At 60.4% G+C, this 230,686-nt stretch carries 186 protein-coding genes, 1 tRNA gene and 2 pseudogenes (1 of these 189 cut by a window edge); 95 read left to right on the plus strand and 94 right to left on the minus strand.

Annotation, left to right across the window (positions count from 1 at the left end):
• Positions 1 to 267 precede the first annotated feature (267 nt).
• The 3 genes from L6D63_RS08690 to L6D63_RS08700 all read right to left on the minus strand — a co-directional run bounded on the left by L6D63_RS08690 (position 268) and on the right by L6D63_RS08700 (position 5,041).
• Positions 268 to 633: a DUF6124 family protein gene (locus L6D63_RS08690; protein ID WP_131671092.1), complete on the minus strand. Its 366-nt coding sequence runs from the start codon at positions 631 to 633 to the stop codon at positions 268 to 270.
• Between the two features lie 411 nt (positions 634 to 1,044).
• The gene (locus tag L6D63_RS08695; RefSeq protein ID WP_131671093.1) at positions 1,045 to 3,456 is read right to left on the minus strand and encodes a glucose/quinate/shikimate family membrane-bound PQQ-dependent dehydrogenase; all 2,412 of its coding nucleotides are present in this window, start codon (positions 3,454 to 3,456) and stop codon (positions 1,045 to 1,047) included.
• A 223-nt stretch (positions 3,457 to 3,679) separates the two neighbouring features.
• Positions 3,680 to 5,041, minus strand: coding sequence for a carbohydrate porin (locus L6D63_RS08700; protein WP_131671094.1), 1,362 nt, complete (start codon positions 5,039 to 5,041; stop codon positions 3,680 to 3,682).
• A 300-nt stretch (positions 5,042 to 5,341) separates the two neighbouring features.
• Here L6D63_RS08700 and L6D63_RS08705 point away from each other — a divergent pair, with 300 nt between their 5' ends.
• Positions 5,342 to 5,572: a VF530 family protein gene (locus tag L6D63_RS08705; protein WP_041068262.1), complete on the plus strand. Its 231-nt coding sequence runs from the start codon at positions 5,342 to 5,344 to the stop codon at positions 5,570 to 5,572.
• Between the two features lies 1 nt (position 5,573).
• Positions 5,574 to 6,212: a Pr6Pr family membrane protein gene (locus tag L6D63_RS08710; protein WP_095668388.1), complete on the plus strand. Its 639-nt coding sequence runs from the start codon at positions 5,574 to 5,576 to the stop codon at positions 6,210 to 6,212.
• 99 nt (positions 6,213 to 6,311) lie between these two features.
• Here L6D63_RS08710 and L6D63_RS08715 read toward each other — a convergent pair whose 3' ends face one another.
• Both L6D63_RS08715 and L6D63_RS08720 read right to left on the minus strand, forming a co-directional pair.
• Positions 6,312 to 7,097: a siderophore-interacting protein gene (locus tag L6D63_RS08715; RefSeq protein ID WP_047296282.1), complete on the minus strand. Its 786-nt coding sequence runs from the start codon at positions 7,095 to 7,097 to the stop codon at positions 6,312 to 6,314.
• Positions 7,094 to 7,675 (minus strand): PadR family transcriptional regulator, encoded by a 582-nt coding sequence (locus tag L6D63_RS08720; protein ID WP_131671095.1) that lies wholly within the window; start codon positions 7,673 to 7,675, stop codon positions 7,094 to 7,096. Before L6D63_RS08720 ends, L6D63_RS08715 begins: the two co-directional genes overlap by 4 nt.
• Positions 7,676 to 8,191: 516 nt before the next feature.
• Between L6D63_RS08720 and L6D63_RS08725 the strand changes: the two genes are divergently transcribed.
• The 5 genes from L6D63_RS08725 (at position 8,192) to L6D63_RS08745 (ending at position 13,928) form a co-directional block, all read left to right on the plus strand.
• Positions 8,192 to 8,668 carry a CS1 type fimbrial major subunit gene (locus L6D63_RS08725; RefSeq protein ID WP_236170309.1) on the plus strand — a complete coding sequence of 159 codons (477 nt, stop codon included), beginning with the start codon at positions 8,192 to 8,194 and terminating at the stop codon, positions 8,666 to 8,668.
• A 113-nt stretch (positions 8,669 to 8,781) separates the two neighbouring features.
• Positions 8,782 to 11,304, plus strand: a complete 2,523-nt coding sequence (locus tag L6D63_RS08730) for a CS1-pili formation C-terminal domain-containing protein (protein WP_131671097.1) — start codon at positions 8,782 to 8,784, stop codon at positions 11,302 to 11,304.
• The gene (locus tag L6D63_RS08735) at positions 11,305 to 12,570 is read left to right on the plus strand and encodes a hypothetical protein (protein ID WP_236170310.1); all 1,266 of its coding nucleotides are present in this window, start codon (positions 11,305 to 11,307) and stop codon (positions 12,568 to 12,570) included.
• Positions 12,571 to 12,629: 59 nt separating this feature from the next.
• Positions 12,630 to 13,373, plus strand: coding sequence for a pilus assembly protein (locus L6D63_RS08740; protein ID WP_047296274.1), 744 nt, complete (start codon positions 12,630 to 12,632; stop codon positions 13,371 to 13,373).
• A gap of 60 nt (positions 13,374 to 13,433) precedes the next feature.
• Positions 13,434 to 13,928 carry a CS1 type fimbrial major subunit gene (locus L6D63_RS08745; RefSeq protein ID WP_047296272.1) on the plus strand — a complete coding sequence of 165 codons (495 nt, stop codon included), beginning with the start codon at positions 13,434 to 13,436 and terminating at the stop codon, positions 13,926 to 13,928.
• 122 nt (positions 13,929 to 14,050) lie between these two features.
• Here L6D63_RS08745 and L6D63_RS08750 read toward each other — a convergent pair whose 3' ends face one another.
• From L6D63_RS08750 to L6D63_RS08760, 3 genes are all read right to left on the minus strand, one after another.
• Complete coding sequence (locus tag L6D63_RS08750; RefSeq protein WP_131671098.1) at positions 14,051 to 18,739, minus strand: dermonecrotic toxin domain-containing protein; 4,689 nt, start codon at positions 18,737 to 18,739, stop codon at positions 14,051 to 14,053.
• A gap of 156 nt (positions 18,740 to 18,895) precedes the next feature.
• The gene (locus tag L6D63_RS08755) at positions 18,896 to 22,009 is read right to left on the minus strand and encodes a transglycosylase domain-containing protein (RefSeq protein ID WP_131671099.1); all 3,114 of its coding nucleotides are present in this window, start codon (positions 22,007 to 22,009) and stop codon (positions 18,896 to 18,898) included.
• A gap of 236 nt (positions 22,010 to 22,245) precedes the next feature.
• A complete protein-coding gene (locus L6D63_RS08760; RefSeq protein ID WP_095668394.1) occupies positions 22,246 to 22,704 on the minus strand; it encodes an REP-associated tyrosine transposase in 459 nt (152 codons plus the stop codon).
• Between the two features lie 563 nt (positions 22,705 to 23,267).
• Between L6D63_RS08760 and L6D63_RS08765 the strand changes: the two genes are divergently transcribed.
• The 4 genes from L6D63_RS08765 (at position 23,268) to L6D63_RS08780 (ending at position 28,482) form a co-directional block, all read left to right on the plus strand.
• Positions 23,268 to 24,686 (plus strand): amino acid permease, encoded by a 1,419-nt coding sequence (locus L6D63_RS08765; RefSeq protein ID WP_047296264.1) that lies wholly within the window; start codon positions 23,268 to 23,270, stop codon positions 24,684 to 24,686.
• Between the two features lie 197 nt (positions 24,687 to 24,883).
• Entirely contained in the window at positions 24,884 to 26,371 is a 1,488-nt protein-coding gene (locus tag L6D63_RS08770; RefSeq protein WP_131671100.1) for a glucosyltransferase domain-containing protein, read from the plus strand.
• Positions 26,372 to 26,485: 114 nt separating this feature from the next.
• Positions 26,486 to 26,848 carry a GtrA domain-containing protein gene (locus tag L6D63_RS08775; protein WP_131671101.1) on the plus strand — a complete coding sequence of 121 codons (363 nt, stop codon included), beginning with the start codon at positions 26,486 to 26,488 and terminating at the stop codon, positions 26,846 to 26,848.
• Positions 26,845 to 28,482: a glycosyltransferase family 39 protein gene (locus L6D63_RS08780; protein ID WP_131671102.1), complete on the plus strand. Its 1,638-nt coding sequence runs from the start codon at positions 26,845 to 26,847 to the stop codon at positions 28,480 to 28,482. The genes L6D63_RS08775 and L6D63_RS08780 overlap by 4 nt, the downstream gene beginning before the upstream one ends.
• Here L6D63_RS08780 and L6D63_RS08785 read toward each other — a convergent pair.
• Positions 28,403 to 30,022 carry an FMN-binding glutamate synthase family protein gene (locus tag L6D63_RS08785; protein ID WP_131671103.1) on the minus strand — a complete coding sequence of 540 codons (1,620 nt, stop codon included), beginning with the start codon at positions 30,020 to 30,022 and terminating at the stop codon, positions 28,403 to 28,405. The two genes, L6D63_RS08780 and L6D63_RS08785, sit on opposite strands and share 80 nt — an antisense overlap.
• Before the next feature lie 238 nt (positions 30,023 to 30,260).
• Positions 30,261 to 31,061 carry a helix-turn-helix transcriptional regulator gene (locus tag L6D63_RS08790; protein ID WP_041068300.1) on the minus strand — a complete coding sequence of 267 codons (801 nt, stop codon included), beginning with the start codon at positions 31,059 to 31,061 and terminating at the stop codon, positions 30,261 to 30,263.
• A 124-nt stretch (positions 31,062 to 31,185) separates the two neighbouring features.
• On the opposite strand from L6D63_RS08790, the gene L6D63_RS08795 reads away from it, so the two are divergent.
• Positions 31,186 to 32,007 (plus strand): carbon-nitrogen hydrolase family protein, encoded by an 822-nt coding sequence (locus L6D63_RS08795; protein ID WP_131671104.1) that lies wholly within the window; start codon positions 31,186 to 31,188, stop codon positions 32,005 to 32,007.
• 205 nt (positions 32,008 to 32,212) lie between these two features.
• Positions 32,213 to 33,538, plus strand: a complete 1,326-nt coding sequence (locus L6D63_RS08800; RefSeq protein WP_095668401.1) for an APC family permease — start codon at positions 32,213 to 32,215, stop codon at positions 33,536 to 33,538.
• Positions 33,539 to 33,544: 6 nt separating this feature from the next.
• On the opposite strand, the gene L6D63_RS08805 is transcribed toward L6D63_RS08800, so the two are convergent.
• The 5 genes from L6D63_RS08805 to L6D63_RS08825 are packed head-to-tail and all read right to left on the minus strand — an operon-like array spanning position 33,545 to position 41,879.
• Complete coding sequence (locus tag L6D63_RS08805) at positions 33,545 to 34,948, minus strand: ATP-binding protein (protein WP_131671105.1); 1,404 nt, start codon at positions 34,946 to 34,948, stop codon at positions 33,545 to 33,547.
• On the minus strand, positions 34,945 to 36,759 hold the full coding sequence (locus L6D63_RS08810; RefSeq protein WP_131671106.1) for a DAHL domain-containing protein: 1,815 nt from the start codon (positions 36,757 to 36,759) through the stop codon (positions 34,945 to 34,947). The genes L6D63_RS08805 and L6D63_RS08810 overlap by 4 nt, the downstream gene beginning before the upstream one ends.
• Positions 36,756 to 37,709, minus strand: coding sequence for a cytochrome-c peroxidase (locus tag L6D63_RS08815; protein ID WP_047296244.1), 954 nt, complete (start codon positions 37,707 to 37,709; stop codon positions 36,756 to 36,758). The genes L6D63_RS08810 and L6D63_RS08815 overlap by 4 nt, the downstream gene beginning before the upstream one ends.
• A gap of 43 nt (positions 37,710 to 37,752) precedes the next feature.
• Positions 37,753 to 39,624 carry a putative bifunctional diguanylate cyclase/phosphodiesterase gene (locus L6D63_RS08820; protein WP_047296242.1) on the minus strand — a complete coding sequence of 624 codons (1,872 nt, stop codon included), beginning with the start codon at positions 39,622 to 39,624 and terminating at the stop codon, positions 37,753 to 37,755.
• A complete protein-coding gene (locus L6D63_RS08825) occupies positions 39,624 to 41,879 on the minus strand; it encodes a GGDEF/EAL domain-containing response regulator (RefSeq protein ID WP_236170311.1) in 2,256 nt (751 codons plus the stop codon). Before L6D63_RS08825 ends, L6D63_RS08820 begins: the two co-directional genes overlap by 1 nt.
• Before the next feature lie 250 nt (positions 41,880 to 42,129).
• Between L6D63_RS08825 and nosR the strand changes: the two genes are divergently transcribed.
• The 4 genes from nosR (at position 42,130) to L6D63_RS08845 (ending at position 45,156) form a co-directional block, all read left to right on the plus strand.
• Positions 42,130 to 43,491: a response regulator c-di-GMP phosphodiesterase, NosR family gene (gene nosR / locus L6D63_RS08830; RefSeq protein ID WP_131671108.1), complete on the plus strand. Its 1,362-nt coding sequence runs from the start codon at positions 42,130 to 42,132 to the stop codon at positions 43,489 to 43,491.
• Between the two features lie 67 nt (positions 43,492 to 43,558).
• Positions 43,559 to 43,993 carry an NUDIX hydrolase gene (locus L6D63_RS08835; RefSeq protein WP_041068318.1) on the plus strand — a complete coding sequence of 145 codons (435 nt, stop codon included), beginning with the start codon at positions 43,559 to 43,561 and terminating at the stop codon, positions 43,991 to 43,993.
• A 24-nt stretch (positions 43,994 to 44,017) separates the two neighbouring features.
• The gene (locus tag L6D63_RS08840; protein ID WP_131671109.1) at positions 44,018 to 44,656 is read left to right on the plus strand and encodes a LysE family translocator; all 639 of its coding nucleotides are present in this window, start codon (positions 44,018 to 44,020) and stop codon (positions 44,654 to 44,656) included.
• Between the two features lie 2 nt (positions 44,657 to 44,658).
• Entirely contained in the window at positions 44,659 to 45,156 is a 498-nt protein-coding gene (locus L6D63_RS08845; protein ID WP_047296233.1) for a GNAT family N-acetyltransferase, read from the plus strand.
• Between the two features lie 36 nt (positions 45,157 to 45,192).
• Here the strand turns inward: L6D63_RS08845 and metR are convergent, their stop codons facing one another.
• Both metR and L6D63_RS08855 read right to left on the minus strand, forming a co-directional pair.
• The gene (gene metR / locus L6D63_RS08850; protein WP_047296309.1) at positions 45,193 to 46,110 is read right to left on the minus strand and encodes a transcriptional regulator MetR; all 918 of its coding nucleotides are present in this window, start codon (positions 46,108 to 46,110) and stop codon (positions 45,193 to 45,195) included.
• A 120-nt stretch (positions 46,111 to 46,230) separates the two neighbouring features.
• A complete protein-coding gene (locus tag L6D63_RS08855) occupies positions 46,231 to 51,396 on the minus strand; it encodes a dermonecrotic toxin domain-containing protein (RefSeq protein ID WP_131671110.1) in 5,166 nt (1,721 codons plus the stop codon).
• 267 nt (positions 51,397 to 51,663) lie between these two features.
• Between L6D63_RS08855 and L6D63_RS08860 the strand changes: the two genes are divergently transcribed.
• On the plus strand, positions 51,664 to 52,683 hold the full coding sequence (locus L6D63_RS08860; RefSeq protein WP_131671111.1) for an alpha/beta fold hydrolase: 1,020 nt from the start codon (positions 51,664 to 51,666) through the stop codon (positions 52,681 to 52,683).
• A gap of 179 nt (positions 52,684 to 52,862) precedes the next feature.
• Complete coding sequence (locus tag L6D63_RS08865) at positions 52,863 to 53,531, plus strand: DsbA family oxidoreductase (protein ID WP_131671112.1); 669 nt, start codon at positions 52,863 to 52,865, stop codon at positions 53,529 to 53,531.
• 122 nt (positions 53,532 to 53,653) lie between these two features.
• Here the strand turns inward: L6D63_RS08865 and L6D63_RS08870 are convergent, their stop codons facing one another.
• The 11 genes from L6D63_RS08870 to L6D63_RS08920 form a co-directional block, all read right to left on the minus strand.
• Positions 53,654 to 53,983 carry a GlpM family protein gene (locus tag L6D63_RS08870; protein ID WP_179295015.1) on the minus strand — a complete coding sequence of 110 codons (330 nt, stop codon included), beginning with the start codon at positions 53,981 to 53,983 and terminating at the stop codon, positions 53,654 to 53,656.
• A gap of 8 nt (positions 53,984 to 53,991) precedes the next feature.
• Positions 53,992 to 55,320, minus strand: a complete 1,329-nt coding sequence (aauR, locus tag L6D63_RS08875; protein WP_131671113.1) for a two-component response regulator AauR — start codon at positions 55,318 to 55,320, stop codon at positions 53,992 to 53,994.
• A complete protein-coding gene (gene aauS, locus L6D63_RS08880) occupies positions 55,317 to 57,218 on the minus strand; it encodes a two-component sensor histidine kinase AauS (RefSeq protein ID WP_047296219.1) in 1,902 nt (633 codons plus the stop codon). Before aauS ends, aauR begins: the two co-directional genes overlap by 4 nt.
• A 215-nt stretch (positions 57,219 to 57,433) precedes the next feature.
• Complete coding sequence (locus L6D63_RS08885) at positions 57,434 to 58,168, minus strand: amino acid ABC transporter ATP-binding protein (protein ID WP_042560754.1); 735 nt, start codon at positions 58,166 to 58,168, stop codon at positions 57,434 to 57,436.
• A complete protein-coding gene (locus L6D63_RS08890; protein ID WP_047296216.1) occupies positions 58,165 to 58,836 on the minus strand; it encodes an amino acid ABC transporter permease in 672 nt (223 codons plus the stop codon). The genes L6D63_RS08885 and L6D63_RS08890 overlap by 4 nt, the downstream gene beginning before the upstream one ends.
• Positions 58,836 to 59,582: an amino acid ABC transporter permease gene (locus tag L6D63_RS08895; RefSeq protein ID WP_041068336.1), complete on the minus strand. Its 747-nt coding sequence runs from the start codon at positions 59,580 to 59,582 to the stop codon at positions 58,836 to 58,838. The genes L6D63_RS08890 and L6D63_RS08895 overlap by 1 nt, the downstream gene beginning before the upstream one ends.
• 191 nt (positions 59,583 to 59,773) lie before the next feature.
• Positions 59,774 to 60,700 (minus strand): glutamate/aspartate ABC transporter substrate-binding protein, encoded by a 927-nt coding sequence (locus L6D63_RS08900; RefSeq protein WP_095668411.1) that lies wholly within the window; start codon positions 60,698 to 60,700, stop codon positions 59,774 to 59,776.
• Between the two features lie 486 nt (positions 60,701 to 61,186).
• A complete protein-coding gene (gene glpD / locus L6D63_RS08905; protein ID WP_131671114.1) occupies positions 61,187 to 62,722 on the minus strand; it encodes a glycerol-3-phosphate dehydrogenase in 1,536 nt (511 codons plus the stop codon).
• Between the two features lie 315 nt (positions 62,723 to 63,037).
• Positions 63,038 to 63,793 (minus strand): DeoR/GlpR family transcriptional regulator, encoded by a 756-nt coding sequence (locus L6D63_RS08910; protein WP_007916700.1) that lies wholly within the window; start codon positions 63,791 to 63,793, stop codon positions 63,038 to 63,040.
• 238 nt (positions 63,794 to 64,031) lie between these two features.
• Positions 64,032 to 65,534, minus strand: a complete 1,503-nt coding sequence (gene glpK, locus L6D63_RS08915; RefSeq protein ID WP_047296213.1) for a glycerol kinase GlpK — start codon at positions 65,532 to 65,534, stop codon at positions 64,032 to 64,034.
• Between the two features lie 78 nt (positions 65,535 to 65,612).
• The gene (locus L6D63_RS08920; protein ID WP_047296211.1) at positions 65,613 to 66,464 is read right to left on the minus strand and encodes an MIP/aquaporin family protein; all 852 of its coding nucleotides are present in this window, start codon (positions 66,462 to 66,464) and stop codon (positions 65,613 to 65,615) included.
• Positions 66,465 to 66,826: 362 nt separating this feature from the next.
• On the opposite strand from L6D63_RS08920, the gene ybaK reads away from it, so the two are divergent.
• On the plus strand, positions 66,827 to 67,297 hold the full coding sequence (gene ybaK / locus L6D63_RS08925) for a Cys-tRNA(Pro) deacylase (protein ID WP_047296209.1): 471 nt from the start codon (positions 66,827 to 66,829) through the stop codon (positions 67,295 to 67,297).
• A gap of 95 nt (positions 67,298 to 67,392) precedes the next feature.
• Complete coding sequence (locus tag L6D63_RS08930) at positions 67,393 to 68,175, plus strand: PhzF family phenazine biosynthesis protein (protein ID WP_121186977.1); 783 nt, start codon at positions 67,393 to 67,395, stop codon at positions 68,173 to 68,175.
• 188 nt (positions 68,176 to 68,363) lie between these two features.
• On the opposite strand, the gene L6D63_RS08935 is transcribed toward L6D63_RS08930, so the two are convergent.
• Positions 68,364 to 69,473, minus strand: a complete 1,110-nt coding sequence (locus L6D63_RS08935; protein WP_108183676.1) for an ABC transporter ATP-binding protein — start codon at positions 69,471 to 69,473, stop codon at positions 68,364 to 68,366.
• Positions 69,470 to 70,390 carry an ornithine carbamoyltransferase gene (gene argF / locus L6D63_RS08940; protein WP_047296204.1) on the minus strand — a complete coding sequence of 307 codons (921 nt, stop codon included), beginning with the start codon at positions 70,388 to 70,390 and terminating at the stop codon, positions 69,470 to 69,472. Before argF ends, L6D63_RS08935 begins: the two co-directional genes overlap by 4 nt.
• 404 nt (positions 70,391 to 70,794) lie before the next feature.
• On the opposite strand from argF, the gene L6D63_RS08945 reads away from it, so the two are divergent.
• The 3 genes from L6D63_RS08945 to grxD all read left to right on the plus strand — a co-directional run bounded on the left by L6D63_RS08945 (position 70,795) and on the right by grxD (position 73,767).
• The gene (locus L6D63_RS08945; protein WP_027612069.1) at positions 70,795 to 71,085 is read left to right on the plus strand and encodes a hypothetical protein; all 291 of its coding nucleotides are present in this window, start codon (positions 70,795 to 70,797) and stop codon (positions 71,083 to 71,085) included.
• A 137-nt stretch (positions 71,086 to 71,222) separates the two neighbouring features.
• Complete coding sequence (locus L6D63_RS08950; protein WP_131671115.1) at positions 71,223 to 73,328, plus strand: molybdopterin oxidoreductase family protein; 2,106 nt, start codon at positions 71,223 to 71,225, stop codon at positions 73,326 to 73,328.
• 97 nt (positions 73,329 to 73,425) lie between these two features.
• Positions 73,426 to 73,767 carry a Grx4 family monothiol glutaredoxin gene (grxD, locus tag L6D63_RS08955; RefSeq protein ID WP_003227729.1) on the plus strand — a complete coding sequence of 114 codons (342 nt, stop codon included), beginning with the start codon at positions 73,426 to 73,428 and terminating at the stop codon, positions 73,765 to 73,767.
• Positions 73,768 to 73,951: 184 nt separating this feature from the next.
• Here the strand turns inward: grxD and bfr are convergent, their stop codons facing one another.
• Both bfr and L6D63_RS08965 read right to left on the minus strand, forming a co-directional pair.
• Positions 73,952 to 74,425, minus strand: a complete 474-nt coding sequence (gene bfr / locus L6D63_RS08960) for a bacterioferritin (protein WP_007963971.1) — start codon at positions 74,423 to 74,425, stop codon at positions 73,952 to 73,954.
• A 200-nt stretch (positions 74,426 to 74,625) separates the two neighbouring features.
• Entirely contained in the window at positions 74,626 to 74,844 is a 219-nt protein-coding gene (locus L6D63_RS08965) for a bacterioferritin-associated ferredoxin (RefSeq protein WP_003227725.1), read from the minus strand.
• Between the two features lie 314 nt (positions 74,845 to 75,158).
• On the opposite strand from L6D63_RS08965, the gene L6D63_RS08970 reads away from it, so the two are divergent.
• Positions 75,159 to 75,761 (plus strand): peroxiredoxin, encoded by a 603-nt coding sequence (locus L6D63_RS08970; RefSeq protein WP_007963972.1) that lies wholly within the window; start codon positions 75,159 to 75,161, stop codon positions 75,759 to 75,761.
• A 74-nt stretch (positions 75,762 to 75,835) separates the two neighbouring features.
• Here the strand turns inward: L6D63_RS08970 and rnt are convergent, their stop codons facing one another.
• Entirely contained in the window at positions 75,836 to 76,513 is a 678-nt protein-coding gene (gene rnt, locus L6D63_RS08975) for a ribonuclease T (protein WP_003227721.1), read from the minus strand.
• Positions 76,510 to 77,556 carry a dihydroorotase gene (gene pyrC, locus L6D63_RS08980; protein WP_047296199.1) on the minus strand — a complete coding sequence of 349 codons (1,047 nt, stop codon included), beginning with the start codon at positions 77,554 to 77,556 and terminating at the stop codon, positions 76,510 to 76,512. The genes rnt and pyrC overlap by 4 nt, the downstream gene beginning before the upstream one ends.
• A gap of 160 nt (positions 77,557 to 77,716) precedes the next feature.
• On the opposite strand from pyrC, the gene L6D63_RS08985 reads away from it, so the two are divergent.
• Together L6D63_RS08985 and L6D63_RS08990 are read left to right on the plus strand one after the other, a co-directional pair.
• A complete protein-coding gene (locus tag L6D63_RS08985; RefSeq protein WP_047296197.1) occupies positions 77,717 to 78,625 on the plus strand; it encodes a flagellar protein MotY in 909 nt (302 codons plus the stop codon).
• Positions 78,626 to 78,754: 129 nt separating this feature from the next.
• The gene (locus tag L6D63_RS08990; RefSeq protein WP_027612065.1) at positions 78,755 to 79,972 is read left to right on the plus strand and encodes an argininosuccinate synthase; all 1,218 of its coding nucleotides are present in this window, start codon (positions 78,755 to 78,757) and stop codon (positions 79,970 to 79,972) included.
• A 149-nt stretch (positions 79,973 to 80,121) separates the two neighbouring features.
• On the opposite strand, the gene L6D63_RS08995 is transcribed toward L6D63_RS08990, so the two are convergent.
• Positions 80,122 to 80,826: a hypothetical protein gene (locus tag L6D63_RS08995; RefSeq protein ID WP_047296195.1), complete on the minus strand. Its 705-nt coding sequence runs from the start codon at positions 80,824 to 80,826 to the stop codon at positions 80,122 to 80,124.
• Positions 80,827 to 81,322: 496 nt separating this feature from the next.
• Between L6D63_RS08995 and L6D63_RS09000 the strand changes: the two genes are divergently transcribed.
• Positions 81,323 to 81,949: a response regulator transcription factor gene (locus L6D63_RS09000; protein WP_003227711.1), complete on the plus strand. Its 627-nt coding sequence runs from the start codon at positions 81,323 to 81,325 to the stop codon at positions 81,947 to 81,949.
• A gap of 87 nt (positions 81,950 to 82,036) precedes the next feature.
• On the opposite strand, the gene L6D63_RS09005 is transcribed toward L6D63_RS09000, so the two are convergent.
• The 8 genes from L6D63_RS09005 to metG form a co-directional block, all read right to left on the minus strand.
• The gene (locus tag L6D63_RS09005; RefSeq protein WP_041068377.1) at positions 82,037 to 82,216 is read right to left on the minus strand and encodes a PA3496 family putative envelope integrity protein; all 180 of its coding nucleotides are present in this window, start codon (positions 82,214 to 82,216) and stop codon (positions 82,037 to 82,039) included.
• 107 nt (positions 82,217 to 82,323) lie between these two features.
• A complete protein-coding gene (gene nth / locus L6D63_RS09010) occupies positions 82,324 to 82,962 on the minus strand; it encodes an endonuclease III (protein ID WP_003227707.1) in 639 nt (212 codons plus the stop codon).
• Positions 82,959 to 83,540, minus strand: coding sequence for an Rnf-Nqr domain containing protein (locus L6D63_RS09015; protein ID WP_131671116.1), 582 nt, complete (start codon positions 83,538 to 83,540; stop codon positions 82,959 to 82,961). Before L6D63_RS09015 ends, nth begins: the two co-directional genes overlap by 4 nt.
• The gene (locus L6D63_RS09020) at positions 83,537 to 84,142 is read right to left on the minus strand and encodes an RnfABCDGE type electron transport complex subunit G (RefSeq protein WP_047296190.1); all 606 of its coding nucleotides are present in this window, start codon (positions 84,140 to 84,142) and stop codon (positions 83,537 to 83,539) included. The genes L6D63_RS09015 and L6D63_RS09020 overlap by 4 nt, the downstream gene beginning before the upstream one ends.
• Positions 84,139 to 85,122, minus strand: a complete 984-nt coding sequence (locus L6D63_RS09025; protein WP_047296188.1) for an RnfABCDGE type electron transport complex subunit D — start codon at positions 85,120 to 85,122, stop codon at positions 84,139 to 84,141. The genes L6D63_RS09020 and L6D63_RS09025 overlap by 4 nt, the downstream gene beginning before the upstream one ends.
• Positions 85,109 to 86,332 (minus strand): electron transport complex subunit RsxB, encoded by a 1,224-nt coding sequence (gene rsxB, locus L6D63_RS09030; RefSeq protein ID WP_131671117.1) that lies wholly within the window; start codon positions 86,330 to 86,332, stop codon positions 85,109 to 85,111. The genes L6D63_RS09025 and rsxB overlap by 14 nt, the downstream gene beginning before the upstream one ends.
• Positions 86,329 to 86,898, minus strand: a complete 570-nt coding sequence (locus L6D63_RS09035) for an electron transport complex protein RnfA (protein ID WP_047296184.1) — start codon at positions 86,896 to 86,898, stop codon at positions 86,329 to 86,331. The genes rsxB and L6D63_RS09035 overlap by 4 nt, the downstream gene beginning before the upstream one ends.
• Positions 86,899 to 87,030: 132 nt before the next feature.
• On the minus strand, positions 87,031 to 89,082 hold the full coding sequence (metG, locus tag L6D63_RS09040; RefSeq protein ID WP_047296182.1) for a methionine--tRNA ligase: 2,052 nt from the start codon (positions 89,080 to 89,082) through the stop codon (positions 87,031 to 87,033).
• Positions 89,083 to 89,403: 321 nt separating this feature from the next.
• On the opposite strand from metG, the gene apbC reads away from it, so the two are divergent.
• Complete coding sequence (gene apbC, locus L6D63_RS09045) at positions 89,404 to 90,498, plus strand: iron-sulfur cluster carrier protein ApbC (protein ID WP_047296180.1); 1,095 nt, start codon at positions 89,404 to 89,406, stop codon at positions 90,496 to 90,498.
• Positions 90,499 to 90,593: 95 nt separating this feature from the next.
• Here the strand turns inward: apbC and L6D63_RS09050 are convergent, their stop codons facing one another.
• Positions 90,594 to 91,352 carry an SDR family oxidoreductase gene (locus tag L6D63_RS09050; protein WP_047296308.1) on the minus strand — a complete coding sequence of 253 codons (759 nt, stop codon included), beginning with the start codon at positions 91,350 to 91,352 and terminating at the stop codon, positions 90,594 to 90,596.
• 163 nt (positions 91,353 to 91,515) lie between these two features.
• On the opposite strand from L6D63_RS09050, the gene L6D63_RS09055 reads away from it, so the two are divergent.
• The 4 genes from L6D63_RS09055 (at position 91,516) to groL (ending at position 95,038) form a co-directional block, all read left to right on the plus strand.
• Entirely contained in the window at positions 91,516 to 92,247 is a 732-nt protein-coding gene (locus L6D63_RS09055; protein ID WP_047296178.1) for a HugZ family pyridoxamine 5'-phosphate oxidase, read from the plus strand.
• Between the two features lie 65 nt (positions 92,248 to 92,312).
• Positions 92,313 to 92,789, plus strand: a complete 477-nt coding sequence (locus tag L6D63_RS09060; protein ID WP_047296176.1) for an FxsA family protein — start codon at positions 92,313 to 92,315, stop codon at positions 92,787 to 92,789.
• 258 nt (positions 92,790 to 93,047) lie between these two features.
• Positions 93,048 to 93,341, plus strand: coding sequence for a co-chaperone GroES (locus tag L6D63_RS09065; protein ID WP_007916610.1), 294 nt, complete (start codon positions 93,048 to 93,050; stop codon positions 93,339 to 93,341).
• Positions 93,342 to 93,391: 50 nt separating this feature from the next.
• The gene (groL, locus tag L6D63_RS09070; protein WP_007964008.1) at positions 93,392 to 95,038 is read left to right on the plus strand and encodes a chaperonin GroEL; all 1,647 of its coding nucleotides are present in this window, start codon (positions 93,392 to 93,394) and stop codon (positions 95,036 to 95,038) included.
• A gap of 217 nt (positions 95,039 to 95,255) precedes the next feature.
• Here groL and L6D63_RS09075 read toward each other — a convergent pair whose 3' ends face one another.
• A complete protein-coding gene (locus L6D63_RS09075; RefSeq protein WP_131671118.1) occupies positions 95,256 to 97,205 on the minus strand; it encodes an LTA synthase family protein in 1,950 nt (649 codons plus the stop codon).
• A 203-nt stretch (positions 97,206 to 97,408) separates the two neighbouring features.
• Between L6D63_RS09075 and L6D63_RS09080 the strand changes: the two genes are divergently transcribed.
• The 5 genes from L6D63_RS09080 (at position 97,409) to L6D63_RS09100 (ending at position 101,124) form a co-directional block, all read left to right on the plus strand.
• On the plus strand, positions 97,409 to 98,092 hold the full coding sequence (locus tag L6D63_RS09080) for a response regulator transcription factor (RefSeq protein ID WP_047296172.1): 684 nt from the start codon (positions 97,409 to 97,411) through the stop codon (positions 98,090 to 98,092).
• Positions 98,082 to 99,356 (plus strand): sensor histidine kinase, encoded by a 1,275-nt coding sequence (locus tag L6D63_RS09085; RefSeq protein ID WP_041068403.1) that lies wholly within the window; start codon positions 98,082 to 98,084, stop codon positions 99,354 to 99,356. Before L6D63_RS09080 ends, L6D63_RS09085 begins: the two co-directional genes overlap by 11 nt.
• 151 nt (positions 99,357 to 99,507) lie before the next feature.
• Complete coding sequence (locus L6D63_RS09090; protein ID WP_047296170.1) at positions 99,508 to 100,176, plus strand: class I SAM-dependent methyltransferase; 669 nt, start codon at positions 99,508 to 99,510, stop codon at positions 100,174 to 100,176.
• 4 nt (positions 100,177 to 100,180) lie between these two features.
• Positions 100,181 to 100,894, plus strand: coding sequence for a lipopolysaccharide kinase InaA family protein (locus L6D63_RS09095; protein WP_047296168.1), 714 nt, complete (start codon positions 100,181 to 100,183; stop codon positions 100,892 to 100,894).
• Positions 100,895 to 100,896: 2 nt separating this feature from the next.
• Positions 100,897 to 101,124: a hypothetical protein gene (locus L6D63_RS09100; RefSeq protein ID WP_131671119.1), complete on the plus strand. Its 228-nt coding sequence runs from the start codon at positions 100,897 to 100,899 to the stop codon at positions 101,122 to 101,124.
• A gap of 184 nt (positions 101,125 to 101,308) precedes the next feature.
• On the opposite strand, the gene L6D63_RS09105 is transcribed toward L6D63_RS09100, so the two are convergent.
• The 10 genes from L6D63_RS09105 to L6D63_RS09150 form a co-directional block, all read right to left on the minus strand.
• The gene (locus tag L6D63_RS09105; protein ID WP_047296167.1) at positions 101,309 to 104,338 is read right to left on the minus strand and encodes a multidrug efflux RND transporter permease subunit; all 3,030 of its coding nucleotides are present in this window, start codon (positions 104,336 to 104,338) and stop codon (positions 101,309 to 101,311) included.
• A 13-nt stretch (positions 104,339 to 104,351) separates the two neighbouring features.
• Positions 104,352 to 105,500 (minus strand): efflux RND transporter periplasmic adaptor subunit, encoded by a 1,149-nt coding sequence (locus L6D63_RS09110; RefSeq protein ID WP_131671120.1) that lies wholly within the window; start codon positions 105,498 to 105,500, stop codon positions 104,352 to 104,354.
• A gap of 179 nt (positions 105,501 to 105,679) precedes the next feature.
• Positions 105,680 to 106,780, minus strand: a complete 1,101-nt coding sequence (locus tag L6D63_RS09115; RefSeq protein ID WP_131671121.1) for a DUF1513 domain-containing protein — start codon at positions 106,778 to 106,780, stop codon at positions 105,680 to 105,682.
• A gap of 14 nt (positions 106,781 to 106,794) precedes the next feature.
• On the minus strand, positions 106,795 to 107,859 hold the full coding sequence (locus tag L6D63_RS09120) for an imelysin family protein (RefSeq protein ID WP_108183658.1): 1,065 nt from the start codon (positions 107,857 to 107,859) through the stop codon (positions 106,795 to 106,797).
• A gap of 26 nt (positions 107,860 to 107,885) precedes the next feature.
• Complete coding sequence (locus tag L6D63_RS09125) at positions 107,886 to 109,313, minus strand: di-heme oxidoreductase family protein (protein ID WP_131671122.1); 1,428 nt, start codon at positions 109,311 to 109,313, stop codon at positions 107,886 to 107,888.
• Between the two features lie 292 nt (positions 109,314 to 109,605).
• Positions 109,606 to 110,949, minus strand: coding sequence for an imelysin family protein (locus L6D63_RS09130; protein WP_027612472.1), 1,344 nt, complete (start codon positions 110,947 to 110,949; stop codon positions 109,606 to 109,608).
• A 229-nt stretch (positions 110,950 to 111,178) separates the two neighbouring features.
• Positions 111,179 to 113,230 (minus strand): putative bifunctional diguanylate cyclase/phosphodiesterase, encoded by a 2,052-nt coding sequence (locus L6D63_RS09135; protein WP_041068421.1) that lies wholly within the window; start codon positions 113,228 to 113,230, stop codon positions 111,179 to 111,181.
• Between the two features lie 421 nt (positions 113,231 to 113,651).
• Positions 113,652 to 114,248 carry a superoxide dismutase gene (locus L6D63_RS09140; RefSeq protein WP_003227660.1) on the minus strand — a complete coding sequence of 199 codons (597 nt, stop codon included), beginning with the start codon at positions 114,246 to 114,248 and terminating at the stop codon, positions 113,652 to 113,654.
• Positions 114,249 to 114,424: 176 nt separating this feature from the next.
• Positions 114,425 to 115,027: a LysE/ArgO family amino acid transporter gene (locus L6D63_RS09145; RefSeq protein WP_047296156.1), complete on the minus strand. Its 603-nt coding sequence runs from the start codon at positions 115,025 to 115,027 to the stop codon at positions 114,425 to 114,427.
• Positions 115,028 to 115,033: 6 nt separating this feature from the next.
• On the minus strand, positions 115,034 to 115,435 hold the full coding sequence (locus L6D63_RS09150) for an ACT domain-containing protein (RefSeq protein WP_041068425.1): 402 nt from the start codon (positions 115,433 to 115,435) through the stop codon (positions 115,034 to 115,036).
• Between the two features lie 96 nt (positions 115,436 to 115,531).
• Between L6D63_RS09150 and L6D63_RS09155 the strand changes: the two genes are divergently transcribed.
• The 4 genes from L6D63_RS09155 to L6D63_RS09170 all read left to right on the plus strand — a co-directional run bounded on the left by L6D63_RS09155 (position 115,532) and on the right by L6D63_RS09170 (position 119,525).
• On the plus strand, positions 115,532 to 116,425 hold the full coding sequence (locus tag L6D63_RS09155) for a LysR family transcriptional regulator ArgP (RefSeq protein ID WP_041068427.1): 894 nt from the start codon (positions 115,532 to 115,534) through the stop codon (positions 116,423 to 116,425).
• Between the two features lie 53 nt (positions 116,426 to 116,478).
• Complete coding sequence (locus tag L6D63_RS09160; protein ID WP_131671123.1) at positions 116,479 to 117,471, plus strand: NAD-dependent epimerase/dehydratase family protein; 993 nt, start codon at positions 116,479 to 116,481, stop codon at positions 117,469 to 117,471.
• Between the two features lie 116 nt (positions 117,472 to 117,587).
• Positions 117,588 to 118,442, plus strand: coding sequence for an ATPase (locus L6D63_RS09165; RefSeq protein ID WP_131671124.1), 855 nt, complete (start codon positions 117,588 to 117,590; stop codon positions 118,440 to 118,442).
• A gap of 234 nt (positions 118,443 to 118,676) precedes the next feature.
• Entirely contained in the window at positions 118,677 to 119,525 is an 849-nt protein-coding gene (locus L6D63_RS09170) for a cache domain-containing protein (RefSeq protein ID WP_131671125.1), read from the plus strand.
• A gap of 83 nt (positions 119,526 to 119,608) precedes the next feature.
• On the opposite strand, the gene L6D63_RS09175 is transcribed toward L6D63_RS09170, so the two are convergent.
• Together L6D63_RS09175 and pobA are read right to left on the minus strand one after the other, a co-directional pair.
• Positions 119,609 to 121,126, minus strand: a complete 1,518-nt coding sequence (locus tag L6D63_RS09175) for an MDR family MFS transporter (RefSeq protein WP_131671126.1) — start codon at positions 121,124 to 121,126, stop codon at positions 119,609 to 119,611.
• A 79-nt stretch (positions 121,127 to 121,205) separates the two neighbouring features.
• Positions 121,206 to 122,390 (minus strand): 4-hydroxybenzoate 3-monooxygenase, encoded by a 1,185-nt coding sequence (gene pobA / locus L6D63_RS09180; protein ID WP_179295016.1) that lies wholly within the window; start codon positions 122,388 to 122,390, stop codon positions 121,206 to 121,208.
• 187 nt (positions 122,391 to 122,577) lie between these two features.
• On the opposite strand from pobA, the gene L6D63_RS09185 reads away from it, so the two are divergent.
• Positions 122,578 to 123,462 (plus strand): helix-turn-helix domain-containing protein, encoded by an 885-nt coding sequence (locus tag L6D63_RS09185; protein ID WP_041068438.1) that lies wholly within the window; start codon positions 122,578 to 122,580, stop codon positions 123,460 to 123,462.
• A 133-nt stretch (positions 123,463 to 123,595) separates the two neighbouring features.
• Here L6D63_RS09185 and L6D63_RS09190 read toward each other — a convergent pair whose 3' ends face one another.
• Both L6D63_RS09190 and L6D63_RS09195 read right to left on the minus strand, forming a co-directional pair.
• A complete protein-coding gene (locus L6D63_RS09190; RefSeq protein ID WP_174376820.1) occupies positions 123,596 to 123,772 on the minus strand; it encodes a hypothetical protein in 177 nt (58 codons plus the stop codon).
• 140 nt (positions 123,773 to 123,912) lie between these two features.
• Positions 123,913 to 124,818, minus strand: coding sequence for a LysR family transcriptional regulator (locus L6D63_RS09195; RefSeq protein ID WP_236170312.1), 906 nt, complete (start codon positions 124,816 to 124,818; stop codon positions 123,913 to 123,915).
• Between the two features lie 114 nt (positions 124,819 to 124,932).
• On the opposite strand from L6D63_RS09195, the gene L6D63_RS09200 reads away from it, so the two are divergent.
• Together L6D63_RS09200 and L6D63_RS09205 are read left to right on the plus strand one after the other, a co-directional pair.
• The gene (locus L6D63_RS09200) at positions 124,933 to 125,811 is read left to right on the plus strand and encodes an MBL fold metallo-hydrolase (RefSeq protein ID WP_131671127.1); all 879 of its coding nucleotides are present in this window, start codon (positions 124,933 to 124,935) and stop codon (positions 125,809 to 125,811) included.
• A 220-nt stretch (positions 125,812 to 126,031) separates the two neighbouring features.
• Positions 126,032 to 126,646, plus strand: coding sequence for an NAD(P)-dependent oxidoreductase (locus L6D63_RS09205; RefSeq protein ID WP_131671128.1), 615 nt, complete (start codon positions 126,032 to 126,034; stop codon positions 126,644 to 126,646).
• Positions 126,647 to 126,775: 129 nt separating this feature from the next.
• On the opposite strand, the gene L6D63_RS09210 is transcribed toward L6D63_RS09205, so the two are convergent.
• Positions 126,776 to 127,657: a LysR substrate-binding domain-containing protein gene (locus L6D63_RS09210; protein WP_121186929.1), complete on the minus strand. Its 882-nt coding sequence runs from the start codon at positions 127,655 to 127,657 to the stop codon at positions 126,776 to 126,778.
• A 228-nt stretch (positions 127,658 to 127,885) separates the two neighbouring features.
• On the opposite strand from L6D63_RS09210, the gene L6D63_RS09215 reads away from it, so the two are divergent.
• The 6 genes from L6D63_RS09215 (at position 127,886) to L6D63_RS09240 (ending at position 135,271) form a co-directional block, all read left to right on the plus strand.
• Positions 127,886 to 129,523 carry a 5-guanidino-2-oxopentanoate decarboxylase gene (locus tag L6D63_RS09215; RefSeq protein ID WP_131671129.1) on the plus strand — a complete coding sequence of 546 codons (1,638 nt, stop codon included), beginning with the start codon at positions 127,886 to 127,888 and terminating at the stop codon, positions 129,521 to 129,523.
• Positions 129,520 to 130,971, plus strand: coding sequence for an aldehyde dehydrogenase family protein (locus L6D63_RS09220; protein WP_131671130.1), 1,452 nt, complete (start codon positions 129,520 to 129,522; stop codon positions 130,969 to 130,971). Before L6D63_RS09215 ends, L6D63_RS09220 begins: the two co-directional genes overlap by 4 nt.
• Before the next feature lie 217 nt (positions 130,972 to 131,188).
• A complete protein-coding gene (locus L6D63_RS09225) occupies positions 131,189 to 132,292 on the plus strand; it encodes an ABC transporter substrate-binding protein (RefSeq protein ID WP_027612490.1) in 1,104 nt (367 codons plus the stop codon).
• A 156-nt stretch (positions 132,293 to 132,448) separates the two neighbouring features.
• Complete coding sequence (locus L6D63_RS09230; protein WP_007965862.1) at positions 132,449 to 133,357, plus strand: ABC transporter permease; 909 nt, start codon at positions 132,449 to 132,451, stop codon at positions 133,355 to 133,357.
• The gene (locus L6D63_RS09235) at positions 133,354 to 134,202 is read left to right on the plus strand and encodes an ABC transporter permease (protein ID WP_108183646.1); all 849 of its coding nucleotides are present in this window, start codon (positions 133,354 to 133,356) and stop codon (positions 134,200 to 134,202) included. Before L6D63_RS09230 ends, L6D63_RS09235 begins: the two co-directional genes overlap by 4 nt.
• Positions 134,203 to 134,215: 13 nt before the next feature.
• On the plus strand, positions 134,216 to 135,271 hold the full coding sequence (locus tag L6D63_RS09240; RefSeq protein WP_131671131.1) for an ABC transporter ATP-binding protein: 1,056 nt from the start codon (positions 134,216 to 134,218) through the stop codon (positions 135,269 to 135,271).
• A gap of 151 nt (positions 135,272 to 135,422) precedes the next feature.
• On the opposite strand, the gene L6D63_RS09245 is transcribed toward L6D63_RS09240, so the two are convergent.
• Positions 135,423 to 136,352, minus strand: coding sequence for an AraC family transcriptional regulator (locus tag L6D63_RS09245; RefSeq protein ID WP_047296122.1), 930 nt, complete (start codon positions 136,350 to 136,352; stop codon positions 135,423 to 135,425).
• Between the two features lie 430 nt (positions 136,353 to 136,782).
• Here L6D63_RS09245 and L6D63_RS09250 point away from each other — a divergent pair, with 430 nt between their 5' ends.
• Positions 136,783 to 137,136 (plus strand): putative quinol monooxygenase, encoded by a 354-nt coding sequence (locus L6D63_RS09250; protein WP_131671132.1) that lies wholly within the window; start codon positions 136,783 to 136,785, stop codon positions 137,134 to 137,136.
• A gap of 43 nt (positions 137,137 to 137,179) precedes the next feature.
• Complete coding sequence (locus L6D63_RS09255) at positions 137,180 to 137,422, plus strand: hypothetical protein (RefSeq protein WP_047296118.1); 243 nt, start codon at positions 137,180 to 137,182, stop codon at positions 137,420 to 137,422.
• A gap of 6 nt (positions 137,423 to 137,428) precedes the next feature.
• Here the strand turns inward: L6D63_RS09255 and L6D63_RS09260 are convergent, their stop codons facing one another.
• Both L6D63_RS09260 and L6D63_RS09265 read right to left on the minus strand, forming a co-directional pair.
• Positions 137,429 to 138,058: a flavin reductase family protein gene (locus L6D63_RS09260; RefSeq protein WP_047296117.1), complete on the minus strand. Its 630-nt coding sequence runs from the start codon at positions 138,056 to 138,058 to the stop codon at positions 137,429 to 137,431.
• 253 nt (positions 138,059 to 138,311) lie between these two features.
• Positions 138,312 to 138,587 (minus strand): hypothetical protein, encoded by a 276-nt coding sequence (locus tag L6D63_RS09265; protein ID WP_086791830.1) that lies wholly within the window; start codon positions 138,585 to 138,587, stop codon positions 138,312 to 138,314.
• Between the two features lie 342 nt (positions 138,588 to 138,929).
• Here L6D63_RS09265 and L6D63_RS09270 point away from each other — a divergent pair, with 342 nt between their 5' ends.
• A complete protein-coding gene (locus tag L6D63_RS09270) occupies positions 138,930 to 139,685 on the plus strand; it encodes a COG4705 family protein (protein WP_047296115.1) in 756 nt (251 codons plus the stop codon).
• A gap of 148 nt (positions 139,686 to 139,833) precedes the next feature.
• Here the strand turns inward: L6D63_RS09270 and L6D63_RS09275 are convergent, their stop codons facing one another.
• The 7 genes from L6D63_RS09275 to L6D63_RS09305 form a co-directional block, all read right to left on the minus strand.
• The gene (locus tag L6D63_RS09275; RefSeq protein ID WP_047296114.1) at positions 139,834 to 141,153 is read right to left on the minus strand and encodes an MFS transporter; all 1,320 of its coding nucleotides are present in this window, start codon (positions 141,151 to 141,153) and stop codon (positions 139,834 to 139,836) included.
• 322 nt (positions 141,154 to 141,475) lie between these two features.
• Positions 141,476 to 142,807: a sigma-54-dependent transcriptional regulator gene (locus tag L6D63_RS09280; protein ID WP_131671133.1), complete on the minus strand. Its 1,332-nt coding sequence runs from the start codon at positions 142,805 to 142,807 to the stop codon at positions 141,476 to 141,478.
• Positions 142,807 to 144,567, minus strand: a complete 1,761-nt coding sequence (locus L6D63_RS09285; RefSeq protein WP_047296110.1) for an ATP-binding protein — start codon at positions 144,565 to 144,567, stop codon at positions 142,807 to 142,809. Before L6D63_RS09285 ends, L6D63_RS09280 begins: the two co-directional genes overlap by 1 nt.
• Before the next feature lie 78 nt (positions 144,568 to 144,645).
• Positions 144,646 to 147,468, minus strand: coding sequence for an RHS repeat domain-containing protein (locus L6D63_RS09290; protein ID WP_131671134.1), 2,823 nt, complete (start codon positions 147,466 to 147,468; stop codon positions 144,646 to 144,648).
• A 26-nt stretch (positions 147,469 to 147,494) separates the two neighbouring features.
• Entirely contained in the window at positions 147,495 to 150,272 is a 2,778-nt protein-coding gene (locus tag L6D63_RS09295; RefSeq protein WP_047296106.1) for an RHS repeat domain-containing protein, read from the minus strand.
• Positions 150,272 to 154,804 carry a SpvB/TcaC N-terminal domain-containing protein gene (locus L6D63_RS09300; protein WP_131671135.1) on the minus strand — a complete coding sequence of 1,511 codons (4,533 nt, stop codon included), beginning with the start codon at positions 154,802 to 154,804 and terminating at the stop codon, positions 150,272 to 150,274. The genes L6D63_RS09295 and L6D63_RS09300 overlap by 1 nt, the downstream gene beginning before the upstream one ends.
• A 169-nt stretch (positions 154,805 to 154,973) precedes the next feature.
• Positions 154,974 to 156,497 (minus strand): fumarate hydratase, encoded by a 1,524-nt coding sequence (locus L6D63_RS09305; RefSeq protein WP_027612504.1) that lies wholly within the window; start codon positions 156,495 to 156,497, stop codon positions 154,974 to 154,976.
• 449 nt (positions 156,498 to 156,946) lie between these two features.
• Here L6D63_RS09305 and L6D63_RS09310 point away from each other — a divergent pair, with 449 nt between their 5' ends.
• From L6D63_RS09310 to L6D63_RS09320, 3 genes are all read left to right on the plus strand, one after another.
• Positions 156,947 to 158,053: a GGDEF domain-containing protein gene (locus L6D63_RS09310; protein ID WP_131671136.1), complete on the plus strand. Its 1,107-nt coding sequence runs from the start codon at positions 156,947 to 156,949 to the stop codon at positions 158,051 to 158,053.
• Positions 158,046 to 158,981: an iron-sulfur-binding ferredoxin reductase gene (locus L6D63_RS09315; RefSeq protein ID WP_131671137.1), complete on the plus strand. Its 936-nt coding sequence runs from the start codon at positions 158,046 to 158,048 to the stop codon at positions 158,979 to 158,981. Before L6D63_RS09310 ends, L6D63_RS09315 begins: the two co-directional genes overlap by 8 nt.
• Before the next feature lie 184 nt (positions 158,982 to 159,165).
• The gene (locus L6D63_RS09320) at positions 159,166 to 159,915 is read left to right on the plus strand and encodes an enoyl-CoA hydratase-related protein (protein ID WP_236170313.1); all 750 of its coding nucleotides are present in this window, start codon (positions 159,166 to 159,168) and stop codon (positions 159,913 to 159,915) included.
• A 204-nt stretch (positions 159,916 to 160,119) separates the two neighbouring features.
• Here the strand turns inward: L6D63_RS09320 and pyk are convergent, their stop codons facing one another.
• The gene (pyk, locus tag L6D63_RS09325; RefSeq protein WP_041068487.1) at positions 160,120 to 161,571 is read right to left on the minus strand and encodes a pyruvate kinase; all 1,452 of its coding nucleotides are present in this window, start codon (positions 161,569 to 161,571) and stop codon (positions 160,120 to 160,122) included.
• A 172-nt stretch (positions 161,572 to 161,743) separates the two neighbouring features.
• Here pyk and L6D63_RS09330 point away from each other — a divergent pair, with 172 nt between their 5' ends.
• The gene (locus tag L6D63_RS09330; RefSeq protein WP_047296095.1) at positions 161,744 to 162,130 is read left to right on the plus strand and encodes a tetratricopeptide repeat protein; all 387 of its coding nucleotides are present in this window, start codon (positions 161,744 to 161,746) and stop codon (positions 162,128 to 162,130) included.
• 229 nt (positions 162,131 to 162,359) lie between these two features.
• Complete coding sequence (locus tag L6D63_RS09335; RefSeq protein ID WP_095668448.1) at positions 162,360 to 162,719, plus strand: PilZ domain-containing protein; 360 nt, start codon at positions 162,360 to 162,362, stop codon at positions 162,717 to 162,719.
• A 147-nt stretch (positions 162,720 to 162,866) separates the two neighbouring features.
• Here L6D63_RS09335 and L6D63_RS09340 read toward each other — a convergent pair.
• Positions 162,867 to 163,013 (minus strand): annotated as a pseudogene (locus L6D63_RS09340) (DUF6124 family protein); the annotation flags it as partial.
• A 432-nt stretch (positions 163,014 to 163,445) separates the two neighbouring features.
• On the opposite strand from L6D63_RS09340, the gene L6D63_RS09345 reads away from it, so the two are divergent.
• The 5 genes from L6D63_RS09345 to L6D63_RS09365 all read left to right on the plus strand — a co-directional run bounded on the left by L6D63_RS09345 (position 163,446) and on the right by L6D63_RS09365 (position 179,442).
• Complete coding sequence (locus L6D63_RS09345; protein WP_131671138.1) at positions 163,446 to 164,057, plus strand: hypothetical protein; 612 nt, start codon at positions 163,446 to 163,448, stop codon at positions 164,055 to 164,057.
• A 78-nt stretch (positions 164,058 to 164,135) separates the two neighbouring features.
• Positions 164,136 to 167,417 carry a hypothetical protein gene (locus L6D63_RS09350; RefSeq protein WP_131671139.1) on the plus strand — a complete coding sequence of 1,094 codons (3,282 nt, stop codon included), beginning with the start codon at positions 164,136 to 164,138 and terminating at the stop codon, positions 167,415 to 167,417.
• Positions 167,414 to 171,037, plus strand: coding sequence for a Tc toxin subunit A (locus L6D63_RS09355; RefSeq protein WP_131671140.1), 3,624 nt, complete (start codon positions 167,414 to 167,416; stop codon positions 171,035 to 171,037). The genes L6D63_RS09350 and L6D63_RS09355 overlap by 4 nt, the downstream gene beginning before the upstream one ends.
• A gap of 46 nt (positions 171,038 to 171,083) precedes the next feature.
• Positions 171,084 to 175,139 carry a Tc toxin subunit A-related protein gene (locus tag L6D63_RS09360; RefSeq protein WP_131671141.1) on the plus strand — a complete coding sequence of 1,352 codons (4,056 nt, stop codon included), beginning with the start codon at positions 171,084 to 171,086 and terminating at the stop codon, positions 175,137 to 175,139.
• Positions 175,132 to 179,442 (plus strand): Ig-like domain-containing protein, encoded by a 4,311-nt coding sequence (locus tag L6D63_RS09365; protein WP_131671142.1) that lies wholly within the window; start codon positions 175,132 to 175,134, stop codon positions 179,440 to 179,442. The genes L6D63_RS09360 and L6D63_RS09365 overlap by 8 nt, the downstream gene beginning before the upstream one ends.
• Positions 179,443 to 179,459: 17 nt before the next feature.
• Here the strand turns inward: L6D63_RS09365 and L6D63_RS09370 are convergent, their stop codons facing one another.
• The 6 genes from L6D63_RS09370 to L6D63_RS09395 form a co-directional block, all read right to left on the minus strand.
• Positions 179,460 to 180,791, minus strand: coding sequence for a DUF58 domain-containing protein (locus L6D63_RS09370; protein ID WP_131671143.1), 1,332 nt, complete (start codon positions 180,789 to 180,791; stop codon positions 179,460 to 179,462).
• A 115-nt stretch (positions 180,792 to 180,906) separates the two neighbouring features.
• Complete coding sequence (locus tag L6D63_RS09375) at positions 180,907 to 181,908, minus strand: AAA family ATPase (protein ID WP_095668456.1); 1,002 nt, start codon at positions 181,906 to 181,908, stop codon at positions 180,907 to 180,909.
• On the minus strand, positions 181,905 to 183,068 hold the full coding sequence (locus L6D63_RS09380) for a DUF4350 domain-containing protein (RefSeq protein ID WP_131671144.1): 1,164 nt from the start codon (positions 183,066 to 183,068) through the stop codon (positions 181,905 to 181,907). Before L6D63_RS09380 ends, L6D63_RS09375 begins: the two co-directional genes overlap by 4 nt.
• Positions 183,065 to 184,609: a DUF4129 domain-containing protein gene (locus L6D63_RS09385; RefSeq protein WP_131671145.1), complete on the minus strand. Its 1,545-nt coding sequence runs from the start codon at positions 184,607 to 184,609 to the stop codon at positions 183,065 to 183,067. Before L6D63_RS09385 ends, L6D63_RS09380 begins: the two co-directional genes overlap by 4 nt.
• On the minus strand, positions 184,596 to 185,573 hold the full coding sequence (locus L6D63_RS09390) for a stage II sporulation protein M (RefSeq protein ID WP_131671146.1): 978 nt from the start codon (positions 185,571 to 185,573) through the stop codon (positions 184,596 to 184,598). Before L6D63_RS09390 ends, L6D63_RS09385 begins: the two co-directional genes overlap by 14 nt.
• Positions 185,570 to 186,295 carry an RDD family protein gene (locus tag L6D63_RS09395; RefSeq protein WP_047296080.1) on the minus strand — a complete coding sequence of 242 codons (726 nt, stop codon included), beginning with the start codon at positions 186,293 to 186,295 and terminating at the stop codon, positions 185,570 to 185,572. The genes L6D63_RS09390 and L6D63_RS09395 overlap by 4 nt, the downstream gene beginning before the upstream one ends.
• A 181-nt stretch (positions 186,296 to 186,476) precedes the next feature.
• Here L6D63_RS09395 and sbcB point away from each other — a divergent pair, with 181 nt between their 5' ends.
• A complete protein-coding gene (gene sbcB, locus L6D63_RS09400) occupies positions 186,477 to 187,907 on the plus strand; it encodes an exodeoxyribonuclease I (RefSeq protein ID WP_131671147.1) in 1,431 nt (476 codons plus the stop codon).
• 103 nt (positions 187,908 to 188,010) lie between these two features.
• Here the strand turns inward: sbcB and mvaT are convergent, their stop codons facing one another.
• Positions 188,011 to 188,388, minus strand: coding sequence for a histone-like nucleoid-structuring protein MvaT (gene mvaT / locus L6D63_RS09405; RefSeq protein WP_041068510.1), 378 nt, complete (start codon positions 188,386 to 188,388; stop codon positions 188,011 to 188,013).
• Between the two features lie 337 nt (positions 188,389 to 188,725).
• On the opposite strand from mvaT, the gene purU reads away from it, so the two are divergent.
• A complete protein-coding gene (gene purU / locus L6D63_RS09410; RefSeq protein WP_003227580.1) occupies positions 188,726 to 189,574 on the plus strand; it encodes a formyltetrahydrofolate deformylase in 849 nt (282 codons plus the stop codon).
• Between the two features lie 87 nt (positions 189,575 to 189,661).
• Complete coding sequence (locus L6D63_RS09415; protein WP_167797083.1) at positions 189,662 to 189,838, plus strand: hypothetical protein; 177 nt, start codon at positions 189,662 to 189,664, stop codon at positions 189,836 to 189,838.
• On the opposite strand, the gene L6D63_RS09420 is transcribed toward L6D63_RS09415, so the two are convergent.
• The 5 genes and pseudogenes from L6D63_RS09420 to L6D63_RS28775 form a co-directional block, all read right to left on the minus strand.
• Complete coding sequence (locus L6D63_RS09420) at positions 189,801 to 190,820, minus strand: glucosaminyl phosphatidylglycerol flippase (RefSeq protein ID WP_131671149.1); 1,020 nt, start codon at positions 190,818 to 190,820, stop codon at positions 189,801 to 189,803. The two genes, L6D63_RS09415 and L6D63_RS09420, sit on opposite strands and share 38 nt — an antisense overlap.
• Positions 190,817 to 191,593: an N-acetylglucosaminyl phosphatidylglycerol deacetylase gene (locus L6D63_RS09425; RefSeq protein WP_131671150.1), complete on the minus strand. Its 777-nt coding sequence runs from the start codon at positions 191,591 to 191,593 to the stop codon at positions 190,817 to 190,819. Before L6D63_RS09425 ends, L6D63_RS09420 begins: the two co-directional genes overlap by 4 nt.
• Entirely contained in the window at positions 191,586 to 192,698 is a 1,113-nt protein-coding gene (locus tag L6D63_RS09430; RefSeq protein ID WP_047296301.1) for an N-acetylglucosaminyl phosphatidylglycerol synthase, read from the minus strand. Before L6D63_RS09430 ends, L6D63_RS09425 begins: the two co-directional genes overlap by 8 nt.
• Positions 192,699 to 192,908: 210 nt before the next feature.
• Positions 192,909 to 193,673, minus strand: coding sequence for a methyl-accepting chemotaxis protein (locus tag L6D63_RS28770; protein WP_371260380.1), 765 nt, complete (start codon positions 193,671 to 193,673; stop codon positions 192,909 to 192,911).
• 93 nt (positions 193,674 to 193,766) lie between these two features.
• Positions 193,767 to 194,798 (minus strand): annotated as a pseudogene (locus L6D63_RS28775) (HAMP domain-containing protein); the annotation flags it as partial.
• A gap of 186 nt (positions 194,799 to 194,984) precedes the next feature.
• Here L6D63_RS28775 and L6D63_RS09440 point away from each other — a divergent pair.
• Positions 194,985 to 196,472, plus strand: a complete 1,488-nt coding sequence (locus tag L6D63_RS09440) for a helicase HerA-like domain-containing protein (protein WP_131671151.1) — start codon at positions 194,985 to 194,987, stop codon at positions 196,470 to 196,472.
• A gap of 89 nt (positions 196,473 to 196,561) precedes the next feature.
• Here L6D63_RS09440 and L6D63_RS09445 read toward each other — a convergent pair whose 3' ends face one another.
• Positions 196,562 to 197,017, minus strand: coding sequence for a DUF721 domain-containing protein (locus L6D63_RS09445; RefSeq protein ID WP_131671152.1), 456 nt, complete (start codon positions 197,015 to 197,017; stop codon positions 196,562 to 196,564).
• Between the two features lie 307 nt (positions 197,018 to 197,324).
• Here L6D63_RS09445 and secA point away from each other — a divergent pair, with 307 nt between their 5' ends.
• From secA to L6D63_RS09465, 4 genes are all read left to right on the plus strand, one after another.
• Positions 197,325 to 200,060 (plus strand): preprotein translocase subunit SecA, encoded by a 2,736-nt coding sequence (gene secA / locus L6D63_RS09450; RefSeq protein WP_041068523.1) that lies wholly within the window; start codon positions 197,325 to 197,327, stop codon positions 200,058 to 200,060.
• A gap of 122 nt (positions 200,061 to 200,182) precedes the next feature.
• On the plus strand, positions 200,183 to 201,400 hold the full coding sequence (gene argJ, locus L6D63_RS09455) for a bifunctional glutamate N-acetyltransferase/amino-acid acetyltransferase ArgJ (RefSeq protein WP_047296069.1): 1,218 nt from the start codon (positions 200,183 to 200,185) through the stop codon (positions 201,398 to 201,400).
• Between the two features lie 180 nt (positions 201,401 to 201,580).
• Positions 201,581 to 202,213 carry a glutathione S-transferase family protein gene (locus L6D63_RS09460; protein ID WP_047296068.1) on the plus strand — a complete coding sequence of 211 codons (633 nt, stop codon included), beginning with the start codon at positions 201,581 to 201,583 and terminating at the stop codon, positions 202,211 to 202,213.
• On the plus strand, positions 202,210 to 203,154 hold the full coding sequence (locus L6D63_RS09465; protein ID WP_047296066.1) for a Nudix family hydrolase: 945 nt from the start codon (positions 202,210 to 202,212) through the stop codon (positions 203,152 to 203,154). Before L6D63_RS09460 ends, L6D63_RS09465 begins: the two co-directional genes overlap by 4 nt.
• 130 nt (positions 203,155 to 203,284) lie before the next feature.
• Here the strand turns inward: L6D63_RS09465 and L6D63_RS09470 are convergent, their stop codons facing one another.
• The 3 genes from L6D63_RS09470 to L6D63_RS09480 are packed head-to-tail and all read right to left on the minus strand — an operon-like array spanning position 203,285 to position 206,872.
• Complete coding sequence (locus L6D63_RS09470; protein WP_047296064.1) at positions 203,285 to 203,869, minus strand: cob(I)yrinic acid a,c-diamide adenosyltransferase; 585 nt, start codon at positions 203,867 to 203,869, stop codon at positions 203,285 to 203,287.
• A gap of 3 nt (positions 203,870 to 203,872) precedes the next feature.
• The gene (locus L6D63_RS09475) at positions 203,873 to 205,909 is read right to left on the minus strand and encodes a sensor histidine kinase (RefSeq protein WP_047296063.1); all 2,037 of its coding nucleotides are present in this window, start codon (positions 205,907 to 205,909) and stop codon (positions 203,873 to 203,875) included.
• A gap of 45 nt (positions 205,910 to 205,954) precedes the next feature.
• Positions 205,955 to 206,872, minus strand: a complete 918-nt coding sequence (locus L6D63_RS09480; protein ID WP_131671153.1) for a putative 2-dehydropantoate 2-reductase — start codon at positions 206,870 to 206,872, stop codon at positions 205,955 to 205,957.
• A gap of 140 nt (positions 206,873 to 207,012) precedes the next feature.
• Between L6D63_RS09480 and L6D63_RS09485 the strand changes: the two genes are divergently transcribed.
• Both L6D63_RS09485 and L6D63_RS09495 read left to right on the plus strand, forming a co-directional pair.
• On the plus strand, positions 207,013 to 207,498 hold the full coding sequence (locus L6D63_RS09485; protein WP_003227548.1) for a YajQ family cyclic di-GMP-binding protein: 486 nt from the start codon (positions 207,013 to 207,015) through the stop codon (positions 207,496 to 207,498).
• 181 nt (positions 207,499 to 207,679) lie between these two features.
• Positions 207,680 to 208,522 (plus strand): mechanosensitive ion channel family protein, encoded by an 843-nt coding sequence (locus L6D63_RS09495; RefSeq protein ID WP_047296061.1) that lies wholly within the window; start codon positions 207,680 to 207,682, stop codon positions 208,520 to 208,522.
• Between the two features lie 232 nt (positions 208,523 to 208,754).
• Here the strand turns inward: L6D63_RS09495 and L6D63_RS09500 are convergent, their stop codons facing one another.
• Entirely contained in the window at positions 208,755 to 210,098 is a 1,344-nt protein-coding gene (locus tag L6D63_RS09500; protein WP_047296060.1) for an OprD family porin, read from the minus strand.
• 897 nt (positions 210,099 to 210,995) lie between these two features.
• Here L6D63_RS09500 and L6D63_RS09505 point away from each other — a divergent pair.
• Both L6D63_RS09505 and L6D63_RS09510 read left to right on the plus strand, forming a co-directional pair.
• A complete protein-coding gene (locus L6D63_RS09505) occupies positions 210,996 to 211,421 on the plus strand; it encodes an HIT family protein (RefSeq protein ID WP_131671154.1) in 426 nt (141 codons plus the stop codon).
• A 3-nt stretch (positions 211,422 to 211,424) separates the two neighbouring features.
• Entirely contained in the window at positions 211,425 to 211,631 is a 207-nt protein-coding gene (locus tag L6D63_RS09510) for a SlyX family protein (RefSeq protein WP_131671155.1), read from the plus strand.
• A 72-nt stretch (positions 211,632 to 211,703) separates the two neighbouring features.
• On the opposite strand, the gene L6D63_RS28620 is transcribed toward L6D63_RS09510, so the two are convergent.
• Positions 211,704 to 212,306, minus strand: coding sequence for a cold-shock protein (locus tag L6D63_RS28620; protein ID WP_131671156.1), 603 nt, complete (start codon positions 212,304 to 212,306; stop codon positions 211,704 to 211,706).
• Between the two features lie 310 nt (positions 212,307 to 212,616).
• Between L6D63_RS28620 and L6D63_RS09520 the strand changes: the two genes are divergently transcribed.
• The 19 genes from L6D63_RS09520 (at position 212,617) to nadA (ending at position 227,680) form a co-directional block, all read left to right on the plus strand.
• Positions 212,617 to 213,087: a Dps family protein gene (locus L6D63_RS09520; protein WP_131671157.1), complete on the plus strand. Its 471-nt coding sequence runs from the start codon at positions 212,617 to 212,619 to the stop codon at positions 213,085 to 213,087.
• A 183-nt stretch (positions 213,088 to 213,270) separates the two neighbouring features.
• Entirely contained in the window at positions 213,271 to 213,621 is a 351-nt protein-coding gene (locus L6D63_RS09525) for a ribbon-helix-helix domain-containing protein (RefSeq protein ID WP_047296052.1), read from the plus strand.
• Between the two features lie 118 nt (positions 213,622 to 213,739).
• Entirely contained in the window at positions 213,740 to 213,961 is a 222-nt protein-coding gene (locus L6D63_RS09530) for an FmdB family zinc ribbon protein (RefSeq protein ID WP_003227532.1), read from the plus strand.
• Between the two features lie 100 nt (positions 213,962 to 214,061).
• On the plus strand, positions 214,062 to 215,837 hold the full coding sequence (gene aspS / locus L6D63_RS09535) for an aspartate--tRNA ligase (RefSeq protein ID WP_047296049.1): 1,776 nt from the start codon (positions 214,062 to 214,064) through the stop codon (positions 215,835 to 215,837).
• A 127-nt stretch (positions 215,838 to 215,964) separates the two neighbouring features.
• Entirely contained in the window at positions 215,965 to 216,711 is a 747-nt protein-coding gene (locus L6D63_RS09540; protein ID WP_131671158.1) for a YebC/PmpR family DNA-binding transcriptional regulator, read from the plus strand.
• 157 nt (positions 216,712 to 216,868) lie between these two features.
• On the plus strand, positions 216,869 to 217,396 hold the full coding sequence (gene ruvC / locus L6D63_RS09545) for a crossover junction endodeoxyribonuclease RuvC (RefSeq protein ID WP_047296045.1): 528 nt from the start codon (positions 216,869 to 216,871) through the stop codon (positions 217,394 to 217,396).
• A gap of 114 nt (positions 217,397 to 217,510) precedes the next feature.
• Complete coding sequence (gene ruvA, locus L6D63_RS09550) at positions 217,511 to 218,119, plus strand: Holliday junction branch migration protein RuvA (RefSeq protein ID WP_003227522.1); 609 nt, start codon at positions 217,511 to 217,513, stop codon at positions 218,117 to 218,119.
• The gene (gene ruvB / locus L6D63_RS09555; RefSeq protein ID WP_041068559.1) at positions 218,120 to 219,181 is read left to right on the plus strand and encodes a Holliday junction branch migration DNA helicase RuvB; all 1,062 of its coding nucleotides are present in this window, start codon (positions 218,120 to 218,122) and stop codon (positions 219,179 to 219,181) included.
• Between the two features lie 127 nt (positions 219,182 to 219,308).
• Complete coding sequence (gene ybgC / locus L6D63_RS09560; RefSeq protein ID WP_095668474.1) at positions 219,309 to 219,776, plus strand: tol-pal system-associated acyl-CoA thioesterase; 468 nt, start codon at positions 219,309 to 219,311, stop codon at positions 219,774 to 219,776.
• The gene (gene tolQ, locus L6D63_RS09565) at positions 219,766 to 220,461 is read left to right on the plus strand and encodes a protein TolQ (protein WP_007912733.1); all 696 of its coding nucleotides are present in this window, start codon (positions 219,766 to 219,768) and stop codon (positions 220,459 to 220,461) included. The genes ybgC and tolQ overlap by 11 nt, the downstream gene beginning before the upstream one ends.
• A 23-nt stretch (positions 220,462 to 220,484) precedes the next feature.
• Positions 220,485 to 220,937: a protein TolR gene (gene tolR, locus L6D63_RS09570; RefSeq protein ID WP_161794900.1), complete on the plus strand. Its 453-nt coding sequence runs from the start codon at positions 220,485 to 220,487 to the stop codon at positions 220,935 to 220,937.
• Positions 220,937 to 222,013, plus strand: coding sequence for a cell envelope integrity protein TolA (gene tolA / locus L6D63_RS09575; RefSeq protein WP_041068568.1), 1,077 nt, complete (start codon positions 220,937 to 220,939; stop codon positions 222,011 to 222,013). Before tolR ends, tolA begins: the two co-directional genes overlap by 1 nt.
• A gap of 17 nt (positions 222,014 to 222,030) precedes the next feature.
• Positions 222,031 to 223,311 (plus strand): Tol-Pal system beta propeller repeat protein TolB, encoded by a 1,281-nt coding sequence (gene tolB / locus L6D63_RS09580; RefSeq protein WP_164747834.1) that lies wholly within the window; start codon positions 222,031 to 222,033, stop codon positions 223,309 to 223,311.
• 52 nt (positions 223,312 to 223,363) lie between these two features.
• Positions 223,364 to 223,861 carry a peptidoglycan-associated lipoprotein Pal gene (gene pal, locus L6D63_RS09585; protein ID WP_003178634.1) on the plus strand — a complete coding sequence of 166 codons (498 nt, stop codon included), beginning with the start codon at positions 223,364 to 223,366 and terminating at the stop codon, positions 223,859 to 223,861.
• Positions 223,862 to 223,867: 6 nt separating this feature from the next.
• On the plus strand, positions 223,868 to 224,704 hold the full coding sequence (gene ybgF, locus L6D63_RS09590) for a tol-pal system protein YbgF (protein ID WP_047296035.1): 837 nt from the start codon (positions 223,868 to 223,870) through the stop codon (positions 224,702 to 224,704).
• Between the two features lie 166 nt (positions 224,705 to 224,870).
• Positions 224,871 to 225,518 carry a 7-carboxy-7-deazaguanine synthase QueE gene (gene queE, locus L6D63_RS09595; protein WP_047296033.1) on the plus strand — a complete coding sequence of 216 codons (648 nt, stop codon included), beginning with the start codon at positions 224,871 to 224,873 and terminating at the stop codon, positions 225,516 to 225,518.
• Between the two features lies 1 nt (position 225,519).
• Positions 225,520 to 226,212 carry a 7-cyano-7-deazaguanine synthase QueC gene (gene queC / locus L6D63_RS09600; protein ID WP_131671159.1) on the plus strand — a complete coding sequence of 231 codons (693 nt, stop codon included), beginning with the start codon at positions 225,520 to 225,522 and terminating at the stop codon, positions 226,210 to 226,212.
• 62 nt (positions 226,213 to 226,274) lie between these two features.
• Positions 226,275 to 226,350: transfer RNA gene (locus tag L6D63_RS09605), tRNA-Lys, on the plus strand.
• Between the two features lie 271 nt (positions 226,351 to 226,621).
• On the plus strand, positions 226,622 to 227,680 hold the full coding sequence (nadA, locus tag L6D63_RS09610; RefSeq protein ID WP_003227499.1) for a quinolinate synthase NadA: 1,059 nt from the start codon (positions 226,622 to 226,624) through the stop codon (positions 227,678 to 227,680).
• Positions 227,681 to 227,816: 136 nt separating this feature from the next.
• On the opposite strand, the gene L6D63_RS09615 is transcribed toward nadA, so the two are convergent.
• The 4 genes from L6D63_RS09615 to L6D63_RS09630 all read right to left on the minus strand — a co-directional run.
• Complete coding sequence (locus L6D63_RS09615) at positions 227,817 to 228,305, minus strand: RDD family protein (protein ID WP_047296028.1); 489 nt, start codon at positions 228,303 to 228,305, stop codon at positions 227,817 to 227,819.
• Positions 228,306 to 228,402: 97 nt separating this feature from the next.
• A complete protein-coding gene (locus L6D63_RS09620) occupies positions 228,403 to 228,615 on the minus strand; it encodes a cold-shock protein (RefSeq protein WP_007951194.1) in 213 nt (70 codons plus the stop codon).
• Between the two features lie 404 nt (positions 228,616 to 229,019).
• The gene (gene gcvT, locus L6D63_RS09625) at positions 229,020 to 230,144 is read right to left on the minus strand and encodes a glycine cleavage system aminomethyltransferase GcvT (RefSeq protein ID WP_041068588.1); all 1,125 of its coding nucleotides are present in this window, start codon (positions 230,142 to 230,144) and stop codon (positions 229,020 to 229,022) included.
• Positions 230,145 to 230,195: 51 nt separating this feature from the next.
• Positions 230,196 to 230,686, minus strand: partial view of an L-serine ammonia-lyase gene (locus L6D63_RS09630; protein WP_047296024.1) — the final stretch only. 886 nt of this gene lie beyond the right edge of the window; only the last 491 of its 1,377 coding nucleotides appear in the window; its start codon lies beyond the right edge, outside the window — the gene reads right to left on this strand; its stop codon occupies positions 230,196 to 230,198.

The raw sequence follows: 230,686 nt of genomic DNA on the forward strand, positions 1-230,686 counted from the left end.
GCACTCAATTTACCTGTGGGAGATCAAGAGCGGTACTCGAGCTTGCGCTCATTGTTTTGAGTGGGGCGGCTGCGCCGCATGGGGCATTCACAATCAAAACTGTGGGAGCTGGCTTGCCAGCGATGGCAGCCTGACAGCCGGCCATGTTCTGGCGGAACGCACTCAATTTACCTGTGGGAGCGAGCCTGCTCGCGAAAGCGGTGGGTCAGGCACCTTAAATATTGAATGCGCTGGCGCCTTCGCGAGCAGGCTCGCTCCCACAGGGGATTAGTTGTGTGTTGGAGATTGCGAGATTTCGTGGTTATCCAGCACTCGGTTTACCGCCAGTTCGGCGAGCATGATGATTTGCTGAATGGCCAGTATCGTCCGGCGCTGCGGGATGTCGATGTACGCGGCGATGTCGCTGGTCATGAGGCTGGCTTGGGCCAGTGATTCGCAAGCGTGAACCAGCAGGCTTTCGTTGTCCATGTCCGGGGCGACCTGGAACATGCTGCTCGGTTTGTGGAATCTCACCGCGGCGGCGGAGGGTTTCAGGTAGTGATCCAGCGCACGCTCGGCGGCATCGCCGCGACGCGACTGAGGGTGGCAGCTGTACGCGGGTTCGCGGACCGAGCCATTCGGCAATCTCGGCATACCCGAAGGTATCCCGCGCACAGCCACCATCAAACCAAACACAGAGCACCTGAGCGCTCCCGTTTGGGCTGGCGATTATGCATCAAATCGAATGGGTTGCTCGGGCCGCGACGCCCGGCCGCTGAATTTCCAGCGACCACCAGAGCCTATCCAGCCAACTTCCGAGGCACAACCGACGCGACCTGTCGGAAAACTCCGCGCAATCACCAGCATTTGTAGGACGAACACATTTCCCATAGACCAGCACATTTTCCTGTAGGAGCTGCCGAAGGCTGCGATCTTTTGATCTGGCTTTTAAAAATCAAAGTCAAAAGATCGCAGCCTTCGGCAGCTCCTACAGGGATATTGGGTGGGCACAAAAAAGGCGACGTCCCTAGCGGGGCATCGCCTTTCCCTTATCGCCGCTAAAACTTATTCCGGCAGTTTGTACGCAATCACGTAGTCACCCATCTTGGTGCCCAGCGAGCCGTGACCGCCCACAACGAGCAGCACGTATTGCTTGCCGTCCTTGCCGGTGTAGGTCATCGGGGTCGCTTGGCCGCCAGCCGGCAGACGCGATTTCCACAGTTCTTTACCGGTGTTCACGTCGTAGGCGCGCAGGTACTGGTCCAGGGTGCCGCTGAGGAAGCCGACGCCGCCGGCAGTCACCATTGAGCCGCCCATGCTTGGCACGCCCAGGGTGAAGCCGATCGGGATTGGCGAGCTGTCGCGGCTGGTACCGTTCTTGCGTTTCCAGACGACTTTGCCGGTGGTCAGGTCGATGCCGGCGACGTAGCCCCAGGCCGGGGCCTGGCACGGTACGCCGAATGGCGACATGAACGGGTGCATGATCACCGCGTAGGGCGCGCCGGTGTTCGGTTGCACGCCGGCGGTTTCGCTTTCGCGTTTGCTGCCGGCGGCGACTTTCTCGCGTGGCACCATTTTCGAAACGAAGGCCATGTAGTTCGGGCTGGTGAACAGCATCTGGCGAACCGGGTCGACCGAGACGCCGCCCCAGTTGAACACGCCGACGTTACCCGGGTAGATCAGGCTGCCCTGTTCCGACGGAGGCGTGTATTGGCCTTCGTAGCGCAGTTCCTTGAACTGGATGCGGCACAGCATCTGGTCGAACGGGCTGGCGCCCCACATGGCTTTTTCGGTCAGTTCCGGGGCCAGCAGGTTGAGGTCCGAACGGGCCTGGGTCGGTGCGGTGTGGTCGCCTTTCACGGCGCCTTGCGGTACCGGGATTTCCTTGATCGGGATGATCGGCGTGCCGTCACGACGGTCGAGGACGTACAGGCTGCCCTGTTTGGTCGGAGCGATCAGTGCCGGTTTCACGCCGTCGGCGGTTTTCATGTCGAGCAGAGTTGGCTGGCTGCCAACGTCCATGTCCCACAGGTCGTGGTGAGTGAACTGGTAGTTCCAGCGCACTTTACCGGTGGCCAGGTCGAGGGCGACGATGCCGGCGCTGAATTTCTCGGCGCCTGGGGTGCGGTCAGCGCCCCACTGGTCAGGCGTCTGGTTGCCCAGTGGCAGGAAGACCATGCCGAGTTTTTCGTCGACGCTGGCCAGCGACCACATGTTGGCCGAGTTGCGGCTGTAGGTTTCGCCTGGGGCCAATGGCTCGGTGGCGTCCGGCTTGTCGCTGTCCCAGTTCCATACGAGGTGACCGTCGCGCACGTCGAAAGCGCGGATCACGCCCGATGGCTCGTTGGTCGATTCGTTGTCGGTAACGTGACCGCCCATGATCACCAGATCACGGGTAATCGCGGCCGGCGAGGTGGAGTAGTAGCCACCGGCGGTGAACGGGCCGATGCCTTGGGTCAGGTCGACCACGCCGTTGTTGCCGAAGCCTTCGCAGATCTTGCCGGTGTCGGCGTTCAGCGCGATCAGGCGGGCATCGGCGGTTGGCAGGTACAGGCGACGCGGGCAGGCCTGAGCAACGGCTTTGCCGGCTTCGGAGATGACGGCGGACGCGGCGTTTTCAGACTTGGCGTAAGCCGCTTCATCGTAGTACGACACGCCACGGCAGGTCATGTGGGCGAAGCCCTTGAAGCCCACCGGGCTCTTGATCTGCGGGTCGAAGCGCCAGATTTCCTTGCCGGTGTCCGGATCCAGCGCCAGCACTTTGCTGTGCGCGGTGCACGCATAGAGCATGCCGTTGGCTTTGAGCGGGGTGTTTTCGTTGGTCAGCTCGACCGGGTCATCTGCGGTTGGCAGGTCGCCGGTCTGGATGCGCCAGGCTTCTTGCAGCTTGCCGACGTTGGCCGGGGTGATCTGCTTCAGCGGCGAGTAACGGTCACCGAACTCGGTACGGCCGTAGGCCTGCCAGTCGCCGTCAGGCATTTGCGGTGCGGTGCTGGTCATGTCCGCGGTGTCGCGGCCCAGTTCGCCAAAGGTTTCGCCCGGGTGGGTGAACAGGCTGGCCAGAGCGGTGACACCGGCCAGAACCACGGCCACGCTCAGACCACCGGTGCCCAGCGGCGCCGGGCCATTGAGCAGCAGCGGACGACGGAACCACGGCAGCAACATCACGATGCCGAGGACGAACCACAGGGCCAGGCGCGGCACCAGTTGCCACCAGTCCAGACCGACTTCCCACAGGGCCCAGACCGTGCTGGCGAACAGCACGATGGCGTACAGGCCCAGCGCTGCACGACGGCGCAGCAGCAACAGAATGCCGCTCAGCGCGATGCCGATACCGGCCAGCAGGTAGTACAGCGAGCCGCCGAGCATGCTCAGCTTGACCCCTCCGGCCAGCATGGCCAGGCCCATCAGTAGAAGCAGAATGCCGAGCAGGCTCGGTAGCAGACGGCCCCGACTCGAAGCACTTTCGGTGCTCATAGTGTGATTCTCCGTGACGTTTATGTAGTCCCGCGCTGTAGTCACTTTAGATGACGATTGGGCGCAGGTATGGTTCAGATAAAAACTTGTCTAGCTAACGAATTTCATGAGTTTCCCTGTGGGAGCTGGCTTGCCAGCGATGGCGGAGTGTCAGCCGACAATAATGTCGAATGTGAAATCGCATCGCTGGCAAGCCAGCTCCCACAGGTTTCTTCAGTGTTTTTTAGAACGACGACTGGATCTTGATCCCCGCGATCAGCGCGTCATCGACGTCGTTCACGCCACCGGGGTGGCGGATGTATTGCAGGTTCGGGCGCACCGTCAGCCAGTTGGCGAGGTGCACGCCGTAATACAGTTCGGCGCTGTATTCGGTGTCCTGCGGTGGCAGCAAGGACGGGTCGTCGTAGTCGTAGACCGCCTGCGCCTGATTGCTCGCTTCGGCGTTTTTGCGGAAGGCCGGGTTGACGTGCACGCGGGCCAGGGCGAAACCGATGTCGTCCTTGGCGCGGGCATCGAACGGGCCTTTGTAAACGACGCCGGCCTGCACGTAGTTGTCGATCGCGTTGGTTTTCTTGTCATGCATCGTCGCGTTGGCGAACACGCTCAAGCCGCGCGAATGATCGCTGGCAATGCTGGTGACTTGCTGCTGCGCGCCGAACCACACGCCGTGTTTGCTCGACGCGCTGCGGTAGGCTTCGCCGCTCAGGGCGGCAGGCTGGCCGTTCTGGTCTTTATAGACGTCAGAGGCCTTGGCGCTGCTGTAGTAGTAACCGGCACGGTATTCGCCCGGCAGGCCATTGCGCTTCGGCGTCCACACCAGTTCCACCGGCAGCACCGCGCCCTGGGTACCGCTGCCGCTGAGTTTGAAGCCGTTGCCGCGATCGAGATTCGACGGGTTCTGCTCGTAAGCGCCGACCTGCGCGTACAACTCTGGGGTCAGGTGATATTTGACCCGCAGCGCCCACTGGCTGACTGGCCAGTTGTACCAGATGCCGCCGACCCAGTTGCCGACCTGCGAGCCGCAGAACGCCAGGTTCTGGAAGTCGCACGGGAAGCTGTTGAAGTCTTCGCCTTCACCGAAACGGCCGACCTTGATGTCGAGCTTCTGATCGAAGAATTTCTGCTGGTACCACATCTGCGTCAGGCGTGTGGTCTGGCCACGGCCCCAGACTTCCTGGGCCGAAGTGAAGCCGCCCACGCGTGGATCGTTGATCCGGTCGTTGCTGATGTTGTTGCCGCTGCGCTTGGTGAGGGTCAACTGAAATTCGGCATCGTCCCAGCCGAGGATTTTTTGCAGGTCCAGGTGCGTGCCCAGACCGAACTGATCGCTGTAACGCGCGGTGCGATCGTGGTCGTAGCCGCCGTGCAGGTTGCTGCCCATTTCGCCGGTGTAATCGAGTTTGAAGTCGTAGCCTTTTTCCGCGAGTTCGCTACGGGTGCCGTTCCAGTCACCGAGCATCCACGGTGAGTCGCTGTCGAGGGCGGGGGCTGCCTGGGCGTAAGTGGCGAAGCCGAGCGCGGTGCAGCCGCCGAGCAGGCGCAGGGCTGAGATAGCGCTGTCTCGGGAGAAGGAAAAATCAGGCATGGGTCAGTCTTTTTTTGGTGTTTTACAGGGGTAAACCGAGCGCTTCAATTTGACGCAGGCAGTGAAGCGATTCAGCTGAAGGGCGGCAGGATAATGATCTGCAACAAAAAGACAAAGGGCTTTTGCAGACATGCAGCGTTTCGGATTCGGTAACAGTGCGTCAAACGGGCGCATTGTGGCGCGGATCACAGGCTGCGATCTTCTGCGGTTGGCCTACATTTGATCCAAGGCCTTCCACCTGACCGGCCCCTCGGCTAAGGTGCGCGGCTTGTGCATTTTCACTCCGTCCAAAGGCTTGGCATGAACGACCACTCTCCTGATCCGCTGCATGGCGTCACCCTCGAACAGATCCTCAATGCGCTGGTGGCGCATTACGAGTGGTCGGGGTTGGCCGAGCGTATCGATATCCGCTGCTTCAAGAGCGATCCGAGCATCAAGTCGAGCCTGACGTTCCTGCGCAAAACGCCTTGGGCACGGGAGAAGGTCGAGCGCTTGTACGTGAAACTGATGCGCACCAAGCGACCGCTCTGAGATGGACGCCGTTATGCGGCGACGCCTGATCACGGTCATCGCCAGCCTCGGTTGGGCCGGGCTGAGCATTCAGCTGTACCTGATTTTCCTCGCACGGCTGAGTGTTGACGCCAGCCTGCTGGGCGGGCTGGTGAGTTTTTTCAGCTACTTCACCGTATTGACCAACACCCTGGTGGCGAGCGTGCTGACCTGCGCGGTTACCCGGCGTGAATCCGCCGCGCAACGCTGGTTTCTGCAGCCGTGGGTCAGCAGCGGGATTGCCGTGAGCATCGCCGTGGTCGGTCTCGCTTACAGCATTCTGCTGCGGCATTTGTGGCATCCGCAGGGCTGGCAGTTTATCGCTGACGAACTGCTGCACGACGTGATGCCGCTACTGTTTCTCGGCTACTGGTGGTTTTGCGTACCCAAAGGCACGTTGCGCCTGTGGCACTTGCCGCTGTGGCTGATTTACCCGCTGGTGTATTTCGTTTACGCGTTGTTGCGCGGGCATCAGCTCGGCGCGTACGCGTATCCGTTCATTGATGTGGCGCTGCTCGGTTATGCACAGGTGTTCATCAATGCCGGGGGGATATTGGTGGGGTTTGTGCTGATTGGCTTGCTGGTGATCGGCCTGGATCGCTGGAGATTTGCACGAAGTTAAAGCACCTGTAGGAGCTGCCGCAGGCTGCGATCTTTTGACGTTGATTGTTCAAAAACAAGATCAAAAGATCGCAGCCTGCGGCAGCTCCTACAGGGCAAATCACTCTTCTGCGGAACCCTCGGCCCGCCAGTAGCCCACGGCTTTGACGAACTGTTCATTGAGCCCATGCTCATCCAGCAGCACCCGGCGGATCTGCCGCGAGACTTTGGTCTCGGTCGCCACCCACGCATACAGATTGCCCTTGGGCACCTGCAGCTGTCTGACGGTGGTCAGCAGGTTGTCCTTGCCACCTTCGCGCAGCACCCAGATCACGTTGACCTGCGCCGCGCTCTCCAGCACCTGTTGCTCGGCACCGTTCTCCACCTCGATCACCACCAGTGCCTTGCGATTGGCCGCCAGACTTTCGAGGCGTCGGGCGATGGCGGGCAGGGCGGTTTCGTCGCCGATCAGCAGGTAGCTGTCGAAGATGTCCGGCACGATCATCGAGCCGCGCGGGCCGCCGATGTGCAGGAATTGCCCTGGCCTGGCCTGTTCGGCCCAAGTCGAGGCAGGGCCGTCGCCGTGCAGGACGAAGTCGATGTCCAGCTCGAGTTTTTCCAGGTCATAGCGACGCGGGGTGTAGTCGCGCATCTCGGGCATCGGGCCATTGTCCTTGCCCGCGCCGAGCACCATGGTCTCCAGCGCTGCTGCCTGTTCGGCGTTCTGCGGGAACAGCAGTTTGACGTGATCGTCGGTGCCCAGGCTGATGAACCCGGCCAGCTCCGGGCCGCCGAGGGTGATGCGGCGCATGCGCGGGGTCAGGTCGACCACGCGCAGCACTTCGAGCTTGCGGCGTTTGATGTCGTGCATCACGCGGTGAATGGTTTGGGTATCGACTGCAGTCATTCGGCTTTCTCCGGGGCAGATTGAACGGCGGGGCCGTCGACGATGGCTTTGGCGGTGTCGTTGAGCAGGTCACGCACACGCAGGATTTCTTCGGCGCTCCAGCGGCCGTGGTGCATTTGCAGGGCATGGCGCAGGTTGTGCACGGCCTCGTGTATTTCCGGCGGCCGGTCGTGGCCGCGCAACGAACGTTTGCTGACGTCAATGCGCATGCGCACACCGTCCAGTGCGACGGCTTGCTCACTTAAAGACAGACGACCGGCGTCAGTGACGCTGTAGCGCTTTTTGCCGGCTTCGGCGTCGCCACTGATCAGGTCGCTTTCTTCGAGGAAAGTCAGGGTCGGGTAGATCACCCCGGGGCTTGGGCTGTACGCGCCGTCGAACATGCCTTCGATCTGGCGGATCAGGTCGTAGCCGTGGCACGGCTGCTCGGCGATCAGCGCCAGCAGCAACAATTTCAGGTCGCCCGGGGCGAACACCCGTGGGCCGCGTCCGCCGCGTTCACGGCCGGGGCGTTTTTCGAAGCCGTCACGGCCGTCGCCGTGTTCGCGGTGGTTATGGGGGGCATGATGGTCTCTCATTTTCCTTCTCTCTCGTCGTGTTTAGATACAACTTAAGATATATCTTACCCGTCATGCAAGGGGGCCTGACCAACGGTGCTCACCTGATCGATCGAATCTGCGGCCCAAAAAAACCGGAAAATGATCAAGAAAACGCAGTATTAAATCCCCCGGCAAAGGCGCAGATTAGTGCTGAGTCTCTAATGTTCTGTTTCGCCCTTTATTTCCGGAAAAGTGTCGTACATGTCTGACGGAAGTTGCTGCAAAGTTGTGGCGCGTACAGTCACTCGGGTGGCGCGCTGTAGCCGGTATCTTACAGTCGGACAAGAACTTTCCTGAGTTTTGTAGTTTTTTCTTTCTCATCTGATGGCGTCCAGGCTACAAGGTCGCAGGACGTTGCCTGCTTACTTTGAAGATAAATTGGTTGAACATGCTTCGGCGTTGAAAGTTAGTGGTGAACAGGGACTGCTCGTGACTGTTCTGTTTGCCTTGACTGATTGACGACTCAACTAATTTATATAAGACAGGTATTCAATGATGCTCAAGAAACTCGCCTTTGCCGCCCCTCTGACTGTATTGGCCATGAGCGCCTCGATGGCGTTTGCTGCGACCGAAGCCAAGCACTCGATCAGCCTCGTGGCGCACGTACCGGCTGACGACTTCTATGCGGTGCCGGTGGATGCCGATCTGGTCAACAAGGATCAGGACATGAGCTACCACCCGGCGACCGCTTCGATGCGCGAAGTCAACGGCCACTTCGATGTGCTGCATACCGCAGGCAAGGTCCATGCGCGTCTGGAAGGCGTGCCGAAGCTGATCGCCGGCAACCAGACCATCGATCTGAAGGTTGAACTCAACGGCAAGACGCTGACCACCACTTCGCAGGAAGTGGTGGGTGATACCGAGTCCAATACGCGTTATCGCGCACCGTTCAAGATCAGCGCCACCGGTGCCAAACCGGCCGCTGGCGATTACACCGGTGTGGTCATGCTGGTCGTCGAACCTTCGGTGTAAGTAATAACGGCAATACCTGACGTTACTTGTTCAAGTGGCGTAACCGGTCGGCGATTTGCAACTTGCAAGTTGCCCGGCCGGGCTTTTACTTCCGGTAATCAGAGTATTAATTCATGTATCCGATGACGCCCATCGCGACTGCGCTTGCGTTGCTTTTTAGCAGCAGCGTACTGGCGGCGCCGCCTCCAGTCGATAATACCCCGCGAAGTTTGCTGGCTCAGGCGAAAGGTCTGCCGGCGGACTTCGAAGAGCATTTCTTTGATGTGCCTTTGGCGGTTCGTGTCGAACTTGATCAACAACCGCTGGGCGAGGCAATGATTGTGTTGTCACGCGATGATCGCATTACCTTGCTTGAGTTCACTGACACCAGTGACAGCCGTTACAGCGCAATCGAACAGCAAACGTGGGCCAGCATTCTCAAACCCGGTGTGGCCCTCGGCAAATGCAGCGGACAGTGTCCCGAGCAATTGCTGGAGTTGCATTACAACCTGCAAAACTCGCTGCTGTCGATCGCCACTGCCAACGCCGAGCGCGATCTGCAGGTCCAGCGTTTTCATGATCAGCCGGAAGGTGGCAGCCACGGCTTGATGTTGCGCAATCAGCTGAACCTCAACGGCGGCCAGGATCAGGATCTGGGCGGACGTTTCGGTCTGGAAGCCAGTGCCAGTCTCGGCAACTGGAGCCAGTCCCTCAATATGCAGCTGGCGCGCCTTGGCGGGCCGGACACCAAGACCTATCACGCGGTGCACGAGCTCTACACCCAGCGCGAACTGCAGGGCAGTTTTTTCCGTCTGGGCTATTTCACCCCCAATTCCGAAGGCCTGACCCGCCAGCCCCGTTCGTTCGGCACCAGCCCGGACACGGCGGTCGGCGTGATGTATGGCAGCTCCGACAGTCTGGCGGTCGATAGCCCGCGGCCCAGCGTCTACCCGATTTTCGTCACCGCCAATCGCCAGGCATCGGTGGAAATCTATCGCGATGGACTATTGATCAACACCCAGTCAGTCACTGCCGGTCTGCAGACCCTCGATACCCGACCGCTGCCCGGTGGCATTTATGAGGTGGAAGTGCGCCTGATCGAAGACGGCCAGACCACCTCGACGACTCAGGAGCTGGTCTACAAACCGGTCAACTGGCAAAACCTCGACGAGCGCTGGCGCTACAACGTGTTCGCCGGGCAGGAAAGCAAACTGCTGAGCAATTGGGAGCAACAGCAAAGCGGCGATCTCACCGCCGGCGCCGCGCTCAACTATTTGTTGCACCCGCGAGTGATCCTCGGCCTGTCAGCGCGCCAGGTACGCGACACGTTGCAGTACGGCAGCTCGATCGACTGGAGCCTGGCGGACAGCATCAGCCTCTACGCCAACCTTTACCAGACCGAAGATCACGGCACCGGCGCCGATGTGCAGGGCTTGTACAACTACGGCGCCGGCAGCCTGGTGGTCAGCCACAACCGCAGCTGGCTCGACACCCGCAACACCTACGACACGCTGCCCGATGGCACCCGCGTACGCCAGCGCAACGTGTTCATCGGCGAAACCAGCAATTCGTCGCTGGCGCTCAACCACCGCATCAGTCGCAAGAACTCTCTGAGTGCGCGGGTCTCGCACAGCGAAGGCAACGTCGAAGGCGTGGGCATGGACCTGAGCTGGACACAACGCACCGAGCTGTTTGGCAGTGACGCCAACTGGCGTCTGTCGCTGTTCGATCGGCCGGGCAGTTACAGCAGTGGCGATGCACGCAATCGCGGGATCGACCTGAGTATCAACATGGCGCTGGGCGGGCCTGGCCAGCAACTGTCCGCCAGTATCGGCAGTCGTACCGCCCGTGATGGCAGCCGCGACAACAATGGCTCGTTCGGCTATCGCAAAGACCTGCAGGACCATGTCCTGCAAAGCGTGTCGGTGACTGCGCTGACCGACACATACGGGGTCGGCCTGGCGAGTCTGGCCAGCTTTCGTACCGATCAGGTCAATGGCGACGGCTTTCTTCAGCGCTCGTCCTATAACGGCAACTTCACTGGCGGCCTCAACCTCGACAGCACGGTGGTCATGGGAGGCCAGCAACTGGTCATGACCAGCCAGCATCCGGGACGTGGCGCCGGGATGATCGTCGATGTCGAGTCAGACATCGACGACATTGCCCTGCGTGCCGACGATCTCGGCGCAGGCAGCGCGGCGTTGCGGGTGGGGCGCAATTTCATCCCGTTGACCGCCTACAAGAACAGTTCGGTGAGCTTCGACTTCCAGGGCAACCACGCCCCCGCCGCGAACATCGAACCGGCGCGCACCCGCTACCACCTGAACAAGGGGGGCGTGGAGTACCGCAAGGTGCGCGTGATGAAAACCGTGACCGTGCTCGGACGTCTGCTCGATCCGCAAGGGCGGCCGCTCAAGGGCCACCACGTGATCAACCACGCCAGCCGTGGGGTGAGCGAGGTCGACGGGTTCTTCTCGATGGAGATGCATGTCGGCTCACCGACCCTGGAAGTGCGCTACGCCGATCAGTTGTTGTGCCAGTTCCGGCTCGATACCGACAAACACCGCAGTGAAAGCAACGTGCTGATGATCGGCGATCTGCGCTGCTCACCCGACACATTGGCCGACGTCTCGTTCACACGACAGGAGGCCAGTTGAATGGTCAGCTTCAAAAAATGCGCGTCGCGCTGGCTGCGCCGTGGGCAGTGGCTATGTCTGTTGGGGTTGTTGGCGGCACCGCCCGTTGAGGCGGCGTCGCTGCAAATCCGAGCGCTGTTCAAACCCGATCCCGCCAACCCGCAGAAAAACGAGTTCATCAATCAGACACCTTCCACCGGGTACTGCGAGTATTACCCGCAAATCTGCCGCGACAGCAATACCTTCAGCCTGCGGCTGATGACTCAGGTGCAGTCCAGTCAGCCCATTCAGGCCAATGCCAGCCAGCGCAACAGTGCGATGTTCAAAGTGCCGGGGGCATGGCGCACCTTGACCGTCAGCCATACCGAAACCGGTAAAACCCGCAATCTGGAAGTGCGTATCTCAGGTGTGGGGTCCAACTATGTGCTGAGTCATTCAGCGGCCAGTCTGACGGGCTCCTCGACCGCAAGTGAGGGTCACAACCGCCTGTGGCACGGCTACGGCTGGGTCAATCCGGCGCCTCCCTGTGGCACCACCGGAGTGGGCTTTCTCGGGGCGTCAACCTACGCTTTTTTCTGGAAGGTTCCCGACGAACGTTCCTGCACCAAAATTGCTCAGTTCAACATCCCCGGAATGACTTACGGCTACCTCGATTTTGCCTACGAATTACGGACACCCGACCCGCTGAAAATGTCGTCCGGCAATTACACCGGTACGTTGAGATACAGCATGGGACCAAGAGGCGATTTCGATTTCGGTGACGTGATGATTCCTGACGACACCGAGCTGACGCTGGATTTCAACCTGGAAGTTCAGCACACCTTGAAAGTCGACATTCCGCCGGGCGGCGAAAAAATTCGCCTGGTGCCTGCCGGTGGCTGGCAAAGCTGGTTGCAGGCCGGACGCAAACCGGTGCGACTGTTTCGCGATCAGCCTTTTCATATTTCGGCCTCATCGCGTTTCAAGATGCACCTGGAATGCGACTCCCGCGGGCTGCTCGAATGTGTGATTCAAAACCCGGCTTCGGCAGACAACTACATCGAAGTACGGGTCAGCGTCACGTTGCCCAATGGGTTGACTGACCTTTCCGGCCAACCGGTCAACCGCCGTCGTCTGCGTGTCGGCCAAGCCAGCGCGCAACAGTTCCAGCCCGGTTTTTATGTGGATAGAGGAGCCGGCGTCCTGCACTTTGAAATCCCGGAATATGTTCTGCCGATCATATTGATACCCGGGGTGGGTGGCACCTACGTCGGCAATATCACGGTGATCTGGGATTCGGACATTTGATGGGCCGTAGATCGATGAGGCGTGCCAGCGCCATGTTCAACTTCACGAGGTTCAAAGGTATGAAAGGTCTATGGGTTTTACTGGGGTTGAGCCTGTGTTGCGCAGGTGTTCAGGCCGGGCCGCAAATCAATGTCGGAACGGTCTACGACTACCTCGACAGCGACAAGAGCACCTATCTCAAGCGGGTATTCAACAGCGGCGACGGCACCGCATTCGTCAAGGTCAACATTCTGGAGATCATTTACGACGCGGATGGCAGTCACCGCGAAGTCCCGGTCAGGCAGCAAGCCGATGGCAGCAGCCGTGATGGACTGATGGCCAGTCCGGCGCGGTTGATTGTTCCGGCCAACGGCATGCAGGCCACCCGTCTGGTGCTGATGGGCAAGCGCGATACCGAGCGCTATTTCCGGGTGCGCTTTGTGCCGGTGGTCCCGGAAAAGGAAGACCAGTTCGCCGTTTCCAGCGAAGAGCGCGAGGCTTACAAGGAAAACCTCTCGGCCGGCGTCAATGTCATGACCGGGTTTGGCACGGTGTTCTTTGTCCGGCCGAAAGACGCTCGGTTCGACACGGTCATCGATGACCGTGCCGGGGTTTATCGGCTGCGTAACAACGGCAATACGGTGGTGGTGATCGATGAGTTTCGCAACTGCTCGCAAAAGAACGAGACCGACTGCGAACCGACCACCAAGCACCACCTCCTGGCTGGCAAGTCGTTCGAATTCGAGAAGAAACCGGGCCGGGAATACCGTTTCAACCTGGTCGAAGGTGCAGCCAGGAAAGCGCTGCGTGTCGCCAGCCAGTAACCCGCGGCGGCAAAAGGGGGATTCGCCCTGCCGCTTTTTTCGATGCAACAGGTAGCAGACATGATCAAGCAATCGACCATTGCTTTGTGCAGCGTGATGGCGCTGGCAAGTGCGCAAGCGTTCGCGGCCAGGGAAGCGCGCACGTTCGAGGTGTCGGTGGATATACCGACTCTGGACTTCTATGTGCTTCCCGCCGAAGCCAACTGGATTCATCTGCAGCAGACGCTGCCGTGGAATATCCATACCTCGACCTTGCAGGGGCTGCGCAAGAATTTCGATGTCAAACACAGCACCAGCGCGATCGAAGCGCGGCTGGATGCCGAGCCTTATCTGTTCAACGGGCGGGACGCTATCTTTTTGCAGGTCAGTTTCAATGGGCAACCGTTGAGCCATGACCCCACCCCCCGGGAAGTGGTTTCGGCGGCTCAGGCCAGTAAAGGCGGGCGCTTTGCACTGGAGATCCAGCCGAAGGTACCCGCCGATGGCTATAAGCCCGGGACGTACCATGGCACCGTACAACTGATCTTCAGTGCCACGCCTCCCTCGGGTGTCTAAGACCGCCATTGCGCTTTTTCCGGTGGCAGACTGGCTGACAGCCGTTCTGCCACCGGGGACTGCGCTGGCCCAGTGGGCCGGCGGCGCACGCCTGCGATTGGGCCAGCGCGGTGTACGTACCGTTACAGACCGGCGCGTCTCATGGCATCACGAGTCAAACGTCTGGCCAGAGCCTTTTCCTCGTCCACCAAATCGATCAGCACGCGGTTATAGGCCGCTTCGCTGATCGGTGTATCAGCGAACAGGACGGTGTCGGGGATCGGCAGACCGGCAGCGAGTTCGCGCAGTCGGTTGCGCCGCTCGGTGCGCTGTTGATCCGTGGTCGAATCCAGCCATTGCTGCTGCACTTCGCGCACGGTTTCCAGTTGTTCGAACAGCTTCAGGTAGCGATGCTTGTTCGATGCCAGGCGCGCGGGAAACTGCTCTTGCAGGTAGTTCTGCCAGAAGTCCTGTTCGAGCATCTTGTCCACCAGACCATCGCCTTCACCCAGTGCCAGCACCGTGTCATACGCTGTATCAATCATCGCGTCAGTCACGCCCGACACCGGTCGGAACAACATGGACTCGGTCTGCCAGGGCAGGCCCAGGCGTCTGGCCAGGCCGGTCTGGTAGGCCAGGTAGACTTCGACATCGTCCGGGGTGCCACCGCGGCTCTCGACATCTGCCCGGGCAATGTCGTTCACCTGTTCCAGGCGCGCCGCGCCCTGGGCCAGGGTGACCAGTCTGTTTTCCAGTTCCCGGGGGCCGATCGCGTAGGCGTAGGCCTCGGAAGCCAGCACGTTGATGCCCATGTGGTTGAACAACTGAGCGCCGGCGTCCGCACAGTCCACCGGAGCGACCACCATGGTGAAGAGTTTTTCCCGCAACCGAGTGTCGTGGTGCACGGCGTCGAGCATGCGCCACACACGTTGCATCAATTGCTGGCGCAGTTCACCGCCGGCGCGATAGTCGGCGAATTCGCGTACGCCGAGCAGCGTCGCCATGAACGGTTGCGCAGCCGGTTCTTCCACCAACTCCGACCAAGGCGTTTCGCGGTTGATGCCCCAACCGGGCACGTCGCTCCAATAATCGGCGCCAAACGCGGAAATGATCGAGAAATTGCGTACCGGGTCGGCCGGCAGAAGCGTTTCCTCGGGCAGACCCACCGCGCGTCGATGGGCCTGGTAGATCACCTGATTGACCTCCGAGAGCCTGATCACGTCCAGGCGCGTACGGGCCACCAGCCACTGTGCCTCGGAGCCGCTGACCACCTCCGGAATTGTCGCCAGCGGATTGCCGCGCAGGTCGAGTAACAGGCCACGCGGACGAGGCCTGGCCAGAATGCCTTCAGGCCAGGCGGTCAGCCCGGTGTTCTTCAGGCTCACCACCTTGAGCCTGGGCATGCGTGACAGGTTCGGCGACAGCCCCAGCGGGTTGTCATCGAGTTTGAGCACCTCCAGATACGTCAGGGTACGTAAACGCTCGACGGCAGCGGCATCCAGCACAATCTTGTTATCGCTCAGGCGCAAACGTTCGAGCCGGCGCAAGGACGTGCCGATGCGCTCTGGCAAACGAGTCAGATCACAGCCTTTGGCGCTCAGTTCGATCAGGTGCGGGAAGTCCTTGAGCAAACCGCTGGAATCAGTGGCAAATCGGGTGTTATCGAGTTTGAGTACGGTGACCTTGTCGAGAAATTTTTTCATCGCCGGACGTTTGGCCCACCAGGTTTCCAGATCCAGCGCAAGCATCTCGCGCGACAGGTCCAGCGCGTAGGAGGATGGATCGGTGCGTTGCCCCAAGTTTTCGGTCTTGCGTTCCAGACAATCGAGCAGACGGTTGTGGATATGTAATCCGCCGCCATCGCGAAACTGATGACTGCCCGGTCCCCAGGTGTCCGGTTGCTGATAGCGCCAGCGATTGATCGTTTCACGCAGTTCTTCCAGATCGTTCTCCATTGCCTCGATGGCTTTGAGCGGTTCGCCCTGTTCGGTCAAGGCCTGGGCAAAGGCATCGACCTCGCGCGCCGTGAAGTGCGGATACAGATCCTCGATGCGTTCATGCAGGCTCTCGCCGTCTCGGCTCAAACCACCTCCGCGCACCAACAGTTGAGTGTCGAATTGAACAACGGGGCGGATCGGCGGTTCGGCCAGCACCGTGCGCCGTTCGCTCGGCGCGGTGGTTTTGGCAATGATCCATTGTTTGAGCTGCGCGGCGTCGCGGGTGCTGTAACCCAGTACGCTGCGGCCCTGATGTTCGCCCGCATGGAGAATCGCTTCATACAGACCGCAAGCCCGGTGCAGCAGTTGATTCGAGCCATCGCGCACCTGATAAAGGTTCTCGCCGGTGCGCACCATCACCCGGTTCCGCTCGGCCGACTCGACGCCGGCACTGCTGCGCAGGGGGCCGTCGAATGTTCCGTCACGGATGTCGATCCGCAGCGCGCCAAAGGCATCGCTGTGATGACGCAACGCGCCCAAGGCCAGGCGTTCGCTCTCGACCGTGATCAGCGCTTCGCGCTGCAGCCCTTGCGCCGCTCGAACCGACTGCACCTCAAACTCCAGCTCGCGGGCCAGGGTTTTCAGACGCAGCGGCACCTGCCGTCGCAGGGTGATCCGCTGCATCTCCAGTGGACGGGCCAGGCCAATCACGCGTTCGGCCAGCACCGGCGTCAGTTGCGGGCAGTCGCGCAGTACCCGGGCGGCCGGGGCAGAAAGAGCTTGCGCCACGTCCTTTGGTGCCGGGTGGCTTGCCAGGCGCAGGAGGGTATCGGCGAGCAGAGGCGGGGGCGGGGTGTTTTCCACATGCATGCGCCGCAGGATGTTCTCGTCGGTGCCGGTCAACTGGCGAATCTGTTCCAGTTGCGCATCGCTGAATCCATCGGTGGCATGGCCGATTCGGCGCATCAATTGCGGGCCTTGCCACTGACGCGGGTTTTCCGACTCACCGACCCATGCGCCATGGCTGTTGTGCCTGAGTGTCGGCGCGTAGGCGTCGGGGCGGCGTGGATGACGAATCCGGTGTTCACCGCTCAGCGGATCCCGGGTCACCTCGAACACCTGCTGATCCAGTTTCACCACGTGCTTGTTGCCCAGTACGTGCAAGCCTTGCGCATCAGGACGGGTGGTGGCGGGCAGTATCTGGTCGGTGACGCGATACGGAGTGAGGTCAGGGTTCCAGAGGCGTGTCTGGCCGTCGCCCAGTTTTACCGGTTTCAGGTTTTCAAAAAACGGCGAGAGCTTGACCAGTGCCGCGTTGCCCAATTCGGCACCTGCAGCGAAAATCCCCAGTTGCACGATACTTTCCAGCACACCGATGGCTTGAGCGCCGGCTTGGGCCAAGTGACCTTCGGCCAGATCGACGACTCCCTCAACAATCTGATCGGTGACCTGGTACGCGGTATAGGCCAGCATCAATACGCCCAGCTCGGGAGCGAAGGGCACGGCCACCAGCATCGCCAGATTGAGCATGTCCGTGAGGATTTTTTCCAGGTTGTCCCACCATGCCCAGCGGGCCATACGATCGGCGTATTCGGTGGCTATCGCAATCTCCCGGGCATCGTTGAGCATCTTGTTGAGTTTCTGCTGGTAGAGGTACTGCCACAGGTCACCGGTAAAGCGTGTTTCGCGATCCTGTTGAACCGGCGTCACGCGAAATTGCAGGTTGGGATGATCCACAGGCGTATCGCGCCAGTTGGGCAAATTCGACCCGGAGGGCGTCGGCTGCCATGTCACATGACTGAGGCGCTCGTTCAATCGGGCGAAGAAATAGCCTCGCTGACGCTGCGGGACAAACTGACTGAAAAACCGCTGGTAGGACGAGGACGCTGAGGTGTCCCGCAACTGGCGGGTCAGCTCGGCCATGAACGCCAGTGAATCGGGATATTGCTTGAGTGGGTGTTCCGGGTCGTTGGGCACATAGGCCAGAACCGGCACGGGCCGCGTGGCGGCAAGCGGGTCGGCGCAGATCAGGACAATGCCTGTCAGTGCTGTGTCCATCATCGTCAGCGTGTGATAGCGCACAGCCTTGCCGTGCCACAGTACCTGGGCACGGTCTTCGAGCATGCCTTGCACCACTTCAAATGCCAGACGGTCGATGTCGCCTTTAAGCAGGGCCATGCGCGCGGCGACCCGCAATGTCTGTTTCTGGCTGCGTGTCACCTTGATCTGCAGGTATTGACGGGCCACCGGGTTTTTCGAAAGCACGAACTCGTGCAAGTGGGTCTGATAGCGCGCGCCGATATCCAGCTCGCGACACAATGCCTTGAACTGCTCGACGCTGATCCTGTGCGTGAGCGCCTTGACCGAAAACTGCCCGAGCGCATCGGGACGGGTGATAAAGCAGGAGTCGGCAGTGAACGTTTCGTCGCTGGAAAAGTTGTGCAATGCCGCGTCCAGCAGCGACACCGTGCGACTTTGCGTGCCGTTGGCAAAGTCATGCGCCCACCAGGAGGTCTTGGCCGGCATGTACAGCCGTACCCAGGTGTCTTCGACGTCGTCCTCGACACCGAAGCGCGTCTTCAGGGCCTGTTGCAGCAAAGGTCTGGCAAAGGTGCGCGGATCCTGCAGATTGCTCAGCGCGCGATCGATGCTGTTCTGCGCGATCCATGCCTGGCGTATTTCATCCTTGAGCTGTTGATGCTCGCTGGCCGCAGCGCTGCGATGCCATGCAGGCATGGTCAGGGTGACGTTTTTCAATGATTCGATCCGTGCTGCCGAAGCCTTGTACAGCCAGTCGGGAAGGGCGTCTTTAACCAGATCGTAATGGACACTTTTATGACCTTGGGCAGAAGGCGTCTGCTGCGATCGATACAGTGTCAGGGAAGGGTTGGGCATGGCCTGATCGTCCGTTGATCAAAATGGAGCGATCAGACTAAGAAATGACCCGGCGCGAAAAAAGCGCAAAAACAGGTTGAAAGCACGGCAGGTTTACGCCGCGACACAGCGGAAATTCAATGGCAAAAAATACTCCAATACCGCCCCGCAGCGAACCTAACGTGCTGCGGTCATCGGGTCGGGCTGGCACAGGGTATGCGTACCCGGCTGCAGGTACGGTGAAAGGATCGGCGCCATGCCCTTGAGCACCTGCACCGGCAGCGCCGAGGTGAACTTGAAGTTCTCCGCCGAACGCCCGGGGACGAACGCGGTGAGTGTGCCGAAGTGGTTGTTGCCGATGTAGAACACGAAGGTCGCGGTGCGGTTGATCGACTTGGAACTGAGGATCCGCCCGCCGGAGCCGATGGCTTCGATGCGGTTGTCGCCGGTGCCGGTCTTGCCACCCATCACCAACGGTGTGCCGTCGGCGGTCTTGAAACTGCCGGACACCCGTTTCGCCGTGCCCGAGTCCACCACTTGCGAAAGGGCTTCGCGCATCGCCGTTGCGACCTCCGACGGCATCACCCGTTTACCGACATGCGGGTCGTTGGTCAGGCGCGTTTCATAAGGCGTGCCGGCGGCAAAATGCAGGCTGTCGATGCGCAGGGTCGGCATGCGCACACCGTCGTTGAGGATGGTGCCGATCAGCTCGGCGAGTGCTGCCGGGCGATCGCCGGAGCTGCCAATGGCGGTGGCCAGCGACGGCACCAGATGGTCGAACGGATAGCCGACTTTCTGCCAGCGCTGGTGAATCTCGAGGAACGCCTCGATTTCGAGCATGGTACGGATGCGGCTGTCACGGGCGCCTTTGTGCTTGCTCTTGAACAGCCAGCTGTAGACCTCCTGGCGCTCGAACTGGCTGGCCTTGACGACCTGGCTGAAGGTGGCATCCGGGTTGTGCAGCAGGTAGCCCATCAACCACAGGTCCAGCGGGTGCACCTTGGCGATGAAGCCCTGATCCGGCAGATCGTAGGTGCCGGGGCCGTAGGCGTCGTACAGCCGGATCAGACGATCGTCGGTGAGTTTTTCGGTGAGCTTGGCGCCTTTGAGGTGCGCGCGCACGAAGCTGTTGAAGTCTTCCTGACTGGCATTGGGCAGCAAGTAACGATGCACGGCGGCCATGCGGATCGGCGTCGGGCGCATGCTGTCGAGGAAGGTGTCGAGGCGCGCCTGGGTGTCCTTGTTCTTGTACTTCTTCCAGAACTTGAGCAGGAACGAGGTGCCTTCGCGGTCAGCGAAACTGGCCAGGTATTCCTGCCGTCGCGGGTCGCGGTCGTCCTTGAGCAATTCGGCGCTGCTGTTGGGGCCGGAGTAAGTGACGTAGCGCACCACATCGCGCATCAGGCGAATGAACGGCAGGTTGATCGATTCGCGCAGGGCGTCGCGCAAGGTCGGCATGCGGCCGTTGTCTTCCTTGCGAAAGTTATGGAACACATGCAGGCCGCCACCGGTGAAAAACGCCTCGCCGGGGCTGGCGGAGTATTTGCGGTCGAGCGCGGCACCGAGCATTTTCGACAGGTCGTGATCCTTGTTCTGGATCAGGTAATCGATCACCCACTGGCTGAGACGATCCTGATCCGGCACTTCGACTTTCTTCAGTTCCGGCACGCTCATGGCGCCGTACTTGTCGTGCAGTTCGGAGATGATTTGCAGGTAGGTCGTCAGCACGCGCATTTTCGCCGTCGAGCCGAGCTCCAGCTTGCTGCCCTCGTTAATGTCGAACGGCTGATCGGTGCTGTCAGTCTGCACGCGTACCCGCGAGCCGTCCGGGGTCAGTTCGAACAGGGTGAAGCTGTAGCGCACCTGGGTGGTGCTGGTGGGGGTGAGCAGGCGTTCGCCAATCAGACCGATCTGCCCGGCGAACGCGGGATCGGCGAGCTTTTTCAGGTAGTCGGTGGCCTGGGTTTGCAGATCGCCCTGCAAGGTGCTGGTGGCTGACAGGTCGAGCCGATCGAGGTCGTACAGCGGGCGATTGAGCATTGTCGCCAGACGGCTGCGGGCAACGCTGATGCCCTTGTTGGTTTCGATCGGCTGGAGGGTCGGCTGGGTCTGCCAGTCGCGGTAAGTGACCTTGCTCGCCAGCGCGGCATCGGCCAGTGCGCTGTCGATCACGCCGTTCTGCTTGAGCAGGCGCAAGTGGCTGTCGGTGAGGTCGGCGAGTTCTTCACGGCCCTTGGTCAGGTAGTGCGAAGGACGGCGCTGGGCGATCATCAGCGAGAGCATTTCGCGCAGGGCCAGGCCTTTGTCGGCCATGGTTTTCGGGTCGGTGGCCGGGCTGTTCAGCTGTGCATTGGCCTGGTTGAAATCGCTGCCGTACCAGACCCGCAAACCTTCGGCCATGCCATGGACCTCACCATGCCCCGGCACGGCAGAGAGCGGCACGCTGTTGAGGTAGTCGCGGATGATGTTCTGCCGCGCGCCGAGGGTTTGCGGCCCGGGCTGATAGGCGCGCACGCTGGCGGAAATCATCTGGCGGATCTTCTCCGCACCGGACACCGTCAGGCCATCGGGCGAGTGCCGGTACTTCTCCAGTTGCGTCGCCAAAGTGCTGCCGCCCGCCGATTGCCCCGGCAGGTGCAGCAACTTCGCCACCTGTGACCAGGCGGCCATGCCGAAGCGCGGCCAGTCCACCGCCGGGTTGGCCAGCGGTTGTTTGGGATCGAGCAGAAAGCGGTTTTCGATGAACAGCAAACTGCTGACCACCACCGGCGGAATGGCCGCAAAACTCGAATACAGCTGCTGCGGATACTTGTATTGATACAACGGCGCAGCGCGGCAATCGGTGATCGACAGCCCAGCCTGGATCTTTTCCGAATAGGGCACGAACAGGCCTTTGTCGGTGTAGCTCAGCAGCGCCGGAGAAAACCGCGTCTGCTCGGTGATCACGTAGTCGCGCTTGAGCAGGCGCGGCAAGAATTCATCGAGGGAGCTGTAGCCCAGACGCAGATCGAACGGCCCGTTGCCCGGATAGCGGATCGCTTCGCTGGGGCCGGGTTCCAGCTGATATTTGAGCGACGCCGCGTACTGGCTCAGCTCCCGGGATTGGAAACGCGAGGTGCGCATCTCCTTGCTCGCGGCCAGACCCACGACGATGGCAATAATCAGCAGCAATAACCAGAACGCCTTCCAGCCATGCCGGTTGCGGCGTTTTTTAGGGGGGACCGGCGCTTCATCCACACGTTCAGTCGGAACCACGGCTTTACTCGAATCGGTTTGCCACAAAGCGCCCATAGTCGATTGATCCATTCACGCAGATTGATCGGACTTGACTGAAGCTTAGACGGTGGTTGGTGATGGGGAAAAAAATGTGCGGGGAAGTCATCTGAACAAAACTGAAGTCGGTGGCTGTTTTGAGTGGAGGTTATCTGTGGTGAGGGGATAAATCCCCTCACCACAGATAACCTCCAAAACACAGATAAATCCCCTTACCTCGGATAAATCACCATGATTGGGCTTCGGTAACGGACCTAGAGCCAGCAGGCGTCCCAAAGCGGGTAATCGCCAATCCGCTCCACCAATCCTGCTCGTAGCGGATTGGCAATGATGTAACGGGCGAACGGTTTCAAGTCTTCGCCGTCACGAATTGCCCGGTCGTGGAAACCGGTTTGCCACAATCGGCCGCGACGACCGGTTTTTCTGTTAACGGTTTGGGTGCAACGCGCCTTAACCGCGCCAACAACAGCGCCCAGACTGCCGCTGCTCAACTGCATCAGCCAATGAAAGTGATCAGGCATGATCACCCACGCAATGGATTCTATTAAGCCTTGTTCATGGGCATGGCGAAACTCTGCAACCAATAAACGGCCTGTGCGCCAGTCGGAAAATACCGGCTGGCGGTCATACACAACTGAAGTGACGAAATAGGCTCGGCCTGTTTCGGAATGTCGGCCTAAACGAAGACGGTAGGTATTTGGTTTGACTGGCATGTTCGCTCCCTGCGTTCAGTAATCAAGGTCTGAAGGCTAGCGGCGGATTGCTCTTGGGAGATCTGTAAATGCCGTAGGAATTTTCGTTTTTCAGGTGGGGTTGGGAAAATTGAAGTCACCTGTGGCGAGGGGATTCAGCGAAACGTCGCACCGCCCCGATGGGTCGCGAAGCGGCCCTTACCTGGGGTGATCAGATTTTGAATAGCTTGGGCCTGCTGCGCAGGCCCTCGGGGATGAATCCCCTCACCACAAGGGCATGACGATGCACCAATGCTGTGCAATACTCGCTGGCCTTTTTAGTGGGGAAAAATCCTACGGAGTCTAGGTAATGCCTCTCCGTAAACCGGCGGAATGCCGAGATTTCCCGCTAAATGTTAGGGCTTATAGAGTGAAAAGCCCTGTCACAAGCTTTTTATACTGCACGCCCCCGCTGATCTTGCAGGTCGGGACCTGCGAGACGCGTTTGCCCACGAGGCCGGCGCGGTTTCGGGAAGTTCAGGCCTATCGGTCGACGCTTCGCCACTCGGCGGTCATATCCAATAACAAGACGAGGTTGTATCCCTATGCCAGTCGGCAATCACCTGCCCCATGGCGAGACCGCTCACGGCGGCCCGCTCAAACGCGAACTCGGTGAACGGCATATCCGCCTGATGGCGCTCGGCGCCTGTATCGGTGTCGGCCTGTTCCTGGGTTCGGCCAAGGCCATTGAAATGGCCGGTCCGGCGATCATGCTCTCCTACATTCTCGGCGGCCTGGCGATCCTGGTGATCATGCGCGCCCTCGGCGAGATGGCCGTGCACAACCCGGTGGCCGGTTCGTTCAGCCGCTATGCCCAGGATTACCTCGGCCCGCTCGCGGGCTTTCTCACCGGCTGGAACTACTGGTTCCTGTGGCTGGTGACCTGCGTCGCGGAAATCACCGCCGTCGCCGTGTACATGGGCATCTGGTTCCCTGATGTGCCGCGCTGGATCTGGGCCCTGGCGGCGCTGGTCAGCATGGGCTCGATCAACCTGATCGCGGTAAAGGCCTTCGGTGAGTTCGAGTTCTGGTTCGCCCTGATCAAGATCGTCACCATCATCGCCATGGTCATCGGCGGCGTCGGCATCATTGCCTTCGGGTTCGGCAACGACGGCGTGGCGCTGGGGATTTCCAACCTGTGGGTTCACGGCGGCTTCATGCCCAACGGTGTGACCGGGGTGCTGATGTCCCTGCAAATGGTCATGTTCGCCTACCTCGGTGTCGAGATGATCGGCCTGACCGCCGGTGAAGCGAAGAACCCACAGAAGACCATTCCCGATGCGATCGGCTCGGTGTTCTGGCGCATTCTGCTGTTCTACGTCGGCGCGTTGTTCGTGATCCTGTCGATTTACCCGTGGAACGAAATTGGCACTCAAGGCAGCCCGTTCGTGATGACCTTCGAACGTCTGGGCATCAAGACCGCCGCCGGGATCATCAACTTCGTGGTGATCACGGCGGCACTGTCGTCGTGCAACGGCGGTATCTTCAGCACCGGGCGCATGCTCTACAGCCTGGCGCAGAACGGCCAGGCCCCGGCCGGATTCGCCAAGACCTCCAACGGCGTGCCACGCCGGGCGTTGCTGCTGTCGATTTTCGCCTTGTTGATCGGTGTGCTGCTCAACTACCTGGTGCCGGAGAAAGTCTTCGTCTGGGTGACGTCGATTGCCACCTTCGGCGCGATCTGGACCTGGGTCATGATCCTGCTGGCGCAACTGAAATTCCGCAAAGGTTTGAGCGCCAGCGAACGTGCCGGGCTGAAATACAAGATGTGGCTGTACCCGGTCAGCTCTTATTTCGCGCTGGCGTTCCTGGTGCTGGTGGTCGGCCTGATGGCGTATTTCCCTGACACCCGTGTGGCACTGTACGTGGGGCCGGCGTTCCTGGTGCTGCTGACAGTGTTGTTCTACGTGTTCAAGTTGCAACCGAGCGGTGAAACGCAGGGCGCGGTGCGTTCGGCCACTTGATGTAGGCGATAGCAAAAGCCAAAGATCGCAGCCTGCGGCAGCTCCTACAGGGTTGATACATTTCCCGTGCAGGAGCTGCCGCAGGCTGCGATCTTTTGCCGTTTTACCGCCGGTCTGAAAGAGCGATACAAACCCAGAAGCAAGGCTCAAATCTGTATCACTCAGCAATCCCGCGCGGCAGTAACCGAGGCGCAGACATGAGGGCGAGCGCATTTCTCGAGCGAGAGCTCAGTCAGCGGCAAGTCGTGCTGTTCTTCCTGCTTGCCAGCGCGCTGTACGTCCTGCCGCTGATCCTCGCTGACTTTCCTTACATCGACGACAACTGGCGTACGCTGGCTGCCGCCAATGCCTGGGCCGGGCAGGGCCGATTGTTTGCCGACTGGTTTTATCAGGCGCTGACGTTCACCGGGGCGGCACCGAACATCTACCCGTTACCCCTGTTGCTCGCGGTCGTGGCGATGAGTCTGGCGCTGACTCGGCTGACCATTCACTACTTTGTCGAACCGACCCTGGCCTGTTGCCTGGTCGCGTTGCCGCTCTGGTACAACCCGTTTCTGCTGCAGAACCTGTCCTATCAATACGACGGCCCGATCATGGCCTTGAGCATGGTCGCGGTGATTTACGCCATCACGTTCGAAGGTTCATCGCGGGTACCGCGCTGGCTGGTACCGGCGGCGTTGCTGGCGCTGGCGATCGGGCTGTATCAGATCAGCCTCAATGTGTTTTTCGGTCTGTGTGGTGTCGAGTTGATCAGGGCTGTTCAGCGGCAAATGCAGTGGCCGCAAATCCTGCGGATGCTGGGCTGGAAGCTCGCACAAGCGGGCCTCGGCATCCTGATCTATAGCGTCACGGCTTATCCGTTCATGGAGACGTTACGAAGAACGGATCTGTTGAACCTGGACACCCACCCGCTGTTGCAGATCGGCATCAATTTCTCTCGGGTGCTGCAGAACGTTGCACTGTTGTTTCACGGCGGCTACGTCTGGGTTTTCGTGGCACTGGTGTTGTGTGCATTCGTGGGCTGTCTGCATCTGGTTCGGGGCCGCCAACGCCGTTGGCCAAGCCTGCTGCTGTGTTTGCTCACGCTGCCCGTTCTGGTCTGGCTGGTGCCCGGAATCACCCTGCTGTTTCGGGATTTCAATGAAGGCGCGCGGACCCTGATGGAGTTCGGCGTGTTACTGCTGGGGCTGTTCTATCTGGCGCACGTTGCGCTGGCGTCCGGGCACCGCCGCTTGCCCTTGCTGCTGATCATCCCGCTGCTGGCGACACTCTCGCTGTCCTTCGCCTATGGCCGGGTGCTGAGCCTGCAGAAAACCTTTGCCAACAGCGCGCTGTACAGCCTGAGCCACGACATCGCCGCCCATCGCGAGCTGCGTGAAGCGAAGCGGATTTACCTCTCAGTCAGCTACTCCGATCGCTGGCTGGTCAGTGCGACCGGTTCATTCAAACGGCTACCGGTGCTGCACTATCTACTCAACGTCGACTACTTCATGCTCGCGGAAAATCTGCCGTCAGCAGGCATCACCAACGTGGTCGCCGAACGCGAGCGGCGCAACGCCACCCGCGTCGGTTATCAGGGTTTTCCAGCGCTGGTGGACAGCCTGTATTACCGGATTTACCTGATTGGCGATTACGGTTTCATCGTCATGAAGGAACCGCCTCACGGCAGGGTGCTGCAGTGGTAACCCTGACCGACCGTCGCAATCCATCCCGCACCTGTAATTTCTGACAGTAGACCACTCAAGCGCCTTGCCCTAGCTTCGAAAGTCAGCCGGACCAAGCCATGGCAAGGAACCGTAATGAAAGGATTTCCTGCGCTGACAGTGATTGGCATCGCTGATGCACTTATCCACTGGCAGATTTTTTTCGTCCTGTGCAGCGCCATCGGGTTGACCCAGGCAGCCAGTAACTTCGGCGCATTCTGCGTGGCGGCGGCGTTCTCGTTTTACGTGAACCTGCTTTACACCTTTGACAGCAAGACATGGGTGCTCGGCTACGTGCTGTTTATCGCACTGATGGGGGGCACAAGCTTCGGTATCGGCGCGATTGCCGATACGCGCGACTGGGGCGGGCTGCTGACGGTGACAGTGTTTACCGCGCTGAACCTGATGTTGGGGTACTGCTTTTTCCGGTTCGTGCTGTTTCGAGGACAACGGACATGAAACTCTGGGTAGCCGCACCTTTTTTCAAAGACGCGAATGTTTCAGTGCGGGCCGATCAGCTGGCTCTGGCGACAGTTCTGATTATCGCGCTGTGTGTGCGGTTCTACTCCATTACTGTCCCCGTGATCTGGTATGACGAGGCCTACAGTGTGCTGCTGGCTCGAGAAACGCCGGCGCGCATCTGGGCGTTGACCGCACTGGATGTGCATCCGCCGCTGTATTACGTGTTGCTGCATTACTGGGGCATGACCTGGGGCGATTCTGCCGGGGCGGCACGGGGCTTGAGCGTGTTGGCGGACGTTGGCAGCGTGTTGCTCGGCATCCAGTTGATGCGCCTGGTGGCCACGCGGCGGGCGACCTGGATGGCGGCACTGTTGCTGGCGCTGCTGCCCGTTTCGGTGCGCTACAGCCAGGAAGTGCGGATGTACACCCTGCTCGGATTCTGGCTGATGGCCGCGACCGTGGCGCTGGTCTGCTGGGCGCGGACACCCGGGCAAAAACGCTGGCCGTGCCTGTACGTGTTGCTGATGAGCGCGGCGTTTTACACGCATTATTTCGCCGCGGGCTGCGTACTGGTGCACTGGCTGTTCTGGTGGCGGGCGCGAGCGGATCACGCCGCGAGCCTTTCACCCCGCGCGTGGTGCCTGGCCAACGCGGCGATTGTGCTGTTGTTTGTGCCGTGGCTGCCGAATCTGCTTGAACAGTTGTCCGCCGGTGTCGCGGCGTGGATCGAGCCTGTGACCGTGCAGGCTGCACTGGGGCTGCCCTGGCAATTCATGTTGATGGAGCCGCGCGTGGCACCCGCGTCGTGGTGGCGGCTGGCGCCTTTGCTGCTGATCGTGCTCTGCGCAACGCTGATCGTGGCGCAAGGCATCGGCGAACGGCGTTACCGGCCGTTGCTGCTCGGCTATTTTTTTATTCCGACGATCTCGCTGTTTGTCCTGGCGCTGTTCATGCCGCTGTTTCTTGCGCGCTATCTGGTGTTCGCGGCCCCCGGCATCCCCCTGCTTATCGCCGTGGCACTGGACTCGGTGGCACGCCGATACCCGCGCCCGGCCATGGCGCTGTTCGTGCTGGTGGTCGTCGGACAATGCTACGGTCTGGCGATGGTCTATCGCCAGACCGATGGCATGGATGGCACCGAGATGCGCCGGGACTACCGGTTGGATGGGCTGGCCAGCCAGATCGAACGCGAGGCCCAGCCCGGCGATGACATCGTCCTCGACTCGCTGATTTCGTACTTGCCGTTTCTCTACTACAACAACAGCGCCATTGAGCCGCGGTTTCATGTGCGCACGGCGTTCCCGGCGTTCCTCGCCTCCTCGGTTCGCGGTGGCTACGCGCTGATCCCGATCGCCAGGCGCTGGATCTATTTCCATGACCCGGCGCTGGTGCAATGCCGCCGGCACCGAGTCTGGTGGATACCGCTGGAATCGCCCGATCACTTCCGCACCCTGTTCAGCGGCGATTGGCAAACGCGGCAGACGCTGTGGAGCGGCTCGGCGGCGGCCTACCTGTTCAGCGTCAACACCGCGTCATTCGCGACCGGTGGCCTTAAGCCGCGGCCACCTCCTGCGGCTCGAAACTGTCAGCCCGGGCCATCTGCCACATCCGCGAGTAGAACTCGCCATTGACCTCGCCCGTGAGCAACTCACCTGGCTTGAGAAACACATGCAGCTGCGAGAACAGCTTGATCTCGGTCGCCGACATGCGCCGCACCAGGTGCTTGGCCGACAGTTGTGATGGATGCTCAAGACCGGCCGCCGCCAACATTTCTGCCAGTGCCTTGAGCGTGTTGCGGTGGAAGTTGTAGACGCGCTGGGCCTTGTCCGGGACCACGAGGGCGCGTTGACGCAGGGCGTCCTGGGTGGCGACGCCGGTCGGGCATTTGTTGGTGTGGCAGCTTTGCGACTGGATGCAGCCGATGGCGAACATGAAGCCGCGCGCGGAGTTGGCCCAGTCGGCGCCGATGGCCAGCACGCTGGCAATGTCGAACGCGCTGACGATCTTGCCGCTGGCGCCGAGCTTGATCTTGTCGCGCAGGTTCAGGCCGACCAGCGTGTTATGCACAAACAGCAGGCCTTCGCGCATCGGCACGCCGATGTGGTCGGTGAACTCCACCGGCGCGGCGCCGGTGCCGCCTTCCTTGCCGTCGACCACGATGAAGTCCGGCAGGATGCCGGTTTCCAGCATGGCTTTGGCGATACCCATGAACTCCCACGGATGCCCGAGGCAGAACTTGAAGCCCACCGGTTTGCCGCCGGACAGTTCGCGCAGTTGCTGGATGAACTGCATCATTTCGATCGGCGTGGAAAACGCGCTGTGGCGTGACGGCGAGATGCAGTCTTCGCCCATCAGGATGCCGCGGGTGTCGGCGATTTCCTGAGTGACCTTGTGCTTGGGCAGGATCCCGCCGTGGCCGGGTTTGGCGCCCTGGCTCATCTTGATTTCGATCATCCGCACCTGCGGATTCTGTGCCTGGGTGGCGAAGCGTTCCGGGTCGAAACGGCCATCGCTGGTACGGCAGCCGAAATAACCGCTGCCCAGTTCCCAGGTCAGGTCGCCGCCGTGTTCGCGGTGATACGGGCTGATGCTGCCTTCGCCGGTGTCGTGGGCGAAGTTGCCGAGTTTGGCGCCCTGGTTCAACGCGCGGATGGCGTTGGCGCTGAGCGAGCCGAAGCTCATCGCCGAAATGTTGAACACCGACGCCGAATACGGCTGCGTGCATTGCGGGCCGCCGACGGTGACGCGGAAACTGCTCGGGTCGCTCAATGGCGCCGGGCGCATCGAGTGGCCGATGAATTCGAAGCCCGATTGATAGACGTCGATCAGCGTGCCGAAGGGTTTGTCGGCGGTTTCGTTCTTCGCCCGCGAATAGACCAGCGAGCGCTGGGCGCGGGAGAAGGGCAGGGCGTCGCTGTCGGATTCAAGCAGGTACTGACGGATCTCCGGGCGGATGCCTTCGACCAGATAGCGGATGTTGCCCAGGATCGGATAATTGCGGCGTACCGCGTGCGGGCTCTGCAGCAGGTCGAACAGACCGAGCAGACTCAGCACGCCGGTGACCGCGGTGATCGGCCACAGCCAGTCGTGTTCGAGAAAGGGCAGGCTGGCGAGGGTGAAGATCACGCAGACGGCAAAGAAGGCGTAGCGGCTCAGGAGTGACAGGCTCATACGGTTTCCTTGGTTCGGACTCAATGGTTTGCAAACCTGTGGCAGCAGGCGGGCCTGTTGATGAGATTTATTGTGGTGAGGGGATTTATCCCCGATGGGTGGCGAAGCCGCCCCAAAACCATTCACTGCGGTGTAACTGAAAGACCGCATGCATAGACTTCGGGCTGCTGCGCAGCCCATCGGGGATGAATCCCCTCACCACAAATCAACTCCCACAGGAAAGCATTTCCACGCGTTATCAGGCGTTCTGCGCCTGGAGAAAAATCGAAAACAGCTCCGACTGGGATTTGATCCCCAGCTTGCTGTACATGTGTTTCTTATGGACTTTCACGGTTTCTACGGAGATTTCCAGCTTACGGGCGATTTCTTTACTGGAGCAACCGCTGAGCATCAAACGCCCGACATCCAGTTCCCGGGCAGTCAGTTGCGCGCCCTTGAGTTGCTGCACCGATGCTTCCAGTTGCACCCGCCAGTCGGCCGGTGCAGGCGCGGCAGCGAGGGCCACGGTTTCGTTGATTTCGTACGGCAGGCGCTGGCGCAACAGACCCAGCACCCACGGCTGGATCAAAGACAGCAAAGCAATCTGTTCGCCAGTGAAACGTTGTTCACTGCCCAGCGACAGGCACAACGTGCGTTCGCCTTCGAGCTGGCAATTGAACTGGATTTCGTCGGCGACCACATTCAGACGAAAGTATCGCTGGTAATACTCGGTCAGCTCGAAATGCTCCGGTGCCACCTCCGACAGGCGATACAGCCCGGTGCGCGACTGCTCGCGGCAGGCGATGTAGAACGGATCGAGCAGATACAACCCGCGCAGATAATCCTGAAACAACGGGTCGGGACTGCCGTCCTCGGCGGGGCATTCGGCGAACACTTGCGGGTGCTGATCGGCACTGAACAGCAACACCACCCAGCTATCGAACGCCACGTACTGGTCGAGCAGACGCACCAGTTGTGCCCAGAAATTCGGCTTGTCCAGCGCGTCGATCAACTGCCCGACGGCGCGGTGCCAAGTGATGTCATCAAACGAAACGGTCATGAATCTACCCCTATCGGGTTACCCCGGCCGCGTGATTCCCTGCCGGTTGCTTGCTGCGCATACTGGCCCACAGACAGCCACCGGGCAATCTTTCAGCGCCCGGCCCTGACCACAAGGACTCGCAATGAAAGTCGAACTCGCCCAACTGGCGGGCCGTGACAATGGCACCGCATACAACCTCGAACGCGCCCTCGCGGCGATTGCCGCGTGCGGTGCCGACACGCAACTGATCGTATTCCCGGAAACCCACCTGATGGGCTTCCCGACGGCCGACACCGTGGCACAGATCGCCGAGCCGCTGGATGGCCCGACCGTCCGCGCGGTGCTGGCCGCTGCCCGCGAGCGCAACCTCGCCGTAGTGATCGGCATGGCCGAGAACGACAACGGTCGCTTCTACAACACCACGCTGCTGATCACCCCCGAAGGCATCGCCCTCAAATACCGCAAGACCCACCTTTGGGCGTCGGATCGCGGCGTGTTCGAGGCCGGCGACCGCTACGCCACCTGCGAGTGGAACGGTGTGCGCGTCGGCTTGCTGATCTGCTACGACATCGAGTTCCCGGAGTCCGCCCGCGCACTGGCGCAACTGGGCGCCGAGTTGCTGATCGTGACCAACGGCAACATGGACCCGTATGCCCCGACTCACCGCACCGCGATCATGGCCCGTGCTCAGGAAAACCAGGCGTTTGCGCTGATGGTCAATCGTGTCGAGGCCGGGGATGACGGCTTGATGTTTGCCGGCGGCAGTGCGCTGGTCGATCCGCTGGGGACGTTGCTGTTCGAGGCGGGGCGCGAAGAAGGGACGTTCAGCGTCGAACTGGATTTCGACCGGTTGCAGGTCGCGCGCCAGGATTACCACTATCTGGATGATCAGCGGTTGAAGCTGCCGGGGGAGGTGGTGGAGCACGCGTGCGGATTGCGTGAGTTGCTGATTCCTGCGTGCTGATCGGGATTCTGTGTCGGTCGGACTGACGCCTTCGCGGGCAAGCCCGCTCCCACATTGACCGCGTCCCCCTGTGGGAGCGAGCTTGCTCGCGAAGAGGCCAGCCCAGACCACACAACTGTTTGATCAAAAAAAACAAAGCCACACCCGAAACATTCGCCGAACTCGGCTCTGCCATAAATCCAATAACATTCGGAGTAAGTCGCCCATGGCTCGTTTGCAACGCACCCTGTCACTAGGGTCGGTGGTGCTGTTCGGCATCGCCTACATGACGCCGATCATTGTCCTCGGCACCTTTGGCATCCTCGCGCAATCCACCGCCGGCATGGTCCCGGCTGCGTACCTGGCAGCACTGGTGGCGATGTTCTTCACCGCCATGAGTTACGGGCGTATGGCCGCCGCGTTCCCGGTCGCCGGTTCCGCCTACAGCTACGTGCGCAAGGCGATCAGCCCCAGGCTCGGCTTCATCGCCGGTTGGGCGGTGTTGCTCGATTACCTGTTTCTGCCGATGGCGATCTGGCTGATCGGCGCGGCGTACCTTGCTTCGGCATTCCCCTCGATCCCGCAGTGGATCTGGGTACTGGCGTTCATCGGCATCACCAGCGCGATCAACATCGTTGGCCTGAAACTGGCCAATGGCATCAACGCCTTGCTGATGCTGGTGCAATTTCTGGTGCTGATCGCCTTCGTCGCGCTGTGTGTGCACTACGTCGGCGGTGATGCGCGCACGCCGTTGTGGTCGATCAAACCGTTCTTCAACGGTGACATGCAAATGCCGCTGATCATGAGCGGCGCGGCGATTGCCTGTTATTCGTTCCTCGGCTTCGACGCGGTCAGTACGCTGACCGAAGAAACCCGCGACCCACGCCGCACCATTCCACGGGCGATAATGTTGATCACCCTGATCGGCGGGCTGATCTTCGTCGGTGTGTCGTACTTCGTGCAGATCGCCCACCCATCGTTCCAGTTCGACAGCGTCGACTCGGCGGCCTATGAAATCGCACGCAACATCGGCGGCGACCTGTTCGTCTCGATCTTCCTCATCGGCCTGATCGTCGGCCAGTTCGCCTCGGGGCTGTCGGCCCAGGCCAGCGGTTCGCGCTTGCTGTTTGCCATGGGGCGCGATGGCGTGTTGCCCAAGTCGTTTTTCGGCACCTTGCATGCGCGCTTCGGCACGCCGGTCAACAGCATCCTGCTGTGTGCGGTCGTGGCATTGCTGGCGCTGAAACTCGATGTGACCACCTCAACCTCGTTCATCAACTTCGGTGCGTTCCTGGCGTTCAGCCTGGTCAACCTGTCGGTGATTTTTCATTACTGGATCGGTGGAGAGAAAAAAGGCCCGCGTGAGCTGGTGCTGTTTCTGATCTTTCCGTTCATCGGGCTGCTGGCGGACGTGTGGCTGATGGTCAGCCTTGATCATCTGGCGGTGTATCTGGGCTTGAGCTGGCTGGCGATTGGCGTGGTGTATCTGGCGGTGCTCACTGGCGGCTTTCGGCGGCAGCCGCCGGAGATGGATTTTCAGGAAGCGACCTGAGGCGCCTCAGGCCGCGGGCCGGCTCTGGCGCATCGGCAACTCGACGCGGAAGGTCGTGCCCACCCCCGGTTCGCTGCGGACCGAAATGTCGCCACCGTGCTTTTTGACAATGCCGTAGGACAGCGACAGGCCCAGCCCGGTGCCCTGGCCGACCGGTTTGGTGGTGAAAAACGGATCGAAGATTTTCTGCAGGATGTCCGGCGCAATCCCGGCGCCGGTGTCCGCGACTTCCACCCAGGCCGTGTCTTGCTGCTGCCCGGTGCGCAAGGTGATGGTGCCGCGCTCGGGGCCCATGGCCTGAGCCGCGTTGACCACCAGGTTCATGATCACCTGATTGATTTGTGACGGCAGGCACTCGATGTCCGGCAGCGGCTGATATTCCTTGATCAGGTCAGCCTTGTACTTGAGTTCGCTGGCGACAATATTCAGGGTCGACTCGATGCCTTGCTGCAGATTCGCCCACTGCCATTGCTGATGGGTATCGACCCGGGAGAAATCTTTCAGATCCTTGACGATCTGTCCGACCCGGCCAATGCCTTCCTTGGACTCGCGGATCAGTACCGGGATGTCTTCGAGCAGAAAATCCAGATCGGCGTCTTTGCGCAGCTGCTCAAGCCGGGCCACGGATTCGCGGTCTGGCGTGGCGCCCAGCGTCTGCCAGGCATCGAGTACCCTGAGCAACTGATTGAAGTAGCCGTCGAGGGTGCCGAGGTTGGAGGAGATGAAACCGATCGGGTTGTTGATTTCATGGGCCACGCCAGCCGCCATTTGCCCCAGTGAAGCGAGCTTTTCCGACTGCACCAACTGACTTTCCAGTTGCTTGCGTTCATCGATTTCGCGCTGCAGAGCTTCGCTGGCCTGCTTGAACTGGGCGGTGCGCTGATCGACCAGATGTTCCAGGTGATGCATCTGCAAGGAGGCGCGTTCGGTCATCTGCCATTTGGTCAGCAGGGTGTTGGCCATTTGTTGCACTTCAATGTTGTCGAACGGCTTTTTCAGAATCAGTAATCGGTCATGCGCCTGCAGCCGTTCGAGCAGTTCATCCCAGGAGTAATCCGAGTAGGCCGTACAGACCACCACCTGCAACAGCGGATCCTGTTGCCAAAGGTGTTCGATGGTTTTCGCACCGTCCCAGCCGTCGGGCATGCGCATGTCGACGAAAGCCAGTGCGTAGGGACGTTGTTCGTGCAAGGCCTGCATCAGTTTGCCCAGGCCTTCCTCGCCGCCGTAGGCCGAGTCCAGCTCGAACGGCGGACGTTCGGCGCGCACCTGTGCACCAAACAACGCCGCCTCCATCTCGTCCAGTTCCACTGACTGCGCCGCCGGTGGCGCGAGAATCTTGCGGAAGTCTTCATGAATCGACGGCATGTCGTCGATCAGCAGAATACGGCGGTTCGACAGCTCGCTCATGCGTTCTCCGTGACGCTGATCAGGGGAATCTGCAAGGTGAACAGCGCCCCCTTGCCCGGTCCGTCGCTGTGCGCGGTGAGGTGCCCGTTCATCTCGATGGCCGCCAGGGCGCAGCTGTGCAGGCCGAAGCCGTGGCCTTCCTTGCGGGTGGTGAAACCGTGGGCAAAGATCCGCGTCATGTTTTCCGGCGCAATCCCTTCGCCATCGTCCTTGACGCTGATTTCGAGGAAGCTGTCATCGACGATTTTTACCGCCAGCGTCATGGTGCGAGGACGGTTGCTGAGGTCGGACATGGCGTATTTGGCGTTGCTGATGAGGTTGATCAGGATCAGCAGCAAACGGTGTTTATCGCCCATCACCTGCGGCACCTCGGCGTACTCCCTGACCACCGTGACGTGGTGTCGGGTCAGCGCTCCGGCGTTCATGCGCAAGGCGTCTTCGAGCAATTCATTGATGAACAGCGGTTCAGTCATGCTGTTGGCGCCGGCATAGGACTGCTGGGTGGCGACGATGTCCTTGATGTGATCGACGCTTTTGTTCATCTGGTTCAGTTCGTCGACCATTTCCTGCTGTTCCTGGGCAATCGCACCCACCAGCTGGTTGAGGTAACCGGGGAGCAATTTGCCCTTGGGGTCTTCACACAGAAAGGCGCCGAGGTCATGCGGGTGTTCGTTGATCAGCTGCATGGCCTTGCCCAGGCCCTGGGTCTTGCTGTTGCGCAGCTTGCGCGTGATCAGGTCGCTGGAGATGTTCACGCTGTTGAGCACGTTGCCGACGTTGTGCAGCACGTTGGTGGCGATTTCCGCCATGCCGGCCTGACGCGCCGCGTCGAGCAGTTCGCTCTGGGCGTCCCTGAGTTCGCGGGTGCGTTCCTCGACCCGTTGCTCCAGGGCATCGTTGGCCGTTTGCAGGGCTGTATTGACCCGATTGATCTCGGCGAAACTGCCGATCAGGCGGATCGCCAGCCACACCAGCGAGAGCATCAGCAACACCGAAAACAGCAGCAGGTAGAAGTGGTATTGGCGGTCGATCCGGTCGGCGCGCTGTTGATCGCGATCGAGCAGAGTGGTGAGGGTATCCAGGCGCTCGGCCACGGGAATGTTTTCGATGCTTTCGAGCAACTGATTGACCAGCGGCTGCTCGCGCGCGATCAGGCTGATGTGGTTGCTCATGATTTTGATCGGGGCTTCAAACGCCGGCGGCAGCCGTTGGGCATTGACCTTCAGTTTGTTCAGGCCGACCTCGATGTCGGCGGCCCTGTCGTCGGAGGTGAGCTGGGCGAACTCCAGGGCACTGAGCAGCAGGTCGTAAGTGTCGGTGGTGATGTTTTGCAGCTGTAATTTATCCAGGTCCGACAGGTTGGCGAGTTGCTCCTGAATGTCGTCTTCGGCGGTGGGCAAAAAGGCCAGGGAATTGCGCAACAGGGCGTTGTGCGATTTGAACTGTTCGACCAGACGAATCTTCTCCTGCATCGCCTGCAGAAAACCCTCGTGGGCGTCGTTCCATTGCGCCGAGTCGTTGCGACCATGCCCGGCCTCGATCGCGTCGAAGCGCGCCCAGAGCCGGTTCATCTCGGTCATGGGTGACACCAGCGGATCGTAATTGTGGGTGAGCGCCACTCGCGCCTTGAGGATCTCGTTTTCCCACAGCGAATTCTGCTGTTTGATCTGCCGGATCAGGTCCCGCGACTCGGTGTAGGTCATGGTCTGGTCGGAGCTGGACTTGAAGTACAGAAACAGCAGAATCGAAGCCAGCACCAGAGCGACCAGCGTGAGCAACAGCAGGCTGCGCCGACGGGAGATGTTGATCATGGCTTGCCTTCCCTTTGGCCGGTCAGGGTCTCGAGAAATAGAATGATCAGCCGTTTGTCCTCTTCGGTCGGCGTGCGTCCCAACTGATACTGGAACATCACATCCACCGCCTTTTCGAGGCTGTCCGCCGAGCCGTCGTGAAAGTAGGGCGCGGTCAGCGCGACGTTGCGCAGGCTCGGCACTTTGAAAAATTCACGATCCGCTTCGTCCCGGGTGACGTTGAAGCGGCCCTGATCAGCCACGGTCGGGTTGCCGCGATCGGCAATGTAATCGCCGAACACGCCGAACTTCTGGAACATGTTGCCGCCGATGTTCACCCCTTGATGGCAGGCGATGCAGCCGTATTCCTTGAAGCGCTGGTAGCCGTACTTTTCCTCGAGGGTGAGGATGTCGGTGTTGCCCAGCAGGTATTGATCGAAGCGCGAACCGGGCGTCAGCAGGGTACGTTCGAAACTGGCCAGCGCCTGCTGGACATTGGCCTGGGTCACGCCGTCCGGGTAGGTGGCGGCGAAATCGCGACGGTAGTCGGGGTCGTTCGAGATCCGCTCGATAACGGTGTGCCAGTCGCTGCCCATTTCATGGGGGCTGGTGATGACGACGTTGCTTTGTTCCTCCAGCGTTTCGACACGGCCGTCCCAGAACTGGCGGAAATTGAGGGCGGCGTTGAACACGGTCGGCGTGTTGACCGCCACCGGTTTACCGTCGAAGCCCAGCGACAGGGCGCGGCTGTCGGCACCGTTCTTGTCCAGTTGGTGGCAGCTGGCGCAGGACAGCGTGTTGTTGATCGATAACCGTGGTTCATGGAACAGGCGCCGACCCAGTTCCACGCGGCGGACGTCCTGCTGCGGCACCGCGGGCAACGGTTTGAGCGGCTCGTCCAGCGGCTCGGCACTGGCCCTGGCGCAGAGCCCGCACAGCAGCAACACGATGGCGTGGTGGAAAAGACTCATCGGCAATCGTCTCCCTGACTCAGGGCCGTTTTCAGCGTGTTGATCAAATCGTCCACGGCATGGCTTCGGTGCCGGCCAGCAAGCGTGCAAACGCGTCTGCCGGCAGGGCCTTGCTGAAAAAGTAGCCCTGACCTTCCTCGCAGTGATGCGCCTTGAGAAAGGCCAGTTGTTCGGCGGTTTCAATACCCTCGGCAATGACGTTCAGCCCCAGACTTTTGCCCAGATGGATGATGGCGCTCACCAGTGCGGCATCGTTGGGGTCGTTGCACAGGTTGCGAATGAACGACTGGTCGATCTTCAGCACATCGATGGGAAACCGCCGCAGGTAACTCAGGCTGGAATAACCGGTGCCGAAGTCATCGATGGCCAGGCGCGTGCCCAGCGTTGTCAGGCGCTTGAGCGCGGTCATCGTCGCCTCGACGTTTTGCATCAACACGCCTTCGGTGATTTCCAGCTCCAGGCAGTCTGCGGCCAGGCCTGTCTGCTCAAGCACGCGCTCGATGCCGGCGACGAAGTCACGCTGACGAAAATCGATCGGCGAAGTATTGACCGACATGCGGATCGGCGGCAGTCCGGCGACTTGCCAGTCGCGGGTCTGACGACAGGCCTCAGCCAGCACCCATTTGCTCAGCGGCACGATCAGACCGCTGTCCTCGGCCACCGGGATGAAGTCCGAAGGATAGACCCAGCCGTGTCCCGGTTTCTGCCAGCGTATCAGGGCTTCGGCACCGACCACTGTGGCCGTGCGCAGGTCGATTTTCGGTTGGTAGTGCAAGACGAATTCGTGCTCATGCAGCGCGCGGCGGATGCCTGATTCGATGCTGTGCTGTTCCCGGGCGTGCTGGTTCATGGCTTCGATGAAGAAGCCAATGCTGTCAGGGCCGTGCTCCTTGACGTTGCGCATCGCCGTCTCGGCTTTCTTGATCAACTCGATGGCTTCGAGGCCATCTTCGGGATAGACGCTGATGCCGACGCTGGCGGTGACGCTGACGTCATGCCCGGCAATCGCTTGTGGCAGGCGAATGGCGGCCAGCAGTTTTTCCGCGAGGCCGTGGGTTTGCTGGGGATGGTTGATGTCGCCAAGGATCACCACGAACTCGTCCGAGCCATAACGAAACACCGAGTCGGAATCACGTACGCAGGACAGCAGTTGCCGGGCGACCCGTTTGAGCATCTCGTCGCCCGCCGGATGGCCCAGTGCATTGTTGATGCGCTTGAAGCGATCCAGACCGAGGAACATCACCACCAGTTGCTTGTCATGGCGCCGGCATACGGCGATGGCCTGGCTCAGGCGATCGCCCAGCAGGGTGCTGTTGGGCAGCTCCGTGAGGCTGTCGTATTGCAGCAGATGCGAGACTTTGAGCAATTCGTGCACCCGCGCCTCGATGGTCTGCTCAAGGCTGAGCATCTTCAGCGCCGCGTCCTGCGCCAGCTGCCATTTCCAGGTCAGCGCGTTGGCCATCTGGCGGATTTCCAGACTGTCGAACGGCTTTTTCAGGATCAGCAACTGGTCGCCGAACTCCAGCCGTTCGGCCATCGCCTCCCAGCTGTAGTCGCTGTACGCGGTGCACAAGGCAATCTGCAGGTTCGGATCGACCCGCCATAATTGTTCGATGGTTTCCAGGCCATCCCAGCCGGGTGGCATGCGCATGTCGATGAAGGCGAGGGCATACGGGTTGCCGCTGACCAGCGATTGTTTGACCAGAGCCAGAGCTTCCTGGCCCTGATAAGCGGAGTCGAGCTGGAAGCTCAGGTGCGGCGTCTGCTGGGTGCCGAACAGCGTCTGTTCCAGTTGATTCAGATCGACGGCGTCCTGAACCTGTGGGGCAAGGATCTTGCGAAAGTCGTCGTGAATCGCCGGCGTGTCGTCGATGATCAGGATGCGCCGGTTGGTCTGGGGGAACGGCGTTTTCATCACTCGTCCTCCTTCGGTGCCGGGTGAGCGCTGTCCTTGAGCAATCGCCCGGCCTGTTCGGCGTTGACCGCCGCGCTGAAATACAGCCCGCGCGCGCTGGGCAGCGGGACTGCGGCAGGTGGCGCGCACGGCTGATCCGGCGACGGCTGGCCTTCAGCGATGATGCCGATGTCCAGGTCCCGGGCGAAGTTGACGATGGCGCGCAAGGCGTTGGCGCCGGCCACATCGTGGGCGGCATTGTCGATGACGCTCTGGGCCAGCTTGAGCTGATTGACCCGGTAGGTTTTCAGGTAATCGAACGAGGAATACTCGGTGCCGAAATCATCGATGGCGATGGTCACGCCCAGTTCACGCAGGCGCGGCAACGCGTCGTTGTGCGTCCACTTGGTCTGGGCCAGTGTGGCCTCGGTGACATCGAACCGCAGGTCCCAAGGGGCGAGCTCCCAGCGGGCGGTGGTGCGCAGCACGGTGTAGATCAGTTCCGGGCCGCTTTTGAGTTGCGCCAGGGAAATCTTGATCGCCATCACGGGCGGCGCCACCCCTTGATTACGCCACAGATGCATCTGATGACAGGCGTGATCCAGCACCCAGCGTCCGAGCGGAATGATTGCGCCGGTTTTCTCCGCGATCGGCACAAAGTCCGCTGCCGGCAGCAGGCCGCGCCGGGGATGCTGCCAGAGGACTTGTGCCTCCATGCCCAGAATCCTGCCGCTGTGCAGATCAACTTCCGGTGCGTAATGCAGCCGCAATTGATTGCCTTCAAGGGCGGTCATCAATTCGCTGACCAGGGTCATGCGCTCGGCCACTTCCCGTGAGATGTCCTCGGAGTGGAAGTGAGACTGGTTGCGGCCCATTTCCTTGGCGCGGTACAGCGCCATGTCGGCCTGCCCGAGCAGGCTGTCGGCGTCGAGACTGAGCTCGCTGTAACTGCTGATGCCAATGCTCACCGAAATGTGCAGTGCATTGCCGGCCAGGTTATACGGCGCCAGCAACGCGTCGCGGATGTTGGCGGCCATCGCCGCCGACTGGGTCGGGTCACTGACGTCCAGTTGCAGGATCGCGAATTCATCGCCACCCAGACGCGCCACCACGTCGCTTTCGCGGACACCGGACTTGATGCGCCGGGCGACCTCCTGCAGCAGCAGATCGCCAACCGGGTGACCGAGGGTGTCATTGATCCGCTTGAAGTGGTCCAGATCCAGGTAAAACACCGCAAACGGCATCGCGCCGCGTCGCGCCGCGGCAAACGCCTGGTGCAGGCGTTCGATCAGAGTGGCGCGATTGGCCAGGCCCGTCAGGCCATCGGAGCGGGCGAGCAAGGCCAGTTTGTCCTCGGCCTGACGACGTTCAGTGATGTCGAGGATGATGCCTTCGACTTCCAGCAGACGGCCGTCCTGATCGCGTACCGGGATGTAGCGGTTCTCCACCCAGCGCCAGGTGCCCTGGCCGGTGCGCATGCGGAATTCGATGGACGCGCCCGACGCATGCCGATCCAGTACCCGGGCCATTGCCGCGTCGACGCTGGCCTGATCGTCCGGGTGAATCAAGACCTTCGCCCAGTCGGGCGAACCCACCAGGTCGGCGGCGACATGGCCGTAGCGGGTGATGTTGTGAGAGATGTACATCAGCGCAAACGAGGGCTCGCCACGCAAGCGGTAAAGGATGGTCGGGCTGTTCTGCACGATCACGTTGGCGTCCGACAGCTCCCGGGTTCGCTCCTGCACCGCGTGCTCCAGCAGACTCATTTTCAGCTCGGCGTCTTCGGTCATTTGCCATTTGACTGTGAGGGTGCTGGCCATCTGCCGGATCTCGATCGCGTCGAAAGGCTTTTTCAGAATCAGGAGGCGGTCGTTCAGTGCCAGGCGTTGGTCGATGTCTTCCCAGGAGTAGTCGGAATAGGCCGTGCACAGTGCGACTTGCAGCTTGGGGTCGACTTGCCACAGCCGTTCGATGGTCTCCAGGCCATCCCAGCCTGGCGGCATGCGCATGTCGATGAAGGCCATGGCGTAGGGGCGGTTTTCAGCCAGCGCGGCTTCGAGTTTTTCCAGGGCTTCGTGGCCCTGAAAGGCCGAGTCCAGTTCGAAGTGTGGGGTGTGACGGACAGACGGGGTGCCGAACAACAGATTCTCGGTTTCGCCCAGGCCATCGTCGCCGGGAACGACAGGGCTGAGAATCTTGGCAAAGTCGTCATGGATCGCCGGGCTGTCGTCGACAATGAGTACGCGGCGATTGATCGGCGCGGTGGGCGGGTTCATGCCGCGCCCTCCTCGGGAAGGCGTGCTGTGATCATCCGGGGCATCCTTTTCCCTCGCCATTGCCTGTTTTGTAAGCCGATGGAGTTCTTTGCCGTGTACAGCATAGTCGGCCCCTCGGTACTGCGCTGGCGGCGCCGGACGAAGATTTACGTGAATGCACGGAAAAATCATCTAGCCTTGGATTCAGGCGCGGGCCAGTGGGGCGGTCGGTCGGTGTGTCGTTAACCCTGTTTTCGCGTGAGGCCATGCCATGCAAGAGCAATCCGCGCCGATGCCGTCGCATCGCCCCACGGTGCTGCTGGTCGATGATGAGGAAGCGATCCTCAACAGCCTGCGCCGCCTGTTGCGGGGGCAACCCTATGACGTCCTGTTGGCGACCAGCGGTGCCCAGGCGCTGGAGATGCTGGAGCAGCAGCCCGTGGACCTGGTGATGAGCGATGCGCGCATGCCGAACATGGATGGCGCCTCGTTACTGGCGCATGTCCGCCAACGCTATCCGGCGACCGTGCGCATCATGCTCACCGGTTATGCCGACCCTTCGGCCATCATCAAGGCGATCAACGACGGGCAGATTCATCGCTACATCAGCAAACCGTGGAATGACGAGGAGTTGCTGCTGATCCTGCGCCAAGCCCTCGACCATCAGCATTCCGAGCAGGAGCGTCAGCGTCTGGAGCGCCTGACCCAGGTGCAGAACGACCAGCTCAAACTGCTCAACAGCACCCTGGAAAAGCATGTCGCGGCGCGTACCGCCGAACTGCAGCAGACCGCCGACATGCTCGATCTGGCGTACGAAGAGCTCAAACACAGTTACGTCACCGGCACCGAAGTGTTTTCGCTGCTGGCCAATCTGCGTCTGCCGCCTGCCAAGCAGACCAATCGGCAGATCATCGAGCTGGTGCGCAGCTACTGCAAACAGCATGCTCTGGACGAGGCCACCAGCCGCGACCTGACCATGGCCGCCGCGCTGTACAACATCGGCAAACTGAGCTGGACCGACGGCATGATGACCACGCCTTCGGATTTGCTGCGCCATACCGATCGCGAGCGTTATCGCAGCTACCCCAAGCAGAGCGAATCGCTGCTGATGACGCTGGACCCGATGAAGGACGCGGCCCGTCTGATCCTGCATCACCAGGAGCGCTGGGACGGCAGCGGCTTTCCCGACCGGCTCAAGGGCGAGGCCATTCCGTTCGGTTCGCGCCTGCTGAAACTGGCGGTGGATTTCGTCGAGTTGCAGCGCGGCCTGATCCTCGAACGGCATTTGAACAGCGATGAAGCGCTGCTGTACCTGCGGCAGTACGCCGGGCGTTTGTATGACCCGGAACTGATCGAAGATTTCATTCAGGTGTGTGCGGCATTCCTGGGCGACATCACCCTGGCCGACCCGACGGTCAAGGTTCTGACCACCCGGGACCTGGCAGCGGGGATGATTCTGGCGCGCAATCTCAATGCCGATAACGGCATGTTGCTGCTCAACGCCGGCAAAGTGCTCAGCGCGCTCTTGGTGGAAAAGCTGATTGCCTTTGAAGCCATGGAGGGCGGCAAATACCAGATTTTCGTCAAGCTGCCGGAGGCGGATGAAACTGCGCTCAAGGCGTTGGGGGAATGACCTGTGAGGTGACGTGATCAGCCCGGGCATGGGATCCTTGCGCTTTTTCCAGGCCGGTGGCTGACCCATGACCTCTGCATCCGTTGTCGCTCCAAACCTCATTCGTATTGCCGCTGCGCTGTTGCTCAACCCTCAAGGCCAGACCCTGCTGGTGCGCAAGCGTGGCACCACGGCGTTCATGCAACCGGGCGGCAAGATCGAGGCGCATGAGTTGCCGGTGCACGCGCTGGCCCGCGAGCTGGAAGAAGAGCTCGGGCTGACGATCGATCCGGCGCAGGCGTCTTTTCTCGGCCAGTTCTCGGCGCCGGCCGCCAACGAGCCGGGGTTTGTGGTGCAGGCGGAGATTTTTCAACTGACCATCGATGCCGATGTGACGCCCGCTGCCGAAATCGAGGAAGTAATCTGGATCGATCCGGTCAGTGATCCTGCTGTCGTTCTGGCGCCATTGACACGCGACCTGATCCTGCCGTTTTATCGCCACTCGCTGACCGCGATCGCCTGATCCCCCACGCACAGGACGTCCACCATGATCCCGCTTCAAGACCTGCTGATCTTCGCCGCCGCCGCGCTCTTGATGGTACTGACACCGGGACCGAACATGATTTACCTGATCTCGCGTTCGATCTGTCAGGGACGCAAGGCCGGGGTCACCTCGTTGCTCGGTGTGGTGGGTGGTTTCTTCGTGCACATGTTTGCCGCGGCTGCCGGTTTGAGCGCGGTGTTTCTGGCGGTGCCGATGGCCTACGAGGTGCTGAAGTGGGCTGGTGCGCTGTATTTGTTGTGGTTGGCCTGGCTAGCGCTCAAACCCGGCGCGCGCTCGCCGTTCGAGGCGCAGCAATTGCCCCCGGACTCGTCGCGCAAACTGATCACCATGGGCTTTCTCACCAGTGCGTTGAACCCGAAAATTGCGGTGTTCTACCTCTCGGTGTTTCCACAATTCATCAGCCCCGAACACGGCTCGGTATTCACCCAGAGCATCCTCCTCGGCCTGACCCAGATCAGCGTCAGTTTCAGCGTCAATCTGCTGATCGCGCTGTTCGCGGCAGGCATTGCTTCCTGGTTCGTGCGCAACCCGACATGGCTGGCGCTGCAGCGTTACTTCATGGGTTTTGTACTCGCCGGTCTGGCGGTGCGCCTGATGCTTGAACAACGCAGGAACGCCTGAGCATGTGGATCGAACGCCTCGACGCCAGCCATGCGCTGGCTTACCGCGAGCTGATGCTCGAAGCCTACGACCGCCATCCGCAGGCCTTCACCTCCAGCGTGCGCGAGCGCGCGGTGATGCCGCTGAGCTGGTGGGAGGCGCGGCTGACCAGCAAGCTGGATGTGGTGCTCGGTGCGTTCGAGGCAGGCACACTGGCCGGCATCGTCGGCCTGGCCTTCGAACCGCGAGAGAAGGCCCGCCACAAGTCGACCTTGTTCGGCCTGTACGTCTCAGCCGATTTTCGCCAGCACGGCCTGGGCCATCAGCTGGTGGAGGCTGCCATCGCTGAAGCCCAAACCCATCCCGAACTGAAAGTCCTCCAGCTCACCGTCACCGCCGGCAACGACGCCGCGTTCAACCTGTACCAGCGCTGCGGCTTCATCCAGTTCGGCCTGGAGCCATTGGCGGTGCGGGTGGGCGAAGACTATTTCGACAAGATTCACATGTGGCGCGAACTCTGATGCCACACTGAACCGGCGCTCAGAAGTGGATGTGAATCAACGCACCGCGCTGACCCCATCCAGCGTCGAGAACGAGGTGTCCTTGGCGGTCAGCAGGAAATCGCGCATGTACGGCGCGTCGAGCATGTCGGCGCGGATCGCCGCGTACAGCGTGGCAAACAGACCTTTCTCGCCCAGGCGCTTGGCTTTCACATAGCCGCGCGAGCTGTATTCGTGCAGTGCCCAGTGCGGCATGCCGCACACGCCACGGCCACTGGCGACCAGTTGCATCATCATCACCGACAGCTCAGAGGTGCGAACCTGCGCCGGTTCGATGTCGGCCGGTTCGAGGAAGCGGGTGAAGATGTCCAGCCGGTCGCGTTCCACCGGGTAGGTGATCAGCGTTTCAGTCAGCAGGTCCTCGGGAACGATGTACGGTTTGCTCGCCAGTGGATGCTGGTTCGCCACTGCGAGCATCGCTTCGTAAGTGAACAGCGGCACGTAGGTGATGCCGGCGATGTCCAGCGGATCGGAAGTCACCACCAGATCCAGGTCACCGCGGGCCAGCGCCGGCAGCGGGGCGAAGGCGAAACCCGAGGCGAGGTCGAGTTCGACTTCCGGCCAGGCGTCACGGAACTGGTCGATGGTCGGCATCAGCCACTGGAAACAGCTGTGGCATTCGATCGCCATGTGCAGGCGTCCAGCGGTGCCGCCGGCCAGACGACTGATGTCGCGCTCGGCGGCACGCAACAGCGGCAGGGTCGCGTCGGCCAGTTGCAGCAGGCGCAGACCGGCGCTGGTGAAGCGTACCGGTTTGGTCTTGCGCACGAACAACGGCATGCCCATGCGCTCCTCCAGTTCCTTGAACTGGTGCGACAGCGCCGATTGGGTCAGGTGCAGACGGTCGGCGGCATCGACCAGACTGTCGGCCTCGCGTAGGGCATGCAGGGTTTTCAGATGACGGATTTCAAGCACGGCTGGCCCCATGAGGAAAACTTGTGACAAATTCAAAGGCGGTGAGTTTGTCTCATGTTGACAGTGCTGTCGACCATTCGAGCAGAAGCGGGGCATCGCCATGCCCCGCTGCTTTTTGCCCTAGAGGTCTGCGAAATGCCGGATACCCAGCGGTTTACCGATATCGCCGCGCCAGATCGCCTCGACCTGTGCACCACTGGCGGCCTGAACCTGCTGCCATTGCAGGCCGAGGTTGCGTTGCTCCGGCAATTTCAGGTGCGCCTTGACGAAGTCAGCGAACGGCACCTTGTCCGAGGTGTAGTGAAAGTGCGCGTACCACAGCGTGCGCGGCGGCGAGGAGGTGAGGTCGCGCACGGCGTATTCCTGAAGGAAATCCTTGCGCCCGTCAGCCCTTTTGCCCAGTGCCCGCAGCGGACCTTCGCGGCGGATGTCCACCACTTGTTGTTGCAGCAGATAATCCAGATAGCCTTCGGTAGGCGTCTTGCTGCGCAGTGACTGATCAATGCGCAGCGTACGACCGGTATGGCGCAGTTCGCGGGCCTTGTCGTGCAGTTGCAGCACCACCGGTTCGGTCGGCGACAGTTGCTCGATGGCCTGGGCACGGGTGCTCAACTCCGTCGCTTCGCTGTTGAACATGTGTTCCAGATCTACTGGCAGCATGTCCTGGCGGGCATAGCTCTGTACCTTGTTGCTGTAGGCCGGAACAGATGCCAGACGTCTGCGCGCTTCGACCAGCAGCGGCTGAACGTCAGTTGGCAACGTTGCTGCCGTCGGGGCGGTGCGCACTTGCAGATGGTATTTGCCACTGGAGCGCGGCAGCCAGGTTTCGCGGAATCCGTCGATGCCTTCGATGGTGATGCGTTTTTCCCGGGTGCCGGCGTCGATGCTTTCCGTGCCGATCAGCAACTGGTTGTCCTCGGTTTCGAACAGTTGCTTGCCGCCAGGCTCTTTCGGCTTGATTGGCGCACGGTGCCTGATCGCGTGCCGCGCCTGCGCTTCGACCTGGGTCAGCCCCTCGAGGAACAAGCCGACCTGTTCCAGATCCAGATGCTGTGCATAACCCAGCATCCAGGCGTTGAGCTGACGACGAAAACCGGCATAGATCTGCAGGCAATCTTCGAGGATCCGATTGTGCTGGACCACGCTGGCGCTGACCTCTGGCAGGTGATGCTGGGTCAGCAACGCGCGCCCGACCTTGACCCGGGCGTCTTTGAGCTGGGTATGGAAATACGCCCAGGACAGGTCAGTGACCGCGTCGTAGCGGGTAATGATTTCCAGCAGATGCGCAGTCCTCAGGTAGTGATGGGTGTTGTCACCCAGGTTGCGGTTGATAGCGGCCATGTCTTTCGCCATCCGGGCTTTCTGCGCGCGGTTGCTGATGCGGTTGTTCCACAGTCTGGCCTGCTCGGTGATCGCGTGCAGTTGATCGAACTCCTTGAGGAAATCCTCGCGCACCCGCTTGCGCCGGGCCATGAGTGTGATATGGACAGCGGTCTGGTCGGAGGGGACAGCATCGGACTCGGCGACCAGTGCGTCGATCCGGTTCAGGTGTTCCAGCAAGCGATCGCGGGCAACGGTGACGCGCTGCACGGCGCGGTCGACCACGATCCAGGCGCAGCGGCTCTGGATGGCTTCAATCTGCAGACGTTTGCGGCCGTGGCTCAGGGGCAGCAATTCGACAAGGTTGTCGTATTGGGCGATCGCGACGTCGATGTCATTCAGGCAGGCTGTGTCAACGGCTGTCTGCAGGGGCTTGCGCTGGGCAATATCGAGGTTCTGGTAGTTTTCCAGCAACTGGTTGGTGGCGCGGGTCTGAGCATCGAGGCGCCGGGTGTAGTTGTCGGCGGTGTTGGTCAGGGTCATTTGCCGGCGCAGTTGCCGATCGGTCCACCAGCGCGGTAACCACTGGCGGATCGGCGCGGGCCAAAGCGGTTCCAGGCCGTCGGCCAGATGTCCGAGTACCGCGCCGCCGCCAGCACCGCCACCGTCCATTACAGTGCCATGCACCGCATAGTGAGTGTTCCACTGGCCGCTGTCGTCGAGGGCGATCGGTTGTTTGTAGCTGCGCAGCCGTGTGCCGTAAAGCCTCCAGCCACGCGGTAGATCGCTGAGCTGAACCCGATAGATGCGCCCCTGACGAACAATGAAGTCGCCATCGGCGTGACGATAGACGTTGCGATAGACACCGTGGGTGGCCGGGTGCAGGCCGGCCAGGGAAATGTCGGATTCGTACTCGTAACCCTTGAAGCGGTCGAGCCATTGCCGGGCCCGTTGCCAGGACGACGACACCGTGGCGAATCCGCCCAGGGCCGCGCGTTGCCGCTGACGGGTGACCAGACGTGCCGCTGCGGGGGCCGAAACGGTTCCGGGCAGCACATCCATTGCCGCGTCGATCAGTGACAGCAGCACCGCCTCCACTTCCGCCAGACCATGCCCGAGCTCGCCGCGCAAGAACGCCGCGACGGCCAGATTGGCGCTGTTCCACACGTCATACAGGGCCACTGCCGTACCCACGAACGGCACCATGCCGATGGCCATTTTCAGGTAGTTGAACAATGCCCCGGATTTCAGTGCGCAGCGTTCCAGATACAACGCATCGTTGGAGCGCGAACTGCTGCGATGGGCCTCCAGCAACCGGCCCATGTGCACGTTCAGTAGATGAATGGCCAGCGATGTAGTCGCCGGCCAGGCCATTCCGACGCCGATCAGGGCATCGAAATTGCGCAATTGCGCCTGGTTGATGCGACTGACATGGCTGGCAAAATCGCCGCCCACGGCACGCCCGGCCAGGTAATTGACCATGTTGCTGTCCACACAACGCCTGAACAGATCCACCCGTGCCTGCTCCAGCGATTCGTACTGCCGCAGGAAGAGGGCGTCGGTGCTGTCAGGCAGGTAGAGCAGGGTCAGGCCACTGTTTTGCTCGACAATGAACGTCAGCCCGGCGAGCGTGCTCGGTCCCTGATGCGCGGTGTCTTCGCCACCGACCGTCAGGTGCACCGGCCGCAGCGCGATGCGTTGTCCATCAACGGCATACGCCTGGGGTGAAGTCGCATCAATGGCAACCTGCAACACGGCATGGCCGGCACTGTCGATGTGCCGTTGCAGCAGGGCGCATTCACCTTGCAACCGGAGCATCAGCCGCCACGGTTCGCTCAGGCATTCGCGGCGCCAGGCCTGCTGAAACGCAGGTTCTGTCGACGCGCCGAAAAACACCTGGCGAATCTGTTCTTCGTAACGTCCGGGCAGATCGAGCTCTGTCACCAGTTTGCGCAAGTAGACCGGGTTGAGTCCGGCTTCGACGCGCTGCCGATCGGTTTCGTCCTCGGCGCTGATCCTGGCCTGCATGAACGACAGACGCCACCACATGGTCTGATCGATGTTGTGCTGTGCCAGTTGTTCGAGGGCGAGATCGCTGCGCTTGTCGCTCGCGGTCAGGACGGTGCGCTGCGGCGTGCCAGGCGCAGCACCTTCCATCACGGCTTTTTGCCAGGTCGTCGAATCGGGCAGATCGAGGCTCACGCTCACGCTTTGTTTGAGTGCGAAGTCCGCGCGCAAGCGGGCGTCGATGCGTTTTTCGGCGAAGGCCTGACGCGACGGCAGCTCCCGTTCGAGCAATGCATGGGCGCGATGCATGGCGCCGAGGAAGTGGCTGATCAGCGCTTTGAGCGTGGTACGGTGCGCCGCGTCGAGGTTGTCGAGCCACTCGGGCAGGGTGCCGGCCAGCGCAGCGCTGCGGTCTTGCGCCTGACGTTCGGCAACTGCCCGTTCGCGGGCCTGCGCGATCGGCACCGTCAGGCGTGGCAAGTGTTGTTCGCGCAGCTTTTCCATCTCGGCCTGGCGCTCGCCGGCACGGCCGGGCAGCGGGTTGTCGCGCAGGATCTGTGCGGCCTGTTGTTCGCATTGATAGAGCTGCTGATCGAGTGACCAGGCGAGCGGGTCATCGGTCAGTGGTGTCAGGTGCAGGGTCAGCCCGCCGTCATGGGGCGAGCGTTTGAACACGTTCTGCTCCAGTGCCGCACGCGAAGCAAAACGTTGCAGGCCGCCGAACTCGCCGGGCCAGTAAAGCAGCAGGCTGTCGGTGGAACCGGGGGCCAGCGCTGCCGGGGGGGCGATGATCAGTACACCTGGCAGCTCCTCGACGGCGCTGATGTTGTCATCTGAAGTGGCCAACGATATGCAGGCGATGACCCCCTCCGTTGGCGGCAGGTGGTGTCCCGGTGCGTCCAGCATTGCGATGACTCGCCGATATTCGGCGACGGACAGTTGCTCCAGCGTCCGTTGCAGTTCGACCTCCGCGCGCAGCCCTGCGATACGCGCCTGCAGCAGGGCCTGGTAATGCTCGTTCGAGCGGCGGCGTAATTCGAGCAGGGTCAGCGCAGTGGGGCTGTCGAGCAGGGCCGATGCGGCGTCATGGCTGGCCTGCTGAGCCTCGCTCAAGGCGTCGAGTCGTTGTGCCAGTTGTTGACGCTGCGGACTGTTCGGCTCGGCGTCGCCAAACAAGCGGTCAAGCGCACGCTGTTCAAGCGCCAGCGTCTGCCGGCGCAGATCCAGGGGAATGTCGGCCACCAGCAAGCCGAAGGGCGCAACTTCATCGATGCTTGGTCCGGCGCTCTCCGGCTGGGCGGGCGTGATGGGGAAAAACCTGTCGAGTGCGATCCCGTTGTCGCCAGTGACGGGCGAACCCGACAGCAGTGGTTCAACGCCGCGCTTGAGCGGATCACTACCGAATTCGATGAAGTCCAGCGAGGAGACTTGCAGTCGCTCCGGTTGCTGATCCGTCAGCCAGCGCTCAAGGTCGGCTTGTTTTTCGAAGCGGAGCAACGGTTGTGGGTGCGCGGGCAGGTAAAGCAGCAGCGTTTCCTCCAGTTGAAGCAGCAACGTGCCGTACAGGCGCAGCCGGCTTTTATCGACACGATTGAGTACCGGTTGCGCGACCCGCAGATCCGGCGCGACCTGGCTCGACGGGGTGAGAAGCGGCTCAAGCCTGTGGCGTTGTGATGTGTCGAGCCTGCCTTCGGCAGTCGCCCATTGAAGTGCAGCCTCGAAATGCTGGTGATAGAGGCTCAGGGCGTAATCACGCCGCGACTGCGCAGTGCCGGGCGCGCGGGCACTCCACCAGGCGCTTTCGGGTTGGCCGGGATGCCGGGCCATGAGATCCAGCCATTGCCGGTGACAGTCGTTCAAGCGCGCCGTGGCCAACAGGTGAAGATGCTGATCGACGTTGGGTTGTAGCCGCTGATCAAGGCCGAAGTCGGCTGTTACAAGGGGAGGCGAATGGGTCATGCGACAGGGCTCCAGAGGGCATGCGGTCCGGGTAATTCCGGTTTTCATGCCTATTAGAGGCGCGCTGTCACGAGCCCATGCGGTACATGGTTATCGCTGGGTAATGGTTTTGTTGCTGAGGATGTACAGACCGTTACGGCCTGATTCGTTGTCGGAGAATGACCGCTCGGCAAACTTCATCAAACTGTCACGCAACTGTGGCAGCGCGCTTGAACAAACTTCATCAGACTCGCGCTCTACTGGGGTTCTGCGTTTCGGTGTTTCTTCATGCGTTTATTTTTTCTGTTGGCCGCGCTGTTGTTCGGCCTGCCGTCGATGGCGGCTTCGCGTTGTGACGTCAATGTACCGACTGAACGGGTCGATCTGGCCCAGGTGAGCCTGGCGTACCAGAGCATCGGCCGTGCTTCGGATCCGGCGCTGTTGCTGGTCATGGGTTTGGGCGGCCAGTTGATTCACTGGCCGGACGAGGTGGTGGTTGCGCTCTGTCAGCAGGGTTTTCGGGTGATCCGTTATGACAACCGCGATGTCGGTCTGTCGACCTGGCGGCAGGCCCCGGCCGACGCCAACCTGACCTTTGAAGTGCTGCGCTACAAGCTCGGATTGCCGGTGTCGGCGCCGTACTCGCTGAGCGACATGGCCGACGACGCGCTGGGTTTGATGGACGCGCTGCACATCGAGCAGTTTCACGTCCTGGGTGCCAGTATGGGCGGGATGATCGCTCAGCACCTGGCGGCAATGGCGCCACAACGGGTGGAAAGCCTGACACTGATCATGACCAGTTCCGGCGCCGAAGGTTTGCCGGCACCGAGTGCGGCGCTGGTGCAACTGTTGGCGCGGCGTGGCGCGCCGAATCGCGAAGTGGCGCTGGAGCAGCAGGCCGATCTGCTGGCAGCGCTTGGCAGCCCGGCCGTCGCGGATGACCGGCAGGCGTTGCTGCATCAGGCAGCGGTGGCCTACGACCGGGCGTTCAACCCGGAAGGCGTGAAGCGCCAGATCATGGCGATCCTTGCCGAACCGAGCCGGGTGACGTTGCTCAATCAACTGCGGGTGCCGACCCTGGTGGTGCACGGCACGGCCGATCCGCTGTTGCCGGTGATGCACGGCGTGCATCTGGCGGCGCATATCCGTGGCAGTCAGCTGAAGCTGATTCCGGGGCTGGCCCATCGTTTTCAGGAAGCGTTCAAGGCACCGTTGCTGGCGGCGGTGTTGCCGTATCTGCAACAGCACCGTGAAGACACTTCGCACTGGGCGCAGATCGAGCCGGCGGCGAGCGGCAACCTGCTGTAGCTGAGGTTTTAAGGGTGTTGATTCGGGCCTCTTCGCGAGCAAGCCCGCACACAAATTGGCAGGCATTCTCTGTAGGAACTGCCGAAGGCTGCGATCTTTTGCTTTTGAAGATCAAAAGATCGCAGCCTTCGGCAGCTCCTACAGGTGTATCTTTCGGACTTCTGTCCGCGAGGTGTGTGATGAGTTCCGCTTTGAAAATCGATTTTGTCAGCGACGTCTCCTGCCCGTGGTGCATCGTCGGTTTGAATGGCTTGTTGCAGGCGCTGGAGATTCTGCGCGATGAAGTGCAGGCCGAGATTCATTTCCAGCCGTTCGAGCTGAACCCGAAGATGGGCCCGGACGGGCAGAACATCACCGAACACATCAGCGAAAAGTACGGCTCGACCCCGGAGCAGTCACAGAAAAACCGCGAAGCGATTCGTGCCCGTGGCGCCGAGGTCGGGTTCGCCTTTCGTACCGATGGCAACAGCCGCATCTACAACACCTTCGATGCTCATCGTCTGTTGCATTTGGCCGGCATTGAGGGGGTGCAGTTGCCGTTGAAGCAAGCGCTGTTCAAAGCCTATTTCACCGATGGCGGTAATCCGTCCGATCATGCGCAACTGGCGCAGATTGCCGAAAGCGTGGGGCTGGATCGACAGCGTGCCGAAGCGATTCTGGCCAGCGACGAATTTGCCGATGAAGTGCGCGAAGAAGAGCAACTGTGGCTGCAACGCGGCGTGAGTTCAGTGCCGACCGTGGTGTTCAACGGTCAGTACGCGTTGACGGGCGGGCAACCGGTGGACACCTTTGTCGGAGCGATCCGGCAGATCATGAGCGAAACCCGGGGCGGCACCGTCAACAACTGAATGCCAATTCGGGGCACCGTCAACAACTGAATACCAACCCTGTAGGAGCTGCCGCAGGCTGCGATCTTTGCCTTTAAAGAGCAGGATCAAAAGATCGCAGCCTGCGGCAGCTCCTACAGGGATCAAGTGTGCAGGCGCACCCACACCGAGACCAATACGCTGGCGGCAATCAACCACGCGACAACCGCCACCGCCAGTGACGCCTCCAGGCGCATGCGGTCAACCATCACGTACAGCGTCGCCAGATAGATGAAGTACGGAATGATCGACCACATGCCGAACACGATGGTCGCCTTCAGATCATCGACCGAACGGCCCTTGCCGACGATGTAGTGGGCAATCAGCGCAAAGGTCGGAAACAGCGGCACCAGCCCGGCGATGTAATAGTTTCGGGTCTTCGACAGCGCGGCGAGAATCACCACCACTGCTGCGCCGAGGGCGGCTTTGAGAATCAGATCCATCAGTGGCTCAACCCGTATTTTTTCACTTTGTCGAACAGCGTGGTCTTGGCCATGCCCAGCTCCAGACTGGCTTGAGTCAGGTTGCCGCCGCTGCGTTGCAAGGCATCGTTGAGCAGGTTGCGCTCGAAGGCTTCCACCGCTTCGGCGAACGCCAGCCCCTGACCGCCGCTGCTGGCGCCGGACTTCTTGAACGCCGGCAGGCCGAGGGCAAAGCGCTCGGCGACGTTACGCAGTTCGCGCACGTTGCCCGGCCAGTCGTGGCTCATCAGGTTCGACAGGGTCTGGTTGTCCAGCTCGGGCAACGTGCGGTCGAAGCGCAGCGCCGACTGCTGGGTGAAGTGTTCGAACAGTTGCAGGATGTCCTCACGGCGCTCGCGCAGCGGCGGCAGTTCCAGCGTCACCACGTTGAGGCGGTAGTACAAGTCGCTGCGAAACTCGCCGGCCTTGCTCGCTTGGTCGAGGTCGGATTTGGTCGCCGCAATCACCCGGCAATCCACCGCGACGCTCTGGTTCGAGCCGAGGCGTTCGAGGGTGCGTTCCTGCAATACACGCAGCAGTTTGATCTGCAACGGCAGCGGCATGCTTTCCACTTCATCGAGGAACAGCGTGCCGCCGTCGGCGTGTTCGATCTTGCCGATACGCCGTTTGCCGGCACCGGTGAAGGCGTTGGCTTCGTGGCCGAAAATCTCGCTTTCGAACAGGTTCTCCGGCAGTCCGCCACAGTTCAGCGCGACGAATTGCTTGGTGTGGCGGCGGCTGAAATCGTGCAGGCAGCGCGCGACCAGTTCCTTGCCGGTGCCGGTCTCGCCTTCGATCAATACGTTGGCCGAGGTGTCGGCGACGTTGGCGATCAGCTCGCGCAGGTTCTGCATCGCGGGGGAACGACCGATGATCCGGCCTTCGAGGGAGTCGCGTTCGGCCAGTTGCCGACGCAGCGACGAGACTTCGCGGGCGAGGCTGCGTTGCTCCAGTGCGCGGCGGGCGACGTCGACCAGACGCTCCGGCGAGAACGGTTTCTCCATGAAATCGTAGGCGCCTTTCTGCATCGCACCGACCGCCATGGAAATATCACCATGACCAGTGATCAGCACCACCGGCAGACTGCGGTCGCGTTGCTTGAGGCGGGTCAGCAGCTCCAGGCCATCGATGCCCGGCAGGCGGATGTCGCTGATGACGATGCCGGCGAAGTTGTCGCCAACCTGCTCCAGTGCTTCTTCGGCACTGCCGACACCGATGCAGGGAATGTCTTCCAGGGTCAGTGCCTGCTGGCAGCCGAGCAGCACATGGGGGTCGTCTTCGACGATCAGCACACTAAGGTCGTGGTTCATATTGGCTCGGCAGGAGTAGGGCTTACCAACGGTAAACTGAGGACGAAGGTGGTGCCACCGCTGGCCGGATGTTCGACACCCAGGTGCCCGCCGGTGGCGGCAGCGAGGCTGGCGGAGAGGGTCAGGCCGAGGCCCAGGCCCTGTTCGCCGGGTTTGGTGGTGAAGAACGGCTCGAACAGATGCTTGCGCGCCTCGGCATCGACGCCGTGGCCGTTGTCGCGCACCCGCAGACGATATTTGCCGTTGAACTCTTCGCCCTCCAGCCACAGTTCCGGCTGCGGCTGCGCCTGCATGGCGTCGAGGGCATTGCCGATCAGGTTGACCAGAATCTGTTCGAGGCGGGTCTGGTCGATTTGCACTTGCACGTCGATGAATTGCCGATGCAGTTGCAGTGACGCGCTCTCGACCCTGGCACCCAGCACCTGCAGCGCGGCGTCCACCGCTTTGCCGAGACTGGCCTGGCCCTTGTCGTCCCCGCGTCGGGCGAACGAGCGCAGGCTGGCAGTGATCCGGCCCATGCGGTCGATCAGGTCATTGATGGTCTTGAGGTTGGTGCTGGCGACGTCGAGCTGGCCGCGTTCGAGGAATCGAATGGTGTTGCCGGACAGGGTGCGCATCGCCGCCAGCGGCTGGTTCAATTCGTGGGCGATGCTGGTCGACATCTGGCCGATGGCCGCGAGTTTGCCGGCCTGCACCAGTTCGTCCTGAGCGCGGCGCAGGGTTTCTTCGGCTTGCCGTCGTTCGCGGATCTGGCTCTTGAGGCGCTCGTTGCTGGCGCGCAGGTCGCCGGTGCGTTCGGTGATCCGCCGTTCGAGTTGACTGTTGGCTTCCTGCAAGGCTTCGCGGGCGGCGAGGCGGGTGGCGATGACCTTGCGCCGCTCGTTCCAGGCAATCAGCAAAAACGCCACCAGAGCGAACGCCACGGCCACCAGAATGCCTTGGTTGATCGCTTCGCGGCGCAGGTCCTGCAACGGCGTGAGCAAAGTGAAATTCCACGGTGTGTCGCTCAGTGGCCGGGTCTGGGCCAGATAGCTGATGCTGTCGTCATCGGCGCTCACTTCGCTGTTGGCAGGAAAGGTCAGTTTCTCCACGCCTTCGGCCAGGGTTTCGCGGGCCAGGGGTTGCAGTTCGTTGAGCGGGAACCAGTAATACTGCAGGCTGCGGGCGAGCTTCTCTTTGGTTTCATCGCTCAGCGGGACCACCGATTTCAGGCGCCGCGCCGGATCGCTGGAAAGAATGATGATGCCGTTCTCGTCGCTGACGAAGGCTTCCAGACGGGCGCGCTGCCAGCGTTCTTCCAGGGCTTCGAGACGCACTTTGACCACGGCGACGCCAATGATCTTGCCGTGCTCTTCCAGGCCGTGGGCCAGGTAGTAACCGGGTTCGCCGCTGGTGCTGCCGATGCCGTAGAAACGTCCGGGCTCGCCGCGCACGGCTTTCTGGAAATAGGCGCGGAACGACAGGTCTTCACCGAGGTAGCTGTCGACGTCGCGCCAGTTGCTGGTGGCCATCACGCGGCCGGTGGTGTCCATGACATAGATGGCCCGACTGCGGCTGCGCCGGTTCAGGCCTTCAAGGTAAGCATTGACCGTTTGCCGGTGTTCCGGGGTCGGGTCGGCCAGCAATTGCGGGACGCTGGTTTCCAGTTCCAGCAGGCTGGGCAGGTAGGTGTATTTGCTGATCTCGCTTTCGACGGTGCGCGCGTGCAGTTCGAGCTGACGCTGGCCGTTTTCGCTGAGGCTGCGGATGCCGAAATGTTCACTGGTCCAGAAACCGGCGTAACCCAGTCCGATCATCAGCACGATGATCAGCGGCGGCAGAAACAGATGGCGAATCAGACGAGGCTTCACGGCAAGTGATGGCGGCGCTGCGCGATAGAGATTGGGGTCGCATTTCATCACAGTTGCCTTGGGTCAACCAGCATGGTTAAAGCATCCTGGTTTGTTCGAGCGCGGAACCTGTGGCGAGGGGATTTATCCCCGATCGGCTGCGAAGCAGTCGTCAAACCGGCAGATGCGGTTCGAGTTTGAAATGCTGGGGCCGCTTCGCGGCCCATCGGGGATAAATCCCCTCGCCACAAAGCTCCCTCGCCACAGAGTTCAGTGTGTTGCTTTTAGTGCTGCAGGATTTTCTCGAGGAAATGCTGCGCGCGTTCGGAGCGGGCGCTGATGTCGCCGAAAAACTCCTCTTTCGGGCAGTCTTCGATGATCTTGCCGGCATCCATGAAAATCACCCGGTCAGCCACTTTGCGGGCGAAGCCCATTTCGTGGGTCACGCACATCATGGTCATGCCTTCCTGGGCCAGTTGCACCATCACGTCGAGCACTTCGTTGACCATTTCCGGATCGAGCGCCGAGGTCGGTTCGTCGAACAGCATGACGATCGGGTCCATCGCCAGCGCACGGGCAATCGCCACACGCTGCTGCTGACCGCCGGACAGTTGCCCCGGGTGCTTGTGGGCATGCGCCGACAGGCCAACGCGTTCCAGCAGTTGCAGACCTTTTTTGGTCGCTTCTTCCTTGCTGCGGCCCAATACCTTGATCTGCGCAATGGTCAGGTTTTCGGTAATGGTCAGGTGCGGGAACAGCTCGAAATGCTGGAACACCATGCCGACGCGCGAGCGCAGTTTCGGCAGGTTGGTCTTCGGGTCGGCAATCGAGGTGCCATCGACGACGATGTCGCCTTTCTGGAACGGCTCCAGCGCGTTGACGCATTTGATCAGGGTCGACTTGCCCGAGCCCGACGGGCCGCAGACCACGATCACTTCGCCTTTCTTGACCTCGGTGCTGCAATCAGTCAGCACCTGGAAGTCGCCATACCACTTGTTGATGTTCTTGATGGAGATCATACGGCAAACCTTTTTTGCAGACGCTTGACCAGCAGCGAGGCGGAAAAGCTGATGATGAAGTAAACGACACCGGCAAAGATCAGGAACTCGTTGGAACGACCGATGATGTCGCCGCTGGAGCGGGCGGAGTTGAGGAAGTCCACCAGGCCCACGGTGTAGACCAGCGAGGTGTCCTGGAACAGGATGATCGACTGTTGCAGCAGCAACGGGGTCATCTTGCGGAACGCCTGGGGCAGGATGATCAGACGCATGGTCTGGCCATAGGTCATGCCCATCGCTTGTGCAGCGGCCATCTGGCCTTTGGGGATCGACTGCACGCCGGCACGGACGATTTCACAGAAGTACGCGGCTTCGAACATCATGAAGGCCACGACGCAGGACGTGAACGCGCCGATCGGGGTGTCTTCGCCGGTGATCCAGCGCAGCACGAACGGTACCGCCAGGTAGAACCAGGTGATCACCAGCAGCAGCGGGATCGAGCGGAAATAGTTCACATAGGCGCCGGCCACGCGAGACAGCAGTTTGCTGGACGACAGGCGCATCAGCGCGAGGATCGTACCGAGCACGATGCCGCCGACCACGCCCATGAGCATGAGCTTCAAGGTCATGAGCATGCCGTTCCACAGGCCCGGGATCGCGGGGATGATGCCGCTGAAATCGAAGTCCATTATTTACCCCCCACGGAGATCAGGCCGGGCACCGCGACTTTCTTCTCGACCATGCGCATCAGCAGCATCAGGCTCATGTTCAGGGTGAAGTAGATCAGCGTGGCCAGGGTGAACGCTTCAAACAGATTGGCCGAGAATTCGGCGGTCTGTTTGGTTTGCGCCAGCAGTTCCATCAGGCCGATCAGGGACGCCACGGAGGAGTTCTTGAAGACGTTGAGGAATTCCGAGGTCAGCGGCGGAATGATGATGCGGTAGGCCTGGGGCAGCAGCACGTTCCAGTAGATCTGTGGCAGCTTGAAACCCATGGCGCGGGCGGCGGATTCCTGGCCCCGCGGCAGCGCCTGGATACCGGTGCGCACTTGCTCGCAGACCCGGGCGGCGGTGAACAGGCCCAGGCACACGACGACGCTCAGGTAGGCCGAGGTGGTCGGGTTCAGGTCCTGTTTGTACCAGTCCTGCAGGTTCTGCGGCAGCAGGTCGGGCACCAGGAAGTACCAGATGAACAGCTGAACCAGCAGCGGCACGTTGCGAAACAGCTCGACGTAGCACGTCGCGATGCCCGACACGAGGCGGCTCGGCACGGTGCGCATGACCCCCAGAATGGAGCCCAGCAGCAAAGCGATGATCCAGGCCACGACGGCGATGGCGATGGTCCAGCCCAGACCGGAAATGAACCAGTCGAGATACGTCTCGCTGCCCACGCCGGTGGACTTGAAGAACACGCCCCAGTCCCAGTTGTAATTCATTAGGGTCTCCCCTCGAAATCGATCGATGTACAAGCACCCGCTTGGGGAAGATCCTTTCCCGTCCGACGTTGAACGTCGGGCACACGCGATCGGCTCGGAAACCGCCTGGTCGAGTGTTCCACAGTAAAGCCAGCAGGTAGTAACAGGCGTCTGAGGGAGGCTGCTCCCTCAGACGACAGGTTAGTCAGGAATCAGATTTTTACGTCAGGTGCAGGCTTGTCGCTCGGATTGGCGATCAGCTCTTTCACCTTGTCGCTCATCGGGAAGTTAAGGTTCAGGCCTTTCGGTGGGATCGGACTTTCGAACCACTTGCTGTAGATCTTGTTGATCTCGCCGGACTTGAACAGGCCGACGATGGCGTCATCCACCGCTTTCTTGAACGCCGGGTCGTCTTTACGCACCATGCACGCGTAGGCTTCGAAGGACTGTGGCGTACCGGTGATGACCCAGTCAGTCGGCTTCTTGGCCTTGGCTTCTTCACCGGCCAGCAGGGCGTCGTCCATCATGAAGGCAACGGCGCGGCCGCTTTCCAGCATGTTGAAGGATTCGCCGTGGTCCTTGGCGGAGATGATGTTCATGCCCATCTGCTTGTCGGCGTTCATCGCTTTGATGATGCGCTCGGACGTGGTGCCAGCGGTGGTCACGACGTTTTTGCCTTTGAGGTCGGCGAAGTCTTTGTAGGACGGGTTGCCATCCTTGTCTTTCTTGACCAGCAGACGGGTGCCGATTTCGAAGATGTTGACGGTGAAGTCGACCTGTTGGGCGCGTTCGGCGTTGTTGGTGGTCGAGCCGCACTCGATATCCGCGGTGCCGTTCTGGATCAGCGGGATACGGGTTTGCGAGGTCACCAGGTTGTACTTGACCTGCAGGTCTGGCTTGTTCAGGTCTTTTTTCAGGGCTTCAACGATGGCCACTTGAATGTCGTGGGAGTAGCCCACTGGCTTGCCGGAAGCATCCGCGATGTAGGAAAACGGGATGGAGCTGTCGCGGTGAGCGAGGGTGATGGTGCCGGAATCGTTGATTTTCTTCAGGGTGCCGGTGAGTTCGGCGGCGAAAACTGGTGTGCTGATCAGAGCGGCCGCAATGGCTGCGCCCAGGATAGGGGAAACGATGCGCATCAAATTTTCCTCGAATTGTTTTTTTTATGGAGCCAGTTCGTCGGCCCTTTTGTGCTTCGAATGCCTGACGGCTCCTGAAGTGTTGGCACGGCAGGCATTCGTCGAGAGAGTGTAGAGCATGAGTCGTGCCAGACCAGTCGATAGTGGCTAATGGCTTGATTTATAAGGTGATTAAAGTTTTGTGTCGGTGTTTTTCGATGAAACTGATCCGGTTATCCGAATTGACCGGGAGGTCGCGTTCGGAAATCCGAACGATCTTTAATCGCTGCTCTCGTATAGATGATCGCTCGAACCGCATAACCTTGTAGCGAGGGGATTTATCCCCGATAGGTCGCGAAGCGGCCTTCTTCAAAGGCGAGGACCGCTTCGCAGTCCATCGGGGATAAATCCCCTCGCCACAGGGTTAGTGGCAAGGCAAAGTAAGTCACGCAGCAAAAAGCCCCTGAATCTCTCAATTCAGGGGCTTTCGCTTAAGCGAGGTTCAATTCACGCCGCTTCAGTCTTGCGGTTCTGCTCGACCTTGCCCAGGTAGGCCGCCAGTTTCTCCTGCTCGGCCGGGGTGGTGAACAGGCCCAGTTTGCTGCGACGCCACAGAATATCGTGCGCCGTGGTCGCCCATTCTTCGCTGCACAGGTAGTCAACCTCACGGGTATAGAGCCCGCCGCCGAGGTGTTCGCCCATGTCGGCCAGCGTTTCCACGCCTTCGAGCATGCGCCAGGTGCGGCTGCCGTAGGTGGTGGCCCAGCGGCGGGCGATTTCGCTCGGGACGAAGTCGAACTTGTCGCGGATCTGTGCGCTCAAGGCTTGCGGGGTGGTCATGTCTTCACCGCCGGGCAGGGTCGCGGCAGCGGTCCAGCTTGGGCGCATCTGGGTAAAGTACGGTATCAACTGGGCCATCGCCGACTCTGCGAGCTTGCGGTAGGTGGTCAGCTTGCCGCCGAACACCGACAGCAGCGGTGCCTCTTCACCGCCGCCAGACAGGGCCAGGGTGTAGTCGCGGGTCACGGCCGACGGGTTGTCGGATTCGTCATTGCACAGCGGGCGCACGCCCGAGTAGCTGTGCTGGATGTCGTCGCGACTGATCTGCTTCTTGAAGTGGGCGTTGACCACTTTCAGCAGGTAATCGGTTTCGCCGTCGGTGATTGCCACTTTCGCCGGATCGCCGGTGTACTCACGGTCGGTGGTGCCGATCAGAGTGAAGTGGTTCAGGTACGGAATGGTGAAAACGATGCGCTGATCTTCGTTTTGCAGGATATGCGCGTGATCGCCTTCGTACAGCTTCGGCACAATGATGTGGCTGCCCTGAATCAGGCGAATGCCGTACGGCGATTCCATCTTCAGGTCGTCACGGATGAACTTGGCGACCCATGGACCGGCGGCGTTCACCAGCGCTTTGGCGGTGATCGAAAACAGGCTGCCATCGGCGCGTTCCAGGTTCAGGTACCACAGGCCCTTGGCGCGGCGGGCGCTGACACAACGGGTCTGGGTGTGAATATGCGCGCCGTGTTCACGGGCAGCTATCGCATTCAACACAACGAGGCGGGCGTCATCGACCCAGCAGTCGGAGTATTCGAAGCCTTTCTTGATTTCGCTTTTCAGTGCGCTGTCGGCGCCGAACTTCAGGCTTTTCGAACCTGGCAGCTTTTCGCGCTTGCCGAGGTTGTCATAGAGGAACAGGCCAGCGCGGATCATCCACGCCGGACGCAGGTGCGGGCGATGCGGCAGCACAAATCGCATCGGCTTGACGATGTGCGGCGCTTTGGCCAGCAGCACTTCGCGCTCGGCCAGCGCTTCACGCACCAGACGAAATTCGTAATGTTCGAGGTAGCGCAGGCCACCGTGGATCAGCTTGCTGCTGGCCGACGAAGTGTGGCTGGCCAGGTCATCCTTTTCGCAAAGGAACACCGAAAGACCGCGACCGGCGGCATCCGCTGCAATCCCCACGCCATTGATCCCGCCGCCAATCACGGCAACATCGTAAATCTCGGCAATCGGGGGCGTACGCAAGGTAGAGGTGGACATCGGCTGGCCTCGGGCTCTTTTGATTTTCTGTCTTGGAAATCGAACATAAATGTTCATTTGCGAAAATGGTAGCCCATAAAGACGCGCGCAGCCAGTCGCCTTCGATTGAAAAAACTCATCGAAGGGCGGCTAAAAGAAAATTTCCGAACATTATTGAGGCAGGGATGCTCTCTGTGGCGAGGGGATTTATCCCCGATGGGCCGCGTAGCGGCCCCTCAATGTTGGATATCAGGCACACCGCATTGGGTGGTTTTGGGACTGCTTCGCAGCCCATCGGGGATAAATCCCCTCGCCACAGGGGGAATGTCGACGGGGTTAAACGACTTCCAGACGAATTTTGTGCTGGCTCAGCAACTGCGCCAGCGCCGGCACGGGTTGCTGATCGGTCACCAGGCAGTCAATCAGGCTGATCGGACCGAGGCGGATCATCGCGTTACGCCCGAACTTGCTGGAGTCCGCCGCCAGAATCACCTGCCGCGCGTTGGCGATGATCGCTTGCGACACGCGCACTTCCTGATAATCGAAGTCGAGCAGGCTGCCGTCTTCGTCGATGCCGCTGATGCCCACCAGCGCAAAATCGACCTTGAACTGATTGATGAAATCCACACTCGCCTGACCCACCACGCCGCCGTCACGGCGCACGTTGCCGCCGGTCAGCAGCACATCGAAATCATCCTTGGCACTGAGCATCGAGGCGACGTGCAGGTTGTTGGTGATGATCTTCAGATGGTTGTGATTGAGCAGGGCGCGGGCAATCGATTCGGTGGTGGTGCCGATGTTGATGAACAGCGAAGCGTGATCGGGGATCTGCGCGGCGATGGCTTCGCCGATGCGTTGTTTTTCGTCGCGCATCTGATCGGCGCGCATCGCATAGGCGGTGTTTTCGACGCTGGAATCGTAGGCCGCGCCGCCATGGTAGCGACGCAACAGATTGGCTTCCGCGAGCTGATTGATGTCGCGGCGGATGGTTTGCGGGGTGACAACGAACAGCGTGGCCATTTCCTCGATGCTCACATAGCCGCGTTCGCGGACCAGCTCGAGGATTTGCTGCTGACGGGGAGGCAGATTCATGGGGCTTCCTTTGGGCTGCCGTGCAAAATTTGCCCATGATGACGCAGGAATCTCCTCCCGACCAGTTTCCAAACAACGTGAAAGCTACTGCGCTCGGCAATCCTGCGTTAAAAACAGGCTCGGACTGCTCATTTACAAACCCGTAAACTCCGCGTCCTCGCCTGTTTTTGCCTTGTCTTGCCTTCGCTCGCTACGCTTTCACGCTGTTTGGACAGCTTAAGTCAGTCCTCAGACTGGCTTATTCAGCGTCTTCACGCGCCCAGTCACGGGTGCGGCTGACGGCTTTTTTCCAGCCTTTGTACAGTTTCTCTTTCTCGACTTCGTCCAGGCTCGGTTCGAACTCGCGCTCGATTACCGCTTTGCCGCGCAGTTCTTCCAGGCTGCCCCAGAAACCGCACGCCAGACCGGCCAGATACGCCGCGCCCAGTGCCGTGGTTTCGCGCATTTGCGGGCGCTCGACCTGGGTGCCGAGGATGTCGGCCTGGAACTGCATGAGGAAGTTGTTCGCCACCGCGCCGCCGTCCACGCGCAAGGCCTTGAGGCGTTCACCGGAGTCCTGTTGCATGGCGTCGAGCACATCGCGGGTCTGGTAGGCGATCGATTCCAGCGCGGCGCGGATGATGTGATCCACGCGTACGCCGCGCGTCAGGCCGAACAGTGCGCCACGGGCATACGGGTCCCAGTAGGGAGCGCCCAGACCGGTGAACGCCGGTACCAGGTACACGCCGTTGCTGTCCTTCACTTTATTGGCGAAGTATTCGGTGTCATGAGCGTCGTTGACGATCTTCAGTTCATCGCGCAGCCACTGCACGGTCGAGCCACCGTTGAAGACTGCGCCTTCCAGGGCGTAAGCCACTTCACCACGCGGGCCGCAAGCGATGGTGGTGAGCATGCCGTGCTGCGATTTCACCGCTTTGTCGCCGGTGTTCATCAGCAGGAAGCAGCCAGTGCCGTAGGTGTTTTTTGCCTGGCCCGGCTCGACGCACATCTGGCCGAACAGTGCCGCTTGCTGGTCACCGGCGATCCCGCCGATGGCGATCCCGCTTTTGGTGCGACCGTAGATTTCCGAAGACGCTTTCACTTCCGGAAGCATCTCGCGCGGGATGTCGAGGATTTCCAGCATCTTCGAATCCCACTCCAGCGAGTGGATGTTGAAGAGCATGGTGCGCGAGGCGTTGGTGTAGTCGGTGACGTGCACTTTGCCGCCGGTGAATTTCCAGATCAGCCAGCTGTCGACGGTGCCGAACAGCAGTTCGCCGTTGCGCGCACGTTCGCGGCTGCCTTCGACGTTGTCGAGGATCCACTTCAGTTTGGTGCCGGAGAAGTACGGGTCGGTGACCAGACCGGTGTTGTCGCGGATGTAGTCTTCATGGCCATCGCGCTTGAGCTGCTGGCAGATCTCGGTGCTGCGGCGGCACTGCCAGACGATGGCGTTGTACACCGGACGGCCAGTGGTCTTGTCCCAGACCACGGTGGTTTCACGCTGGTTGGTGATACCGATGGCGGCGACTTGATCGTGATGCAGACCGGCCTGGGCCAGCGCTTCGACCATCACCGCGCTCTGGGTGGCAAAGATTTCCATCGGATCGTGTTCGACCCAACCGGCTTGCGGGTAATGCTGGGCGAATTCGCGCTGGGCGGTGCAGACCACGTTCGCGTCGCGGTCGAAGATGATTGCGCGGGAGCTGGTCGTACCCTGATCGAGGGCAATGATGTAGTTCTTATTCTGAATGTCGGTCATGTCGATTGCCTTGGACTAAATAAGGGAGAATGGGCCGTGGCGCGGGTTCTAAATGGGCAGGAACCCGCGCCGACTGTTTCAAGAAGTTCTTGGTTTGCCGTCAATGGCCGGTTCTGCATCCTTTGTAGCAGGTGTGGCGCCGGTCAGGTGACGGGCAATGAGCCCGCGATACCCGGCAGCGCCGAGGCAGGCACCGACAATCGGTGCAAAAATCGGTATCAGGAAGTACGGAATATCGCGGCCGCCAGTGAAGGAAATTTCACCCCAGCCGGCGAAGAAAGTCATCAGTTTCGGACCGAAGTCACGGGCCGGGTTCATCGCAAAACCGGTCAGCGGGCCCATCGAACTGCCGATCACGGCAATCAGAAAACCGATCAGCAGCGGGGCCATCGGGCCTTTCGGCAGACCGTTGTTGTCGTCGGTCAGGGCCATGATCACGCCCATCAGGATTGCGGTGATGATCATCTCGACCAGGAACGCCTGGGCGGTGGACAGCACTGGATTGGGGAACGTCGAGAACACCGAGGCCAATTCGAGGCTGGCGGCGGTGCCACGCACCATGTGGTGAGTTTGTTCGTAATCGAAGAATAGATTGCTGTACAGCGTGTAAACCAACAGCGCGCCACAGAAGGCGCCAGCGATCTGCGACAGGATATAGAACGGCAGTTTGCGCTTTTCGAAGTCGGCGAAAATGCTCAGGGCGATACTCACGGCAGGGTTCAGGTGCGCGCCGGAAACACCGGCGGTCAGGTAGATCGCCATGCTCACGCCGACGCCCCAGATGATGCTGATTTCCCACAAACCGAAGCTGGCGCCCGCGACTTTGAGCGCGGCGACACAGCCGGTGCCGAAAAAGATCAGAAGTGCAGTCCCCAGAAACTCGGCCAGGCATTGGCCGGAAAGCGATGGTTGCTGTAAAGCAGTTGTCATTGAAAACCTCGGTTTTTGTTGTTGTCTGGCGCGTTTGCCGTCAGGGCAAGGCGCGATTTTCCCCGGGGCAGGATCCCCATCCTGTTTCCGGTTTACTGCTGGGTGCTGCGGTGACGATAATTCTTACATTATTCAGATTCGAAAAAATATAGACAAGAAACAAACCTGTCAAAGGTCGAAAGTGAACCATCGGTCACAATTCAACTATCAACCTGCTGAATGGTCCTGCCGATGGCGGCGGCGATAGCCTGGCGGCTCACGCGCAAAGCCCGGAAAACGGGGCTTGCGCTAGAGCCTTTTGCGCTGTGATGACCTAGAATCCGGCGCAGGATTTTTCTGTTGATGCCGAGCCTGGAGCTGCCATGACCCCTGCGTTGGACTTGTTGAAAAAAGTTCGTGCCGAACATCGCGTGCACAGTTACGAACATGACCCAAAGGCCGCGTCCTACGGGCTGGAGGCCGCAGAGAAACTGGCGCTGGAGCCGGCGCAGGTGTTCAAGACGTTGCTCGCTGCCAGCGAAAAAGGTGAATTGCTGGTGGCGGTGGTACCGGTCGTCGGAAGCCTTGATCTCAAGGGGCTGGCACACGCGGCGGGCGTGAAGAAAGTCGAAATGGCTGACCCGGCGGCAGCGCAGCGCTCCACCGGTTACCTGCTGGGCGGGATCAGTCCGCTGGGGCAGAAGAAGCGTCTGCGCACCTTCATCGATAACTCGGCTCAGGGTTTTGCGACTATTTATGTCAGTGCTGGCCGACGCGGCCTGGAGGTCGAGTTGGCGCCCGCCGTACTCGCCGAGCACACCCAGGGCAAATTTGCCGACATCGGTCGGGTGTAACGCTGAATTCTGTATGAAGAAAATTGGCCGGTTCTGTCACTGGCGCTGATCCGGCCAGCGCCGCATGCTCTGCCCACGGACTTAGGGAGAAGGTTATGCAGCTTGAGTTTCATCAGGTCGACGCGTTCAGTGATCGACCGTTCAGTGGCAATCCGGCGATGGTGTATCGGCTCGACGCATGGCTTGCGGATGAGTTGATGCAGAAGATCGCCGCCGAACACAATCTGGCGGAAACCGCGTTCGTGGTGCGCGAAGGCGCCGCGTGGCACATCCGCTGGTTCACTCCGACCACCGAAGTGCCGTTGTGCGGGCATGCGACGCTGGCCAGTGCCTACGTGTTGTTCGAGGTCTACAAGGAAAACGTCGAGCGTCTGGACTTCACCTGCAAGTCCGGGCCGTTGAGCGTCAGCCGCGAAGGCGATCGCCTGTGGCTGGACTTTCCGTCGATCGTGCCATCAGCGATTGGCGTGACGCTGGATGTCGAGCGGGCGCTGGGTGTCGAGGCGGTGGATGTGCTCGGTTCCAACGAGTTGTTCGTGGTACTGGAGTCGGAGCAGGCAGTGCTCGACTGCACACCGGACATGGTCGCGCTGGCGAAACTGCCGTGGCTTGGCGCCATCGTGACAGCGCGCGGCAATCAGCATGATTTTGTCTCGCGTTATTTCGCCCCGGCAATCGGCATCAACGAAGATCCGGTGACCGGCTCGACGCATTGCAGCCTGATTCCGTACTGGTCGAAACGTCTGGGCAAATCCAGCTTGACCGCGTGCCAGCGTTCGGCGCGGGGCGGGGAGTTGTTCTGTCGGCTGGAGGGGGAGCGGGTGAAGATCGGCGGCAATGCGACGCTGGTTGCCAGCGGCACGCTGATCCTCGGTTAACGCAAAACTTTGTTGGAGTGAGCCTTTGTAGTGAGGGGATTTATCCCCGATGGACTGAGCAGCAGCCCCAAACCATTACTTGCACAGTGCCAGGCACTCCGCGGTGCAGGCTAAAGGGCCGCTTCGCGCCCCATCGGGGATAAATCCCCTCACCACAAAAAACCTCCACACTCCGATGTTCTGTTTGATCAGAGGGCGGTGCTGTAGCGGCGGACGCCGTTTTCCACTGCCGGGATTTGTGCGGCGGTGCTGCCCGAAGCCTGGAACAGGACCAGGTGTTCTGCAGCAACCCGGATCCCGACATCAGCGCCCACCTGATGGTCGGCATGGCTGGGGAAGATCGATTCCAGCTGCGCCCCGGTCGGCAGTTGCAGGCGATACAGGGTCGAGGCACCGAGGAAGGTCTTGCCGACGATGCGTGCTTTCAACGCGCTGTCCGGCGCATAAACGATGTCATCCGGACGCAGCAACACATCCACCGCGCCGCCTACTGGCCAGGTATAGGCCCGGTTGCCGCGCAGTTCGCCGAGTTCGGTCTGCACCGATTCCGGGCTGCCGAGCTGACCGCGAATGAAATAACCCTGACCAATGAAACTGGCCACAAACGGCGTCGCCGGCTCGTGGTAGAGATTGTAGGGTGTGTCCCACTGTTCCAGCCGACCTTCCTTGAATACGCCAACGTGATCGCTCACGGCGAAGGCTTCTTCCTGGTCGTGGGTCACCAGAATCGCACTGGTGCCACGGGCCTTGAGAATGTCGCGCACTTCGTGGCTAAGCTTGCGCCGCAGTTCGCCATCGAGGTTGGAGAACGGTTCGTCGAGCAGCAGCAGTTGCGGTTCCGGCGCCAGGGCGCGGGCGAGGGCGACGCGTTGTTGCTGGCCGCCGGAGAGCTCGTGCGGGAAGCGTTTGCCGAGGTTCTTCAGGTTGACCAGTTCCAGCAGCTCTTCGGTAACGCGCGCCTTGTTCGGGTGCTTGCGGATGCCGAAGGCGATGTTGTCCGCGACGCTGAGGTGCGGGAACAGTGCGTAGTCCTGGAACACCATGCCGATTCGGCGTTTCTCCGGGGCCAGAGTGAAACCGGCGCTGGAAATGGTTTCGCCGCCCAGAGTGATTTCCCCTTCGTGCACCGGTTCAAAACCGGCAATCGCGCGCAGGGTGGTGGTCTTGCCGCAGCCCGACGAGCCGAGCAGGCAGCCGATGTCGCCGGCGTTGAGGTGCAGATTGAGGTTCTGCACCACGCGTTGATCTTGGTAGCCGCAAGCGAGGTTGCGCAGGTTTAGCAGTAATTCATGACTCATGCGTGGTGATATGCCGGTTCGACGAGGAACTCGAGCAGGGCCTTCTGTGCGTGGAGACGGTTTTCTGCCTGATCCCAGGCAACGGAGCGCGGGTCATCGAGCAGGTCGAGGCTGATTTCTTCACCGCGGTGCGCTGGCAGGCAGTGCATGAACAGCACATCTTCAGCCGCCAGATCGAGCAGGGCGCGGGTCACCTGGAACGGTGCAAACAGCTTCAGGCGCTTGGCAGTTTCCTCTTCCTGACCCATCGAAGTCCAGACGTCAGTGCTCACCAGGTGCGCACCGCGCACGGCGTCTTGCGGATCACGGACGATGGTCACGCGATCGCCGGCGCGGGCGACGAACTCAGGATTGGGTTCGTAGCCTTGCGGGCAGGCAACGCGCAACTGGAAGTCGAACTGGATCGCCGCTTCTATATAGCTGTTGCACATGTTGTTGCCGTCGCCGATCCACGCCACGGTCTTGCCCTGAATCGAGCCACGGTGTTCGAGGAAGGTCTGCATGTCGGCCAGCAACTGGCACGGGTGCAGGTCATCGGACAGGCCGTTGATCACTGGCACGCGCGAGTTGGCGGCGAATTCGGTCAGGGTGCTGTGGGCAAAGGTACGGATCATCACCGCATCGAGCATGCTCGACATGACGATGGCGCAGTCGCCAATCGGTTCGCCACGGCCCAGTTGGGTGTCACGCGGCGACAGGAAGATCGCCTGACCACCGAGCTGGATCATGCCCGCCTCGAAGGAGATCCGGGTACGGGTCGAGGATTTCTCGAAAATCATCCCCAGGACGCGGTTTTTCAGCGGCTCGAACAGTACGCCGCGGTTACGCAGGTCCTTGAGCTCAACGCCTCGACGGATCACGCTGACCAGCTCTTCGGGCGTGCAATCCATCAGGGAGAGAAAGTGCCTTGCGCTCATCATTGACTACCTTTTTGTTACAAACCGCAGATGCTCAAAGCCTTGTTTAACGGAACAACGGGCGAGACCTGCGGCGTAAGCCGCACGGGGCGACGAAATAGGGGAAGGCGCGATATTGACACTAAATGTCGCGTTACGCCAATAGGCTACGGATTTTGCGGGACTCGGAGGATGTTTCGTATCTTGCTGTCGGACATTTGAAGACTGGTTCAAGGCCGCAGCGAGGCTCTTTGTACACCGGCCTTGCAGGGCTTGGCAATCGAGTGTGGCGGGGATCGAGTCGCCTGAGTCGGTTTACGACCGTGGCGCCATGCCATCACTTGGTCGGATGCTCGGACTGAAACATTTGCTAAAGCAAAGTGCTGGGTTATAAATAAGTTTCGAGCGACGCAGGAAGCCTCCGCATGGAATCGAAAGAAAAACTGTTAATGGAACTGCTGGGTCACACGGCTCGCTCATTGACCCATCTCACCGCGTCGGTGACTTCAATGTCCTTCGAACTGCTGCGCAGCGAAGACGAAGTGGTCAAGACCGCCGGCCGTCACATGATCGATCGCATGGCGACCATCAGTGCCGGGCTCGACGAGCACTGGCGGCTGATCGGCGAACTCACCGGCGTGCACGTCGCCCACGAGCAGATCGAAACCATTCAGGAAATTCAGCTGGCCGCGCCGCCGCAACTGCCGTCGAATTGATCATGGCGGCTTATCGGCTCGCCTGATAACCGTCGATTCACAGGACAAACGTCGCTGGCGCAGGATCTGCGCGGGGGCCATAGTTTTGTTCCCGCAGGCATGCCCGTTGCCTGCCCAGAACAAGACAGAGACTGGCCATGACCAAGACTCTCCATCACCGTGCCTGCCACCTGTGTGAAGCCATTTGCGGCCTGACCATCGAGACCACCGAAACCGATGGCAACGTTGCGATCACCTCGATCAAGGGTGACGCGCTCGACACCTTCAGTCGCGGGCACATCTGCCCCAAGGCCGTGGCCCTGCAAGACATCCAGAATGACCCCGATCGCCTGCGTCAGCCGATGCGCCGAGTCGGCAGCGAATGGCTGCCGATCGAGTGGGACGAGGCCTTTGCGCTGGTGGCCGAGCGTCTGGCGGCGATTCAGGAGCGCCACGGGCAGAATGCGGTGGCGGTTTATCAAGGCAACCCGAGCGTGCACAACTATGGGCTGATGACTCACAGCAACTACTTTCTCGGCCTGCTGAAGACGCGCAACCGCTTCTCGGCGACTTCGGTCGATCAGTTGCCGCATCACCTGAGCAGTTACCTGATGTACGGCCATGGCTTGCTGCTGCCGATCCCGGACATTGATCACACCGATTTCATGCTGATCCTCGGCGGCAACCCGCTGGCGTCCAACGGCAGCATCATGACCGTGCCGGATGTCGAGAAACGCCTGAAGGCGATTCAGGCCCGCGGCGGCAAAGTGGTGGTGGTCGATCCACGGCGCAGCGAAACGGCGGCCATCGCCGATCAGCACCTGTTCGTGCGGCCCGGTGGCGACGCGGCGTTGTTGTTCGGGGTGCTCAACACCTTGTTCAGCGAAGGCCTGACCCGTGACAGCCACTTGCCGGTTGAGGGCCTTGATGAAGTGCGCGCAGCCGTCGCAACCTTCACCGCCGAAGCCATGAGTCCGCTGTGTGCGGTGCCGGCCGAGCAGATCCGCCAACTGGCGCGGGATTTCGCTGCCGCCCCGAGTGCGGTGTGCTACGGGCGTATGGGCGTTTCGACCCAGGCGTTCGGCACCTTGTGTCATTGGGTGGTGCAGTTGATCAATCTGGTCACCGGCAACCTTGACCGGGTGGGCGGCGCGTTGTGCACCGAGCCGGCGGTGGATCTGGTGGCGTCGACCTCGGGCGGGCATTTCAACAAATGGCAGAGCCGGGTGTCCGGACGGCCCGAATACGGCGGCGAGCTGCCGGTGTCGGCGCTGGCCGAAGAGATGCTCACTGAAGGCGAAGGGCAGATCCGCGCGCTGATCACGGTGGCCGGCAATCCGGTGTTGTCGACGCCCAACGGCCGGCAACTGGAGCAGGCGCTGGACGGTCTGGAGTTCATGCTCAGCATCGACCTGTACATCAACGAAACCACGCGTTACGCCGACCTGATCCTGCCGTCGACCTCGGCGCTGGAGAACGATCACTACGACACTACGTTCAACCTGTTCGCGGTGCGCAACGTCACTCGCTTCAATCGGGCGATTCTCGCCAAGCCAGAGGGAGCGTTGCACGATTGGGAGATCTTCGTCGGCCTGGCCAAAGCCTTTGCCGAAAAGACCGGCAAGGAACTGAAGCCGACCCTGCCGCCGGCGAAGATGATCGATATGGGCCTGCGCATGGGGCTGTATGGCGATACGTCCGATCGGAAGCTGTCGTTGGCGACATTGTTCGATCATCCGCACGGGATTGATCTTGGGGCGTTGAAACCGAATCTTGCCGCCCGCCTCAAGACGCCAGATCAACGGGTGCAGGCTGCGCCGCCGGAGATCCTCGCTGATCTCGCACGCTTTGCGGCCTTGCAGGCACCGGCAGCCGATGAGCTGTTGATGATCGGCCGGCGCCATGTGCGCAGCAACAATTCGTGGATGCACAATTACCATCGTCTGGTGAAGGGCAAGCCGCGTCATCAACTGCTGATGCACCCGGACGATCTGGCGAGTCGCGGACTCGACGACGGGCAATTGGTGCGCGTCAGTTCGCGGGTCGGACAGATCGAAGTGGAGGTGCTCGGCAGCCTGGACATGATGAAAGGCGTGGTCAGCCTGCCCCATGGCTGGGGGCACGCGCGCCCGGGCGTGCAGATGGCGATTGCCAGTGGTCAGCCGGGGTCGAGCGCCAACGACCTGACCGATGAATGCCAGCTCGACGAGCTGTCGGGCAACGCGGCGCTCAATGGCGTACCGGTGACGGTGGTGGCGGCTTGAATATGCCTGTCGGGGAGACCGAGCAGCGCGCTCGGGATTCCGTTACAATGCGTCACCGTGCCGACCCATGAGTCGGAAAGTTCAGCCGAGGTGCTCCATGGATATCATCGAAACGATTAAAGAGCAGATTGCCAACAACACCATTCTGCTTTACATGAAAGGCTCGCCGAATGCCCCACAGTGTGGCTTTTCCGCGAAAGCTGCGCAGGCTGTAATGGGCTGTGGCGAGAAGTTCGCCTACGTCGACATCCTGCAGAACCCGGAAATCCGTGCCAATCTGCCAAAGTACGCCAACTGGCCGACTTTCCCGCAACTGTGGGTTGGCGGTGAACTGGTCGGCGGCAGCGACATCATGGCTGAAATGTTCGCCAACGGTGAGCTGCAGACTCTGGTCAAGGAAGCATCGGCCAAGGCGGCTGCGGCCAAGTCCGAAGCCTGATCCGGCTTTCACTCGGCACATGCTTCTGCTGTAGGAGCTGTCGAGTGAAACGAGGCTGCGGTCTTTTGATCTTCAGCCAATAAAAAGCCCCGCACCTCGAAAGAGGGCGGGGCTTTTTAGTGCGCTGGAAAAGTTAACGCGAGTTGCCGGTGCAATCTGAAAAGATCGCAGCCTGCGGCAGCTCCTACTCTTCGCCCATCTGCGATTGCAGATAGTTCTCGAGACCGACTTTATCGATCAGGCCCAGTTGGGTTTCCAGCCAGTCGATATGCTCTTCTTCGGATTCGAGAATGTCTTCAAGCAGTTCACGGCTGCCGAAGTCGCCAACCGATTCGCAATGGGCGATGGCGGCTTTCAGGTCGGCGTGGCCGGTCTTCTCGATGCGCAGGTCACACTCCAGCATTTCCCGGGTATGCTCGCCGATGTGCAGCTTGCCCAGGTCCTGCACGTTTGGCAGTCCTTCGAGGAACAGGATGCGCTTGATCAGCTTGTCCGCGTGTTTCATCTCATCGATGGATTCGTGGTACTCGTGCTTGCCCAGCTTGTTCAGGCCCCAATCTTCATACATGCGGGCATGCAGGAAGTACTGATTGATCGCGACCAGCTCATTGGCAAGGATCTTGTTGAGATGCTGGATGACTGTAATGTCGCCTTTCATGATGGGAGTCCTGCCCTGTAATAGCTGTATATAAGGCGGAGTTTGAGCCGGGTATCTATAAGTGTCAAACCTAAGTTATTGAATAATAAATGAAATTAAATCTGAATAAGAATGTTTGTGTTCCGCGTCTGGCACCTAAGCACTTGATTTGCGGACATAAAAAAACCGGACATAAGTCCGGTTCTTCGAAATCTGGGTAATTACGCAGCTGTAAATTCTACCGGATAGGGGATCGCAGCCTGAGCGGTTTGCAGCTTGGTCAGGGTTTCGCGAACCACTTCCTTGGCCAGGCAGGCACATTTGCCGCATTGACTGGCGACGCCGGTGGCCTGGCGGACTTCTTTATAGCTGCAGCAACCTTCATAGATCGCTTCGCGGATCTGTCCGTCGGTGACGCCAGTGCAGAGGCAAACATACATAAGTGAGAACCGTCGCTGGTTGTGACTCAATTGCGATGGATTTTAATGTTAACGAGAATGATTGTCAAAGTGCTTTCTGAATGGTTTTCGATCGAAAGGCGGGTCACTGACGAACGGTGATTAATGGCGAATTGCCTGGCCCCGAAAATGCCGGTCCGTTACCTGCATTGGGCAAAAAACCGTTAAGGACAGGCGAAAAACGCAGTGTATGATGGTCAGCCCTTGCGAAGAGGGTTCGTGTCACAGGGCTGTCGCCTAAGGGTGGCAGGCTGGCCCGGACCCTGAACTTCAAAGTTATTCACCAGGAGATATCCATGAGCGTACTCGTAGGCAAACAAGCCCCTGACTTCACCGTCCCGGCCGTACTCGGCAATGGCGAGATCGTTGACAGCTTCACCCTGTCCTCGGCCATCAAAGGCAAATACGGCCTGGTGTTCTTCTACCCGCTGGACTTCACCTTCGTCTGCCCGTCCGAGCTGATCGCTCTGGACAACCGCATGGCTGACTTCAAGGCGCGCAATGTGGAAGTGGTCGCCGTGTCGATCGACTCGCACTTCACCCACAACGCCTGGCGCAACACTCCGGTCAACAACGGCGGCATCGGCCAGGTGAAATACACCATGGCTGCCGACATGAAGCACGAAATCGCCAAGGCCTACGACGTTGAATCCGAAGGCGGCGTGGCTTTCCGTGGCGCGTTCCTGATCGACGACAAGGGTGTCGTCCGTTCGCAGATCATCAACGACCTGCCGCTGGGTCGTAACATGGAAGAGCTGATCCGTCTGGTCGACGCTCTGCAATTCCACGAAGAGCACGGCGAAGTTTGCCCTGCCAACTGGAAGAAAGGCGACAAAGGCATGAACGCTTCGCCAGAAGGCGTCGCGGCTTACCTGACCGAGAACGCTGCTGCCCTGTAAGGCGCAACGTCGAGGTACAAAAAAACCGGCCCAAGTGGCCGGTTTTTTCATGCGCAGGAAATACCCGACGAGGATCAGTCGTCGAAGTCTTCCCAGCCGCCCATCTGCTTCCAGCGGTTGACGATGCCGCAGAACAGCTCGGCGGTCTTCTCGGTGTCGTAACGCGCCGAATGCGCTTCACGGCCATCGAAGTCGATGTCGGCGGCCTGACAGGCTTTCGCCAGAACGGTTTGCCCGTAAGCCAGGCCGGCCAGCGTCGCGGTGTCGAAGCTGGAGAACGGATGGAACGGGTTGCGCTTCATGTCCAGACGCGCCACGGCGGCATTCAGGAAGCCCAGATCAAAACTGCTGTTGTGGCCGACCAGGATCGCCCGTTTGCAGCCGTTGGCTTTCAGTGCCTTGCGCACGCCACGGAAGATGTCGGTCAGCGCGGTTTCTTCGCTGACCGCCATGCGCAGCGGGTGATCGAGCTTGATCCCGGTGAATTCCAGCGCGGCTGCTTCAATGTTTGCGCCTTCGAATGGCTCGACGCGGAAGAAGTAGGTGTGGTCCGGGTAAACGAAACCCTTTTCATCCATGGCGATGGTGGTCGCAGCAATCTCCAGCAGAGCGTCGGTGGCCGAGTTGAAGCCACCGGTCTCTACGTCGACGACAACCGGCAGGTAGCCGCGAAAACGCGCTGCCATTGGATGGCGGGAACCGCCGCCGCCACCTTGACCGTCCAGTTCGTCGTCGAAATGGTCTTCACTCACGCGTGTTCCTCCAGCAGGCGCCAGCGCAGTTTTTCACCGGCGCGCAGCGGGATAACGTTCAGCTCGCCGAATGGCAGGCTGGTCGGGGCGGTCCATTCTTCACGAACCAGGGTGATGCGATCGGTGTTGGCCGGCAGACCGTAGAAGCGCGGGCCGTTGAGGCTGGCAAACGCTTCGAGCTTGTCCAGCGCATTACGCTGTTCGAACGCTTCGGCATACAGCTCGATGGCGGCGTACGCGGTGTAGCAGCCGGCGCAGCCGCAGGCGGCTTCCTTGGCGTGCTGGGCGTGCGGCGCCGAATCGGTGCCGAGGAAGAACTTCGCGCTGCCGCTGGTGGCGGCGTCGAGCAGGGCTTCCTGATGGGTATTGCGCTTGAGGATCGGCAGGCAGTAGAAGTGCGGCCGGATCCCGCCCACCAGCATGTGGTTGCGGTTGTACAGCAGGTGATGCGCGGTGATGGTCGCGCCAACGTTGGCCGAGGCTTCGTTGACAAACTGCACGGCGTCGCCGGTGGTGATGTGTTCGAACACCACTTTGAGCGTCGGGAAACGCTCGACCACACGGCGCATGTGTTCATCGATGAAAATCTTTTCGCGGTCGAAGACATCGACATCGCCACGGGTGACTTCGCCGTGGATCAGCAGCGGCATGCCGACTTCGGCCATGGCTTCCAGCGCCGGGAAGATCTTGTCGATGCTGGTCACTCCGGAATCGGAGTTGGTGGTGGCGCCAGCCGGATACAGCTTGGCAGCGTGCACGAAACCGCTGGCCTTGGCCTCACGAATTTCTTCGGGCTGGGTGCGGTCGGTGAGGTACAGCACCATCAGCGGTTCGAAACGACTGCCGGCCGGGCGGGCAGCGAGAATCCGCTGGCGATAGCCATCGGCTTCAGCGGCGTTGCGCACCGGTGGTACCAGGTTGGGCATGATGATGGCGCGGCCAAAGGTGCGCGCCACATCGGCAACGGTATTGGTCAACACGGCACCATCGCGAAGATGAATGTGCCAGTCGTCGGGACGCAGCAGGGTCAGGCGGTCGGACATGAGGGGATTCCAGGCGGGTCAAACTGAGGGGAATGCTACCGGAAAAGACTCTTGCAGGCACTCGCTATCAAGTTTTGCCGGAACCTTCCGATAGCCCGTAGGTATGCCGTAAACATAGTGTGAATCGGTCTTTGTGTGACAGAAGCCAATGGAGCCTCCCGTGCGCCAGCGATATTTAGCCTTGCTCAGTGTGTTTGCCAGCCTCCCCGCGATGGCGCTCACCTACCAGACGCGTCTGGAGAACATTGAGTGGACGGTCGAGGGCGACAAGTTCGAGTGCCGTCTGACCCAGCCGATCACCGATTTCGGCTCGGGCCAGTTCGTGCGCAAGGCCGGCGAGCAGGCGATCTTTCGTCTCAATGCCTACAACGCCATGCTGGGCGGCGGTTCGGCGACGTTGCTCGCGGCGGCCGCGCCCTGGCAGCCGGGGCGCAACGACATCAATCTGGGCAGCGTCAGGATCGGCACCGGCAACGTGCTGTTCAACAGTTCGCAATCCCAGGCCGGCGGACTGATCAGCGGTTTGCTCGACGGTCGCAGTCCGGTGGTGCGTCGTGCGTCCAGCGATGGCCGGGTTTCTGAAGTGCGTCTGTTGCCGGTGAAGTTCAGCAAGGCGTTCAACGAATACCAGACCTGCGTGGCGAAGCTGCTGCCGCAGAATTTCGATCAGGTCAAACACTCGCAGATAGGCTTTCCTGGCGAAGGCACCGATCTGGATGCCGACGCCAAGGCCAGGCTGCAGGTGATGCTCGAGTTCATGAAGGCCGACCCGACGGTCAATCACATCGAACTGGATGGCTATTCCGACAACAGCGGTAATCGCCTCACCAATCGTGAACTGTCACGCCGGCGCGCGCTGGCGGTGGTCGACTTCTTCAAGGCCAACGGCATCGCCGAATCGCAGATCACCGTGCGCTTCCATGGCGAGCAGTACCCGCTGGTGCCGAACAACAATGCGGCTAACCGGGCGAAGAATCGCCGGGTCAGCGTGAAGCTTGCACGAGTGGCGCCGACCACCGCGCCAGCGCCGCAAGCCAGCACACCCGCCAATGCTGCGGCGACTTCCTGACCCGCCGGTCATCGTCGCGCTCTCGACAGATTCTGTCGCTTTGTCGTCTTAAGCTGTCGCGCCTCTGTAAATTATCGGATTTGAGCGGTAGACTCCTCGGCTTTCCGTAGAACCCCGTGGAGTGATGGCATGGCGGACGTAAACAAGGTCGTTCTGGCGTATTCCGGCGGCCTGGACACTTCGGTGATCCTCAAGTGGCTGCAGGATACTTATAACTGTGAAGTGGTGACTTTCACCGCTGACCTGGGTCAGGGCGAAGAGGTCGAGCCGGCTCGCGCCAAGGCTCAGGCCATGGGCGTCAAAGAAATCTACATTGACGACCTGCGCGAAGAATTCGTGCGTGACTTCGTGTTCCCGATGTTCCGCGCCAACACCGTTTACGAAGGCGAGTACCTGCTGGGTACTTCCATCGCACGTCCGCTGATTGCCAAGCGCCTGATCGAAATCGCCAACGAAACCGGCGCCGACGCCATTTCCCATGGCGCCACCGGCAAGGGCAACGACCAGGTGCGTTTCGAACTGGGTGCCTACGCCCTCAAGCCAGGCGTGAAAGTGATCGCGCCATGGCGTGAGTGGGACCTGCTGTCGCGCGAGAAGCTGATGGACTACGCCGAGAAGCACGCGATCCCGATCGAGCGTCACGGCAAGAAGAAGTCCCCGTACTCGATGGACGCCAACCTGCTGCACATCTCCTACGAAGGCGGCGTGCTGGAAGACACCTGGACCGAGCACGAAGAAGACATGTGGCGCTGGACCGTCTCCCCGGAGAAGGCTCCCGACACCCCGCAATACCTGGAACTGACCTACCGCAACGGCGACATCGTTGCCCTCGACGGCGTCGAAATGACCCCGGCCACCGTATTGGCGACACTGAACAAGATCGGTGGTGCTCACGGCATCGGCCGTCTCGACATCGTGGAAAACCGCTATGTCGGCATGAAGTCCCGTGGTTGCTACGAAACCCCGGGCGGCACGATCATGCTGCGTGCACATCGCGCCATCGAATCGATCACTCTGGACCGCGAAGTCGCTCACCTCAAAGACGAGCTGATGCCGAAATACGCCAGCCTGATCTACACCGGTTACTGGTGGAGCCCGGAGCGTCTGATGCTGCAACAGATGATCGACGCTTCGCAGGTCAACGTGAACGGTGTGGTTCGTCTGAAGCTGTACAAAGGCAACGTGATCGTCACCGGTCGCAAGTCCGACGATTCGCTGTTCGACGCCAATATCGCGACCTTCGAAGAAGACGGCGGCGCTTACAACCAGGCTGACGCGGCGGGCTTCATCAAGCTTAACGCGCTGCGCATGCGCATTGCAGCCAACAAGGGCCGCAAGCTGTTTTAAGTCACGCAGGCCTGTATGAAAAATGGCGGCTTGTCTCTGGACAATGCCGCCATTTTTTTGTGCTCGTCTGGCGCTCTCCTGGATTGTCTGTCGCTACGGCCCATTCCGGGGTTTTCTTGAATACCCATTTCAGGCATCTGCCTTGCGTTTCATAGTTCTCTCAGAACCGTAGTGCTTTGCGTACTCACGTTATAGGCGACAAAGAGTTTCGCACCGCCGCTTTTCTTCGACTGTCTGATAAGGCTGAGCGTCCTTTGCTTGAGCAAAACTTCGGATACGGGATCGGTCAAAAACAGCACTGCCTTGGTTGATTGCTTGCTCAGGCGCGGAAAGTGTTCGACCAGAATATTGAACGCCTGTGAATTGTTCATCGGACGTACATCTATGGCACGCAACGTGCCCACGGGTTTAGGGAACTGAATGTTGTGTTCAATCCACGGTTCCTCCGGGCAGGCTATTTCAGCAGACCGATGGGAGTGCGTCTGGTCAGTACCTTGTTTTGGTAGCGTTCGTTCTGGCTTATTCGAATTTGATTTCTTGCCGCTTGCAATTGAAGTGTCTGTCGGAGACAAATCAGGGGTGCTCTCGGTGGTCTTGAGTTCCTCAAAGGTTTTTAGAAAGCTGTCATCTTTCTCGAAATCCGAGGGGGCGTACAGAGAGCGGTAGTTGAAGTTCAGTGTTAGAAAAAACAGCAGCAACAAGTAAAACGGGAAGCTGATCAGAAACCAGACATAGACCTCCCTTTCGTTGTTATCTAAAAAAGGCAAGGAAATGGCGGCTGATGATTCGGAAATAAATGCAAATATCGCAATTATAGTCATGGGGTTGGTTATCTTTTTTCTGACTTTTATCATGGGAAGTGCTCATTAAATGTGTGTTTCCGATAGGTGGAGTGGTTGGGTGTGGGTTGAAGTTTATGCTTGAGGCTATTTTTATATTAAAGAAAATCAGTTGGGTAGAAGTATCTTGTTTCAGACATTGATTGTTAAAGTGCTTTGAATGGTTTGTATGTTGTTTTTTACAATTGGTCATCTGCCAAGTGCCGATGGCGGGTGAGTCACAGGTATTCGTCGAACAGGAATATTCTGTCTGCATTCGATGAGCAACTTGCTCTGAAAGCGAGTGCGCAAGGGCTTCAGGGCGTAGTATTTTTCACGTCGGTGCAGGGGGTGGAAAAACAATCGTGTCATGGAAATAGTGCGTCAGTGGGTTTTTTTGTAGGAATAGTCTTTATTTGTTGTAGGGAATGTCTTTCGCTGGGAGTGCAATGGAACTCTCTTGTGCCATGTCGGAAGTGACTGGGCTATTGTGCGTGCTCTAAAAATTCGAACAGCGAAACTGGACTTGCCCATGAATAAAGTGCTGATCGTGGATGATCATCCCGTCATTCGTCTTGCTGTGCGTATGCTGATGGAACGTCATGGCTACGAAGTCATTGCAGAAACGGATAACGGTGTAGATGCTTTGCAACTTGCGCGTGAACAGATGCCGGACATCGTTATCCTGGATATTGGAATACCGAAGCTCGATGGTCTTGAAGTTATTGCGCGCCTGAACTCGACACCGATGCCCCTGAAAGTATTGGTGTTGACTTCCCAGGCCCCAGGGCATTTTTCAATGCGCTGCATGCAATCGGGGGCGGCAGGGTATGTCTGTAAACAGCAGGATCTGACGGAGCTGCTCAGTGCGATCAAAGCCGTACTGTCCGGATACAGTTATTTTCCCAATCAGGCCCTGCATACCGTACGTACCAGCCTCGGTAATGCCAGCGAGGCCGATATGGTAGACCGCCTGTCAGGGCGGGAGATGATGGTGTTGCAGCAGTTGGCGCGGGGTAAAACGAACAAGGAAATCGCCGATGGCATGTTTCTCAGCAACAAGACGGTCAGCACTTACAAGACCCGCCTGCTATTGAAACTCAATGCCCGGTCGTTGGTGGATCTGATTGAACTGGCGCAACGCAACGGGCTTGTCTGATGCTCCTGAAGCCCGAGGCAGCGTGGGCCGCACCGTGTCAGATGCTGCAGAAAGTAAAAAGCCTCCGGTCAGGGAGGCTTTCAAGTGTCAAAGATCAAAATCGTAGTCGGCCAATTGCTTTTGCAGTCGGCGCTCCTCAAGCAGGTTGTCGATGGTGCGGCGTTTGCTCAGATTGGTCTTGGCGACTTCGACCACCGGTTCGGCGTCGTCGGTTTCTACAGCGGTGAAATCGTCATCTACATCCAGTTGTTCTTTGCTGTCAGTCATAAGGTGAACTCCAGGCTAAGACTGCCTTTGGCGCTCCTTATATCGATATTCCTGCTGCGGGTAAAAAAGATTTTTTCAATCGGTAAATCAATTATTCCAATAGCCAATCAATCGTCCGAGGTTTTGTGTTTGTACTCGCACAAATCTTCGATCCGGCAGCTGCCACAGCGTGGCTTGCGCGCCAGACACACATAGCGACCGTGCAGAATCAGCCAGTGGTGAGAATCCAGCAGGTAGTCTTTTGGCACAAATTTCATCAGCTTCTTTTCAACTTCAACGACATTTTTACCCGGGGCAATACCGGTGCGGTTGCTCACACGAAAAATGTGCGTGTCGACCGCCATGGTCAACTGACGGAAAGCGGTATTCAGGACCACGTTGGCCGTCTTGCGGCCGACGCCGGGCAGCGCTTCCAGTTCTTCGCGCGTCTGCGGGACTTCGCCATTGTGCAGTTCGACCAGCATGCGGCAGGTCTCGATCACGTTTTTCGCTTTGCTGTTATAGAGACCGATGGTTTTGATGTATTCGGACAGCCCTTCGACGCCCAGTGCGTGGATCGCAGCGGGGGTGTTAGCCACCGGGAACAGTTTGGCCGTGGCCTTGTTGACGCCGACGTCGGTTGATTGCGCCGAAAGAATGACCGCGATCAACAACTCGAACGGCGAGGAATAGGCCAGCTCGGTCTTCGGCTCGGGATTGTCTTCATGAAGTCTGCGGAAGATTTCCAGACGTTTTGCGGCATTCATGGATGATGTGTTTCCTTGGAGAGAGCGTTCGAACGGGTCCAGGCCTGGCGGGCGGCGAGCAGAAGCCCAAGCACGATAAAGGCGCCGGGAACCAGGGTGAACAGGTGCAGCCCTTCGTCGAACAGCACCAGGCCTTGCCAGTGCTCAGGCAGGCCACGGCCGATATGGCCCTGACCGAACAGTTCACGCAGTCCAGCCAGCGCGATCAGCAACCCGCTCGACAGGCCAAAAAACTTCAGGCGCAGGCCAAATGCCTGAGCAAAGAATCCATTGTATTCCAGCACCACGCATTGCAAGGCGATCAGCCCGGCATAGATTCCGAGTGACTGTTGCCACTGCAACGCCCAGCGTTGCGCGAGGAGATTGGCGCAACTGGTCAGGGTGGCGGCCAGCAGCAGACTGGCCAGCATCCGGTCACTGTCAGACAGTCGCGAGCGCAATGCGCCGAAACAGACACCGTAAACCGCCACGACGGCGCCCGACATCAGCAGCATGCCCACTGCGCTAGCCAGTGTTGTACTGGTGCCAAGCAGCACAACCAGCATCAAGGCATTCGTCAGGTTTATCGGCCGGTTCATGATCCGATCCCCAGCAAGGTTGCCCGGTGCTCATCGAAGTAGCGCAAGGCGTCGTGGATGGCATTGACGGTGGCCCGGGAGGTGATGGTCGCGCCCGCCAGTTGATCGAACTGTCCCTGATCCTTTTTCAGCGCCCAGCCTGCGTTGTCAGGCGCGTGACGCGATTGACCGGTAAATGTCGCCAGCCAGTGGTTCGGCCAGTCGCCAATCCGCCCGCCGAGCGCGGGCGTTTCGTTGTGCCGCAGGGTTTTTACGCCCAGCAGTCTGCCGTTGGCATCGATGGCGATCAGCAGTTCGATAACGCCGGCATAACCCTCGGTCTGCGTGCGCAACAGCACCGCCACCGGCTGTCCGGCTTTGCTGGCGCGGTAACCCGCCAGCAATTTGCTGTGGCTCAACGTCGCATCAGTCAATGCCAGTGGCTGCTCCAGCGGCTGATTGTCGTATGCATCAGCCGCGAGTACATCGAGCAGTTTGCGGCTGTCGAGCAGGGTTTGCTCGCTGGCAATCTGTGGCGCACTGGCGCGTTGCACCACATAAGTCAGGCCGAGCCCTGCGCCGGCCAGCAGCACAAGCGTCACGACAGATACCGTGCGGCTCATGATTGCACCTGCGTCTGGCGGGCGGCGGCAAAACGTTCCAGCGCTGGCACGCAGAGATTCATCAGCAACACCGCAAACGCGACACCGTCGGGGTAGCCACCCCATGTGCGAATCAGGTAGGTGAGCAAGCCGACGCCAACGCCGAACAGCAGCCGGGCCAGCGGACTTTTGGCGCCCGACACCGGTTCGGTGATGATGAAAAAGGCACCGAGCATGGTTGCCCCGCTCAACAGATGAAACAGCGGTGAGCCGTGGGAATCCGAACCCGAACCGTTCCAGCAGAGCAGGCTGACGACAAACAGGCTGGCCAGCATGCCGACCGGCGCTTGCCAGGCGATTACCCGGCGCTGCAACAGCCACAGCCCGCCGGCGAGAAACGCCAGATTGATCCACTCCACGCCGCGTCCGCCGAAGCGGCCGAACGCCGGGTTGGCGGCGAACAACTCATCCATGGTCAGGCTCTTGTTGATGCGCAGACTGTCCAGCGCAGTGGCCTGCACCCAGGCGTCCGGGGCCTGGCCCAGATTCAGGACTTGGGCAAAAGCGGCCTGCAGATTCATGCCGTGCGCCGGCCAGTGGGTCATCGGCTGCGGGAACAGCAGCATCGCCAGGGCGAAACCGAGCATGGCCGGGTTGAACGGATTCTTGCCGACACCACCGTACAAATGCTTGCCGAACAGCAGACCCGAAGCCACCGCGGTCACGGTCAGCCACCACGGGCAGTAAGGCGGCAGGGCAGCGGCCAGCAGTGTCGCGCTGACCAGCGCGCTGCCATCGCTGAGCGTCAGTTGCAAAGGTTGGCGCCGCAGGCGGGTGACGCCGGCCTCAATCAGCAGCGCCGTGCTCGCCGCCAGAATCAAATTGATCAGCACGCCCCAGCCGTAACACCAGAACAGTGCCAACAATCCCGGCAGCGTGGCCAGCAGCACCTGCTTCATCGCCTGTTGCAGGCGATCATCCGGTGCCTCACGGGGCGACATGGTCTTGCACCTGACGCTCGGCGGCCAGCAGGCGAGCGCGGGCCTTGTCGAGGATGTCATTCGGTGTGTCGGCGCGGCGTTCGAGTTTGCTCAGGTCGGCGCGGGCGTAGGCCAATTCGGTTTTCAACTGGCGGAGCTGGTTGTCGATCGGGCGCTTTTCCATCCGGACCAGATCAGGCACAGGCTGCTCACTGGCCGCCTCGGCCACATGCAGGGCTTGCTCGGCATCACGCAGGGCCTGTTCCAGCGTGGCAATCTGCTGCGCGGGTGCTTCGGCGGTCTGAGCCTTTTTCAGTTCGGCGCGACGCATGGCCAACTGGATTTTTGCCCGTTTCAGATCCGCGTCTTTCACTGGAGCCGGAGCCGGAGCCGGAGCCGCAGCGGCTGGAGCGGCGGCGCTGCTTTCGAGTTTCGCCAGCGCCTGTTCTGCCGCTTCGAACTGCTGTTGCAGCACGATCAGTTGCGATTGCTGTTCGAAGGTCGGTGGATGGCCGAAGGCTTTCAGCGATTTGTGCAATTGTGCGCGGCTCATGGCGACATCGATCTTGGCTTTCTTCAGCGCCGCATCGGCGGTTGCGGCTTTCTGCGCGCGCACCCGTTCCAGAGCTGCCTGCACCGGGTCGAGAGTGGCCGCCGCCGGTTGCGCCGCCCGTTGCGCGCGGGCTTCGCGCTCAGCCTGTTTGTGCTGTTCTTCACGTTGCAGGCGGGCGTTGCGGCGTTCAAAACGCTGGCGCGCATGATCGCGTTTGGCCGTGCGTGCGCGCAGCTCTTCAAGGCTGGTCGCCAGACCACCGACCACCGGCAAGGTGCCGAGCGGCAGCGGGTGCATCTCGATGCAATCCACCGGACACGGTGCCACGCACAGGTCGCAACCGGTGCATTCGTCGATCAGCACGGTGTGCATCAGTTTCGCCGCGCCGACGATGGCGTCGATCGGGCAGGCCTGGATGCACTTGGTGCAGCCGATGCACTCGGCTTCGCGGATGTAGGCCACTTGTGGCGGTGCCGCGCCGCGGCTGACGTCCAGTTCCAGCACCGGTACTTTCAACAGTTCAGCCAGGGCGGCGATGGTTTCGTCGCCGCCGGGCGGGCACTTGTTGATCGGTTCGCCGTCGACGATGCCTTGCGCATAGGGCTTGCACCCGGGGTGGCCGCATTTGCCGCACTGGGTCTGCGGCAGGAGGGCGTCGATGAGTTGAATCAGACTCATGTTTTGATCAGTCCACTGAATCCGAGAAAAATCACTGCGATCAGTCCGGCGCCGATCAGGTCGATCGGCAAGCCGCGAAAGGGCAGGGGAATGTCGTTGTCCGCCGTGCGTTCACGCAAGTCGCTGAACAGGCTCAGCACCAGCCAGAAACCTAGCCCGGCGCCGAGGCTCAGTGCCGCCGCCTGCAACAGGCCATGATCATTTTGCGCATTGATCAAGGCCAGCCCCAGCACGCCGGCATTGCCCAACAACAATGGCCATAGCCCATCGAAGGGCCAGTCAGGCAGCGCACGGGTCAGCAGTTTCAATACTGGCGCGATCAGCAGCACGTTGAGCGGCAAGAACACGAACAGGTGCAGGGCCTGCAGTTGCAGCGGTACCAGCAGCCAGTGCCAGATTGCATAACCGAAGATGCCGACGCTCAGCATCAGGCACCCCGTCGCCAGCCCCAGCGCATGCACCAGGCGCCGACTGCCGGCCAGCAACGGATCGATACCCAGCGGCCAATGCAACACGAAGTTGTTGAGCAGGGCGGCACTGATCAGCGTAAGCGCAAGTTCGGTCATGGTTCTGCCGGCAGCAACGGGCGGGTGTCACTTAAGGTTAGGCATTATCCGGCACCCGCGAAGGGTGGGCCAGATATGAAAAATCCCACAGGCCTGCAGAACATGCCTGTGGGATCGTTTTACCGCTGGGTCTTACTTGATGCGTTGACCCGGCTTGGCGCCGCTGTCCGGGCTCAGCAGGTAGATTTCTTCACCGCCAGGGCCGGCGGCCATCACCATGCCTTCGGACATGCCGAACTTCATTTTCCGGGGCTTGAGGTTGGCGATCATCATGGTCAGGCGACCGTCGAGTTTCGACGGGTCCGGGTAGGCGCTCTTGATTCCGGAGAACACGTTGCGCTGCTCATCACCGATGTCCAGGGTCAGGCGCAGCAGCTTGTCCGCGCCTTCCACGTGTTCAGCCTTGACGATCAGGGCCACGCGCAGGTCGACGGCGGCGAAGGTGTCGAAGTCGATTTCCGGCGACAGCGGATCCTTGGCCAGTTCGCCATTGCCCGCAGGTGCGGCAGCGCCGGTGTCGGTCTGGCTGGCGGTCAGGTCTTCTTTCGAGGCGTCGGTCATGGCTTGCACTTTTACCGGGTCGATGCGGGTCATCAACGGTTTGAATTCGTTCAACTGATGGTTGGCCAGCAGGGTGGTGTGGTCGTTCCAGGTCAGCGGGGCGACATTGAGGAATGCCTCGGCGTCGGCGGCCAGCAGCGGCAGCACCGGTTTGAGGAAGATCACCAGCTGGCGGAAAAGGTTGATGCCGGTGGCGCAGATCGCCTGGACTTCATCCTGCTTGCCTTCCTGCTTGTTCAGCGACCATGGCGCCTTGTCGGCGATCCAGGCATTGGCGCGGTCGGCCAGGGCCATGGTTTCGCGCATGGCGCGGGCGAAGTCGCGGGCTTCATAGGCGTCGGCAATGCTTGGCGCCGCGGCGAGGAAGGCCTCGGTCAGCTCTGGCGCAGCATTGTTGTCGACCAGCAGGCCGCCGTTGCCCTTGTGGATGAAACCGGCACAACGGCTGGCGATGTTGACCACTTTGCCGACCAGGTCGGAGTTGACCTTCTGCACGAAGTCTTCGAGGTTCAGGTCGAGGTCATCGACACCACGGCCCAGTTTGGCCGCGTAGTAGTAACGCAGGTATTCCGGCGACAGGTGATCCAGGTAGGTGCGCGCCTTGATGAACGTGCCACGGGACTTGGACATCTTCTGGCCGTTAACGGTCAGGTAGCCGTGCACGTTGATCCCGGTCGGTTTGCGGAAACCGGCGCCTTCGAGCATGGCAGGCCAGAACAGGGCGTGGAAGTTGACGATGTCCTTGCCGATGAAGTGGTACAGCTCGGCGGTCGAGTCCTTGCCCCAGAACGCGTCAAAGTCCAGCTCCGGCGTGCGGTTGCAGAGGTTCTTGAAACTCGCCATGTAGCCGATCGGCGCATCCAGCCACACATAGAAATATTTGCCCGGCTCGTCCGGAATCTCGAAACCGAAGTACGGCGCATCGCGGGAGATGTCCCACTGTTGCAGGCCGGCGTCCAGCCACTCGGCGATCTTGTTGGCCACGGCGTCCTGCAGGGTGCCGCTGCGGGTCCAGGTCTGCAGCATCTGCTGGAAGTCTGGCAGCTTGAAGAAGAAGTGCTGGGAATCCTTGAGCACCGGAGTGGCGCCGGAGATGGCCGACTTCGGATCCTTCAGGTCGGTCGGGGCGTAGGTCGCACCGCACTTTTCGCAGTTGTCGCCGTACTGGTCTTCAGTGCCGCATTTCGGGCAGGTGCCCTTGATGAAGCGGTCGGCCAGGAACATTTTCTTTTCCGGGTCGAAATACTGGGTAATCGAGCGCTGGGCAATGTGCCCGGCATCGCGCAGCTTCAGGTAGATCTGGCTCGACAGCTCACGGTTTTCTTCGGCGTGAGTGGAGTGGAAGTTGTCGAAGTCGACCAGGAATTCGGCAAAGTCGGCGCTGTGTTCAGCCTGCACATTGGCGATCAGTTGTTCCGGAGTGATGCCTTCCTTTTCCGCGCGCAGCATGATCGCCGAACCATGGGCGTCGTCGGCGCAGACATAAATGCATTGATTGCCGCGATGCTTCTGGAAGCGCACCCACATATCGGTCTGGATGTATTCCAGCATGTGGCCAAGGTGGATCGAACCGTTGGCGTAGGGCAGGGCGCTGGTGACGAGGATCTTGCGTGGTTCGGACATGTGGGGCTTCGCTACTTGATGAAACGGAGGTCGGCCACTATAAAGCGCTGGCGCATATTTTTCACCCTGTGCCGCTGGGTACTTTGAGAGCATTTGTGGCGAGGGGATTTATCCCCGATGGGTGGCGAAGCCGCCCCCAAACCCGATATCAGGGCCTGTCAGACACACTGCGGGTGATGGTTTTGCGACTGCTGCGCAGCCGATCGGGGATAAATCCCCTCGCCACAGGGGATAACGGGTTGAAGTAATCAGTTCGCCACAAATCAGCGTCCAGCGTACGATACCCGCCATCTTTTCCCAGTCTTGTTATCGGAGTTGCCCATGAGTGCCGTCACTCGCGCAGCGGTGGAAGCCGTCCTCAGCCAATACACCGACCCCTACCTGAACCAGGACCCGGTCAGCGCCGGTTGCGTGAAGCACATCGAGATCGATGGCGACCGCGTCAAGGTTCAGCTGGAAATCGGCTACGCCGCCGGCCTGTTCAAGAGCGGCTGGGCGCAGTTGCTGCAACTGGCCATCGAAAACCTCGATGGGGTGACGATCGCCAGGGTCGAGGTCAACAGCGTGATCGCCGCGCACAAGGCCCAGGCGCAGATCCCGGGCCTGGCCAACGTCAAGAACGTGGTCGCCGTGGCGTCGGGCAAGGGCGGTGTGGGCAAGTCGACCACTGCGGCCAACCTCGCATTGGCGCTGGCCCGCGAAGGCGCCAGGGTGGGGATTCTCGACGCCGACATCTATGGCCCGAGCCAGGGCATCATGTTCGGCATCCCCGAGCGCACTCGCCCCGAGGTCAAGGATCAGAAGTGGTTCGTGCCGCTCAAGGCCCACGGTGTCGAAGTCATGTCGATGGCGTTCCTGACCGACGACAACACGCCGATGGTCTGGCGCGGGCCGATGGTCTCCGGCGCGTTGCTGCAACTGGTTACGCAAACCGCGTGGGGCGATCTGGATTATCTGGTCATCGATATGCCGCCAGGCACTGGCGACATCCAACTGACCCTGGCGCAGAAAGTCCCGGTGGCCGGTGCGGTTATCGTCACCACCCCGCAGGATCTGGCGTTGCTCGATGCGCGCAAAGGCGTGGAAATGTTCCGCAAGGTCAACATCCCGGTGCTGGGCGTGGTGGAAAACATGGCGGTGCACATCTGCTCGAACTGCGGACATGCCGAGCATCTGTTCGGTGAGGGCGGTGGCGAGAAACTGGCCACCCAATATGGCGTTGAACTGCTGGCCTCGCTGCCGCTGTCGATGCTGATCCGCGAGCAGGCCGATGGCGGCAAGCCAACGGTGATCGCCGAACCGGACAGCCAGATCGCGATGGTCTATCAGGAACTGGCCCGCCACGTCGGCGCGCGCATTGTGTTGCAGGAAGCGGCGACGCCGGCAATGCCGAATATCAGCATCAGTGACGATTGATCGGCGTCGTTTGCTAAAAGATCGCAGCCTGCGGCAGCTCCTACAGAAAAGCTCTGTGTAGGAGCTGCCGCAGGCTGCGATCTTTTGATCTTGCTTTAGATGCGCAACCCGCCATCCATCTCCAGAATCCGCCCGGTGTAGTAGTCGTTCTCGAAGATGTACGCGGCCGAATGGGCGATCTCTTCCGGCTTGCCCATGCGCTTGAGCGGAATACCCGAGGTCATTTTTTCCAGCGCTTCGGGCTTCATGCCCAGGGTCATCTCGGTTTCGATGAAGCCCGGCGCAATGCCCGCCACGCGAATGCCGTAACGCGCCAGTTCCTTGGCCCAAGTCACGGTGGCTGCGGCCACGCCTGCCTTGGCGGCGGAATAGTTGGTCTGGCCGACGTTACCGGCGCGGGAGATCGAGGAAATGTTGATGATCGCGCCGCTGGTCTTCAGCTCGACCATTTTCGCCGCCACTTCACGGGTGCACAGGAACACGCCAGTCAGGTTAACGTCGATCACCGCCTGCCACTGGGCCAGGCTCATTTTGCTCATTTCGCCGTCTTTGACCTTGAGCAGCAGGCCATCGCGCAGGATTCCGGCGTTGTTGATCAGGCCGTGGATCGCGCCGAAATCTTCGGCAACCTGCGCGACCATGTGTTCAACCTGTTCTTCATTGGCCACGTTGCACAGATAGCTGCGCGCCTCGACACCCTTGGCCTTGCAGGCTGCCACCGCGTCATCGAGTTTTTCCTGATTGAGGTCGACCAGTGCAAGCCTGGCGCCTTTGCCGGCGAAATACTCGGCCATGGAACGGCCCAAACCCTGGCAACCGCCGGTGATAATGATTACTTTGTCGTTGAGTTGCATGCGCATGCCCCGATAGCCGGTCTGAGTGGTTTTTGTTATTGGCGACGCTCGATCCGTACCGGTATGGCCAGATTGCACATGAGCATTGCCCGATGGCGTTACAGGGACTTATCCCCAGGCGCCTGTCCGTTTTTTCGACGGATTCTATTTAAGGAGTCATAAATTGAGCGTTGAAGCGGCCAAGAATGCCCGAGAATTGCTTCTCAAGGAATACCGTGGCGTATTGTCGACCCACTCCAAATCGATGCCCGGTTTCCCGTTCGGCTCAGTGGTGCCGTATTGCCTGGACGAGCAAGGCCGTCCGCTGATCCTGATCAGCCGCATCGCCCAACACACTCACAACCTGCAGAAGGACCCGAAGTGTTCGCTGCTGGTGGGCGAGCGTGAGGCCGACGACGTGCAGGCCGTTGGTCGCCTGACCTATCTGGCCGAGGCGCAAAAGCTCGAAGATCCGGCGGCTATCGAAGGCGCCGCCGAGCGTTACTACCGTTATTTCCCCGATTCGCAGAACTACCACAAGGCCCACGATTTTGATTTCTGGGTGCTCAACCCGGTACGTCACCGCTACATCGGCGGTTTCGGCGCGATTCACTGGGTCGATCAATTGACCCTGGCCAATCCGTTCGCCGGCAAGGCGGAAATCAGCATGGTCGAGCACATGAACAGCGATCACGCCAAAGCCATCGCGCATTACGTGGAGCTCAGCGGGTTGCCGCAAACCGTGCCGGCGCAACTGGCCGGAATCGACAGCGAAGGCATGCACCTGCGCATCGGTCAGGCACTGTACTGGTTGCCCTTTCAAGCGCCTTGTCATACGCCGATACAAGTGCGCGAAGCCTTGGTTTCTCTGGCTCACGCCGAGGTCTGGCCAAAAAATGCGGTGGCCGACGCTTGAATTCACGAAAGGGCGACGTCATCTAAGGCTTACTGCAAGGCATTTCTTGCGTTGAGGAATCTTTGATGCGCCCTTTTTTGTTGCTCTTTCTGCTGTTTCCGGTGCTGGAGCTGTTCGTATTCGTCAAAGTGGCAGGGGCGATCGGGTTTTTCCCGGCCCTGCTGCTGATCATTCTCGGCTCGATGTTCGGTGTGTTCGTACTGCGCGTCGCCGGTCTGGCAACTGCGCTGCGTGCCCGTGAAAGCCTGAATCGCGGTGAGTTGCCCGCACAGACCATGCTTGAAGGCTTGATGCTTGCCTTGGCTGGCGGCCTGTTGATCCTGCCGGGTTTCGTCAGTGACGTGGTCGGTCTGGTGATGTTGTTGCCGTTCACCCGTCGTCTGCTGGCCAATAAAATGCGTCAGCGCGCCGAAGAGCAGGCGATGCGTCAGCGGGCCTTTGCCGATGACCTGCAACCCCGTGGCGGTCCTGCAACGCGCCAGCCTCTGGGCCGCGAGGGTGATGTGATCGAAGGCGAGTTCGAACATCGCGACAGCCAGTAACCCCTGCATTGACACGGCACCTTCGGGTGCCGTTTGTTTATGCGCGGCATTCAAGGGGCACATGATGAAAAATTTTCTGTCCCCGCCCTTGTAATAAGCTTATGCGCCCTTATGTATCGGTCACCGAAAGGTTTCCGGCATTCAAGCCGGACAGACTTCCGCGGTTCGCTCGACGAACCGCAACCGGCGCAGGCCGGATTTGTTAAACCCGCCGGGACTACACCGGCCGATGAAAACCACAATTAGGAGAGATCGACAATGAAGCTTCGTCCTCTGCATGACCGCGTCGTCATCCGTCGCAGCGAAGAAGAAAAGAAAACCGCTGGCGGTATCGTCCTGCCAGGTTCGGCTGCTGAAAAAGCCAACCACGGTGTGATTCTCGCTGTAGGCCCGGGCAAGGCTCTGGAAAACGGTGAAGTGCGTGCACTGTCCGTGAAGGAAGGCGACAAGGTTGTGTTCGGTCCTTACTCCGGCAGCAACACTGTGAAAGTTGACGGCGAAGACCTGCTGGTAATGAGCGAGAACGAAATCCTCGCTGTTATCGAAGGCTGATACCCCCGTTCATTTTCCCGTTACTACAAAGTATTTAAGGAATATCGATCATGGCTGCTAAAGAAGTTAAGTTCGGCGATGCCGCTCGCTCCAAGATGCTCAAAGGCGTCAACGTTCTGGCTGACGCGGTAAAAGCGACCCTGGGCCCGAAAGGCCGTAACGTGATTCTCGAGAAGAGCTTCGGCGCTCCGACCATCACCAAGGACGGCGTTTCCGTCGCCAAGGAAATCGAACTCGAAGATCGCTTCGAAAACATGGGCGCGCAGCTGGTCAAAGACGTTGCCTCCCGTGCCAACGATGACGCTGGTGACGGTACTACCACTGCGACCGTTCTGGCTCAATCGATCGTCAACGAAGGCCTGAAAGCCGTCGCTGCCGGCATGAACCCGATGGACCTGAAGCGCGGTATCGACAAAGCGACCATCGCCATCGTCAAAGAGCTGAAAGCCCTGTCCAAGCCATGCGCTGACACCAAGGCCATCGCTCAGGTAGGTACCATCTCCGCCAACTCCGACAACTCCATCGGCGACATCATTGCCGAAGCCATGGAAAAGGTCGGTAAAGAAGGCGTGATCACCGTTGAAGAAGGCTCGGGCCTGGAAAACGAACTGTCGGTTGTAGAAGGCATGCAGTTCGACCGTGGCTACCTGTCCCCGTACTTCGTCAACAAGCCGGACACCATGGTGGCCGAGCTCGACGGCCCGCTGATCCTGCTGGTCGACAAAAAGATCTCGAACATCCGCGAAATGCTGCCAGTGCTGGAAGCCGTTGCCAAAGCCGGCCGTCCACTGCTGATCGTTGCCGAAGACGTTGAAGGCGAAGCCCTGGCGACGCTGGTCGTGAACAACATGCGTGGCATCGTCAAGGTTGCAGCCGTCAAGGCGCCAGGCTTCGGCGACCGTCGCAAGGCCATGCTGCAGGACATCGCCGTTCTGACCGGCGGTACCGTGATCTCCGAAGAGATCGGCCTGAGCCTGGAAAGCACCACCCTGGAGCACCTGGGTAACGCCAAGCGCGTGACCCTGTCCAAGGAGAACACCATCATCGTTGACGGTGCTGGCGTACAAGGCGACATCGAAGCACGTATCGCTCAGATCCGCGCCCAGGTTGCCGAAACTTCCTCGGACTACGACCGTGAAAAACTGCAAGAGCGTCTGGCCAAACTGTCCGGCGGTGTTGCAGTGATCAAGGTTGGCGCTGGTTCCGAAGTTGAAATGAAAGAGAAGAAGGCCCGCGTTGAAGACGCCCTGCACGCAACCCGTGCAGCCGTTGAAGAAGGCGTGGTACCTGGCGGTGGCGTTGCGCTGATCCGCGCTCTGGAAGCCCTGACCGAACTGACCGGCGACAACGCTGACCAGAACGTCGGTATCGCTGTGCTGCGTCGCGCTGTTGAAGCGCCGCTGCGTCAGATCGCTGCCAACTCCGGTGACGAGCCAAGCGTAGTGGTCAACGAAGTGAAGAACGGCAAAGGTAACTTCGGTTACAACGCCGCTTCCGGCGAATACGGCGACATGATCGAAATGGGTATCCTGGACCCAACCAAGGTCACCCGTTCCGCTCTGCAAGCTGCAGCCTCGATCGGCGGTCTGATTCTGACCACCGAAGCAGCTGTTGCTGATGCACCGAAGAAAGAAGGCTCGGCTGGCGGCGGTATGCCAGACATGGGCGGCATGGGTGGCATGGGCGGCATGATGTAAGCCAGCCTTACCCCTGTAACGAAAAACCCCGCCTGCGATGAGCAGGCGGGGTTTTTTATTGCCTTCGATTTGTCGTTGGCGCTATACCGAGGTGCGCCCATCGCTGGCAAGCCAGCTCCCACAGGTTTAGCGCAATCCTTGTGGGAGCTGGCTCGCCAGCGATGGCGTCATGTCAGTCAACACAGAGGCTGACTGACACAACAACGTCCATCTTCAGTTAACGATCACTGACCTGCGGAGCCTCTTCTTTCACAGGCTTCCAGCTCAGCAACTGCTGTTTGAAGCCATAACTGGCGGTCTGGTAATAGGTGATCGCGCGAGTAATCAGCGGGTCGTCGCTGCTGACCCGCGACTCGCGGCTTTCGGTCAACGCATCGTCATGCCGGCGCAAGCCCTGGCGTGGGCTGAGGATCGCCAGATCCTTGCCATCGAACAGGCCCAGATGCTGGTAGTTGCCGACCACCACGCGCGGTGGCAGCGGGTTGTCCTGCAACAGGTTGCGGCCGAAGAACGTCGAGGTGTAATCCAGGTTCAGCAGGCCCAGCAGCGTCGGGGCCAGATCGATCTGGCTGGCCAGTTGCGCGCTTTCGCGAGCCTCGATCATTTTCGGCGCATAGATGAACAGCGGGATCTGATAGTTGGTGATCGGCAAGTCTTCCTTGCCGGCGCTGCCCGCGGTGTGGTCAGCGACGAAAATGAAGATCGTATTGTCGAACCACGGTTTCTGCCGCGCCTGCTCGAGGAACTGGCCAATCGCATAGTCGGTGTACTTCACCGCGCCATCGCGGCCGTTACCGGACTTGATGTCGATGCGGTTGTCCGGGTAGGTGTAAGGGCGGTGATTGGAGGTGGTCATCAACTGCAGCAGAAACGGCTGCTGTTTGGCGTAGTCGGCATCCGCCAGCTTCAGGGTCTGGCGATACAGATCCTCGTCAGCCATACCCCAAGCGTTTTTGAAGTGGATTTCGGCTTCATCGACGCTGCTCTGATCGACGACGCGATAGCCGTTGCCGCTGAAGAACGCGTTCATGTTGTCGAAGTAGCCGCGTCCGCCATAGACGAACACGCTGTCGTAACCTACGGCGCTGAGCTGTTGGCCAAGGCTGGCGAAACCGCTCTCACGGCCGATGCGCTTGACGATCGAGCGGCCCGGCGTTGGCGGGATGGCCAGGGTGATGGCTTCCAGACCGCGGTCGGTGCGGGTGCCGGTGGCGTAGAAGTTATTGAAGTACAGGCTCTGCTTGCGCAAGGCGTCGAGGTTCGGCGTCAGGTTGCGACCGTCGCCGTTGCTGCCCAGGTACTTGGCGCTCAGGCTTTCGATGGTCACCAGCACGATGTTCGGCTTGCGCGGGGTGCCCGGGTTGTCGATCACCCGGCGAATGTCCTGTGGATCTTTGCCAATGAAGCGCGCGTCGCTCTCACTCAGCTCGGAACGGATCTGGCTGGCGACTTTTTCAGCCGGCAGGCTTTTGTAGAACTGGGTGTAGTCCAGTTCATTATTACGGAACGCGGCGAAGAACTGATACGGACCGTTGCTGGCCAGCTCGTTCTGGTAGGCGTTGCCGCCCTGGGCACGTGGGGCGTCCTGACTGAGCAGTTGCAGACTCAGACCCGCGACGATCAGCAGGCCCAGTGCACTGAGCAGACGTCCGCGCAGCGCTGGCAGCGGGGCATTCATGGCGGCATTGAACGGCTTGCGCAAAGCGAAACTGATGACCACGGCCAATACGGCGAGAAGGCTCAGCAGTTTGCCGATCGGGTAGGATTCAAGGACGTTGTTCAGCACTTCGTCGGAGTACACCAGGTAATCGACGGCGATGAAGTTGAAGCGCACGCCGAACTCGTCCCAGAACAGCCATTCGGCCACCGCCACGAACAACATGGCGAACAGGCTGGTCGTCAGCAGGACGCGCAGGAATCCGCGATGTCCGCGACGGCGCCACAGGCCCGGCGGACAAAGCAACAGGTACAAGCCCATTGGCAGTGCCGCGTAGGCAAGGAACCCCAGGTCATACAGCGTGCCGATGCCGAACACGGAAAGGGCGAAGCCACCGGCCTCATCCAGGTGAGTCAGCAACAGAACCGCGCGCGTCAGGAGAAAAATAACCAGCCAGGCACCGGTGATCAGCAGCAGAAGGCGCACGGGCGCTGTCTTGAAAGAGTCCATCGTCTCGTTTTCCTCATAGCAATGGCGCGCGAGTGTCGCGATGCCACTGTGATCAGGTTGTGAATTGATAGTGAAAACCTTGTTAATGAATTAATTTGCCTGGGCAAATGGACTTGCGCGCGTGCCGGCCCTAGCCCTGAACCGGCGTAGGCCTTAAGCTGCGCGGGCCAAGACGGCCGTCACCGTGTACGGAGGAAATGCCAATGCGAATTCTATTGGTCGAAGACAACCGCGACATCCTGGCCAATCTGGCCGATTACCTGGGGCTCAAAGGCTATACCGTCGATTGTGCCCAGGACGGTTTGTCAGGCTTGCATCTGGCGGCCACCGAGCATTACGACCTGATCGTGCTCGACATCATGCTGCCCGGGATCGATGGCTACACCCTGTGCAAGCGTCTGCGTGAAGACGCGCGGCGCGACACGCCGGTGATCATGCTCACCGCCCGCGATCAACTGGATGATCGTCTGGAGGGCTTCAAGTCCGGGGCCGACGATTACCTGGTCAAGCCGTTTGCCCTGTCCGAACTGGCGGCGCGCGTCGAGGCCGTCATGCGCCGGACCCAGGGTGGCGGACGCCGCGCGTTGCAGGTCGGCGACTTGAGCTACGACCTCGACACCCTGGAAGTGACCCGCGAGGGCAAGCTGCTCAAGCTGAATCCGGTCGGCCTCAAACTGCTGGCGGTGCTGATGCAGAAAAGCCCCCACGTCCTGCGTCGGGAAATTCTCGAAGAAGCATTGTGGGGTGACGACTGCCCGGACAGCGACAGCCTGCGCAGCCATGTCCATCAATTGCGTCAGGTGATCGACAAGCCCTTCGCCAAACCGTTGCTGCAAACCGTGCACGGTGTGGGTTACCGCCTGGCCGAGGGGCGTGATGGAGTTTAAGCAAAGCCTTTCCCAGCGGATCATCATCGCCTTTGCGCTGATGAGTGCGCTGGTGGCCGGGGCCTTTGCCATGGGTATTGTGGCGACCGTGCACCTGGTGGAGGAAAAACTGATTTCGGCGGGGCTGGGCGGCGACCTGCAACGTCTGTTGCTGATGGACAACGTCTCGGACTGGAGCCATCGCCCGGAACCGGATCAGTTGTTCTATTTCAGCGGTGGGCCAGGCGATTTCGAGCTGCCCAAGGATCTGCGTCACCTTGATGCGGGCTTCCACGAAGTGTTCCGCGAGCAGTTGTCTTATCACGCGATGGTCGAGATCGTCGACGGCCGTCGTTATGTCCTGCTGCAGGATCAAAGCGATTTCGAAGAACGTGAACGCGTGCTGTTCGCCGTGGTGCTGGTGGGGTTTGTGCTCAGTCTGGCACTGGCGGTGTTTCTCGGCTGGGTGTTGGCGCGCAAGGTCATGGCGCCGGTGGTGCGCCTGGCGCGGCAAGTGCGCCACCGCGATCAACTGTTGGGGCTGGCGCCACCCTTGGCACCGGATTATGCGGCTGACGAAGTCGGCGAACTCGCGGTGGCGTTCGATGCCACGCTCGGGCGTCTACGGCAGGCACTGACCCGCGAGCGGCTGTTCACCAGCGATGTCAGCCACGAACTGCGTACGCCGTTGATGGTGTTGGCCAGTTCCTGCGAGCTGCTTCTGGAAAACCCGGGGCTGGATCAGCGCGGTCGGGCCCAGGTCGAGCGAATTGCCCGAGCCAGCGAGGAAATGCGCGAACTGGTGCAGACCTTCCTGATGCTCGCCCGCGCTCAGCGGGAAGACGCCGGTTCCGCGCCGCAGCAGACCCTTGCCCAAGTGGCTGACGGACTGCTGGGTATCTGGCGTGAACCGATCGAGTCGAAAGGGCTGCGACTGATGTACGAGTCGGGCAACCCGCCGGACACCTGTTTCAATGCCACCCTGCTCAGCGCGGTCATGGGTAATTTGCTGCGCAATGCCTGTCACTACACCGAACACGGATTCATTCGCCTGACACTCAACGACAACGGTTTCGTCGTCGAAGACTCGGGTGTGGGTATTCCCGAGGAAAAACGCGAAGCCATGTTCCAGCCCTTCGTGCGTGGCAATGAAAAGCGCGGTGAAGGCTTGGGGCTGGGCTTGTCACTGGTGCAGCGAATCTGTGAAAACCAGGGCTGGGAGGTGACGTTGAGTACCATGGAGCCTAATGGTTGCCGCTTCGAGGTCACGCTGGGCAAGCGTTGAGAATCGTTGACCGGCCCGCGCTATTGCTTTTCGCTTGTAAAACCCTGTAATAATTTGCCGGTTTACCTGACGTAATTTTCACATAGGGACGACCTGACGCTGACATGCCACTACCTATGGTAAGGGTATCAGTCAATCAGGAGCCCCCATGATGAGCAGACCGATCAAGCTCGATTTTTCCGAAAAGTATGATGACCAGCATGCACAAAAATATTTGCGCAAGCATCAGGACGGTCTAGGTCGTCGGTTGTCTCACTGGCGGGACGAGCAGTTGGCCCGCAAGGCGTTGACGCTGGCCGGCGAGCCGGGGCTGGTTCTGGATCTGCCGTGCGGTGCAGGGCGTTTCTGGCCGTTGCTGGCGGAAAAGCCCAACCGGGTGATCATTGGTGCGGACAATTCCGAGTCGATGATCAAGACCGCGATGCAAGCGCAACCGGCTGACGTCGTGAAACGGGTACAACCTTTGCACACGTCAGCGTTCGACATTGCTTTGCCCGATAACGCCGTCGACAGCATTTTCTGCATGCGATTGCTGCATCACATCGGTGAAGCCGAGCACCGGCGGGCGATTCTGCGCGAGTTCGAGCGCGTCACCCGTGATAGCGTCATCATTTCGTTGTGGGTGGACGGTAATTTCAAGGCCTGGAAACGCAAGCGCGCCGAGCGGCGTCGCGGGCAGGAAGGTTACCAGAACCGGTTTGTGTTACCGGCTGTGACAGTTGAAAAAGAATTCGAAGAAGCAGGTTTTCGCATTCAGGAACAACTCGATTTTATCCCGCTCTATGCCATGTGGCGGGTTTACGTATTACGCAAGAGGTAACAGGATGGTGGTGCAAACAGCAGCAGAAACGGAAGTCGCTCCCCAGGATCGCTTCGATTACTACTGGAACCAGCGCGGTGAATGGGTGGAAGAGCCCAACGTACGCCGTGGCGGGGAAAGTGGTGTGCAACGGGTCGTGGGCCGTGACGGCCAGTTACTGTATGCCAAGCGCCAGACCGGACATATCTATCGCAGCTGGCTGCATCCTTTCGGCCGTCCGACGGTCTTGCGCGAGCTGGATGCACTGACCGGCGTCAGCCGTCTCGGTGTCCGCGTCCCGCAAATCGTCTTCTGCGGCGCGCAGCCCGATCCGCAATACAAGTGGCGTGCGCTGTTGGTGACCAAGTCACTGGACGGCTTCGACGAACTTGAAAAGTGGGAAGCCGCCGGTGGTCGTGCGCAATACGGCGAAGCCGTCTACGAGCGCGTGCTCAAAGACCTGGCAGAAAACCTGGCGCGCATGCACAAGGGCCGCTGGCAGCACAGCTGTATCTACATCAAACACGTATTTGTACGGGTGACCGGTGAGGGCGACGCGGCGCAGGTCGAAGTGGCATTGATCGATCTGGAAAAATGCCGCCAGCGTCTGACCGCTTATCGCGCGGCCTCCCATGACATGAAGCAATTGCGTCGCCATTCGTCGTTCAGCGACACGGACTGGAAAAAACTCGTCTACTTTTACGAGACGGCGTTTGGCAGCGCTATCAAAGGTTTATAGCGATGAAACTCGAAATTGCACGAGGTTTGTTTTTGGTTGGAGCCTTGGCAGTTGCTTCATTGGCGGTGGCGGCCTGGGAGCAGCCCCGCATGCAGGTGATCGGTGGCACGACCGGCGATGCTCACTGCGCAGTACCACGGGTGGCGAAAGCCACCGTGGCGACTAAACCCGACCATGATCTGTTGTTGTTCATGTTCGGACTTTCTCAAGGGATGAGGCCACAGAGTTGAACCGATTGAAGCCAAAATGAAAGGCCTCGCAGATGCGAGGCCTTTTTTATGCATGAATGAAAATCCCCTGTGTAGGAGCTGCCGCAGGCTGCGATCTTTTGATCTTGATCTCGGCTTTTAAAAACAAAATCAAAAGATCGTCCGAACGCGGCCCGAACCTTCGGCAGCTCCTACACGGACATGGTCATGATTTGGGATCGGGCTTTGCCAGCAGGGTGTAGATGCACGGCAGCACAAACAGGGTAAACAAGGTGCCGATCGACATCCCCGTGGCAATCACCATGCCGATATCAAACCGGCTCACCGCACCGGCACCGGTCGCCAGAATCAACGGCACCATGCCGAACACCATCGCCGCCGTGGTCATCAACACGGGGCGCAAGCGGATTGCCGCGGCTTCCTCGACCGCTTCGCGCGCGGTCAGGCCTTTGTCCTTGCGTAACTGGTTGGCGAATTCGACGATCAGGATCCCGTGCTTGCTGATCAACCCGATCAATGTCACCAGGCCGACCTGGGTGTAGATGTTCATGCTCGACCAGCCAAGGAACAGCGGAATCAATGCACCACAGATCGACAGCGGCACCGTCACCAGAATCACCAACGGGTCGCGGAAGCTTTCGAACTGCGCCGCCAGCACCAGGAAAATAATCGCCAACGCGAGGGCGAAGGTTACCCACAGGGCGCTGCCTTCCTGCACGTACTGGCGCGAGGCGCCGCCATAGTCGAAGGCGAAACCCGCCGGCGCTTCTTCCCGGGCGATCTGCAGCACGGTGTCGATGGCTTCGCCCATGCTGACCAGCGGGAACCCGGAGATCTTCGCCGCGTTGAGTTGCTGGAACTGGTTGAGCTGGCGCGGCCGTGCCCGGTCGCTGACCTTGATCAGGGTCGACAGCGGCAGCAGCTCGCCCTGGGTGTTTTTCACGTAGTAATTGTTCAGCCAGCCGGGGTTTTCGCGGTACGGTCGTTCGACCTGAGCAATCACCTTGTAGCTGCGGCCTTCGATGGTGAAACGGTTGATTTCCGCCTCGCCCAGCAGCGTCGCCAGTGTTCCACCGAGGTCCTGCATCGACACGCCCATCTGCGCGGCTTTGGCGCGGTCGATATCGACCACCACTTCCGGCTTGTCGAACGCCAGATCGAGGTCTACGAAGGCGAACTTGCCCGACTCCATCGCACGTTTCTTGATCCGGTCAGCGACTTGCAACAGCAACTCGTAGTCGTTGGCCGTGTTGACCACAAACTCGAACGGCAGACCTTCACCGGTGCCGGGCAGGGAGGGCAGGTTGAAACCGAAAATCTGCAGGCCGGGGATACTCGCCAGTTTGCCTTGCACCTCGGGCAGGATCTGCATCTGGGTGCGGCTGCGCTCGTTCCACGGCTTGAGCAGGAAGCCGCCGATGCCCGCTTGCACACCGTTGTAGCCATTGATCTGGAACGAGGAGTAGTACTCCGGAAACTCTTTGAAGATCTTGATGAATTCGTCGGTGTAGGTGCTCAGGTAATCGAGGTTGGTCGGCTGGGGGGCCGTGGCCATCATGAAGATGATGCCCTGATCCTCATCAGGAGCCAGTTCCGACTTGGTGAACTTGAGAAACACCGGGATCAGGCACAGCACGATCACTGCGAACACCAACACCACCGGCCGTGTGTTCAAGGTGCCGTGGAGCATGCTCTGGTAGCGGCGTTTGAGGCTGTCGAAAATACGGTCGAGGCGGTGCGCCAGGCCACTGGGGTTTTCTTCGTGACGCAACAGCAGGGCGCACATCATCGGCGACAGGGTCAGGGCGACAATCCCGGAAATCACCACGGCACCGGCCAGGGTCAGGGCGAACTCCTTGAACAAGGCCCCGGTCAGTCCGGTGAGGAAGCCGATCGGCGCATACACCGCCGCCAGGGTGATGGTCATCGACACCACCGGCATGGCGATTTCCCGTGCGCCTTCCAGTGCGGCCTCCAGCGGCGTCTTGCCTTCTTCGATGTGCCGGTGAATGTTCTCCACCACGACAATCGCGTCGTCCACCACCAGACCGATGGCCAGCACCATTGCCAGCAGGGTCAGCAGGTTGATCGAGTAGCCCATCATCTGCATGAAGAACATCACGCCGATCATTGACAGCGGGATGGTCACCACCGGGATCACCACTGAACGCAACGCGCCAAGAAACAGGAACACCACCACGATGACGATCAGCACCGCTTCGAACAGGGTTTTCACCACTTCGTCGATCGAGGCCTGAATAAACAGCGTGGCGTCGTAGGCAATCTCGCTCTTGAGGTTGGGCGGCAACTGCGCTTCCAGTTCCGGCATCAGCTTGCGCACTTCCTTGATCACGTCCAGCGGGTTGGCCCCGGGCGTGGCCTTGATGCCGATGTACACCGACGGCGTGCCGCCGAACGAGCTGATCGAATCGTAGTTTTCCGCGCCCATCTCGACCCGCGCCACATCACTGAGCAGCACGCGGCTGTCGCCACTGACCTTGAGCGGAAGCGCCGCGAAGGCTTCGGCGGATTTCAGTTCGGTATTGGCGTTGATGCTGGTGACCACGTATTCGCCCTTCACCTCGCCGGCGGCGGAGAGGAAGTTGTACTGGCGCACGGCGTTGGTCACATCGCTGGCGCTGAGGCCGAAACCGGCGAGCTTCACCGGGTCGAGCCACAGGCGCATCGCGAACACTTGATTGCCGAGAATCTCCGCTTCGGCCATGCCCGGCAGGGTCGCCAGTTTCGGCTGGATCACCCGCGACAGATAGTCGGTGATCTGCGGGTTGCTCAAATCCTTGCTGAAGAAACTGATGTACATCAGCGCCGAGGCGTCGGCCGATTCCTTGCTCAGCACCGGGTCTTCAGCGTCCTGCGGCAGTTTGTTCTTCACCTCGTTGGCCTTGGCCAGCAGTTCGGTGAACAAGCGGTCGGTGTTGGAGCCGATGCGCGCGTAGATCGAGATCACCGAGAAGTTCTGGCGGCTGACCGAGGTCATGTAGTCGATGCCTTCGGCGCTGGCCAGGCTTTGCTGCATCGGTTGGGTGATGTAGCCCTGAATGGTCTCGGCGTTTGCCCCGGGGTAGGCGGTGGTCACCGTGATCAGGGCGTTTTCCATTTGCGGGTATTGGCGCAGCGGCAGTTTGCTCCAGGCCTGGAAACCCAGCAGCACAATCAGCAGGCTGACCACGGTGGCGAGCACCGGGCGGCGGATGAACGGATCGGTAAAAGCCATGGGGATTCCTTGATCAGTCGGCGCGGGGCGGACTGTTCTGCTCGCCGAGGGTCTTGTCGTCGCTGATGGCAATGTGTGCGCCGTTGTCCAGTTTGATCTGGCCGGCGGTCACCACTTGTTCGCCGCTCTGCACGCCCTTGTTGATCATCACCAGGCCATCGCGGCGTTCACCGGTCTCGATGAAACGGCGTTCGGCGATCAGCACCGGCTGGCTCTGGTCGTCCTTGACCACGCTGCCATCCTCGGCCTTCTGTTGCCCGACCACGTACAGCGAGTTGCCGTAGAGGGTGTAGGTGATCGCGCTTTCCGGCACCACGATGTGTTGCTGTGGATCGGGCAGCAGCACGTCGAGGCTGGCAAACATGCCCGGCAGCAATTTGCCGTCGGGGTTGGCCAGGGTCGCGCGCACCAGAATATTGCGCGTGGTGCTCTCGACAATCGGGTTGATCGCGCTGATGGCGCCGGGGAAGGTCTGTCCGGGATAGGCCGCAACTGCGATCTGCACCGGTTGGCCGATGGCCAGTTTTGGCACCGATTGCTCCGGCACATAGAAGTCGGCGTAGAGGCTGCTCAAATCCTGCAGGGTAGCGATTTTAGTGCCGCTGGCGAGGTAGTCGCCGATGTCGACCTGACGAATCCCGATGGTGCCGCTGAACGGCGCGACGATGCGCTTTTTCGCCAGTGCTGCATTGAGCTGATTGACCGTGGCCCGCTCCTTTTGCAGCACCGCCGAGAGCCGGTCGTATTCACCTTTGGAGATGGCCCGGCTGTCGATCAACTGGCTGCCCCGGCCGAAATCCAGTTGCGCCAGGCCCAGGTCAGCCTTGGCGGTTTCCAGCAGGGCGGCTTCGACGGCACTGTCGAGCTGCAGCAGTGGCTGCCCGGCCTTGACCTTCTGTCCGGATTCGAATTTCAGTTCAGTGACGGTGCCGGCGACTTCAAGACTCAGCTCGACGCCTTGCAAGGCCTTGAGCGAGCCGACGGTGGGCAAACGCATCTGCCACGGCTGTTCGGTAGCGCGGGCCACGGCGACGCTGATCGGCGGTTTCGGTTTGGAGAAGCCCTGGATCATGGTGTAGATCGAAAAGGCTTTGTACCCGCCCAATACCAGGACGACCAGCAAGACAACACCCAACATGATCAGCATGCGGCGACGCAGCATTTTTCCAGTTCCTTGGATAAATCAGGTGAGACAGGCGGGCACATTACTCCGAGTCAGGTGGGGATTCCAACTGCCAGTTATTACAGGGAGGCGCAAAAAGATCGCAGCCTGCGGCAGCTCCTACAGGGATCGCATTCCAATGTAGGAGCTGCCGCAGGCTGCGATCTTTTAGGATTGTTTTACGCCATCAGGTGCAGATGGTTATCCCAGAGCCCCGCCGGCAGTTCCAGCGGCTTGGCCAGCAGCTCATCCTGGCGGCAATCGTAGTAGCGGCAACGGCCCTGACCCGAGGTCACGACGAAGCCGTCCTGCACCGCACCGACGCCGGCGCAATCGGGCAGCGGCGCGTCGAGGCGCACTTCGCCGCTGTCCAGATCCCAGATGAAGAAGCGGTTGCCGCGCGGTGCGGTCAACGCCACCAGTCGCAGTTCACTGTGCACCGCAACGCTGGCGGTGTAATGCCCCATCGACTGCAACTGATGCTCCGGCACCGGGAACGCCACGAAGGGCTGACCCGGACGCTTGATCGCCAACAGCTCGGAGCGCTCATGCGAGGCGCCCATGAACTGCTGGCCGGCGACGATGGTGCCGTCGCTGGCAATGCCCAGGTGGCGCACGCTGTTCATCTGCTGCGCAAGGGTTTCCTTGCTCAGCAGCGTGCCGTCGCGCTGCATCAGCACCAGGCTGGGTTCCATGGCGTTGAGGTTCATGTCGACGCGGCTTTCGGCCTCGGTGCGGATACCGCCGTTGGCCACCACCAGGGTTTCGCCATCGGGCATCCACGACACTTGATGTGGTCCGAGGCCATGGGTGGAGATCTCGCCGCTGTGCACCAGCCGCTCGCCTTCGAACCTGTACACCCCGAGCAGGCCACGCCCCGGATCAGTGGTGTCGTTCTCGGTGGCGTACAGGTATTCGCCGTCCTTGTGCACCACGGCGTGGCCGTAGAAATGCCGGTTCGGCTGCGAGGTCACGGTTTGCAGCAAGGTCCCGTCGCGCAGGTCGATCAGGTAACTCTCGGTGCCCGGGCGGCGGGCGACGAACAGCGCGATCGGCAGCGTCGGGTGGTTGATGATGTCGTGACAACGCTGGCCGACCTGGGTGGCGAACACCCGAGTACCGTCCAGCCGATAACCGACGGCGTAATGCTTGCCGTCGGTGTCGTCGCGCGCCGAGAGCAGCAGCGGGCTCTGATCCTTGCGCTTGAACAGCGTCCAGCCGCCCAGTGTCACTGCTCCCAGCAGCAAACTACCTAAAGTCAGAGCCTGGCGTCGCAGCATGGCACTTGCCCTCATCAGTCACCGTCGTTGGCGTTGAAGCCCAGTTGGATGCCCAGCGCCTTGGCCAGTTCGCCTTCGTGCAGGCGATGGACGACGTTGAGGCTGTCGTAGAGATCGTTGAGTTGTTGACGACCGGCGTCGTCCTGGAGCATTTCGGTCAGCGAGCGCTGCGTGCTGCCGAACAGCTCCAGCGATGCGGCGTAAGCGGCGTCGATTTTGTCTGCCAACGGTTTCTGCTCGGCCGGCAACAGACCGCGCAGGCCCTTGTTGTCGACGCCTTCCCAGACGGTTTTGGCGGCAGCGAGGCTGGCTTCCAGCGCGGTCAGCGACGACTGGCTACGCCATGCATCGGCCTGGAACGGTTGCGGCACCCCCTTGCTCTGACGGCCCATTGGCGTGCCGAGTTTTTTCTTCAGGGTATCGAGGGCGGTGACCTGCACACGCAGCAGATCGGCGATCGCTTCGTGGGAGTCGGCGTAGCGCTGGTTGGGGAATTTGCTCATTTGCGCGAGCATGCCGTCGGTGTTGTTCCAGCTCTGCAGAATCTCTTCGGCCAGTTGCTTCTGGCGCTCGCCGATGGCGATCAGCAACGGGCAGTATTTGGCTTTTTGCTCGGCGTTGGCGACGTCCGGTTTTTCATCGAAGAGGATGTATTCGTAAGCCGACAGGCCCTGCACCACCACGCTGGATTTGGCCAGTGCGGCGGCGTCGATCTGCGGCTGGGCGGTGACCAGTTGCTCGACTTGACGGCCAACGAGGTTTTTCTTGTCCGGCCAGAACTGCACCTGCCACGAACGGTTGCCCTCGGCCAGTGGCCCGATCAGCAACGGTTGCAGCTCTGCCCAGGCTTTCTGCGCGTGCAGGAAGTCGGCGCGGGCGGTTTCCAGGGTTTCCTTGCCTTGGCAGTAGGCGAGGGCGCTGACCGCCAGTTGCTTGTCGGCTTCGACCCAACGGGTGTAGGTCGGCAGGATCACCGATTTGGCGATGGCGGCCGACGTGACCGCTTGCGGGTCCTGCGGCGAGCAGGCGCCGAGGGCGAGTGCGGCAAGGCTGGTGAACAACAACTTGGGACGGAACATGTCGGGCTCCCGATTCTTTTAAGTGTTTAAAGTGAGTTCAAGAACGCCAGCAGCGCGGCACGCTGTTTGGCGTTGAAAGACAAAACCTGTTGCTGCGCCTGCTGCGCTTCGCCGCCATGCCAGAGCACGGCTTCGAGCAGGTTGCGGGCGCGGCCGTCATGCAGAAACTGGGTGTGACCACTGACTGCCTGCGTCAGGCCGATGCCCCACAATGGCGGAGTACGCCAGTCGCGGCCGGAGGCTTGGAATTCGCTGCGGTGGTCGGCCAGACCCTCGCCCATATCGTGCAGCAGCAGATCGCTGTACGGGCGAATCACTTGATTGGCCAGTTCAGGTTCGGCGGCGTTGGCGGCGGTGGTGTATTGAGGGGTGTGACAGGACTGGCAGCCGGCCTGGAAGAACAGGTTCTTGCCGGCCAGCACTTGTTCGTCATTGACGCCACGACGTGCCGGCACTGCCAGGTTGCGCGTGTAGAACAGCACCAGACGCAGGATGTTGTCGCTGACTTCCGGCTCGCCGTCCGGGCCATTGCCATTGGGTGCCTGTTTGCACGCGGTTTGCGCGTCGGTGCAGTCATCGAAGGGGCGCAGGCTGGTCGTGAGGCCCATGTCTCCGGAAAACGCGTGGACATTCTGCTGATTGAGATTGGGTTGCCCGGCTTTCCAGCCGAATCGACCCATGACGGTCTTTTGCTGCGCGTCATCCCAGACCCGATTCGCTCGGCCGTTGATGCCGTTGTTCTCTTTGGCTTGCGCGGCGGCGTTGGCGAGTATCGCGTCCTCGGGAATCGCTTCGAGCAGGCCGAGGCCGATCATCGGCGGCGCAACCCGGGCCGAGAAGCGCGTGTCCGGGTGCATCGGGCCGTAGCCCAACTGAGTGAATTGCAGCACCGGTTTGCGCAGCTCGACTTCGGTGCCGTCCTTGAAACGAATCGGCACCGGGGTGTATTCGACGCGCACCTTGCCCTCGGGCGTAACTCCGGGTACGGCCATGTCCTGGAACTGCCCGCCGTAGACCGGCTCCGGCACTACGCCGAGTTGCTCGATGACGTTGGCATAGGCCGGCGAATCGGGAATCGACAGGCGCACCAGCATCGACACCGCGTTCGCCGCATCCGGTGCCGGCGGGTGGCCACGGCCGTCCTTGATGTGGCAGTTCTGGCAGGCGTTGGTGTTGAACAACGGGCCGAGGCCATCGCGGGCGGTGGTGGTCGACGGCGCGATCACCCACGGACTGCGGAAGAAACTGTTGCCGACACTGAAGTCGACTCGACGCGACGGCGGCAGATTGGCCGAAGGCAGCGAGAACGCATTCTGATCGGTCTTGCGCACAGTCGTCGCCCCGCCCGAACGCGCTTCACCGGGCTCAGCCTTGGTAAAGCGCGGGGCGTCATCGCAGGCACTCAGGCCCAGGGCCAGAAACAGTGCGGACAAGCGAAGCGGCAGCGAGGGCATCAGACATCCTGCGGGCGGGCGAAAACAAAGGCGCAAAGTCTAACAGGGCGGGGGAGTTTGAATAAGAGGAATTATCGTTTGCTTGATTTGCGGCAGGGTTTCACTCGAGACCGAGGCGCAGCCATCGCTGGCAAGCCAGCTCCCGCAGTATTTGTGTTGTACCCGGAGTGTGTGAACGCCGCGAAACCTGTGGGAGCTGGCTTGCCAGCGATGAGGCCATCAGCATCACCGCAAAAAGCAGGCATGAAAAAGGCGACCCGAAGGTCGCCTTTTTTGACGCAGACGCGCGTGATCAGAACTCGTGATCAGCGTTGTCCGGGTTCAGGTCGCTGATGCCCAGCTTGCCGGCAGCGGCTTCGATCGAACCGGTCTGCTTGACCAGTGCGGCGATGGCGTCACGCACGATCTGATTGCCGGCGGTGTTGCCCGCAGCGATCAACTGGTCGTAGTGCTCACCCTTGTTGGCGTGATCGACCATGACCTGGATCTTGGCTTCGGTAGCGGCCAGATCGGCTTTCAGCGCGGTGTCGGCAGCCGGGTCAGCCTTGGCCACCAGCGACGACAGGCTGGCGCCGGTCATCTTGGTCCCGTCAACCCGGGTGTACTCGCCCAGGTACACGTTACGAATGCCTTTGGCATCGTAGAAGTGCGAGTTGTGGGTGTTGTCGCTGAAGCAATCCTGTTCGTCTTCCGGCGAGTTGGCTTCCAGCGAAACCTTCATGCGCTCGCCCGCCAGTTCACCCAGGGACAGGCTGCCCATGCCGAACAGCATTTTGCGCAGACCGCTTTCAGCCGGCTCGGCTTCCAGGGTGGCGCGGTAGTTGTCAGCCACGTTCGGCTTCCAGTTGCCGACCATTTCTTCCAGGTCGCTGACCAGCAGTTGGGTCACGGCTTTGAGATAGGCACGGCGACGATCGTTGTGACCGCCAGTGGCGCCGGCGCCTTCCAGGTAATCCGACGCCGGACGGTTGCCGGCGCCCGGGCCGGTGCCGTTCAGGTCCTGGCCCCAGAGCAGGAATTCGATCGCGTGGTAGCCAGTGGCGACGTTGGCTTCGGAACCGCCCAGCTCGTTGAGGCTGGCGAGTTTTTCCGGAGTGATGTCCTTCACGTCGACCTTGTCTTCGCCGACCTGCACTTCAGTGTTGGCGATGATGTTGGCGGTGGCACCCGGGTTGCCCAGTGCGTGTTCGTAGGACTTGTCGACGTAGTCGATCAGGCCTTCGTCCAGCGGCCAGGCGTTCACCTGACCTTCCCAGTCGTCGATGATGGTGTTGCCGAAGCGGAACACTTCGCTCTGCAGGTAAGGCACGCGCGCAGCGACCCAGGCAGCCTTGGCGGCTTTCAGGGTGTCGGCGTTCGGCTTGGCGAGGAACGCGTCGACCGCGGTTTGCAGGGTTTTCGCAGTGGATTCGGCATCGCTGTAGACGGCGAAGACCATGTCGGCGTAATGCGCGACCACAGCCTTGGCGGCGGCTTCATCGACTTTACCGGCAGCGGCGGGGGCCGGTGCAGCGGCGGTGCTGGCGGCCGGCGTCGGCGCGGCCGGAGCGGCAGCCTTGTCTTTGCCTTCGCCGCAACCGGCGAGGGAAATAGCGATGGCCAGCAGACTGGCGGTAGCCAGAGGCATACGAATCATGGCGAACATCCTGCTTCGGTAATGGAATGGACAGGGCGCGGGGGTGCGCAAAGCTGCGACATAATGCAAATCTTTCGCATTATGTGTAAAGGGTTGTGGCTGGAAATATTTCTTATTTACGCCGGTGTGATGGCGCAGATCAAAAGATCGCAGCCTCGTTTCACTCGACAGCTCCTACAGGGGAAATGCGATCCCTGTAGGCGCTGCCGCAGGCTGCGATCTTTTGACTTTATAAAATAGCCGCGTTGCTGCGTTGGGCTTGCTTGAGGTAGGCGGTCAGCTCCCGGGCCGGCAGCGGCTTGCTGTAGTGGTAACCCTGACCTTCGTGACAGCCTTCGGAGATGATGTAGGACTCTTGCTCGGCGGTTTCCACGCCTTCGGCGATCACCTGCATGCCCAGGCTCTTGCCCAGCTGGATGATGGCGCGAACGATGGTCGCATCGTCGTCGTCATCCAGCAGGTCCTGAACGAAGCTCTTGTCGATCTTGATCTTGTCCAGCGGCAGGCTTTTCAGGTAACTCAGCGATGAATAGCCGGTGCCGAAGTCGTCGATGGCAATCAGCGCCCCGGAGCGGCGCAGGCTCAGCAGGTGTTGGGCGGCGGTGCTGATGTCTTCCATCAGGCCGGTTTCGGTGACCTCCAGCTCCAGGCTGCGCGGTGGCAGGCGGTAGATCTGCAGCAGGTTGTTGACCACCCGCGGCAGTTCGGCGTGGTGCAGTTGCACGGTGGACAGGTTGACCGCCATGCGCAGGTCGACGAAGCCCTGATCGTGCCATTCCCGAAGTTGTTTGCAGGCCTGATCGAGCACCCATTCGCCGATGGCGATGATGGTGCCGTTCTGCTCGGCCAGCGGGATGAACAGGTCCGGCGGCACCAGACCATGCTCCGGATGCTGCCAGCGAATCAGTGCTTCGACCCCGACCACGCGGTGATCGCGGTAGCTGATCTGCGGCTGATAGACGAGGTAGAACTGGTCGCGAATCAGCGCGTCACGCAGGTCTTTTTCCAGTTCGCGACGGCGGCGCATCTCGCTGTCGACGCTGGCGATGTAGAACTGATAGCGATTGCGCGAGCGGGTCTTCGCCAGCGTCATGGTCTGCTCGGCTTTCTGCAACAGTTTCTCGGTGCTGTCGCCGTCTTCGGGGAACAGGGTAATGCCGATGGTCGCGCGCAGTCGGATCTGCTGATGATCGAGGTCAAACGCCGCTTCCAGATCATCGAGGATGCTTTGCGCCAGTTCTGCCGCCTCATAAGGCTGCTCGATATCGGCCTGCACCAGGGCAAACTGGTCGCCACCCAGACGAGCAAGGGCGCCAAGGCGACCGCTGTGGGCGCGCAGGCGATCGGCCAGTGCCAGCAGCAACTGGTCGCCGGTCTGATAGCTGAACTGCTCGTTGATCCCTTTGAAATCATCCAGCCCCACGCACAGCACCGCGACCCGGCGTTGCAGCTTGCCGGCGTCCACCAGAATCTTGTCCAGTTGCTGCTGCAATTGCTGGCGGTTCGGCAGGCCGGTGAGGAAGTCGTACTGGGCCATGCGCAGCAGGCTGTTTTCCGCTTCGTGGCGCAGGTGGGTGTTACGCTCGATGGACTCGAGCAACTGGTTGGCGGTGTTGATCCAGATCCCCAGTTCGTTTTTCTCGTGGCCCTTGAGCTGCGGAATCTTGTGCTCGCTGGGTCGATCGGGATTGATTTCAGTGAGGTGCTCGATGATCCGCGACAGCGGCTTGGTCAGCAGCCAGTGATAGACCAGATACAGCACCAGGCCCATGGCCAGGGCGCGCAGTACGCCGGAAATGAAAATGATCACCGAACTGACGATGAAACTCTCGCCATAGGTGGCGGTGTCGAGGGTGATGCTCAGGTCGCCGTAGTATTCGCTGTAGGGGCCACGACCGACCAGTTGGGTGGTGAAGGTGCGTTCCTGGCCGAGGATCAGATCGGTCAGCCAGCGGCTGTTGGAGTGCTGCAACTCACGGGATTTTTGCGCGAGCATCGCTTCGTTCGGATGGCCGATGGAGGCCTGGCGCACGGCGTCGTCCTGGAACAGGCCTTCGATCACCTGCATGCCCATTTCCCGGTCCAGGCTGTAGACCGCCTGAGTCGAGGGATCACGGAACATGTCGAGGATGCGCTGCGCGTCGCCGGCCACCGCCTGGCGGGTTTTATAGGCATCGAAAACAATCTGGGCGCAGCTCAAGACCACGCCGACGATCAATGCCGAAAGGAGCACGACCCGGAGCAACTTCACCGACAAGCTGTTCTTGAGTTCCAGCTTCAAAGGGTTATTCCTTGTTCCGTGCGGGTAGCGTCAAGTTGCCATGAGTATTGGCAATCCCGTGTTGGCAGTCAAAGGGACAATCAAGCCCAAGGATATTTGCCTGTGGCGTTGGCCGAAATGCTGCTGTCTGGAGTGTCAGCTCTATTTGTACTGTGTCGGTAGTTTCGGCCCTCAACTTGAGCGGTGCGGGACAATTTTTCCTCTGTTTGATGTTAGTCCGATGTGCTGCCCCGGCAAGCCGCCGCAGACAACGGTTATCGTGAGAAAAACGCTATTCCCTGTAGGAGCTGCCGCAGGCTGCGATCTTTTGATCTTGCTTTAAAAAATCAAAGTCAAAAGATCGCAGCCTGCGGCAGCTCCTACACAAAGCAAAGGCATAAAAAAACCCGGCAATAGCCGGGTTTTTTGACTGGCGCGCAGCTTAAGCGGTGAAGGTTTTGCCTTCGAACTGCTCGGCAACGAACTTCCAGTTGACCAGGTTCCAGAACGCTTCAACGTACTTCGGACGCAGGTTGCGGTAGTCGATGTAGTAAGCGTGTTCCCAGACGTCGCAGGTCAGCAGCGGGGTGTCGCCGCTGGTCAGCGGGTTACCGGCGCCGATGGTGCTGGCCAGGGCCAGGGAACCGTCAGCCTTCTTCACCAGCCAGCCCCAGCCGGAACCGAAGGTGCCGATCGAGGTTTTGCTGAACTCTTCCTTGAACTTGTCGAACGAACCGAACGCTGCGTTGATGGCTTCAGCCAGCGCGCCGGTTGGTTGACCGCCGGCGTTTGGCGCCAGGCAGTTCCAGTAGAACGTGTGGTTCCAGACCTGAGCGGCGTTGTTGAAGATGCCGCCCGAGGAAGTCTTGACGATCTCTTCCAGGGTCTTGCCTTCGAACTCGGTGCCTGGCACCAGGTTGTTCAGGTTCACGACATAGGTGTTGTGGTGCTTGTCGTGGTGAAATTCCAGGGTTTCCTTGGAAATGTGCGGCTGCAGGGCATCGTGTGCGTAAGGCAGCGGCGGCAATTCGAAAGCCATGATGATTCTCCTAATCAGGTCTGTTGCGGTGAGCGCAAGGCCGATCACGGGCGGCCAGAAATGCACCGACGAGTTTTTACTCTTTGCGGCGCAGGGTTCGGATCATAGCACCGGGGTCAAGGCTTAACCACGCAACAACTGTGTGGGATAGAGGTTCCAGAGCCTTTTGGAATAAATCACGAGGCCAGGATCAACTGACCGGCTACGGTGAACATCATCACTGCCACGAGAAGATCGAGAATCCGCCAGGTACTCGGCCTTGCCAGCCACGGCGCGAGCCATGCGGCACCGAGGGCGAGGGTGAAAAACCACAGCAGCGAAGCACTTGCCGCACCCACGACATAAGCCCCCGGCACCGATTGCTGCGCCCCCAGCGAGCCGATCAGCAACACCGTGTCCAGATAAACGTGCGGGTTGAGCAGCGTCACCGCCAGCGCGCTGAGCATCACCGCGCGCAACGAGCGCACGGTGTGGTTTTCACCCTGATCCAGACTCTGTTTCGAGAACGCCCGGCGCAGCGCCTGGCTGCCGTACCAGATCAGAAAGACGGCGCCGCCCCAGCGCGCCACCGCGAGCAACGTCGGGTTCTGCGCCAACACAGTGGCCAAGCCAAACACCCCGGCCGCCACCAGCAGCGCATCGCAGGCCACACACAGCGCCGCCACCGGCAGGTGATGTTCGCGGCGCAGGCTCTGAGCCAATACGAAAGCATTCTGGGTGCCGATCGCCATGATCAGCCCCAGGGCCACCAATAGCCCGTTCACATAGCTTTGCCACATCAATAATTACTCCGCATTGGCTGCGAGATCGCGCAGCACGTGCATGGCGCGTTCGGCGTCGGCCTGACCGACAAACAAATGATCGTGGTAGTAACCGGCGATCACGTTGCAACTGATCCCGGCCTTACCCAGTGCGCTGGCGAACGCAGCGGTCAGGCCAACGGCTTCCAGTGCCGAATGCACGTTGAGGGTGATCCACGCCGCGACATAATCGAAACTGAACCCGGCGCGTTCAGCCTGGGAACGCTCGAGAATCACGGTCAGGCCTTCCTGCTCGCGGAAGCTGCCGACAATTTCCAGACCATTGGGCAACGGCGCGTCGCGCAGGGTGCAGAACACGTATTCGCCGGCATTGAGCTGCGGGCTCATGCTGCGCAGCAGAGTCGTGAGAGAGGTTTCGCCAGCCATTGCCGTGTTCCTTGATCAAGAGTGCTTGCTGGCTATTCTCCGGTCGAAAGCTGTATAAGAAAAACCAATAGTGCTGATCGCTCATTAGGAAAACTGATGTTCGACTATAAATTGCTTTCCGCGTTGGCCGCCGTGGTCGAGCAGGCCGGATTCGAACGTGCCGCGCAGGTGCTGGGCCTGTCGCAATCGGCGATCTCGCAGCGGATCAAACTGCTGGAAGCGCGGGTTGGCCAACCGGTGCTGGTGCGCGGTACGCCGCCGTCGCCGACCGAGATTGGCCGGCGCCTGCTCAACCATGTGCAGCAGGTGCGCCTGCTTGAGCGGGACTTGCAGACCCTGGTCCCCGCACTCGACGAAGAGGGGCTGCCGGAACGTTTGCGCATCGCCCTCAACGCCGACAGCCTCGCGACCTGGTGGGCCGAAGCGGTGGGCGATTTTTGCGCCGAGCAGCATTTATTGCTGGATCTGGTAGTGGAAGATCAGACCGTCGGCCTCAAGCGCATGCGGGCCGGGGAAGTGGCGGCATGTGTCTGTGCCAGCGAACGCCCGGTGGCCGGTGCGCGCAGCGTGTTGCTCGGGGCGATGCGCTATCGGGCGCTGGCCAGTCCGGCATTCATCGAGCGGCATTTCCCCGACGGGGTACGCGCCGAACAGCTGCCGCGCACCCCGGCGCTGGTGTTTGGCCCGGACGATTTCCTCCAGCATCGCTATCTCGCATCGCTGGGTGTCGATGGCGGATTCGAGCACCATTTGTGTCCGTCCTCCGAAGGGTTTGTGCGCCTGACCGAAGCCGGGTTCGGCTGGGGACTGGTGCCGGAACTGCAAGTGCGCGAGCAACTGCAACGCGGTGTATTGCGCGAACTGTTGCCAGATAAACCGATCGATGTGCCGTTGTACTGGCATCATTGGCGCAATGGCGGTCAGCTGCTGGCCTTGCTGACCGAACAATTGCTACGTTCTTCATCGCGCTGGCTGGTGCCCTTGGGCTGATGATCAGCGTCAAGACAGACGTATCAGGTAAACGAAAGTCATCGGAGCGTTACATGAAAATTCTGGTCACCGGCGCAAGCGGCTTCATAGGCGGGCGCTTTGCGCGTTTCGCCCTGGAGCAAGGCCTGGACGTGCGGGTCAACGGTCGCCGGGCCGAAAGCGTCGAGCATCTGGTGCGCCGTGGCGCCGAGTTCGTCCCGGGCGATCTCACCGATGCGGACTTGGTGCGCGAACTCTGCGCCGACGTCGAAGCCGTGGTGCACTGCGCCGGTGCCGTCGGCTTGTGGGGACGCTATCAGGACTTTCATCAGGGCAACGTGCAGGTCACTGAAAACGTCGTCGAAGCCTGTCTCAAACAACGCGTGCGGCGCCTGGTGCATCTGTCGTCGCCGTCGATCTATTTCGATGGCCGCGATCACCTCGGTCTGACCGAAGAACAATTGCCCAAGCGTTTCAAACATCACTACGCGGCGACCAAATACCTGGCCGAACAAAAGGTCTTCGGTGCGCAGGAGTTCGGTCTGGAAACCATCGCCCTGCGTCCGCGCTTTGTCACGGGTGCCGGCGACATGAGCATCTTCCCGCGCCTGCTGAACATGCAGCGCAAGGGCCGTCTGGCGATCATTGGCGACGGTCTGAACAAAGTCGATTTCACCAGTGTGCAGAACCTCAACGAAGCGCTGCTCAGCAGCTTGCTGGCGGCCGGCTCCGCGCTGGGCAAGGCCTACAACATCAGCAATGGCGCGCCGGTACCGTTGTGGGATGTGGTCAATTACGTGATGCGCAAGATGGAAGTGCCGCAGGTCACCAAATACCGTTCGTACGGCCTGGCCTACAGCGTTGCTGCGCTCAATGAAGGCGTGTGCAAACTCTGGCCGGGCCGTCCGGAGCCGACCCTGTCGCGGCTGGGCATGCAGGTCATGAAGAAAAATTTCACCCTCGACATCAGCCGCGCCCGGCATTATCTGGACTACGATCCGAAAATCAGCCTGTGGTCGGCCCTCGACGAGTTCTGTGGCTGGTGGAAAGCCCAGGACATCCGTTGATACAAGTCGCCCGGCCGGCAATGAACCGCACTGCCGCTTGAGGGTCAATCCCTGCGGCTGCGGTGGTTATACTTCGCAGCATTTAGCCATCACCGCGTTCCACAAAGGTTGCCTCAATGTCCATGCGTAACGATGCCAACGACGATTTCGACGATGTACCGAGCCTGCGGGCCGACACCTTTGACGACGATGACATTCCGCCCAGCGCCCGCACCTCCGTGCACTCGCGCACACCGCCGGTGGTCAAGGTCAAGGCTGCGAGTACCGGGCCGCTGTGGGCACTGGTCGGCGCGTTGTTCTTCGCCTTCATCGGTCTGGCCTGGTGGAGCTTTCAGCAGATTTCGCTGATGGAGCAGCAATTGGTCGCGACCCAGGAAAGCTTTGCACGCATCAGCGAGGAAGCTGCAGGGCGCCTGCAGGACATTTCCGGCAAAGTCGTCGCCAGCCAGAGCAACGTCAACAGCGACAGCGAAGCCTTGAAGCTGCAGATCAAACAGCTGGAAACCCAGTTGCTGGATCAGAGCAAACAGCAGCAAGGCGTGGTCGGTCAGGCCAGCGATCTGGACAAGCGTCTGGCGCAGATGACCGCGCAGACCACCGAACAACAGAACGCCAATACCCAGTTGCAGGCTCAGGTCAAAGCCTTGAGTGCCGAACTGGCGACCCTGAAAAGCGCCCCGGCCGACACCGGCAAGGTCGATGCGCAGCTCAAGAGTTATGACGCTCAACTGAAAAGCCTCAGCGCTGATATCACGGCACTGAAGAAGCAGGGCAATTCGAACGCGGCGATCGAGCGTCTGGAGCAGGAAATTGTCGTCCTCAAGAGTGAACAGGACAATCGCCCGGCCGCTGCGCAGGGTGGCGGCAATACCGCCGAGTTCGACGCATTTCGTGGCCAGATGACCCGCAACCTCAACACCCTGCAGGCGCAGATCCAGAACCTGCAACAGCAGATCAATGCCCGGCCGTAGGGCCTGAGTCAGGATATCTTGTGGCGAGGGAGCTTGCTCCCGCTGGAGTGCGAAGCGCTCCCCTGCTTTCGTTCAGGTAGAGCGCATTTGCGGGTTTTGCGACTGCTTCGCAGCCGAGCGGGAGCAAGCTCCCTCGCCACAGGAAATGCGGCAACTTCTGGATTCATCTTCGACCTCCGTCCGAGCCCAATCCGTCTACGCTCTTGAAACACCAACAAGAACGAGGGATGCGTTATGGGGTTTCTGCATAAAGTGGCGTGGCTCGGGGTGATGCTTTTTGTGGGGGCAGGGCAAGTCAACGCTGCCGCCACGCAAAAGGACGACAGCAAGGCCGCCATCGCTTTGCTGGAAAAGGCCCTGGCCTATTACCACGACAACGGCGACAAGGCCTTCGCCGCGTTCAGCCGTCAGGGCGAGTTCGTCGACAAGGATCGCTACGTGTTCGTGGTCGACACCAAGGGTGTGATGCTCGCCAGCGGCGGGCCCTCTTCAGCCTTGATCGGCCGTGACGTCAGCGAGGTGCTCGCGCCGGACTTGCAGAAAGCCTTCAAGGACGCCCTGCTGGTGCCGGAAGGCAACGGCATTCAACAGGCCGAGTACCGCTGGCAGAACTGGTCCGACGGCAAGGTCGAGCGCAAGCATGTCTACTACCAGCGCATCGGCCAGCGGATTCTCGCGGTTGGCTATTATTTGCCGCGTGCTTCAGCCGAGCAGGCCAAGGCACTTCTCGACAAGGCTGCAACCGATCTGGGGAAAAACGAGAAGGGCACGCTGACCGCCATCAACTCGCTCAAGGGCGGTTATCTGCAGGATGATTTGTATGTGTTCGTGGTCGATCTGGACACCCAGCGCTACGTTGCCCACGGCACCAACCTGCGCCTGATCAACACCGACTTCAGCAAGATCAAGGACCCGGAAGGCAAGCCGGTGGGCGAGCCGATGCTGGCGCTGATCGCCAAGCAGGATGACGGTGAATACGAATACCGCTGGAAAAACCCGGTGACCGGCAAGGTCGAGGACAAGCATGCGTACTTGAAGAAGGTCGGGCATTTTCTGGTGGCGGTGGGTTACTACAGCCCCTGAAAATCAAAAGATCGCAGCCTTCGGCAGCTCCTACATGGGAATGCATCTCTGTAGGAGCTGCCGCAGGCTGCGATCTTTTGCTGTTATTTGGCGCCGTGCTCGCGCCCGCGCAGCAGGTTGTTCGGCATCGCAATCGCCGCCGCCAGCCCCAGCAGCGACACCGCCGTACTCACCCAAAGCAGATGCCGGAACGTCACCGAAAGCTCGGCGCGCAGGGCGGTTTGCGCGTCGCCCGGTGCGGCGTTCAGGCCGTCGAGCAGCACGTTGCCCGAATGGCCCTCGCTGAGCAGCGAGTTGCTCGCCAGATGGGCGAAACTCGAATCCTGCAACAACGCCAGCAACAACGCCGACATCAAGGCCACCCCCACCGCACCGCCCAGCGAGCGGAACAGATTGGTAGTGCTGGTGGCGACGCCGATGTCGCGCTGATCCACCGAGTTCTGTGTGCCCACCAATGAAGTCGGGAACTGCATGCCGCCGGCAATCCCGCTGAGCAGCATGAACAGACTGCTGACCAGCGTCGCATCCGGTGGGCTGAACGCCATGCCGAGAATCGAAATCGGCATCAGGATCGCACCCGTCAGAATCTGAGGTTTGTAACGACCAGTCACCGAGGTGCGACGTCCGGCGAAATAGGCGCCTATCGGCAGGCCCATCGCCAGCGGCAGCAAGTGCAACGCCGCCGCATCGGCACCGGCTCCAGTGACGCTCTGAAAGCGCAGCGGCATCAGCACGATCAGCGAGATCGCCTGAAAACTGGTGAAGAAAATCGTGCACCAGCACAGCAACGCGTTGCGGTTGGTGAACAAATGCATCGGCAGCAGCGGCTCGCGCGCCCGGCGTTCATGCCAGACGAACACCGCCAGCACCAGCACCGCACAGGCGAACAAGCCAAGCACTTCGCTGCTGCGCCACGAATGGCCCTGACCGACCTGAGTGATGGCCAGCAGCAACGCGGTCAAACCGATGATCATCAACAGCGTGCCGAGGTAGTCGATGATCGGTTTGCGCTGCGGAATCGGCAGCCCGCGCAGGTTGCGATTGGCCACCCACCAGGCGCCCAGCCCCAGCGGCAGGTTGATCAGGAATACCCAGCGCCACGACAGGTATTCGGTCATGTAGCCGCCGAGCACCGGCCCGGCGACGCTGGCCACCGCATACATGCTGCTGAAGTAACCCTGATAGCGCCCGCGTTCGCGGGGCGGAACGATGTCGCCAATGATCGCCTGACTCACCGAAATCATCCCGCCGGCGCCGATGCCCTGGAGAATCCGCGCCAGCACCAGTTGCTCCATGCTCTGCGCCATGCCGCAAAACAACGAGGCGAGGGTGAACAGGCCCATGCCGAACAGCATCAATTTGCGCCGTCCGTACAGGTCGCCGAGCTTGCCGTAGATCGGCACGGCCACGGTCATTGCCACCATGTACCCGGAAATCACCCAGGCCAACAGGCTGACGTCCTTGAACTGTGCGGAGATGGCGGGCATCGAGACGGCGACGATGGTCTGGTCCAATGCCCCGAGAAAGATCGCCAGCATCAGCGCGACCAGCACGCTGCGAATGGCCGGTTTGGGAGTTTCAGGCTGGTGAAGATTGGTCACGGGCGGAACCTGCGGGCAGTGAGAATCCCGCAGGCCATCGAGCGAGCGGGGATGCTCGCCAGTGTAAGTCGATAGGAAGCTATTCGATAGCCTCATAAGGAAGCCCGACGTAATTTTCTGCAATGGTTTTCCGACCCGCTTCTGAACTGACGAAATAGTCCAGTTCCGAGGCGCTGATCCGTTGGCTGAAAGCATCATGCTCGTCGAAGCGGTGCAGCATCGAGGTCATCCACCAGGAAAACCGTTCGGCCTTCCAGACCCGGCGCAGGCAGATTTCCGAGTATTTCTCCAACAGATCCGTGCGCCCTTCGCGATAAACCTTCAGCAGGATATTGAACAGCGTACTGACATCGCTGGCGGCCAGGTTCAGGCCCTTGGCGCCGGTGGGCGGCACAATGTGCGCGGCATCGCCGAGCAGAAACATCCGTCCGTACTGCATCGGCTCAACGACAAAGCTGCGCAGCGGCGCGATGCTTTTTTCAATCGACGGGCCGGTGACCAGTTTTTCGGCAAGCGCGGCGGGCAGACGGGTTTTCAGCTCAGCCCAAAAGCGCTCGTCGGACCAGTCCGCGACGTTTTCTTCCGCCGGCACTTGCAGGTAATAACGGGTACGGGTGGCCGAACGCATGCTACACAGGGCGAAGCCGCGTTCGTGACGGGCGTAGACCAGTTCTTCGTGCACTGGCGGGGTGTCGGCGAGAATTCCCAGCCAGCCGAACGGGTAGACCCGTTCGAAAACCTTCAGGCAGTCTTCGGGAATCGACTGCCGGGCCACGCCGTGGAAGCCATCGCAACCGGCGATGTAATCGCAATCGACGCGCCAGGTTTCACCGTCCTTTTCGAAGGTGACAAACGCTTCGTCGCTTTTCATGCCGTGAGGAACGACATGGCTCGCCTCGTAAATCGTCGACGCACCGGCCTCCCGACGAGCGGCCATCAGGTCGCGCGTGACCTCGGTCTGGCCGTAGACCATCACGGTTTTGCCACCGGTCAGACCCTGCAGATCGATGTGGGCCAGACGCCCATCCAGGGCCAGATCGAAACCGCCGTGCACCAGTCCTTCGGCGTCCATGCGCTGGCCGACTCCGGCCTGGCGCAACAGCTCTACCATGCCTTGTTCGAGCACGCCGGCGCGAATCCGCCCGAGGACATAGTCGGGCGTCTGGCGTTCAAGAATCAGGGTGTCGATGCCGGCGTTGTGCAGCAACTGACCGAGGAGCAATCCGGAGGGACCGGCGCCAATGATGGCGACTTGGGTTTTCAGCGTTTTCATTGTTTTTATGACTCGCAAGCTTCACGCGACAGCAGCCGGTGAATGATTTTTATGGATCGAGTGCTTGCATTTTTCCCTTGCGGGTCTGTCAATTGAAGGTGAAAACTGAGCCGATACCTGTACATTCTGCCAATCGGTGCGATTATCGCCCGCAAACCTCGAGGCCTGGATTGAAGTGATGAACAAGCCTGACCTGCCTTCGATTCCGGTGTTCAAGCTCTACGGTGAAAGCCTGGACTGGCCGACCCCTGACTTGCTGCACTGTGAAACCATTTCCAAACGCAGCCGCGAACATCAATGGGAAATCAAACCCCACCGCCACGCCGATTTGTGCCAGTTACTCTTCGTTTTCAAAGGTCAGGCAGAGCTTGAAATCGAAGGTCAACGCACGCAGCTCAACGAACCCGCAATTCAAGTCCTGCCCCCGTTGTCGGTGCATGGCTTTCGTTTTTCCGAGGACGTCGAAGGTTTCGTCGTTACCCTCGCCAATCCGTTGATCAACCACCTGCAGGCGCAACTGGGCAATTCGGTGCATGCTCTGGCGCAGGCCGAGCACTATCCGGCGGGCAAGGATGCGGAATACCTGCACAGTCTGTTTTCAGCATTGCAGGCCGAGTACAACGGCCATCAACCCGCGCGGGAAATGCTCATGCATTCGCTGGTCAGCGTGATCATGGTCTGGGTCAGCCGTCAGGCGATCGTGCGCCATAACGCCAGTCAGCGCCCACAACGCCAGCGCGAATACCTCAATGGGTTCATTCAATTGGTGGAGGAGACGTACCGCCAGCATGTGAAGGTCGAAGACCTGGCGCATCGCCTGGGGATTTCGGTGTCACACCTCAACGGTACTTGCCGGGAGCTGGCAGGGCAGCCAGCGCTGCAGATCATGCACGAACGCCAGTTACTGGAAGCCAAACGTTTGCTGACCTACACCAGCATGACCATTTACGAGATGTCGGAGCTGTTGGGGTTTTCCGATCCGACCAACTTCACGCGCCTGTTCCGGCGCAGGGTGGGGATTTCGCCAAAGGCGTTTCGCGACCGGCTGAAGGCCGAGCAGTGATCGGGTAAAACACCACCGCCCCCTGTGGGAGCTGGCTTGCCAGCGATTGCGTCCTGTCAGTCAGCACTGAAGGCGTCTGGGCCACCGTCATCGCTGGCAAGCCAAGCCCCCACAGGGTTGATAGCAAGCCGAATCAGCGCAATGCGTTCAGCGTCGCATTGTGCGGAATACAACGCTCGAAATTGCAGCTCGCATAATCGCGGGGCAGTTGTCGCAGTTGCTCGACCCGCCAGGCCGCAGTGCCGTATAACGCCAGCGTGGCGGCGCAGGTGATGAAGATCGCGAAGTACCTTCTTGTTCTGATGTTCATGGCGTAGACCTCTGAACGCATACCCTGCGGTATTACTTTCAGCATAGAACAAGATCAAAAGATCGCAGCCTGCGGCAGCTCCTACATTTGGAAAGCATTTCCTCTATAGGAGCTGCCGCAGGCTGCGATCTTTTGCTTTTCTACAACCCCACATCCCACTCTGGATGCTCGGGAAACCGTTGCACCAGAAAATCCAGCATGCTGCGCAGCGCCGCCGGCATGTGTTTGCGTGAGGCGTACACCGCGTAAATGTTCATCTGCCGTGGTTCGGCATCCGGCAGCAGACGCACCAGTTCTCCGGCATGCATATGTACCCCGGCCTGATAGGTCGGCAGCATCGCCACGCCCGCACCGGCCAGGGTCGCGCGCAACAGGGTGCTGGCTTCGTTGGCGCTGATGTTGCCTTGTACCGGCACCGACACCGGTTCGCCGTCCTCTTCGAAATGCCACAGGCTCTTGCCGAAATACGAATGCGTCAGGCAGTTGTGCCGGCTCAGGTCCTCGACCCGCTGCGGCGGCGGGTTGTCGCGCAAGTAGGCGGGCGCGGCGCAGACCACCGAACGGCATACGGTCAGGCGGCGGGCGATCAGGTTCGGGTCCAGGTCATTGCTGGTGCGGATCGCCAGATCGATGCGTTCATCCACCAGATTCACCGTGCGGTCGAGCATTTGCAGATCGATGCTGACCCCGGGGTAGCGCTTGACGTACGCCGCCATGGCATCGGCCAGTTGTGCCTGGCCAAACGAGGTGCTGACACTGATGCGCAGCAGTCCGCGCGGCGCATCGTGGGGTTCGCTGACAGCGGCCTGCATATCGCTTGAGAGTTCGAGCATCTGTCGGCAGCGCGGCAGGATTTCGCTGCCGGCGGCGGTCAGGCTCAATTTGCGTGTGGTGCGGTGCATCAGGCGCGCGCCGACCCAGTCTTCCAGCTCCGCCAGATAGCGCGACACCACCGGCCGCGACAGCTCCAGATGATCGGCCGCCGCCGACTGGCTGCCCAGATCCACTACGGTGACAAACACGCGCATTGCTTGAAGACGATCCATGATTTGCCCGCTTTCAGAAACAAACTATGTTCAAGCATCGCATTTTTTGTACCGAGTCAGGCAACTAAGCTCTGTCCCATCGCCAAACACGGCATTCGGATCACGGAGCAACAGATGATCGGCTTCACCACCCTCAAGCGCGTTTTGCTGGCCACCGCCACCCTCGGTTTTGCGGCCCACGCCGCTGCCGCCAACCTGACCCTGGACGTTTACAACCCGGGCACCAACGCGATTTTTCCGGTGACCTCGGTGCTGGTCAGCGGCGAAAAAGACGCGATCCTGGTCGATGCGCAATTCGGCAAGGCCCAGGCCGAACAGGTGGTGGAAAAGATCCGCGCCAGCGGCAAACACCTGACCACCATTTACATCAGCCACGGGGACCCGGATTACTACTTCGGCCTCGACACTCTGACCCAGGCCTTCCCCGACGCCAAGGTGCTGGCGTCGCAGCCGACTGTGGATCACATCAACAAAACCGTCGCCGGCAAACTCGCCTTCTGGGGCCCGAAAATGGGCGCCGACGTGCCGGCCAAAACCATCGTGCCGGGCGTGCTCAAGGGTGACAGCCTGATGCTCGAAGGGCAGAAACTGCAGGTGGTCGGTCTTGAGGGCAAACAACCGGATCGCAGCTTCGTGTGGATTCCGTCGCTCAAGGCTGTGGTCGGTGGCGTGGTGGTCGCCGAGAACATTCATGTGTGGATGGCCGATACCCAGACCGCGCAATCCCACGCCGACTGGCTGCAAACCCTGCACTCGATCGACACCCTGAGGCCGAAAACCGTGGTGCCCGGTCACTACCTGGGCGAGAGCAGCCGCTCGCTGGCCAGCGTGAAATTCACCGCCGACTACATTAAGGCTTTCGACGAAGAAACCGCCAAGGCCAAGGATTCCGCCGCACTGATCAAGGCCATGCAAAAGCGCTACCCGACACTCGGCGAAGAAAGCTCGCTGGAACTGAGCGCCAAAGTCGCCAAGGGCGAAATGCAGTGGTAACCCGATTGATCTGAAACACAGGTCGAGAGGACTTTTGTGGCGAGGGAGCTTGCTCCCGCCCACCTGCGCAACAGGCGTAAAACCTGCCAATGCGTTGTAGCTGAAACAGGCGGGGAGTGCTCCGCCCTCCAGCGGGAGCAAGCTCCCTCGCCACAGGGAATACCGCTTCAAGATTAGATTTATGCCGTCGTTGAAACTCTCAAGCCAACTGGAGAATGTCATGAGCAAGATCGCAATCATTGGTGCCACCGGCCGCGCCGGTAGCCAACTGCTGGAAGAGGCCCTGCGTCGCGGCCATAGCGTCACCGCCATCGCCCGCGATACTTCGAAGATCGGCGCACGTGCCGGGGTGGTCAGCAAGAATGTCGATGTGCTGGATTCGGCGGCGCTGCAAGCCGCCGTCGCCGGTCACGACGTGGTGATCAGCGCCGCGCATTTCGCCACGGTACCGGCCAGTGCCGTGGTTGGCCCGGTGAAGCAGGCGGGCGTGAAACGTCTGCTGGTGGTCGGTGGTGCCGGTTCGCTGCTGCTGCCGGATGACACCCGAGTGATCGACAGCGCCGGTTTTCCGGCCGAGTACAAAGCCGAGGCCAGCGCCGGGGCAGCGTTTCTCGATGCCTTGCGTCAGGAGAAGGAACTGGACTGGACCTTCGTCTCGCCATCGGCCGAGTTTGTCGAAGGTGAGCGTACCGGCAGCTTCCGCGTCGGCAAGGATCACTTGCTGGTGAGTGCCGAAGGTCGCAGCTGGATCACCTTCGCCGACTACGCGATTGCGTTGATTGACGAAGTGGAAACGCCGAAGCATTCGCGTCAGCGGTTTACCGTCGGCTACTGACCTGCAAACGCCCCCTGTAGGAGCTGCCGCAGGCTCGGGCCGCGATCGGACGATCTTTTGATCTTGTTTTTTTAAATCAAAGTCAAAAGATCGCAGCCTGCGGCAGCTCCTACAGGGGAATGTGGTGTTTCAGCGGGTGTGCGCCTGCTCCACCAGCCAGATCATCAGTTCTTCCAGCTGCGGCGACGCCCCTGCACCCTGCGGCATCACCACGTAGTAGCCCAGCCCCGTCTTCACCTTCAGCTCAAACGGCATCACCAGCCGCCCGGCGCACAGGTCATCGCCGATCAACGACCAGTCGCCAATCGCCACACCCGTCCCGTGGGACGCCATCGACATCGCCTGATCCAGCGTCTCGAAATGCTGGCCCGTGTTGACGTTGTTCAACTGCAATTCGGCCGCCGTCAGCCATACCGTCCAATCCTGCGTATCGCGGGTCGGATGCAATAGCAGATGTTGTTGCAGGTCGGCCGGTTCGCTCAGCGCCGGTGGGCCTTTCAATAATGCTGGCGAGCAGACCGGCGTCAGTTGCTCATCGAACAGATGCAGGGCAGTGGATGAGTTGTCCGGCGGCGTGCCGTAGATCACCGCCGCATCGAACTGCTCGCGCTGGAAGTCGACACCGTGGGCCAGTGTGGTGGTCAGTTTGACCGGTACGTCCGGGCGTTCCTTTTGCCATTGCAACAGACGCGGCACCAGCCAGCGCATCACGCAGCTGGGCGCCTTGAGTTGCAGGGTCTGACGCTTGCGACCGATCTGCTCGGTGGCCTCGCTGATCAACCCGAAAATCTTCTCCACCCGCGGCAACCATTCGCGCCCTTCGGCGGTCAGCTCCAGGCCTCGGGCCAGACGGATGAACAGCTCATACCCCAGATGATCTTCCAGCCCGGCGATCTGCCGGCTCACGGCGCCCTGAGTGATGTGCAACTGCTCGGCCGCCCGGGTGAAGTTGCAGCACTGCGCAGTAATCAGAAACGTGTGCAGGGCGGGCAGGGGAGGCAGTCGTTTCATGTGGATCCAAGGTATGACGTGAGGACATGGCTAGTATGACTTTTAATCGATTGTTGCCGCTACCTGCCGCCCGTTCAATGAGCTCATTCCACCCGGATCGATGTGGGAGCGAGCTTGCTCGCGAATACGGTTTTCCATTCAGCATCAATGTGGCTGATACACCGCTTTCGCGAGCAAGCTCGCTCCCACACTGGCACGGCGTATTGAACAACAAGAAGGGCAATCGACATGGCGACGTGTGGCGAAGTACTGGTCAAGTTACTCGAGGATTACGGGGTCGAGCAGGTGTTCGGTATTCCCGGGGTGCACACCGTGGAGCTGTATCGCGGGCTGGCCCGTTCGAGCATCAACCATGTCACCCCACGGCATGAACAGGGCGCCGGTTTCATGGCCGACGGCTACGCGCGCACCAGCGGCAAACCGGGGGTGTGCTTCATCATCACCGGCCCGGGCATGACCAACATCACCACCGCGATGGGCCAGGCGTATGCCGACTCGATCCCGATGCTGGTGATCTCCAGCGTGCAGACCCGCAGCCAGTTGGGCGGCGGTCGCGGCAAGCTCCATGAGTTGCCGAACCAGAGTGCGCTGGTCGGCGGCGTGGCGGCGTTCTCCCACACTTTGATGTCGGCGGCAGAATTGCCGGCCGTGCTGGCCCGTGCCTTCGCGCTGTTCCAGGCCGGGCGTCCGCGTCCGGTGCACATCGAGATTCCGCTGGATGTGTTGGTGGAAGAGGCCGACGAACTGCTCGCCAGCGTCCCGGTCAATATCGACCGCGCCGGGGCTGCACCGGCTGCCGTAAGGCGCATGAGCGAACTGCTGGCCGGCGCTCAGCGTCCGCTGATTCTCGCCGGTGGCGGGGCCATCGATGCCGCCGCCGAACTCACCGAACTGGCCGAGTTGCTCGACGCTCCGGTGGCGCTGACCATTAATGCCAAAGGCATGTTGCCGGCCAGCCATCCGCTGCTGATCGGCTCGACGCAAAGCCTGGTCGCGACCCGCGCGCTGGTGGCCGATGCCGACGTGGTGCTGGCAATCGGCACCGAACTGGCCGAAACCGATTACGACGTGACCTTCGCCGGCGGCTTCGAGATTCCCGGCAAGCTGCTGCGCATCGACATCGACGCCGATCAGACCGTGCGCAATTATCCGCCGCACGTGGCCTTGGTCGCCGACTCGCGCAACGCTGCGCAAGCGCTGCTCGGTGCGCTATCGCAGCAGGCGCTGGCCGAGCGGCGCAACGATTGGGGCCAGGTGCGGGCAGCGCGTCTGCGCGATGAGCTGGCCGCGACCTGGGATGCATCCACCCTGGCCCAGACCCGTTTTCTGGAAACCGTCCTGCACGAGTTGCCGGACGCGGTGTTCGTCGGCGACTCCACGCAACCGGTGTACACCGGCAACCTCACCTTCAACCCGGAGCGACCACGGCGCTGGTTCAACTCGTCGACCGGTTACGGCACCCTCGGTTACGCCTTGCCGGCGGCGATTGGCGCGTGGCTCGGTGGCAACCTCGAGGGTGGCGCTCGTCCGCCGGTGGTGTGCCTGATCGGCGACGGCGGCTTGCAGTTCACCCTGCCGGAACTGGCCAGCGCGGTTGAAGCGCGCACGCCGGTGATCATCCTGCTGTGGAATAACCAGGGTTACGAAGAGATCAAGAAGTACATGGTCAACCGCGCCATTGAGCCGGTCGGCGTCGACATCTACACCCCGGATTTCATCGGCGTCGCCAAGGCCCTGGGCTGTGCCGCCGAAGCGATCAGCTCGGTTGAACAACTGCGCGGCGCGCTGCGTGCCGCCACTGATCGTCAGGGCCCGACCCTGATCGAAATCGATCAGACCCAATGGATGCAGGCGGTGGCCCAATGATCAATTTCCCGACCACACTCGATGGCCTGTACATCAACGGCCAATGGTCGGCCGGGCGTGAACACCTGCGGGTGATCAACCCGGCCACCGAAGCGCTGCTGACCACGGTCAATGGCGGCGATGAAAGCGCAGTTGATCTGGCCGTCAGCGCCGCCACTGCAGCGTTCAAGCGCTGGTCGAAAACCAGCGGTGCAGAACGCGGCGCGATCCTGCGCAACATCGCCAACGGCGTGCGCAACGGTCGCGAACACCTGATGAAATTGCAGTCGTGCAACAACGGCAAACCGCAATTCGAAGCCGCCATCGACGTCGATGATGTGATCGCCACCTTCGAGTATTACGCCGGTTTGGCCGAAGGCCTCGACGCACAACTCGACAGTAACGTGGTGCTGCCCAGCGACGATTTCAGCGCGCGTCTGCGTCGTGAACCGTGCGGTGTGGTCGGGCTGATCGTGCCGTGGAATTTCCCGATGGTCACCACTGCGTGGAAGCTCGCACCGGCCTTGGCCGCTGGTTGCTGCGTGGTGCTCAAACCTTCGGAAGTCACGCCGCTGCCGGAGCTGGAACTGGCGGCGATCATTGCTGAATCCGGTCTGCCCGACGGCGTGTTCAACCTGGTCTGCGGCACCGGTCTGGCGGTGGGGGCGCCGCTGTCGGCGGATCCGCGTATCGCCAAGATTTCTTTCACCGGCAGCAACGCTGTCGGCGTGCAAGTGATGCAGCGTGCTGCCGAAACCGTGAAGGGCGTGAGCCTGGAACTGGGTGGCAAATCTTCGTTGCTGGTGCTCGAAGACGCCGATCTGGAACTGGCCGTGGAACTGGCTTGCGGCGGCGGTTTCTTCAATGCCGGGCAGATGTGTTCAGCCACCAGTCGCGTGCTGGTCGCCGAGGAGCTGGCCGATGAATTTCTTGAGCGTCTGCGAAAACGCGCGCAAGCGATTCGCGTGGCCGACCCGTTCGACCCGGACGTGGAGATGGGCGCACTGGTCAATCAGGCGCAGTACCAGCGTGTGCTCGGCCACATCGACCGCGGTTTGAGTGCCGGGGCGAAGCTGGTGTGCGGCGGCAATCGTCCGGCGCATCTGTCGCGCGGTTATTTTTTGCAGCCGACGGTGTTCACCAACGTGCCCCTCGACAGTGCGCTGTGGTGTGAAGAGATCTTTGGCCCGGTGCTCTGCGTGCGCCGTTTCGGCAGCGAAGCCGAGGCGATTGCCTTGGCCAACGACAGCCAGTTCGGGCTGGTCGCCAGTGTGGTGACGCGTAACGCCGAGACTGCCGACCGGGTCGCCAACGCCCTGCAGGCGGGGCTTGTATGGCTCAACGCGCCGCAAGTGATCTTCCCGCAGACGGCGTGGGGCGGCTACAAGCAGAGCAGCGTCGGCCGTGAATTGGGGCCGTGGGGCCTGGCTGCGTTTCAGGAAATCAAACACGTGATCCGGGCGCTCTGAGCGCCCGAAAAAGGTGAGCGCATGCCTCGCAACGAGGCATGCGTCGGTGTCATGGCTTCGATGAGTTTTTATCGATAGTCAGGTGTATTGCACGACCTCAGGATGAACCCGTCGGCTGCGCTGCAGGCCTTTGAATACAAGGCCTGCAGCGGATCCGGCCGCGCGGATGCAACGGTTGCGACCAACCTCATACTTAAAAGAACAAAGGGAGTCCTTCATGGGCGAGCATGATCTGAACAGGCGTCAATTCATTAAAACCGTCGGCGTCGCCTCGGTAGCAGCGGCGGCCCTGAGCATGCCCTTCATCCGGGCCAGCGCCAGCGACACACGGTTTGCCGGCAAGACCCTGCGTTTGCTGACCTGGTCGGATGACACCGGCCTCGCCGCACTGCGCAACATCGCCGCCACGTTCGAGGCCAAGACCGGCGCCAAGGTCATCGCCGACCGCACTGGCAGCACCTCGGAAATGGTCGCCAAACTCAAGGCCGGCGGTGACCGTCCGCAGTACGACATCATCACCCTGGCCGGAGTCGGTGCTGAAGGTCTGGCCGCCGCCGGACTGCTGGAAAAACCCGACCTCAACCGCATTCCCAACCTGATCGATGTACCGGAAAAATACCGCACCGGCGCCAACGGGCACGGCATCGGTTACCTGCTGTGGTGCAACAGTCTGGTCTACAGCACCCGCACCCTCAAACAGGCTCCGGACAGTTACGCCGCGCTGTGGGATGCCGATCTGGCGCCGAACATTTTCCTGCCGCCGCCGAACTGGACCGAGGCCATGGACCTGATCATCATCGCCGCGAAACTCGCCGGCGGTGATGAACACAACATTGAGCCGGGCTTCAAGAAACTCGCCGAGCTCAAGGATCGCGTGGTCACCCTCGGCGAGAACCCGAACCAGATCGCCGAGCTGTTCCGCACCGGTTCCCTGGACATGGGTGGGCTGTACGCCCCGGCATTCTTCCCCAAGCAGATCCGCGACCCGAACTACGGCCTCGGTGCCACGTTCGGCATGAAGGAAGGTTTCTACACCGACCTGATGCTCTCGGTGATGCCGAAGAACCGTCCGGGCGACACCGATCTGGCCTACGCCTTCATCGATCACTCTCTCGACCCGCTGGTGCAGGGCAAGATGGCCGAAGACATCTTCAACGGCCCGGTCAACGCCAAGGCGATCATCTCCGCCGAAGCGCGCAAGAGCCCGTACATCCTCACCCCGGAGCAGATTGCCGAGAAGGCGATCATGCACGACAACGCCTTCCTGGCGACCGTGCATGACCAATGGATTCGTCGTTATACGGAAATCTTTTCTTCCTGACCCTAACACCTCCTGTAGGAGCTGCCGAAGGCTGCGATCTTTTGCCTTTGATCTTCTTTGCGCAGATGAGGATCAACAGCAAGATCAAAAGATCGCAGCCTTCGGCAGCTCCTACAGGGATGTGTTGTTCGGCTTTCCATTGACGAGATCATTGCTATGGAACATCAATCCCTGACCCAACCGGTCGGCGCCGCAGACGTGCGCCCGGCGCGCGGTGTTTCGCCGACCGCCCGGGCGTGGTTTTTCCTCACGCCGTCGATGCTGTTTCTCGGTGTGCTGATCGCCGCCAGTCTGCTGGTGCTGCGCATGAGTGTCGGCACTAAAGGCGCGGAGTGGAGCGGGTTCAGCCTCGCCAGCTACGCGCAATTGCTCGAACCCTATTACCTGAAATCCCTGCTGCTGACCCTGCGTCTGGCGTTGATCAGTGCGGTGATCGCCGTGCTGCTGGCGATCCCGGTGGCGTACACCATGTCACGCCTGACCTCGCCGTTCGTGCGGCGGATCTTTCTCGCGGCGGTGCTGTTGCCGCTGCTGGTCAACTTGTTGCTGCAAAGCTACGGCTGGCTGGTGATTCTCGGCCCGGGCGGGATGCTCAACCAGACGCTGATGGGCCTGGGTCTGATCAAGCGCCCGATCATGCTGCTGTACAACCAGAACGGCGTGCTGATGGGCCTGGTGCAGACTGCGTTTCCACTGGCGGTGTTGCCGATTGCCAGCGCCATGCGCGGTGTCGCGCGCACCTACGAAGAGGCCGCCGCAACCCTGGGCGCCAGCCGTTTTCAGGTGTTCCGCCAGGTGGTGTTGCCGATGAGTCTGCCGGGGATCATCACCGGGGCGACGCTGGTGTTCGCCTACAACGCCAGCAGTTTTGTCGTGCCGTTGCTGCTCGGTGGTCGCCGTGTGCCGATGCTCGCGGTGATGGTGCATGACCAGATCGCGCCGCTGATGAACTGGCCCGCCGCATCGGCGGCCGGGGTGGTGCTGATCGTCACCACGCTGGCGATCATGACCCTGTCCGAATACATCACTGGCCGTCGTCGGCGCCTGCTGGAGGCTTCGCAATGAGTACCCTGACCAACAAGCGCATGGCGCTGCTGCCCGGCGACACCGGCAAGTTCGCCGGGATCCTTTCCGGGGTCATTCTGCTGCTGGCGGTGTTGCCGATCCTGACCATGATCGTCATGTCGTTCAGCGGTGCGTCGAACCTCGACTTCCCGCCGAGCAGCTACAGCCTGCAATGGTACAAGGCGGCCTGGCACACCTTCGTCTCGCCGGACGCCAGTGATGTGTTGAGCCTCGGCCAGGCCATGGCCACCAGCCTGCTGGTGTCGTGCCTGACCATGGTCTTCGCCACGCTGATCGCGGTGCCCGCCGCCTATGCGCTGACCCGCTGCGAGTTCCGTGGCAAAGCCGTGGCGCTGCAACTGATGTCGCTGCCGCTGGTGTTTCCGATGGTGGTGTTGGGTTTGGCGTTGCTGCTGGTGTTCGACAGCCTGCCGTTTCACCTGACCACCTCGCGGCTGGTGATTGCCCACGTGATTCTGGCGCTGCCGTTCGTGGTGAAAAACTGCACCGCCGCGATGCTCTCCATCGGCAGTGAAGTCGAAGAGGCGGCGCGGATGCTCGGCGCCTCACCGCTGCGGGCGATTGTCGATGTGGTGGTGCCGTTGATGAAGTCGGGGATTCTGGCGGGGATGCTGCTGGCGTTCATCGTCTCGTTCAACGAATTCACCGTGACCTATTTCCTCTACACCATCGACGTCATGACCGTGCCGATCTGGATGTACAGCCGCACCGTGTCATCGCTCGACCCTACCGTGTTCTCGTTTGCCGTGCTGATCGTGCTGATCGACTTCGTCCTGATCTGGGCGCTGGAGAAGCTGGTGGGCGAGGGCGGCGTTTCCTTTTGATTTGAGGTGCAACATGACTGGTCTGATTCTGGAAAACGTCGAGAAATTCTACGGTTCGGCTTGCGCGGTACAGGACGTCAACCTGCATTTGCCGGAAGGCAAACTGGTGTGTTTTCTCGGCCCGTCGGGCTGTGGCAAAACCACCTTGTTGCGGATGATCGCCGGGCTGGAAACCCTCACCGGCGGCGAGATTCGCCTCGATGGCGAGGACATCGGTCGCACCCCGGCGCACTTGCGCAACTTCGGCATGGTGTTCCAGTCGCTGGCGCTGTTTCCGCACATGACCGTTGGCGAGAACATCGCCTACCCGCTGAAACTGCGCGGCGTGAGCAAGGCCGAGCAGCAGACGCGGGTAGTGGAGTTGCTGGAGCTGATCCAGTTGCAAGCGATGATCGACCGGCCGGTGGCGAAGCTCTCCGGCGGGCAACGACAGCGGGTGGCGATTGCCCGGGCCATCGCCTCGCGGCCGAAAATCCTCCTGCTCGACGAACCGCTGTCGGCGCTGGACGCCAAGCTCCGCGAGTCGATGCAGGTGGAAATCCGCCAGTTGCAGCAGCGTTTGAACATCACCACGATCATGGTCACCCATGATCAGCGCGAAGCCATGACCATGGCCGATATCGTCGTGGTGCTCGGCGAGCACAAGGTGCAGCAGGTGGGCACGCCGATCGAAATCTATCGGCACCCGGCCAACGAGTTCGTCGCCGACTTCATCGGTTCGGGCAACATCTTTCCGGCCACGGCGCTGGGCGACGGCAAAGTCAGCCTGCCGGGCGGTGATGCGCTGCAAGTACCGATCTGCAGCAGCATCGAGGCGGGGCAGAAGGTGAAGATGCTGATTCGTCCGGAAGACCTGCAACTGTCCGCGCCACAGGCGACGGCGGGCAATCGCTTGCTCGGGAAGGTGACGTTCGTGAGGGATATCGGGGCGACCATCGAGACCACGGTGGAGTGTTCCGGGGTGACGTTCACCGCATTGAGCACGCCGTGTCAGGGGATCGGTTTGGGAATCGGGCATCCGGTGTCGGTGACGTTGCCGAGCGAGGCGTGTCGGGTACTCGGTGCCTGATTCTGGATTGAGGTTGTCTTGACTGGCCCCATCGCTGGCAAGCCAGCTCCCACAGAGTTTTGTGCTGAACACAGAATGTGTGCACACCCGAAGAAACTGTGGGAGCTGGCTTGCCAGCGATGGCGTCAATCGATACAACACAACACCTTGATCAGACCGACTGCCGCAACCGCGCCAGATCCCTTAACGGCGGCGCACCAAACAAGCGGCTGTACTCACGGCTGAATTGCGACGGGCTTTCATAGCCCACGCGATAGCCCGCTGCCGACGCTTCCAGCCCTTCGGCCAGCATCAGGCGCCGCGCCTCTTGCAGGCGCAGTTGCTTTTGATATTGCAGCGGACTCATCGCGGTCATCGCCTTGAAACGGTGATGCAGGGTCGAGACGCTGAGGTTCACTTCTTTCGCCAGATCATCGATGCGCAGCGGCTGTTCGAAGTTGCCGTTGAGCCATTTGATCGCCTGACTGATGCGATGGCTCTGACTGTTGGCAATCGCAATCTCATACAAACGGTGGCCCTGCGGACTGCGCAGCAGGCGATAGAGAATCTCCCGGCGAATCAGTGGCGCGAGCATGGCGATGTCTTTCGGCGCATCCAGCAGTCGCGCCAGACGCAACACCGCGTCGAGCATCGCGCTGTCGATCTTCTCCACATACAGGCCGCGCCCGGTCGGCCGGGTCGGCACGCCCATGGGGCCGGCGTCGGCGATCAGTGCGGTGATTTCCGCCGGGTCGATGTCCAGGCGCACGGCGAGGATCGGCTCCTCCGGCGAGACATTTACTACCCGCCCGCTGAGCGGCATCGAGACCGAGACCACCAGGTAATTCAGCGGGTCGTAATTGAAGAACTCATCGGCCAGCCGTACCTCTTTGCGACCCTGGGCCATGATGCACAGCGCCGGTTGCGCGAGCACCGGGGCGAAATCATGGGATTTTGTGTGGCGCGACATGAACAGTGAGCCGATGGCGGTCTGGTAACTGCCGTCGTCCGTGGTGTTGCGGCGGATGATCGCCGCGAGTTCTGCGCGCTGTTTTTCCATGTCGGCATCGGGCGGAGACTGGAAACGATCGAATGACGTCATGCGCGGCATCCTCTGCTAAGACGGTGGAATGGGGCAGAGACTATATTTGTGCAAGCGCCAGCGGTAGACACATCCTGTCAAATGCTTGCCTGATTCTGCATCGGCTGCTTTTGTGCCGCCGCGATCAGCCTGCATCCGACGCACAGTGCCTGCGGTCAAATCCCCCTGTAGGAGCTGCCGAAGGCTGCGATCTTTTGATTTTAAAAGCGAAAGTCAAAAGATCGCAGCCTTCGGCAGCTCCTACACAAAACTCGTATGACAGCGGTGTGACAGGGCTTTAGCGGTGGTTGCCAGTCGTTTATGCAGTCTCGCAGGATTGTGCAACAGGGCGGCAGGAATCGACTAACGGCACCTTGCGCGCGGCCCTTAACCTTGGATCCTGTCGCAGCCCGTCCCCCGGCTGCCACGCGACTCCCTGGGAGGGTTGAACATGTCCAAGCAGATTCCCGTCAGTCATATGGCCTTCGTTCGAGCGCGCGCCGGCCGCTCCGCCGAACTGGGTATGCGCCTCAGTGCCTTGATCGAACCGTCACGCAACGCCCCCGGTTGCCTGAACTTCGCCTTGCAGCAGTCGCAATGCGATCCGGAGCTGTGGCTGGTCTCCGGTTTCTGGAGCCATCAACAGGCGATGACCGCGTATTTCAACAGCCCGTCGATGCAGATTTTTGCCGAGCTGGTCCAGGACCTGGTGGTCAACAGCCTGGATTTCCACACCTTCAAAGAGGTGTCAGCGGTGCAGGCGCTGGGACAATACCCGGCACCGATACACAAACTCGCCGGTTGAGGGTTTAATGTCCGGCTTATTGGTCTGAGCCAGGATGTGTGCCATGGCACGTAAAGAGTTCGAACATTTCGAAGCAGTCTCCGCAGTCGTCCCCGTCGAGCTGGGCGGCAACAAGGGTTATCACGCGGCAATCGCGGTCAAGGCCCTGGTCGATGGCGGTGCGCCACGTTTCCATAAACTGCTGGGTGATCAGGTGTTCCCCGGCGCCATCGCTGCCGATGACGCGGCGACCCAGGAGCTGGAACGTCTGCAGGGCGTCACTGATGACGCCGAGCTGATCTGGTAACTGCGCTTACTTGCCCGCCCCCGGGCGCCACATTTTGAACAGGGCTTCAGGCCCCAACTGGAAATAATCCGCCGGCCCGCCGCCGCGCAGAATCGGTTCTGCCGCGGCGGTGTCGTAGATCCCGTCCTTCAACAGCCACTTGGCGATATGCACGGCAACCACTTCACCGAGAATCAGCCAGCTCGGCACGGTTTCGCCATCGGCGCGCTGCAACTGAATGATCTGCGTGACCTTGCATTCGAAGGACACCGGGCTTTCGGCTACCCGTGGCACTGCAATCAGCTTCGACGCCACCGGCGTCAGTCCCGCCAATTCAAACTCGTTGACCTCGGGCGCGACCATCGCGCAGCTCTGGTTCATCTGCTCGGCCAGCGGCCGGGTGGCGAGGTTCCAGGCGAATTCGCCGGTCTGCTCGATGTTGTTCAGGCTGTCTTTGCGTCCGACGCTGGAAAAACCAATGATCGGCGGAATGTAGTTGAACGCGTTGAAGAAGCTGTAAGGCGCAAGGTTCAGCCGGCCGTGGGCATCCTGCGAAGAAATCCAGCCGATAGGGCGCGGGCCGACGATGGCGTTGAACGGATCGTGGGGCAGGCCGTGGCCGTGAGCGGGTTCGTAGAAGTGGATGTCATCGGACATGGCTGGGGTTCCTCAAGAGGGCATTCTGAAAGACGCCATAGTGTAAGAGCGCACCGCGTATTTCCAGTCAAACGCTGATCCCACTGTAGGAGCTGCCGAAGGCTGCGATCTTTTGATCTTGCTCTTAAAAACAAAATCAAAAGATCGCAGCCTTCGGCAGCTCCTACAGGGGATTTTGGTGGATTTGAGAATTGTGCGGCTTCAGAAATGACTAAGCCCGGCCGAAGCCGGGCTGTGGAAGAGCTGCTGATATTCAGCTGATGGCTGCAGCAGTACCGGTTTTATCGAAGCCGTCAGCCGCGATGGCGTTGGCAGTACCGGTCTTGTCGAAGCCATCGGCAGCCACGGTTTTGCCGATGTTGGTTTTATCGAAACCGTCAGCGGCGTAAGTGCCCGAGTGGCTGGTTTCGATGGCGGCGCTGGCGCCGGAAATGAAGTCGGCCGATTTGGTTTTGTCCGAACCATCGGCAGCGAAAGTGTTGGCGGCCAATACGGACAGGGTCAGGGCGAGGATCAGTTTGGTTTTCATGTCAGTTACTCCAGATGCGTTGGCGATGTGTCTTGCTTGGATCTAATGCTACGCCAACTAAATTGATTAAAAAGCGCAAATAAATGCTAAAAACAATCGATTAACTTGATATTAAGGGCGGCGCATTCAATTCGCTTTCGTCGTTAGAGCGAGCGCCGCGCAGGTCATCGATCAGGCAGGTGCAGGATGCGGGAGATGCATTAACCGCTAATTAATGGCCTCCTTCGGGCTGTGTGACAGATTTTTCATACATTCCCGACCGGTTTTTCACCGGTGCAACGCCAGTCTGCCCACGGCCAGAAAACCAAGAACCAGCCGTCTCACACTGGAGCTTTGCTTGCGATGAACAAACTGCCTCAAATCACCCTGGCGTTCTGGGTCATGAAAATCTGCGCGACGACCCTGGGGGAAACCGCGGGGGACTTGCTGTCGATGACCCTCAACGTCGGTTACGCCCTCAGCTCGCTGATCCTGATCAGCGTGTTCGTGCTGACCCTGATCACCCAGTTGATGGCCAAGACCTACAAGCCGCTGCTGTACTGGATCGTGATTCTGTCGACCAGCACCGCCGGCACCACCATGTCCGACTTCATGGACCGCACCCTTGAACTGGGCTACGCCACCGGATCGATGATCCTGATTGCGATTCTGCTGGCGATCTTTGCGGCCTGGCGCCTGAGCGGCGATTCGCTGAACGTCAGCAAGGTGCAGACCTTTCGGGGCGAGATGTTCTACTGGATGGCGATTCTGTTTTCCAACACCCTGGGGACCGCGCTCGGCGACTACCTGGCCGATGATTCGGGCCTGGGTTTTGCCGGTGGCGCGCTGCTGATCGGCTCGACCATTGCCGTGGTGGTCGCGCTCAAATACTTCACCAGGATTTCGACCGTGGTCTTGTTCTGGGTGGCGTTCGTGCTGACCCGGCCGTTCGGTGCGACCTTGGGTGACCTGATGACCAAATCCCATGAAAAGGGTGGCTTGGACTTCGGCACCATCGGCTCGTCGGCGGTGCTGGCGGGGATTCTGCTGGTGATGATTGCCGGCGCGTCGTTTGCGCAGAAGCGTTATGGCAAGCCGCCGGTTGCCGAGTTGACTTGATACCGAGTCGTCCCAATCGCTGGCAAGCCAGCTCCCACAATGATCGGTGATGTTCACCAAATCTGTGTGCACCACCTGAACCTGTGGGAGCTGGCTTGCCAGCGATGAGGCCACCACAGCCACCGTTGCAGTGGCTGTGAAAACCCGATCAGTCCGTCACGATCCGCGAGTGTTTCTGCGTGTCTTTCATGGTGATGTACACCAGCAACGACACTGCGATGCACGCGGTCACGTACCAGTAGTAACCGGTTTCCATGCCGATGCTCTTGAACCACAGTGCGATGTATTCGGCGGTGCCGCCGAAGATCGATACGGTCAGTGCGTAGGGCAGACCGACGCCCAGCGCGCGGATTTCGGTCGGGAACAGTTCGGCTTTCACCACGGCGTTGATCGAGGTGTAGCCGCTGACAATGATCAGTGCGGCCATGATCAGGAAGAACGCGCCCCACCAGGTCTGGATGGTGTGCAGGGTCATCAGGATCGGCACGGTGAAGATCGTACCGAGCACGCCGAAAGCGATCAGGATCGGACGTCGACCGATTTTATCGGACAGGCCACCGATGATCGGTTGCAGGCACATGAACAGGAACAGCGTGGCGGCGGAAATGGTGGTCGAGTCGGAGATGCTCATGCCGACCGTGTTCACCAGGTATTTTTGCATGTAGGTGGTGTAGGTGTAGAACGCCAGCGTACCGCCCATGGTCAGGCCGACCACGGTGAGCAGCTCTTTCGGATGGCGCAGCAAGGTGCGCATGGCGCTTTCCTTGGACTTCTCTTTTTTGGTGAACGACTCGGTCTCTTCCATGCCGCGACGCAGGTACAGCGCGACGACCGCGCACAGTGCGCCGATGGCGAACGGAATACGCCAGCCCCACGCGTACAGCTGTTCGGTGGTCAGCAGGTTCTGCAGCACGATCAGCACACCCAGCGCGATGAGCTGGCCGGAGATCAGGGTCACGTACTGGAAGCTGGAGAAGAAACCGCGACGTTCCTTGGTCGCCATCTCCGACAGGTAGGTGGCCGAGGTGCCGTATTCGCCGCCGACCGACAGGCCCTGCAGCAAACGGGCAAACACCAGCAGGATCGGCGCGCCGATGCCGATGGTTTCGTAGTTCGGGCTGAGGGCGATCAGCAAGGAGCCGAAGCACATCAGGTAGACCGAGGCCATCAAGGCTTTCTTGCGACCGACCTTGTCGGCGTAGAGGCCCATCAGCCAGCCACCGATCGGACGCATCAGGAAGCCCACGGCGAAGATCGCGGCGGTGTTCATCAGTTGCGCGGTGGTGGAACCGGCGGGGAAGAAGGTTTTGGCAAAGTACAGCGAGAAAGCGGCGTAGACGTACCAGTCATACCACTCGACCATGTTGCCGACCGAGCCGCTGAAGATCGATTTGATCCGGCTGGCGGTGGTTCTTGCTTTGGCGGGCGCGGCAGCCGACCCAAGGGGCAGGGCGTTGGAGTTATCCATTGAAGGATCCTTCGTTTAATTGTTTTTGTGGAGCGCGTTAAAACGCAGCCTGCCGGGGCTATAGCAGGAGCTGTGCCAACGGCGAGAGGGGCGGTTTAGACGGGGTGGCGGGATTTAATGAGCGGAAATCCGCTTATGGCTGAATTGTGGTGAGCGGAAAGTCGCTCATTCAGACTGATGGATAAATGTTGCCTGTGCGGGCCTCTTCGCGGGCAAGCCCGCTCCCACAGTGGTCGGTGGTGTTCACACATTCTGTGTTCAGCACAAAACCCTGTGGGAGCGTGGCTTGCCCGCGAAGAGGCCCGATCAGACACTGCAAAACTCAGCTGCCCGAAACAAACATCTCCCGACTCAGCCCATGCCGCTGCAGCTTTTCATTGAAGGTCCGGCGCGGCAGCTGCAATTCTTCCAGCACCGCTTTCACATCGCCCTTGTGCCGGGTCAGCGCCGCGCGCAGGCACTGCGCTTCAAACGCTTCCTGCTGCGCGGCGAGGGATTGGCCGGGGTCGATGCCCTGCACCGGCTCATCCAGCCCCAGTACCTGCCGCTCGGCAACGTTGGCCAGTTCCCGCACGTTGCCCGGCCAGTCGTGGCTGAGCAGGTGACTCAATTGCGCTCCGGAGAGTGGCGCAAAGGTGCGGCCCAGACGCTGGGCGGCGCTGAAGGCGAAAGATTCGAACAGCAGCGGGATGTCTTCGCGCCGATCACGCAGCGACGGCAGACGCAGCTCGGCGACGTTCAGGCGATACGCCAGGTCTTCGCGAAAACGTCCGGCCCGGGCCTCGTCCAGCAGATCAGGTTTGGTCGCGGCAACGATGCGCAAGTCGACACGAATGCTCTGGTTCGACCCGAGGCGCTCCAGCTTCTGTTCCTGCAGCACCCGCAGCAATTTCACTTGCTGGGCCATTGGCATGCTTTCGATTTCATCAAGAAACAGCGTGCCGCCGTCGGCGTATTCCAGCTTGCCGATACGCTTGCCGGAAGCCCCGGTGAACGCGCCACTTTCGTGACCGAACAATTCGGCTTCGAACAACTGCTCGGGGATCGCCGCGCAGTTCAGCGCGACGAAGGGCTTGTCGGCGCGCGGGCCGAAATCATGCAGGCAACGCGCGATCAGTTCCTTGCCGCTGCCGGTTTCGCCACGGATCAGCACGTTGACCGGCAGCGCCGCCAGATCCAGCACCTGGCGGCGCAAGGTCTGCATGCCACGGGACACGCCGAGCAGCGTCGCATCGAGGCGGGCGCGGTGGTCGGCTTGCTCGTGCAGGGCGCGGTTTTCCAGGACCAGCCGACGCTTGTCGAGTGCGCGGCGCAGGCTGCCAAGCAGGGTCTCCGGGCTGAACGGTTTTTCCAGGAAGTCGTAGGCACCGTCACGCATGGCTTCGACCGCCATCGGCACATCGCCGTGACCGGTCAGCAGAATCACCGGCAGATCGGCATCACGTTTCTGCACTTCGGCCAGCAACTGCAGGCCACTGAGCCCGGGCATGCGCACATCGCTGAGGATCACCCCGGGAAAGTGCGCCGGCAGGGCCGCGAGGCAATCTTCGGCGCGGCTGAACAGCTGCACTTCGAACCCCGAAAGACTCAGCCATTGCTCGACGGCATTGCGAATGCTGCTTTCGTCATCGACGACCATCACTGAATTGAGCATCAGAGGTGTGCCTCCAGATCGATCGGCAGGGTCAGGGCAAACACCGCACCGGCTTCGCCATTTTCCACGCTCAGACGCCCGCCGGATTCGTGCACGATAGCGAAGGATACCGCCAGCCCCAACCCCAGACCGTCGCCGACCGGTTTGGTGGTGAAGAACGGGTCGAACACCTGATTCAGGTGTTCTTCGGCAATCCCGCCGCCATTGTCGATCACACTCAGGCGCCACAGCTGTTCGTCGGCCTCCAGTCGGATTTCCAGACGCTTGCACGGTTTGCCTTGCATCGCATCGAGGGCGTTGCGCAGCAGGTTGATCAGCACCTGTTCGAGGCGGATCGCATCGCCGCGCACCCACGCCGGGCGCGTCAGGTGCAGCACCAGGCTGACCTGTTCATCGCGCAGACGGGCGTCGAGCAATTGCAGCGATTGATCGACCACCGTCGCCAGATCCAGGCGTTCGCGCAGGCCGCTGGGGCTCTTGCGGGCGAAGGTTTTCAGATGGCCGGTGAGCGACGCCATGCGCGTGAGCATGTCGTCCACTGGTTTGAGCGCCTTGTAGGCGTCATCGACACGGCCATGCTCGAGCAGCAGGCGCAGGGTCGCCAGTTGCATGCGTTGCGCAGTCAGCGGTTGATTGATTTCGTGGGCGAGGGCGGCGGACATTTGCCCCAGCGCCGCCAGTTTGGCCGATTGCACCAGACCGTCCTGCGCGGTGCGCAGATCGCGGGTGCGTTCCTCAACCAGTTGTTCGAGTTCTTCGCGGTTGCGCTGGCGGACTTTCGACAGACGCCAGCGCTGATTGAGAAACAGCAACAGAAACACCAGCGCCAGCCACACTCCCGCAGCGGCCAGCCCGGCGTTGCGCAAGTCCTCGAAGGCCACTTGCGGGCGGCGCAGCAGGTGCAGGGTCCAGCCTTCGGTGGTCAGCGGCAGCGATTCCCACAAGTAATCCGCCGTTCCGTCCGGGCCTTCGACCCGGCGCAAGTCGCTGTTGTCGTCGAAGTGACGCAGCGACAGATGCGTCAGCGGGACCAGCGATTGTTTGTCGTACTGCCGCGTACGCTTGATCTCGGCCATGTCGCGGCTGTCCAGCGGCCGTAACGAGCGATAGCGCCAGCCGGGCTGGTTGGCGATGAAGATGATCCCGCGCGCATCGCTAACCAGTAGCGTGTCACTGCCCTGGCTCCATTCGCGCTCAAGCTCGGGGAACTCCAGTTTGACCACCATCGCCCCAAGGAACTCGGCGTTGTCGCCCAGCACGGCGCTGGACAGAAAATAACCGGGGATGCCGCTGGTCACGCCCACCGCATAAAAGCGCCCGCTGCCCTGAGTGCGGGTCTGGCTGAAGTACGGACGAAAACCGTAGTTGTGGCCGACGTAACTGCTTGGCAGGCGCCAGTTGCTGGCGGCCACCGCAAGGCCAGTGTGATCGAGCAGTTCGAGGGTCGAGGACTGCGCCGCGCCGTTGATCTGCTCCAGCTTCAGGTTCAGCGCGTTCTGTTGCTCAGCACCCACTGGCCCGGCCAGCGCGCCGCGCAATTGCGGATCCAGCGCCAGCACGGCGGGCAGGGCGCGGTAGCGGTCGATCAAGGTATGCAGTGAATTGGCATACAACGCCAATTGCTGGCTGGCGCGGGTGGCGTCTTCCTCCAGCGCCTGACGCTCGGCGTGGCGGATGGCAAGGGCCGCCGCGATGGCCGCACCGGCAATGATCAGCAGGGTGTACAACGTCAAACGCAGGGTACGAGAAGTCGGCAGCATGCTGGACTAATGGATAAGGGGACGGGCGGGCACGATAGCATGGGGCCGGCAATCCTGTTCGCTTCATGTGTCAGCGGATCAGACCGTAGTGAACTGACGGGATCTGGAACGCAATATCGTGCGCGTGTATTCCAGCTCGTTGATCACGGCCGCCGTGGCCTGCCATAGATTTTGCGGGGTATCGCCTTCGTTTCGGCCCAATAGCCCATAGGTATTGATTGCTGTCAAACCTGCGCTCTCGAAGGCTTTTTCGATATCCAGCATGTTGGCAGACAAATAATCGATCAGGCCGCTCGCATTGGCGATGCCCTTGGCCATTTTTTCAGCGCTGAGCTCATGACTTGCTCCGGCGATTTCATGGCCTATTTCAATTGCACCCAACAGCGCCCCCGCCGTGGCGCTGATTTCAGCGGCAGCTTGCGGCAGCATCTCTTTGGCGCCAACACTGATCAGAGTCGACGCCACTTCCTTGGAGCCCTTGAGCACGCCCTTCTGCGTATCGGGGATCATTTTCGCGTACTTTTGCTGCAGGTAATTGATCGGTGCCATGGTTTTATATTCGGCTTTCTCGACAATTTTTTCTTTGGACAGACGGCTGGCCTTGAATTTGACAGACGCGCTGGTGCCGGTGCGTTCTGCGGCGTAATCCCACAATCCGCTGATCAGTTTCTTCGCGCCAATGCCCATTGCAATCCCTACGACGTTACCTGCGCCGGGAGCGACGGCGCCCAGCGCCTGGGCGCCGATACCGACCAGAATGCCGCCACCGTAGGCCACGACCTGGCCGGTCAGGTGCACACCGGTGCGGCGCAGGACGGCCCCGGCAAATTGCCCCGTCGAGCGCTGGTTGAGTACCTGTTGCTGGGCATCCAGACCGCGACGCAGCGACAGCGCCAGAATGTTCAGATGACGATCGACCTGTTGTGACAGACTGACCCGATCCCGGTAACGCTGCTTTTTCTCTTTGCTCAGTGCCTTTCTCTGATCGCGCTGAGCGGTGGTTTCGATAAACCTGTCCAGGGTCTGGCCGTCGGTGTCGATGTGGCCAATCGGATTGTTGGCGACAAAGGCATACAGGTTCAACCCGTCGATATCCAGCGCCGGATCAGCGCAGACCCAGCGTTGCAACCACGGTGCGTAATAGCGTGCGCCATAGTAATAAAGGCCGCTGCTGTCCATTTCCCGGCCTGAATAGCGAATGGTTTTGTAGCCGACTTCCAGTGCCGAGCGCGTCGCCAGCCAGGCGGTTCCACCAAATGCGTAGTAATGCTCCAGGCTGATCACGTCAGCCTGCCGATCAAGCTCCAGTGCGCAAGAACCAAGATGGTCATCAAGGTTATAGCGCAGTTGATCGGCTTCGATGCCGGACGGTCGGCCACTGAGCCAGTGCAGGCAACGCGCGCCTGGAAGATTGATGACATGCAGTTGCTGCCCGTCACTGCGGCTGTGGATTTCCAAGCCTGGCAGGTAGCGTACCTCGTGACGGTGGGTGACGGACGGGGTGTGGCTCAGCGAGCACTTGTAGATGCGCTCACCTTGGTTGTAACGGTAGGTTTCAACGTCGTCGGGCAAGCCGTTGCTGTGTTGCAGCAAGGTAACGCGAGTCAGTTGATCACGACTGTCCCACGCCAGAGGCTGAGCGCCGGGTTGCAGTTTCAACTGGTTACCGTGCTCGTCGAAGTGATCGCTGAACACCGGGTCGGGATCAGCGGATTTGCAGCGCACCCCACGATTACTGTTCGGGTCGATCTTCATCAGCTGAGTGAAGTTGTGGCCTTCGCGCACATGCACAAGCTCGACAAGGTTGTTTCCCGCGTCATATGCATAATGTTCGGTGTAGTTGTAGCGTCGTCCCGGATCCACAGGCTGGATCGGTTGCGGTAAACCGGGCGACTGCTGCGGGATCTCGCCTTCGAAGCCGCGACTTTCGCTCAGCCGATACAACGAGTCGTAGACAAAGTGGCGATCACCCTCGACGCGCTGATTGGCAAAATAGACTGTGGCCAGGGTGCGGTCCTCGATACGCAGGATATTGCCGACCGGGTCGTAGGTGTAGCGCAAGTCTTGCAGCGGTTTTTCCTGATCCTTGCCGGCCAGCAGATGCAGCAGCCGACCGTCAGCAGGATCGTAGACGCGGCGGCTGCGAACACCATTACCGGCCAGTTGTTCCAGCGGCTGGCCCGAGGCGTTGTATGCGGCAGCGTCAAGCACCGGTTGCGCTGCGTCAGCCCCGGCTATCCACAGTGATACCCGACTTGACTGGCCGGCGACATCGTAGCTGGAGCGTTGTCGGTGACCACCGGCGTCGGTGACTTGCACCACATTGCCGCGCGCGTCGAAATCCATACGCGTGATGAACGCCGCCGTCTCGCCAGACAGCATAAGGGTTTCACCCATGGCCTTGCCATGCAGGCTGTATCCGTCGACCACCACCGTGGCGCCCGGGTCGGCGCTTTCGCTCAGCTCACCGCGCAGGTTATGTCCGGGGTCGGCATTGTGGTCGGCATAGCTGTAGCGCTCGACGTCGACTTGCGCATTTTCAGTGACGGCGATCAACCGCATCATCGGGTCGTATCGATAGCGCCATTGCTTGCCGCGCTGGTCGTGGCGTTGCAACACTTCATTGGCCAGACCGGGCAGATTGACGCGCCAGCCGGAATCGACGCTGTCGACTTTCAGTGGTTCGCCGTCCAGACGGTAGGCGGTGGTCAGACAGGGCATCGGGAGCCGTGGGTCATATTGTTCGATCACACGGCCGTTGGGGTCGTAGCATTGGCGGGTGATCTGGCATTGGACTTCGGCGTCCACCACCGTCCGCAGATAAGCAACGTTTCTGGCCGGCAGCCCCCTGGGATCGTGAGCCGACAGGGTGGGCGTTCGCCAGTGCACTGAAGGACTCATGCCCGCCCCTCTGAGAAACGGATCATTCAGGCTGCCTTTTTCCGGGTTCGGCGCTGCGCCAGCAAGAACTGATTGTCAGTAGTGCCCATCGCTTTGTACGCCGTCATCATGTCTTGAGAGCGCTTGATGGTGGACAGCGTAAAACGGGTCAGACGACGCAGGTCCGAGCGAGCGATGGGGGCCAGGGTCTCTACCGATGTCATGTGGTTGATGTTCGGCAGTGAGTTGGCCGGGTAAACGATGTCGGTGCCCAGCGCATCGAATGCATTTTCAGCCCAGCCGGCACGTTGTTCTACCGCCGATTTCCAGTCATCGAGCATTGTGTCTATTTTCTGGATCTTTACCGGATCAAGGCGGTTTTTGATGTCTTCTGCTTCTACTGCCCGGGCAAACATGTTCTGTGCTGCGGGGATGATCGAGATCCACGAAGCCATGAGCCGGCCCATGATGAAGGAGGGGTTGAGTACCGCATCCAGGCCCGGATGAATCAGCTCGTCTTTCACGTGTCGCCAAGAGCTGATTTCCTTTGCGCCTGCTCTGATGCCCAGCTCGTGATCAATGGCCTTGACCGAGATCTGCGAGGTTTGCGGAATCAGTGGGCCCGTTCTGAGACCGGCGCTGTTGGCGATCGGATCTATCATGGCCGTGGCGGAGTCGCCGCCAATATTGCCGCCGATCACCCCCCCGGTCGTGGTGTAAGGCGTGGTGCCAGGCATATTGGGAATCACCAGGTCAACCAGCTTGCCGCCTGCGACACCGCCCTCATAGCCGACGACCCCTCTCACGACTTCGCCTGCCATGTTCAGTGCCAGATTCATTGCCACACCCTCCTCATGGAGAATGTTGTGGATTTGCCCCGCCACCTGCGTGGAATGTCCCTGGACGCTGGAAAGAAAGGCTGAATACAGCATGATCACACTTTCCGCCTTGTTGTTTCCGTCAGGATCCACATAGCGCAGCGGATTGTTACCCACGAACGCAAACCGGTTTGGCCCATCAACATCTCCCGCCGGATCCGCACTGAGCCATCGTTGCAACCACGGCGCGTAATACCGCGCGCCGTAGTAATACAAACCGCTGACATCCATTTCCTTGCCTGAATAGCGCAGCGTCTTGTAGTCAATCTCAACCGCCGAATTCGCGCTCATCCACGCGGTCGCACCGAACGGGTAATAGCCTTCGTGGCTGATCAGGCGCGCCTGCTGGTCCAGTTCCATCACGCATGAGCCCAAGTGGTCATTGAGGGTGTAACGCAACTGGTTGTCGGCAACGCCCGGCGGTTTTCCGCTGAGCCAATGCAGGCAAACGACATGGCCGCCGCCGGTGGCGAGACTGATGACGTGCAGTTGCTCCGTGTTGTCCTTGCTGCGGATTTCCAGTCCGGGCAGGTAGCGCACTTCGTGGAAATGCCGGGTAGAACCGCTGTAGGTGTCGTGGCGTTTGTAGACGCGCGCGCCTTGGCTGTAGTGATAGAACTCGGCGTCATCCGGGCCGTTTTCGCGTTGGACCAGAGTCACCGAAGCCAGTTGATCGCGGGCGTCCCAGCGTAATGTCAGTCCCGGTTGCAGGGCCATCAGGTTGCCGTGGCGGTCGAATAACCGTTCGAAATCCGGTGCGGGATCACCTTCTGTCCAGCGCACACCGCGATTGCTTGCTGCGTCGATATGCATCAACCGGGTCTGGCAGGCGCCTTCGCGCACATGACGCAGTTGCGTCAGGTTGCCGCCGTGATCGTAGCGGTAGGTCTGCAGGTAATTGCGCCGATCCCTGGGATCGCTGGGCTGCGGTCGGCCGGGAATGTCGCCGGGGGTGGCATCGTCGTAACCGCTGGCGCTGATCAGCCGATACAACGAGTCGTAATGAAACGCGCGTTCGCCGTCGACCCGCTGGTTGGCGAAATAACTGGGAGTGAACACGTTGTCGAGGATGCGTGTCGGGTTGCCGACCGGATCGTATTCATAACTGATGTCCTGCAGGGGTGGCTGCGCACCTTTTCGCGCCCATTGCCGCTGCAGACGCCCTGTGCCTGGCTCGTAGTCCCAGTTGCTGGCAATGCCATTGCCGGCCTGTTGTTTGATGATTTGTCCGACGGCGTTGAACTGCGTGTCGAGCAACACCTCCTGCCAGGTGTGGTCGCCGGCCAGTTGCAGTTGCAACTGTTTGAGTTGACCGGCGACGTCGTAGCGCAATTGCTGACGATGGCCGCCAGCGTCGGTCTGTTCCAGCATCGCGTCCAGCGGGCTGAAAATACGCTGGGTGACAAACTCCCGGGCATCGGTAAAGGTGCGGCTTTCGCGCAGTGGCTGACCGGCCAGGCTGTAGCTGTTCAGGTGCAGGCTGCCGGACGGGTCGATTTGCTCCAGTAATCGGCCGCGCTGGTTGTGCTCGGGCGGAGCACTGGCATCGGCATAGGTAAAGGTGCCACTGAGCGTGTCGGCGCTGTTGCTGATCGCCACCAGGCGCAGCAGCTCATCGTAACGGCTGCGCCAGTGCACGCCGCGCGCGTCCCAGCGCTGCACGGTTTGCCCGGCCAGCCCGGGCAGACTCAGGCGCCAGCCGGCGTCGACGTTGCTGACCTTGAGTGGCTGGCCGTTGAGGTCGTAGAGGTGAGTAGTGCTCGGGCCGCTCAGGCGTGGATCGAACTGCGCCACCAGACGCCCGGCCATATCGTGCTGTTGGCGAGTCACCAGGGCCTGGGCCGTCTCATCGGCCCGTGCGCGCAGATAGCCAACCTGACGCAGCGGCAAGCCGCGACCGTCGATCACGACGAGCGATGGCGTGCGCCGATGGAGATTGGCGCTCATCAGTGCAGCATCCGTGGTGAAGCCGACGCCTGCTCAGCGGTTTCGTCGGTGTCGTTGAAGTCTTCGCTGGTCTGATACCACGGATGATAAGTCTCGCGAGAAAAGTAGCCTTTGGCGTTGATCAGCTTGACCGGACGCCCCAGCGGGTCATAGAACAGTTGATCGAAGTAGCCGTACCGTCGCAGCGATTGATCATTGACGTAACCGTGAGCGTCGGCAAAAAACGGCCGGAACTGCCTCACGGCCAGGCCTTTGTTGTTGTATTCGACCCGGGCACTGACCCGCCAGCGTGACTCGGCGTGTTCCTCGCGCAACTGTCCGCGATCGACGATCAGTGACCCATCAGCGGCCACTACACAGGCGATTCCGGGTTCGACCCGTTGCAGGGTTTGCAACGCGCGGCCAAAACCGTCCACGTAGCTGATGGTGATCTGCACTTGTGCCGCCACCGGATCATCGGGATAGCGGTCGGCACTCAGCGTCGCGCTGTGCACCGGTGTGCGCGCAACCGCGTTGATGAGTTCACGCAGTGCCTGTTCGGCGGGTGTCGGCGCCGTCAATTGCGCCAGCCGTCGGCGCGCGCTGGCGCGAATGTGCAGGCTCGGCAAGACATCGCCGCTGGCCAGCCATTGGTCAAGCAGTTGCGGCGTTGTGTTGACCTGTGTCGGCAACCGTCCCATCCAGCTGAACAAATCCCTGTGCAAGGTGCTGGCCGCTTTTTGTACGGTCGCCTGCGGGTTGGCAATCGCGGCGTCCGGGCCTGGATCTACTGGGCGAACGTATTCGTCGAGCGGTCGAAAACCGGCAGCGACAGCGTTTTCTGTGCCATGGAAGCTGGTCGCAAAAGGTTGGCCGGAAGGTGCATAGAGCGCTTCCTGAATGTTCTCGTTGGCATCGATGATGCGCACTGGCTGCAGAGCATGGCGATCGTATTCGCAGCGGGTGATGCAGCCATCCGGCAGTTCGACGCTGATGACCAGCAGGCGATACTCGTCGTATTGCGCCTCGGTCCAGCCGTGGCTCAGGGTTTCGCGATACGCAAGGACCCGGAAGAAATCCTTGGCCTCGGCGTACTTCGCGTAGTTGTAATGCGCGGACCAAAGGCTTTCGGCGTTCGCGTTTACCGCCGTGTCGTCGAACAGTAGCGGCATGGGTGTGTAACCGATGTTCGCCAGCTCCTGCAGGATATCGAACGGTGGCGGCAGAACGTCGTAGGCGGCGAGGGCCGTCTTGTCAAAGCTGGCCATTTCCAGCGGCCCTGTCAGCGCTTCGAATTGCGCCGAGCCATCGGGCAGCAGACTGCCGTCTTCTGTCTTGATATAGCGCTGTACGGTTTGTCCGGTCAGCACCCGCAGGGCATTCCACTCGGGCGAGCGGACATGTTCCTTGAGTGACTCCCAGTTTGTCTCTTGCGGGTTGAGACCCGATGGCAGGTCGCCGTTGGGCAATACCAGGGCATTGCGGCGTTGCTGCCAGGGCAGGTGGAGGCGCCATTGTTGCGGGTTCTTGTCCAGATTGATCGAGCGTGCGCGTGTTTCGTCGAGATAAAAAAAACGCTGCGCCGGGTCATGCGCGTCCCGCCACCACTGTTGTTCGTCGGGGTCGCTGAAAGGCGGGGGATCGCCCGGCAGGCGCCGTCGTGCATAACTGATGGTCAGGCTGTGAGTGGCGTGGCCGTATTCGCTGCTGGCGAGCAAGATTTCATGACGGCACAACGGGTCGTCAATGTAACCATCGTACTGATAACTGATTTTTTCCAGGGGCTGTACCAGCAACACGGCTGCCGATCCCCGCTGCCCCGCGGGCAAGACATCTCGCACCCGATAACGAAACTCCTCTACCGCACAGAGCCGTGTATTGGCCGGCTCGTCAGTGCCGTTCCAGGTTTCGATACGGGCGACGGCGCCGACCAGCGCACGCGCAATTGCACGGCGTACGCCTTCGTCCTCTGGCGTTACGGGTTCATCGTATTCATCGCCGGGGTGATAGCGACTGAAGACGGTGGGTCGCAAGTCAACTGCGTCACGGTCACCGTCGAAGTAACCCTGCCTTGATCGATCCATCGCCTGCCCGGTCAAGAACCAGGTACAGACCCGCACCGGTGCTGTGAAGCCAGCTTCGTCATCGCCCGCCGAACGTTCGCTGTCGGTCTGCTGCAGGTGACCGAAACCACGAAATTCACGCTCGGTGCTGTCGTAGACGCCTTCGCGATAGACGCACGATTGCGTCAGGCAATTGCCGGTAATTTCATCCAGTTGGCGTTGCCGGCTGACGACTTGAACCGCGAACGGTAAATGGCACACCGGTATTTCCCCGGGATGCTCGACTCGCCACTGCTGCTTTTCATCCAGCCATTCCTGGGCAGAGCTGCGGTAGACCACCTGCGTGGCGCAGCCCATGTTGTTGTTGGTCGCGGTCAGCAAATAAGGCTTGGCTGCGACGAAGTCGTAGCGCCAGTGCTGCGGGGTCATGTGCGGCACCGTCAGGATCAGGCTGGCACAACCCAGGCCTTGCAGGTCGGCGAAAGTGACCTGACACAGACGGTCGTAACTCACGCCTGGCGGCCACGGCACGAAGACGGGCGTCTGTTCCAGGCCATTGCCGCCGCGATTGAGGTAGATCTCGAAGCCGGCGGTTTTCAGATAAATCAAGGCCGGTGCGCCGGAGCCGTCGAGGTCGGCGATCCGCAGTTGCTCGACGTTGAATTCGTCGTACAGGAAGGGCAGGGCACTGATCACCCGGCCTTCGCCGAATTTGCCATGCCCCAGATTGGGCCAGCATTTGATTTCGTTGTGCCGGATCCGGCACAGCTCGCTCATATCACTGCCGAGCATGTTGCCCAGAAACACCAGTTCTGTGGGGGCGTTGCCGAACAGCGGCAGACTGTCCTCATTGTCTTCGCGAGGCACCTCTTCGGCGCTGGAAAATCCCTGCTCCCGGCGATTGGCATACAAGCGCACCGCGCGCGGACCGATCAGTGCCAGCGAGTTGAGGCCATCACCGACCAGGTCGCCGAGCTGCGAAAGTGTGTTGAAAAATTCCAGCGGCATGCCGTTAAACGCGATGAATGGCGCCCAGCTGCGGTCGGCATTCAACGTGCGATATCCGCTGATGCCCGGTTCGGCAACGCTCCAGTCCAGTCGCCCGTTGCCGGTCAGGTCGAGCAAGATCTGCCGCGCGGCGCCGTCGCGTCTGGCCACCGGGATCTGTTCCAGTTCAGTCCAGGGCGCATAGGTGATGGCCTCAGGTCCCGCCATTGCACGAAGCGGTTCGCGGTAATACCAGCACTGATCGTAGCGGCAGAGAAATCCCGGTAGACCTTCGCCGTACAGGTCGAGGCACTGGTAAAACTGGCCATCCTCAACGCCCGGCATATTGTCTTCGGCGAACATCCGGGTCGGGATTTTATTGATCGCGAAGGGCGAGTAGTCAAACTCCACCGGCGGTGTCGTCTCCAGCGCGCCGCTGGCATCGAAGGCCTGATGGTGAGCGGCGTTGATCCGGTTGTACGTCCATGGATCGGAGGGCGACGGGTATTCGAGCAGCAGCCGCCGCACCAGCAGTGGATCCGCACCGGCAGGTCGCGAGAAGTTGTGGAACATCAGGATTTGTCGGCACAGGCGCCGCGTACCCAGCTCGAAACCCTGACCGAAGGTGGAGAACGGATCCCGGCGTTTATCCCAGACAGCCAGGCTGTCGCCACCGTACACCGGAGCCTCTGTCAGTGAACGGGTGCGCTCGCCGTAATCGAACAACAGATGGAAATGCCAATCCAGTTCGGCCGGATCCTCCACTATCCAGCTGTACAAATGCTGGCTGGCCGTGACGTTGCCATAGAACACCGCGCGCAAGTAACGCTGGGCGCGGTAATCGTGAATCGGGTCGAGGTCCTGGTCATCGGCCAGATAGGCAAAGCAGATGTGCTCGCCAAGCGGGTTCATGCTCTCGCACAGCAACCAACTGGCGACGCGAAGTGCATCGTCCGGATCGGCCCGGCGCGAGGCGCGGGTCTTGCCGTATACCTGCAGTGAACCGTCCGCGCCGTGGATCAGCCAGAAGGGTGGCTCGGCTGCCGTTTTTGTCGCCCGTTGCCAGCGCTCGCGGAGCGCAAAGTCACGTTCGACCCGCGGCCAGTAACGCACCACGTTGTGATAGCCGACTTCAATTCCGTTGTAGGATTTTTCAAGGCGCGACTTTACTGTGCCGTCGTCGTTGAGTTCCGGCAGCCACACCTCACCATCGTCACCGATGATTTCATCGAGATCGCTATAACGCGGTACCCCTTTTGCGGTACCACGGCTGATCTGAGCAATGCCCAGGCTCCAGCCGATGCCGAATGGCCCGTTGCCGGTCTGGCTGCTGTAAGTCAGCGACAGTTGCGGATCCCAGCCACGTCCGGCGGACAGCGGCAGTGGCAGTTCAAATGAAGCCGCGCCAGTGGCACCCACTGCCCCCCAGCTTTTGCCGATCGTTGTGATCGACGCGCTGCTGGCGATGGACGGGGTGATGATGCTCAGCTCTTGATCGGCCATGGTCGGATCCATTGCACACGCGAAGCACGTGCGTGGACAGACGCTACCAACAAGTGAGAAGTACGTAACCTGTCAGATCTGACAGGTGCCAAAGGGCTTTGAATGTGCAGGGCACAAAAAAGGCCGGCCCGTCAGATGACGGGCCGGCCTTGTTCATGCTGCGAAACGCTTACTGCACTTCTACCGCCAGGCTTTCGGCGATCTTCTGCTGCCAGATCGCCGGGCCGGTGATGTGCACCGACTCACCGTTGCTGTCCACCGCGACGGTGACCGGCATGTCCTTGACCTCGAACTCGTAGATCGCTTCCATGCCCAGTTCGGCGAAGGCCAGCACCTTGGACTTCTTGATGGCCTGGGCCACCAGGTAAGCGGCGCCGCCCACGGCCATCAGGTACACAGCCTTGTTGTCCTTGATCGCTTCGATCGCGGTCGGGCCACGCTCGGACTTGCCGATCATGCCCAGCAGGCCGGTCTGCTCAAGGATCTGACGGGTGAACTTGTCCATCCGCGTCGCGGTGGTCGGGCCTGCCGGGCCCACCACTTCGTCACCGACCGGATCCACCGGGCCGACGTAGTAGATGAAGCGACCTTTGAGATCCACCGGCAGGGTTTCACCCTTGTTCAGCATCTCGACCATGCGCTTGTGCGCCGCGTCGCGACCGGTGAGCATCTTGCCGTTAAGCAGGACGGTTTCGCCCGGCTTCCAGCTCTGCACTTCTTCCGGGGTCAGGGTGTCGAGGTTGACGCGACGGGCCGACGGGCCGGCTTCCCAGACGATTTCCGGGTAGGCATCCAGCGATGGCGCTTCCAGCGATGCCGGGCCAGAACCGTCGAGCACGAAGTGCGCGTGACGGGTGGCGGCGCAGTTCGGGATCATGCACACCGGCAACGAAGCGGCGTGGGTCGGGTAATCCATGATCTTCACGTCGAGCACGGTGGTCAGGCCACCGAGACCCTGGGCGCCGATGCCCAGCTGGTTGACCTTCTCGAACAGCTCCAGACGGATCTCTTCGATACGGTTCTGCGGGCCACGGGCTTTGAGTTCGTGGATGTCGATGGATTCCATCAACACTTCCTTGGCCATGACCGCGGCTTTCTCGGCGGTGCCGCCGATGCCGATGCCGAGCATGCCTGGTGGGCACCAGCCGGCGCCCATGGTCGGAACGGTCTTCAGTACCCAGTCAACGATCGAGTCGGACGGGTTGAGCATGGCCATTTTCGACTTGTTCTCGGAACCGCCGCCCTTGGCCGCCACGTCCACTTCCACGGTGTTGCCCGGGACGATGGAGTAGTGGATGACCGCCGGGGTGTTGTCCTTGGTGTTTTTGCGAGCGCCCGCCGGGTCGGCGAGGATCGAGGCACGCAGGACGTTTTCCGGCAGGTTGTAGGCGCGGCGCACGCCTTCGTTGATCATGTCGTCCAGGCTCATGGTCGCGCCATCCCAACGTACGTCCATGCCCACACGTACGAACACGGTGACGATGCCGGTGTCCTGGCAGATCGGGCGGTGGCCGGTGGCGCACATACGCGAGTTGATCAGGATCTGTGCGATCGAATCACGGGCCGCTGGCGATTCTTCGCGCAGGTAGGCTTCGTGCATCGCCTGGATGAAATCCACGGGGTGGTAGTAGGAAATGAATTGCAGGGCGTCGGCAACGCTCTGAATCAGGTCATCTTGCTTGATCACGGTCATGAGTCGCGCTCCTCTAAAAGACGGGAACATTCAATAAGGTGCTTGCAGCTTGGGTGCATCGGTCGGTTGCAAGCACCTTTCAAGGCACGCCGGGGCTGCTGGCGCGACGCTAAAAAGGCGCGGCAGTATACCGCGCCTCGGTGGTGGGCACACATTGGCTTTTGGTCGGATAAACATTGTGGCGAGGGAATTTATCCCCGATCGGCTGCGCAGCAGCCGTAAATCCTGTGCACCCGGTTTGTCTGAGGGATTACAGGGGGCCGCTTCGCGCCCCATCGGGGATAAATCCCCTCACCACAGGTCTTCATGGGGCATTGATGGGTCATGCATTTGACGTCAATTTTTGGCGCCGAAAATCGGTGGTCATTTATCGACCGCCCCTCTAAAGTGGCATCCGGTCTGTAGAGTAGGACACTCGGTCAGCCTCCTATCGCACGGTGAGTCAACGATTGACCCATAACGCCATTCAACGTCTTTTGCTCAAACGCTTCGCCCTCGCTGCGGCCACCTATGGATTGGCTTTGCTGTTGTTGTGGCTGGCATTTTTCACCGGACATTACCCGCAATCATTGAACAGCGTGGCCATCGGCAGTGCGCTGGTGGTGATCTGCCAGGCCACGTTGTTTACGCTGTTCTGGTCCGGGCACAATCAGCGCTTCGCCGACCCCAGCCTGACCGAAGCGCAAGTGCTGCTCGGGCTCGGCTGGCAGACCTGGCTGATCGCTCATCTGGACGAAGCACGTGGCGCGTTTCTGGTGTTCTACGTGCTGATCCTGTTGTTCGGCCTGTTTCATTTATCCCGGCGCGCGTTCATTCGTTGCGCGCTGCTGGTGTTCTTCAGTTTCTGTGCGATCACCCTCTGGGACGGCTATCACTTCCGTCTGCCGGATCCGGCAATGGCGGCGTTGCAGGTGTGCATTCTGGCGATGGTGCTGGCCTGGCTGGTGATCTACGCACGCTTTGTGCAGGTGTCACGGCAACGCATGCGCCAGCGCCGGTTTGCCCTGCAGGCGCATCAGGACACCCTGCGCGGAATGATGCGCCAGCTCGAAGATCTGGTGGCCACCGATGAGCTGACCGGACTGTTCAATCGCCGGCATTTTCTGCGCCTGGCCTCACGGGAACTGGCGGAGATGGAACCGGGCGTGGTGCATGGTCTGGCGCTGATCGATCTCGACCATTTCAAGCGCATCAACGATTTGCACGGTCATGCCGCCGGCGATCAGGTGTTGCAGGCCTTCGCCGGGGTGGCGGGTGCCTGCCTGCGTGACGGCGACGTACTGGCGCGTTACGGTGGCGAGGAATTCGTGGTGTTGCTGCCCGACTGCGATGCCGAACGCCTGACGGCTTGTTGTGAACGCCTGCGCATTGCTTTCACTGATGTCGAACTGGTGGGGCTGAACGTGCGCAACCTCAGCCTGTCGGCAGGCATGACCCTGCTGGAACTGAGTGATGATCTGGACGACGCCTTGCAGCGCGCCGATCAGGCGCTGTACCGGGCCAAGCGCGACGGGCGCAATCGCTGTGCCGCGGCATGGGAGAATGTAGATGCCTGAACTTAGGGTCGGTGACCGGCAATGGTCGGTGGCGGCGGGCAGCAATTTGCTCGACGCGCTGAATCAGCACGGCGTCGCGGTGCCTTACAGTTGCCGCGCCGGCAGTTGCCATGCCTGTCTGGTGCAGTGCGTGAACGGCTTGCCCACCGACAGTCGACCGGACGCCTTGAGTGCCGAACAGCGCCAGGAAGGCTGGCGACTGGCCTGTCAGTGCCAGGTCACGCAAGACTTGCACGTGCACACGTTCGACCCGCTCACTGACGGTCGCCCGGCGCTGGTCGAGGCGCTGGACTGGCTCAGCGACAACGTACTGCGTTTGCGCCTGACCCCGCAACGACCGCTGCGCTACAGCGCCGGGCAGCATCTGGTGCTGTGGATCAACCACATCGCCCGGCCATATTCGCTGGCGAGTCTGCCGCAGGAAGACCGCTATCTCGAATTCCACCTCGACTGTCGCCAGCCCGGCGAATTCAGCGATGCGGCGCGGCGCCTGCAGATCGGCGACCCGATCCGCCTCGGCGAGCTGCGCGGCGGCGCCCTGCATTACGACCCGGACTGGCACGCGCGCCCGCTGTGGCTGCTGGCCGCCGGCACCGGGCTGGGGCCGTTGTTCGGCGTGCTGCGCGAAGCCTTGCGTCAGGATCACCAAGGCGCCATCCGCCTTATTCATCTGGCCCATGACGCGCGTGAGCACTATCTGGCCAAACCTCTGGCGGCGCTCGCTGCGCAGCGCGAAAACCTCAGCGTCGAGCTATGGACGGCGGCCGAGTCAGCCGCCGCTTTGGCGCAACTGCGCCTTGTTTCCCGGCAGACCCTGGCCTTAGTCTGCGGCTCGACTGCCAGCGTCGAGGCCTTTGCCAAGCGTCTGTACCTGGCCGGACTGCCGCGCAATCAGCTGCTGGCCGATGTGTTTTTGTCCCGCCGTTAAGCGCTGATCCTTTTGGAGCAAGGCGGAACCCTGTGGCGAGGGGATTTATCCCCGACGGGCTGCGCAGCGGCCCCAGGATTTTGTGAGCGCTGCGCACTCAATCGGGGATAAATCCCCTCACCACAAAAGTTTTGCATCACCAAAAAAGAACTTTGTCAGCCCTTTTTAATGTTGAGTAACGCTGATGACCGAAGCCATCCTGCTGGAACGCGAACGCGGTTTGCTCACCCTGCGCCTCAACCGCCCGGACAAGAAAAACGCCCTGACCCGCGCGATGTACAGTCGCCTTGCCGAGGCCCTGAAGCAGGCCGACAGCGATCCTGAAATCACTGCCGTGCTGATCTCTGGCAGCGCCGAATGCTTCACCGCCGGCAACGACATCGCCGACTTCATCCAGCAACCGCCGAGCGACCTCGACAGCCCGGTGTTCCACTTCATGCTCAATCTGCTCGAATGCCGTAAACCAGTGGTTGCCGCTGTGGCCGGTGCTGCCGTGGGCATCGGCACCACATTATTGCTGCATTGCGATCTGGTCTACGTCAGCCGCGATGCGCGGTTGCGCATGCCGTTCGTCAATCTGGGGCTGTGTCCGGAGTTCGGTTCCAGCCTGATCCTGCCGCGTTTGCTCGGGCAGGCCAAAGCGGCCGAGTTGTTGTTGCTCGGTGAAGGTTTCAGCGGTGAGCAGGCCGCGCAGTGGGGCATCGCCAGCGAGGCGCTGGGCAGTGGCGAAGCGGCGCTGAACAAGGCCCGGGAAATGGCTCTGCGTTTCGACGAATTGCCGCCGGACGCGGTGCGCATCAGCAAGCAATTGATGAAGGCGCCGGATCGCGGATTGATCCGTAAGGTGATCGAGGAGGAGGGCGCGCTGTTCACCCAGCGCTTGCGCTCGCCGGAGGCGTTGGCGGCCTTGACCGGGTTTATCAAGCGGCATTGAGATTTTCGCTGGCCGGGCTGGCCTCATCGCTGGCAAGCCAGCTCCCACAGTTTTTGTGGTGGATGCAAGATCTGTGATCACCGCCTGGCCCTGTGGGAGCTGGCTTGCCAGCGATGAGGCCGGAGCCGATACAAAATCTGTTGGAGCAGAATGCAAAAAGCCCCGGCACTCACATGCCGGGGCTTTTGGTTTTCAGCGAATCACTCAGACCTGTGGATCGCCAACGTGCAGGATCTTCATGCCGTTGGTGCCGCCGGTGGTGTGGTAGCTGTCGCCCTTGGTCAGGATGACCCAGTCGCCTTTTTCCACGACGCCGCGCTTGACCAGCTCGTCGATGGCTTTCTGGCTGACTTCGTTCGGGGCCAGCGAAGCCGGATCGAACGGAACGGTGTACACGCCACGGAACATCGCCGCGCGGGCCTGGGCTTCGCGGTGCGGGGTGAAGCAGTAGATCGGCACCGACGAACGGATACGCGACATGATCAGCGGGGTGTAGCCGCTCTCGGTCAGCGCGATGATCGCCTTGACGCCCGGGAAGTGGTTGGCGGTGTACATGGTCGCCAGCGCAATGCTCTCGTCGCAGCGCTCGAATTCCTTGCCGATGCGGTGGCTGGACGTCTTGCTGGTCGGGTGCTTTTCAGCGCCGACGCAGATGCGCGCCATGGCCTGCACGGCTTCCAGCGGATAAGCGCCGGCAGCGGATTCGGCAGACAGCATCACGGCGTCGGTGTAGTCGAGCACGGCGTTGGCCACGTCGGACACTTCGGCGCGGGTCGGCATCGGGTTCTGGATCATCGACTCCATCATCTGGGTCGCCACGATCACCGCTTTGTTGTGGCGGCGTGCATGCAGAATGATCTTCTTCTGAATGCCCACCAGCTCGGCGTCGCCGATTTCCACACCGAGGTCGCCACGGGCAACCATGACCGCGTCGGAGGCCTTGATCAGACCGTCGAGGGTTTCGTCATCGGCCACGGCTTCGGCGCGCTCGATCTTCGCCACCAGCCAGGCAGTGCCGCCAGCTTCATCGCGCAGTTGACGGGCGTAGTTCATGTCCGCCGCATCACGCGGGAAAGACACGGCGAGGTAGTCGACTTCCATTTCGGCGGCGAGCTTGATGTCGGCCTTGTCTTTTTCAGTCAGGGCCGGAGCAGTCAGGCCGCCGCCGCGACGGTTGATGCCTTTGTGGTCGGACAGCGGGCCGCCGATGGTCACGATGCAGTGCAGTTCGGTGGCGGTGGCGGTTTCAACGCGCATCACCACGCGGCCGTCGTCGAGCAGCAGCTCGTCGCCCACGCCGCAGTCCTTGACCAGATCCGGGTAGTCGATGCCGACCACTTGCTGGTTGCCTTCGGTCAACGGATGGCTGGTGGAGAAGGTGAACTTGTCACCGATCTTCAGCTCGATGCGCTTGTTGGCGAATTTGGCGATACGGATTTTCGGGCCTTGCAGGTCGCCCAGCAGGGCGACGAAGCGACCGTGCTTGGCCGCGAGGTCACGCACCAGCTTCGCACGAGCCTTGTGCTCGTCGGGGGTGCCGTGGGAGAAGTTCAGACGGGCGACGTCCAGACCAGCCAGAATCAGCTGTTCGAGAACTTCCGGCGAGTTACTGGCCGGGCCAAGGGTAGCGACGATTTTGGTACGACGGACGGACATGCAAAGACTCCTCAGGTTCAAGCGCTCGCAGAGGCTACTACGCTCTTTGGGTGTAGTCATTGTTCGTTTGCACTACTTATTGTTTTCTTTATTGAACGCGACAATCGGAACAAAGGACTCTGAAGATTTCTCGCCCGAGGTCGATAATGATCATAAGACAGGAGAATACCCCATGCGATTCGTGCCCATTGCCGCCCTTGCCCTCAGCGTCCTCGCCGTCACGGGCTGCACCCGTTGGTCGATGAACCATCATCTGAACAACGCCTACAGCGCCTATGACCGGGGCAATTGCGAGCAGGTGATGCTCGAACTGTCCAAGGTCGAACGCGCCAGCCGTGCCCGCCCGTATGTGTGGCCGGAAGTGTCGATGATGCGCGGTCAGTGCCTGGAACGGCAAAAAATGTACATCGACGCGGCGCAGACCTATCAGTTCATCATCGCCTCGTACCCCAACAGCGAATACGCCTTCCGCGCTCGCGCGCGCCTGGAAACCCTGCAGAGCCTGGGTCATTACCCGACGCGTAGCGCAGCGGCCGTGCCAGGTCCGCAACGCTTCTGATGCCGGGTGTCATACAAACGCTGGCCGACTGTACAAGCTGAGCTATAGTCCATTGATCCGGTTCGGCGCCTGGCGCTCGAACCGAGGCAACACCTGCGACTGGTAGAGGTTGAGGTGATGGCGTATTGGCGACCGTCACACCGGGAGCGGGGAGAGCGTGTCTGCGAGACGGGCCCGTTCCGAAGCAAAGGTGCGGCTCTGTAGTGGAGCCTTGCATGGCGTACTGCGCATGTTTACTGACCGCCGAATCGAACGGCATCAACTGCCGTACTTCCTCCGGGTGTACAACAGCGTCACCGACAAACCCATCGGTTTTCTGGGCAATGTGTCTGAAGACGGGCTGATGCTCATCAGCCAGTTGCCGATGATGATTGGTGCCGAGTTCCACCTGCGCCTGAGAATCCCCGCCAGCGATGGTTGCCAGCAGGTGATCGACTTCAACGCGTGCTGCCTGTGGTGCCAGGAAGACGCCACACCGCTGCATTACGACGCCGGCTTCAGCCTGCAACGCCCGCCTCCGGAATACGGGCAATTGGTCGAGGCGCTGCGCCAGTACTTCAGCTTCCAGCCATTGCCGGCTTCGGCCTGACTTCGGCGGCGCTCGCCTAATTGCCATCGCGGGCAAGCCCGCTCCCACAGTGTCCGGGGTTGATCAAGGAATGTGTGCACACAACAAATCCCTGTGGAAGCGGGCTTGCCTGCGAAGGCGTCAGCCCCGACAACGTCTATCTACGGGCTAACCCACAGCAATCGCCCGCTCACTGTCCAGCGTCTTCTCCGCCAGCAACAACCCCATCTCGTTCAACTGATAAATCGCCATCGCCAGATGCCGTGGTTTGTCTTCCAGGCTGTCCGCCAGATCCAGCAGCAGAATGCTCACCGACTAAACGAGAGGGTGGCGGCTGGACGCAGGTTAGTCGACCGGGAGGACTACGAAAAAACCGGCGCGCCCGAGGGCGCCCTGCGCACAGCCACCATTGAGTGCGGGGATAGGGAATACCCGACTTGATGACGCTTATGCACCTTTCGCAGTACCTCCCGGGCGACTAAACCCGACCACTGATTGGCAGCGGTACGGATCACGTTACGGGGCATCGGCAAGGCGCACAAGCCGGCGGATTCTGGCGGATCTGTAGGCAAAGGCGCAAGGCGTTGTAGTTTGCTGCGCGTGTCGAAGTAGGACGGGGAATCGTTAGCTGTTCTAGTGTCTATAAAATATTTTTTTAGACGTATTTGATCTTTTTAACTGTCAGTTCTGACAGTAGGCGGGTGAGCAGCGGGGAAGTAAATTAAAACTTCACTTGAGGAGAATGTTATGAAGGACGCGAAAATTGATTTGAGTGAAGTTGAGCGTTGGGCGAAGTTCCAAGCTGAAAGGTCAGGAACTATTTATCATGGGCGAGGTGAATTTTTTGATGCTGATGTTACTTATTCTGATGGCTGGGATAACGCAGTAACCAGAGTGGCTTATCTTAATCACAGGATTCCAGAGTTGCATGCCTGGTTGTATTATCAATATAAAAAATCTGCCGACGGAAGAGCGGTTGATGTCAGGACTAATATGTACAAAATGACTACGCGTCCAATAGATAAGCCGTGGTACAGAGGGAATTTGAATCTTGAATTTCATAATTTCAGTGTAATGCGAACTATACCTTCCCCCGATGCAATGTGGCAGGAAGTACAGCCTTCAGAATTTATTGCCTATGTACGATACGGATCAATTCCGGTTCAATCCGCTAATATACAATTCCGTATCGCATGCAACTTTGATGGTACTCATAATGATGGGTGGGAGCATTCTTCATGGGAAGTATTTCCAATAAATGCTGTTCAGGGTGATGAGGTAGTTGATGAGAGGCTCGGCAATCCGCGAATCGTTGTCGAGCGATTTTTTGAAGAGCGAAAGAATAAACAGGGTGAATGAGTGAATGGATTTTAATAGTTCCCCAATGAACTATATACAGATGTTCAATTCTTGGGGGTGGAACCGGAGGGAGTGTTCATGGTTCAGGAATATGATGGCGAAACTGGTCCAGCCAGCGCTGTAATTATCACGCCTGCAAATAATGGAACTATCCCTCCTGTTCCGATTTCCGTCACGGGCACCACAAGCCTTCCGATGAATATAGTATTGCACTTGTACCGGGGGCAAGAATCGGTTCAGATAAGTAGCGGAATAATCAACGGGAATACATGGTCCCGCATCCTGAATGCTCATCCCCCTGGTAGTTATCACCTGGAAGCGATTCAGGCTTCGACATCAAGAGTGTCGTTCACTATCGAAGTTACTACACCAATTATTAATGAGCCTTCCGGTGACGTAACGTCACCCCAATTCACAGTGCAGGGTAGTGGTGGTTTATTTAATGATGGTGTAATCACTCTCTATAATGCTGCGGATGATGCCTCGCTGGGTAACGCCACTATTCGGGTCGGTGGCAGTTGGACGGCTAATATCAGTCTGCCTGTTGAAACACAGCCACTGACTTATTATGCCATTCAGAAAGTCGGCACATACTCATCCTCTAGATCCAATTTGATGACTGTGGTTTTGAAAGTGGCTCCGGTCATCGATTCCCCGTCACCAGGAGCAGTGGTACGCGCCAGTGCTCAACTATTGATTACCGGACGGGGTACGCCGGGAAAAACAATTGACGTGATGAAACCCGGCGGTGTTTTACATGCAACGGCACTTGTTAAATCCAACCGCACATGGGAGGCCCCGTTCAACCAGGATAATTATCCTAACGGTGGTCTGGTCGAAATGCAGGCTGGTCACCGCGGGCTGAATGACTGGACTGCAACGCAATATTTCACCTTGCTTCTGCGGCCGACAATCACGACGCCATCCGAATCAGCAGTGACCGATCCGAGAGGTCCGATAGCGGGGGGGAGGGCTGTTTCAGGTGCCGTTGTCGAAGTCCTAAAGGATTTGGAACATTCATTCAAGATTGGCCAGGGCACAGCAGAAAGCAACGGACAATGGCAGGTCACTGCGTTCACTCAAGACATGCCGCCGGGCAGCTTTACGATTGTTGCGCGGCAGACGCTGTCAGGCGTCACTTCCGATGTAAGTTCGCCGCGCTCGTTCAAAATCCGCCCCCCTGCACTGACCTCCGTCAGCGTCACCTATCCAACCCTCACCACCATCGAGTTTTCCGGCGCAGGTTTTACCGGCGCCACGGTTGAGATCACCATCGTCAACGGCCCGGAAGAGGCGACACCGCCACCTGTCGTAGTCGTGACCGCAGGCAGTTGGAGAACGACCTCACAGAAATGGCCCTTCGGCGTTTACAATTTGAAGGTCGTGCAGAAAGTTTCCGATAACGCCGGAGGCTGGATTCCCTCCCACGAGTACCTGTTCAGGACTTCATCAGAGTTGCCGGCGCCCACGGAGGTGACTCACACCGTTTCCAATTACACCCCGACCTTCACCGGAAAGGGCTTTATCAACGCTTCGGTCGAGGTTACCGACAAGGCCGATGGCAGTGCGGTTGCTCCGGCAACCACCGTCACGGCGCAAGGCTGGTTGACCCGGGCTACTCAGGCTTGGGCGCCCGGTTCGACGCGCACGGTGAAAGTCGTGCAAAAACTGGGTGATGCGGTGTCGCCTGCGGTGGAGCGGATCATCAATATCGACCGTTTTCCGGCGCCGACTGAGCTGGCTTGTACGGTGGTCGATTACACGCCGGTCCTGACTGGCAAGGGGGTCAGTGGCGCGACGGTGCACGTGACGGACAAGGTAACCGGCGCGCCGATTGCACCGCCTGCACCGGTCACGGCGCAGGGTTGGTCGGCCCGGGCCTATGCAGGCTGGGAGCCGAACATCACCAAAGTTGTGTTGTTGGTGCAGAAGGACGGTGCGCTCGTTTCCGACCCGGTGGAAATGACAATCACCGTGCCGCTACTGGCCCCCGTCATCACTGATGTCGAGGACGATGGACTGTCACCGAAAATCTCCGGCACCTGCTGGCCCGGCGCGACGCTGAGCCTGAAATACAGCGACAGCGCGAACGAGCACCGGCCGGTCGGCACCAGCGGCACATGGACCTTCAAGCGCGACGCCGGCTTCGCTCCGGACAGGGAGCACAGGGTGACCGTGATCCAGAGCGTTGCCGGGCGCCCATCGCCGCCCGCTTCGCAAGCGTTTTCAGTCAGCCCGGAGCAGTTGGTGATCACCGAGCCGACTGAAAACACAGACACCCACTACGACATGACCGTGCGCGGAGTCAACGGCTACAACGGTGCGACGTTGCAACTGCGGGATGCGCAATTCGGACGGAACCTGGGTGAACCGAAACGGCTGACCAATCATAACTCTTGGTTCGTCGAACTGAAAAAACTCGAGTTTCGCAAATACCAGATCGAAGCCGTGCAAACCATTGCTGGCAGACCTTCTTTGCCCAGTGCCGTGCGCAGCTATTTTGTCGTGCTGGTGCCGCCGGTCATCAGGGTGCCGGCGCCGAATCAATCGCTGGCCCGGACCTCGACGCTTTCGGGCACCGCCGAACCCTTTGGTCAAGTGACGATCTGGCGTGAAAATCCCAGTGAAATCCTGCTCGATAAAGTCCCGGTCAACTTTGTGGGCGAATGGCGTGCCGAGGTAACGTTGCCGGTCGGCAACTACACCGTAAAGGGCCGGCAATTCTTCGAGACCCACGCGTCCAGGGAAAGTCCTCCGCGCACTTACAAAGTGGTGCCTGCCGCCCCGGTGATCGAAAGCCCCGGACGCGGCGTGCACATCGGTCGTCAGGTCGTGGTGTCCGGCTTTGGCTATCCGGGCGACACCGTGCTTGTGACGTTGACAGGCAGCAGGGGCACGACGCGCGCAAGCGCCCCGGTGCTTGAGGACCGTACCTGGTCACTGACGCTGGAAACAGGGCAGTCCGTCGGCCCTGCGAATCTGGTGGCGGTGGCTTCGCGTGATGATTTCGACTCTGCCGCCTCGGCTGCACTTCCAGTGGTACTGGGCACCTATTTGCCAGCTATCGATGAGCCGGCACCGGGATTCCGGGTAGAAAATCCGCTGCGTTTCGTCGGCAAGGGACGCACGGGTGTCGGGCGCGTGGTGCCCTGGTTCAACCCTGACACCGTGCTGAGCGCAGGCATTGCCGTCACTGCTCAAGGCTGGAGCGGCGAGGCAACGCAGCCCCTGCTGCCAGGCGGCCAGTGGTGTCGATTCCAGCAGACCATCACTGACGCTGCGGATGGCTCGACCGTATCCGACTGGGTTGAAAGCGAGCGTTTCGAGATCACGTCGATTGCTCCGGGAGCCCGACCATGACCGAGCCTTTGATCCGCCCGGTGCAGCAGTGGCTGAGACAGGTATTCAGTGACGAACAGCGCGAAACCTACGCCGATTTTTGTGATCACCTGGAAAACGGTGGTTCGGTTTTTCCGCTGGTCGAACAAGGCGTTCAGGGGCTGGTCAGGCATTACCGGTTGAGCCCCGACGATGCGCAGACCTTTTTACGCAGGGCCAACAGCCTGGCGGTGTTTGTCCGGCGCCAGTTCATTGAACATTCGTTGAGCGGTTCGAACGCCCGGGTCACCCGCCCCGGGAGCGGTCTGTTGTCGAGGGTCGATGGGCCAAGCTACGAGCAGCTGTTCTCGCCAGATTTCGATGCCATGTGCCCGCCGCAGGCACTGGAGTCAATCGTCTCCCCGGTGGCCTACCTGATTGAGCTGTTGCGCTGGATCGAAGAGAAAATACTCCCCATGGGCAGCGCCGATAAGCTCGATTTGCATGAGCGTCGGCAGGATCTGAAGAGGCTGCGGGTTGACTTCAATGCCGTGCATCAGGCGGTGTCGGCGCTGGACATCATCGTCCCGGTACTCGAAACGTTCATCGAGGAAAACGATAACGCCACTGACCTCGAAGAGGCGTTGATCCAGACCCGTTATCCCAACGGTCTGCCGTACTACCAGCACTGGGTCACGCTTGATTTTGTCGCCCGGGAACATGGCTTGTCGGTGGGCAATATCGTCCAGATGGTGGATTTGGCCTATCCCTACTTCCTGCAGCCCGAGGCGTGGGACAACGATGCCGGTCGCGCCTTTACCCATGCGTCGCGGTTGGGGCCCTACCAGCGTGAACTGTTGACGGAGGCGCCCACTGACGAGGCAAACAAACTCGAATATTACCAACGCAACTTTGGTACGACCGTAGAAGATTGGCAGGACCTCAATCAGGTGAAGTTCTTTGGCCAGCAAACAGGGCTGGACACCCGTGATATCGAGTCGTTGCTGTCGATTCGCGAATTCGCCCCGACGCGTTCGGCCAACGTCACTGTGTATGAAAGTGAGCAACCGGGCGCTGACGAGAGCCAGCGATCCGGCTCGGTGTACCTCAATGCCGCGACCAGCCCGGCACTCGGCATTGTTTACAGTGAAGACAGCACAACTTTTCTGCATCGTTTTACACAAGACCCGGCCACCATTGACCGCTACGAACGAATGAATCGCAAGTTGCGTCTGGATCGATGGCTGGAACTGCCCAGCGAGCAGGTGGACGCGTTGTTGACGGCGGCGATCAGGGCAGAGACACGTCAGGCGCAACGGGCAGCCCCGTGGTGGATTTCCACCCATCAGGTGCAGGCCCTCGGCTTGTTTCAGTCGCTGCGTGAACGCTATGGCTGTTCGGCAGAGGACTTCGCGGTATTTCTCGATGAAATCCCGATTTACGGCCGTGCCGATGCCCTGTCACTGTTCGATCGTACCTTCAACAGCCAAGGCAATTATCGTCAGCCCCTGGTGCTGGACGGCGAAGCATTTGCGACGCTGCCGGCACAGTCCGGGGCGGAGCTGACGATCAGCCAGTTGTGCAGCGGATTGGCTATCGATCTGCAGACATATGCCTACCTTGCGGTCGCGATCGAACGGGCACACGGGTTCAACGGCACGCTCAGGCGCACCCCGGCAGTCATTTCGAGTTTCTACCGATTGGTGAAGTTGCCACGGTTATTGGGCATTACCCCGGTCGAAGGGGTGTTGATGCTGACCCTGCTGGGTGGCGAGCGCTGGGTCGACGGGCTGGCAGGTGTACCGCGCCTGTACACACGACTCGAAAGCCAAACCCCACCGGACGTGCTCAATCTGATTGATGCCCTGCACGCCTGTGTATCCTGGTGCAGGGATCGCGAAATCCCTGTGCTGTGGACGTTGAACCACGTGGCACCGCTGCAGGCGCTGGCGGTAGCCACGCAGGCTGAGCGTCGGTTGTTTGAGCAGATTCTCAACCTGCTGCCGGCGACGCTGTTCAACAATGCCGGGTTGTCGATGGCTGGCGTGCCCTCGCTGGAAGGGCTGGACTGGCTGCATTTGCTGACCGAGCTGGTCGACGACAGGGGGTTGATCATCGATCTGCAATTACCCGAGGCCCAATACCTGAGCCTGGCCAGGGAAATCTTCGACCAGGCCATCAGGGAAGGGCTGGGCGAGAGCGAAGACGCCGTTCGGAGCGTTCTTGTCGAGCGCATGCTCGGCGTGCTGTTGCAGGCGCGGGAAGCGCAGGTCTCGGTCGTCAGGGAGTGTCTGGTGGCGTACACCGGCCTTGATATCGAACGCGGATTGCTGATGCTGACCTGGGCACAGTCCACCGTTTATCAATTGCTGTCTCAGGTCAGCGCGCGTGCCGATCGTGATGCGGCTGATGCGCTCAGGCGCGCTGCACGTGCTTCTGAACAACCCGACCCGCTGCTGAGCTTGTTGGCTGACGTGCGACGTCGCAGCGCCGTGACGAACCAGCTGGATCTGTCTGCGGTGTTGCTCGAAGACTTTCTGCAGTACGGCCATAAGGCCTGGATGGCTCAGAACGATCGACATCTGCTGTCTATCCGTACCCTGTATTACCTGAGCACACTGGGTCGGGCCTTCGAGCTGAGCGCGCAACCGGCCGGCAAACTGCTCGATTACCTGCGTCAGGTCAATGCATTGCCCAGCCCTCTGACAGGCGACGCGTTGCGCCTGGCACAGGAAGCGGCCGCGTTGCGACTGGCGGCGTTTTTCGACTGGAGCGTGCAGGAGGTGCGTGAGTGTGTCAGCCGTATCGACCCGACGTTGAACATTCTCAAGACACTGCCCCAGCTCGATTTGCTGATGCGCATCCGCGTCTTGGCCCGGGACAGCGGCATGGACGCCCTGACGATTTTCCTCGTGGGCAGTCTGCCGGAAGACGTCAACAAGGATGCGTACCGGTTCGCCGCCGAGCGTGCGCTGCTCAGCCTTTCAGACAGCCGCGAGTCGGTGGTGACCTTCGCCGATGAGGTGACGCAACCGCTGGTCACCATGACTTGTGTGGTGGACAAGACTGAGGCGGTGGCCGGCAAGGACGACGAGAAAGTGATGTTTACCGTGACGCTGCGCGATGCCGACAAGCGGCCACTGAGTGGCGTCAATGTGTACTGGCAAGTGAGCCTCGGCACGATTGTGCCCAAGGCCACTGAAGTCGATGGAACGGTAACGGTCGAGTATCTGCCGGGCAAGGTCATGGGGCAGGAAACGCCGCTGTTCTGGCTTGACCTGATCGACGCGCAACAGGCCCCGACCATCAACATCGCCGATGACCCCGATACGCTTTTCTTCCCGGCACCATTAACGTCTCTGGTGCCGTTGGAGCCGGTTCCTGCGGGGCAGGAAATCGCGTTGTACGCCACGCTGCGCGACAACTATCGAAACCCCGGACGCAATCGTCTGGTGCGCTGGTTTGCCAGACCGGCCAGCGGCAGCAGCGGCACGGCGGTGATCCGTCCCGAACAGAATTATGCCGATGCCGAGGGGGTTACACGGGTGTACGTGTCGAGTCCGTCCGGTGGCACGTTCATTTTCAGCGTGCGCTGCGAAGCCAATAACCACCAAATAGATTTTGACCCGGTCACTTTCACCGAAGCCCCGATTCTCCAATGACAGCGTTGGTTGACGCAGCGTTAACCCCACGACTCAGGACAAGACCATGACCCAGCGCAAATTGTCTCCCTTGTTGGAAAAACGCCGCGCAGCATTGGTCGAGTACTGCATCGGTCAGGCTGCCAGAGAAAATTACTCTTTCGTGAAAACGCCGCAGGATCTGTTCGAGTTATTGCGCATGGATCCGCTGGACAACTACCCGGTGCAAAGTTCGTGGGTCGCCGAGGCGACCAGTTGCGCGCAGCAATTCATCCATGCGGCCTATCGCAAGCTTGAGCCGGGTTACAAAGACACGGTTTTCCCGACAGAACACTTGAAACTCTGGGAGCTGTACAGCAATTACCCCGACTGGGCGGCGCTGACGTTGATCGCATACTATCCGGAAAACTTCATCAATCCCTTTGTGCGGCAACGCAAGACCCGTCTGTTCAAGGCACTGGAAAATGACTTGAACCAAACGCGTCTGACCGACGATTCGGTGCGGCGTGCGTTGCAGGAATACCTCAAGGCATTCGAACAGACCTGCAATCTGGACGTCATCAGCGCCTGCCTGGAGGGCGATTCGGCAAGCCGTGCAACTTACTATTTCGTCGGTCGTCAGCGGGTGCAGCCGTTGCAGTATTACTGGCGCAAGGCCGACATCGACCTCACCACTGCCGGCAATCCGGTCAACCCGGCGACATGGAATGAATGGCAACCCGTCGACATTCCGGTGGGCGGCCGGGTTCTGGATATACGGCCGCTGGTCTGGGCGGGACGCTTGTGTCTGGTGTGGGCCGAATGGTCTGATCAGGTAGGCGAAAAAGGGGTGAACGGCTATGTGCCCCCCAAGCTGGATATCAACCTGGCGTTCATGAGCCAGAACGCGGAATGGTCCGCACCACTGAGCCTGTACAGCGCTGATCAGGGCAGCGATACCAGCGCGGATGCCCGGTTGCTGGCGATGACGTTGGCCGATGACCTGATTCACCCCAAGGGACGGCTGGGTGTATTGCTCACCAGCCCGGCGGGTCTGGAAGTACGCGCCACCCGCGATGTGCTCTTTCGTCCGCTGGCCGAAGACAACGGCACTTGGCTCGATCATCTGGCCAATGAACGCTTCACCGATATTCTGACCTTGCAGCATTCGCTGACGCCGAAGAATCAGCCAGTGGTCGCGATCAAGAGTGAGACCTCGGGACCGCTGACGGGTTATTACGGGCTGCAGGCGGTGTTTTCGGAGAAGGGTACAGAGGATTTTCTCTGGGTCAGGGGGCTGTGTCGGGCGACGGGCGGAAACACCGGCGAGCGCGCCGAGTTCGAGTTGGCACTGAGCAATGGTGCAGAAGGCGACCCTGTACCTGTCAAGGCATCAGAATCGGTTGCAGGGGGGTGGGCCACCCAATGGATGGAACTCAAGCGCTTGAAAGGAGGATTCACCGGGCTGGTCGAGTTCTCCTTGAGCAACGCCGAACAAGGCAGCAGGCAATTTACAGTCTCGCTGACCAAAATCACCCGTTTCGTGCCGCCGACGCTGGAAAAAAATACGCTGGATGCCGCGCAGTTCATCGGCTTCAGGCAGCCTGGTGTGTTGTCCCGCACGCGCTTGAATTCGCTGTTCGGCCCGGAGCTGGTGCAGCGCAGCAATGTCTCCGTGGATGCCGTACTGGACTGGGACACCCAGTTCCTGACCGAACCACCTCCAGCTGCGGGACCGATCGATGAGCCGAACGGGGCGTTCGACGGGGCCAATGGTCTGTATTTCTGGGAGCTGTTTTTTCATCTGCCGCATCTGGTGGCGACCCGTTTGCGGGCTGAGGATCGCTATCTGGAAGCGCAGAACTGGCTGCATTATGTGTTCGATCCGCAAGCCGTTGAAACGTCGGTGGAGCCGAAGAAACCTCGTTTTTGGCGCTGCCGTCCTCTGTACAGCGAGGGAAAAGTCGGGCACGAAGCACAGATGCCCACCGATCCTGATGCGATCGCCTATGCCGCGCCACAGCACTATCAGATTCTGTTGTTCACCGAGTACGTGAGAAACCTGGTCGCTTGGGGCGACTGGTACTACCGTCAGCTCACCCGCGATGCGCTGGTGGCGGCAAAACTGTGTTACGTACAAGCCGAGTTTCTGATGGGCAAGCCACCCTCTGTTCGCGCGGTGACTCGTTGGCAAGCGCAGACGGTAGACGACTTGTTGAGACAGAGCACGAACCGCCCCGCGCTCGAACAGTTCGAGCAGGAACTGCAGTTTTCTCCGGCAGACATTCCCCCGGCTGCCGAAGCGTCACCGTTGATGGGCCTGCTGGCGAACGAGCCGTTCAAACTGCCGATCAACGAACAGTTGCTTGATCTGTTCGACTGGCCGGGCCAGCGTCTGAACAACTTGCGCAACAACCTGACCCTGGATGGCAAACCACTGGACGTTGCGCTGTTCAGCCCGCCCACCGATCCTAAGCAATTGTTGCGCGATCTGGCCGCTGGCGGCGTTGGCCTGCCGCGACCGATGGGCGGACGTCTGGTGGTGGGCGCCTTCCGCTGGCGGGTCACCTATGAGGCGGCATTGCGCGCCGTGCAGACCTTGCAGGAGTACGGCAGCCAGGTTTTGCGCCTGCTGGAACAGCGCGATCGGGCCGAGCAGGAAGAACTGCAGCAAGAGCATCTCAAGGAACTGGGCGATTACACCCGCGCGGTTCAAGAACAATCCATTGCTCAGCTTGAAGCGGGGCTCACGGCCCTGAGCGAGAGTCAGACCATGGCCAGGCAGCGGGCCGAACGATACGACGCCTGGTACGACGAACACATCAGCGATGCCGAATACCAGGTCATGGAAAAGCTGCAGGCCGTCAAATGGATGAATGCAGGGACGCACGCGATCAAGACCGGAGGCGCAGTCGTGGGGGCCCTGCCGAATATTTTCGGCGTGGCCAACGGTGGTCATCGTCCAGAAAAAATCGCCGATGCCGTGGTCTATGGTCTGGAGCTCGGCGCGATGATTGTGCAGGTCGACGCAGATAAACAAGCCCTCACCGAAAGCTACCGCCTGCGCCGCAGGGAGTGGGAATTGCAACGCGATCAGGCATTGGCCGAAGTCGCGGCGCTGGCCGGGCAGATCACCGCGCAAACATTCGCCGTGGAAGCGGCCAGGAAGAGTCTGGAGCAAACCCTGCGGGCCAACGGTCAGGCGCTGACGCTCTACAACTACCTGAAAAAACGTGCGACCAACGCCGAATTGTTCGGTTGGCTCCTGGGCCAGCTCAAGGCCTTGCACTATCAGGCTTACGATGCGGTGGTCAGTCTGTGCCTGAGTGCCCGTGCGTCGTTGAGTGCTGAAACCGGCAATTACGACACCGTTGAGGCGTTACCACAGGTCTGGCTGGACAATCGTCACGGATTGACCGCCGGTGAGCACTTGCGCGAATACCTGCTGCGCATGGACCGCCTGTACCTGCAAAGCCATGAACGCCGTCTGGAGCGGGTCAAGACCGTTTCGTTGCGACGCTTGTTCGATGACCGGAAAGATCCGCAGCCGGGATTCTCCGACTGGACCCAGGCACTGAAAGAGCTGACCGACAAGGGCACGCTGGAATTTCAGCTGACGCAGCTGTCATTCGATCGCGATCACCCCGGCGAGTATTGCCGGCTGATCAACCTGGTCGAGGTCCATACGCCCGGACTGCTCGGCTCTTATCAGGACCTACAGGCGACGCTGCTGCAGATCGGCAGCATGATCGCTACCCAGGCTACGGCGCAGTCCGTCGAGTACCTGCATCGTCCCGCGGGCAAGATGGCGCCGGACGAGGTGCTGTTCAATCTGCGCAGTGGTCAGCAGATCGGTTTATCGGCAGGGATCGCCGACACAGGCATGAACGCCTCTAAACCGGATGAGGGCTTGCTCAACCCGTTCGAGAACACCGGCGCGGTTTCGCGCTGGCAGTTGCACTTTCCCTGGCCCACATGCGAGCGGCAAGCGTCGATGCTCAACTCGCTTACCGACATCATTGTGCGCGTGCGGTACACGGCCAAGGCCGGTGAGCCGACGTTTACCCTCGCCGTCAAAGACCTGGTCACCCGGGCGCTGACGTCCCGCTCACGTAATAACCAAGGAGCAGACCAACATGTTTGAACCCGTGATTCAGGCCAATGACAGTCTGGTGCTCAATGGGGATTTCCGTGAGGGTCTGGAGTTCTGGAACAAGGGCAACAATGGACGTGAGATCTCAGTCATAGGCGAAGTGTATGAAGATGTGCAGATTAAAGTGCTTGCTGCGGGAAACCTTGCCTCTGTCCATCAAACGTTCACTTTACCTTTGCAACCAAGTGACAGTGCCCGGTATGTGCTGAGTTTCATGTATGAAACGCGGCACACCGAACCGGGAAACATACTCATCACGGCTGAAGATGGCACCCCGTTGAGAGAAATACCGTTGCCGCCGGGCAGCGCTCGCGACGCTGCAGAGGAGCAGGTCCGGATTGCCAATGGGCAGCCGCTGGATTTCAAACCGACGTTCTGCAGCACTTCGCTGGAATTTCCGGGGCAGCGCGAGGACAAGATTCGCCTCACAATCGTCGCTCCGGAAAATGCTGATCCCGAGGACTATCACCTGCGGGTTTTGATCACCCGCATTCGCCTGGAATTGCACCTGGCGCTGCCGCAGGTGCGCACGGTGAAGGTAGACGCAGAGCATTTGTTACCTGACGAGCCGGTTCACTTGTGTCTGGGCGCGATGGGGGACTTGCAGCACCGGCTTGAGTTCATACTCGCCCCCGACAGTCCCTGGTTGCACACCAGCGCTGCGTTGGTGAGCGATGACAATCCACAAGGCGCCATTATTGCGACCCCTGCCTGGGGCGTGGATCAACCACTGGATTCAGCGTGGCTCCTTCAATGTCCATTGATCGGTGATCAGGAACCTTACTTGTTCACGCTGCAACTGGTGAACCAGTTCACCGCCGAGCCTTACTCGATGCAGGTCTCGCTGGGGCATCACCGGCTGATGTTCGATGAGGTGCTGGAGGCTGCGTATTTCCCGGTGCTGGAGTTGGGGCAATCAGTGCGTCTGGGGGTGCGCGTAGCGTCCTGGTACACCGGTCAGTTTCTGGCTGGACGCACGGTGACCTGGGCCACAGAAGAGCAGGGTGTGCTGAGTACGACCCCCACTGACCCGGAAGGCTGGGCGTATGTCGATTATCTGCCCGTTGCGGCAGGCGACATTGCCATTCTGGCCTCGGTGGCGAGCCCTTACTACGCCAGCGGTGTCGAAACCACGAAGCTCGACGTTCGAGTGCTGGCGACCGATCCATGGAAGGACGTACTGGCCGTGGTAGAAGACGTTACCTCGCCTTGGGCGCAAAAGACCGGTTATCCCAATCGGGGTTCGACTTATCAGCTGAGTGTGCGGCTGCCTGAGGCGTTACTTGGCACTGAGCTGGCCATGCACTGGGAAGGCGATAGCGCGGCACAGTTGGGTGTGGAGGTACGTCCCGAGCTGGAAGAATGGGTGCCCTCCAGCGCCGCCGACCTGAGCTGGGAACTGGACTGCCGGGACGAGCTTGACGGGCGTTTTCAGTTGCAGCTTTCGTGCTCGAAGTTATTGCTGCGTTCGGACAGAAAACCGATGTCACTGGCACGCAATCTGGTGCGCATTGGTGACGTTCAGGAGGCCAACAAGTTTCCCGTGGTGGACGAAGGCGAAAGTGTTCTGTTGCGGATACAGGTGGTGCATGTGGTCACCAGTGGCGACGGCGATCCGGTCAACAATGCACGGGTGGACTGGCAGACGCCCGAAGGCACGATTGTCACCCGATCGGGGATCGGCGGCTGGGCCAGTGTGCTGTATCAACCAGGCCACGCCGGTGAACGGGTGGTGACCGCTCGCGTGCTGGCCCACGATGAAGCGGTGCCGATAGAGCGACCGTTTGCAGTGACGGCGCTGGCCAGCAGTCCGTGGAAGGATCAGGTCAGGATTGCGTTCGACGATGTAGCAGTCGATCTGGCCGAGTTGGGGTTGCTGTGCTGGCGCGGAGCCCCCCACACACTGAAAGTCGAACCCACGGCCGGCAGTGTGCTGCTTGACCAGATGGTGACGCTGCAATGGCGAGGGGCGCCGCCGGGAATCGGGTTGACCGTCACGTCTATCGGCGAGCCGCGCAAGCTTGAGGCAAAAGGGCTGGAGTGGACGTTCAGCTCGCAGGTCGCCTCGAGTACCAGCAGTCTGTTCAGCCTGACCTTGAGCAGTCCGGTACTGGCCGCGCCCCGGGAGTTGTTCGGTCGGCTGATCTCTACAGCGCTTGTGGATGAGCTGACGGTGATGCTGGATCAGGTGACTGCGACCATCGCCAGTCAGAGAATGTTTCCCTGCATCGGGGCCACGCACACTTTGCGTTACCTGCCCAATGCCTTGAGCCCTCTGGTGGGATTGCAGGCCATATTGATATGGCAGGGAACGCCGGCCGATGAGCTGGGTGCGAAGATCGAGCCGGCGCCCGATATTGCCCGACCACTTGCTGACGGCGGTCTCGAATGGACACTGGACCTAAGTTTGAGCAAAGCGACTGGCAACTTCACGCTTGAGCTTTATCTACCTGCGTTGAGTCGGCCCATGAGCGCGACTCCGATGCAGCTCGGCCATAACAAGTTGCGAATCGAAGACTGGCATGAGTCCGCAGTCGACGCTGTTGTTGGCAAGGACAAAGCCTGGAGCTGGATCCGGGTGGTCTCGGCTTTCACCCGCCAGGCAGTCGCGCAGGTGGCGGTGCAGTGGAAGAGCGCAATCGGCTCCGACACCGTCGCCAGCGATGACCTCGGCTGGTCGGGGTTTGGCCTGCTGCCGGGCACGGCGGGTCAGCAGGAGGTGGTGGCCCATGTGCACAGCCTGTTCGATGGCTATGAGGAGCAGCGTGCCCTGTCTTTTACGGCACTTGCCCGTGACCCTTGGGAAGATGTGCGGGTGCGGTTCGATGGACATGATGAACATTCATGGGGCAAACACACGTACTTTCCACGACGCAGTGGCTCACATGCCATCGAGGTACTGTTCCCGGAGGGCAGCCCGTTGCTCGAGCAGAAACTGACCCTGGGTTTGACCGGCACCGGCCCAGTGGAACTGGGGCTGAGTTTCGAACCCGCGCTCGGCGCGCCACGCCAGCCTTCAGCCTTCGGTTTTCTGCGCTATTCCTTGCGCTGTGCCGACTTGAAGAACGGTGGCTTCGCCTTGCGTCTCGGGGCTGAGCGTCTGGCCAGCCTGTCGCCGGCCAACGCGATGTCGCTGGGGGAGGGCGAGCAAGTGTGGAAACTGCTCACCAGTACCAGCGTTCAGCAAGTGCTGGAATGGGAGCAGGAACTGGTCGAGCAGGTGAAAGTGGTGTCGTCCGTTTCCGGTCAAGGTATCGCCGGCGTATTGGTGACCTGGCGCAATGAGGATTTGGGGACGACCACCCGTCTGACCGACTTTTACGGTGTTGCCACTGTGCGCTTCAAACCGCAGACGCCGGGGCCGGCGGTAGTGACGGCGACGGTGGGAGAGACGGCGCATGCGGAGTCGGTCGAGCTGCGGTATACGCTTGAAGAACCGCGCGTCATCAGCGAATTGTACGAACCGGAAGACTCTCGTTTGCCACCCAATGAGGACCGCGCGCAAGCCATTGCCAGAGTGGTGTCGGCACGCACCGGTTTGCCGCTGGCGGGGGTGCAGGTGCGCTGGGATTTTGCCGGCAGTGCCTTGACGCCGTCGGTGACGGATGAGGAGGGGCTTGCGCGTTTGACCTTTAATTATCCGGCTGAACAGGATGACGTATTGTCTGCCACGGTCAGTGGTGGAGTAGGCGGTTGGGATATGGCGCAGTTGGTGTATGGCGGGCTGGTGCCGGTGATTGAGTCGTTGACCAGTTTGTACACTGACATCAACTTGGGGCAGTCAGTCAGCGCGGTTGTGCGTGTAGTTTCCCGGAATGATGGCAAGCCGCTAGAAGGGATTAAAGTCCGGTGGCGGATCCCCGGCCTGGACCTGCTTGTCACCACTACAGATATGGATGGCAAGTCGACACTGCAACTGAGCCCGATCGAGTTGGGGCCGAACACGCTCGAAGCGAGTGTCGGTCTTGGAAGTTCCAAAACATGGACTTTTTACGTATTCGATCCTGCACAAATTCCCATGTTTGAGCGCATCACTAATCTTTCACCGCGAAATGTTGTCGGCAGCGAGGCGCATGTCGAAGTCAGAATCATTGACCAGCAGACAGGGCTGCCTGTAGCCAACAGAAATATTGCGTGGTTCTATTCGAATTTGTCGCTGGCCTCGATGAGGTCCGACGCTGACGGGATCGCGTACGTCAAGTTCACCTTCCCGCGAGCAGGTCGGGAAAAGCTGAGCGCCCAAACCTTTTTGGCCTACGAGGAGTTGTTTATTACCGTAACTGAGAACTTGTGAGGGAACGGCAGCCGGGCTCAGAGCGTTCCGGCCTTCTTCCAGTTGAGGTACTCAGTCACTAATGCGGCGCTCAACTCTCCGGGCTGTACATCGAGCACCTGAACTGCCTGCGCATTCAGCCGCTCATGCAACTCTGCCCGCGCATTGAGGTAGTCCACCGTGCCGCAATAGGCCAGTGCTTCGGGCAGCGTTTGTACCGGGGCATTGCGCACGCGATCGAGGGTTTCCTCGCGCAGGCTGACCACCAGCACTTGATGCTGCTGGCTCAGACGTTTGACGCTGGCGAGCAGGTCTTCGGTGTCCTCGTCGCGCAGGTTGGTCAGCAGCACGATCAGCGCCCGGCGCTTCTGCCGCGCCAACAGCTGATTGATCGCGGTTGAATAGTCGGCAGGACGCTGACTGCTGTCCAGATCATAGACGGCGTTGAGCAGGACCTTGAGCTGACTGGAACCCTTGATCGGCGCGAGAAAACGCGGTTGCGCGACGGCGAATGTGCTCAGCCCCACGGCATCACCCTGACGCAGGGCCACGTGGCTCAGCAGCAGACACGCATTCAGGGCATGGTCGAAATGCGACAGCTCGCCATCCTGGCTGCGCATTTGCCGGCCGCAATCGAGCATGAACATGATTTGCTGGTCGCGTTCATCCTCGTACTCGCGGGCAATCGGCGTGCGCTGACGGGCGGTGGCTTTCCAGTCGATTTGGCGCAGGCTGTCGCCCTCGCGAAATTCGCGCAACTGATGAAATTCCTGACCCTGTCCGCGACGCTGGCGCTGGCGCACACCGAGTTGGCTGAGCCAGTTGTCCACCGCCAGCAACTGCCCACCGTAGAGTTTTGCGAAGTCCGGATAGACTCGGATCTCACCGCTCACGTCGAGCAGGCGTTTGCCTGTCCACAGACCGAACGGGCTGGGCAGATTGATTTCGCAATGCTCGAAGCTGAAGTGCCCACGTTTGAGCGGGCGCAGGCGATAGCCGACCTCGCTGTATTGCCCGGGTTGCAGTTCGACCACCTGCGGCAGGTTTTCGAAACTCAGCCCCTGTGGCACATGGTCGAAAATCTCCACCGCGACCGGCCCGTTGAAGTCATGGCTGAGCTGCAGCCGTACCTCACTCCAGCGTCCGAGCGCCAGACTGCCGGGCGTCTGGCGCTGTAGGCGCGGCGACGGCAGGTGGCTGAGGCGCAGCGCATCAATGATCGCCAGTACCAGCAGCGCCAGGAGCAAGCCCCAGTTGATCGCCGACAGCGTGGCGGGCACGTCGATGTCGAGGGCTTGTAGCGTGCCCTTGAGGATACCGATGAGGCACAGCGCGGCGAGCCAGATCAATAACAGACGTGAGGGTTTCATGGTGCTGCACCGGTTTGTCTGCTGAAAAGATCGCAGCCTGCGGCAGTTCCTGCATAGAGCGCGATCCCCTGTTGGAGCTGCCGAAGGCTGCGATCTTTCGATCTTTTCTGGATCCTCACAGACGCGGCGCCGGCACTTGGTCGAGCAACTGCTGCAGTACCTGATCGACCTGCAGACCTTCGATGTCCAGCTCCGGCGCTACTCGCACCCGATGGCGCAGCACCGAGAGCGCGCAGCCCTTGATGTCATCGGGAAGCACAAACTCGCCGCCACGCAGTAGCGCACGGGCGCGGGCGCATCGCACCAGCGCAATCGAGGCTCGCGGGCCGGCGCCGAGGGTCAGGCCGGGCCAGGAGCGGGTGCTGCGTGCCAGTCGTACCGCGTAATCCAGCACTTGGTCGTCAATCGGCAGGTCGCTGGCGATGCGTTGCAAGGCCTGCACGTCCTTGGCCTGCAGGACCGTGCGCAGCGGCTGTACATCAAGCATGTCGGCGCGGGTCGAGCGGCTGACCTGACGCACCATGTTCAACTCCTGCTCGGCCTCCGGGTAATCCATGCGCACCTTGAGCATGAAACGGTCGAGCTCGGCTTCCGGCAGTGGATAAGTGCCTTCCTGCTCGATCGGATTTTGCGTGGCGAGCACCATGAACGGCTGGGCGATCGGCAGCGCCCGGCCTTCGAGGGTGACCTGGCGTTCCTGCATGGCTTCGAGCAAGGCGGCTTGAGTCTTGGCCGGGGCGCGGTTGATCTCGTCGGCCAGCAGCAGGTGGGTGAACAGCGGCCCTTTGCGCAACTTGAATTGTTCGCTTTGCAGGTCGTAGACCGCGTGGCCGGTGACATCGCTGGGCATCAGGTCCGGGGTGAACTGGATGCGTGCGAACTCGCCGCCGAAGCATTTCGCCAGGGCGCGAACCAGCAGCGTCTTGCCAAGTCCGGGGACGCCTTCGAGCAGCACATGGCCGCCAGCGATCAACGCGGTCAGCACGTCGTCGATCACGCTGTTCTGGCCGATCAAGGCCTTCTGCAATTCGCCGCGCACCGCTTGCGCCAACTGGCTGGCACGCTGGCGTTGCTGGGCGGCGTGGGTGGCGCTGCCGGGCTCGATCTGTTCACTCATAGCGTGTTCCTCAAGGTTTGCAGGTGGGCCACCTGGCGACTGAAATCAGCGCTGCTCATGCGCTGTTTTGGCAGCGGGCTCAGGGCCTGGCTGATGGCGCGGGTCGGCTGTCGGGTCAGGCGCGACAGCACCAGCCATTGCTCAGCCACGTTCAACTGGTCGAAGCCGGGATAGCGGCGGCGAGCGCGGCGCAGCACGTCCTGTTGCAGGGCTTGCAACAGCGTGTGCTGACCGTTGTGGCGCAGGATGAAGTCGGCACTGGCGCGCAAGTGTTCCTGCAGCTGGCGACGGCCACTCGGGGCAGGTGCCTGCAGTGGCCCATGGCGCACAGCAACATGCCACAGGCCCAGACCGATCAGCGCCAGCAGGGCGACGATGGCGTGCGGGAAGTAACGCCAGAGCAAGGTCAGCAGACCATCGTGCGCCGTGCTGTAAATCAGCGTGACGTCAGTGTCGGCGCTCAGGTACCAGAGCAGCCAGGCGTTGTCGTACTTGGCGATGGCCGGGGTTTTCCACAGCTCGGCATCGGTGACCACCGTGATCGAGCCGACGCCGTAGGGCAATTGCATCATGTGCGTGGCCCTGGCGCTGTTGGCCCAGGCCTGGGCGAGATTCTTCGGGTCGTCCAGATGGAACGCGGTGTCGAAACCGGCGTAGGCCGGCGCGTCCTCGTCTTCGAGGTAGAGTTTGGTCAGGCTCGGGTACGGGTCATCGGCCAGGTCCGCCGGCGGCTCCTTGAGATCCTTGCTCAGCGACTGGTGCAACTGCACCCGGTCCAGCAACAGGTCATCGCTCTGTTTGGCCTGCTTGTCCCACAACGCTTCGGCCACGAACACGATTCGCCCGCCGGCGCGAGCCCAGTTCAACACTTGATCAACCTGCCGTGGTGTCATCCGCGAACGCTCGCCAAACAACAGCAGGGTGTGCCGGCGCGGATCAATATCGGGCAGCACCGCCAGCGTTTCGGCATGGCTGACGTTGAGGCCGTGCTCGCGCAAAAACATTTCTGCCGCCAGATAAGGATTGGCTTGCGCCTGGGGCGACGGGCCGTGATCGATCACTTCCTGATAGGGCCGGGCCCTGACGTACAGATAAACGCTCAACGCGGCGAGCAGGGCGACGATCAGCCCGCCGAGCAACCACGCGCTGCGCCGGCTCAAGCGTGCGCTCCATGGTCGAACAAGGCGCGCCAACCGTCACACAGTTCCCGTTGCAGATGGGCCGCCGGCATGCGGTGCCCATAGGCCATGTTCTGCCAGTGCAGCGTCAGGCTGCGACTGAACGCCAGCAGTTCAGGGTGCTGCAATTGCTCAACCCGCAGCAGTACCTGATGCTCGGTGTCGGCGGGTTTCAAGGTCAGGGCAAAATCGTGCAGCAGACGGCTGAGCAATCCGCGATAGAGCAGGCCCAGCGCGGCGCGCGGCTGGGTTTGCCAGAGTTGTTCGGCGCTGGCGGCGATGTCGTCGGGCAGGGATTGCGGGTTCAGGTCAAGGCCGAATGCTTGTTGTGGAGCAGGTGGCCGGACGCGGGCGGGCGGCTTCGGCCGGCGGCTGACGAAGGTGCGCAGGAATTCGCGGTAGCGCCAGATCAGCCAACCGATAGCCGCGAGCAACGCGCCCCACAGCAGCACCTCGATCAAGACCGCCACAGCATTGAAGCGTTGATCGTCGAGCCAGCCGAGCAGGGTTTTCAGCCATTGTGGGGCCTCGCCGGGTTTGCCCTCCGCCGGGGCTGCCGGGTCGTCACCCAAGCGATAGCGCGTCACGCTTTCCTTGTTCTTGAACGGTGGTTGTTCGAGCAGCGCCTTGATGCTGTCGTGCGAAGCCTGACTGGTCAGCGGTTGATTCAGCAGGCGAGGTGCCTCCGGGGCGTTGGCCGGCGCATTCGCCCACGCCGGCGGCACTGTCGGCAACCATAGACAGACGGCCAACAGCAGGCCCAGAGCGCTGCCGTTCAGGCGTTGGCGCAAACGGCGGAACACCAGTTCGATGTCCCACGCCTCCAGTACAGTGCGTCGGTTCAGATACAGACTGAAACCGCAGGCGACATACATCGGTTCCCAGACCACCAGTACCAGCGCGTAGAAAGCGTTGGTCAGGTGCTCCAGCCAACGCCAGTGGTGATCGCTGTCGAGGATCAGCGATTGCCAGTCCCAGTCGGTTTCGATCTGCTGTGGCAGGAGCATGTAGAACAGCACCATCAGGCCGATCCACAGCGCGGTCTCCAGGTGCATGCCGATGATCGTCAGCCATTGCGCGGCGCCGGCATTGCGTTGCAGCAACACCTGCAAGCGTTGCTGACGCGCCGTGCCGTCGAGGCCTTCGAGTTGCACCACCGGCAGCAGGAAGCTGCGACTCAGGCTCAGGCGGCGCCAGGTCAGGCTGGCCAGCAGTTGTGGTTTCAACAGCTGCGGAAATTCGCGCAGGGCCTGTTTCAGCGTGGGCGTTTCGCCGAACAGGGCCTTGGACAGGATGTACAGCGGCAGGCGCTCGTACGCCGGTTTCAGCCACCAGAAAATCAATACCGCCAGCGACGGCGAATCCCACAGCAACAAGGTCAGCATGGCGAACAACGGCAAGGTGACGATGGCCCAACTGGTCATCAGCAGGCGTCGATGCTGCTGGCTCATGAGCACGCCCAGGTCCATGGCCTCCCAGCTGCTGCGCGGGCGGATCGCCACGGTGGCATCACTCAGGCGCATGGCGTGTCCTTCCGGCGAGCAGCAGATAAGCCGCGACGGCGATCCACAACGCAGCGCCGACCGCGTATTTGATCTGCGGTGTGACCCCGGTCTTCGACGACCAGTACGCTTCGATGAACGCCGCGATCAACAGGAACAGCATGACCCCGCACACCAGCAGCACACTTTTGCGCGCGGCCTCCACCAGCGCCTCGCCGCGCGTCAGGCGCCCGGGCGCAATCACGCTCCAGCCGAGTTTCATCCCCGCCGCCCCCGCCAGGGCAATGGCCGTCAGCTCGAAAGCGCCGTGGCCGATCACGAACGACCAGAACGTCTGGCCAAATCCGATCTCGGTCAGGTGCCCGGCGACCGCACCGATGACCAGCCCGTTGTAGAACAGGAAAAATGCGCTGCCCACGCCCAGCAGCAAACCGCTGGCGAAGGTCTGGAAGGCGATGCCGATGTTGTTCATCACGTAATAACCGAACATCACCCAGTCCTCACTGGCCGCCCGTTCGGCCGAGCGCCCGAGGTGCCCGGCCACCGGGTCGTACATGCTCTGCATCTCGCGCACCTGTTCGGCGGGGATCAGGTTGTAGATCAGTTCGGGAAAGGCGTACACCAGCAAGGCGAAGCCGATCAGGCTGCCGAAAAACACCAGGCCAGCGGCCAGCACGAACGGCCATTCGGCGCGCACCAGCCGGGGGAAGTCAGCGAGGATGAAACCGAGCAGGTTGGCGGCGAAGCGACTGCGGTGCCGATACAGCTGCTGGTGGCCGCGCAACACCAGTTGTTGCAGCGAGTCGATCAGAAAACTGCTGTAGCCGCGTTCCTGCGCCAACGCCAGATGCTGGCAGAGGCGCCGATAAGCCTTGGGGAATCCGGCCACCTGCGAAGTGTCCTTGCCACGTTCGAGGCGTTCCAGAGCCAGCGTGAAACGCTCCCATTCGGCCTTGTGGCGAGCTTCGAAAAGACTTTGCTTCATGTCGGACCCAGCAAGCCGCGTGCGATGCCATTGAGCTCGCTGACCGCTTTGGGCGTCGGGATGTGCAGCGGCTGGGCGAGCAGCGCGGCCAGCTCATTGACCCGCGCCGGCGACAGTTCGGCCTGGCGTTCGGCGAAGGCGAGCAGGGCCCGTTGTTCACTGAGGTTGAGCGGCACGGGCGAGCGGCGCGGCTGGACGTCGGGTAATTGCGGGCGAAGCAGGGCGGGTTCGCTGTAGACCACCAGAGTGCCGGCGGCGATGTCGCCCAGGCGTTTGAAGGTGGGATGTTGCAGGCAACTGATGGCGCCAAAGGCGTAACCGAAGGGCAGCAGATCGACAAAACGCAGCAGGTTGCGCAGCAGCGACGCCGACCAGCCAACCGGTGTGCCGTTGTCGTGGATCACTCGCAGGCCCATCCATTGCTTGCCTGGCGAACGGCCCTGACGCAGCACTTCGAACAGCACCATGTACCACCAGCTGACGGCAAACAGCAGCAACGAACCCAGGCCCATGCCGAGCTGGCCAAGAAACGCCAGCACCAGGAACAATCCGCCGAGGATGGCGCCGCGAATGCCCAGGTCGATGCCGAAGGCGAGGCTGCGCACCATCAGACCGGCCGGGCGCAACGGCAGGTCGATGCCCTCCGGGGTTTCCACTGGATGGCGGGTATCGAGTGGCGGGTTCAGCGGTGCTTTCCGTGGCAGTGCTGTGTTCTCGAGCATGGGCTACCTGATGGGGCCGGATCGGGATACGAGGTTTGTCCGATGCTAGCAGCCTCTTGGGGGAAAACGACATAACTATGTATTGCACCGCGTGTGGCGCAGGCTGGCCGAATGACACGGCGCTGGCCGCAATGGCGGTTGAACGCCTAGACTTTGCTGATCTCAAGTTCAGGAACCGCCCGTGACTTCAATCTTCTGGTACGACTACGAAACCACCGGCATCAATCCGCGCAATGACCGCCCGCTGCAGGTCGCCGGGATTCGCACCGACCACGATCTCAATGAAATCGACGAACCGGTCAACCTCTACTGCCAGCCCAGTGAAGACATCCTGCCGCACCCGGCGGCGTGCGCCATTACCGGTATCACCCCGAGCCGTCTCGCCGAACAGGGTTTGAGCGAAGCCGATTTCATGACTCGGGTGCATGCGCAACTGGCGGCACCCGGTACTTGCGGTGCGGGTTACAACACCCTGCGCTTCGACGACGAGATGACCCGCTACAGCCTCTATCGCAATTTCTTCGACCCGTATGCCCGTGAATGGCAGGGCGGCAACAGTCGTTGGGATCTGATCGATGTGGTACGCGCCGCGTATGCGTTGCGCCCCGACGGTCTGGTCTGGCCGACCGATGACGCAGGCAAGGTCACCCTCAAGCTCGAACGCCTGACAGCCGCCAACAACATTGACCATGGGCATGCTCACGAAGCGCTCTCGGACGTGCGCGCCACCATCGCCCTGGCGCGGTTGATCCGCGAGAAACAGCCGAAGTTGTATGACTGGCTGTTTCAACTGCGCAGTAAACAGAAAGTCATGGATCAGATTCGCCTGTTGCAGCCGCTGGTGCACATCTCCGGACGCTTCTCGGCGGCGCGCCATTATGTCGGTGTGGTATTGCCATTGGCCTGGCATCCGCGCAATCGCAATGCCCTGATCGTCTGTGACCTGCACCTTGACCCGCAAGGTCTGCTCGATCTGGACGCCGAAACGCTGCGTCAGCGCCTGTACACCCGTCGCGATGATCTCGTCGAGGGGGAGTTTCCGGTGCCGCTCAAACTGATTCACATCAATCGCTGCCCGGTGGTGGCGCCGTTGTCGGTATTGCGTGCCGACGATCAGCAGCGCCTGGGCCTGGACATGGCGCTCTACCAGGCGCGTGCGCTGCGGCTAAGTGACGCACAACAAGTTTGGAAAGATAAAGTTACGGCAATTTATGCCAGCGAAGACTTCACCCCGAATGAAGATCCGGAACAGCAGTTGTACGATGGATTTATCGGTGATCGTGATCGGCGTCTATGCGAGCAAGTGAGGACAGCGGATCCGGCGCAATTAGCGCAAGAGCAATGGCCGTTCGATGACGAACGTCTGCCGGAATTACTCTTTCGATATCGCGCACGCAACTTTCCCGATACGTTGAATTTTGCCGAGCAAGAGCGCTGGAGAATATTCTGCCAGCAGCGTTTGTCCGAGCCGCACATGGGCGCACCTAATACCCTGCAATCTTTCGCCGAGGCCGCGCAGCAATGGGCGCTTAATGCGACGCCGATACAGAATCAAGTGCTCAATGAGTGGCAGAATTATGTCCAGGCATTGCGCAAACGTTTGAATCTTTGAAATCGAACATAGTGTGCCCATGAAATACCGGGCATAAAAAAACGCCAGCGTAAGCTGGCGTTTTTCATGGGCCGCAGAATCAGTCTGCGACAGGCATTGCGGCTTAGCCCAGCAGGGTAGCCCAGCCTTCAACCACGTCACCGCCCCACTTGGCTTTCCACTCTTTCAGGGTCTTGTGGTTGCCACCTTTGGTTTCGATGACTTCGCCGTTGTGCGGGTTTTTGTATTGTTTAACTTTGCGTGCACGCTTGGTGCCAGTAGTTTTGACTGCGACGCCACGGGTGCCTTTGGTTTTCGATTCCGGATCCAGCAGGGCGATGATGTCGCGCAGGGATTTGGAGTATTCGCCCATCAGGGTGCGCAGTTTGCCTTCGAATTCCAGCTCGGCTTGCAATTTGTCGTCTTGCGACAGATTTTTCAAACGCGCTTGCAGCTCTTTGATAGCTTCTTCGGTGGCGCGATATTCGTTGATCAAGGACATGGTAACTACCTTATGCGGATGTGTTGAATGGCAGGGGACAGTGCCGCAATAATAGTCAGGCTGTTTCATCAAGTAAACATTTAAGCGTATTTTTTATTTGAATTAGTTACGTGAAATAACCGGTAAATTGAATGGTCATCTAAATAATGTGATGCAGTCATCACGATTATTCACAATTATCTGGCCGAACAGCTTCACCGGCGCATCATCGCTTCGTCGTACAGTGCGCTCAGGCGCCATGAACCGCGCCCTCTCCGGCAAGTGCTCATCATTACTGCAGATTTCGCGCACAGTCGCTAGAATGGCCGCCTTTGCGAAGTTCTGGAGTTTCCCCCTCATGCGCACCTTTCGGTTGGTGATTTCCTGCCCTGACCGCGTTGGCATCGTTGCCAAAGTCAGTAACTTTCTGGCATCCCACAACGGCTGGATCACCGAAGCGAGCCACCACTCGGATAATCAGAACGGCTGGTTTTTCATGCGTCACGAGATCCGCGCCGATTCGCTGCCGTTCGGTATTGAAGTGCTGCGCGAGAAGTTTGCGCCGATTGCCGAAGAGTTCTCGATGGACTGGCGCATTACTGACACCGAGCAGAAGAAACGCGTGGTGCTGATGGCCAGCCGCGAATCCCACTGCCTGGCCGACTTGCTGCACCGCTGGCACAGCGACGAGCTCGATTGCGAAATCTCCTGCGTGATTTCCAACCACAATGACCTGCGCAGCATGGTCGAGTGGCACGGCATTCCTTATTACCATGTCCCGGTCAATCCGCAGGACAAGGAGCCAGCGTTCGCCGAAGTCTCGCGTCTGGTCAAACAGCACGACGCCGAAGTGGTGGTGCTGGCGCGCTACATGCAGATCCTGCCGCCGGCGCTGTGCCGCGAGTACGCGCACAAGGTGATCAACATTCATCACAGCTTCCTGCCGTCGTTCGTCGGTGCCAAGCCGTACCATCAGGCGTCGCTGCGCGGCGTGAAGCTGATCGGCGCGACTTGCCACTACGTGACCGAAGAGCTGGACGCCGGTCCGATCATCGAGCAGGACGTGGTGCGCGTCAGCCACAGCGACAGCATCGAAGACATGGTGCGTTTCGGCCGTGACGTCGAGAAGATGGTGTTGGCCCGTGGCCTGCGTTATCACCTCGAAGACCGCGTGCTGGTGCACGGCAACAAGACCGTGGTGTTCTGATCGAACCCACGCGTACTTGAATAATGAAGGGCCTGGGCGTTCAATCGTCCCAGGCCCTTTTTTCGTTTCAGCCCTTGAGGAACTGCCGTGAGCGACCCACTGGACAAAGCCACTTCGAAAGCGCCGGCCACCCTGGGTGAGGGCTGTCTTAGCCGCTACGACCCGGATGACCTGAGCCCGGAAGACGGCACCGAGTTTCCCGGCGCCGCCGAGTTGTGGGAGCAACTCAAGGAGCAGGCGGACGAACCTGAGAAGCCTGCCTGAACTTCAGCAGCTTCTTGAGCAATGGCCGCCCCAGCATCAATAGAAACACCGGGCCGCCCACCACCAGATAAAAGTAGAACGTCACCACCCGCCAGATCAGAATCGCTGCCGCCGCGGTGGATTTGCCGACCATCGGCGCCAGCAGCGCTGCCGAGGTCAGTTCCGCCGCCCCCGCGCCACCGGGCAACAAGCTCATTTGACCCGCCCCCAGCGACAGCATCTGCACCAGAAAACTCCAGGCCCACTGCAGGTCCGCGCCCAGCCCGCGCAAGGCCAGGTACAACACGCTGTAACGCAGCAGCCAGTGCATGCAGGTCAGGGCGAAAACCTTGGTCAGCGTCTGCCACGGCAACTTGAGCGTGTCGATGAACGCATCGAGAAAATGCAGCAGCTTGCGTGTCCAGCGCCGACGCGTGGCCGGTTGCACGTTGAGGCGGGCGAGCAGGCGTCCGCTCAGAAGAATCAGGCGACGGTGGTAGCGCGCCAGCAGCACGCAACTGAACAACCCACCGAACAGTGACACGGCGCTGACCATCAGCAGCCACTCCAGACGATCACTGAGGTGCTGAAACAAGGCGTAAATCAGGATGCCGCTCAAGGCACAGAGAAAGAACAGCAGATCGCTCAACTGATCCATGGCAAACACCGCACTGCCACGGGCCGGGCGCACACCGCAGCGCGCCAGCAAGGCCATGATCGTCAGCGGCCCGCCACTGCCGCCGGGAGTGGCGCAGTAGGCGAACTCCGCGGCCATCACCACACCGAGGCTTTTCAGCGGCGTGACCCGATCGCGCTGATCGCCCAGCAGCAGGCGCAAGCGCAGGGTGTTGATACCCCAGCAGAACAGAATCATGCCGAACATGATCAGCAGCCAGTGCAGCGGAAAGTTCTGCAACCGCGCGCCGATCTCGCCGCCGCCGAGCAGCACCGGGATCAGTACAGCGGCGAGCAGGCCGATCAACAACACAATGCCGCGACTCATGCAGCGCGCTCCATTCGCCCGCGGTGCTGGGTGAGCCAGTCGATTTTGCTCATGGGCGTGCGTCCTTCTGCCAGCAGCCGTTCAAGGGTTCGTAGCCAGTAATCACGCGCGAAGGCGTGGCGCATGTCTACCGGGTGCAAGCCTAGACGAATCACCGCGGCGTCGCGCCAATGCTGTTCGCGTTGCTCGCTGACGAGTTTTGACAGACCCCGGCGCCAGGCGCTGCGCGCACTCCACACCAGACCCGGGGCGTTGATGGCGGTGAAATCCGGTAATTGATAAAGATGTTGCGGGTCGCTGGTGTAGCTCAATGGGGTTTCACGAAGGGCCTGGCGGGTGCCCTCACTCATCAGCCAGGCCGGGGCGACGAAGCCGTGCAACGGCCAGCCATTGCGCCGGAACAGTTCGATGCCATGGCGCAGGCGAGCCTGCGCCGCTTCCCGGGACAGCCGATAAAACTCACCCTCGTGGGTGTAGATTCGGCGCATGAACCAGTCACGGGGCGTGGTCGGGGCTGGCTCGCGGTCGTCATGGTAATAGCCGTGCAAGGCCAGTTCATCGCCACGGACAAGCCGCTCGCCGAGCATTCGGCAGAACGCGGGATGATCCTCAAGCGCATCGTGACCATGAAAATCCGGAACGACCAGCCAGGTCATCGGTACGCCACCCATTGCGTCGACCGCCTCGACAAATGGCCGATAATCCGCCCACGTCGACGGCGCCACGTCGTGCAGCACCAGCAACACTGCGCGGTCATTCAAGGAATCAGCCATTGGCCACTCTTTGCCGCGAGTGACCGAGCACCGCGTGGTAATGACCGAGCAGGCTGTCGACCACGCTGTCCCAGGAGTAACGCCGTTCGACATGTTGTCGCGCTTGTTGGCCGAGTTTCAGGCAGCCGCGACTGAACAGCTCGCGCACCGCGTTGGCCATGGCTTGCGGGTTGTTCGGTGCACAGAGCAAGCCGCAGTCTTCGGCGACGATTTCTTCAAACGCACCGGCCGCCACGGCGAGCACCGGAATCCCGCAGGCCATGGCTTCGAGGATCACCAGACCGAAGGTTTCCTGATCGCCGGCATGGATCAGGGCATCGGCGCTGGCCATTAATCGCGCCACGGTGGCGGCAGGACAGAACCCGTCGATCACGCTGACATTGTCCGGAACCACGGCGGGCATCGATGAACCGACCAGCAACAGGTGATAGCGCGGGCCGAGGCGTTGCATGCATTTGAGCAGCACTGGCAGGTTTTTCTCTTTGGAGCCGCGTCCGGCAAAAATCAGCAGACGGGTGTCTTCGGCAATGCCCAGTTCGGCGCGCAAACCCTTGTCGCGGGCGCCAGGATGGAAAGTTTGCAGATCCACCCCCAGCGGTTGCACGAACACGTTGCGCACCCCCAGGCCTCGAAGTTTATCGGCCATCACTTGGCTCGGCGCCAGCACCCGGTCGAAGTTGCCGTACAGTTTGCTGACGTAAGCCTCGACATTCGGCGTGAGCCAATGGCCCATGCGATTGCTCACCAGCAACGGCAGATCCGAGTGATAAAAGCCGATCACCGGCACATCCAGGTGACGCCGCGCGTCGAGCGCCGCCCAGGCAGTCAGGTACGGGTCGCCGACTTCGATCAGTTCCGGTTGCAAGTCCTGCAGGACATTGCGCCACGGCGCAAGACGCACGGGGAAGCGATAACCTTTGCCAAAGGGCAGGGCAGGTGCGGGCACTGTGTAGACGCCGTCGTGTTCACTGAAATGTGCACCGGGGATCAGCAGGCTATGACGAATGCCCGATTTGACGCCCAGCCGACGATGCTTGGCGTCCAGATAGGTGCGTACGCCACCGCTGGCCGGGGCGTAGAACATGGTGATGTCGGCGATATGCACGGTGACCAACCCTCCGCTGTGTGGCACTCCCTTGGTTGACCTTTATCCAGAATAGATGTTCGGTCGGGATTGTGCGGTGGGAGTGTCAGGGAGGTGTTGTGGTGTTTGACAGGATGCCTTCGCGAGCAAGCTCGCTCCCACAGGGATCTGCAAACGACACAGATACAATGTGGGAGCGAGCCTGCTCGCGAAGAGGCCAGTGGCAGCGCCCTAGATGCGGAAACTGCCGACCAATTGCTGCAGCCGCGAAGCCTGCTGCTCCAGATCCGAACAGGCGCGCAAGGTCGCCTGCAGGTTTTCGACGCCTTCCTGGTTCAATGTGTTGATCTCGGTGATGTCGACGTTGATCGACTCGACCACCGCTGTCTGCTCTTCGGTCGCGGTGGCCACCGACTGGTTCATCCCGTCGATCTCGCCGATGCGCTGGGTCACGCTGTTCAGGCGTTCGCCGGCAAGGTTGGCGATTTCCACGCTGTCCTGGCTGTGGCGCTGGCTGTCGCTCATGGTGCTCACCGATTCACGGGCGCCGACCTGCAGCTCTTCAATCATGGTCTGCACTTGCTGCGCCGATTCCTGGGTGCGGTGCGCCAGGTTGCGCACTTCGTCGGCGACCACGGCAAAACCACGTCCGGCCTCACCGGCACGCGCGGCTTCGATGGCGGCGTTGAGCGCCAGCAGGTTGGTTTGCTGGGAGATGCTGGTGATCACTTCCAGAATCTGCCCGATGTTCACGGTTTTGCTGTTCAGCGACTCGATGTTGGTGCTGGAGGCGCTGAGCATGCTCGACAGTTGGTTCATCGCCTTGATGCTGCGGTCCACCACTTGCTGGCCGTCTTCGGCGAGGCCGCGGGCGTCGCTGGCCTGGTTCGAGGCTTGCGCGGCGTTGCGCGCGATTTCCTGGGCAGCGGCGCCCAGTTGATTGATCGCGGCGGCGACGCTGCTGGTGCGCGAGGCTTGCTGGTCGGAGTTGTACATCGACGAGTTCGACGCCGCGACCACGCGCAGCGCGACCTCGTTGACTTGCCCTGTGGCCGACGACACTTCGCGGATCGAGCCGTGGATACGCTCGACGAAGCGGTTGAATGCGGTACCCAGCACGCCAAATTCATCGTTATTGACGATAGTCAGGCGCTTGGTCAGGTCGCCTTCGCCATCGGCGATGTCTTCCATGGCGCGGGTCATGACGTGCAGCGGCTGAATCAGCAGGCGAATCAGCATGCCCAGCAGCGCAATGATGATCACCACCGCAATCACGGTGGCAATCACCGCCGAGGTGCGGAATTCGCTGAGCATCGAGAAAGCTTTGTCCTTGTCCACCGACAGACCGATGTACCAGTTGACCGACGGCAGGCCTTTGATCGGGGTGAAGCTGACGATGCGGGTCTTGCCGTCGACCGTGATTTCACTGAAGTCGCTGCTGATGCGCGGGGTGTCCTGCGGATAGGCTTCTTTCAGTGACTTCATCACCAGCGCCTTGTCCGGGTGCACGAGGATCTTGCCGTCGGCGCTGACCAGAAACGCATAGCCCATGCCGGAGAAGTCCCGGGCGGTGAGGGTGTCGACCAGGGTTTGCAGGCTCAGGTCGCCGCCGACCACGCCAACGCTCTGACCGGCTTTTTTCGAGGCGGTGGCGATGGAGATGATCAACTGGCCGGTGGCGGCGTCGATGTACGGTTCGGTCAGGGTCGAGGCGCTGCTGCTCTCGGCACCTTTATACCAAGGGCGCACCCGTGGATCGAAGCCGTCCGGCATCTTTACGTCCGGGCGGATGGTGAAGTGACCGGTGGCATCGCCCAGGTAAGTGGCCATGAACGTCGAGGTCAGGGATTTCTGCTCCAGCAAGCTCGCGACGTTGGCCGGTTCCGGGTTGATGGCGATGTTCTGGGCCGCGTTCTCGACCAGCAGAATGCGTCCGTTGAGCCAGGTCTGGATGTTATCGGCGGTGACTTCGCCCATCTCGTTGAGATAGTTGTTCAGGTCATCGCGGATCGCGTTGCGTTGCAGCCAGTCGTTGTACAGCGTGAACGAGGCGAAAGCGGCGATGACGATGAGGGCGGCGGCAAGCAAAATTTTATGGCTGAAGCGCAGGTTTTTGTTCATGGCTTGGGGTTCCGCTAAGGTCTTAATGTCCTGGGCGTGCTTTTATAAAGACGCGCAATATGGGCAAGGGTGAAAAAAACTGATATTTCCGGCTCTCCTTAGGGAAATGTCCGACCGACTTTTCAGTCAGGTTCTCGCCCTTAGCTATCGGCCACAGCGGATTAAAGATTAACCATAGGTGACAAAATGCCTGACACATCGCAACTCGTTATCGGCGCCGATCTGACGGGGCAACCGATTGCTCAGGCCATGCGCCTGGCCAACCGCCACGGGCTGATCGCCGGTGCGACCGGGACCGGCAAGACCGTGACTTTGCAACGTCTTGCCGAAGCGTTCAGCGACGCCGGGGTCGCGGTGTTCGCCGCCGACATCAAGGGCGACCTGTGCGGCCTGGGCGCTGCCGGCAATCCGCAGGGCAAGGTCGCCGAGCGCATCGCCGGGATGCCCTGGCTCGACCACAAGCCGCAGGCCTATCCGGTGACGCTGTGGGACATTCACGGCGAATCCGGTCACCCGTTGCGCACTACGTTGAGTGAAATGGGCCCGCTGTTGATCGGCAGCCTGCTGGAACTGACCGACAGTCAGCAGGCGGCGCTGTACGCGGCTTTCAAAGTGGCGGACCGCGAAGGTCTGTTGTTGCTGGACCTGAAAGACCTCAAGGCGCTGCTCAACCACCTCAAGGACAACCCGCAGTTGCTGGGCGAAGATGCCGCGCTGATGACCACCGGTTCCAGTCAGGCGCTGTTGCGCCGGCTGGCGACTCTGGAGCAGCAGGGCGCTGAAGCCTTGTTCGGCGAGCCAGCATTGCAACTCGAAGACATTCTGCAACCGGCGGCGGACGGCCGTGGGCGCATTCATTTGCTCGATGCCAGCCGTCTGGTACACGAGGCGCCGAAGGTCTACGCGACGTTCCTGCTGTGGTTGCTGGCCGAGCTGTTCGAGCAGTTGCCAGAGCGCGGCGACGCCGACAAACCGCTGCTGGCGCTGTTCTTCGATGAAGCGCATTTGTTGTTCGGCGATACGCCCAAGGCGTTGCAGGAGCGTCTGGAGCAGGTGGTGCGGCTGATCCGCTCGAAAGGCGTGGGTGTGTATTTCGTCACCCAGTCGCCGGGGGATTTGCCGGATGAGGTGCTGGCGCAACTTGGCCTGCGCATCCAGCACGGCTTGCGAGCGTTCACCGCCAAGGAACAGAAATCCCTGCGCGCGGTGGCCGATGGTTTCCGGCCGAATCCGGCGTTCGATACGTTGTCGGTATTGACCGAACTGGGCATCGGCGAAGCGCTGGTCGGGACGCTGCAGGAAAAGGGCACGCCGGAAATGGTCCAGCGGGTGCTGGTGGCGCCGCCGCAGTCGCGGATCGGGCCGCTGAGCGAGACCGAACGCACGATGCTGATCGCCGGGTCGCCGTTCAAGGGCCGGTATGACAAGCCGATCGATCGTGAATCGGCGTATGAAATCCTGATGGGCCGCAAGGATCTGGCGCCGGAGGCAGAAATGCCGACCGGTAAGGCCGCGCCTGAAGAACCGAGCCTGGCCGATCGTGCCGGAGAGTTTCTGGGCACGGCGGCGGGGCAGGCGCTGAAGTCAGCGATGCGCCAGGCGGCGAACAATCTCGGCAAACAACTGGTGCGCGGGCTGATGGGGTCGTTGCTCGGCGGCAGCAAACGCCGCTAAAAGCAAAGATCGCAGCCTTCGGCAGCTCCTGCAGGGGAACGCATTCCCAATGTAGGAGCTGCCGCAGGCTGCGATCTTTTGTTCTTGCCTCAGGTCTTGTCTTTGGCGTGCGCCGCCAGACGCTCGAGCGCTGCACGCAGGCCTGGATCGCTGATCCCGTCGGCCGTTGACTGAATCGTCTGCGCTGCGTCCGGCGACAGATCCATCGAGTGTCCGCCTGGCCGATGCTGGACCAGCGGCGGTTGCACGCGGAACAGGATGCGCGTCAGGTTGGCGAACTCTTCGAACAGCTGCAGTTGGCGTTGCAGGCGTTTTTGCTGGTAACGCAGGCGCGTCGCCCAGTGCCCGTCGGTCACCACCAGCGTCAATTGGCCTTCACGCCACTTGGCCACATGGCAATGCGTGCGGGCGGCCGGTTGCAGCTGGCTTTCGAGCAGGCGTTGCAGATGAGCGAGGCGTTGGGCATGGCCGAGAATGGCTTTGAGCGGCTTGGCTTCGCGTAGCAGAACGGCGGGCGCTCTGGCTGTGAGGGGGCGAAATGCCATGATCGAACACCTGAAGTAACAGACGCGCCATGGTAGCAGAAAGCGACGGAACCACTCGCCCATTGCTTTTGTCCCTGCTTTACCCATTAAATCAACAACTAACTTCTTGCCTTGATGGGTTGAAGTTGAGCAAAACGCCCTTATTTTAAGTGAGCCCCGTCAAAGCGCAGTGCCAGCATCGTGGAATATCGCCACTTTCCTCACCACCGTTTCCGGGTAGAATGCTCGTTCGCATGCGGCCATGAGGGCTGCACGGGCGACTCACGGGGCCGCCCTCCATCCCTTTAGTGTGGAAGATCCTGCCGATATGTTTGCGCCTTTGTTAAAGAAACTTTTTGGAAGCAAGAACGAGCGTGAAGTCAAACGCATGCTCAAGACGGTGCAGCTCGTCAATGCCTTCGAAGAGCAAATGGTGGCCCTTTCGGACGATCAATTGCGTGCCAAGACCAACGAGTTCAAGGCCCGTATCGCCAAAGGGGAATCCCTCGACAAGCTGTTGCCTGAAGCCTTCGCGGTCGCCCGTGAAGCCGGCAAGCGCGTCATGGGCATGCGCCACTTCGACGTCCAGTTGATCGGCGGCATGACCTTGCATGAAGGCATGATTGCCGAGATGCGTACCGGCGAGGGTAAAACCCTCGTGGCCACCCTGGGCGTTTACCTCAACGCGCTGTCCGGCAAGGGCGTGCACGTTGTGACCGTGAACGACTACCTGGCCCGCCGCGACGCCAACTGGATGCGTCCGCTGTATGAATTCCTCGGCCTGACCGTCGGCGTCGTGACGCCGTTCCAGCCGCCGGAAGAGAAGCGCGCCGCCTACGCTGCCGACATCACCTACGGCACCAACAACGAATTCGGTTTCGACTACCTGCGCGACAACATGGCGTTCAGCATGGAAGAGAAATTCCAGCGCGAACTCAATTTTGCCGTGATCGACGAAGTCGACTCCATCCTCATCGACGAAGCCCGTACCCCGCTGATCATTTCCGGTCAGGCCGAGGACAGTTCCAAGTTGTACATGGAGATCAACAAACTGATCCCGCAGCTGGAACTGCACGTCGAAGAAGTCGAAGGCCAGGTCACCAAGGCCGGCCACTACACCATCGACGAGAAGACCCGTCAGGTCGAACTCAACGAAGCCGGTCACCAGTACATCGAAGAAATGCTCACCGGCGTCGGCCTGCTGGCCGAAGGCGAGAGCCTGTACTCGGCGCATAACCTGGGCCTGCTGACCCACGTTTATTCGGGTCTGCGTGCGCACAAACTGTTCCACCGCAACGTCGAATACATTGTGCAGGACGGTCAGGTCGTACTGGTCGACGAACACACCGGTCGTACCATGCCGGGTCGTCGTCTGTCCGAAGGTCTGCACCAGGCCATCGAAGCCAAGGAAGGTCTGAACATCCAGGCCGAGAGCCAGACCCTGGCCTCGACCACGTTCCAGAACTACTTCCGTCTGTACACCAAGCTGTCCGGCATGACCGGTACCGCTGACACCGAAGCGTTCGAATTCCACCAGATCTACGGCCTGCAGGTCATGGTCATTCCGCCGAACAAGCCGTTGGCGCGTAAAGACTACAACGACCTGGTGTTCCTGACCGCCGAAGAGAAATACGCGGCGATCATCAACGACATCAAGGAAGGCATGGCCCAGGGCCGTCCGATCCTGGTGGGTACCGCGACCATCGAAACCTCCGAGCACGTGTCCAGCCTGCTCAACAAGGAAGGTATCGAACACAAGGTACTGAACGCCAAGTTCCACGAAAAAGAAGCCGAGATCATTGCGCAAGCCGGTCGTCCGGGCGCCCTGACCATCGCCACCAACATGGCCGGTCGTGGTACCGACATCCTGCTGGGCGGCAACTGGGAAGTGGAAGTCGCGGCGCTGGAAAACCCGAGCCCTGAGCAGATCGCCCAGATCAAGGCCGACTGGCAGAAGCGTCACCAGCAAGTGCTGGAGTCCGGCGGTCTGCAGGTGATCGCCTCCGAGCGTCACGAATCCCGTCGTATCGACAACCAGCTGCGTGGCCGTGCCGGCCGTCAGGGCGATGCCGGTTCCAGCCGCTTCTACCTGTCGCTGGAAGACAGCCTGATGCGCATCTTCGCCTCTGACCGGGTGAAGAACTTCATGAAAGCCCTGGGCATGCAGCCGGGCGAAGCGATCGAACACCGCATGGTGACCAACGCGATCGAGAAGGCGCAGCGCAAGGTGGAAGGTCGCAACTTCGACATCCGCAAGCAACTGCTCGAGTTCGACGACGTCAACAACGAACAGCGTAAAGTGATCTATCACATGCGTAACACGTTGCTGGCCGCCGACAACATCGGTGAAACCATCGCCGATTTCCGTCAGGACGTGCTCAACGCCACCGTCAGCGCGCACATTCCGCCGCAATCGCTGCCCGAGCAGTGGGACGTGGCCGGTCTGGAAGCGTCGATCGCCAGCGACTTCGGGGTGAAATTGCCTATCCAGCAATGGCTCGACGAAGACGATCACCTGTACGAAGAGACCCTGCGCGAGAAGCTGATGGTCGAGCTGATGGCGGCGTACAACGAGAAAGAAGATCAGGCCGGTGCCGAAGCACTGCGCTCGTTCGAGAAACAAATCGTTCTGCGTGTGCTGGACGATCTGTGGAAAGACCACCTGTCGACCATGGATCACCTGCGTCACGGCATTCACCTGCGTGGCTACGCCCAGAAGAACCCGAAGCAGGAATACAAGCGCGAGTCGTTCACGCTGTTCTCCGAGCTGCTGGATTCGATCAAGCGCGACTCGATCCGTGTGCTGTCGCACGTTCAGGTGCGCCGCGAAGATCCGGAAGCCGAAGAGCAACGCCTGCGTGAGGAAGCCGAAGCACTGGCCGCGCGCATGCAGTTCGAACACGCCGAGGCCCCGGGTCTGGAGCAGCCGGAAGTGTTGGGTGAAGAGGTCGATGTAGCCCTTGCCACCGCGCCGGTGCGCAACGAGCAGAAGCTGGGCCGCAACGAACTGTGCTACTGCGGTTCGGGCAAGAAATTCAAGCATTGCCACGGGCAGATCCAGTAAACCCCGTTTCAATCGCTGAAATACCCGCGCCGCGACCGGCTCCTGCCGTCGCGGCGTTTTGCCATTTACACCACCGCCATCCCTGTGAGCGGTGCTGACATCATTGAGTAAGGAGCGCATTCATGGCTGTTGGTCTTGGTCCTTTGCCAACGTTGCACCCGGTTGCCGGTTTTGAACTCGGTATCGCCTCGGCCGGCATCAAGCGCCCCGGGCGCAAGGATGTGGTAGTGATGCGCTGTGCCGAAGGTTCGACCGTGGCCGGCGTGTTCACGTTGAATGCCTTTTGCGCCGCGCCGGTAATCCTGGCGAAAAAACGTGTGCAGAACGCCGTGCGTTACCTGCTGACCAACACCGGTAACGCCAACGCCGGTACCGGTGAGCCGGGTCTGGCGGCTGCCGAGCGCACCACCGCCAAACTGGCCGAGCTGACCGGTGTCGATGCCAGCCAGATCCTGCCGTATTCCACCGGTGTGATCGGTGAACCGCTGCCGGTCGAGAAGATCGAAGGCGCGCTGCAAGCGGCGCTGGATGATCTGTCGGAAAACAACTGGGAAGCGGCCGCCACCGGCATCATGACCACCGATACCCTGCCCAAGGGCGCCAGTCGCCAGTTCCAGCATGACGGCGTGACCATCACCGTTACCGGCATCAGCAAAGGCGCCGGCATGATTCGCCCGAACATGGCGACCATGCTCGGCTACATCGCCACCGACGCCAAAGTCTCCCGCGACGTGCTGCACAACCTGATGCTCGACGGTGCGAACAAGTCGTTCAACCGCATCACCATCGACGGCGACACCTCGACCAACGACTGCTGCATGCTGATTGCCACCGGCAAGGCTGCCCTGCCGGAAATCACCCGCGCCGAAGGCGAGCTGTTCGCCAAGCTGAAACAGGCGGTATTCGAAGTGTGCATGGACGTGGCCCAGGCCATCGTGCGTGACGGCGAAGGCGCGACCAAATTCGTCACCGTTGAAGTCAACGGTGGCGGCAATCATCAGGAATGCCTGGACGTCGGTTACACCGTGGCCCACTCGCCGCTGATCAAGACCGCGCTGTTCGCTTCCGACCCGAACTGGGGCCGTATTCTGGCCGCTGTCGGCCGTGCCGGCGTGCCGAACCTGGATGTGAGCAAGATCGACGTGTTCCTCGGCGACGTGTGCATCGCCAGCCGTGGCGCCCGTGCCGAGACCTACACTGAAGCACAGGGCTCGGCGGTGATGCAGCAGGAAGAGATCACCATCCGTATCGAACTGGGTCGCGGCGACTGCAGCGAAACCATCTGGACCACCGACCTGTCGCATGAGTACGTGAAGATCAACGCCGAATACCGCACCTGATCCAAAGGGTGAGGGTGGGCTGCCGGCCTCTTCGCGGGCAAGCCCGCTCCCACAGGGTTCTGTGGTGTACACGAGATTTGTGCACGACCGAAACTACTGTGGGAGCGGGCTTGCCCGCGAAAGCGTCGGTCCGTTCACCACAAGTCTTGAAGCTTTCCACTGACGAAAAGGCGCCACACCATGTCCCTGCACCTGATCATCGGCGACAAACTGCTTTCCTCCTGGTCTTTGCGTGCCGCCCTGGCGTTGGAACTGACCGGCGCCCCTTACAGCGAAGAACTGATCAAGCTCGGCAAGCCCGACACCCGCGAGCGGCTGCTCAAGCATTCGCCGACCGCCAAGGTGCCGTTGCTGCAAACCTCTCGCGGCACCATCGCCGACTCTCTGGCGATTGCCGAATACCTGGCCGAACAGTTCCCGGCCGAACAGCTCTGGCCGGGCGATGTTTACGCTCGCGCTCAGGCCCGTTCTGCGTGCGCGCAAATGCACAGTGGCTTCTTCGCCATGCGCAATCACATGCCGTTCAACCTGAGCCACGACGCTCCGCTCAACCCGGTACCGCCGGAGGTGAAGGTCGATATCGAACGCATGCTCGCGTTGTGGGCTGAATGCCGCGCCGCCGCCACGGAGCCCGGGCCGTATCTGTTTGGCCGAGTGAGCCTGGCTGACGCGTTCTTCGCGCCGATCGCCGTGCGTCTGCGAACTTACCAGGTGCCGTTACCGGCGGTTGATCAAGCCTATGTTGAAACCGTCTACCAATGGCCCGCCTTCAAGGCGTGGCAAAAGGCTGGACTGGAGGAGTTGAATCCGTGAAACGCGTACACGTCGCCGCTGCCGTCATTCGTGACGACAGTGGCAAAATCCTCATCGCCCGTCGTGCCGATACCCAGCATCAGGGAGGTCTGTGGGAGTTTCCCGGTGGCAAGGTCGAGGCTGATGAATCGGTCGAAAGTGCCCTGGCTCGCGAGCTTCAGGAAGAGCTGGGCATTGTTGTCGGCGCTGCTCGTCCGCTGATCAAGGTCCGCCATGATTACCCCGACAAGCAGGTGTTGCTGGATGTCTGGGAAGTGTCGCAGTTCAGCGGCGAACCGCACGGTGCCGAAGGTCAGCCACTGGCCTGGGTCAGCGCCAAGGATCTGCTGAACTACGAGTTCCCGGCCGCCAACCAGCCGATTGTCGCTGCTGCGCGTTTGCCCGGCGAATACTTGATCACCCCGGAAGATCTGGAAGCCCCGGCCTTGCTGCGCGGCATCCAGAAGGCAATTGCCGACGGGATCAAACTGATTCAACTGCGCGCACCGAACGGCTATGACCCCAAGTATCGAGACCTGGCGGTGGATGCGGTCGGCCTGTGTGCTGGCAAGGCGCAGTTGATGATCAAGGGGCCGTTCGAGTGGCTTGGCGATTTCCCGGCCGCCGGCTGGCACATCACCGCCGCGCAACTGCGCAAATACGCCGAAGCGGGGCGCCCGTTGCCGGCGGAGCGCTGGCTCGCGGCTTCGTGCCATAACGCTGAAGAGCTGGCGCTGGCCGAACAGATGGGCGTGGACTTCGTCACCCTGTCGCCGGTTCAGCCAACCTTGACCCATCCGGATGCGCAGCCGTTGGGCTGGGAGCAGGCGTCGACATTGATCGAGGGCTTCAGCAAGCCGGTGTTCTTGCTCGGCGGCGTTGGTCCGGCGGAGCGCGAGAAGGCTTGGGGTGTTGGCGCTCAGGGTGTAGCGGGGATTCGCGCATTCTGGCCGCAAGCTTGATTATGTGCTGAGGCCACTGGCCTCATCGCTGGCAAGCCAGCTCCCACAGGTATTGGGTGCACCGCAAATGCGGAGAACGACACAAAACCTTGTGGGAGCTGGCTTGCCAGCGATGGCGGCCGATCAAACACTACGTTCCTGAAGGTTTGGCCGCCGGCTGCCACAGAATCTCCGCAATCCCCTGCCGCCGCGCAATCAACCTTGCGGCGACGAACAACAGATCCGACAGCCGATTGATATACGCCAAACCAACCCCGGCCAACGGCTCGATCGCATTCAAATGCTGACAGCGCCGCTCGGCACTGCGCGCCAGGCTGCGGCATACATGAGCCTGGGCGATCAGCACTGAGCCACCGGGCAGAATGAAATTCTCCAGCGGCCCCAATTCTTCGTTCCATACATCAATCGCCGCTTCCAGGCGCTCGATTTCCGCCATGTTCAGCGCCTGATATTCCGGCATCGCCAGCTCACCGCCCAGATCGAACAAGCGATGCTGGCAAGGCGCGAGCACCTCGATCAATTCATTCAGATCGGGGAACGCCTCGCGCTCGGCGATCAGCCCGGCCAGCAGCACACCGACCTGACTGTTCAGTGTGTCGACTTCGCCAATGGCTTCGATGCGCGGGTGATCCTTGGGCACGCGGCGGCCATCGCCCAGGCCGGTTTCGCCTTTGTCGCCGGTACGGGTGTAGATCTTCGACAAGCGAAAGCCCATGAGTTACCTCGTTGATTGATTGGTTTCGGCGGCGATGGCTGCCGGTTGGGTCAGCGGCAGGCGCAGGGTGAAACAGGTGCCCTGGCCGGGCGCCGATTGCACTTCCATCTGGCCTTTATGGTTGTTGGTAATGATGAAGTACGACACCGACAGCCCCAGTCCCGTGCCCTGGCCGATTTCCTTGGTGGTGAAAAAGGGCTCGAAGGTGCGTTTGCGCACGCTCTCGCTCATGCCAATGCCGTTGTCCTCGACCTGAATCTCGGCCCATGGCGGATTGAGTCGGGTACGCAGAATGATCCGCCCCGGCTCGCTGTCGTCTTCGCGCTGATGAATGGCTTGCGCAGCGTTTTTCAGCAGGTTGAGCAGCACTTGCTCCAGTTCGTTGGCGGTGCCCGGCACCGGGCCGAGCGCCGGGTCGAACTGGCGGATGATCGCCTGTCCCTTGAAGTCGAAACCGATCGCCAGATCGAAGTCGTTGCCGGCAATTTCTACCGCTTGATCGATCAACGCGGGCAGATCGCACGGGGCCATTTGCCGGGTGCTGCGCCGGCTGAAACTGAGCATGTGGGTGACGATTTTTGCTGCGCGGGCGCCGGCCTGCTGGATGCCGTCGAGCAGCTTCGGCACTTCACGGCTTTGCAGGTAGCGGTTGACCGTGTCCAGCTCGATGCCGAGTTGTTCAGCGGTTTCCAGGTTCTTCGGCAGATCTGCCGACAGCCGCCGGCGAATGTTCTGCACGTTGTGCAAAATCGCACCCAGCGGGTTGTTGATCTCGTGGGCCATGCCGGCGGCGAGGCCACCGACCGAGAGCATCTTTTCCGATTGCACCATCATTTCTTCCAGCGACAGGCGCTGGGTGATGTCGTCGATGCGGATCACCACACCTCGCCCGGCACCGCCCATCAGCGGGTAGAAGGTCAGGGCGTAATGCTTGGGCTCGTCATCCTTGAACCAAGTCACCCGCTCGATCTTTGCCACCGTGTGTTCTTCCACGGTCTGCTTGAGTTGCGGCAGAAACGGCTTGAGCGGTTCGAAGGCGAGGAAGATCGGCTGGTTCAACGCTTCATCCAGGCGCGTGCCGGAGAGGGCGCTGGCCTCCTGGTTCCACTGGGTCACGTAGAGCTGCTCGTCGAGGGCGATCAGTGCCGAGGGCATGGAGTCGATGATGCTGTTGAGGTAGTTCTGGAAACCGGTGAGCTTCTTTTCGATCTTGCTGCGAACCTGGACTTCCAGTTCCAGCTTGCGGTTGGTGTGGCGGGTTTCTTCGGCCAGGCCCTGAGCCTGATCGTAGGCGGCCTGCGAGTCATCGCGGGCGCGCTTGAGTTGCTGCTCGCGGGCTTCGATGCGCGAGAGCATGGTATTGAACGCTTCGGCGAGGCTGCCGATTTCGTCATGATTACCGCGCGAGGCGCGCAGGGCGTAGTTCTCTTCACGGGTGACCTGACGCGACAGCTCTTCAAGTTCATGGATCGGGCGGGTGATCAGGCGTTTGATCTGCCGCGCAATCACCAACCACAGCAGCACACTGAAAATCAGGATGCCGAGGCTGGCCGTCAAGGTGCCGGTGTAAAACGCCATCGGCAGTTCACTGCTGGCCACCAGCAGCAGATGACCCGGTGCAGTGCCCGGGCGAGGCAGGGTGATCAACTGGTTGCTGCGAAACTCGGTGAGTTGCCAGGCTTCGATGTGCCGATAGCGTTCCGGCAGATTGAGTTTGTCGCCACGCTGCACCTGGGCGAGTCGGTCACCCTTGCCGTCGTACAACGCCGCCGCACGCAGCGGCGAATAGCTGTCGAGTTCCTTGAGCAGGCGTTCGGCGCTTTGTGGCGACTCGAGGGCTTGTGCGACCAGGCTCGGGTTGGAGATCAGCCGGCCAATGGTCTGCAGGGCCTGCGGCGCCATGCTTTCCTGGGAGATGTAATAGGCGGCGCTGATAAAGGTCAGGTTGGCGACCAGCAGAACGGTGGTCAACAACACCAGCAGGGCGGCCAGCAGTTTCTGGCCGACCGGCAGGTTTTCGAGGCGCTGGCGCAATGGCATCAGGTTTATCGCAGCAAAGGAACAAGTGGCCAGCGTAGCCGCTGCTCAGTCGCTGGGCAATCCAAGGCTGCGCAGATGCTCGACCAGACGCTGCTGCAATTGCTTGAGGTGCGGCAGGTTCAGTTGATGACGGGTGGCGACTTTGCAGGCGTGGCCCAGCAGGTAGCTGATTTCCGTGCGGCGCCGGTTCGCCACGTCCTGATACATCGACGAGTAGTTGGCCGCTGTGGCATGGATCACCCGCTCGACTTCCTGTTGCAGATTGAGCGCGGCTGCCGGTTGACCGCAACGCTCCAGCAACTCGGCCAGTTCCGCGCACAGCGTGGCGACTTCGCATTGATGCTGCTCCAGTCCGCCGTTACGGCAATCGTGAAGCACGGTCAGTGGATTGATCGCGCAATTGAGCGCCAGTTTGCGCCACAGCCGGGTGAGGATGTCGGTGCTCCATTCATGGGGGATGTTCGCCGCTTGCAGGTCGTCCAGCCAGATCGGCGCCACCGGATGACCGGCATCGCCCAGCCAGGTGAAACCGTGACCGGCAAACACCACGCGCCAGTCGCCGTCGCGGAACGCGCCTTCGGTGCTGGAGGCGCTGATGCAGCGTGCTTGCGGAACCACCGTTGCGACCGCGTCCTGACTGCCGAGGCCGTTCTGCAGCAGGATCAGCTCGGCATCTGCGCTCAGGCGCGGGGCGAGGCGGGCGACCGCGCTTTCGGCGTCATAGGCTTTGCAGGCGACCAGCAGGCGACGGATCCGCTCCGGGTCAGCTGCCGTTTGCGCGGGGACGGCATAGGTGGTGGCTGCGCCGTGCTCGACCAGGGTCAGCCCGCCGGCCGCCTGATAGCTGCGCAAACGCTCGGCATCACGCAGGATCAGCCGCACCGGCAGACCCGCGCGGGCCAGACGTGTGGCCCAGAGGGTGCCGAGGCTGCCGGCGCCGAGAACGTGCCAAGGGGTGGACATCAGTTTTTCACTCGGTAAGGTACTGGCATGCAAGGCTCGCCGTGTCGGTGGGAAAAGACCCGTTATAATGAGCCGGATTTTAACCGCAAGCCAAGCGCGCTCCCTCCTGATCGAGCGCGCCTTTTTATTGGAGAGACTACATGCCGTCGTTCGACGTGGTATCCGAACTGGACAAACACGAGCTGACCAACGCGGTCGAGAACGCCGTGAAGGAACTCGATCGTCGCTATGACCTGAAAGGCAAAGGCAGCTTCGAGTTCAAGGAAAAGGACCTGACCGTCAACCTCACCGCTGAAGCCGGGTTCCAGCTGGAAGCGATGATCGAGATCCTGAAGCTGGCCCTGACCAAGCGCAAGATTGATGTGCAGTGCCTTGAAGTCAAAGACGCTTACGCATCGGGCAAGCTGATGAAGCAGGACGCGATCCTCAAGGAAGGCATCGACAAGGAGCTGGCGAAGAAAATCGTCGCGCACATCAAGGATGCCAAGCTCAAGGTGCAGGCCGCCATTCAGGGCGAACAGGTGCGTGTGACCGGCAAGAAACGCGATGACCTGCAGGAAGCCATCGCGGCCCTGCGCGCCAAGGAATTCGGCATGCCACTGCAGTTCAACAACTTCCGCGACTAAGCTCGGTCAGAAGAACTGTGGGAGCGAGCCTGCTCGCGAAGGCGGCGTGTCAGTCAACCTCATTGCTGAATGACGCACCGCCTTCGCGAGCAAGCTCGCTCCCACATTGTTTGTGTACACCCGGCGGGTTTCTGCCGCTTGTTTTTTGCGTGCCGAATGGCCGGACATCAGGAGATGGAAGATGGATTTGAATGCTGAGGTAGATAACCTGGTCAAGGCGTCCCAGGCGTGGATTCCGATGATCATGGAATACGGCAGCCGTGTGTTGCTGGCGGTGATTACCCTGGCCATTGGCTGGTGGCTGATCAACAAGGTCACGCAAAAGCTCGGCGGTCTGTTGGCCCTGCGCAATGCCGATCTGGCGCTGCAAGGCTTTATCAGCAGTCTGGCGAATATCATTCTCAAGGTGCTGCTGATCGTCAGCGTGGCCTCGATGATCGGTGTGGAAACCACCTCGTTCGTGGCTGCGATCGGTGCAGCGGGCCTAGCCATCGGTCTGGCGTTGCAGGGCAGCCTGGCGAACTTTGCTGGCGGCGTGCTGATTCTGCTGTTCCGTCCGTTCCGCATCGGCGACTGGATCGAAGCGCAGGGCGTGGCGGGGACTGTCGACAGCATCCAGATTTTCCACACCGTGCTGCGTACCGGTGACAACAAGACGATCATCGTCCCGAACGGCAATCTGTCGAACGGCATCATCACCAACACCAACCGTCAGCCAACCCGCAAAGTAGTGTTCGACGTGGGTGTGGATTACGAAGCGGATCTGCAGAAGGCCCGTCAGGTGCTGCTGGATCTGGCCAAAGATGAGCGCGTGTTGCAGGACCCAGCGCCACAAGCGGTCATTTCGACGTTGGGTGACAGCTCGATCACTGTTTCCCTGCGCGTATGGGTCAAAACTGCAGACTACTGGGACGTGATGTTCATGTTTAACGAACAGTCGCGTGATCGTTTGAAGGCGGCGGGGATTGATATTCCGTTTCCACAGCGGGTGATTCGCGTAGTTCAGGAAACAGCCACGCAGTAACAGCATTGATACTTGGCTTCGCAGTCAGTTAATTAATGGCAAAACCCAAGAGCTGTTCGCACTCTTGGGTTTTTTTATGTTCGGGCTGAATGTTCGCTGGCTAATAAGTAGCAAGCTATTATTGGTTTTGCGTACCGAAACAAACTTGCGGCATAAAAAAACCGCCCACCTGAATCAGGTGGGCGGTTCTTGTTAGAGCAGGGCTCTACAGTACTTCAGCTGCCTATCCCGATTAGAGGATGTTCAGTGGGTACTCAACGATCAGACGGGTGTCGTTGTTGTCAGACGAGTAGCCGCTGTACGCGCCGTTCGAACGGTACATGGCGTAACGCAGACGGAACGACAGATCCTTGGCCGGACCTTCCTGGATCACGTACTTGGACTCGGCGTTCCACTCGTTTTCCTTACCTTCGCCCAGACCGTTGGTGGTGATGTTGTCACCCTTCACGTAACGGGTCATGAAGCTCAGGCCAGGTACGCCGTAGGTCTTCATGTTCAGGTCGTAGCGAGCTTGCCAGGAGCGCTCGTCGCGGCCCACGAAGTCGGAGATCTGGATGGAGTTGGCAACGAAGATGGTGCTGTTGCCGTCAACGCCATAGTAGTAAGCGTTGTCGCCGCTGGAGCGCTGGTGAGCGATGGTGAATTTGTGAGCACCGATGCTGTACGCAGCAGCCAGGGACCACAGTTTGTTGTCAACGCCGGTGGTGCCGTCGCCGATTGCGTCAACCAGGTCACCGCGCTTCTCGCCTTCGGTTTTATAACCGTTGAAGTCGAAGTTCAGCGACTGGTCTTCGTTGATTGGCAGGGTGTAGTTGAGGTTGATGTACTGCTTCTTGAAGTAGTCATCAGCATCAGACGCGGCGATGGCGGCGGTGAAGTTGTCGGTGAACGCGTAGCTGGCACCGAAGATGTTGATGTTGGTCAGGCCTTTGCCGCCGAAACCGTTTTCATCAGGCAGGCCGCCGATGCTGTCGCGGCCCATGCCGGTTTGCTTGCTCAGGGAAGTGAAGCGACCAGCGCTCAGTTCCAGGCCCTTGATCTCTTTGGAAGTGATCAGGGTACCGGTAGCGACTTCTGGCAGCAGACGGCTGTCGTCAGTGGCGAAGACCGGGCTGGCAACGAATTGCTGACCGTATTTCAGGACGGTGTCGGATACGCGGAATTTGACTGCGCCGCCGATCTTGCCCTGGGATTTTTCCGGGTTGCCGTCGCTGTCGACTGCAAACAGGCCGTTGCCGCGGCGACCCGAGCCACCGTCCAGCTTGACCGAACCCATGGCCATGGCGTCGAGACCGAAGCCTACGGTGCCTTGAGTGAAGCCCGACTCGTAGGTCAGCAGTTGGCTGACACCGGTGTCCTGGCGATAGCCGCTTTCAAAACCCGGGGTGCCGTCTTTCTTTGCAACGTTACCGGCACCATTCTTGTAATCGCGGTTCATGTATTCCATACGAGTCTTCAGTTTCAGACTCTGGTCTTCCAGGAAACCCTTGGCTTCATCCTGAGAAGACGCCATTGCGAACTGCGAGGTGCCTGCTGCAACAGCCAGGGCGATCATGCTCCACTTCATCACGCGCATCGTGATTTGCTCCTTTGGTTTTTAGAAGAGTACTGCCGTCCCACCTGTTTTATTATCTGGGCGGCTCTTTCTTTTTGTGTCGGCGCAAACTTATATCACGCCGACAATGTTGGCGATACTTGCGAATCCAACCTTTCACCTTCTTTACGACGCTGTCGCAGATGGCTTTGCAGATGTCGCAAAATCACAGTACCGATGCAATCGGACCGACAACTTTCTCGCTGTTTTTCTAGCCGTTTGCATCGCTAAAAAAGAGTCCCTGGCAAAACACTTGAATCTCCATCGGGCAACCCTGCCACTGTTTTTGTCGGGCTTAAGGCTCCCACTTCCCGTGGTGCGCTTATAGTCCATATGAGTACGAATGCAACAAGCGTGCACAAACCGCTTTCTCTATGCGGTTATTTTTCTGAGCAGTCGCTGGTCGCTGTAAAAACCGCATAAATACTGGGCCTCAAGCCCTCCTTTATCAGGGCTTGACGCCATCCTTTGCTTGGTGTTGTCGAGCTGGTTTCTGTGCGCGACAACGAAAAACGTTACCGGTTCACCCCGTCTGTGAGTATTCCGCGGATGCCTGACGCACTGAGCGTAGACGCACTGTGCGGTTTTGGTGCAAAAATTTTTACAGTTGTTCCGGATTCATACAGTTTGAGCGGGTGCAGGGGGCGAACGCTTCGGGCTTTTCTGGTCATTTCATTGTGTTGGATCGCGCAGTCGGTTCCGTCATGGTGCGTGCTGCCCAAAAATGTCGCATGCAGGAACATTGAGCAACGTCTGCCCGGGCGCGCTTATCGTGAAGCCCGGCGCATTCGCAGGTATGCTGCCTGCCTGTCGCTTGGTCTCATGCCTGTCTGGGTAGCCGCTAAGCTGAATTGTGTAGATAAGCCGGGAGTGCACGCAGTGTTTGCTTTAGATTCACGACTTCAACAGGACACCCTGACCATCGGCGACTTCCCGCTCTGCCGGCTGCTGCTGTCCAATGATGCCAATTACCCGTGGTTCATCCTGGTGCCTCGTCGCGACGATATCAGCGAGTTGTTTCAGTTGGATGTCGCCGATCAGCAGCAGTTGTGGCAGGAGACCACGGCGCTGGCCGAGCTGCTGAAGGATCTGTTCGACGCCGACAAGTTGAACGTTGCGACGCTGGGCAACGTTGTCAGCCAGTTGCACATGCATGTGATCGTGCGCAAGCGGGATGACGCGGCATGGCCGGCGCCGGTCTGGGGTAAACACCCGGCCAGACCCTACAGCGCCGAAGAGGTTGCGGGCATTCGTGAACGGCTGCGTCTGGTGCTGACCGAAGACTTCACGTTTCTGGAGGGTTGAACCATGAACCTTGAAGAACGCGTTACCGATCTGGAAAGCCGCCTGGCGTTTCAGGATGACACCATTCAGGCGTTGAACGATGAGCTGGTGGCGCAGCAGCGCGTGATCGAACGCCTGCAACTGCAGATGGCGGCTCTGATCAAGCGTCAGGAAGAGATGGTCGGGCAATTCGACTCTTTCGAGGAAGAAGCGCCACCGCCGCATTACTGATGCCAACACATTTGTGCAGGCGTAAAAAAACCGCGAGCAGCGTGGCTGCTCGCGGTTTTTTGTTGCCTCGAATCAGCGACGCGGCAGGGCGGCGATCACGTCCTCGGCTTGCAGGCCTTTGTCCCGGTTCATCACCGAGAACTCCACGCGTTGGCCTTCAACCAGGACGCGGTGGCCTTCGCCACGGATTGCACGAAAGTGCACGAAAATATCATCGCCGGAATCCCGGGAGATGAAGCCGAAGCCTTTGGAGGTGTTGAACCACTTGACGGTACCGGTATCGCGGTTGCTCATGTCATAGGTAGTCGGTGCGGCGGCCGGTGAAGACTTGTAGAAGCTGATGGCCAGATGCAGGATCACGGCAATCAGTGCAATCACCAGGCTGAACAACACGGCCGGTTGACCGGCGATGACAGGCATCGGTGCAATCAGAGTCAGGGTTTGCAGGACGACAGTCAGCACGAGAAGAGCGCTGACCAGATTTTGCAAATGCTGGCGCGGGCCTTTGTTCCAGTAAGGAATTACAGGAGCGATGACCAGGTTCAGCAGGCCGAAAAGGGCCAGATAAAGTGCATCGGGTTGTTGCAGGTAAGGAACGGCTTCGGCTTTCAAGCTGGGTATGAACGACAGCAGCAAGGCCGCTGCGCCCATTAGCAGGTGGACGATTTTCAACATTTTGATTGGCTCACGTTATGACGGCTCACAAGGAAGAGCTGAAGGCGCACGGTTCGCTTCGGAAACAATAAAGAGGCGTTGGACACGTGCCCGGCATCAGCCTATGCGCGAGGCCCCGAAAAATGGGGCATGGCGACACACTGCCTATTTAACAGCAAAGCCTGCAGCGACTCAAATCACCCCGGCCAGCGGCACCTGCCCGGTCGATTTGTCGCACGGCGAGCGAAAATTGCCGGCTGCGAGGTCGCGGCTGCCTTGCTAGAGTGGGTCTGCACCTGTTGGATGAATTCAATCGCCTTAGGGGGTAAACATGGCAATCGATATCGGTATCAGTGAAGAAGACCGCAAGTCCATCGTCGAGGGGTTGTCGCGGTTGTTGTCGGACACCTATGTGCTGTATCTGAAAACCCATAACTTCCACTGGAACGTCACAGGTCCCATGTTCAGGACCCTGCATCTGATGTTCGAAGAACAATACAACGAGCTGGCGCTGGCGGTGGATCTGATCGCCGAGCGTATCCGCGCCTTGGGTTTTCCGGCGCCGGGTGCCTACGCGACTTACGCGCGACTCTCCTCCATTAAAGAGGAAGTCGGCGTGCCAAGCGCCGAGGACATGATCAATCAGTTGGTCGAGGGCCAAGAGGCCGTGACTCGCACCGCTCGCGGGATCTTCCCGCTGTTGGACAAGGTCAGTGACGAGCCGACAGCCGACTTGCTGACCCAGCGCATGCAGGTGCATGAGAAGACCGCATGGATGCTGCGCGCGTTGCTTGAGACCTGACAAGCCTTTGCGCGGATGTCCGGGGGGATGTCCGCGTGCTGTTTCAAATCTTACTGAACATGTCGGCTTATCCTACGTTGCTGGGCAACTAGTCATCTGGCGCTGACTTTGCGTCTGCGTTTTTATGAAGGCACAGGATGTTGTCTTTATTACAAGCAGCGATGGCAAAGGAGTGTCAGCGATATGGTAGGTGGAGACAGGCGATGCGAGCATGTCGGTTCGCAACGGGAAATGAAGGTCGATCCGTTTGTCGGCGATTTTGATTTTGAACTGATCCGGCCGCTGGCAAGGTCAGTGCGTTTGAACGGGTTTGCCACTTGCTTGAGGCTCGAGCAGGTTTACTGGAACATTCTTGGTGACATGGCCGGGCACAACGGCTGTTCGGTCAGCACGCTGCTGTCACATGTGGACCGTGAAGTGCACCTGCGCCACGGCGGGGTCAAAAACTTCAGCGGTCTGGTGCGGGTGGTGTGTGTGATGAATGGTCTGCGGGATACCCCGGCGGCCGTCATGCCCGGAACGACCAATACTTGAAATGACGTGGCGGGCTGTGCAGTCTTACGGCTGCACAGCCCGCATTTAATGGATATAATCCCGCTCTTTCGCCGCAAAGCCCTGCGCGCGGTGGCAATCTGATCGCCGAGACACCCCCATGCCGATGTACGATTACCAATGTGCTTCCTGTGGTCATCAGTTGGAAGCCATTCAAAAGATCAGCGAGGCACCGCTGGTCGACTGCCCTGCCTGTCAGGCGCCAGAGCTCAAAAAACAGCTGTCCATGCCGGGTTTCCGCCTCAGCGGCAGCGGTTGGTACGAGACCGATTTCAAGACCGGAGCCAAGAAGAATCTGGCCGGTGGCGACAAATCTGACTAGGGTTCAGGCCCAGGTCGAACGACACGCGTGAGATTCCGCAGTGCTTGAGTGCGACGGGATCTCCACCGAATTTCGAATTACGAGAAGCGAAACCACTACCATGATGCGCAGCCATTATTGCGGCCAACTGAACGAAAGCCTGGAAGGCCAGGAAATTACCCTTTGCGGATGGGTTCACCGTCGTCGCGACCACGGCGGGGTGATTTTCCTCGATATCCGTGATCGTGATGGTCTGGCGCAGGTGGTGTTCGATCCGGATCGCGCCGAAAGCTTCGCCGCCGCCGATCGCGTGCGCAGCGAGTACGTGGTGAAGATCACCGGCAAGGTGCGTCTGCGTCCGGCCGGGGCAACCAACGCCAACATGGCGTCGGGCATGATCGAAGTGCTGGGCTACGAGCTGGAAGTGCTGAACGAAGCGGAAACCCCGCCGTTCCCGCTCAACGAATACTCCGACGTCGGCGAAGAAACCCGTCTGCGCTACCGCTTCCTCGATCTGCGTCGTCCGGAAATGGCCGAGAAGCTGCGTCTGCGTTCGCGCATGACCACCAGCATCCGTCGCTACCTCGACGAGAACGGCTTCCTCGATGTGGAGACGCCGATCCTGACCCGCGCGACCCCGGAAGGTGCTCGCGACTACCTGGTGCCGAGCCGTACTCACGCCGGTTCCTTCTTTGCCCTGCCGCAATCGCCTCAGTTGTTCAAGCAACTGCTGATGGTTGCCGGTTTCGACCGCTACTACCAGATCGCCAAGTGCTTCCGTGACGAAGACCTGCGTGCCGACCGTCAGCCTGAGTTCACTCAGATCGACATCGAAACCAGCTTCCTCGACGAAAAAGACATCATGGGCCTGACCGAAGGCATGATCCGCAACCTGTTCAAGGAAGTGCTGGATCTGGAATTCGGCGAATTCCCGCACATGACCTTCGAAGAAGCCATGCGTCGTTACGGTTCCGACAAGCCGGACCTGCGTAACCCGCTGGAGCTGGTCGACGTTGCCGATCAGCTCAAGGAAGTCGAATTCAAGGTCTTCAGCGGCCCGGCCAACGATCCGAAATGCCGTATCGCTGCACTGCGTGTTCCAGGCGGGGCGAGCATGCCGCGCAAGCAGATCGACGACTACACCAAGTTCGTCGGCATCTACGGTGCCAAGGGCCTGGCGTACATCAAGGTCAACGAGCGCGCTGCCGGTGTTGACGGTCTGCAATCGCCGATCGTGAAAAACATCCCTGAAGCCAACCTGAACGTGATCCTTGATCGCGTTGGTGCAGTTGACGGCGACATCGTGTTCTTCGGCGCCGACAAGGCCAAGATCGTCAGTGAAGCCCTGGGCGCGCTGCGTATCAAGCTGGGCCACGACCTCGACCTGTTGACCTGCAAGTGGGCGCCAATGTGGGTTGTCGACTTCCCGATGTTCGAAGAAAACGACGACGGCAGCTTCTCGGCGCTGCACCACCCGTTCACTGCGCCGAAGTGCTCGCCTGAAGAGCTGGAAGCCAATCCGGCTGGCGCTCTGTCCCGTGCCTACGACATGGTACTGAACGGCACCGAGCTGGGTGGCGGTTCGATCCGTATCCACCGCAAGGAAATGCAGCAAGCGGTGTTCCGCCTGCTGGGCATCAACGAAGCGGAACAGGAAGAGAAGTTCGGCTTCCTGCTCGACGCGCTGAAGTACGGTGCGCCGCCGCACGGTGGTCTGGCCTTCGGTCTGGACCGTCTGGTAATGCTGATGACCGGCGCCCAGTCGATCCGTGAAGTGATCGCCTTCCCGAAAACCCAGAGTGCTGCGGACGTCATGACGCAAGCGCCGGGTGTGGTGGATGCCAAGGCACTGCGCGAGCTGCACATTCGTTTGCGCGAAACGCCAAAGGCTGAGTAAGACGGGCCTGAAGGCGCATCTTCGGATGCGCCTTTTTTCTTTGCATAGAGAGCAGGTCGAGATTTTTTGTTGGCTGGCCGCTGCGTGAGCAGGGCGGGCAACGTTTCAAGAGAATTCGGAGCGAGTTATGGCAGGTCATTCCAAGTGGGCGAACATCAAGCACCGCAAAGAACGTCAGGATGCCAAGAGAGGCAAGATCTTCACCAAGTGGATCCGTGAACTGACCGTTGCGGCCCGTCAGGGCGGCGGCGATCCGGGATCTAACCCGCGTCTGCGTCTGGCTCTGGACAAGGCCCTCGGCGCGAACATGAGCCGCGACATCATCTACCGCGCCGTGGCGCGTGGCGCCGGTGCGACCGAAGCGGACAACGTTGAAGAGCTGACCTATGAAGGTTACGGCCCGGGTGGCGTGGCGGTGATGGTCGAATGCATGACCGACAACCGCAACCGCACCGCTGCAGCCGTTCGCCATGCATTCAGCAAATGCGGCGGCAACCTCGGCACCGACGGGTCGGTCGCGTACCTGTTCGAGCGCAAGGGTCAGATCAGCTTCGCCCCGGGCGTCGATGAAGACGTCCTGACCGAAGCGGCGCTGGAAGCCGATGCCGACGACGTGGTCAGTCATGAAGACGGCTCGATCGACGTGTTCACCTCGTTCACCAGCTTCTATGCCGTGCGTAACGCGCTGGAAGCGGCGGGGTTCAAGGGCGACGACGCGGAAATCGTCATGCAGCCGACCACCAGCGCCGAACTGGATCTGGAAGGCGCGGAGAAGGTGCTCAAGCTGATCGACATGCTTGAGGATCTGGATGACGTGCAGAACGTCTATTCCAACGCGGACATTCCGGAAGACGTGGCGGCTCAGCTCGGTTAACGCAAAATAGAAAGGTCGCAGTTTTTGATGGCTCTACAATTCACCTGTAGGAGCTGCCGAAGGCTGCGATCTTTCTGCTTTTAAAAGATCAAAAGATCGCAGCCTTCGGCAGCTCCTGGATGTACCCTCAGCTTTCGCATCAATTTCTGCAGGCGTTATGACATTAATTCTGGGTATCGACCCCGGCTCGCGCATCACCGGTTACGGGATTGTTCGCGATACCGGACGTGGCGGCTGCATCTATGTGGCCTCGGGCTGCATCCGTACCGGCGCCGGCGAGCTGCATGAGCGGCTGCAGATCGTTTATCGCGGCGTGCGTGAAATCATTCAGACCTATGGCCCGGTGACCATGGGCATCGAAAAAGTGTTCATGGCGAAAAACGCCGATTCCGCCCTCAAACTCGGGCAGGCTCGCGGCGCCGCCATTGTGGCCGGCGCCGAGGAGAGCCTGGAGATTGCCGAGTACACCGCTACCCAGGTCAAGCAAGCCGTGGTCGGCACCGGCGCCGCCAATAAAGACCAGGTGCAGATGATGGTCATGCACATGCTCAAGCTGACCAGCAAACCGCAGATCGATGCCTCGGATGCCCTGGCCATTGCGATTTGTCACGCGCATACCCGTTCCAGCCTGCTGCCGCATGGTTTGGGAACCGCACGCAGTCGTGGCGGGCGCCTGCGTCTCTGATAGCATCAGCAATCATTTTTGCGGAATGCGGATTTCGCGCCTGGGTCGTCGGCCCGATTCCCGCCTTCCATCTGTCGCCAGCCCACGGCTGGCCAACGCTCAAGGATCTGAAACGTGATTGGACGCTTGCGCGGCACCCTGGCTGAGAAACAGCCGCCGCACCTGATTCTGGATGTAAACGGCCTCGGGTATGAGCTGGAAGTGCCCATGACCACCCTTTATCGTCTGCCGTCGGTCGGTGAACCGCTGACGCTGCACACCCATTTGGTCGTACGCGAAGACGCGCAGTTACTCTATGGTTTCGCCGGCAAGCGTGAGCGAGACTTTTTTCGTGAGCTGATCCGTCTCAATGGTGTCGGGCCGAAACTGGCCCTGGCCTTGATGTCGAGCCTTGAAGTCGATGAACTGATCCGCTGCGTGCAATCCCAAGACACTTCGGCGTTGACCAAGGTCCCGGGTGTCGGCAAGAAAACCGCTGAGCGCCTGTTGGTCGAACTCAAGGATCGCTTCAAGGCCTGGGAAACCTCGCCAGCCATGTTCGCTCTGGTGCCGAACCAGCCGGACGGCCCGGCGCCGGTCAACACTGCCGAGAACGATGCCGTCAGTGCGCTGATTTCCCTGGGCTACAAGCCGCAGGAAGCGAGCAAGGCGATTACCGCCATCAAGGACAAGAATTTGAGCAGTGAAGACCTGATCCGCCGCGCCCTGAAGGGAATGATTTAAGTGATTGAAGCTGATCGTCTGATCGCCGCCGCGCACAGTCCGCGCGAGCGCGAAGAAGTCCAGGATCGGGCCATCCGCCCGGTCAGTCTGGCCGACTATATTGGCCAGCCGACCGTGCGCGAGCAGATGGAACTGTTCATCCAGGCGGCGCGTGGCCGTAGTGAATCCCTCGACCACACGCTGATTTTCGGCCCGCCGGGGCTGGGCAAAACCACGCTGGCCAACATCATCGCCGAGGAAATGGGCGTTTCGATCAAGAGCACGTCCGGCCCGGTACTTGAGCGTCCGGGCGATCTGGCGGCTCTGCTGACCAATCTTGAACCACACGACGTGTTGTTCATCGATGAAATCCATCGTCTGTCGCCCATCGTTGAAGAAGTGCTGTACCCGGCGATGGAAGATTTCCAGCTCGACATCATGATCGGCGAAGGGCCGGCGGCACGCTCGATCAAGCTTGATCTGCCACCGTTCACTCTCGTGGGCGCCACAACCCGTGCCGGCATGCTGACCAATCCGTTGCGTGACCGCTTCGGTATCGTCCAGCGTCTTGAGTTCTACAGCACGGCGGATCTGGCGACGATTGTCAGTCGTTCGGCGTCTATTCTCGGACTGCCGCTGGATCCGGAAGGCTCTTTTGAAATTGCTCGTCGTGCCCGCGGTACGCCGCGGATCGCCAACCGTCTGCTGCGGCGGGTACGCGATTTTGCCGAAGTGCGGGCCAAGGGCCACATCACCAAGTCGGTGGCCGATCTGGCGTTGAACCTGCTGGACGTCGACGAACACGGTTTCGATCACCAGGACCGGCGCTTGCTGCTGACCATGATCGAGAAGTTCGATGGCGGTCCGGTGGGCATCGACAGTCTGGCGGCGGCGATCAGTGAAGAGCGCCACACCATCGAGGACGTGCTGGAGCCGTACCTGATTCAACAGGGCTACATCATGCGTACGCCACGGGGCAGGGTGGTGACACGGCATGCGTACCTGCATTTCGGTTTAAACATTCCGTCACGAATGGGCGAGATGCCCGTGGCAGACGAGTTTCTCGATGCCGTGGACGATTGATACACATTTTTTGGCGATTTATTCAGCGTTTGTACTGTCACAGGACGGTACTTTTGCGGTAAAGCCTTAAACACTGAAAAAACAGTTGCCTGGCCGGATTGGCAACCCGAGGAGTAAGCACTAGAGTATGCGCGCGCAAAACGGGCTTGAGCCGTTCGCACATCGTTGTCGCGTTTATTACGAGGACACCGATGCGGGCGGCATCGTGTATTACGTTAATTACCTCAAGTTTATGGAACGGGCTCGAACCGAGCGGCTCCGGACGCTGGGCTTTGCCCAGTCGGAACTGGCCGGAGAGGACCTGTTGTTTGTCGTGCATTCCAGCGAAGCGCGCTACCACGCGCCGGCGCGACTGGACGACGAACTGCTGGTAAGCGCTGATGTAATCGAATTGAACCGTGCCAGCCTGCGCTTCAAACAGCAGGTCAGGCGGGCCACGGATAATGTGCTGCTCTGTGAAGGGCAGTTTCTGGTGGCCTGCGTGCGCACCGACAGTTTGAAACCCCGGGCCATGCCCGAATCCTTGCGTACGGCCTTTGCCGACGCGGGCGGCACGGGTACACACTCAAAGCAGGAGATAAAGCGTGGAAGCTAACGTCGTCGACCATTCCTCCATGTGGAGCCTGGTCAGCAATGCCAGCATCGTGGTGCAGTTGGTAATGTTGACCCTGGTGGCCGCATCGGTGACCTCATGGATCATGATCTTTCAGCGCAGCAATCTGCTGCGCGCCGGTCGACGCGCCCTGGAGAGCTTTGAAGAGCGCTTCTGGTCGGGTATCGACCTGTCCAAGCTGTACCGTCAGGCCGGCAGCAACCCGGATCCGGATTCGGGTGTGGAGCAGATCTTCCGTGCCGGTTTCAAGGAGTTCTCCCGTCTGCGTCAGCAGCCAGGCGTCGATCCGGAAGCGGTGATGGAAGGTGTGGCCCGTGCCATGCGCGTTGCCATCTCCCGCGAGGAAGAGAAGCTGGAGCAGAGCCTGCCGTTTCTCGCCACCGTGGGTTCGGTCAGCCCGTACATCGGTCTGTTCGGTACCGTGTGGGGCATCATGAACTCCTTCCGTGGTCTGGCCAGTGCTCAGCAGGCGACCCTGGCCACCGTGGCCCCGGGTATTGCCGAAGCCCTGATCGCCACCGCGATCGGCCTGTTCGCCGCGATCCCGGCCGTTATCGCTTACAACCGTTTCTCTGCCCGCAGCGAAACCTTGCTGAGCCGCTACTACACCTTCGCCGATGAATTCCAGGCGATCCTGCACCGCAAAGTGCACACCAGCGAAGAATAAGCAGGTATTTCCCGATGGCTTTAATCGCTCGAGCCCGAAACAAGCGCAAGCCGGTCGCCGAGATGAACGTGGTGCCATACATCGACGTGATGCTGGTGCTGCTGGTTATCTTCATGGTGACCGCGCCGATGCTCAATCAGGGCGTGAAAGTGGATCTGCCCAAGGTTTCCAGCGAAGCCTTGCCGCAGGACAACAACACTCAGGTGCTGACCATTTCGATCAAGGCTGACAAGACCTACTACTGGAACCTTGGCAGCGAAGTCGATACTGAAAAGCAGCAGGACAGGGCAATGACGTTGCCACAGATGACTGACGCAGTGACCAAGATCATCCGCGCCGGCACCGAAGGCGGCAAGCGTACCCAGGTCTTTATCCGTGGCGACAAGTCGGTCGACTACGGTGCCGTCATGGGTGCCATGGGCGGGTTGCAGAAAGCCGGGGTCGGTAATGTTGGTTTGATTACCGAGGCCCCCTGATGCAGCAACAGCGAGAGCCGTCCGCCTCGGAAAGCTACTTCTGGCCCAGTGTTCTGGCGATTGTCCTGCACGTGCTGGTGTTCGGCATGCTGTTCGTCAGTTTCGCCTTCACACCCGAGTTGCCGCCGGCCAAGCCGATTGTCCAGGCGACCCTGTACCAGCTGAAATCGAAAAGTCAGGCAACCACCCAGACCAATCAGAAGATTGCGGGTGAGGCGAAGAAATCCGCCGCGCGCCAGACCGAAGTCGAGCAGATGGAGCAGAAAAAGGTCGAGCAGGAAGCGGTGAAGGCTGCGGAACAAAAGAAAGAAGAAGCGGCTCAAAAGGCCGAGGAAGCCAAGAAGGCCGACGAGGCGAAGAAAGCGGATGAGGCGAAAAAGGCTGATGAAGCCAAGAAAGCCGACGATGCGAAAAAAGCCGAGGCCAAGAAGGCAGAAGAGAAACAATTGGCTGATATAGCCAAGAAGAAAGCCGAAGAAGAAGCCAAGAAGGCGGCTGAAGAAGAGGCCAAGAAAGCGGCCGCTGAAGAAGCCAAGAAGAAGATCGTCGAAGACGCGAAGAAGAAAGCCGCCGAAGACGCCAAGAAAAAAGCTGAAGCTGAAGAGGCGAAGAAGAAAGTCGCCGACGAAGCGAAGAAGAAAGCTGCTGCCGATGCTGCGAAGAAAAAATCGCAGGAAGCGGCACGTAAATCCGCCGAAGAGAAAAAGGCTCAGGCCTTGGCAGATTTGCTTTCCGATACGCCACAGCGTCAGCAGGCATTGGCCGATGAGCAGGGTGACGAAGTCGCGGGCAGTTTCGATGACCTGATTCGTGCACGGGCAGCGGAAGGCTGGGCGCGTCCTCCTTCGGCACGCAAAGGCATGACGGTCGTGCTGCAAATCGGCATGTTGCCGGACGGTACGGTGACTTCGGTCAGCGTGGCCAAATCCAGTGGCGACGGTCCGTTCGATGCTTCGGCGGTCGCGGCGGTCAAAAATATTGGACGTTTGACGGAAATGCAGGGAATGAAGCCGAGCGATTTCGCTCCGTATCGTTCATTCAAGATGACATTCACACCTGAGGATCTAGCCTTGTGAGAAACCTTCTTCGAGGAATGCTGGTCGTGATCTGCTGCATGGCAGGGATCGCGATGGCTGATGAAAAGAACATTCTGGTCACCAGCGGCAGCGATCGGGCCACCCCGATTGCCGTCGTACCGTTCGGCATGCAGGGCGGTGCCGTGTTGCCGGACGACATGGCTGAAATCATTGGTAACGATTTGCGGAACTCGGGCTACTACTCGCCGATTCCAAAGCAAAACATGATCAGCCAGCCAAGCCAGCCGAGCGAAATCATCTTCCGTGACTGGAAGGCGGTGGGCGCTCAATACATGATGGTCGGCAGCATTGCGCCAGCGGGCGGTCGTCTGCAGGTGCAGTGGGCACTGTTCAACGTGGCCACCGAGCAGAAAGTGGCTGACGGCAGTGTTTCCGGTACCACCGAGCAACTGCGTGACATGGCGCACTTCATCTCGGACCAGTCGTTCGAAAAACTCACCGGTATCAAAGGTGCGTTTTCGACCCGTCTGCTGTACGTGACAGCCGAGCGTTTCTCCGAGAAGAACACTCGCTACACCCTGCAGCGTTCGGACTACGACGGTGCCCGTGCCGTGACTCTGCTGCAATCGCGCGAGCCGATCCTGTCGCCGCGTTTCGCACCGGATGGCAAGCGCATCGCCTACGTGTCGTTCGAGCAGAAGCGTCCGCGGATCTTCATGCAGAACATCGACACCGGTCGCCGTGAGCAGATCACCAATTTCGAAGGCCTGAACGGCGCGCCAGCCTGGTCGCCGGATGGCAATCGCCTGGCGTTCGTACTGTCGAAAGATGGCAACCCGGACATCTATGTGATGAACCTGGGTTCGCGTCAGATCACTCGTGTGACGGCAGGCCCTGGCATCAACACCGAACCGTACTGGGGCAAGGATGGTTCGACCATCTACTTCACCTCGGACCGTGGCGGCAAGCCGCAGATCTACAAAACCAGCGCCAGCGGCGGTGGTGCCGAGCGTGTAACCTTCATTGGCAACTACAACGCCAACCCGAAGCTTTCGGCTGATGAAAAGACGCTGGTGATGATCCATCGCCAGGACGGTTTCACCAATTTCAAGGTGGCGGCCCAGGATTTGCAGCGAGGCAGTGTAAAGATCCTCACTGATAGCACTCTGGACGAGTCACCCACTGTTGCGCCCAACGGCACCATGGTAATCTACGCCACCCGCCAGCAGGGCCGGGGAGTCTTGATGCTCGTGTCCATTAATGGACGCGTGAGGCTCCCGCTTCCTACCGCACAAGGCGAAGTCAGAGAACCGTCCTGGTCCCCTTACCTGAACTGACGCGGCGCTTTACGTTTTACTTAACACACTGGGGTTCATTAGGAGTTTCACGATGGAAATGCTGAAGTTTGGTAAATTTGCTGCGCTGGCTCTGGCCATGGCTGTAGCTGTAGGTTGCTCGTCCAAAGGCGGCGACAACGCCGGTGAAGGCGCTGTTGATCCAAACGCTGGTTACGGCGCAAACACTGGTGCCGTTGACGGTTCCCTGAGCGAAGAAGCTGCTCTGCGCGCAATCACCACCTTCTACTTCGAATACGACAGCTCGGACCTGAAGCCAGAAGCCATGCGCGCTCTGGACGTTCACGCCAAAGACCTGAAAGCAAACGGCGCTCGCGTTGTTCTGGAAGGCAACACCGACGAACGTGGTACTCGTGAGTACAACATGGCACTGGGCGAGCGTCGTGCGAAAGCCGTTCAGCGCTACCTGGTACTGCAAGGTGTTTCCCCAGCTCAGCTGGAACTGGTTTCCTACGGCGAAGAGCGTCCAGTTGCTACCGGCAACGACGAGCAGTCCTGGGCTCAAAACCGTCGCGTCGAACTGCGTAAGTAATTCGATATGCGAACGTGCCGTCGTGCTGTAACTGTTCTGGCTCTCAGCCTCGCGCCGCTTGCGGCGTGGGCTGCGGTTCCTGTGGTCGATGACAACTCCGGTTATAACAATAGCGGGAGCAGTTATCCGCCTGCGGGTTACGGTACGAACGGCGCCTATGCCGGGGGAGCGGCTTCGGCCCCTGCCTCGGCACAGGGCATGCTGTTCAACCAACTGCAACAGATGCAGGATCAGATATCGCGCCAGCAAGGTGTGATCGAAGAACTGCAGAATCAGGTTGCGCGCATGAAACAGGAATCCCTGGAGCGATACCAGGATCTTGATCGGCGCATAGGATCCGGTGTTGCACCTGCCGCGACTCCTGAGAATTCTTCTGCCGGTGGCGATGCAAGTGCTGCTGCCGGTGCCGCCGCTGGCGCCGGGGCTGCTGCCGCCCAGGCACCTGCTGCCAGTAGCGAACCGGGTGATCCGGCCAAGGAAAAGCTGTATTACGATGCGGCTTTCGACCTGATCAAAGCCAAGGATTTCGACAAGGCCAGCCAGGCTTTCTCGGCATTCCTGCGCAAATACCCGAACAGCCAATATGCGGGCAATGCCCAGTACTGGTTGGGCGAAGTGAACCTGGCCAAGGGCGATCTGCAAGGTGCAGGTCAGGCTTTTGCCAAGGTGTCACAGCTCTATCCCAAGCACGCCAAAGTGCCGGATTCGCTGTACAAGCTGGCTGACGTAGAACGCCGCCTCGGTCACACCGACAAGGTCAAAGGCATTCTGCAACAGGTGGTTTCCCAATACCCGGGGACCTCTGCTGCTCAGTTAGCCCAACGCGATCTGCAACGCATGTAAGTGTGTTTGACCCGTTTGGAAGAAACCCGCGCTCGTCGCGGGTTTTTTCGTTAGAATTCACGCCCTTTTTCTGAAACACGCTTCTGGTGATCTACGCGTTGGCGGGATTGCCTGAAGTGCCTGACGGAGGCGGACAGCCTGTTTAGCTGTTACGCCCGTGGCGACTATGCAAGACACATTGAGAATCACCGAAGTTTTCTACTCGTTGCAGGGGGAAACGCGGACTGCCGGGCTGCCCACGGTTTTTGTGCGCCTGACCGGTTGCCCATTGCGTTGCCAATACTGCGACAGCGCCTATGCATTCAGCGGCGGCACGATCCGCACCCTCGACGATATCCTTGAACAAGTGGCCGGGTTTCGCCCGCGCTACGTCTGCGTGACCGGCGGTGAGCCGCTGGCGCAGCCCAATGCCATCCCTTTGCTCAAGCAGTTGTGCGATGCCGGTTACGAAGTATCACTGGAAACCAGTGGTGCGCTCGATATCTCGGCGGTGGATTCGCGCGTCAGTCGCGTGGTCGACCTGAAGACGCCGGACTCCAAAGAGGCGCACCGCAACCGCTACGAAAACATCGAACTGTTGACGCCCAACGATCAGGTGAAGTTTGTCATCTGTTCGCGGGACGACTATGACTGGGCGGTCTCGAAGCTGATCCAGTACGGTCTTGATCGCCGTGCGGGTGAAGTGCTGTTTTCCCCAAGTCATCATGACCTCAATGCCAGGGATCTGGCGGACTGGGTGGTGGCAGACAACCTGCCGGTGCGGTTGCAACTGCAGTTGCATAAATATCTATGGAATGACGAGCCGGGGCGCTGATATGACTGAACAACTGAACACCAACGAAAAGCGTGCTGTGATTTTGCTGTCGGGCGGTCTGGATTCGGCCACGGTCGTGGCGATGGCCCGGGCTGAAGGTTACGCCTGCTACACCATGAGTTTCGATTACGGCCAGCGCTCTCATGCGGAGCTGCATGCTGCCGCGCGCGTCGCTCGCGATCTGGGCGTGGTCGAGCACAAAGTGATCGGCCTGAACCTCAACGGCATGGGCGGCTCGGCGCTGACCGACACCAGCATCGACATCCCGGAAGAACTGGGCGAGGGCATCCCGGTGACTTACGTGCCGGCGCGCAACACCGTGTTTCTGTCACTGGCACTGGGCTGGGCCGAAGTACTCGGCGCGCGTGACATCTTTATCGGCGTCAACGCAGTGGACTATTCCGGTTACCCGGATTGCCGTCCCGAGTTCATTGAATCGTTCGAGCGCATGGCCAACCTGGCAACCAAGGCGGGCGTGGAAGGCAACGGTTTTCGTATCCAGGCGCCGCTGCAGAACCTGAGCAAGGCGCAGATCGTCCAGGCGGGCGTGAAGCTGGGCGTCGATTACGGCCTGACCGTTTCCTGCTATCAGGCGGACGATGACGGCCGTGCGTGCGGCAAATGCGACAGCTGCCGCCTGCGTGCAGAGGGCTTCGCAGCGGCCGGTGTAAGCGATCCAACACCTTATTTTTGATTTTTTTCAAAAAGGTGTTGAATAGTCCTTAAAAATCAGTATTATACGCGCCACCACACAGCGGGTCGTTAGCTCAGTTGGTAGAGCAGTTGGCTTTTAACCAATTGGTCGTAGGTTCGAATCCCACACGACCCACCATATTTGGCGGTTTAGAAAATCCGGAAGGCCCACGAAAGTGAGGATTTCCGGGTTTTTTTTTGCCTGCGAATCAGGCACCGCTCCTTTCATCATTGCCTGCGCTGACACAGGTCAGAATCATCTTTTGTATCAACGGGATATTCTGTAGCCTTGCGCAGCTTCAATGCTGTCCGTGCCTGATAATACTCACTCTCCCGGCGGTACCCTCAAGTGGTCCGGAGCCGGGTGTATACTCGACTTTCGCGCGAAAGCGCCTGCAGGTCTTGCGAACATGACGCAGATTTCCGAACGCCTTCTGGTTCAAGCCCACCTCGATGCCAAACAGCCCAAACCGCTGACTGCCGAGGAAGAGGCCTACTACCGTTCTGCCATCGCCGCCGAGCTCAAGGCTCAGGACGCGGTGCTGGTGGCCCACTTCTATTGCGATCCGGTGATTCAGGCCCTGGCCGAAGAAACCGGCGGCTGTGTGTCCGACTCCCTCGAAATGGCGCGCTTCGGCAACGCTCACCCGGCCAAGACCGTGGTGGTCGCCGGTGTGAAGTTCATGGGCGAGACCGCGAAGATCCTCAACCCGGAAAAACGTGTGCTGATGCCGACCCTGGACGCGACCTGCTCGCTCGACCTGGGTTGCCCGGTGGACGAGTTCTCGGCGTTCTGCGATCAGCACCCGGAGCGCACGGTGGTGGTGTACGCCAACACTTCGGCCGCAGTCAAAGCCCGTGCTGACTGGGTGGTGACGTCGAGCTGTGCGCTGGAGATCGTCGAAAGCCTGATGGACAACGGTGAGACCATCATCTGGGGCCCGGACAAGCATCTGGGTACTTACATTCAGCGCAAGACCGGCGCCGACATGCTGCTGTGGGACGGTGCCTGCATCGTCCACGAAGAGTTCAAGTCCAAGCAGCTGGAAGACATGAAGGCGTTGTACCCGGACGCCGCGATTCTGGTGCACCCGGAGTCGCCGACCTCGGTGATCGAGCTGGCCGACGCCGTCGGTTCCACCAGTCAGTTGATCGCTGCCGCGCAAAGCCTGCCGAACAAGACCCTGATCGTCGCCACCGACCGCGGCATTTTTTACAAGATGCAGCAGTTGTGCCCGGACAAGGTCTTCATCGAGGCGCCAACCGCCGGTAACGGCGCCGCCTGCCGCAGTTGCGCACATTGCCCGTGGATGGCCATGAACACCCTTGAGCGCACGCTCAAGAGCCTGAAGGAAGGGACGAACGAGATCTTTGTTGATCCGGCGCTGATTCCGCAGGCGATACGTCCATTGAAGCGCATGCTGGATTTCACCCAGGCGGCGCGGATGAAGCTGGCGGGTAACGCCTGAGGTCCTTCAGAAACACCCCAAAACCTGTGGGAGCGAGCCTGCTCGCGAAGGCGGTGAATCAGCAAACATAAATGTCGGCTGATGCTACGCTTTCGCGAGCAGGCTCGCTCCCACAGTGGTATTCGGTGTCAGGAAATTATTTGGTCTTCTTCGGAATCCGCACCACACGGGTATCGGAATAGATGTCGTGCCAGGTGCGCTTCTGCTTGTCATACAGTGACCAGAAGAATCCAAGCCCTGCGCACAGCCACGACGCGATCGACACCATGAAGCGCAGCAGGGCCTGCCACAGGCTGATCGCGCTGCCATCGGCGTTCTGCACTCGAATCCCCCACACCTGCATGCCCAGTGTCTGCCCGCCGTGCGTCCAGAACTTGGCGAAGAACGCAAACAGCACCAGCAACAGCACCGTGGAATACAGCGGATCGCCATCCATCTTGCCGGCATCGGTCAGTGCACGCAGGCGTTCTTCACCGATGATCGCTGCCTGGATCAACTTGTAGACGAAGCCGGTGACGATCAGCAGGGCAGTGCACAGCAGGAAGTCATAGAACATTGCTGCCAGGCGCCGGCCAAGGCCAACAGCAGGAAAGTCGCCCTGGGGAGTGAGCAGGTTTTTCGACATGGCAGCCTCTGGACGCAAAATGAAGCGCCATTTTACGGATTCGCACGCACAAAAAAGCCCCTGATATCAATATCAGGGGCTTTTTTGTGACAGAAAATCAGGCTTCGGCGATGACTTCGTCAGCCTGCATGCCTTTCTGACCTTGCACAGCAACGAAGGTCACTTTCTGGCCTTCTTTCAGGCTCTTGAAGCCGTTGCCCTGAATGGCGCGGAAATGCACGAACAGATCCGGACCGCTTTCTGGAGTGATAAAACCAAAACCTTTCTCGTCGTTAAACCACTTGACGGTACCGCTCTGACGTGTCGACATTTCTTATTTCCTTTGACGCATAAATTGATGACAGTCTCTTTCTCATGAAAGAGTACTGGGGCTGGTTGCAGGAGAGTAAGAAGACGTCGAGCGGGATGTAGCTAACTTTGTAGGCTACTGCCCAGGTCACGATTCCAAGCTGACCCATGCAAACACAGTGGACAAACTCTACGCCAACTACGGGAGAAAAAACAAGCCCCGCGAAGGCCCGGTTTTCCTGCGCTTACTGGCAGTTAGTCAATTCACTAGTGTTGGCTTAGACGATCGCCGGGTTCAATTGTTTTCGATCGTTATAAGCAAAGTTCATATTCGAATCAGATGTTAGAAAATGCACTTTTTTGTGGCGATTGCGTTACACATTAGTGCACGCATAACGCAATCGCGTTACTTATAGAAACAGCCAATCAACCACGATAGTAGCGTTGTGGAACAAATGGCATTTTGCTTACAAGCATTTGCACCTTTTTCCCACGAACGATGGCCCAGACTGGCGTGTCCAGTGCGACATAAGCGCTGTCGAGATAACCCATCGCCAACGGCCCGCCCAGGGTCGGACCAAAGCCACCGCTGCATACGCTGCCGATGATTTCGCCGGCTTCGTTGACGATTTCCGCACCTTCACGCACTGGCGTACGTTCTTGCGGCAGCAGGCCGACACGTTTGCGTGCCACGCCGTTCTGCTGCTGAGCAAATACTTGCTCTGCACCCGGGAAACCGCCGGCCCGTGCGCCGTCGGCGCGGCGTGGCTTGGAGATCGCCCACAACAGGCTGGCTTCGATGGGGGTGGTGTCGGTGTTCATGTCGTGCCCGTACAGGCACAGGCCGGCTTCCAGGCGCAGCGAGTCGCGGGCGCCGAGGCCAATGGCCTGGACTTCCGGTTCGGCCAGCAGGGCACGGGCGAGTTTTTCTGCATCGGCTGCCGGTACGGAAATCTCAAAACCGTCTTCACCGGTATAACCCGAACGGCTGACGAAGCAATCGATGCCCAGCAGCTGCACGCGGTTGAACTGCATGAACGTCATCTTCGCCACCTCTGGTGCAAGACGCGCCAGGACGGTGACTGCAGCCGGACCTTGCAACGCCAGCAACGCGCGCGCTTCGAACAGCTCCGTAATGGTGCACTGATCACCGATGTGCTTTTGCAGATGCGCCAGGTCCTGATCCTTGCACGCGGCGTTGACCACCAGGAACAGCTCGTCGTTACCGAGGTTGGCGACCATCAGGTCGTCGAGGATGCCGCCGTTGTCGTTGGTGAACATCGCGTAGCGCTGCATGCCCACCGGCAGGTCGATAATGTCCACCGGCACCAGGGTTTCCAGGGCCTTGGCAGCATTGGCGCCGGTCAGGCGAATCTGGCCCATGTGCGAGACATCGAACAGCCCGGCCTGTTCACGGGTGTGTTGGTGCTCCTTCATCACGCCGAGCGGGTATTGCACCGGCATGTCGTAGCCGGCGAACGGCACCATGCGGGCGCCGAGTTCGAGGTGCAGAGCGTGCAGCGGGGTTTTCGACAGTTGTTCGGTGGACATGCGTGACTCCTTGATTCATGCCAGCTCTCTCCCGGAGGAAGAGGGGACTAATTAGCATTCGATAATGTTGACTGCCAGACCGCCACGGGCGGTCTCCTTGTATTTGCTTTTCATGTCGGCGCCGGTCTGGCGCATGGTGCGGATGACCTTGTCGAGCGAGACGAAGTGTTGCCCGTCGCCGCGCATGGCCATGCGCACTGCGTTGATCGCTTTCACCGAGCCCATGGCATTGCGCTCGATGCACGGCACCTGCACCAGCCCGCCAATCGGGTCGCAGGTCAGGCCGAGGTTGTGTTCCATGCCGATTTCCGCGGCGTTCTCTACTTGCTGCACGCTGCCGCCGAGCACTTCGCACAACGCGCCGGCGGCCATCGAGCAGGCCACGCCGACTTCGCCCTGGCAGCCGACTTCAGCGCCGGAGATCGAGGCGTTTTCCTTGTACAGAATGCCGATCGCGGCGGCGGTCAGCAGAAAACGCACCACGCCGTCATCGTTCGCACCCGGGATAAACCGCATGTAGTAATGCAGCACCGCCGGAATAA

It is taken from the genome of Pseudomonas parakoreensis (genome assembly GCF_021602155.1).
GTDB lineage: Bacteria > Pseudomonadota > Gammaproteobacteria > Pseudomonadales > Pseudomonadaceae > Aquipseudomonas > Aquipseudomonas parakoreensis.

Coding starts and splice junctions, on each gene's coding strand:
- L6D63_RS08690 (WP_131671092.1), bottom strand. CDS start 633: ATGCCGAGATTGCCGAATGGCTCGGTCCGCGAACCCGCGTACAGCTGC.
- L6D63_RS08695 (WP_131671093.1), bottom strand. CDS start 3,456: ATGAGCACCGAAAGTGCTTCGAGTCGGGGCCGTCTGCTACCGAGCCTG.
- L6D63_RS08700 (WP_131671094.1), bottom strand. CDS start 5,041: ATGCCTGATTTTTCCTTCTCCCGAGACAGCGCTATCTCAGCCCTGCGC.
- L6D63_RS08705 (WP_041068262.1), top strand. CDS start 5,342: ATGAACGACCACTCTCCTGATCCGCTGCATGGCGTCACCCTCGAACAG.
- L6D63_RS08710 (WP_095668388.1), top strand. CDS start 5,574: ATGGACGCCGTTATGCGGCGACGCCTGATCACGGTCATCGCCAGCCTC.
- L6D63_RS08715 (WP_047296282.1), bottom strand. CDS start 7,097: ATGACTGCAGTCGATACCCAAACCATTCACCGCGTGATGCACGACATC.
- L6D63_RS08720 (WP_131671095.1), bottom strand. CDS start 7,675: ATGAGAGACCATCATGCCCCCCATAACCACCGCGAACACGGCGACGGC.
- L6D63_RS08725 (WP_236170309.1), top strand. CDS start 8,192: ATGCTCAAGAAACTCGCCTTTGCCGCCCCTCTGACTGTATTGGCCATG.
- L6D63_RS08730 (WP_131671097.1), top strand. CDS start 8,782: ATGTATCCGATGACGCCCATCGCGACTGCGCTTGCGTTGCTTTTTAGC.
- L6D63_RS08735 (WP_236170310.1), top strand. CDS start 11,305: ATGGTCAGCTTCAAAAAATGCGCGTCGCGCTGGCTGCGCCGTGGGCAG.
- L6D63_RS08740 (WP_047296274.1), top strand. CDS start 12,630: ATGAAAGGTCTATGGGTTTTACTGGGGTTGAGCCTGTGTTGCGCAGGT.
- L6D63_RS08745 (WP_047296272.1), top strand. CDS start 13,434: ATGATCAAGCAATCGACCATTGCTTTGTGCAGCGTGATGGCGCTGGCA.
- L6D63_RS08750 (WP_131671098.1), bottom strand. CDS start 18,739: ATGCCCAACCCTTCCCTGACACTGTATCGATCGCAGCAGACGCCTTCT.
- L6D63_RS08755 (WP_131671099.1), bottom strand. CDS start 22,009: ATGGGCGCTTTGTGGCAAACCGATTCGAGTAAAGCCGTGGTTCCGACT.
- L6D63_RS08760 (WP_095668394.1), bottom strand. CDS start 22,704: ATGCCAGTCAAACCAAATACCTACCGTCTTCGTTTAGGCCGACATTCC.
- L6D63_RS08765 (WP_047296264.1), top strand. CDS start 23,268: ATGCCAGTCGGCAATCACCTGCCCCATGGCGAGACCGCTCACGGCGGC.
- L6D63_RS08770 (WP_131671100.1), top strand. CDS start 24,884: ATGAGGGCGAGCGCATTTCTCGAGCGAGAGCTCAGTCAGCGGCAAGTC.
- L6D63_RS08775 (WP_131671101.1), top strand. CDS start 26,486: ATGAAAGGATTTCCTGCGCTGACAGTGATTGGCATCGCTGATGCACTT.
- L6D63_RS08780 (WP_131671102.1), top strand. CDS start 26,845: ATGAAACTCTGGGTAGCCGCACCTTTTTTCAAAGACGCGAATGTTTCA.
- L6D63_RS08785 (WP_131671103.1), bottom strand. CDS start 30,022: ATGAGCCTGTCACTCCTGAGCCGCTACGCCTTCTTTGCCGTCTGCGTG.
- L6D63_RS08790 (WP_041068300.1), bottom strand. CDS start 31,061: ATGACCGTTTCGTTTGATGACATCACTTGGCACCGCGCCGTCGGGCAG.
- L6D63_RS08795 (WP_131671104.1), top strand. CDS start 31,186: ATGAAAGTCGAACTCGCCCAACTGGCGGGCCGTGACAATGGCACCGCA.
- L6D63_RS08800 (WP_095668401.1), top strand. CDS start 32,213: ATGGCTCGTTTGCAACGCACCCTGTCACTAGGGTCGGTGGTGCTGTTC.
- L6D63_RS08805 (WP_131671105.1), bottom strand. CDS start 34,948: ATGAGCGAGCTGTCGAACCGCCGTATTCTGCTGATCGACGACATGCCG.
- L6D63_RS08810 (WP_131671106.1), bottom strand. CDS start 36,759: ATGATCAACATCTCCCGTCGGCGCAGCCTGCTGTTGCTCACGCTGGTC.
- L6D63_RS08815 (WP_047296244.1), bottom strand. CDS start 37,709: ATGAGTCTTTTCCACCACGCCATCGTGTTGCTGCTGTGCGGGCTCTGC.
- L6D63_RS08820 (WP_047296242.1), bottom strand. CDS start 39,624: ATGAAAACGCCGTTCCCCCAGACCAACCGGCGCATCCTGATCATCGAC.
- L6D63_RS08825 (WP_236170311.1), bottom strand. CDS start 41,879: ATGAACCCGCCCACCGCGCCGATCAATCGCCGCGTACTCATTGTCGAC.
- nosR (WP_131671108.1), top strand. CDS start 42,130: ATGCAAGAGCAATCCGCGCCGATGCCGTCGCATCGCCCCACGGTGCTG.
- L6D63_RS08835 (WP_041068318.1), top strand. CDS start 43,559: ATGACCTCTGCATCCGTTGTCGCTCCAAACCTCATTCGTATTGCCGCT.
- L6D63_RS08840 (WP_131671109.1), top strand. CDS start 44,018: ATGATCCCGCTTCAAGACCTGCTGATCTTCGCCGCCGCCGCGCTCTTG.
- L6D63_RS08845 (WP_047296233.1), top strand. CDS start 44,659: ATGTGGATCGAACGCCTCGACGCCAGCCATGCGCTGGCTTACCGCGAG.
- L6D63_RS08855 (WP_131671110.1), bottom strand. CDS start 51,396: ATGACCCATTCGCCTCCCCTTGTAACAGCCGACTTCGGCCTTGATCAG.
- L6D63_RS08860 (WP_131671111.1), top strand. CDS start 51,664: ATGCGTTTATTTTTTCTGTTGGCCGCGCTGTTGTTCGGCCTGCCGTCG.
- L6D63_RS08865 (WP_131671112.1), top strand. CDS start 52,863: ATGAGTTCCGCTTTGAAAATCGATTTTGTCAGCGACGTCTCCTGCCCG.
- aauR (WP_131671113.1), bottom strand. CDS start 55,320: ATGAACCACGACCTTAGTGTGCTGATCGTCGAAGACGACCCCCATGTG.
- aauS (WP_047296219.1), bottom strand. CDS start 57,218: ATGAAATGCGACCCCAATCTCTATCGCGCAGCGCCGCCATCACTTGCC.
- L6D63_RS08885 (WP_042560754.1), bottom strand. CDS start 58,168: ATGATCTCCATCAAGAACATCAACAAGTGGTATGGCGACTTCCAGGTG.
- L6D63_RS08890 (WP_047296216.1), bottom strand. CDS start 58,836: ATGGACTTCGATTTCAGCGGCATCATCCCCGCGATCCCGGGCCTGTGG.
- L6D63_RS08895 (WP_041068336.1), bottom strand. CDS start 59,582: ATGAATTACAACTGGGACTGGGGCGTGTTCTTCAAGTCCACCGGCGTG.
- L6D63_RS08900 (WP_095668411.1), bottom strand. CDS start 60,700: ATGCGCATCGTTTCCCCTATCCTGGGCGCAGCCATTGCGGCCGCTCTG.
- glpD (WP_131671114.1), bottom strand. CDS start 62,722: ATGTCCACCTCTACCTTGCGTACGCCCCCGATTGCCGAGATTTACGAT.
- L6D63_RS08910 (WP_007916700.1), bottom strand. CDS start 63,793: ATGAATCTGCCTCCCCGTCAGCAGCAAATCCTCGAGCTGGTCCGCGAA.
- glpK (WP_047296213.1), bottom strand. CDS start 65,534: ATGACCGACATTCAGAATAAGAACTACATCATTGCCCTCGATCAGGGT.
- L6D63_RS08920 (WP_047296211.1), bottom strand. CDS start 66,464: ATGACAACTGCTTTACAGCAACCATCGCTTTCCGGCCAATGCCTGGCC.
- ybaK (WP_047296209.1), top strand. CDS start 66,827: ATGACCCCTGCGTTGGACTTGTTGAAAAAAGTTCGTGCCGAACATCGC.
- L6D63_RS08930 (WP_121186977.1), top strand. CDS start 67,393: ATGCAGCTTGAGTTTCATCAGGTCGACGCGTTCAGTGATCGACCGTTC.
- L6D63_RS08935 (WP_108183676.1), bottom strand. CDS start 69,473: ATGAGTCATGAATTACTGCTAAACCTGCGCAACCTCGCTTGCGGCTAC.
- argF (WP_047296204.1), bottom strand. CDS start 70,390: ATGAGCGCAAGGCACTTTCTCTCCCTGATGGATTGCACGCCCGAAGAG.
- L6D63_RS08945 (WP_027612069.1), top strand. CDS start 70,795: ATGGAATCGAAAGAAAAACTGTTAATGGAACTGCTGGGTCACACGGCT.
- L6D63_RS08950 (WP_131671115.1), top strand. CDS start 71,223: ATGACCAAGACTCTCCATCACCGTGCCTGCCACCTGTGTGAAGCCATT.
- grxD (WP_003227729.1), top strand. CDS start 73,426: ATGGATATCATCGAAACGATTAAAGAGCAGATTGCCAACAACACCATT.
- bfr (WP_007963971.1), bottom strand. CDS start 74,425: ATGAAAGGCGACATTACAGTCATCCAGCATCTCAACAAGATCCTTGCC.
- L6D63_RS08965 (WP_003227725.1), bottom strand. CDS start 74,844: ATGTATGTTTGCCTCTGCACTGGCGTCACCGACGGACAGATCCGCGAA.
- L6D63_RS08970 (WP_007963972.1), top strand. CDS start 75,159: ATGAGCGTACTCGTAGGCAAACAAGCCCCTGACTTCACCGTCCCGGCC.
- pyrC (WP_047296199.1), bottom strand. CDS start 77,556: ATGTCCGACCGCCTGACCCTGCTGCGTCCCGACGACTGGCACATTCAT.
- L6D63_RS08990 (WP_027612065.1), top strand. CDS start 78,755: ATGGCGGACGTAAACAAGGTCGTTCTGGCGTATTCCGGCGGCCTGGAC.
- L6D63_RS08995 (WP_047296195.1), bottom strand. CDS start 80,826: ATGATAAAAGTCAGAAAAAAGATAACCAACCCCATGACTATAATTGCG.
- L6D63_RS09000 (WP_003227711.1), top strand. CDS start 81,323: ATGAATAAAGTGCTGATCGTGGATGATCATCCCGTCATTCGTCTTGCT.
- L6D63_RS09005 (WP_041068377.1), bottom strand. CDS start 82,216: ATGACTGACAGCAAAGAACAACTGGATGTAGATGACGATTTCACCGCT.
- nth (WP_003227707.1), bottom strand. CDS start 82,962: ATGAATGCCGCAAAACGTCTGGAAATCTTCCGCAGACTTCATGAAGAC.
- L6D63_RS09015 (WP_131671116.1), bottom strand. CDS start 83,540: ATGAACCGGCCGATAAACCTGACGAATGCCTTGATGCTGGTTGTGCTG.
- L6D63_RS09020 (WP_047296190.1), bottom strand. CDS start 84,142: ATGAGCCGCACGGTATCTGTCGTGACGCTTGTGCTGCTGGCCGGCGCA.
- L6D63_RS09025 (WP_047296188.1), bottom strand. CDS start 85,122: ATGTCGCCCCGTGAGGCACCGGATGATCGCCTGCAACAGGCGATGAAG.
- rsxB (WP_131671117.1), bottom strand. CDS start 86,332: ATGAGTCTGATTCAACTCATCGACGCCCTCCTGCCGCAGACCCAGTGC.
- L6D63_RS09035 (WP_047296184.1), bottom strand. CDS start 86,898: ATGACCGAACTTGCGCTTACGCTGATCAGTGCCGCCCTGCTCAACAAC.
- metG (WP_047296182.1), bottom strand. CDS start 89,082: ATGTCCGAACCACGCAAGATCCTCGTCACCAGCGCCCTGCCCTACGCC.
- apbC (WP_047296180.1), top strand. CDS start 89,404: ATGAGTGCCGTCACTCGCGCAGCGGTGGAAGCCGTCCTCAGCCAATAC.
- L6D63_RS09050 (WP_047296308.1), bottom strand. CDS start 91,352: ATGCAACTCAACGACAAAGTAATCATTATCACCGGCGGTTGCCAGGGT.
- L6D63_RS09060 (WP_047296176.1), top strand. CDS start 92,313: ATGCGCCCTTTTTTGTTGCTCTTTCTGCTGTTTCCGGTGCTGGAGCTG.
- L6D63_RS09065 (WP_007916610.1), top strand. CDS start 93,048: ATGAAGCTTCGTCCTCTGCATGACCGCGTCGTCATCCGTCGCAGCGAA.
- groL (WP_007964008.1), top strand. CDS start 93,392: ATGGCTGCTAAAGAAGTTAAGTTCGGCGATGCCGCTCGCTCCAAGATG.
- L6D63_RS09075 (WP_131671118.1), bottom strand. CDS start 97,205: ATGGACTCTTTCAAGACAGCGCCCGTGCGCCTTCTGCTGCTGATCACC.
- L6D63_RS09080 (WP_047296172.1), top strand. CDS start 97,409: ATGCGAATTCTATTGGTCGAAGACAACCGCGACATCCTGGCCAATCTG.
- L6D63_RS09085 (WP_041068403.1), top strand. CDS start 98,082: ATGGAGTTTAAGCAAAGCCTTTCCCAGCGGATCATCATCGCCTTTGCG.
- L6D63_RS09090 (WP_047296170.1), top strand. CDS start 99,508: ATGAGCAGACCGATCAAGCTCGATTTTTCCGAAAAGTATGATGACCAG.
- L6D63_RS09095 (WP_047296168.1), top strand. CDS start 100,181: ATGGTGGTGCAAACAGCAGCAGAAACGGAAGTCGCTCCCCAGGATCGC.
- L6D63_RS09100 (WP_131671119.1), top strand. CDS start 100,897: ATGAAACTCGAAATTGCACGAGGTTTGTTTTTGGTTGGAGCCTTGGCA.
- L6D63_RS09105 (WP_047296167.1), bottom strand. CDS start 104,338: ATGGCTTTTACCGATCCGTTCATCCGCCGCCCGGTGCTCGCCACCGTG.
- L6D63_RS09110 (WP_131671120.1), bottom strand. CDS start 105,500: ATGCTGCGTCGCCGCATGCTGATCATGTTGGGTGTTGTCTTGCTGGTC.
- L6D63_RS09115 (WP_131671121.1), bottom strand. CDS start 106,780: ATGCTGCGACGCCAGGCTCTGACTTTAGGTAGTTTGCTGCTGGGAGCA.
- L6D63_RS09120 (WP_108183658.1), bottom strand. CDS start 107,859: ATGTTCCGTCCCAAGTTGTTGTTCACCAGCCTTGCCGCACTCGCCCTC.
- L6D63_RS09125 (WP_131671122.1), bottom strand. CDS start 109,313: ATGCCCTCGCTGCCGCTTCGCTTGTCCGCACTGTTTCTGGCCCTGGGC.
- L6D63_RS09130 (WP_027612472.1), bottom strand. CDS start 110,949: ATGATTCGTATGCCTCTGGCTACCGCCAGTCTGCTGGCCATCGCTATT.
- L6D63_RS09140 (WP_003227660.1), bottom strand. CDS start 114,248: ATGGCTTTCGAATTGCCGCCGCTGCCTTACGCACACGATGCCCTGCAG.
- L6D63_RS09145 (WP_047296156.1), bottom strand. CDS start 115,027: ATGTGGCAAAGCTATGTGAACGGGCTATTGGTGGCCCTGGGGCTGATC.
- L6D63_RS09150 (WP_041068425.1), bottom strand. CDS start 115,435: ATGGCTGGCGAAACCTCTCTCACGACTCTGCTGCGCAGCATGAGCCCG.
- L6D63_RS09155 (WP_041068427.1), top strand. CDS start 115,532: ATGTTCGACTATAAATTGCTTTCCGCGTTGGCCGCCGTGGTCGAGCAG.
- L6D63_RS09160 (WP_131671123.1), top strand. CDS start 116,479: ATGAAAATTCTGGTCACCGGCGCAAGCGGCTTCATAGGCGGGCGCTTT.
- L6D63_RS09165 (WP_131671124.1), top strand. CDS start 117,588: ATGTCCATGCGTAACGATGCCAACGACGATTTCGACGATGTACCGAGC.
- L6D63_RS09170 (WP_131671125.1), top strand. CDS start 118,677: ATGGGGTTTCTGCATAAAGTGGCGTGGCTCGGGGTGATGCTTTTTGTG.
- L6D63_RS09185 (WP_041068438.1), top strand. CDS start 122,578: ATGAACAAGCCTGACCTGCCTTCGATTCCGGTGTTCAAGCTCTACGGT.
- L6D63_RS09190 (WP_174376820.1), bottom strand. CDS start 123,772: ATGAACATCAGAACAAGAAGGTACTTCGCGATCTTCATCACCTGCGCC.
- L6D63_RS09195 (WP_236170312.1), bottom strand. CDS start 124,818: ATGGATCGTCTTCAAGCAATGCGCGTGTTTGTCACCGTAGTGGATCTG.
- L6D63_RS09200 (WP_131671127.1), top strand. CDS start 124,933: ATGATCGGCTTCACCACCCTCAAGCGCGTTTTGCTGGCCACCGCCACC.
- L6D63_RS09205 (WP_131671128.1), top strand. CDS start 126,032: ATGAGCAAGATCGCAATCATTGGTGCCACCGGCCGCGCCGGTAGCCAA.
- L6D63_RS09210 (WP_121186929.1), bottom strand. CDS start 127,657: ATGAAACGACTGCCTCCCCTGCCCGCCCTGCACACGTTTCTGATTACT.
- L6D63_RS09215 (WP_131671129.1), top strand. CDS start 127,886: ATGGCGACGTGTGGCGAAGTACTGGTCAAGTTACTCGAGGATTACGGG.
- L6D63_RS09220 (WP_131671130.1), top strand. CDS start 129,520: ATGATCAATTTCCCGACCACACTCGATGGCCTGTACATCAACGGCCAA.
- L6D63_RS09225 (WP_027612490.1), top strand. CDS start 131,189: ATGGGCGAGCATGATCTGAACAGGCGTCAATTCATTAAAACCGTCGGC.
- L6D63_RS09230 (WP_007965862.1), top strand. CDS start 132,449: ATGGAACATCAATCCCTGACCCAACCGGTCGGCGCCGCAGACGTGCGC.
- L6D63_RS09235 (WP_108183646.1), top strand. CDS start 133,354: ATGAGTACCCTGACCAACAAGCGCATGGCGCTGCTGCCCGGCGACACC.
- L6D63_RS09240 (WP_131671131.1), top strand. CDS start 134,216: ATGACTGGTCTGATTCTGGAAAACGTCGAGAAATTCTACGGTTCGGCT.
- L6D63_RS09245 (WP_047296122.1), bottom strand. CDS start 136,352: ATGACGTCATTCGATCGTTTCCAGTCTCCGCCCGATGCCGACATGGAA.
- L6D63_RS09250 (WP_131671132.1), top strand. CDS start 136,783: ATGTCCAAGCAGATTCCCGTCAGTCATATGGCCTTCGTTCGAGCGCGC.
- L6D63_RS09255 (WP_047296118.1), top strand. CDS start 137,180: ATGGCACGTAAAGAGTTCGAACATTTCGAAGCAGTCTCCGCAGTCGTC.
- L6D63_RS09260 (WP_047296117.1), bottom strand. CDS start 138,058: ATGTCCGATGACATCCACTTCTACGAACCCGCTCACGGCCACGGCCTG.
- L6D63_RS09265 (WP_086791830.1), bottom strand. CDS start 138,587: ATGAAAACCAAACTGATCCTCGCCCTGACCCTGTCCGTATTGGCCGCC.
- L6D63_RS09270 (WP_047296115.1), top strand. CDS start 138,930: ATGAACAAACTGCCTCAAATCACCCTGGCGTTCTGGGTCATGAAAATC.
- L6D63_RS09275 (WP_047296114.1), bottom strand. CDS start 141,153: ATGGATAACTCCAACGCCCTGCCCCTTGGGTCGGCTGCCGCGCCCGCC.
- L6D63_RS09280 (WP_131671133.1), bottom strand. CDS start 142,807: ATGCTCAATTCAGTGATGGTCGTCGATGACGAAAGCAGCATTCGCAAT.
- L6D63_RS09285 (WP_047296110.1), bottom strand. CDS start 144,567: ATGCTGCCGACTTCTCGTACCCTGCGTTTGACGTTGTACACCCTGCTG.
- L6D63_RS09290 (WP_131671134.1), bottom strand. CDS start 147,468: ATGAGTCCTTCAGTGCACTGGCGAACGCCCACCCTGTCGGCTCACGAT.
- L6D63_RS09295 (WP_047296106.1), bottom strand. CDS start 150,272: ATGAGCGCCAATCTCCATCGGCGCACGCCATCGCTCGTCGTGATCGAC.
- L6D63_RS09300 (WP_131671135.1), bottom strand. CDS start 154,804: ATGGCCGATCAAGAGCTGAGCATCATCACCCCGTCCATCGCCAGCAGC.
- L6D63_RS09305 (WP_027612504.1), bottom strand. CDS start 156,497: ATGACCGTGATCAAGCAAGATGACCTGATTCAGAGCGTTGCCGACGCC.
- L6D63_RS09315 (WP_131671137.1), top strand. CDS start 158,046: ATGCCTGAACTTAGGGTCGGTGACCGGCAATGGTCGGTGGCGGCGGGC.
- L6D63_RS09320 (WP_236170313.1), top strand. CDS start 159,166: ATGACCGAAGCCATCCTGCTGGAACGCGAACGCGGTTTGCTCACCCTG.
- pyk (WP_041068487.1), bottom strand. CDS start 161,571: ATGTCCGTCCGTCGTACCAAAATCGTCGCTACCCTTGGCCCGGCCAGT.
- L6D63_RS09330 (WP_047296095.1), top strand. CDS start 161,744: ATGCGATTCGTGCCCATTGCCGCCCTTGCCCTCAGCGTCCTCGCCGTC.
- L6D63_RS09335 (WP_095668448.1), top strand. CDS start 162,360: ATGTTTACTGACCGCCGAATCGAACGGCATCAACTGCCGTACTTCCTC.
- L6D63_RS09345 (WP_131671138.1), top strand. CDS start 163,446: ATGAAGGACGCGAAAATTGATTTGAGTGAAGTTGAGCGTTGGGCGAAG.
- L6D63_RS09350 (WP_131671139.1), top strand. CDS start 164,136: ATGGTTCAGGAATATGATGGCGAAACTGGTCCAGCCAGCGCTGTAATT.
- L6D63_RS09355 (WP_131671140.1), top strand. CDS start 167,414: ATGACCGAGCCTTTGATCCGCCCGGTGCAGCAGTGGCTGAGACAGGTA.
- L6D63_RS09360 (WP_131671141.1), top strand. CDS start 171,084: ATGACCCAGCGCAAATTGTCTCCCTTGTTGGAAAAACGCCGCGCAGCA.
- L6D63_RS09365 (WP_131671142.1), top strand. CDS start 175,132: ATGTTTGAACCCGTGATTCAGGCCAATGACAGTCTGGTGCTCAATGGG.
- L6D63_RS09370 (WP_131671143.1), bottom strand. CDS start 180,791: ATGAAACCCTCACGTCTGTTATTGATCTGGCTCGCCGCGCTGTGCCTC.
- L6D63_RS09375 (WP_095668456.1), bottom strand. CDS start 181,908: ATGAGTGAACAGATCGAGCCCGGCAGCGCCACCCACGCCGCCCAGCAA.
- L6D63_RS09385 (WP_131671145.1), bottom strand. CDS start 184,609: ATGCGCCTGAGTGATGCCACCGTGGCGATCCGCCCGCGCAGCAGCTGG.
- L6D63_RS09390 (WP_131671146.1), bottom strand. CDS start 185,573: ATGAAGCAAAGTCTTTTCGAAGCTCGCCACAAGGCCGAATGGGAGCGT.
- L6D63_RS09395 (WP_047296080.1), bottom strand. CDS start 186,295: ATGCTCGAGAACACAGCACTGCCACGGAAAGCACCGCTGAACCCGCCA.
- mvaT (WP_041068510.1), bottom strand. CDS start 188,388: ATGTCCTTGATCAACGAATATCGCGCCACCGAAGAAGCTATCAAAGAG.
- purU (WP_003227580.1), top strand. CDS start 188,726: ATGCGCACCTTTCGGTTGGTGATTTCCTGCCCTGACCGCGTTGGCATC.
- L6D63_RS09420 (WP_131671149.1), bottom strand. CDS start 190,820: ATGAGTCGCGGCATTGTGTTGTTGATCGGCCTGCTCGCCGCTGTACTG.
- L6D63_RS09425 (WP_131671150.1), bottom strand. CDS start 191,593: ATGGCTGATTCCTTGAATGACCGCGCAGTGTTGCTGGTGCTGCACGAC.
- L6D63_RS28770 (WP_371260380.1), bottom strand. CDS start 193,673: ATGTACAACTCCGACCAGCAAGCCTCGCGCACCAGCAGCGTCGCCGCC.
- L6D63_RS09440 (WP_131671151.1), top strand. CDS start 194,985: ATGCCTGACACATCGCAACTCGTTATCGGCGCCGATCTGACGGGGCAA.
- L6D63_RS09445 (WP_131671152.1), bottom strand. CDS start 197,017: ATGGCATTTCGCCCCCTCACAGCCAGAGCGCCCGCCGTTCTGCTACGC.
- secA (WP_041068523.1), top strand. CDS start 197,325: ATGTTTGCGCCTTTGTTAAAGAAACTTTTTGGAAGCAAGAACGAGCGT.
- argJ (WP_047296069.1), top strand. CDS start 200,183: ATGGCTGTTGGTCTTGGTCCTTTGCCAACGTTGCACCCGGTTGCCGGT.
- L6D63_RS09460 (WP_047296068.1), top strand. CDS start 201,581: ATGTCCCTGCACCTGATCATCGGCGACAAACTGCTTTCCTCCTGGTCT.
- L6D63_RS09470 (WP_047296064.1), bottom strand. CDS start 203,869: ATGGGCTTTCGCTTGTCGAAGATCTACACCCGTACCGGCGACAAAGGC.
- L6D63_RS09475 (WP_047296063.1), bottom strand. CDS start 205,909: ATGCCATTGCGCCAGCGCCTCGAAAACCTGCCGGTCGGCCAGAAACTG.
- L6D63_RS09480 (WP_131671153.1), bottom strand. CDS start 206,872: ATGTCCACCCCTTGGCACGTTCTCGGCGCCGGCAGCCTCGGCACCCTC.
- L6D63_RS09485 (WP_003227548.1), top strand. CDS start 207,013: ATGCCGTCGTTCGACGTGGTATCCGAACTGGACAAACACGAGCTGACC.
- L6D63_RS09495 (WP_047296061.1), top strand. CDS start 207,680: ATGGATTTGAATGCTGAGGTAGATAACCTGGTCAAGGCGTCCCAGGCG.
- L6D63_RS09500 (WP_047296060.1), bottom strand. CDS start 210,098: ATGCGCGTGATGAAGTGGAGCATGATCGCCCTGGCTGTTGCAGCAGGC.
- L6D63_RS09510 (WP_131671155.1), top strand. CDS start 211,425: ATGAACCTTGAAGAACGCGTTACCGATCTGGAAAGCCGCCTGGCGTTT.
- L6D63_RS28620 (WP_131671156.1), bottom strand. CDS start 212,306: ATGTTGAAAATCGTCCACCTGCTAATGGGCGCAGCGGCCTTGCTGCTG.
- L6D63_RS09520 (WP_131671157.1), top strand. CDS start 212,617: ATGGCAATCGATATCGGTATCAGTGAAGAAGACCGCAAGTCCATCGTC.
- L6D63_RS09525 (WP_047296052.1), top strand. CDS start 213,271: ATGGTAGGTGGAGACAGGCGATGCGAGCATGTCGGTTCGCAACGGGAA.
- L6D63_RS09530 (WP_003227532.1), top strand. CDS start 213,740: ATGCCGATGTACGATTACCAATGTGCTTCCTGTGGTCATCAGTTGGAA.
- aspS (WP_047296049.1), top strand. CDS start 214,062: ATGATGCGCAGCCATTATTGCGGCCAACTGAACGAAAGCCTGGAAGGC.
- L6D63_RS09540 (WP_131671158.1), top strand. CDS start 215,965: ATGGCAGGTCATTCCAAGTGGGCGAACATCAAGCACCGCAAAGAACGT.
- ruvC (WP_047296045.1), top strand. CDS start 216,869: ATGACATTAATTCTGGGTATCGACCCCGGCTCGCGCATCACCGGTTAC.
- ybgC (WP_095668474.1), top strand. CDS start 219,309: ATGCGCGCGCAAAACGGGCTTGAGCCGTTCGCACATCGTTGTCGCGTT.
- tolA (WP_041068568.1), top strand. CDS start 220,937: ATGCAGCAACAGCGAGAGCCGTCCGCCTCGGAAAGCTACTTCTGGCCC.
- tolB (WP_164747834.1), top strand. CDS start 222,031: ATGCTGGTCGTGATCTGCTGCATGGCAGGGATCGCGATGGCTGATGAA.
- pal (WP_003178634.1), top strand. CDS start 223,364: ATGGAAATGCTGAAGTTTGGTAAATTTGCTGCGCTGGCTCTGGCCATG.
- ybgF (WP_047296035.1), top strand. CDS start 223,868: ATGCGAACGTGCCGTCGTGCTGTAACTGTTCTGGCTCTCAGCCTCGCG.
- queE (WP_047296033.1), top strand. CDS start 224,871: ATGCAAGACACATTGAGAATCACCGAAGTTTTCTACTCGTTGCAGGGG.
- queC (WP_131671159.1), top strand. CDS start 225,520: ATGACTGAACAACTGAACACCAACGAAAAGCGTGCTGTGATTTTGCTG.
- nadA (WP_003227499.1), top strand. CDS start 226,622: ATGACGCAGATTTCCGAACGCCTTCTGGTTCAAGCCCACCTCGATGCC.
- L6D63_RS09615 (WP_047296028.1), bottom strand. CDS start 228,305: ATGTCGAAAAACCTGCTCACTCCCCAGGGCGACTTTCCTGCTGTTGGC.
- L6D63_RS09620 (WP_007951194.1), bottom strand. CDS start 228,615: ATGTCGACACGTCAGAGCGGTACCGTCAAGTGGTTTAACGACGAGAAA.
- gcvT (WP_041068588.1), bottom strand. CDS start 230,144: ATGTCCACCGAACAACTGTCGAAAACCCCGCTGCACGCTCTGCACCTC.